Origin of the sequence: Rhodococcus xishaensis, from assembly GCF_004011825.1 — a bacterium.
Lineage (GTDB): Bacteria > Actinomycetota > Actinomycetes > Mycobacteriales > Mycobacteriaceae > Prescottella > Prescottella xishaensis.
In genome coordinates, this window is record NZ_RKLO01000002.1 from 1 (window position 1) to 230,686 (window position 230,686).

General features: G+C 66.7%; 209 protein-coding genes and 1 rRNA gene (1 of these 210 cut by a window edge). 141 read left to right on the forward strand and 69 right to left on the reverse strand.

Annotated features, from left to right (window positions below; translation table 11 throughout):
• The first annotated feature begins 3 nt into the window (after positions 1–3).
• Positions 4–120 (forward strand): 5S ribosomal RNA (gene rrf, locus EGT50_RS04450).
• A gap of 591 nt (positions 121–711) precedes the next feature.
• Positions 712–1,584 (forward strand): alpha/beta fold hydrolase, encoded by an 873-nt coding sequence (locus EGT50_RS04455; protein WP_127951409.1) that lies wholly within the window; start codon positions 712–714, stop codon positions 1,582–1,584.
• 104 nt (positions 1,585–1,688) lie between these two features.
• Here the strand turns inward: EGT50_RS04455 and EGT50_RS04460 are convergent, their stop codons facing one another.
• Both EGT50_RS04460 and EGT50_RS04465 read right to left on the reverse strand, forming a co-directional pair.
• The gene (locus EGT50_RS04460) at positions 1,689–2,291 is read right to left on the reverse strand and encodes a cytochrome b (RefSeq protein ID WP_268960654.1); all 603 of its coding nucleotides are present in this window, start codon (positions 2,289–2,291) and stop codon (positions 1,689–1,691) included.
• Positions 2,281–3,387, reverse strand: a complete 1,107-nt coding sequence (locus EGT50_RS04465) for a catalase family peroxidase (protein ID WP_127951410.1) — start codon at positions 3,385–3,387, stop codon at positions 2,281–2,283. The genes EGT50_RS04460 and EGT50_RS04465 overlap by 11 nt, the downstream gene beginning before the upstream one ends.
• A gap of 221 nt (positions 3,388–3,608) precedes the next feature.
• Here EGT50_RS04465 and nucS point away from each other — a divergent pair, with 221 nt between their 5' ends.
• Both nucS and EGT50_RS17210 read left to right on the forward strand, forming a co-directional pair.
• Complete coding sequence (gene nucS / locus EGT50_RS04470) at positions 3,609–4,298, forward strand: endonuclease NucS (protein ID WP_127951411.1); 690 nt, start codon at positions 3,609–3,611, stop codon at positions 4,296–4,298.
• Positions 4,299–4,347: 49 nt separating this feature from the next.
• Positions 4,348–4,668, forward strand: coding sequence for an ATP/GTP-binding protein (locus EGT50_RS17210; protein WP_164873347.1), 321 nt, complete (start codon positions 4,348–4,350; stop codon positions 4,666–4,668).
• Between the two features lies 1 nt (position 4,669).
• Here the strand turns inward: EGT50_RS17210 and EGT50_RS04480 are convergent, their stop codons facing one another.
• Positions 4,670–5,686, reverse strand: coding sequence for a coiled-coil domain-containing protein (locus tag EGT50_RS04480; RefSeq protein WP_235870585.1), 1,017 nt, complete (start codon positions 5,684–5,686; stop codon positions 4,670–4,672).
• Positions 5,687–5,787: 101 nt separating this feature from the next.
• On the reverse strand, positions 5,788–6,267 hold the full coding sequence (gene mce / locus EGT50_RS04485) for a methylmalonyl-CoA epimerase (protein ID WP_127951412.1): 480 nt from the start codon (positions 6,265–6,267) through the stop codon (positions 5,788–5,790).
• A gap of 91 nt (positions 6,268–6,358) precedes the next feature.
• On the opposite strand from mce, the gene EGT50_RS04490 reads away from it, so the two are divergent.
• From EGT50_RS04490 to EGT50_RS04500, 3 genes are all read left to right on the forward strand, one after another.
• The gene (locus EGT50_RS04490) at positions 6,359–7,552 is read left to right on the forward strand and encodes an acetyl-CoA C-acetyltransferase (protein WP_127951413.1); all 1,194 of its coding nucleotides are present in this window, start codon (positions 6,359–6,361) and stop codon (positions 7,550–7,552) included.
• Between the two features lie 115 nt (positions 7,553–7,667).
• Positions 7,668–8,027 carry a DUF3817 domain-containing protein gene (locus EGT50_RS04495; RefSeq protein WP_127951414.1) on the forward strand — a complete coding sequence of 120 codons (360 nt, stop codon included), beginning with the start codon at positions 7,668–7,670 and terminating at the stop codon, positions 8,025–8,027.
• Between the two features lie 104 nt (positions 8,028–8,131).
• Positions 8,132–9,040: a tetratricopeptide repeat protein gene (locus tag EGT50_RS04500; RefSeq protein ID WP_127951415.1), complete on the forward strand. Its 909-nt coding sequence runs from the start codon at positions 8,132–8,134 to the stop codon at positions 9,038–9,040.
• Between the two features lie 21 nt (positions 9,041–9,061).
• Here the strand turns inward: EGT50_RS04500 and EGT50_RS04505 are convergent, their stop codons facing one another.
• The 3 genes from EGT50_RS04505 to EGT50_RS04515 all read right to left on the reverse strand — a co-directional run bounded on the left by EGT50_RS04505 (position 9,062) and on the right by EGT50_RS04515 (position 14,741).
• A complete protein-coding gene (locus tag EGT50_RS04505) occupies positions 9,062–10,474 on the reverse strand; it encodes a neutral zinc metallopeptidase (protein ID WP_127952116.1) in 1,413 nt (470 codons plus the stop codon).
• A 74-nt stretch (positions 10,475–10,548) separates the two neighbouring features.
• Positions 10,549–12,744, reverse strand: a complete 2,196-nt coding sequence (gene glgB, locus EGT50_RS04510) for a 1,4-alpha-glucan branching protein GlgB (RefSeq protein ID WP_127951416.1) — start codon at positions 12,742–12,744, stop codon at positions 10,549–10,551.
• Positions 12,741–14,741, reverse strand: coding sequence for a maltotransferase domain-containing protein (locus EGT50_RS04515; RefSeq protein WP_127951417.1), 2,001 nt, complete (start codon positions 14,739–14,741; stop codon positions 12,741–12,743). The genes glgB and EGT50_RS04515 overlap by 4 nt, the downstream gene beginning before the upstream one ends.
• A gap of 174 nt (positions 14,742–14,915) precedes the next feature.
• On the opposite strand from EGT50_RS04515, the gene EGT50_RS04520 reads away from it, so the two are divergent.
• Positions 14,916–15,512: a DUF1109 family protein gene (locus EGT50_RS04520; RefSeq protein WP_127951418.1), complete on the forward strand. Its 597-nt coding sequence runs from the start codon at positions 14,916–14,918 to the stop codon at positions 15,510–15,512.
• Positions 15,513–15,579: 67 nt separating this feature from the next.
• Positions 15,580–18,180 (forward strand): alpha-glucan family phosphorylase, encoded by a 2,601-nt coding sequence (glgP, locus tag EGT50_RS04525; protein WP_127951419.1) that lies wholly within the window; start codon positions 15,580–15,582, stop codon positions 18,178–18,180.
• Positions 18,181–18,200: 20 nt separating this feature from the next.
• Here the strand turns inward: glgP and EGT50_RS04530 are convergent, their stop codons facing one another.
• The 5 genes from EGT50_RS04530 to EGT50_RS04550 all read right to left on the reverse strand — a co-directional run bounded on the left by EGT50_RS04530 (position 18,201) and on the right by EGT50_RS04550 (position 24,951).
• Positions 18,201–19,850: an ABC transporter permease gene (locus EGT50_RS04530; RefSeq protein WP_127951420.1), complete on the reverse strand. Its 1,650-nt coding sequence runs from the start codon at positions 19,848–19,850 to the stop codon at positions 18,201–18,203.
• A complete protein-coding gene (locus EGT50_RS04535) occupies positions 19,850–20,782 on the reverse strand; it encodes an ABC transporter ATP-binding protein (protein ID WP_127951421.1) in 933 nt (310 codons plus the stop codon). Before EGT50_RS04535 ends, EGT50_RS04530 begins: the two co-directional genes overlap by 1 nt.
• 170 nt (positions 20,783–20,952) lie before the next feature.
• Positions 20,953–23,013 (reverse strand): ATP-dependent DNA helicase, encoded by a 2,061-nt coding sequence (locus tag EGT50_RS04540; RefSeq protein WP_127951422.1) that lies wholly within the window; start codon positions 23,011–23,013, stop codon positions 20,953–20,955.
• Between the two features lie 25 nt (positions 23,014–23,038).
• On the reverse strand, positions 23,039–23,614 hold the full coding sequence (locus EGT50_RS04545; protein WP_127952119.1) for an isochorismatase family protein: 576 nt from the start codon (positions 23,612–23,614) through the stop codon (positions 23,039–23,041).
• A gap of 2 nt (positions 23,615–23,616) precedes the next feature.
• Positions 23,617–24,951 carry a nicotinate phosphoribosyltransferase gene (locus EGT50_RS04550; RefSeq protein ID WP_127951423.1) on the reverse strand — a complete coding sequence of 445 codons (1,335 nt, stop codon included), beginning with the start codon at positions 24,949–24,951 and terminating at the stop codon, positions 23,617–23,619.
• A 69-nt stretch (positions 24,952–25,020) separates the two neighbouring features.
• Here EGT50_RS04550 and clpS point away from each other — a divergent pair, with 69 nt between their 5' ends.
• The 7 genes from clpS to rdgB all read left to right on the forward strand — a co-directional run bounded on the left by clpS (position 25,021) and on the right by rdgB (position 30,151).
• Positions 25,021–25,374 (forward strand): ATP-dependent Clp protease adapter ClpS, encoded by a 354-nt coding sequence (gene clpS / locus EGT50_RS04555; RefSeq protein WP_127951424.1) that lies wholly within the window; start codon positions 25,021–25,023, stop codon positions 25,372–25,374.
• A gap of 41 nt (positions 25,375–25,415) precedes the next feature.
• Positions 25,416–25,988 (forward strand): oxidative stress transcriptional regulator AosR, encoded by a 573-nt coding sequence (gene aosR, locus EGT50_RS04560; protein WP_127951425.1) that lies wholly within the window; start codon positions 25,416–25,418, stop codon positions 25,986–25,988.
• The gene (locus EGT50_RS04565) at positions 25,985–27,100 is read left to right on the forward strand and encodes a P1 family peptidase (RefSeq protein ID WP_127951426.1); all 1,116 of its coding nucleotides are present in this window, start codon (positions 25,985–25,987) and stop codon (positions 27,098–27,100) included. Before aosR ends, EGT50_RS04565 begins: the two co-directional genes overlap by 4 nt.
• Before the next feature lie 100 nt (positions 27,101–27,200).
• Complete coding sequence (locus EGT50_RS04570; protein WP_235870623.1) at positions 27,201–27,785, forward strand: rhomboid family intramembrane serine protease; 585 nt, start codon at positions 27,201–27,203, stop codon at positions 27,783–27,785.
• A 156-nt stretch (positions 27,786–27,941) separates the two neighbouring features.
• Positions 27,942–28,700, forward strand: coding sequence for a cyclic nucleotide-degrading phosphodiesterase (locus EGT50_RS04575; RefSeq protein WP_127951428.1), 759 nt, complete (start codon positions 27,942–27,944; stop codon positions 28,698–28,700).
• A gap of 60 nt (positions 28,701–28,760) precedes the next feature.
• Positions 28,761–29,543 carry a ribonuclease PH gene (gene rph / locus EGT50_RS04580; protein ID WP_127951429.1) on the forward strand — a complete coding sequence of 261 codons (783 nt, stop codon included), beginning with the start codon at positions 28,761–28,763 and terminating at the stop codon, positions 29,541–29,543.
• A complete protein-coding gene (gene rdgB, locus EGT50_RS04585; protein WP_127951430.1) occupies positions 29,540–30,151 on the forward strand; it encodes an RdgB/HAM1 family non-canonical purine NTP pyrophosphatase in 612 nt (203 codons plus the stop codon). The genes rph and rdgB overlap by 4 nt, the downstream gene beginning before the upstream one ends.
• A gap of 30 nt (positions 30,152–30,181) precedes the next feature.
• On the opposite strand, the gene EGT50_RS04590 is transcribed toward rdgB, so the two are convergent.
• Positions 30,182–30,574 carry a DUF3817 domain-containing protein gene (locus tag EGT50_RS04590; RefSeq protein ID WP_127952121.1) on the reverse strand — a complete coding sequence of 131 codons (393 nt, stop codon included), beginning with the start codon at positions 30,572–30,574 and terminating at the stop codon, positions 30,182–30,184.
• Positions 30,575–30,591: 17 nt separating this feature from the next.
• The gene (locus tag EGT50_RS04595) at positions 30,592–31,011 is read right to left on the reverse strand and encodes a transcriptional regulator (protein ID WP_127951431.1); all 420 of its coding nucleotides are present in this window, start codon (positions 31,009–31,011) and stop codon (positions 30,592–30,594) included.
• 263 nt (positions 31,012–31,274) lie between these two features.
• Here EGT50_RS04595 and rpsP point away from each other — a divergent pair, with 263 nt between their 5' ends.
• From rpsP to trmD, 4 genes are read left to right on the forward strand one after another with little or no spacing between them, the layout of a single operon-like run.
• Complete coding sequence (gene rpsP, locus EGT50_RS04600; protein WP_127951432.1) at positions 31,275–31,730, forward strand: 30S ribosomal protein S16; 456 nt, start codon at positions 31,275–31,277, stop codon at positions 31,728–31,730.
• The gene (locus EGT50_RS04605; protein WP_127947263.1) at positions 31,730–31,972 is read left to right on the forward strand and encodes an RNA-binding protein; all 243 of its coding nucleotides are present in this window, start codon (positions 31,730–31,732) and stop codon (positions 31,970–31,972) included. Before rpsP ends, EGT50_RS04605 begins: the two co-directional genes overlap by 1 nt.
• 7 nt (positions 31,973–31,979) lie before the next feature.
• Complete coding sequence (rimM, locus tag EGT50_RS04610; protein ID WP_127952126.1) at positions 31,980–32,546, forward strand: ribosome maturation factor RimM; 567 nt, start codon at positions 31,980–31,982, stop codon at positions 32,544–32,546.
• 10 nt (positions 32,547–32,556) lie between these two features.
• A complete protein-coding gene (gene trmD / locus EGT50_RS04615; protein ID WP_127951433.1) occupies positions 32,557–33,255 on the forward strand; it encodes a tRNA (guanosine(37)-N1)-methyltransferase TrmD in 699 nt (232 codons plus the stop codon).
• Between the two features lie 68 nt (positions 33,256–33,323).
• On the opposite strand, the gene EGT50_RS04620 is transcribed toward trmD, so the two are convergent.
• Complete coding sequence (locus EGT50_RS04620; protein ID WP_235870587.1) at positions 33,324–34,265, reverse strand: class A beta-lactamase-related serine hydrolase; 942 nt, start codon at positions 34,263–34,265, stop codon at positions 33,324–33,326.
• Positions 34,266–34,342: 77 nt separating this feature from the next.
• On the opposite strand from EGT50_RS04620, the gene EGT50_RS04625 reads away from it, so the two are divergent.
• Positions 34,343–36,664 carry a Tex family protein gene (locus EGT50_RS04625; RefSeq protein WP_127951435.1) on the forward strand — a complete coding sequence of 774 codons (2,322 nt, stop codon included), beginning with the start codon at positions 34,343–34,345 and terminating at the stop codon, positions 36,662–36,664.
• A gap of 53 nt (positions 36,665–36,717) precedes the next feature.
• Here EGT50_RS04625 and EGT50_RS04630 read toward each other — a convergent pair whose 3' ends face one another.
• A complete protein-coding gene (locus EGT50_RS04630) occupies positions 36,718–37,386 on the reverse strand; it encodes a GAP family protein (protein WP_127951436.1) in 669 nt (222 codons plus the stop codon).
• Between the two features lie 155 nt (positions 37,387–37,541).
• Here EGT50_RS04630 and EGT50_RS04635 point away from each other — a divergent pair, with 155 nt between their 5' ends.
• From EGT50_RS04635 to dprA, 8 genes are all read left to right on the forward strand, one after another.
• Positions 37,542–38,465, forward strand: a complete 924-nt coding sequence (locus tag EGT50_RS04635) for a formylglycine-generating enzyme family protein (protein ID WP_127952129.1) — start codon at positions 37,542–37,544, stop codon at positions 38,463–38,465.
• Between the two features lie 222 nt (positions 38,466–38,687).
• The gene (rplS, locus tag EGT50_RS04640; RefSeq protein ID WP_127947258.1) at positions 38,688–39,029 is read left to right on the forward strand and encodes a 50S ribosomal protein L19; all 342 of its coding nucleotides are present in this window, start codon (positions 38,688–38,690) and stop codon (positions 39,027–39,029) included.
• A gap of 70 nt (positions 39,030–39,099) precedes the next feature.
• Positions 39,100–39,930, forward strand: coding sequence for a signal peptidase I (lepB, locus tag EGT50_RS04645; protein ID WP_408014597.1), 831 nt, complete (start codon positions 39,100–39,102; stop codon positions 39,928–39,930).
• A gap of 50 nt (positions 39,931–39,980) precedes the next feature.
• Positions 39,981–40,727 carry a ribonuclease HII gene (locus EGT50_RS04650; RefSeq protein ID WP_408014598.1) on the forward strand — a complete coding sequence of 249 codons (747 nt, stop codon included), beginning with the start codon at positions 39,981–39,983 and terminating at the stop codon, positions 40,725–40,727.
• A gap of 37 nt (positions 40,728–40,764) precedes the next feature.
• Positions 40,765–41,082, forward strand: coding sequence for a DUF2469 domain-containing protein (locus EGT50_RS04655; protein WP_127951438.1), 318 nt, complete (start codon positions 40,765–40,767; stop codon positions 41,080–41,082).
• Between the two features lie 231 nt (positions 41,083–41,313).
• On the forward strand, positions 41,314–41,670 hold the full coding sequence (locus EGT50_RS04660) for a YraN family protein (protein ID WP_127951439.1): 357 nt from the start codon (positions 41,314–41,316) through the stop codon (positions 41,668–41,670).
• Positions 41,670–43,178, forward strand: coding sequence for a YifB family Mg chelatase-like AAA ATPase (locus tag EGT50_RS04665; protein ID WP_127951440.1), 1,509 nt, complete (start codon positions 41,670–41,672; stop codon positions 43,176–43,178). The genes EGT50_RS04660 and EGT50_RS04665 overlap by 1 nt, the downstream gene beginning before the upstream one ends.
• Entirely contained in the window at positions 43,175–44,296 is a 1,122-nt protein-coding gene (gene dprA / locus EGT50_RS04670) for a DNA-processing protein DprA (RefSeq protein WP_127951441.1), read from the forward strand. Before EGT50_RS04665 ends, dprA begins: the two co-directional genes overlap by 4 nt.
• A gap of 116 nt (positions 44,297–44,412) precedes the next feature.
• On the opposite strand, the gene EGT50_RS04675 is transcribed toward dprA, so the two are convergent.
• The 3 genes from EGT50_RS04675 to EGT50_RS04685 form a co-directional block, all read right to left on the reverse strand.
• A complete protein-coding gene (locus EGT50_RS04675) occupies positions 44,413–45,681 on the reverse strand; it encodes an MFS transporter (protein WP_206615745.1) in 1,269 nt (422 codons plus the stop codon).
• A 120-nt stretch (positions 45,682–45,801) separates the two neighbouring features.
• On the reverse strand, positions 45,802–46,986 hold the full coding sequence (locus EGT50_RS04680) for a cysteine desulfurase family protein (RefSeq protein WP_127951443.1): 1,185 nt from the start codon (positions 46,984–46,986) through the stop codon (positions 45,802–45,804).
• 697 nt (positions 46,987–47,683) lie between these two features.
• A complete protein-coding gene (locus tag EGT50_RS04685) occupies positions 47,684–48,037 on the reverse strand; it encodes a DsrE/DsrF/TusD sulfur relay family protein (RefSeq protein ID WP_268960656.1) in 354 nt (117 codons plus the stop codon).
• 134 nt (positions 48,038–48,171) lie between these two features.
• Between EGT50_RS04685 and EGT50_RS04690 the strand changes: the two genes are divergently transcribed.
• A complete protein-coding gene (locus EGT50_RS04690) occupies positions 48,172–48,375 on the forward strand; it encodes a hypothetical protein (RefSeq protein WP_408014599.1) in 204 nt (67 codons plus the stop codon).
• A 20-nt stretch (positions 48,376–48,395) separates the two neighbouring features.
• On the opposite strand, the gene hadA is transcribed toward EGT50_RS04690, so the two are convergent.
• Entirely contained in the window at positions 48,396–48,929 is a 534-nt protein-coding gene (gene hadA / locus EGT50_RS04695; RefSeq protein WP_127951445.1) for a (3R)-hydroxyacyl-ACP dehydratase subunit HadA, read from the reverse strand.
• Positions 48,930–49,080: 151 nt separating this feature from the next.
• Between hadA and EGT50_RS04700 the strand changes: the two genes are divergently transcribed.
• Both EGT50_RS04700 and EGT50_RS04705 read left to right on the forward strand, forming a co-directional pair.
• Positions 49,081–50,214 (forward strand): GIY-YIG nuclease family protein, encoded by a 1,134-nt coding sequence (locus tag EGT50_RS04700; RefSeq protein WP_127951446.1) that lies wholly within the window; start codon positions 49,081–49,083, stop codon positions 50,212–50,214.
• Positions 50,215–50,225: 11 nt separating this feature from the next.
• Positions 50,226–51,164 carry a tyrosine recombinase XerC gene (locus EGT50_RS04705; RefSeq protein WP_127951447.1) on the forward strand — a complete coding sequence of 313 codons (939 nt, stop codon included), beginning with the start codon at positions 50,226–50,228 and terminating at the stop codon, positions 51,162–51,164.
• Here the strand turns inward: EGT50_RS04705 and EGT50_RS04710 are convergent.
• Positions 51,149–51,718: a murein hydrolase activator EnvC family protein gene (locus EGT50_RS04710; RefSeq protein ID WP_127951448.1), complete on the reverse strand. Its 570-nt coding sequence runs from the start codon at positions 51,716–51,718 to the stop codon at positions 51,149–51,151. The two genes, EGT50_RS04705 and EGT50_RS04710, sit on opposite strands and share 16 nt — an antisense overlap.
• Positions 51,719–52,064: 346 nt before the next feature.
• Between EGT50_RS04710 and rpsB the strand changes: the two genes are divergently transcribed.
• The 8 genes from rpsB to EGT50_RS04750 all read left to right on the forward strand — a co-directional run bounded on the left by rpsB (position 52,065) and on the right by EGT50_RS04750 (position 59,803).
• A complete protein-coding gene (rpsB, locus tag EGT50_RS04715) occupies positions 52,065–52,892 on the forward strand; it encodes a 30S ribosomal protein S2 (protein ID WP_127951449.1) in 828 nt (275 codons plus the stop codon).
• A gap of 115 nt (positions 52,893–53,007) precedes the next feature.
• Positions 53,008–53,832 carry a translation elongation factor Ts gene (gene tsf, locus EGT50_RS04720; protein WP_127951450.1) on the forward strand — a complete coding sequence of 275 codons (825 nt, stop codon included), beginning with the start codon at positions 53,008–53,010 and terminating at the stop codon, positions 53,830–53,832.
• Between the two features lie 266 nt (positions 53,833–54,098).
• Positions 54,099–54,827, forward strand: coding sequence for a UMP kinase (gene pyrH, locus EGT50_RS04725; protein WP_127951451.1), 729 nt, complete (start codon positions 54,099–54,101; stop codon positions 54,825–54,827).
• 64 nt (positions 54,828–54,891) lie between these two features.
• Positions 54,892–55,449 carry a ribosome recycling factor gene (gene frr / locus EGT50_RS04730; RefSeq protein ID WP_127951452.1) on the forward strand — a complete coding sequence of 186 codons (558 nt, stop codon included), beginning with the start codon at positions 54,892–54,894 and terminating at the stop codon, positions 55,447–55,449.
• Positions 55,450–55,451: 2 nt separating this feature from the next.
• Positions 55,452–56,312 carry a phosphatidate cytidylyltransferase gene (locus EGT50_RS04735; protein ID WP_127951453.1) on the forward strand — a complete coding sequence of 287 codons (861 nt, stop codon included), beginning with the start codon at positions 55,452–55,454 and terminating at the stop codon, positions 56,310–56,312.
• Entirely contained in the window at positions 56,313–57,041 is a 729-nt protein-coding gene (locus tag EGT50_RS04740) for a class I SAM-dependent methyltransferase (RefSeq protein WP_127951454.1), read from the forward strand. It abuts the gene before it with no gap.
• A gap of 59 nt (positions 57,042–57,100) precedes the next feature.
• Positions 57,101–58,399, forward strand: coding sequence for a lipase family protein (locus tag EGT50_RS04745; protein ID WP_235870589.1), 1,299 nt, complete (start codon positions 57,101–57,103; stop codon positions 58,397–58,399).
• Positions 58,400–58,504: 105 nt separating this feature from the next.
• On the forward strand, positions 58,505–59,803 hold the full coding sequence (locus EGT50_RS04750; RefSeq protein WP_235870590.1) for a lipase family protein: 1,299 nt from the start codon (positions 58,505–58,507) through the stop codon (positions 59,801–59,803).
• Between the two features lie 3 nt (positions 59,804–59,806).
• On the opposite strand, the gene EGT50_RS04755 is transcribed toward EGT50_RS04750, so the two are convergent.
• The gene (locus EGT50_RS04755) at positions 59,807–60,649 is read right to left on the reverse strand and encodes an HpcH/HpaI aldolase/citrate lyase family protein (protein ID WP_127951455.1); all 843 of its coding nucleotides are present in this window, start codon (positions 60,647–60,649) and stop codon (positions 59,807–59,809) included.
• A 199-nt stretch (positions 60,650–60,848) separates the two neighbouring features.
• Between EGT50_RS04755 and rlmN the strand changes: the two genes are divergently transcribed.
• Entirely contained in the window at positions 60,849–61,958 is a 1,110-nt protein-coding gene (gene rlmN / locus EGT50_RS04760; RefSeq protein WP_127952142.1) for a 23S rRNA (adenine(2503)-C(2))-methyltransferase RlmN, read from the forward strand.
• 119 nt (positions 61,959–62,077) lie between these two features.
• Here the strand turns inward: rlmN and EGT50_RS04765 are convergent, their stop codons facing one another.
• A complete protein-coding gene (locus EGT50_RS04765) occupies positions 62,078–62,347 on the reverse strand; it encodes a DUF2631 domain-containing protein (protein ID WP_127951456.1) in 270 nt (89 codons plus the stop codon).
• Positions 62,348–62,489: 142 nt separating this feature from the next.
• Between EGT50_RS04765 and dxr the strand changes: the two genes are divergently transcribed.
• From dxr to EGT50_RS04785, 4 genes are all read left to right on the forward strand, one after another.
• Entirely contained in the window at positions 62,490–63,647 is a 1,158-nt protein-coding gene (dxr, locus tag EGT50_RS04770) for a 1-deoxy-D-xylulose-5-phosphate reductoisomerase (RefSeq protein ID WP_127951457.1), read from the forward strand.
• 6 nt (positions 63,648–63,653) lie between these two features.
• Complete coding sequence (locus EGT50_RS04775) at positions 63,654–64,886, forward strand: M50 family metallopeptidase (protein WP_127951458.1); 1,233 nt, start codon at positions 63,654–63,656, stop codon at positions 64,884–64,886.
• A 61-nt stretch (positions 64,887–64,947) separates the two neighbouring features.
• Positions 64,948–66,102 carry a flavodoxin-dependent (E)-4-hydroxy-3-methylbut-2-enyl-diphosphate synthase gene (ispG, locus tag EGT50_RS04780; protein ID WP_127951459.1) on the forward strand — a complete coding sequence of 385 codons (1,155 nt, stop codon included), beginning with the start codon at positions 64,948–64,950 and terminating at the stop codon, positions 66,100–66,102.
• Positions 66,103–66,227: 125 nt separating this feature from the next.
• Positions 66,228–67,064 carry a GNAT family N-acetyltransferase gene (locus tag EGT50_RS04785; RefSeq protein WP_127951460.1) on the forward strand — a complete coding sequence of 279 codons (837 nt, stop codon included), beginning with the start codon at positions 66,228–66,230 and terminating at the stop codon, positions 67,062–67,064.
• A gap of 6 nt (positions 67,065–67,070) precedes the next feature.
• Here EGT50_RS04785 and EGT50_RS04790 read toward each other — a convergent pair whose 3' ends face one another.
• Together EGT50_RS04790 and EGT50_RS04795 are read right to left on the reverse strand one after the other, a co-directional pair.
• Positions 67,071–67,859 carry a prepilin peptidase gene (locus EGT50_RS04790; protein WP_235870591.1) on the reverse strand — a complete coding sequence of 263 codons (789 nt, stop codon included), beginning with the start codon at positions 67,857–67,859 and terminating at the stop codon, positions 67,071–67,073.
• Positions 67,860–68,312: 453 nt separating this feature from the next.
• Positions 68,313–68,630 carry a hypothetical protein gene (locus EGT50_RS04795; protein WP_127951461.1) on the reverse strand — a complete coding sequence of 106 codons (318 nt, stop codon included), beginning with the start codon at positions 68,628–68,630 and terminating at the stop codon, positions 68,313–68,315.
• Positions 68,631–68,863: 233 nt separating this feature from the next.
• Between EGT50_RS04795 and map the strand changes: the two genes are divergently transcribed.
• The 4 genes from map (at position 68,864) to EGT50_RS04815 (ending at position 73,261) form a co-directional block, all read left to right on the forward strand.
• Positions 68,864–69,721, forward strand: a complete 858-nt coding sequence (map, locus tag EGT50_RS04800; RefSeq protein ID WP_127951462.1) for a type I methionyl aminopeptidase — start codon at positions 68,864–68,866, stop codon at positions 69,719–69,721.
• A complete protein-coding gene (locus EGT50_RS04805) occupies positions 69,721–71,334 on the forward strand; it encodes a cobyric acid synthase (RefSeq protein ID WP_127951463.1) in 1,614 nt (537 codons plus the stop codon). Before map ends, EGT50_RS04805 begins: the two co-directional genes overlap by 1 nt.
• A gap of 89 nt (positions 71,335–71,423) precedes the next feature.
• A complete protein-coding gene (locus tag EGT50_RS04810) occupies positions 71,424–72,653 on the forward strand; it encodes a serine hydrolase domain-containing protein (protein ID WP_127951464.1) in 1,230 nt (409 codons plus the stop codon).
• A 41-nt stretch (positions 72,654–72,694) separates the two neighbouring features.
• Entirely contained in the window at positions 72,695–73,261 is a 567-nt protein-coding gene (locus tag EGT50_RS04815) for an alpha/beta fold hydrolase (protein ID WP_127951465.1), read from the forward strand.
• 2 nt (positions 73,262–73,263) lie between these two features.
• Here EGT50_RS04815 and EGT50_RS04820 read toward each other — a convergent pair whose 3' ends face one another.
• A complete protein-coding gene (locus tag EGT50_RS04820; protein WP_127951466.1) occupies positions 73,264–74,787 on the reverse strand; it encodes a SulP family inorganic anion transporter in 1,524 nt (507 codons plus the stop codon).
• Between the two features lie 482 nt (positions 74,788–75,269).
• On the opposite strand from EGT50_RS04820, the gene EGT50_RS04825 reads away from it, so the two are divergent.
• The 5 genes from EGT50_RS04825 (at position 75,270) to EGT50_RS04845 (ending at position 80,497) form a co-directional block, all read left to right on the forward strand.
• Positions 75,270–76,127: a MetQ/NlpA family ABC transporter substrate-binding protein gene (locus tag EGT50_RS04825; RefSeq protein WP_235870592.1), complete on the forward strand. Its 858-nt coding sequence runs from the start codon at positions 75,270–75,272 to the stop codon at positions 76,125–76,127.
• 16 nt (positions 76,128–76,143) lie between these two features.
• Positions 76,144–77,193 (forward strand): methionine ABC transporter ATP-binding protein, encoded by a 1,050-nt coding sequence (locus tag EGT50_RS04830; RefSeq protein WP_127951467.1) that lies wholly within the window; start codon positions 76,144–76,146, stop codon positions 77,191–77,193.
• Positions 77,190–77,858, forward strand: a complete 669-nt coding sequence (locus EGT50_RS04835) for a methionine ABC transporter permease (RefSeq protein ID WP_127951468.1) — start codon at positions 77,190–77,192, stop codon at positions 77,856–77,858. The genes EGT50_RS04830 and EGT50_RS04835 overlap by 4 nt, the downstream gene beginning before the upstream one ends.
• 201 nt (positions 77,859–78,059) lie before the next feature.
• The gene (locus tag EGT50_RS04840; RefSeq protein WP_127951469.1) at positions 78,060–79,391 is read left to right on the forward strand and encodes a hypothetical protein; all 1,332 of its coding nucleotides are present in this window, start codon (positions 78,060–78,062) and stop codon (positions 79,389–79,391) included.
• Between the two features lie 77 nt (positions 79,392–79,468).
• Entirely contained in the window at positions 79,469–80,497 is a 1,029-nt protein-coding gene (locus tag EGT50_RS04845) for a hypothetical protein (protein ID WP_127951470.1), read from the forward strand.
• Between the two features lie 791 nt (positions 80,498–81,288).
• Here EGT50_RS04845 and mtr read toward each other — a convergent pair.
• A complete protein-coding gene (mtr, locus tag EGT50_RS04850; protein WP_127951471.1) occupies positions 81,289–82,707 on the reverse strand; it encodes a mycothione reductase in 1,419 nt (472 codons plus the stop codon).
• The gene (locus EGT50_RS04855; protein WP_206615746.1) at positions 82,704–83,732 is read right to left on the reverse strand and encodes an alpha/beta hydrolase; all 1,029 of its coding nucleotides are present in this window, start codon (positions 83,730–83,732) and stop codon (positions 82,704–82,706) included. The genes mtr and EGT50_RS04855 overlap by 4 nt, the downstream gene beginning before the upstream one ends.
• Positions 83,733–83,907: 175 nt before the next feature.
• Here EGT50_RS04855 and mqo point away from each other — a divergent pair, with 175 nt between their 5' ends.
• The 7 genes from mqo (at position 83,908) to EGT50_RS04890 (ending at position 92,609) form a co-directional block, all read left to right on the forward strand.
• Complete coding sequence (gene mqo / locus EGT50_RS04860) at positions 83,908–85,440, forward strand: malate dehydrogenase (quinone) (RefSeq protein ID WP_206615747.1); 1,533 nt, start codon at positions 83,908–83,910, stop codon at positions 85,438–85,440.
• A 48-nt stretch (positions 85,441–85,488) separates the two neighbouring features.
• A complete protein-coding gene (locus EGT50_RS04865; protein ID WP_127951472.1) occupies positions 85,489–87,399 on the forward strand; it encodes an ATP-binding protein in 1,911 nt (636 codons plus the stop codon).
• Between the two features lie 39 nt (positions 87,400–87,438).
• A complete protein-coding gene (gene cobO / locus EGT50_RS04870; RefSeq protein ID WP_127951473.1) occupies positions 87,439–88,053 on the forward strand; it encodes a cob(I)yrinic acid a,c-diamide adenosyltransferase in 615 nt (204 codons plus the stop codon).
• Positions 88,047–89,441, forward strand: coding sequence for a cobyrinate a,c-diamide synthase (locus tag EGT50_RS04875; RefSeq protein ID WP_127951474.1), 1,395 nt, complete (start codon positions 88,047–88,049; stop codon positions 89,439–89,441). The genes cobO and EGT50_RS04875 overlap by 7 nt, the downstream gene beginning before the upstream one ends.
• Positions 89,434–89,847: a cobalamin biosynthesis protein gene (locus EGT50_RS04880; protein ID WP_235870593.1), complete on the forward strand. Its 414-nt coding sequence runs from the start codon at positions 89,434–89,436 to the stop codon at positions 89,845–89,847. Before EGT50_RS04875 ends, EGT50_RS04880 begins: the two co-directional genes overlap by 8 nt.
• 45 nt (positions 89,848–89,892) lie before the next feature.
• Positions 89,893–91,119 carry a uroporphyrinogen-III C-methyltransferase gene (cobA, locus tag EGT50_RS04885; protein WP_127951475.1) on the forward strand — a complete coding sequence of 409 codons (1,227 nt, stop codon included), beginning with the start codon at positions 89,893–89,895 and terminating at the stop codon, positions 91,117–91,119.
• An 86-nt stretch (positions 91,120–91,205) separates the two neighbouring features.
• Complete coding sequence (locus EGT50_RS04890; protein ID WP_127952161.1) at positions 91,206–92,609, forward strand: MFS transporter; 1,404 nt, start codon at positions 91,206–91,208, stop codon at positions 92,607–92,609.
• An 18-nt stretch (positions 92,610–92,627) separates the two neighbouring features.
• Here EGT50_RS04890 and EGT50_RS04895 read toward each other — a convergent pair whose 3' ends face one another.
• Entirely contained in the window at positions 92,628–103,322 is a 10,695-nt protein-coding gene (locus tag EGT50_RS04895) for a type I polyketide synthase (RefSeq protein ID WP_127951476.1), read from the reverse strand.
• Between the two features lie 296 nt (positions 103,323–103,618).
• Here EGT50_RS04895 and EGT50_RS04900 point away from each other — a divergent pair, with 296 nt between their 5' ends.
• On the forward strand, positions 103,619–104,041 hold the full coding sequence (locus tag EGT50_RS04900; RefSeq protein ID WP_127951477.1) for an ester cyclase: 423 nt from the start codon (positions 103,619–103,621) through the stop codon (positions 104,039–104,041).
• Positions 104,042–104,128: 87 nt separating this feature from the next.
• Here EGT50_RS04900 and yaaA read toward each other — a convergent pair whose 3' ends face one another.
• From yaaA to EGT50_RS04915, 3 genes are all read right to left on the reverse strand, one after another.
• Complete coding sequence (gene yaaA / locus EGT50_RS04905; RefSeq protein ID WP_127951478.1) at positions 104,129–104,872, reverse strand: peroxide stress protein YaaA; 744 nt, start codon at positions 104,870–104,872, stop codon at positions 104,129–104,131.
• A gap of 181 nt (positions 104,873–105,053) precedes the next feature.
• Positions 105,054–105,560: a hypothetical protein gene (locus tag EGT50_RS04910; protein WP_127951479.1), complete on the reverse strand. Its 507-nt coding sequence runs from the start codon at positions 105,558–105,560 to the stop codon at positions 105,054–105,056.
• A 127-nt stretch (positions 105,561–105,687) separates the two neighbouring features.
• Positions 105,688–107,847 carry a hypothetical protein gene (locus tag EGT50_RS04915; RefSeq protein ID WP_206615748.1) on the reverse strand — a complete coding sequence of 720 codons (2,160 nt, stop codon included), beginning with the start codon at positions 107,845–107,847 and terminating at the stop codon, positions 105,688–105,690.
• A gap of 235 nt (positions 107,848–108,082) precedes the next feature.
• On the opposite strand from EGT50_RS04915, the gene EGT50_RS04920 reads away from it, so the two are divergent.
• The 17 genes from EGT50_RS04920 (at position 108,083) to nuoN (ending at position 128,941) form a co-directional block, all read left to right on the forward strand.
• Positions 108,083–109,828, forward strand: a complete 1,746-nt coding sequence (locus tag EGT50_RS04920; protein WP_127951480.1) for a proline--tRNA ligase — start codon at positions 108,083–108,085, stop codon at positions 109,826–109,828.
• Positions 109,829–109,990: 162 nt separating this feature from the next.
• Positions 109,991–111,715, forward strand: coding sequence for an acyl-CoA dehydrogenase family protein (locus tag EGT50_RS04925; RefSeq protein WP_127951481.1), 1,725 nt, complete (start codon positions 109,991–109,993; stop codon positions 111,713–111,715).
• 9 nt (positions 111,716–111,724) lie between these two features.
• A complete protein-coding gene (locus EGT50_RS04930; protein ID WP_127951482.1) occupies positions 111,725–112,405 on the forward strand; it encodes an O-methyltransferase in 681 nt (226 codons plus the stop codon).
• 70 nt (positions 112,406–112,475) lie between these two features.
• A complete protein-coding gene (locus EGT50_RS04935; RefSeq protein WP_127951483.1) occupies positions 112,476–112,889 on the forward strand; it encodes an Rv3143 family two-component system response regulator in 414 nt (137 codons plus the stop codon).
• 218 nt (positions 112,890–113,107) lie between these two features.
• Positions 113,108–113,479, forward strand: coding sequence for an NADH-quinone oxidoreductase subunit A (locus tag EGT50_RS04940; protein WP_127951484.1), 372 nt, complete (start codon positions 113,108–113,110; stop codon positions 113,477–113,479).
• 31 nt (positions 113,480–113,510) lie between these two features.
• Positions 113,511–114,095: a NuoB/complex I 20 kDa subunit family protein gene (locus EGT50_RS04945; RefSeq protein WP_127951485.1), complete on the forward strand. Its 585-nt coding sequence runs from the start codon at positions 113,511–113,513 to the stop codon at positions 114,093–114,095.
• A complete protein-coding gene (locus EGT50_RS04950) occupies positions 114,092–114,853 on the forward strand; it encodes an NADH-quinone oxidoreductase subunit C (RefSeq protein ID WP_127951486.1) in 762 nt (253 codons plus the stop codon). Before EGT50_RS04945 ends, EGT50_RS04950 begins: the two co-directional genes overlap by 4 nt.
• A complete protein-coding gene (gene nuoD, locus EGT50_RS04955; protein WP_127951487.1) occupies positions 114,850–116,184 on the forward strand; it encodes an NADH dehydrogenase (quinone) subunit D in 1,335 nt (444 codons plus the stop codon). The genes EGT50_RS04950 and nuoD overlap by 4 nt, the downstream gene beginning before the upstream one ends.
• Complete coding sequence (nuoF, locus tag EGT50_RS04960; protein WP_127951488.1) at positions 116,181–118,289, forward strand: NADH-quinone oxidoreductase subunit NuoF; 2,109 nt, start codon at positions 116,181–116,183, stop codon at positions 118,287–118,289. The genes nuoD and nuoF overlap by 4 nt, the downstream gene beginning before the upstream one ends.
• Entirely contained in the window at positions 118,286–120,751 is a 2,466-nt protein-coding gene (locus EGT50_RS04965) for an NADH-quinone oxidoreductase subunit G (RefSeq protein ID WP_127951489.1), read from the forward strand. Before nuoF ends, EGT50_RS04965 begins: the two co-directional genes overlap by 4 nt.
• Positions 120,748–122,046 carry an NADH-quinone oxidoreductase subunit NuoH gene (gene nuoH / locus EGT50_RS04970; protein ID WP_127951490.1) on the forward strand — a complete coding sequence of 433 codons (1,299 nt, stop codon included), beginning with the start codon at positions 120,748–120,750 and terminating at the stop codon, positions 122,044–122,046. Before EGT50_RS04965 ends, nuoH begins: the two co-directional genes overlap by 4 nt.
• A complete protein-coding gene (gene nuoI / locus EGT50_RS04975; protein WP_127951491.1) occupies positions 122,039–122,596 on the forward strand; it encodes an NADH-quinone oxidoreductase subunit NuoI in 558 nt (185 codons plus the stop codon). The genes nuoH and nuoI overlap by 8 nt, the downstream gene beginning before the upstream one ends.
• Positions 122,596–123,453: an NADH-quinone oxidoreductase subunit J gene (locus tag EGT50_RS04980; protein WP_408014601.1), complete on the forward strand. Its 858-nt coding sequence runs from the start codon at positions 122,596–122,598 to the stop codon at positions 123,451–123,453. The genes nuoI and EGT50_RS04980 overlap by 1 nt, the downstream gene beginning before the upstream one ends.
• The gene (gene nuoK / locus EGT50_RS04985; protein ID WP_127951492.1) at positions 123,450–123,749 is read left to right on the forward strand and encodes an NADH-quinone oxidoreductase subunit NuoK; all 300 of its coding nucleotides are present in this window, start codon (positions 123,450–123,452) and stop codon (positions 123,747–123,749) included. The genes EGT50_RS04980 and nuoK overlap by 4 nt, the downstream gene beginning before the upstream one ends.
• Before the next feature lies 1 nt (position 123,750).
• Positions 123,751–125,763, forward strand: coding sequence for an NADH-quinone oxidoreductase subunit L (nuoL, locus tag EGT50_RS04990; RefSeq protein ID WP_127951493.1), 2,013 nt, complete (start codon positions 123,751–123,753; stop codon positions 125,761–125,763).
• The gene (locus EGT50_RS04995) at positions 125,763–127,340 is read left to right on the forward strand and encodes an NADH-quinone oxidoreductase subunit M (RefSeq protein ID WP_127951494.1); all 1,578 of its coding nucleotides are present in this window, start codon (positions 125,763–125,765) and stop codon (positions 127,338–127,340) included. The genes nuoL and EGT50_RS04995 overlap by 1 nt, the downstream gene beginning before the upstream one ends.
• Positions 127,337–128,941 (forward strand): NADH-quinone oxidoreductase subunit NuoN, encoded by a 1,605-nt coding sequence (gene nuoN / locus EGT50_RS05000; RefSeq protein ID WP_127951495.1) that lies wholly within the window; start codon positions 127,337–127,339, stop codon positions 128,939–128,941. Before EGT50_RS04995 ends, nuoN begins: the two co-directional genes overlap by 4 nt.
• 19 nt (positions 128,942–128,960) lie before the next feature.
• Here the strand turns inward: nuoN and EGT50_RS05005 are convergent, their stop codons facing one another.
• The 3 genes from EGT50_RS05005 to EGT50_RS05015 are packed head-to-tail and all read right to left on the reverse strand — an operon-like array spanning position 128,961 to position 130,425.
• The gene (locus tag EGT50_RS05005) at positions 128,961–129,449 is read right to left on the reverse strand and encodes a nuclear transport factor 2 family protein (RefSeq protein ID WP_127951496.1); all 489 of its coding nucleotides are present in this window, start codon (positions 129,447–129,449) and stop codon (positions 128,961–128,963) included.
• A 35-nt stretch (positions 129,450–129,484) separates the two neighbouring features.
• Positions 129,485–129,931 carry a ferritin-like domain-containing protein gene (locus EGT50_RS05010; protein ID WP_127951497.1) on the reverse strand — a complete coding sequence of 149 codons (447 nt, stop codon included), beginning with the start codon at positions 129,929–129,931 and terminating at the stop codon, positions 129,485–129,487.
• Positions 129,931–130,425 (reverse strand): hypothetical protein, encoded by a 495-nt coding sequence (locus EGT50_RS05015; protein WP_127951498.1) that lies wholly within the window; start codon positions 130,423–130,425, stop codon positions 129,931–129,933. Before EGT50_RS05015 ends, EGT50_RS05010 begins: the two co-directional genes overlap by 1 nt.
• A gap of 232 nt (positions 130,426–130,657) precedes the next feature.
• Between EGT50_RS05015 and rimP the strand changes: the two genes are divergently transcribed.
• The 10 genes from rimP to truB all read left to right on the forward strand — a co-directional run bounded on the left by rimP (position 130,658) and on the right by truB (position 140,314).
• A complete protein-coding gene (gene rimP, locus EGT50_RS05020; RefSeq protein WP_127951499.1) occupies positions 130,658–131,230 on the forward strand; it encodes a ribosome maturation factor RimP in 573 nt (190 codons plus the stop codon).
• On the forward strand, positions 131,227–132,258 hold the full coding sequence (nusA, locus tag EGT50_RS05025; protein WP_127951500.1) for a transcription termination factor NusA: 1,032 nt from the start codon (positions 131,227–131,229) through the stop codon (positions 132,256–132,258). The genes rimP and nusA overlap by 4 nt, the downstream gene beginning before the upstream one ends.
• Before the next feature lie 44 nt (positions 132,259–132,302).
• Positions 132,303–132,638: a YlxR family protein gene (locus EGT50_RS05030; protein WP_127951501.1), complete on the forward strand. Its 336-nt coding sequence runs from the start codon at positions 132,303–132,305 to the stop codon at positions 132,636–132,638.
• Between the two features lie 206 nt (positions 132,639–132,844).
• Entirely contained in the window at positions 132,845–135,703 is a 2,859-nt protein-coding gene (gene infB / locus EGT50_RS05035) for a translation initiation factor IF-2 (protein ID WP_127951502.1), read from the forward strand.
• Positions 135,704–135,780: 77 nt separating this feature from the next.
• The gene (locus EGT50_RS05040; protein WP_127951503.1) at positions 135,781–136,071 is read left to right on the forward strand and encodes a DUF503 domain-containing protein; all 291 of its coding nucleotides are present in this window, start codon (positions 135,781–135,783) and stop codon (positions 136,069–136,071) included.
• Between the two features lie 25 nt (positions 136,072–136,096).
• On the forward strand, positions 136,097–136,561 hold the full coding sequence (gene rbfA / locus EGT50_RS05045) for a 30S ribosome-binding factor RbfA (protein ID WP_127951504.1): 465 nt from the start codon (positions 136,097–136,099) through the stop codon (positions 136,559–136,561).
• 12 nt (positions 136,562–136,573) lie between these two features.
• A complete protein-coding gene (locus EGT50_RS05050; protein ID WP_127951505.1) occupies positions 136,574–137,575 on the forward strand; it encodes a DHH family phosphoesterase in 1,002 nt (333 codons plus the stop codon).
• A gap of 161 nt (positions 137,576–137,736) precedes the next feature.
• A complete protein-coding gene (locus tag EGT50_RS05055) occupies positions 137,737–138,660 on the forward strand; it encodes a metallophosphoesterase family protein (protein ID WP_127951506.1) in 924 nt (307 codons plus the stop codon).
• 30 nt (positions 138,661–138,690) lie between these two features.
• Positions 138,691–139,362, forward strand: coding sequence for a 4'-phosphopantetheinyl transferase Npt (npt, locus tag EGT50_RS05060; RefSeq protein ID WP_127951507.1), 672 nt, complete (start codon positions 138,691–138,693; stop codon positions 139,360–139,362).
• 25 nt (positions 139,363–139,387) lie between these two features.
• Positions 139,388–140,314, forward strand: coding sequence for a tRNA pseudouridine(55) synthase TruB (gene truB, locus EGT50_RS05065; RefSeq protein WP_127951508.1), 927 nt, complete (start codon positions 139,388–139,390; stop codon positions 140,312–140,314).
• A gap of 19 nt (positions 140,315–140,333) precedes the next feature.
• Here the strand turns inward: truB and EGT50_RS05070 are convergent, their stop codons facing one another.
• Both EGT50_RS05070 and EGT50_RS05075 read right to left on the reverse strand, forming a co-directional pair.
• Positions 140,334–140,744: a hypothetical protein gene (locus tag EGT50_RS05070; protein ID WP_127951509.1), complete on the reverse strand. Its 411-nt coding sequence runs from the start codon at positions 140,742–140,744 to the stop codon at positions 140,334–140,336.
• A gap of 53 nt (positions 140,745–140,797) precedes the next feature.
• Positions 140,798–141,514, reverse strand: a complete 717-nt coding sequence (locus EGT50_RS05075; protein WP_127951510.1) for a metal-dependent transcriptional regulator — start codon at positions 141,512–141,514, stop codon at positions 140,798–140,800.
• 95 nt (positions 141,515–141,609) lie between these two features.
• Here EGT50_RS05075 and EGT50_RS05080 point away from each other — a divergent pair, with 95 nt between their 5' ends.
• The 4 genes from EGT50_RS05080 to EGT50_RS05095 all read left to right on the forward strand — a co-directional run bounded on the left by EGT50_RS05080 (position 141,610) and on the right by EGT50_RS05095 (position 147,231).
• Positions 141,610–142,581, forward strand: a complete 972-nt coding sequence (locus EGT50_RS05080; protein WP_127951511.1) for a bifunctional riboflavin kinase/FAD synthetase — start codon at positions 141,610–141,612, stop codon at positions 142,579–142,581.
• A 245-nt stretch (positions 142,582–142,826) separates the two neighbouring features.
• A complete protein-coding gene (gene rpsO / locus EGT50_RS05085) occupies positions 142,827–143,096 on the forward strand; it encodes a 30S ribosomal protein S15 (RefSeq protein ID WP_127951512.1) in 270 nt (89 codons plus the stop codon).
• Positions 143,097–143,427: 331 nt separating this feature from the next.
• On the forward strand, positions 143,428–145,701 hold the full coding sequence (locus tag EGT50_RS05090) for a polyribonucleotide nucleotidyltransferase (RefSeq protein WP_127951513.1): 2,274 nt from the start codon (positions 143,428–143,430) through the stop codon (positions 145,699–145,701).
• A 189-nt stretch (positions 145,702–145,890) separates the two neighbouring features.
• Positions 145,891–147,231 carry a M16 family metallopeptidase gene (locus tag EGT50_RS05095; protein ID WP_127951514.1) on the forward strand — a complete coding sequence of 447 codons (1,341 nt, stop codon included), beginning with the start codon at positions 145,891–145,893 and terminating at the stop codon, positions 147,229–147,231.
• Between the two features lie 19 nt (positions 147,232–147,250).
• On the opposite strand, the gene EGT50_RS05100 is transcribed toward EGT50_RS05095, so the two are convergent.
• On the reverse strand, positions 147,251–149,614 hold the full coding sequence (locus tag EGT50_RS05100) for an arylsulfatase (RefSeq protein ID WP_408014613.1): 2,364 nt from the start codon (positions 149,612–149,614) through the stop codon (positions 147,251–147,253).
• A gap of 315 nt (positions 149,615–149,929) precedes the next feature.
• Between EGT50_RS05100 and EGT50_RS05105 the strand changes: the two genes are divergently transcribed.
• From EGT50_RS05105 to EGT50_RS05120, 4 genes are all read left to right on the forward strand, one after another.
• The gene (locus tag EGT50_RS05105) at positions 149,930–150,802 is read left to right on the forward strand and encodes an SAM-dependent methyltransferase (protein ID WP_127951515.1); all 873 of its coding nucleotides are present in this window, start codon (positions 149,930–149,932) and stop codon (positions 150,800–150,802) included.
• Positions 150,803–150,894: 92 nt separating this feature from the next.
• The gene (dapB, locus tag EGT50_RS05110; protein WP_127951516.1) at positions 150,895–151,653 is read left to right on the forward strand and encodes a 4-hydroxy-tetrahydrodipicolinate reductase; all 759 of its coding nucleotides are present in this window, start codon (positions 150,895–150,897) and stop codon (positions 151,651–151,653) included.
• Complete coding sequence (locus EGT50_RS05115) at positions 151,650–152,117, forward strand: hypothetical protein (RefSeq protein WP_127951517.1); 468 nt, start codon at positions 151,650–151,652, stop codon at positions 152,115–152,117. The genes dapB and EGT50_RS05115 overlap by 4 nt, the downstream gene beginning before the upstream one ends.
• A 4-nt stretch (positions 152,118–152,121) precedes the next feature.
• Positions 152,122–152,607: a flavodoxin family protein gene (locus EGT50_RS05120; protein WP_127951518.1), complete on the forward strand. Its 486-nt coding sequence runs from the start codon at positions 152,122–152,124 to the stop codon at positions 152,605–152,607.
• Between the two features lie 21 nt (positions 152,608–152,628).
• On the opposite strand, the gene EGT50_RS05125 is transcribed toward EGT50_RS05120, so the two are convergent.
• Both EGT50_RS05125 and EGT50_RS05130 read right to left on the reverse strand, forming a co-directional pair.
• Complete coding sequence (locus tag EGT50_RS05125) at positions 152,629–153,063, reverse strand: SRPBCC family protein (RefSeq protein ID WP_127951519.1); 435 nt, start codon at positions 153,061–153,063, stop codon at positions 152,629–152,631.
• Positions 153,064–153,150: 87 nt separating this feature from the next.
• Positions 153,151–153,651: a toxin-antitoxin system HicB family antitoxin gene (locus tag EGT50_RS05130; RefSeq protein WP_127951520.1), complete on the reverse strand. Its 501-nt coding sequence runs from the start codon at positions 153,649–153,651 to the stop codon at positions 153,151–153,153.
• Positions 153,652–153,839: 188 nt separating this feature from the next.
• Between EGT50_RS05130 and thyX the strand changes: the two genes are divergently transcribed.
• The 4 genes from thyX to EGT50_RS05150 all read left to right on the forward strand — a co-directional run bounded on the left by thyX (position 153,840) and on the right by EGT50_RS05150 (position 158,136).
• On the forward strand, positions 153,840–154,592 hold the full coding sequence (gene thyX, locus EGT50_RS05135) for an FAD-dependent thymidylate synthase (RefSeq protein ID WP_127951521.1): 753 nt from the start codon (positions 153,840–153,842) through the stop codon (positions 154,590–154,592).
• 66 nt (positions 154,593–154,658) lie between these two features.
• Positions 154,659–155,567 carry a 4-hydroxy-tetrahydrodipicolinate synthase gene (gene dapA, locus EGT50_RS05140; RefSeq protein ID WP_127951522.1) on the forward strand — a complete coding sequence of 303 codons (909 nt, stop codon included), beginning with the start codon at positions 154,659–154,661 and terminating at the stop codon, positions 155,565–155,567.
• Positions 155,564–157,525 carry a ribonuclease J gene (locus EGT50_RS05145; RefSeq protein ID WP_127951523.1) on the forward strand — a complete coding sequence of 654 codons (1,962 nt, stop codon included), beginning with the start codon at positions 155,564–155,566 and terminating at the stop codon, positions 157,523–157,525. Before dapA ends, EGT50_RS05145 begins: the two co-directional genes overlap by 4 nt.
• A 41-nt stretch (positions 157,526–157,566) precedes the next feature.
• Complete coding sequence (locus EGT50_RS05150) at positions 157,567–158,136, forward strand: DnaJ family domain-containing protein (protein WP_127951524.1); 570 nt, start codon at positions 157,567–157,569, stop codon at positions 158,134–158,136.
• A 3-nt stretch (positions 158,137–158,139) separates the two neighbouring features.
• Here the strand turns inward: EGT50_RS05150 and EGT50_RS05155 are convergent, their stop codons facing one another.
• Entirely contained in the window at positions 158,140–158,571 is a 432-nt protein-coding gene (locus tag EGT50_RS05155) for a pyridoxamine 5'-phosphate oxidase family protein (protein ID WP_127951525.1), read from the reverse strand.
• Between the two features lie 97 nt (positions 158,572–158,668).
• Between EGT50_RS05155 and EGT50_RS05160 the strand changes: the two genes are divergently transcribed.
• From EGT50_RS05160 to EGT50_RS05175, 3 genes are all read left to right on the forward strand, one after another.
• On the forward strand, positions 158,669–159,292 hold the full coding sequence (locus tag EGT50_RS05160; protein ID WP_127951526.1) for a TIGR03085 family metal-binding protein: 624 nt from the start codon (positions 158,669–158,671) through the stop codon (positions 159,290–159,292).
• 96 nt (positions 159,293–159,388) lie between these two features.
• Positions 159,389–162,166, forward strand: a complete 2,778-nt coding sequence (locus tag EGT50_RS05170; protein ID WP_206615751.1) for an FtsK/SpoIIIE family DNA translocase — start codon at positions 159,389–159,391, stop codon at positions 162,164–162,166.
• A gap of 209 nt (positions 162,167–162,375) precedes the next feature.
• Positions 162,376–163,404 carry a TerC family protein gene (locus tag EGT50_RS05175; RefSeq protein WP_127951528.1) on the forward strand — a complete coding sequence of 343 codons (1,029 nt, stop codon included), beginning with the start codon at positions 162,376–162,378 and terminating at the stop codon, positions 163,402–163,404.
• Positions 163,405–163,497: 93 nt separating this feature from the next.
• On the opposite strand, the gene EGT50_RS05180 is transcribed toward EGT50_RS05175, so the two are convergent.
• Both EGT50_RS05180 and EGT50_RS05185 read right to left on the reverse strand, forming a co-directional pair.
• A complete protein-coding gene (locus tag EGT50_RS05180; protein WP_127951529.1) occupies positions 163,498–163,782 on the reverse strand; it encodes a YciI family protein in 285 nt (94 codons plus the stop codon).
• Between the two features lie 40 nt (positions 163,783–163,822).
• Entirely contained in the window at positions 163,823–164,359 is a 537-nt protein-coding gene (locus tag EGT50_RS05185; RefSeq protein WP_206615752.1) for an amino-acid N-acetyltransferase, read from the reverse strand.
• Positions 164,360–164,479: 120 nt separating this feature from the next.
• Between EGT50_RS05185 and pgsA the strand changes: the two genes are divergently transcribed.
• From pgsA to EGT50_RS05220, 7 genes are all read left to right on the forward strand, one after another.
• Positions 164,480–165,127, forward strand: coding sequence for a CDP-diacylglycerol--glycerol-3-phosphate 3-phosphatidyltransferase (gene pgsA / locus EGT50_RS05190; RefSeq protein WP_127951530.1), 648 nt, complete (start codon positions 164,480–164,482; stop codon positions 165,125–165,127).
• Entirely contained in the window at positions 165,124–165,612 is a 489-nt protein-coding gene (locus tag EGT50_RS05195) for a CinA family protein (RefSeq protein ID WP_127951531.1), read from the forward strand. Before pgsA ends, EGT50_RS05195 begins: the two co-directional genes overlap by 4 nt.
• A 71-nt stretch (positions 165,613–165,683) precedes the next feature.
• Entirely contained in the window at positions 165,684–166,052 is a 369-nt protein-coding gene (locus tag EGT50_RS05200; protein WP_127951532.1) for a helix-turn-helix domain-containing protein, read from the forward strand.
• A gap of 207 nt (positions 166,053–166,259) precedes the next feature.
• The gene (gene pspA, locus EGT50_RS05205; protein ID WP_127951533.1) at positions 166,260–167,081 is read left to right on the forward strand and encodes a phage shock protein PspA; all 822 of its coding nucleotides are present in this window, start codon (positions 166,260–166,262) and stop codon (positions 167,079–167,081) included.
• A 48-nt stretch (positions 167,082–167,129) separates the two neighbouring features.
• A complete protein-coding gene (gene pspM / locus EGT50_RS05210; protein ID WP_235870594.1) occupies positions 167,130–167,993 on the forward strand; it encodes a phage shock envelope stress response protein PspM in 864 nt (287 codons plus the stop codon).
• A gap of 174 nt (positions 167,994–168,167) precedes the next feature.
• Positions 168,168–168,353 (forward strand): hypothetical protein, encoded by a 186-nt coding sequence (locus tag EGT50_RS05215; protein ID WP_127951534.1) that lies wholly within the window; start codon positions 168,168–168,170, stop codon positions 168,351–168,353.
• Positions 168,354–168,549: 196 nt separating this feature from the next.
• Positions 168,550–169,263 (forward strand): PIG-L deacetylase family protein, encoded by a 714-nt coding sequence (locus EGT50_RS05220; protein WP_127951535.1) that lies wholly within the window; start codon positions 168,550–168,552, stop codon positions 169,261–169,263.
• A 3-nt stretch (positions 169,264–169,266) separates the two neighbouring features.
• Here EGT50_RS05220 and EGT50_RS05225 read toward each other — a convergent pair whose 3' ends face one another.
• Positions 169,267–170,190, reverse strand: a complete 924-nt coding sequence (locus EGT50_RS05225; RefSeq protein ID WP_127951536.1) for a diacylglycerol kinase — start codon at positions 170,188–170,190, stop codon at positions 169,267–169,269.
• On the reverse strand, positions 170,187–171,815 hold the full coding sequence (locus tag EGT50_RS05230; RefSeq protein ID WP_127951537.1) for an FAD-binding oxidoreductase: 1,629 nt from the start codon (positions 171,813–171,815) through the stop codon (positions 170,187–170,189). Before EGT50_RS05230 ends, EGT50_RS05225 begins: the two co-directional genes overlap by 4 nt.
• Positions 171,816–171,835: 20 nt before the next feature.
• On the opposite strand from EGT50_RS05230, the gene EGT50_RS05235 reads away from it, so the two are divergent.
• From EGT50_RS05235 to EGT50_RS05255, 5 genes are all read left to right on the forward strand, one after another.
• Positions 171,836–172,444 (forward strand): TetR/AcrR family transcriptional regulator, encoded by a 609-nt coding sequence (locus EGT50_RS05235; RefSeq protein WP_127951538.1) that lies wholly within the window; start codon positions 171,836–171,838, stop codon positions 172,442–172,444.
• A 41-nt stretch (positions 172,445–172,485) separates the two neighbouring features.
• Positions 172,486–173,997, forward strand: coding sequence for a glycerol-3-phosphate dehydrogenase/oxidase (locus EGT50_RS05240; RefSeq protein ID WP_127951539.1), 1,512 nt, complete (start codon positions 172,486–172,488; stop codon positions 173,995–173,997).
• Positions 173,998–174,126: 129 nt separating this feature from the next.
• Entirely contained in the window at positions 174,127–175,110 is a 984-nt protein-coding gene (locus EGT50_RS05245) for an LLM class F420-dependent oxidoreductase (RefSeq protein WP_127951540.1), read from the forward strand.
• Positions 175,111–175,170: 60 nt separating this feature from the next.
• Positions 175,171–176,319, forward strand: coding sequence for a glycosyltransferase (locus EGT50_RS05250; protein ID WP_127951541.1), 1,149 nt, complete (start codon positions 175,171–175,173; stop codon positions 176,317–176,319).
• 49 nt (positions 176,320–176,368) lie between these two features.
• On the forward strand, positions 176,369–176,563 hold the full coding sequence (locus tag EGT50_RS05255; protein ID WP_127951542.1) for a DUF3046 domain-containing protein: 195 nt from the start codon (positions 176,369–176,371) through the stop codon (positions 176,561–176,563).
• Between the two features lie 46 nt (positions 176,564–176,609).
• On the opposite strand, the gene EGT50_RS05260 is transcribed toward EGT50_RS05255, so the two are convergent.
• Entirely contained in the window at positions 176,610–177,800 is a 1,191-nt protein-coding gene (locus tag EGT50_RS05260) for an FAD-dependent monooxygenase (RefSeq protein ID WP_127951543.1), read from the reverse strand.
• A 64-nt stretch (positions 177,801–177,864) separates the two neighbouring features.
• On the opposite strand from EGT50_RS05260, the gene EGT50_RS05265 reads away from it, so the two are divergent.
• From EGT50_RS05265 to recX, 4 genes are all read left to right on the forward strand, one after another.
• The gene (locus tag EGT50_RS05265) at positions 177,865–178,500 is read left to right on the forward strand and encodes a TetR/AcrR family transcriptional regulator (protein WP_127951544.1); all 636 of its coding nucleotides are present in this window, start codon (positions 177,865–177,867) and stop codon (positions 178,498–178,500) included.
• A gap of 89 nt (positions 178,501–178,589) precedes the next feature.
• Positions 178,590–179,219, forward strand: a complete 630-nt coding sequence (locus EGT50_RS05270) for a class I SAM-dependent methyltransferase (protein WP_127951545.1) — start codon at positions 178,590–178,592, stop codon at positions 179,217–179,219.
• Positions 179,220–179,428: 209 nt separating this feature from the next.
• Positions 179,429–180,466, forward strand: coding sequence for a recombinase RecA (recA, locus tag EGT50_RS05275; protein ID WP_127951546.1), 1,038 nt, complete (start codon positions 179,429–179,431; stop codon positions 180,464–180,466).
• A gap of 3 nt (positions 180,467–180,469) precedes the next feature.
• Positions 180,470–181,054 carry a recombination regulator RecX gene (recX, locus tag EGT50_RS05280; RefSeq protein ID WP_127951547.1) on the forward strand — a complete coding sequence of 195 codons (585 nt, stop codon included), beginning with the start codon at positions 180,470–180,472 and terminating at the stop codon, positions 181,052–181,054.
• Between the two features lie 71 nt (positions 181,055–181,125).
• On the opposite strand, the gene EGT50_RS05285 is transcribed toward recX, so the two are convergent.
• Genes EGT50_RS05285 through EGT50_RS05300 form a run of 4 tightly spaced genes read right to left on the reverse strand, consistent with a single transcriptional unit; the run spans position 181,126 to position 184,345 of the window.
• Entirely contained in the window at positions 181,126–182,052 is a 927-nt protein-coding gene (locus EGT50_RS05285) for an amino acid ABC transporter permease (protein WP_127951548.1), read from the reverse strand.
• On the reverse strand, positions 182,049–182,732 hold the full coding sequence (locus tag EGT50_RS05290; protein WP_127951549.1) for an amino acid ABC transporter permease: 684 nt from the start codon (positions 182,730–182,732) through the stop codon (positions 182,049–182,051). Before EGT50_RS05290 ends, EGT50_RS05285 begins: the two co-directional genes overlap by 4 nt.
• A gap of 16 nt (positions 182,733–182,748) precedes the next feature.
• Complete coding sequence (locus EGT50_RS05295) at positions 182,749–183,585, reverse strand: glutamate ABC transporter substrate-binding protein (protein ID WP_127951550.1); 837 nt, start codon at positions 183,583–183,585, stop codon at positions 182,749–182,751.
• 31 nt (positions 183,586–183,616) lie between these two features.
• Complete coding sequence (locus EGT50_RS05300; protein WP_164873357.1) at positions 183,617–184,345, reverse strand: amino acid ABC transporter ATP-binding protein; 729 nt, start codon at positions 184,343–184,345, stop codon at positions 183,617–183,619.
• 205 nt (positions 184,346–184,550) lie between these two features.
• On the opposite strand from EGT50_RS05300, the gene miaB reads away from it, so the two are divergent.
• Both miaB and EGT50_RS05310 read left to right on the forward strand, forming a co-directional pair.
• On the forward strand, positions 184,551–186,062 hold the full coding sequence (gene miaB / locus EGT50_RS05305; protein WP_127952178.1) for a tRNA (N6-isopentenyl adenosine(37)-C2)-methylthiotransferase MiaB: 1,512 nt from the start codon (positions 184,551–184,553) through the stop codon (positions 186,060–186,062).
• Positions 186,059–186,646: an Rv2732c family membrane protein gene (locus EGT50_RS05310; RefSeq protein ID WP_127951552.1), complete on the forward strand. Its 588-nt coding sequence runs from the start codon at positions 186,059–186,061 to the stop codon at positions 186,644–186,646. Before miaB ends, EGT50_RS05310 begins: the two co-directional genes overlap by 4 nt.
• A gap of 83 nt (positions 186,647–186,729) precedes the next feature.
• Here EGT50_RS05310 and EGT50_RS05315 read toward each other — a convergent pair whose 3' ends face one another.
• Positions 186,730–188,085 (reverse strand): DUF349 domain-containing protein, encoded by a 1,356-nt coding sequence (locus EGT50_RS05315; protein WP_127951553.1) that lies wholly within the window; start codon positions 188,083–188,085, stop codon positions 186,730–186,732.
• A gap of 170 nt (positions 188,086–188,255) precedes the next feature.
• On the opposite strand from EGT50_RS05315, the gene EGT50_RS05320 reads away from it, so the two are divergent.
• The 7 genes from EGT50_RS05320 (at position 188,256) to EGT50_RS05350 (ending at position 196,202) form a co-directional block, all read left to right on the forward strand.
• Positions 188,256–188,996 carry a class III extradiol ring-cleavage dioxygenase family protein gene (locus EGT50_RS05320; RefSeq protein WP_127952181.1) on the forward strand — a complete coding sequence of 247 codons (741 nt, stop codon included), beginning with the start codon at positions 188,256–188,258 and terminating at the stop codon, positions 188,994–188,996.
• Positions 188,993–189,901 carry a tRNA (adenosine(37)-N6)-dimethylallyltransferase MiaA gene (miaA, locus tag EGT50_RS05325; RefSeq protein ID WP_127951554.1) on the forward strand — a complete coding sequence of 303 codons (909 nt, stop codon included), beginning with the start codon at positions 188,993–188,995 and terminating at the stop codon, positions 189,899–189,901. Before EGT50_RS05320 ends, miaA begins: the two co-directional genes overlap by 4 nt.
• A 41-nt stretch (positions 189,902–189,942) precedes the next feature.
• Positions 189,943–190,812, forward strand: a complete 870-nt coding sequence (gene dapF, locus EGT50_RS05330; protein WP_127951555.1) for a diaminopimelate epimerase — start codon at positions 189,943–189,945, stop codon at positions 190,810–190,812.
• A gap of 58 nt (positions 190,813–190,870) precedes the next feature.
• The gene (gene hflX / locus EGT50_RS05335; protein ID WP_235870595.1) at positions 190,871–192,370 is read left to right on the forward strand and encodes a GTPase HflX; all 1,500 of its coding nucleotides are present in this window, start codon (positions 190,871–190,873) and stop codon (positions 192,368–192,370) included.
• A complete protein-coding gene (locus EGT50_RS05340) occupies positions 192,363–193,517 on the forward strand; it encodes a hypothetical protein (protein ID WP_235870596.1) in 1,155 nt (384 codons plus the stop codon). Before hflX ends, EGT50_RS05340 begins: the two co-directional genes overlap by 8 nt.
• A gap of 90 nt (positions 193,518–193,607) precedes the next feature.
• On the forward strand, positions 193,608–194,909 hold the full coding sequence (locus EGT50_RS05345; protein WP_127951556.1) for a uracil-xanthine permease family protein: 1,302 nt from the start codon (positions 193,608–193,610) through the stop codon (positions 194,907–194,909).
• Between the two features lie 147 nt (positions 194,910–195,056).
• Positions 195,057–196,202 (forward strand): acyl-CoA dehydrogenase family protein, encoded by a 1,146-nt coding sequence (locus EGT50_RS05350; RefSeq protein ID WP_127951557.1) that lies wholly within the window; start codon positions 195,057–195,059, stop codon positions 196,200–196,202.
• A 58-nt stretch (positions 196,203–196,260) separates the two neighbouring features.
• On the opposite strand, the gene lexA is transcribed toward EGT50_RS05350, so the two are convergent.
• Positions 196,261–196,992 (reverse strand): transcriptional repressor LexA, encoded by a 732-nt coding sequence (gene lexA, locus EGT50_RS05355; protein WP_127951558.1) that lies wholly within the window; start codon positions 196,990–196,992, stop codon positions 196,261–196,263.
• A 267-nt stretch (positions 196,993–197,259) separates the two neighbouring features.
• Here lexA and EGT50_RS05360 point away from each other — a divergent pair, with 267 nt between their 5' ends.
• Together EGT50_RS05360 and nrdR are read left to right on the forward strand one after the other, a co-directional pair.
• Positions 197,260–197,745, forward strand: coding sequence for a LysM peptidoglycan-binding domain-containing protein (locus EGT50_RS05360; RefSeq protein WP_127951559.1), 486 nt, complete (start codon positions 197,260–197,262; stop codon positions 197,743–197,745).
• Between the two features lie 254 nt (positions 197,746–197,999).
• Positions 198,000–198,491: a transcriptional regulator NrdR gene (nrdR, locus tag EGT50_RS05365; RefSeq protein ID WP_127952191.1), complete on the forward strand. Its 492-nt coding sequence runs from the start codon at positions 198,000–198,002 to the stop codon at positions 198,489–198,491.
• Positions 198,492–198,526: 35 nt separating this feature from the next.
• On the opposite strand, the gene hrpA is transcribed toward nrdR, so the two are convergent.
• Positions 198,527–202,453, reverse strand: a complete 3,927-nt coding sequence (gene hrpA, locus EGT50_RS05370) for an ATP-dependent RNA helicase HrpA (RefSeq protein WP_127951560.1) — start codon at positions 202,451–202,453, stop codon at positions 198,527–198,529.
• Positions 202,454–202,677: 224 nt separating this feature from the next.
• On the opposite strand from hrpA, the gene EGT50_RS05375 reads away from it, so the two are divergent.
• A complete protein-coding gene (locus EGT50_RS05375) occupies positions 202,678–204,042 on the forward strand; it encodes an MFS transporter (protein WP_127951561.1) in 1,365 nt (454 codons plus the stop codon).
• Between the two features lie 118 nt (positions 204,043–204,160).
• The gene (locus EGT50_RS05380) at positions 204,161–205,387 is read left to right on the forward strand and encodes an aminotransferase family protein (RefSeq protein WP_127951562.1); all 1,227 of its coding nucleotides are present in this window, start codon (positions 204,161–204,163) and stop codon (positions 205,385–205,387) included.
• A 19-nt stretch (positions 205,388–205,406) separates the two neighbouring features.
• Here EGT50_RS05380 and EGT50_RS05385 read toward each other — a convergent pair whose 3' ends face one another.
• The gene (locus EGT50_RS05385; RefSeq protein WP_127951563.1) at positions 205,407–205,658 is read right to left on the reverse strand and encodes a hypothetical protein; all 252 of its coding nucleotides are present in this window, start codon (positions 205,656–205,658) and stop codon (positions 205,407–205,409) included.
• Between the two features lie 17 nt (positions 205,659–205,675).
• Between EGT50_RS05385 and EGT50_RS05390 the strand changes: the two genes are divergently transcribed.
• Entirely contained in the window at positions 205,676–206,371 is a 696-nt protein-coding gene (locus EGT50_RS05390; RefSeq protein ID WP_127951564.1) for a hypothetical protein, read from the forward strand.
• A gap of 40 nt (positions 206,372–206,411) precedes the next feature.
• Here the strand turns inward: EGT50_RS05390 and EGT50_RS05395 are convergent, their stop codons facing one another.
• The 3 genes from EGT50_RS05395 to EGT50_RS05405 form a co-directional block, all read right to left on the reverse strand.
• A complete protein-coding gene (locus tag EGT50_RS05395; RefSeq protein ID WP_127951565.1) occupies positions 206,412–207,092 on the reverse strand; it encodes a PhzF family phenazine biosynthesis protein in 681 nt (226 codons plus the stop codon).
• An 82-nt stretch (positions 207,093–207,174) separates the two neighbouring features.
• The gene (locus EGT50_RS05400) at positions 207,175–207,708 is read right to left on the reverse strand and encodes a carboxymuconolactone decarboxylase family protein (RefSeq protein WP_127951566.1); all 534 of its coding nucleotides are present in this window, start codon (positions 207,706–207,708) and stop codon (positions 207,175–207,177) included.
• A 1-nt stretch (position 207,709) separates the two neighbouring features.
• Positions 207,710–208,297, reverse strand: a complete 588-nt coding sequence (locus EGT50_RS05405; RefSeq protein WP_127951567.1) for a peroxiredoxin — start codon at positions 208,295–208,297, stop codon at positions 207,710–207,712.
• 197 nt (positions 208,298–208,494) lie between these two features.
• Here EGT50_RS05405 and EGT50_RS05410 point away from each other — a divergent pair, with 197 nt between their 5' ends.
• Positions 208,495–209,427, forward strand: a complete 933-nt coding sequence (locus tag EGT50_RS05410) for a hydrogen peroxide-inducible genes activator (RefSeq protein WP_127951568.1) — start codon at positions 208,495–208,497, stop codon at positions 209,425–209,427.
• A gap of 21 nt (positions 209,428–209,448) precedes the next feature.
• On the opposite strand, the gene EGT50_RS05415 is transcribed toward EGT50_RS05410, so the two are convergent.
• Positions 209,449–210,219, reverse strand: coding sequence for a LysR substrate-binding domain-containing protein (locus EGT50_RS05415; protein WP_127951569.1), 771 nt, complete (start codon positions 210,217–210,219; stop codon positions 209,449–209,451).
• A gap of 73 nt (positions 210,220–210,292) precedes the next feature.
• Here EGT50_RS05415 and EGT50_RS05420 point away from each other — a divergent pair, with 73 nt between their 5' ends.
• Positions 210,293–210,724 (forward strand): DUF5997 family protein, encoded by a 432-nt coding sequence (locus EGT50_RS05420; protein ID WP_127951570.1) that lies wholly within the window; start codon positions 210,293–210,295, stop codon positions 210,722–210,724.
• Positions 210,725–210,742: 18 nt separating this feature from the next.
• Here the strand turns inward: EGT50_RS05420 and EGT50_RS05425 are convergent, their stop codons facing one another.
• The 5 genes from EGT50_RS05425 to EGT50_RS05445 form a co-directional block, all read right to left on the reverse strand.
• Entirely contained in the window at positions 210,743–211,657 is a 915-nt protein-coding gene (locus EGT50_RS05425) for a diacylglycerol kinase (RefSeq protein WP_127951571.1), read from the reverse strand.
• Entirely contained in the window at positions 211,654–213,234 is a 1,581-nt protein-coding gene (locus EGT50_RS05430) for an FAD-binding oxidoreductase (protein ID WP_127952194.1), read from the reverse strand. The genes EGT50_RS05425 and EGT50_RS05430 overlap by 4 nt, the downstream gene beginning before the upstream one ends.
• An 82-nt stretch (positions 213,235–213,316) precedes the next feature.
• On the reverse strand, positions 213,317–215,836 hold the full coding sequence (locus EGT50_RS05435) for a DEAD/DEAH box helicase (RefSeq protein ID WP_127951572.1): 2,520 nt from the start codon (positions 215,834–215,836) through the stop codon (positions 213,317–213,319).
• A 60-nt stretch (positions 215,837–215,896) separates the two neighbouring features.
• Positions 215,897–216,931 (reverse strand): alpha/beta fold hydrolase, encoded by a 1,035-nt coding sequence (locus EGT50_RS05440; protein WP_127951573.1) that lies wholly within the window; start codon positions 216,929–216,931, stop codon positions 215,897–215,899.
• A 223-nt stretch (positions 216,932–217,154) separates the two neighbouring features.
• A complete protein-coding gene (locus EGT50_RS05445) occupies positions 217,155–218,081 on the reverse strand; it encodes a proteasome assembly chaperone family protein (RefSeq protein WP_127951574.1) in 927 nt (308 codons plus the stop codon).
• A 270-nt stretch (positions 218,082–218,351) separates the two neighbouring features.
• Between EGT50_RS05445 and EGT50_RS05450 the strand changes: the two genes are divergently transcribed.
• Together EGT50_RS05450 and EGT50_RS05455 are read left to right on the forward strand one after the other, a co-directional pair.
• Positions 218,352–219,077 (forward strand): DUF5642 family protein, encoded by a 726-nt coding sequence (locus EGT50_RS05450; RefSeq protein ID WP_127951575.1) that lies wholly within the window; start codon positions 218,352–218,354, stop codon positions 219,075–219,077.
• A 150-nt stretch (positions 219,078–219,227) separates the two neighbouring features.
• Positions 219,228–220,388 (forward strand): DUF4192 domain-containing protein, encoded by a 1,161-nt coding sequence (locus EGT50_RS05455; protein ID WP_127951576.1) that lies wholly within the window; start codon positions 219,228–219,230, stop codon positions 220,386–220,388.
• On the opposite strand, the gene galE is transcribed toward EGT50_RS05455, so the two are convergent.
• Both galE and EGT50_RS05465 read right to left on the reverse strand, forming a co-directional pair.
• Positions 220,368–221,363: a UDP-glucose 4-epimerase GalE gene (gene galE / locus EGT50_RS05460; protein ID WP_127951577.1), complete on the reverse strand. Its 996-nt coding sequence runs from the start codon at positions 221,361–221,363 to the stop codon at positions 220,368–220,370. The two genes, EGT50_RS05455 and galE, sit on opposite strands and share 21 nt — an antisense overlap.
• Before the next feature lie 39 nt (positions 221,364–221,402).
• A complete protein-coding gene (locus tag EGT50_RS05465; protein WP_127952197.1) occupies positions 221,403–222,089 on the reverse strand; it encodes a metal-dependent transcriptional regulator in 687 nt (228 codons plus the stop codon).
• A 153-nt stretch (positions 222,090–222,242) separates the two neighbouring features.
• On the opposite strand from EGT50_RS05465, the gene EGT50_RS05470 reads away from it, so the two are divergent.
• Complete coding sequence (locus EGT50_RS05470) at positions 222,243–223,517, forward strand: acetoin utilization protein AcuC (RefSeq protein ID WP_127951578.1); 1,275 nt, start codon at positions 222,243–222,245, stop codon at positions 223,515–223,517.
• Entirely contained in the window at positions 223,510–226,197 is a 2,688-nt protein-coding gene (locus EGT50_RS05475; RefSeq protein ID WP_127951579.1) for a bifunctional acetate--CoA ligase family protein/GNAT family N-acetyltransferase, read from the forward strand. Before EGT50_RS05470 ends, EGT50_RS05475 begins: the two co-directional genes overlap by 8 nt.
• 128 nt (positions 226,198–226,325) lie before the next feature.
• On the opposite strand, the gene EGT50_RS05480 is transcribed toward EGT50_RS05475, so the two are convergent.
• The 3 genes from EGT50_RS05480 to EGT50_RS05490 form a co-directional block, all read right to left on the reverse strand.
• Entirely contained in the window at positions 226,326–227,294 is a 969-nt protein-coding gene (locus EGT50_RS05480; protein ID WP_127951580.1) for a sigma-70 family RNA polymerase sigma factor, read from the reverse strand.
• Positions 227,295–227,445: 151 nt separating this feature from the next.
• On the reverse strand, positions 227,446–228,924 hold the full coding sequence (locus tag EGT50_RS05485) for a DUF7782 domain-containing protein (RefSeq protein ID WP_127951581.1): 1,479 nt from the start codon (positions 228,922–228,924) through the stop codon (positions 227,446–227,448).
• A 47-nt stretch (positions 228,925–228,971) separates the two neighbouring features.
• A complete protein-coding gene (locus EGT50_RS05490; RefSeq protein ID WP_127951582.1) occupies positions 228,972–229,328 on the reverse strand; it encodes a DUF3099 domain-containing protein in 357 nt (118 codons plus the stop codon).
• A gap of 107 nt (positions 229,329–229,435) precedes the next feature.
• On the opposite strand from EGT50_RS05490, the gene EGT50_RS05495 reads away from it, so the two are divergent.
• Positions 229,436–229,672, forward strand: coding sequence for a DUF3039 domain-containing protein (locus EGT50_RS05495; protein ID WP_127951583.1), 237 nt, complete (start codon positions 229,436–229,438; stop codon positions 229,670–229,672).
• Here the strand turns inward: EGT50_RS05495 and EGT50_RS05500 are convergent.
• Positions 229,645–230,686, reverse strand: partial view of a YihY/virulence factor BrkB family protein gene (locus tag EGT50_RS05500; protein ID WP_127951584.1) — the 3' portion only. Its footprint extends 107 nt past the window's final position; 1,042 of the gene's 1,149 nt are visible here — the last part of the coding sequence; its start codon lies beyond the right edge, outside the window — the gene reads right to left on this strand; its stop codon occupies positions 229,645–229,647. The genes EGT50_RS05495 and EGT50_RS05500 overlap by 28 nt on opposite strands.

Genomic DNA, 230,686 nt, shown 5'->3' on the forward strand with positions numbered 1-230,686 from the left:
AGTTACGGCGGCCATAGCGGAGGGGAAACGCCCGGCCCCATTCCGAACCCGGAAGCTAAGCCCTCCAGCGCCGATGGTACTGCACTCGACAGGGTGTGGGAGAGTAGGACACCGCCGAACACCCGTTCCCGAAGGCCCCCACCAAAGATGGTGGGGGCCTTCGGCATACCCGCACACCGGACTCTCGCCAGGACCGGCTTCCGAGGCTCGTCGACACTTGGACACCGCCAACTCTTGTGGGCGCGGGCGTCGAGAGAGTCAGTGTGCACGGCCGCGGAGCGTCCTGCAGGCATGTCGAGGAGTTCGGGCCGGCGCGATCGACCGTCCTGGTCAGGTCAGCCGTCACGGATCACGGTGGCGAACCCGGAATCGCCCTGGCCACTGAGGCGCTCGGGTCAGCCGAACCGCCACCGTCACCACGTTTACTTCTGTGGTTTGAGCGACGTGCACAACCACAGTCATGGCCACTGGACGATGGCACCCCGGCCGAGTAGCGTCCGCAATGCAAGCAGACCCACCACCCCCTTCATCTCTAAACCTGTCGTCTGTGAAATCAACCGAAATAAGATCATCAACCACCTGGCTCTAATTCCAGATGAACTCGGTATCGAGGACCAGTCAGTGTCGGGAAAACACGGCGTGGGACCCGATCGGCCTGACTCAATCAAGTGAACACCGCATCAGGTAGGTGTTCGTAGGAGAGTGGCTGACATGCCTCAAGTCGCGCTACCGCAGGCAGCAATCAAGTATCAGGTATTGGGTCCCAAGGACTCACTACATCCGCCAGTACTCTTTATCCACGGCCTTTGTGTCGATTACCGGCTGTGGACGGAGACTGCTGAGGCGTTGGCCCGCAGTGGATTTCGGTGCGTTATGCCCACACTGCCGTTGGGCGCTCATACCATCCCGGTGGATGACACCGTTACATTATCCTTTGCCGGCCTGGCGACTCTCATCCGCGATCTGATGGATGCCCTCGATTTGAAGGATGTGACACTTGTTGGTAGCGACACCGGCGGCGGGTTGTGTCAGGTAGTCATTGATTACTACCCAGACCACGTCGGACGTTTGGTTCTAGCAAATTGCGACGCCTTCGAAAAGTTTCCGCCGTTTCCGTTCACTCTGAGTCTGGAACTAATGCGCGGTCCGATTTCCATCAAGACACTGTTCACCTTGATGCGGCTCGTGCTTCCATTTCGCCACTCGCCGCTCGGGTACGACCTGCTGACAGACGAGTACGCGGACCTCACTGAAGCCTGGTTCGAGCCGTGCCGGAACGACCCTCGCATCTGCCGAGATCTGGCGATACTGGCGAGGCAAATCAGTGTCAGCGATCTCGTCGGTGTGTCGACTCGGCTTCACAAATTCACCAAGCCTGTCGTTCTCGTGTGGGGGCAGCGTGACCGGCTCTTTACGCCAAGGCTCGGCAGGCGCCTGGAGGCTGTTTTCCCGAACTCGACATTGATCGAGGTTCCCAACGCGAGAACGTTTGTCCCGCTGGACGACCCAGAGGCGGTGATCGACGCGATCACCAGTGTGGGCGCGTCAGCACCCCTCGATGTCGCGGCCGGAAGCGTGCGATAGCACCTAGGTTCCAGCCGGTTGGCCGATCGGCCGCAGGCCTTCCGTGGTTCGACCTACGCCGCCATCCGGTTAGTGAACGGCTTCACTGACAACGGAATACGAGATCAGTTGGTTTCGACGGGTGGCGGGTCGGTTGCCTCCGCCACGGGCTTCGCACCGCGGATGGGCCATATGGCCATACGGTCGAGGATGCGGTCGCGGATCACCAGTGTATGGAACAGGATCGCACACATGTGAGCGGTGAAGGTGGCGAAAAGTAGGTACGCGAAAGTCAGGTGGGTGTACCACAGCACCGGGTACAAGCTCGTGTTGTGCGGCGCGATTGCCGGAAGGTGTAGTTGCCCGAAGAGAACGATCGGGACCCCTGCGCTCGAGAGCATGGCCCATCCGGCCAGCGGCTGCGCGACCAGCAGCGCGTAGAGCAACTGTTCCGATCGGATCGCCACGCGACGTTCCCAGGGCCTCATCGTGGCCAGGAATGGCGGCGGTTTGTGCAGCAAGCGGTTCCCGATACGGATCACGACGAAGATCAGGATCGCGATCCCCAGTGGCCGGTGGATGGCCAGCAGCAGATTGTAGTTGGCAAGGGAGGCCACCATCGTGACGCCGATGAAGAGCTGGGTAATGACCATGACCGCCATGACCCAGTGCAGCAGTCGGGAAGGGAGGGCGAACTGCGGGGTACGGCCGATCGGCTTATCGTTCACCGAGCACCTCCGTGACGTTTACTTCACTGGGCTGCTTGGGTTCGCGGGACCTGCGCAGGAAGGATCTGGCATAGACCGCTGACCGTGCGCTGAGCAGAGGATCGTCCGACCGAGCGATGCCGTCCGGCAGGATGAGCGGGTCGAAGTTGATGTCTCTTGCGTTGCCGGGCTCCTCGGTCTGTACCGAGTCGATGGTAAGTGTGCCGACGTCGATGGTGCGCCGACCATCGGGCCATGGTTTGGTGGCGTCGTCGGTCGGGTCTCCCGGTTCGCCGACGGTGAGAATCAGGCGCCAGTGCAGCGGCGTGTTCGCAACCGATCGGATCAGCGCGTCGAAGAGATAGTCCCTGCCGGGCGGCTGTACCGGTCCCGCCGGCTCGAAGGGTTGCTCGGGGGCGACCATCCAGCGCACCGGAACGGTGGTCCCAGAGCTGTTGGTGAAACGGAACGCATTGAGCCCGTGGAAAGTGCTGTTGTCGAATCCGGAGCTTGGCGGTGTTTGTCGTACGATTTCCATCGCCGCGGCGGTCTCCGGATGCCTGGCCAAGAACGCGGCCATCTTCTCGGGATCAGGTTGTCCGGTGTTCGGATCCACCTGGGACGCGAGCAGTCGTTCGGAGAAGCCTTCTGGGGTGCTGTCGAGGAAGACCGGGATGTTGACCATCGCAGTGCGCCACTGTTCCCCGTTCGGTAACGAGAAGAGCAGCCCCAGACCTCGAATGGTGGCGTTCGCATCGGCTGCGTCGGGCACGCCGCCCGACAGCGAGAACCGCCCGGTCACCGGAATCCGGCCGGGCTCGAAGACCACTGCTTTGGACACCTCGGTGCCCGCTCCGTTGCTGGTGAAGTACCCAGAGGCACTCAACCCCTTGGCATGATTCCGCCGGAACCCGTCGTGTTTGCCGAATACCTGCTCGAAGCGATCGACGAATCGCCAAGGTGTCAAAGCTCCGGGCGTCAGCCAGCCTCCCAAATACAGGAACCCGCCGACATTCGCTGCGGCGATTCCTCCCAGCGCGGCCAGACCCAGGAGGACGCCACGGCGGCTGATCGCCGCGCGCGGGGGACGTTCAGCACGTTTGCTGTCGTCGGTCATAGGTTCTCACCGTAACCCGCGGAGTCGGCGGTCGCGGCGAACCTTGCACATCAGGATGGTGTCGCGATGTGTGCGCCGAGCCGATGCGGCGTGTCGCCGGGGGCGTCACCGAAGGCGTGTGACCGCGCGCGTCGAGCATCTCGGCACTGGCCCGATGAAGGTCAGGAGTATCGCGGCGATCGTTCGAGATCCGTCCCACTCGATCCACTAGGGTTGTGCGGGTGCGTCTCGTCATTGCTCGTTGCCGCGTCGACTATGTCGGCCGCCTGACCTCCCACCTGCCGACAGCGCGTCGCCTACTTCTGATCAAGGCCGATGGCTCGGTGAGTATTCATGCCGACGATCGTGCGTACAAGCCGTTGAACTGGATGAGTCCGCCGTGCTGGCTCGTCGAAACCTCGGATGGTGCTGGGGAGGACGGTGGTGGTTCTCCACTGTGGGTCGTCACCAACAAGGCGGGCGAGGAACTACGGATCACGATCGAGGAGATCGAGCACGACTCCAGTCACGAGCTCGGCGTCGATCCCGGCTTGATGAAGGACGGTGTCGAGGCACACCTGCAGGAACTGCTCGCAGAACACGTCGAGACACTCGGTGAGGGCTACACATTGATTCGCCGGGAGTACATGACGGCGATCGGGCCCGTGGATCTACTGTGCCGCAACGCAGACGGGGCGACGGTCGCTGTCGAGATCAAGCGCCGCGGCGAGATCGACGGCGTTGAGCAGCTGACACGCTATCTCGAACTGCTCAACCGGGATCCCCTGCTCGCACCGGTCTCCGGAGTGTTCGCGGCCCAACAGATCAAGCCACAGGCGAGAACTCTTGCCACCGATCGCGGCATCCGGTGCCTGGTCCTCGACTACGAGGCGCTGCGGGGCGCCGAGAGCACCGAGTTCCGCCTGTTCTGACATCCGGTGCGCCCGGCGCCCGGCCTCGACGGGCACCTAGACTGGAAAGGTGCCGCGCCGAAACCAGCCCCGGAAGCCGAGTCGTCGTTCCGAGGCCGGCGCCGGTGGAGATCTGCTCGGAAACGGCCTGGCCCGTGAGGAATCCGGTCCCGTGGGCTACGCGAATGAGCGGTACATGGTCCGTCAGGTCCCCGGTGCTCGTGCGACGAAGACGTACAGGTGCCCCGGATGCGACCAGGACGTGCGACCTGGGGTTGCCCACGTCGTGGCGTGGCCATCGGATCCCGGCGGCGCCGACGACCGCCGACACTGGCACACCGGGTGCTGGGCCGGACGCCACACGCGGGGACCGGCGCGACGCTGGTCCTAGCTCAGGCGTGGGCAGTGACCTCCTCTTCGCCTGATTCGCCCGGAGTGTTCGTGGCGTCGGAGCCGCGGTCGTCGGCTCCCGCCGGTGTGACGGCGCTGCCGAGCAGATCCGCTTCACGATTGACGGAGGCGAGCATCGCGGGCACCGAGTCGAGTTGGCCGCGAATACCGAGGAGCTGGGCCAGGACTCGGCTGCGAAGAACACGTAGTTCCTCGGCGAGTTCTTTGGCGTGCACGATCTTGCGCTCGGCCTGTTCGGTTGCCACCCGAAGACGGCGTTCAGCTTCCTGGCTGGCCTCGGAGAGCCGTCGATGGGCCTCGGCCTTGCTGCTGCTTTCGAGGGACTCGGCCTCTTGGCGGGCGTCGGAAAGGCGCCGATTCGCCTCGGCCTTGCTGCTGCGTTCGAGGGCCTCGGCCTCCTCATTCGCCTTGGTACGACGCTCGGCCATCGTGACCTCGAAGTCCTGCTGGACTTGGGCTCGCTTGGCCTCGCCCTCTGCGGTGAGTCGGTCGGCTTCGGTCTGGGCGACCTCGACGATGCGCTTGGCCTCCGCCTGTGCGGTCTGCATAGTCCGTTCGTGCTCGCGCTCGTGGGTGACGCGGCGCTCGTCGAGATCGGCCACCTTCGACTCGTACAGGCCGCGGAGACGCTCGCTCTCCTGCTCAGCCACCGAGACCATCTCGGCCGCTTCGGCTTCGGCCTTCGCGCGGACCTCCGATGCCTCGTCGGATGCGAGTCGGAGCATTCGGGAGATGCGCTCGCTCATGCCTTCCGCAGTGGTGGGCGGAACCGATAGCCGGTCCACGTCGCGGCGCAGTTTGTCGATTTCGTCGCGCGCGTCCTCGAGCTGATTGGCGAGCTCGCGAGCTTGTGTTGCAGCGGCATCGCGATCTGTGGCGGTGAGGCGGATCTCGGCATCGAGCCGCTCGAAGTGTCGCCGCACTTCGGTCTGGTCGTAGCCCTTGCGCGCGATGGAGAAGGGAAGCTGGAATGCGGAGTGGTCGTACTCGGAGGCCATGGCTGCCAATCTACCCGGGGGCGTTAGAAGCACAGACCCCCGGAGTAGGCTCCGGTGTCTTCAGATCGATCCCACCCCGCGTCAGCCCCGTAATAAGGATGTCAGTGATTGCCGTCGGCTGCCGGCTCCACCAGTTCGACCAGGACACCACCTGCGTCCTTGGGGTGGATGAAGTTGATGCGTGAGCCAGCAGTGCCGCGGCGCGGTGCGTCGTACAGGAGCCGGACGCCGTCAGCACGCAATTGCTCGCTGATCGCGTCGATGTCGATTACGCGGTAGGCGAGCTGCTGCAGGCCGGGTCCGCTGCGATCGATGAACTTCGCGATAGTGGAGCTCTCGCTCAGCGGGGCGAGAAGCTGGATCGCCGGGGCGCCCGCAGGAGAGCCGGCCACCGAGAGCATGGCCTCGCGGACACCCTGCTCCTCGTTGATCTCCTCGTGGGTGGAGACCATTCCGAGGTGCCTGCCGTACCAGGCGACGGCGGCATCGAGATCCGGCACCGCGATGCCGACATGGTCGATCGCGGTCACGAGCTGCGAGGACAGGCCGCTCGCGGCGGGACTGGTAGACGAAGATGTCATGTATTAAACGGTAGCGCTAACGTTTGAGTTGTTCTCGCCGGGTCACGGCACGCCGCCGTTGCTCGGACCAGGATCGATCGCTGGAGGAATCTTGACCACTTCTGTCATCGTTGGCGGGGCCCGGACCCCGGTCGGACGACTGCTCGGAACTCTGAAGGACCTTTCGGGCTCCGACCTCGGCGGTGTAGCGATCAAGGGTGCGCTGGACCGGGCCGGCGTCGCCCCCGAGCAGGTCGAATACGTCATCATGGGACAGGTTCTCACCGCGGGCGCGGGTCAGATACCGGCCCGTCAGGCGGCAGTGGCCGCGGGCATTCCGATGGATGTCCCCGCATTGACCGTGAACAAGGTGTGTCTGTCGGGTATCGACGCCATCGCCCTCGCGGACCAGCTGATCCGTGCCGGCGAGTTCGACGTGGTTGTCGCCGGTGGGCAGGAGTCGATGACGCGAGCGCCGCACATGCTGGAGAAGAGCCGCGAAGGATTCAAGTACGGTGACGTAACGCTGCGTGACCACATGGCCTACGACGGTTTGCACGACATCTTCACCGATCAGCCGATGGGCAACCTCACCGACCAGCGCAACCAGGACGAAGACCAGCGCATCACACGCGAGGATCAGGATTCGTTCGCGGCCGCGTCGCACCAGAACGCCGCACGTGCGTGGAAGGACGGCCTGTTCGCGGATGAGGTCGTACCCGTCACGATCCCGCAGCGTCGCGGTGAGCCGATCGTCGTGGACACCGATGAGGGCGTGCGAGCAGACACGACGGTCGAGACCCTGGCGAAGCTGCGCCCGGCGTTCTCGAAGGACGGTTCGATCACGGCGGGGACGGCGTCGCAGATCTCGGACGGTGCGGCCGCTGTCGTGGTCATGAACAAGGCCAAGGCCGAGGAGTTGGGTCTCGAGTGGATCGCCGAGATCGGTGCGCACGGCGTCGTTGCCGGCCCCGACTCGACGCTGCAGGCGCAGCCGGCCCGTGCGATCGCCCGCGCCTGCGAGCGTGAGGGCATCGCCCCGAAGGACTTGGATCTCGTCGAGATCAACGAGGCGTTCGCGGCCGTCGGCATCGCCTCGACCCGAGAGCTGGGTCTCGACCCGGCCAAGGTCAATGTCAACGGCGGCGCTATCGCGATCGGCCACCCGCTCGGCATGTCCGGTGCACGCATTGCGCTGCACCTGGTTCTCGAGCTGCAGCGCCGCGGCGGCGGCGTCGGCGCCGCTGCACTGTGCGGCGGCGGCGGGCAGGGAGACGCCCTGATCGTCCGGGTGCCGAAGAAGTAGTTCGCACCCTCACGGGGCGATCCGCGGCCACGGACCCCACGACACCTCCCGGCCGGGACTGTGCGATCGGTCTCGGTTACGGGAGGGTCTCGGCCGTTAGTGCACAATGGCGCCCATGGCTAACATTCTCGACGTGTCCACTGCCGCCAAGCGGTTGCGCCTTGTTGCCCTCTGGGAGGCAGTGACATGGGTGGCCCTGCTGATCGCCATGTTCTTCAAGTGGGTCCTGGGCCATGAGGAAGCGGTCAAGATCCCGGGCATGGTCCACGGCGTCGCCGGGTTCATGCTCTATGTTGCCGTGGCCCTGTTCACGGCGCGCGCGCTGAAGTGGGACTTCAAGACCCTCGCGCTCGCGATGGTCTCCAGCGTTCCGCCGTTCATGACCATTTGGTTCGAGCGCTGGGCTGTCCGGACGGGCCGTCTAGGCGAATTGTCGACGGCGCCGCGCCGGGACGTCGAGCCCGCACCCGTCTGACAAGTGGGGGCGGCAGGCTGGAATGGCTGGGTGCCGAGCGTTCATGACAAACTGAAACCGTGACTCGACCTGGATCTCGTCCATCCCCTGCAATCGCTGCGGCCATGTCCGGAGCTGTCGATCTTTCCGGCCTCAAGGACCGCGTCGCGCAACCTCCCGCTCCGACGGCGTCGAGTTCCGCCGCCGAGGTCGAGCCTGTGACGAGTAGCACCGGTCTGGCGCCGGTCGTCGACGTTACCGAGGCCACCTTCCAGGCCGAGGTGCTCGAGCGGTCTACGCAGGTCCTCGTCATCGTCGACTTGTGGGCCACCTGGTGCGAACCCTGCAAGCAGCTGTCTCCCCTGCTCGAGAAGCTCGCGCACGAGGGTGGTGGCAACTGGGTCCTCGCCAAGGTTGACGTCGATGCCAACCCGGGCATCGCGCAGGCCTTCGGTGTCCAGTCGGTGCCGACCGTCGTCGCGCTCGCCGCTGGTCAGCCGCTCGCGGACTTCGCGGGCGCTCAGCCGGAGCCGCAACTGCGCCAGTGGATCGCCGCCCTGCAGGACGCCGTCAAGGGCAAGCTTGCCGGACCGCCTTCGGGCGGTGAACCGGAGCCCGAGCCTGAGGATCCCCGTTTCGTGGCGGCAGAGGATGCTCTCGAGAAGGGCGACTACGCCGGCGCCGAGGCCGCCTACAACCTCATTCTCAACTCCGAGCCGGGCAATACGCAGGCCCAGGCGGCGCTGCGTCAGGTCAGGTTCCTCGCTCGCGCCGACGGTCTGCCGAGCGATGCCATCGAAGCGGCCGATGCACAGCCGGACGCCATCGAGGCCCAGTTCGATGCCGCCGACGCGGAGTTGTACGCGCAGCGTCCCGAGGCAGCGTTCGATCGGCTGGTAGCGCTCGTTCGGCGCACGGGCGGCGATGATCGGACCCGGGTCCGCACGCGCCTACTCGAGCTGTTCGAGCTGTTCGATCCCGCCGAGCCGGTCGTCGTCGCGGCCCGCCGCAAGCTTGCATCGGCTCTGTACTGATCGACCGAGCTGACCATCCGGTCATTGGTAGCGGCCGTCGCACGCCTGCTGCCCGCCGAGGACGCCGGTACGGAATGCATCGACCCGCGAGAATCCGCTCGGCACGGTGTTGCCGTCGACGTCACTCGCGGCCAATCCGTCGGACAGTAGCCCGGAGATGGCCTCGTCGAGGTCGCCAGGGGAGAGCCACACCGGGCCCGCAAAGTCGTTCGCTTGCGGGTTCTCCGGACTCAGCGCTGCGGTGACAGCGCCGGACAGACACGCCGCCCGGAGCCCGGCCTTGGGACCGGACAGCGACATCCCGGAGGCCCTTTGCACCGCGAGGGTATAGCGGGACGCAAGGAGCACGTAGGCGCTGTAGTCGCCGGTCACGTCGGCGCTGAAGATTTTCCCTTGGTCGTCTCCGGTGTTCGTCTGTCCGCGTTCTGCGAGGGCACGAAGATCGACGCCGATTGTGTTGGTGGCGGGGCAGAACGAGACCGGATCCGTCGGTTCGGCGTCAGGACACCCGGCATCGACACCGCTGAGGTCGAGCCCCGGGGGGTCGCCGAGAGCGAAGACGGCTTCGAAAGACTCGAAGATCGTCCTCACCGACTCCGCGGTCACCGGCAGTTCGCCGTCGTCGCCGGGAGCGTGGAAGCGTTGAGGGAGGTCGGCGCGCCGGGACTGGATCTCGTCATCATCGATCCGGGCGCACGCGGCGGGTCCGTCGGTGAAGCCGATCTGCACCGCGGTGACCCGTTCGAAAGCCGAACCGTGGCTGGACCGGGGGTCACTAGGGTCGGTGTCGCGCACCGACACCGTTGCTGCCAGAACGGAATTCAGGCCGTCCGATGTGTTGAGCGTGAAGTGCGCGGCGTCATTCTCGGCGACGTGGCGGAGGAACGCTCCCGCGAAGCAGTCGGCCTGCTGCTCGAAGACGATCCTCGGATCGTCCTTCCCGACGAGACCGGCCTTCTGCCCGATCGCATGCCCGTACTCGTGCGAGAGCACCATGACAACGGCCATCGGGCCGAAGGCTTCGACCAGGCTCGGCAGCAGGTACGTACGATCCCAGCCGATCCTGTCCTCGGCGGTGCAGTACGCGGCGTTGACGTCGGTCTCCATGCCGCAGAACAGACGCCCGTCGTCGTCCGGATCCCAGGATACGAGTGCGGCCACCGGGCGGAAGCTGCCCCCGAAGACCGCCGAGTATTCACGAGCCCAGTAGGTTTCGATGTCGGTGATGGCATTGGCTGCGAGGACGTCGATGTAGCCTCCGTCGCTGCCCTCGATGGCCCGCGTCGAATCCGGCACCCCTGCACGGGGACCGGTCGGGCCGCCCTGTGCGGGCATCCCGGCGACGGCGAACGGGTCTTCGTAGATCGACACCGCGCGACCGTCGGTCGTCACTGCGCAGCCCGTGACGGTGAGAACGGCCAGGACCGCCAGCATTGCGAGCCAGCGGGTTCGCCCCGTCACCGATCCAGCCCCGTCACCGATCCAGCCCCGTCACCGCACCATCCTCCTCAGCCTTCCCACCTCATCCAGATCGCTGCGCTGGCCGGAAGCGTGACCTCGGCCGAGGCCGGGCGACCGTGCCAAGGGTGCTCGGTCGCCGTCACCGCACCGAAGTTCCCGATCCCAGACCCCTGGAAATCGCGCGCATCGGTATTGAGGATCTCAGACCACGTGCCGGGTTCTGGCAGGCCCACCCGGTAGCTCGAATGTGCTGCCCCGGAGAAGTTGAACAGGCACGCGAGGAGTGAGCCGTCGCTGCCGTATCGGAGGAAGCTGAGGACGTTGTTCTCGGTGTCGTTCGCATCGATCCACGAGTAGCCGCCGGGGGAGGTGTCGAGCGTCCACAGCGTGGAGCTGGCTTTGTAGGTGGTGTTGAGGGCACGGACGAGTTGCCTGATGCCGCGGTGCAACTCGCCGGTCGCGGGGTCTTCGAGTTCCTCCCAGTCCAGGCCGTGTTCCTCGGACCATTCGGTGCTTTGCCCGAACTCCTGACCCATGAACAACAGTTGCTTGCCCGGATGCGCCCACATGTAGGCGAGCAGCACGCGTACGCCCGCCGCCTTCGCGTGGTCGTCGCCGGGCATGCGAGACCACAGGGTGCCCTTGCCGTGGACGACCTCGTCATGGCTGATCGGCAACAGGTAGTTCTCGCTCCACGCGTACATCAACGAGAAGGTGACTTCGTTGTGGTGGAAGCTGCGGTGAATCGGGTCGCGCCGCAAGTAGCCGAGCGTGTCGTGCATCCAGCCCATATTCCACTTCATCGTGAAGCCGAGACCGCCCACGCTCGTGCCCCGAGTCACCCCCGGCCAGGCCGTCGACTCCTCGGCGATCGTGACGACACCGCGGTGCAGTTTGTGCACTGTCGCGTTCATCTCCTGCAGGAATGCGACGGCTTCGAGGTTCTCCCGTCCGCCGTGGACGTTCGGTGTCCATTGGCCGGACGGCCGCGAGTAGTCGAGGTAGAGCATCGATGCGACTGCGTCGACCCGCAGTCCGTCCACGTGGAACTCGTCGAACCAGAACAGCGCGTTCGCCACCAGGAAGTTACGTACCTCCCGGCGGCCGAAGTCGAACACGTAAGTGCCCCAATCGAGTTGCTCGCCGCGGTGTGGGTGTGCGTGCTCGTACAGGGGGGTGCCGTCGAATCTGGCCAACGCCCACTCATCCTTGGGGAAGTGCGCAGGTACCCAGTCGACGATGACGCCGATGCCGGAGCGGTGGAGGCGGTCCACGAAGGAGCGGAAGTCGTCGGGGGTGCCGAATCGAGCTGTGGGGGCGTAGTAGGAGGTCACCTGGTAGCCCCACGACCCTCCGTACGGGTGCTCGGCGACCGGCAGCAGTTCGACATGGGTGAAGCCGGCTTCGATGACGTACCGGCTCAATTCCTCGGCCAGTTCGATGTAGCCAAGGCCGGGACGCCACGAGCCGAGATGAACCTCGTACACACTCATCGGCTCGCGGCACGGTTCGAGACCGCCGCGAGCCGACATCCATTCGTCGTCGGTCCACTGGTGGGTCGACTCGGTGACGATCGACGCAGTCGCGGGCGGCATCTCGGTCGCGAACGCCATCGGATCGGCCTTGTCGCGCGCGCTGCCGTCGCTGCCGTGGATGCGGAACTTGTACATCTCGCCCGCTCCGACGTCCGGGACGAACACCTCCCACACGCCGGTGCTCCCAAGCACCCGCAGGGGGAAGGTGCGTCCACCCCACAGATCGAACTCGCCCAGCACGGTCACACCGCGTGCGCTGGGGGCCCACACCGCGAACGAGGTGCCCCGCACGATGCCGTCCGGAGTCTCGTACGTCCGCGGATGGGCCCCGAGGACCTCCCAAAGTCGTTCGTGCCGGCCCTCGCCGAACAGATGTAGGTCCAATTCGCCCAGGGTGGGAAGGAAGCGGTAACCGTCCGCGGTGACGACGACGTGGGCGCCGGGGTAGTGCACAACGAGGCGATAGTCCATCAGGTCGTGCAGCGGGATCAGTGCGCTGAAGACGTCATGCGCAACCCGGTGTAGCGGGTAGTCCCGGTCACCGATCCGAACCGACACCGACTCCGCACCCGGACGCAAGGCTCGGATCACCGTACCGTCTTGCTGGGCGTGCGCACCGAGCACCGAATGCGGGTCGTGATGGGTGCCCTGTGCGAGCAGTGTCAGGTCGTGTGGGTCGGGTGGGCACACAGCGGCTGGGTGTGTCACGGGCTGTGCTCCCGGTCGGCGAGGTGTCGGCGCGCGTCGAGAGGAACGGGCGGAAGCGCGAGAATGTGGGCGCTCGCCCGCCACGGTTCGAGCCGAACGAAGTTGTGCTGGCCCCACTCGTACTGTTCGCCGCTGACGCGATCGTGGACCGACAAGTGGTCGTGCCAGTCCCGTCCGATCGCGGGCATGTCGATGGAGATGAAGCCCTGCTGCGCCCCGAACGGATCGAGGTTGACGATCGTCAGAACCGCGTCGCCGGTGACCGGATCGAATTTCGAGTACCCGATGAGCGCGTCGTTGTCGATGTGGTGGAAGTGCAGGTTCCGCAGTTGCTGCAGTGCGGGGTGGGCGCGGCGGATCCGGTTGAGCGTCGCGAGCCACGGTTCGAGCGACTCGCCGCGGGAACGGGCTCCGGCGTAGTCGCGCGGGCGTAGCTGGTACTTCTCCGAGTCCAGGTACTCCTCGCTACCCGACCGGACGGCGACGTGCTCGAACAGTTCGTAGCCCGAGTACACACCCCAGGTGGGCGACAGCGTGGCTGCGAGCGCCGCCCGTAGCGCGAACATCCCGGGTCCGCCGTGTTGAAGGCTCTCGTGCAGGATGTCCGGCGTGTTCACGAACAGGTTCGGGCGGGCCTCGTCGGCCTTGGCCGCGATCTCGGTGCCGAACTCGGTCAACTCCCACTTGTGCACCCGCCACGTGAAGTACGTATATGACTGCGTGAAGCCGCGTTTCGCGAGCCCGTAGAGCCGCGCGGGGCGGGTGAAGGCCTCGGAGAGGAACAGCACGTCCGGATCGGTCTTCTTGACCTCAGCGATCAGCCATTCCCAGAGGTCGGGCGGTTTGGTGTGGGGGTTGTCGACTCGGAATATCTTGACGCCCGAGAGAATCCAGTGCCGGACGACGCGTAGCACCTCGTCGCGGATTCCGGCGGGGTCGAGATCGAAATTGATCGGATAGATGTCCTGGTACTTCTTGGGCGGATTCTCCGCGTACGCGATCGTGTGATCCGGCAGTCGTGTGAACCACTCGGGATGCTCGCGTGGCCACGGGTGATCAGGCGCGCACTGCAGTGCGAGGTCGAGAGCGACTTCGAGTCCAAGACGCGCGGCGTCGGCGACGAACGCCTCGAAGTCGGCCCGCGTGCCGAGTTGGGGGTGCACCGCGTCGTGACCGCCACCGACGGACCCGATCGCCCACGGAGACCCGACGTCATCGGGGCCGGCTGTCAGAGAGTTGTTGGGGCCCTTGCGGTTGACCTCACCGATCGGGTGGATCGGCGGCAGGTACACGACGTCGAAGCCCATCGCGGCGATGCGGGGCAGGTCCTCGGTGGCCGTTTCGAACGTGCCATGCCTCGGGACGCCGTGCTCGTCCCACCCACCAGTGGATCGCGGGAAGAACTCGTACCAGGAACCGAACAGTGCCCGCCGGCGATCGACGACGACGTCGTAGGTACGCGACGCGGTCACCAGCTCCCGCAGCGGCCGGGTCCGCAGGATCTCCGCGACCTCGGCCGAGAAGGCGGGCGCGACACGCACCGGCAGCTGCCGATCCGATCGCAAGGCGGCCGAGACCAACTGAAGCCGGTCACTGTCGGGTCCCTCGGCGACCGCTGCGGCACGGTCGAACAGGCGCGCGCCCACTTCGAGATCGTTGGCGAGTTCCGCGGGACCTTGCCCGACAGCGAGTTTTGCCTCGATGGCGCTGCGCCACGTCTGGATCGGATCACCCCACGCCTCGATCGCGTACGTCCAGGTACCGGCACTCGTGGGGGTGAAGGTCGCGTGGAAGACGTCGTGCAGTGGGCCGGGGTACATGGGGATCCGCAGCAATCCGTCGGGACCTTCGACGACGAGTGTCGCCGCGACGGCCTCATGGCCCTCGCGCCACACGCTCGCGGACACGGGGAACACCTCGCCGACTACCGCCTTGGCGGGGAAGCGGCCCCCGTCGATCGAGGGCAGCACGTCGTCGATGGCGAGGCGACCTGGCACGCGCACTCCCTTCGGGCTCCCACCGTCCGGGGACAGGGGGCGACGGTGATGGATCAACGGTAGTTCAGCGACCCGTGCGGCGCCTGTACTCCATGGGTACGGCGAGTGGACCACCGATATGTGGACCACCGATATGTGGACCACCGATATGTGGACCACCGATATGGTGACCGCGTGGGGGAGCAACAGGTCGAGCCCGAGGACACCGCCTCGGACAACAAACCGCCAGGGCGGATTCTCACCGCAATCACCGGCGTCGCCGTGATCGTCCTGGTTTGCCTTCACTACGACTGGTGGCCCTCGCGATTCGGGGACATGGCGTGGGCGGATCCGCTCCTCTTCGGCGGGGCGGCTCTTCTGGTCCTCGTGGTGGCCGGCACCGTGTGGGCGATCCGCACGCTGCACTACGTCGGCCAGGACCGGCGATGGACATGGTGGATCATGGCCGCGCCGGCTGTCGTAGCTGTTGCGGTGGCCTCAGCGCTCTTGCTTCCACCGCAAAGCTTCGACGACATGCGGCCGGAGTTCGAACGCGTCGCGCTGGAGGTCCTTGCCTCACCCGAACGGTCTCGCTCGAACGTCGAGATCGGCCGCTTCGACTTCCGCTCCGTGAGACAGCGCTCGGACGAAGCGGTCTATTTCGTCCGTGAGGACGGCCTCGGGATGGCGATGTCGGGGTGGGCGTACTCACCCGACGGCCCACCGGCGGGCTTCTCCGCGACGCACCTCGGTGGGCCTTGGTACGAGTTCCGCGTCGTCTGGCGGGATTGAGGACCGGCCGCCGCAGGCGCTGCCGCTCGGCGAGTGATCGGGCCAGAATGTCGGTAGTGTTCGCCACGTGAAAGCCCTGCGTCGGTTCACCGTCCGAGCTCACCTGCCCGAGCGCCTCGCCGCGCTGGGGCCGCTGTCGACAAATCTGCGTTGGTCCTGGCATTCGCCGACGCACGACCTGTTCGCGGCGATCGACCCCGAGCTGTGGACAAAGGTACGCTGCGACCCGGTCCGGATGCTCGGCGAGGTCGACCCGGCCCGCCTCGACGACCTCGCGGTCGATCCGGTGTTCCTGGCCGATCTCGACCGCGCCGCCGCGGACCTCGACGACTACCTGGCCCGTCCGCGCTGGTACCAGAATCAACTCGACCGGGGTGCCCCACTGGCTACTGGTATCGCGTACTTCTCGATGGAGTTCGGCGTCACCGAGGTGCTTCCGAACTACTCTGGCGGTCTCGGCATCCTCGCCGGCGACCACCTCAAGGCCGCCTCCGACCTGGGGCTGCCGCTGATCGGTGTCGGGCTCCTGTACCGGTCGGGTTACTTCCGGCAGTCACTGACCGCGGACGGCTGGCAGGCCGAGCACTACCCGGCGCACGACCCACAGGGGCTGCCGCTGCGGCTGCTCACCGAGAGCACCAGTGACGGCGGGCCCGGTGCCCCCGTCTTGATCCACGTAGCGATGCCGGGCGGCAGGATCCTGCGCGCCCGGGTGTGGATTGCGCAGGTGGGACGGGTGCCGCTGCTGTTGCTCGACTCCGACATTGCCGAGAACGACCCCGACCTTCGCGCGGTGACCGACCGGCTCTACGGCGGCGACCAGGACCACCGGATCAAGCAGGAGATCCTCGCCGGTATCGGCGGCGTCCGAGCGGTACGCGCCTACACCCGCGCGCACGGGCTGGCGGACCCGGAGGTGTTCCACACGAACGAGGGCCATGCCGGGTTCCTCGGCCTCGAACGCCTCCGCGAACTGATCACCGGAACCGGCCTGGACTTCGATACGGCCCTCGCCGCAGTACGCGCGGGTACGGTCTTCACCACCCATACCCCGGTGCCGGCGGGCATCGACCGATTCCCGGACGATCTGATCCGCCGCTACTTCGGCGGCAACGAGGGCGAGCACGAGTCGACACTGCTGCCCGGTCTCGCCGTCGACCGAATCCTCGCCCTGGGTGCCGAGAACGAACCCGGCGTCTTCAACATGGCGCACATGGGCCTGCGACTGAGTCAGCGCTCCAACGGCGTCTCCAAGCTGCACGGCGAGGTCAGCCGCGCGATGTTCCAATCGCTCTGGCCAGGGTTCGATGCAGCAGATGTACCTATCGGCTCGGTCACCAACGGTGTCCACGCCCCGACGTGGGCGGCCCGCGAATGGATGGACCTCGCGCGGCGACTGGTTGGCCCCGAACTGCTCGAGGAGGCTCGAGGCTGGGAACGGTTGCGTGAGGTCGATCCGGCCGAACTCTGGGCCACCCGGAACACGCTGCGCGGCCGACTGGTCGCCGAGGTGCGCCGACGGATCCGAGCGTCGTGGCTCGAGCGCGGCGCCACCGACGCCGAACTCGGATGGACCGCTGAGGTCTTCGACCCATCCGTGCTGACCGTCGGCTTCGCGCGCCGAGTCCCGACCTACAAGCGGCTGACCCTCATGCTGCGCGACCCCGAGCGGTTGAAGGCGCTGCTGCTCGACGAGACGCGTCCGGTGCAGCTGGTGGTCGCCGGCAAGAGCCATCCCGCCGACGACGGGGGCAAGGCATTGATCCAGCAGGTGGTCCGGTTCGCCGACCAGCACGATGTCCGGCACCGGATAGTCTTTCTGCCGGACTACGACATGTCGATGGCTCAGTACCTGTACTGGGGATGCGACGTGTGGCTCAACAACCCGCTGCGACCGCTCGAGGCGTGCGGGACATCCGGCATGAAGTCGGCGCTCAACGGCGGCCTCAACCTGTCCATCCGAGACGGCTGGTGGGACGAGATGTTCGACGGTGACAACGGTTGGGCTATCCCGACCGCGAACGGTATCGCCGACGAGACCCGCCGCGACGACCTCGAGGCGACCGCCCTGTACGAACTACTCGAGCGGTCGGTGCTACCTCGGTTCTACGACCGCGACGACACCGGCTTGCCGACGCGCTGGGTCGAAATGGTGCGACATACCCTGGAGAGCCTCGGCCCCAAGGTGCTCGCGTCGCGCATGGTGCGCGACTACGCCGTCGGGTACTACGCACCCGCTGCTGCGGCCGCCCGAAGTCTGCTGCCAGACAACTTCTCGGGCGCCCGGGAAGTCGCCGAGTACCGGCGTCGTGTGGAGGCGGCATGGCCGGCCGTGCAGGTGATGGAGGTCGACAGCGCCGGGCTCCCCGACACCCCCGAGATCGGCGCCGCCCTGTCGCTGCGGGCATTCGTCCAGCTCGGCGGGCTCGCGCCGAAGGACGTCGTTGTGCAGGCGGTGCTGGGCCGGGTCGGTCCCAGCGAAGATCTCACCGACGTGACGACCGTGCCGATGGTGCACGCGGGCAGCGACGGGTTGGGAGAGATGTTCACCGCCACAACACCGCTGCCGGTGTCCGGATCGGTCGGCTACACCGTTCGGGTCCTGCCGCACCACGGGCTGCTCGCCAACGACGCCGAGTTCGGCCTCGTCGCGGCACCGTACGTGTAGGACGGGATGTCGCGGTACGTCTAGGACGGGACGTCGCGGCGTCGGAACCCGACCAACGCGAGCGCGTAAAACGCGACCGCCACGACGACCAGCACGATCAGTGGCGCGGCGTTGAACTCGTCGGCCGGCATGTTGGGTGTCAGGTGGAAGGGGGACGCCCACCCCGTCCAGTCGGGCAGCACCTCGAGGAACATCCCGATCACCAGCATGTAGCCGAGATACGCCCACACCACCGCCAGCAGTCGCGGAAACCACGCGTACACGGCCGCGGTCAGGCCGACCACGGACAGGGTCGCGGGCAGCCCGTTGGCGGCGGCGCCGACGAGTCTGCCGAACATGGTCCCGTCGTCGAGGGTCACGGCGGCGGTGATGCCCATCACGATGCCGGTGGCCAGGACGATGAGCACCGTCACGATCGTGATCACCACAAGTTGCGCACCGAGCCACCTCCACCGCGACACCGGCCTGGACAGAACGTCCTCCGCGCGACCGGCCGTCTCCTCGTTCCGGGCAGACTGCACGGCCGTGAGCGCGTACATGCACGCCATCACCATCAGGATCACCAGGTACAGCGCGAACGCGCCCTGGGTGGCGTTTCCCTCCCCGCCGGGCAACAGCTCTGCCAGACGGGGATCCTGGTCGACGAACTCCGCGACCTGCTCCCCGAGCGCACCGATCGGAACGGCCCACACGACGACGCCGAGACCCCATGCGGCGATCTGATTGCGCTGCATGCGCAGGGTCAGTGTGGTGATCCCGGCCAGCGCTCGGCTGGCGCGGGGCCGCCCGCCGCGCGGCGCGACCAGGCCCGCGCCGACATCGCGCCGACCCACCAGCAGATAGGCGAGTGCGACACCGATGACGACCGCGGCCAGGCCCAGCAGCAGCGGCCACCAGCGTTCGTCGACGTATGCACGGGTGGCTTGCCCCCACCCGATCGGTGACAGCCATGACCAGATGCTGCCGCTCTCCTTCGCGCGGACGTCGCCGACCGCACGCAGCAGGTATGCGACGGCAACCGCGACCAGGCCCAGACCGCTGGCCGTCCGGGCGTGCTCGGTCACCTGGGAGAACAGTGCAGATGTCGCACCGAACGCCAAGCCGACCATGAACACCGACGCTGCGATGTTCCACGACCCGAGCGCCGGCAGCCCGACCGCCGGCAGACCCAGCCCGAGCACGAGGCCGATCAGGAGGTTGGCGAGCAGCACCACCGCCAAACCCGACGTGATCGGCGCGAATCGCCCGACCACGCCCGCGCGCAGCATCTCCGCACGGCCGGTTTCCTCCTCCGTTCGCAGATGCAGCGTCACCAGCAGTACCGACATGATCGCGACCGCGGCCATCGTGATCCCGGCAATCTCGTTCGCGACCATCGCGCCGAGCGTGTAGTCCGAGAGTCCGTAGCCCGGCCCGGCCAGCGCTGTCGCCGCCGGCGACTCGATGAGCGCGGCGCGCGCCTGGCGGGACTCGACCGTGGGATAGAGCGTCCGGTAGCTCGATGCCAACAGCACGGTCGACCCGCCGACCCCGATCACCCATGCAGGTAAGCGGATGCGATCGACCCGCAGCGCCAGCCGCGTCAGTGTCCAGGTGCCGGCGAGTGGATCCGTCGTCGATGCATCGGCGGGCCTCGTGACCTGCTGCGTCCGCTCGACTTGCGTGGTCATCAGCGCTCGATGCCCAGCGAGTCGAACTGGTCGCTGTACTCACGCAGGAACAGGTCCGCGAGGGTCGGCGGATGCGCGGTGATCGTGAGGACACCGAGTCCGGCGAGCATCGACATGACCGAGTCGACCTGTTCGGAGTCGACGGCGAAGGTGATGTGGTTACTGGGACCGTCGGCGCCCCCGTCATCGACGACCTGCAGATTGTGCACTCCCGGCACCGACGCGAGCCCGTCCGGGGACTTGCGGGTGGTCGCGGAGACCGTCGTACGGGTCAGGTGCCGGAGTTCGCGGAGCGTGCCGCTCTGCACCGTCCGGCCGGCGCGGATGATGGTCACGACCTGGCACAGCGACTCGACCTCGGCGAGGATGTGACTCGACAGCAGGACTGTGCGGCCATCACCTGCTGCCTCGCCTATGCATTGCTGAAACACGGCTTCCATCAGCGGGTCCAGGCCCGACGTCGGCTCGTCCAGAATCAGCAGCTGCGCGTCCGCGGCCAGCGCCGCAACAAGTGCGACCTTCTGCCGGTTGCCCTTGGAGTAGGTACGGCCCTTGCGCGTCGGATCGAGTTCGAACCGTTCCATCAACTCCTGGCGACGCCCCTCGTCGAGGCCGCCATGGAGTCGGCCGAACAGGTCTATGGCCTCACCGCCGGTGAGGTTCGGCCACAGATTCACATCGCCCGGCACGTACGCGAGGTGTCGGTGCAGGCTCACCGCATCGCGCCACGGGTCCGCCCCGAGCACCGAGACGTCACCGCCGTCGGCGCGCAGCAGGCCGAGCAGCACGCGGATCGTCGTGGACTTCCCGGAACCGTTGGGACCCAGGAAGCCGTGGACCTCACCCGGGCCCACCTCGAGATCGAGGCCGTCGAGGGCGCGAACGTCGCCGAAGTGTTTGGTGAGTCCGCGAACAGAGATCACCGAGTCCATCGACCGAGCATAAGTCGGCTACGACGGTAGCGACCAGGTTTCACGGTCGCGGGCGACCAAGTTTCACGGTCGCGGGCGACCAAGTTTCACGGTCGCGGGCGACCAAGTTTCACGGTCGCGGGCGACCAAGTTTCACGGTCGCGGGCGACCAGGTTCGAACTCTCGTGGGATCAGGAGGGTGGACGAGCCGCAGCGATCCGGGCGAGCGCCTGCCGCACCACCGTGGGATCGGTGGTCTGCCAGAACGGGGGGAGCGAGGCACGAAGGTAGCCCCCGTACCGGGCAGTGGCCAGGCGTGAATCGAGGACCGCGACCACGCCCTTGTCGTCCACACTGCGCAGCAGTCTGCCCACCCCCTGCGCTAATAGCAGCGCAGCATGGTTCGCGGCGACGGCCAAGAAGCCGTTGCCACCGCGCGAGTCCACCGCACGCTGACGCGCCACCAGCAGTGGATCGTCGGGGCGCGGGAAGGGGATCCGGTCGAGGATCACCAGGCTGAGGGAGGGGCCCGGCACGTCGACGCCCTGCCACAGTGACAGTGTCCCGAACAGCGTCGTCGGCTCGTCCTCGGCGAACTGGCGCACCAGGGTGCCGGTCGCGTCGTCGCCCTGGCAGAGGATCGGCACGTCCAGGCGTTCGCGCATCGCCTCGGCCGCGGCCTTCGCAGCCCGCGTCGACGAGAACAACCCGAGCGTGCGCCCACCCGCCGCGGTCACCAACTCCTCGATCTCGTCGAGGAATCCGGCGGACAGGCCATCGCGACCGGGCGGTGGCAGGTGTCGCGCGACGTACATGATGCCGGATTTCGCGTGGTCGAACGGTGAGCCGACGTCGAGCGAATTCCAGTGCAGTGCACCTGCGTCCGAAGGCGCCTCCTTGCCCGTCGCGGTCGCGGTGTCGCTGCGCGACGGTGACTCCGGCGGCAGGCCCCAGTTCGTTGCAAGCCCGTCGAAGGAACCGCCCACCGTCAGCGTTGCCGACGTCAGAACCACCGTCGACTCGGCGAACAGGCTGGACCGGAGCAGGCCTCCCACCGACAGCGGCGCCATTCGCACCACCCGGCGGACCTGCCCACGGTTGTCCTCGACCGACAGCCACACGACGTCCTTGCGTTTCGCGGGATCCGGCTCGTCGAACCCGGCGAGGACGCGGACGGCGCTGTCGTGGACCTCCTCGACCGCCGATAGGGCGGCATTGCGTGCCGCGGCGGCCTCCGCGTCGGCGGCTGCCATCCCCGGCTTGGACGGTCCGATCGCCGTGCGCACGTTCGAGGCGGCGTCGCGGACCGCGGCCAGCGCAGACCCGACCCCGTCGGGCAGCGCTTCCCAACGGCCGGCCGGCAGCTGCTCGAGCAGTTCGGCCCACCCTTCCGCGGTCGCTTGGAGACGATCGACGTCCCGTTCCCCGACGAGTTTCACGCAGCGGCGGGCCGCGGTGCTGATCGCCGACGCCGCCAACTCCGCCGTCGCGACGCCGGTAACCCGATCGACGAGCTCGTGTGCTTCGTCGATCACCACGACGTCGTGTTCCGGCAGCACCGCAATCCCCGAGATCGCGTCGATCGCGAGCATCGCGTGGTTGGTCACCACCACGTCGACCTGTGCGGCCTCCGCGCGGGCGCGTTCGGCGAAGCAGTCCTCGCCGACGGGGCAGCGGGACTTGCCGAGGCATTCGCGGGCGCTGACACTGACCTGCCGCCATGCCTGATCACTGACCCCGGGCACAAGGTCGTCGCGGTCGCCGGTTTCGGTGTCGGAGGACCACTTCGTCAGGCGCTGCACCTCTCGGCCCAGTCGGGAGACCGCGAACGCGTCGAACAGTTCCTCCTCCGGCGGATCGTTTTGCGCCATGCCGGTGTGGATCTTGTTCATGCACAGGTAGTTGTTGCGGCCCTTGAGGATTGCGAAGTGCGGGCGGCGGCCCAGCGCGGGAGCCAGTGCGTCGGCGAGGCGGGGCATGTCCCGGTCGACGAGCTGCCGTTGCAGCGCGATCGTCGCGGTCGAGACGACGACGGTGCGTCCGGACTGCACGGCATGGCGCGCGCTGGGAACGAGGTACGCGAGCGACTTGCCGGTGCCGGTTCCGGCCTGGACCGCGAGGTGTTCGCCCGTATCGATCGAGTGGGCGACGGCGGACGCCATCGTCAACTGGTTCCGGCGCTCCTTGCCGCCGAGAGAGCGGACCGCGAGCTTCAACAATTCGGGCACGTTCGGCAGCTCAGGCTCGGGCACCGCAACAGGGTACTTCCCGGCCCCGTCAGTCGTGGCTGGTGACCTGCCCCACCAGTTCGACACCGGCGGTATCGAGTTCGGTCAGGGCAGCTGCCACGGTAGTCGGGGACACCCCGGCAGTGAACGCGAGCAGCACACGCGTGCGAAAACCCTCGGTGGCCGCGTCCAGCGCCGTTGCGCGCACGCAGTAGTCGGTGGCAAGGCCGACCACGTCGACCGCGTCGACGTCGTGGCGGTGCAGCCAGTCGGCGAGCGACTCGCCCGACGGGGACACGCCCTCGAATCCCGAATACGCAGCGCTGTACTCGCCCTTCGAGAACACTTCGTCGAACGGCTCGGTCTCGACGGCGGGATGGAACTCGACCCCCGGCGTCCCTACGCGGCAATGCGGCGGCCAGCTGTCGACATAGTCCGGGTCGTCGGAGAAGTGCGGGCCGGGATCGATGTGGTGGTCGCGGGTCGCGACGATTGCCGTATACCCACGCCCCGAGAACAGGTCGTTGACGTCGGAGGCCACCGTGGAACCGCCGGCGACCGCGAGGGATCCGCCTTCACAGAAATCGTTCTGGACGTCGACGACGATCAATGCCCGTCCGGTCATAGTCACCCCTTTCCAGCGTAACGGGTCGGGATGGCCGGGTCGCCGTGCGAGAGTTTGAGCCCTTCCCACGGAAGGCTCACCAGGTTGCGGGCCAGCAGGGCACGGCTGTCCTCGAGGGTGGGTAGGTCGTCGACGATCTTGCCTCCGCGCGCCATTGGAATCAGCAGGTCCCGCGGCTCGAAGTCGCCGGTGTCGGGTGCGGGTTCATTCGCGTGGTAAAGCACCTCCTCGACGATCGTGCCCGACGGGCGGCTCAGCCGAATTGCGCGCTTGGTGCCGCCCAGGGAGTACTTGTGGTCGCTGCGCTTCTCGACCGGGACGCCGTCCACCTCGACGAGCTTGTAGACCATGCCCGCAGTCGGTGCGCCCGACCCGCTCACCAGGGCGGTTCCGACCCCGTAGGCGTCGACCGGTTCGGCCCGAAGCGCGGCAATTGCGTATTCGTCGAGATCGCCTGAGACCACGATGCGGGTGCCCGTGGCGCCGAGTCCGTCGAGTTGGTTCCGGACCTGCCGTGCGAGCACCCCCAGGTCGCCGGAGTCGATCCGCACACCCCCCAAACCGGTTCCGGCCGCGGCGACCGCGTTCTCGATGCCCTGTGTGATGTCGTACGTATCGATCAGAAGCGTCGTCCCCACTCCGAGGGCTGCGACTTGGGCGCGGAATGCGGCCTCCTCGTTCGAGGCGACCTCGGTGGTGTGTAGCAGCGTGAACGCGTGGGCACTGGTGCCCGCGCCGGGGATACCGTGCGTGCGCACCGCCTCGAGATTCGACGTCGCGTCGAATCCGGCGAGATAGGCAGCGCGCGCACACGCTACGGCGGACTCCTCGTGTGCCCGCCGCGACCCCATCTCGATCAGCCGTCGGCCGTCGGCCGCGACCACCATGCGGGCAGCCGCGGACGCGATCGCGCTGTCGTGGTTGAGGATTGACAACATCAGCGTTTCGAGCAGGACGCATTCGGCGAATGTGCCCCGCACCGACAGGATCGGAGAACCCGGGAAGTACAACTCGCCTTCGCGGTAGCCGTCTATGTCGCCTGAGAACCGGAAGTCGCGCAGCCATTCGGTGGTAGTCGCGTCCAGGAACCGGGAGACGATCGCGAGTTCGGGCTCGCCGAACCGGAATCGAGCCAACGCGTCGGGGATCCGGCCCATTCCTGCGACCACCCCGAAGCGACGGCCGTCGGGCAGCCGCCGTGCAAACAATTCGAAGCTGCACGAGCGGTGCGCCGTGCCGTCGGCGATGGCCGCCTCGAGCATTGTCAATTCGTACTGGTCGGTGAGGAGCGCGGTACTCGATCGCGGGCCGGCGGACTCTGCGTGAGGGGTTGCCACGCGGCCAACTTTACGATTCGATTGCTGGCGCGGGTGTCGAGTTCGGTGGTCACGCCGTACCCTGGAGCCATGGCGCCGTGCTCCACAATGACTCTCGCGACCGCAGCTCCGGTCGGGAAGATGCCTGCTGCAACACCCCAGATCTCCCCGGTCGAGTCCGAGATCGAGGAAATGACCGAGGCGCTGGATCGGCCCTGGGTAACCGTCGTTTGGGATGATCCGGTCAACCTCATGCACTACGTCGCATACATCTTCCAGAAGCTCTTCGGCTACAGCAAAGCCAAGGCGACAGACCTGATGATGCAGGTCCACAACGAGGGCAAGGCTGTCGTTTCGAGTGGTTCGCGCGACAAGGTCGAGAACGACGTGCGTAAGCTGCACGCGGCCGGCCTGTGGGCCACGATGCAGCGCGACAGCAGGTAGACGATCATTCATCGCTGACCGTAAGGATCTCGGGGACAAACGTGCGGACTTGGACGAGGAAGAACACGTTCGGCGGCATGAGGTTGCGTTCGGAGCTGGACGCGCACGAGGCGACAGTCCTGAGGTCGTTGGTGACGTCGGTGACCGGACTCCTCGAGGAACGCGCCGCGTCGGCGCCTACCGACGAACTGGCCGCGCTCACCGGCATGCGGACCGGCAACACCGAGACTCCTTCGGACGCGGTTCTCGCTCGGCTGTTGCCCGACTTCCAGCGGGCCGACCCCGACGCGCCCCCGGACCCTGAGCAGGGCAACGTCAACAGCGCCCTGCGCGGCCTGCACGAGCCGGAGATCATCGACGACAAGGTTGCCGCCGGTGCGGTCATCCTGGAGACGGTGCCTGCCGAGGGTGGCAAGGTCGCGCTCACCCCGGAGCAGGCCGACTCGTGGCTCGTCGGGCTCAACGACCTGCGCCTGGCGCTCGGCACCAATCTCGGGATCGACTCCGACACCCCGGACGAGTTGGAGGAAGGTGACCCCCGGGCCCCGCACCTCGACATCTACCACTGGTTGACGTGGATGCAGGACTCGCTCGTCCAGGCGCTGGCGTCGTGACGGCACCTGGGAGTTCGATCGTCAACGGACCCTCGGATTCCCTGTGTGATGTCGCTGGCGTCCTCGTCGGCCACGATCACCGACTCGATGCCGATGCAGCTTTCGGCTCCGGTGCAGCGACCGGATGCACCGTCGTGCGTGTTCCCGGCGGCGCGACGGGTGGCGTCGACGTGCGTGGCGGCGGTCCCGGTACCCGTGAGACCGACCTGCTCGACCCCAGCCATTCGGTGCAGCGGGTCGACGCGGTAGTCCTCTCCGGGGGCAGCGCGTACGGCCTGGCTACCGCGGACGGCGTCATGCGCTGGCTCGAGGAGCACGATGACGGCATCCCGATGGGGGCACCAGGCCAGGTGGTCCCGATCGTGCCTGCCGCGGTGATCTTCGACCTACCGGTCGGAGACTGGAACATCCGGCCCACGGCGGAGTTCGGCTACCGGGCCGCAGACCGAGCGGGTGGCACCGTGGAGACCGGATGTGTCGGGGCCGGTACCGGCGCTCGCGCAGGTGCCCTCAAGGGCGGTGTCGGCACGGCGAGCTCGGTGATCGAGGGTGGACCCGCGGACGGTGTGACCGTCGCGGCTCTCATGGTCGCCAACCCGGTTGGCTCGGTGTGGGATCCGGATACGGGGCTGCCGTGGGGTCTGTCGCTCGCGGATGCCGAACGACGCGGCATGCGGCTGCCGTCCCCCGACGAGCTCGCCGCCGCGAACGTACTGGGAGGGAAGCCGGGAGGCCTCGAGGTCCTCAACACGACAATCGGTGTGGTCGCGACCGACGCGAAACTGTCCAAGGCATCGTGCCGCCGCGTAGCGGTGGCCGGGCACGACGGCTTGGCTCGCGCGATTCGGCCCGCACACGCACCCCTCGACGGTGACACGATCTTCGCGCTCGCGACCGGAACCCATGAGGCGCCGTCGCCGGACGGGGTGCCGTCGGCGTTCCCGCTCGAACTGCCGCTACTCGACGCGGTGTGCACTGCGGCGGCGTCCTGCGTGCAACGCGCGATCGTCGACGCGATCCTCTCGGCCACAACGGTTGCGGGTATTCCGAGCTACCGGGATGTGTTCCCCTCGGCATTCGGGGGTGCGTTCGGGACTGCCACGCGGACCTGACGGTCTTCGGCGGCGGTCGCCTGTGGTTTGCCCCGGTAGGCTCGAATCCGTGACAACTGGATCCGACCTGCACAGGAATCAGCCGCATGTTTCGCGCCCGATGTGGCAGCGCGCGGCGATGACCGTCGGTGGTTTCGTCGTGGTGTTGTATGCACTCGAGGCCATCGACACGATCGCGGGCAATCGGCTGGACGCGTGGGGAATCCGGCCGTTGACCCTGGACGGTTTGTGGGGAGTGGCGTTCGCGCCGATGCTGCACGGCGGTTGGGGCCACCTGGTCGCCAATACGATCCCGCTGCTCGTGCTCGGATTCCTTGTGTTGATGTCGGGTATCGGTCGCGGACTCGCGGCCACCGGACTCATCTGGCTGATCGGCGGCCTGGGCACGTGGCTGACCGGTGGTCCCTACCTCCACCTGGGCGCCTCGGTACTGATCTTCGGTTGGCTAACTTATTTGCTGGTTCGCGGCATCTTCACGCGCAGCGTTGGCCAGATTCTTCTCGGCGTCGTCGTCTTGTTCGTGTATGGGGGCCTGCTGTGGGGCGTGCTGCCCGGACAGAACGGAATTTCCTGGCAGGGGCACCTGTTCGGTGCGATCGGCGGCATCGTGGCGGCATGGGCGTTGTCGGCGAACGCTCGGCGGGGGCGCCGCGCGACGGCCGGAGGTGTGCCGCCGTTGCCGTGACTCGATGGCCGACCTCCTCGACGACCGAACTGGCTCGGTCGTCACAGCGTCGGACGGCGAGATGACACCTCACAGTCCGGAGTGGGATGTGAGTTGACACCGCCGAACGGCGGGGTTACTTCCTGGTTGCCGGGTGACCGTGGCAGCATGGTTTGCATGCGCATTACGGTCCTGGGATGTTCGGGGAGCGTCTCCGGACCTGACTCGGCTGCTTCGGGCTATTTGCTGACCGCGCCGGCAACCCCACCCGTCGTGATGGACTTCGGCCCGGGTGTTCTCGGCGCACTGCAGCGGCACGCCGATCCGGGCGAGGCCGTGGTCCTGCTGTCGCACCTGCACGCCGACCACTGCCTCGATGTCCCCGGTCTCCTCGTGTGGCGTCGCTACCACCCCAATCCCCCCACCGGCCGCGCCCTCGTCTACGGCCCCGCCGACACCGCCTGCCGCATCGGTGTCGCCTCCGCTGAGTGCGGCGGCGAACTCGACGACATCTCCGACACCATCGACCTGCACAGCTGGTCCGACCGGCACGTCGCCGAGATCGGTGAACTCTCCGTCCAAGCCTTCCAGGTCAACCATCCGCCGGAGTCCTACGGCTTCCGTGTGACCAGCGATACCGGACGCATCCTGGCCTACACCGGCGACACCGGGATCGGTGATTCCGTCGTCGACCTGGCCACTGGTGCGGACGTGCTGCTCTCGGAGGCGTCGTGGACCCATGGACCCGACCGTCCCAAGGGCATTCATCTCTCCGGTACCGAGGCCGGCCAGGTCGCCGCCCGCGCTGGCGTCGGCGAACTGCTGCTCACCCACATCCCGCCATGGACGTCCCGTGAGGACGTTATCGCCGAGGCCAAAGCCGAGTTCTCCGGGCCGGTGCATGCGGTGTCCACCGGGGACGTCTACACAATCTGACGTCTCCACGATCTGACGCCGCACCGTCCCCGTCGGGCCTGACGACTAGGCTCTCCAAACGTGACGACACGAGACGACGGTAGGGCGGACGACGAACTCCGCGAGGTTCGGATCACACGCGGCTTCACGAGCCATCCCGCGGGTTCGGTGCTGATCGAGTTCGGCAACACGCGGGTCATGTGCACCGCGAGCGTCGAGGAAGGTGTCCCGCGCTGGCGTACGGGTTCCGGGCTCGGCTGGCTGACCGCGGAGTATGCGATGCTGCCGGCCGCGACCCACACCCGCAGCGGCCGTGAGTCGGTGAAGGGCAAGGTCGGCGGCCGGACTCAGGAGATCAGCCGGCTCGTCGGCCGCTCGCTTCGGGCGTGCATCGACCTGGCGGCGATCGGCGAGAACACGATCGCGATCGACTGCGACGTGCTGCAGGCCGACGGCGGCACCCGTACCGCCGCCATCACCGGCGCTTACGTCGCGCTGGTAGACGCTGTGACCTACCTGCGTGCGGCCGGTCGTCTCGCCGACCCGCAGCCCATCTCGTGTGCGATTGCCGCCGTCAGCGTCGGCGTCGTGGACGGCCGTGTCCGGTTGGACCTGCCGTACGAGGAGGACTCGCGCGCCGAGGTCGACATGAACGTGGTCGCGACCGATACCGGCACACTGGTCGAGATCCAGGGCACCGGCGAGGGTGCAACTTTCCCGCGATCGACACTCGACAAGATGCTCGATTCGGCGCTCGCCGGGTGCGAGGCGCTGTTCGAAATTCAGAAGGTTGCGCTCGCCGAGCCGTACCCGGGTGTGCTTCCGGAGTCGACCGAGCCCAAGAAGAAGGCGTTCGGAAGTTGACCGGACGGATCCTCGTCGCCAGTCGCAACGCCAAGAAGCTACGTGAGCTGCGGCGCGTACTCGCCGCCGCCGGCATCGAGGGCCTCGAGGTGATCGGCCTCGATGAGGTTCCGGAATTCCCCGAGACCCCGGAGACCGGAGCAACCTTCGAGGCGAACGCGATCGTCAAGGCGGTCGACGGCGCCGTCGCCACCGGTCTGCCGTGCGTCGCCGACGACTCGGGTATCGAGGTGGACGCGCTGCGCGGTATGCCGGGTGTCCTGTCGGCGCGGTGGAGCGGCAGCCACGGCGACGACGACGCCAACACCGCACTGCTACTCAGTCAGCTGTCAGACGTTCCGGACGAGCGGCGGGGCGCAGCCTTCGTGTCTGCCTGCGCACTCGCGATCCCAGGACGGGATCCTGTGGTGGTGCGTGGCGAATGGCGGGGGCGGATCGTCCGCGAGCCGCGTGGCGAGAACGGGTTCGGGTACGACCCGGTGTTCGAGCCGGAGGGCGAGAAGCGGACGTCGGCCGAGCTGTCGCCCGAGGAGAAGGACGCGGCCTCCCACCGCGGACGGGCGCTCGAGCAACTGGTGCCGACGCTCGCCCGGCTCGCGAAGGCGTAGGGAGGCTGGAGTCTGGGGAGAGGAGGCCCCTCAGACCCCGAAATCCTTCTTGACCTGGACCGTGCGCCAGTGCTCGACGAAGAAGGACAGGAACGGAACGGTGCCGGCGAGTAGCGTCCCGATCGTGCGGCTGGCGGGCCAACGGACCTTCACTGCGAGGTCCATCGTCATGATCAGGTACACGAAGTACACCCAGCCGTGCACGATCGCGATCCAGTTCGGCAAGTTCTCGACACCGATGATGTACTTGGCCACCATTTCGGCGGTCAAGACGAGGAGCCAGATACCGGTCGCGTACGCCAAGATGCGATAGCGCAGCAGAGCGGAGGCGACCTTTCTGTTTCCGGCCTTCTCGTTTACTGGGGCTGTTTCTTGGCCTGGGGCAGCCGGTGGCGCTGATTCGGTGGTATGAGACTGGGTCATCTCATCGGGGCTGCCGCTCACTTGTCGCTCCTATCGGGCTCGCGAGCCGACAGCTCGGCGAGGTAATCGTTGTACTCGAGCATCTGCCGGGCCTCTGGGTCCTCGAGATCCTCCGTGGTCGTCACTGATTCGACCTTCGGGCGCTCCGGTAGCAGACCCTCGGGAACATCGGTCGGCTGGTCGCTTGCCGCACCCGTCGCCGGGCCGCCGGCGCCGTCCTGTTCGCGGTCGTCCTCCAGTTGGACGAAACGGCGGTAGGCGTAGACCACGAACGCCGCGAACAGGGGCCACTGGAGGGCGTAGCCGAGGTTCTGGCCAGTGCCGCCGACGGACTCGAATCGGGTCCACTGCCACCAGCCGAGCGCTAGGCATCCGCCGGCTGCCACGACGACCAGCACGATCAGTGCGGGTCGGCTATGTCGACTGGTTCGGGCCACATATCGAAGGTACCCGAGGTGGGATGTCGCCCCGTGAGGTGCTGGGGTGTTCCGGACCACTGAGCTGGCTTACTCAGGGCCGCTTGACCTGCGTTTCCGTTCTGCGGATGTCGTCTGGCAGAATGAACGGCTGTTCGTCGCATCCGGTTACGTACCGCGCGACGGTCACAGGAGAGAGGCAAAACCGGGCTCACCATCCTGGTGGGTCGCCGAATTGCACGTGACATGTGTGCATTGAGCGCACTGAAGGGGATACACAGCTCATGGCTGTCAAGATCAAGCTCACCCGACTCGGAAAGATCCGCAACCCGCAGTACCGGATCATCGTCGCGGACTCCCGCACCCGCCGCAACGGCCGTGCGATCGAGACCATCGGCAAGTACCACCCGAAGGAAGAGCCGTCGCTGATCGAGATCGACTCGGAGCGCGCTCAGTACTGGCTGGGTGTCGGCGCGCAGCCGACCGAGCCGGTCGAGAACCTGCTGAAGATCACCGGTGACTGGCAGAAGTTCAAGGGCCTGCCCGGAGCCGAGGGCACCCTGAAGAAGGCGGAGCAGAAGCCCACCAAGCTCGAGCTGTTCCAGGCCGCGTTGGCGCAGGCCGAGAACGAGCCGGCTGCCGAGGCCACCACGCCCAAGAAGAAGAAGTCGGCCAAGCAGGATGCCGCAGAGGCCGAGGCTCCCGCAGCCGACGCCGGGTCCACCGAGGCTGCCGAGTAATGAGCGCCGTTGTCGCCGATGCCGTCGAGCATCTCGTCCGCGGAATCGTCGCCAACCCCGACGACGTACGCGTCGAGCTGATCGCCGGGCGTCGGGGGCGCACCGTCGAGGTACACGTGCACCCCGACGATCTCGGCAAGGTAATCGGTCGCGGTGGTCGCACCGCGACCGCTCTGCGGACCCTCGTCTCCGGGATCGGAGGGCGCGGGATCCGCGTCGACGTTGTCGACACCGATCTGTAAGACCGCTGTGGAACTCGTCGTGGGCCGCGTCGTCAAGTCGCACGGCATCAGGGGAGAGTTGGTCGTCGAGGTTCGCACCGACGAGCCCGAGGAGCGATTCGCCGTCGGTGCCGAGCTACGCGGTCGCAAGCCGCGCGAGAAGACGCTGCGGACGTTCGTGGTGGAAGCCGTCCGGGAACATTCCGGGCGGCTTCTGCTGCGTCTGCGCGATGTCGCCGATCGCAACACTGCCGACGACATGCGTGGCACCGTGTTCGTGATCGACACCGCCGATCTCACTCCCTCGGACGACCCGGACGAGTTCTACGATCACGAACTCGAGGGTCTGGCTGTGCGTATGGCCGCCGGACGTCCCGACGCCGGAACTCCCGTCGGTACGGTGATCGAGGTATTGCACTCCGCCGCAGGAGAATTGCTGTCGGTCCGTCCCGAAGGCAAGAATTCGGGCGAAATCCTGGTGCCGTTCGTGACCGCGATCGTCCCGAGCGTCGCCGTCGCCGAGGGTGTCATCGAGATCGACCCGCCGGAAGGCCTGCTGGACCCGGGTTTCGGGGACAGCAGCGACGAGGAATGACGGAACCGCCATGCGCCTGGACGTAGTGACGATCTTCCCCGAGTACCTGGACCCGCTTCGTGCCGCATTGCTCGGCAAGGCGATCGACAAGGGGCTCATCTCCTTGGGTGTCCACGATCTGCGCCGCTGGACCCACGACGTTCACAAGTCCGTCGACGATTCTCCGTACGGTGGTGGGCCCGGCATGGTCATGAAACCGACGGTGTGGGGTGATGCGCTCGACGAGGTCCTCACCGACGAGAGCGGCGCCCCGGACCCTGACGCCCTGTTGGTCGTTCCGACGCCCGCCGGTGTGCCGTTCACCCAGGCGACCGCGCGTCGTTGGGCCGAAGAGGATCATCTGGTCTTCGCGTGCGGCCGGTACGAGGGCATCGACCAGCGCGTGTTCGAGGACGCGGCCCGGCGGGTGCGGGTCGAGGAGGTCTCGATCGGCGACTACGTCCTCATCGGAGGCGAGGCCGCTGTCCTCGTCATGGTCGAGGCGATGGTCCGGTTGCTGCCCGGCGTACTGGGCAATGAGCAGTCGCACCAGGAAGACTCGTTCTCCGACGGGCTCCTGGAGGGCCCCAGCTACACGCGTCCGGTCACTTGGCGCGGGCTCGAGGTCCCGCCGGTGCTGTTGTCGGGTGACCACGCGAAGGTCGCTGCCTGGCGGCGGGCGCAGGCGCTGCAGCGCACCGCCGAGCGCCGGCCCGATCTGCTTTCTTGATCGGCTGGCGACTCCCTGGCGCACCGTCAGCGGTCACGCGGGTGTCGAGTGCCGGCGGTCTGGTCGATTCAACTCTGCGGGAACAAGATTCGCACGACGTTGGTGAGCGTCTCGCGTGCGTGCGCAGCACTGATGTCGTTGACGGCGGTGGTCTGCGAGGTGTCGGGGTAGTCCGGGTCGGCGCCCCCGTAGTTGAGGTCCTCGCGAGACACGACCACCAGGATGTACCGATCATCGGGTCCGATGACGCCTGTGGAGAGGTGCAGCCACCGGCCGCCGCTGCAGCACATCCAGCCTTGCTTGACGGCGATGTCGCTTTCGCCGGGAAGTCCCGCTGGGATTCCGAAACTCTGGTCGTATCCGTCGGCCCCGATCCGGCCGAAGTTGTGCAGGTAGCCCATCAGTTCGTTGCGGTGCGGCGCGTCCAGACCGCCGCTACCGGAGAGCATGGCCGAGTAGTAGTCGACGAGGTCGCGTCCGGTCGTCGTCGTGTTCCACCAGCGTCCGTCGTACGGAGCCGAGGTGGCGGCGAGATGGTTCCGCGCCGCGACGTCGACGACGATGTCGGAGGTGCCGTACCTGTTCCACAGCTCGGTCGCGGCAAAGTCGTCGGAGTATTCGAGCATTCGTGCGACGAGGCGGTGTTCGCGGGCGGTGAGGCGCAGTTCCGTGCTGGCCTCGCGGTAGAAGAGGTCGTCGGCGATGAACAGCTTCGCCAGCGAAGCGGTCGGGAACGGCACGGCGTCCGCGAATGATTCGTAGTGGCCGTCGTGGCGGTCGAGGAACGCGATCGTGACGTCCGCGCCACGTTCGGCGGCCGTGAAAACCGCCTGGTCGATGTGGTCCGCGAGCCTGAGCGGGGCCCGTTCGACGGGCGTCGTTTCCGGTTGGGTGGTGGGGGGACTGCCGGCGGTGGGCTCGTCCTCGGACGGTGTGGTGCCGACCGCGATCGCGGCCGTCGTGAGAGCGACGATCGCGAGGCCTCGTATCCATCCGATCACCGAAGCCACCACCAATCCTGCAGCCGACTCGGACTGGCGCCCCGCGCACCGCCGCTTCGGGTGGGCTGACGGTAGGGTCGTTCGCCGTGACGACTGCTCTCAACTCCGTAAACCAGCGTATATCCGAAGAGCTCGACATACGGGAGGGGCAGGTCGCAGCGGCCGTCGACCTCCTCGACGGCGGCGCCACTGTCCCGTTCATCGCCCGGTACCGCAAGGAGGTCACCGGAGCCCTCGATGACGCGCAGCTACGCCAGCTCGAGGAGCGGGTGCGGTACCTGCGCGAGCTCGACGAGCGGCGCGGCGCGGTGCTGGAGTCCATCCGTTCGCAGGGCAAGCTCGACGATCGTCTCGAAAAGCAGATCCTGCTGGCCGACACGAAGGCGCGGCTAGAGGACATCTACCTGCCATACAAGCCGAAGCGGCGCACCAAGGCGCAGATCGCGCGTGAGGCCGGTCATGAGCCCGTCGCCGACGCCCTGCTGACCGATCACACACAGGACCCGGCAAAGTTCACCGCCGAGCAGCTCGAAGGTGCCCGCGCGATCCTGATCGAGCGGTTCGCCGAGGACGCCGACCTCGTCGGTGAGCTGCGTGAGCTGATGTGGAACCGTGGCCGGCTGGAGTCGAAGGTGCGTGCCGGCAAGGAGGACGCCGGCGCGAAGTTCGCCGACTATTTCGACTTCTTAGAGCCGTTCGGGAAGTTGCCGTCGCACCGCATCCTGGCGATGTTCCGAGGCGAGAAGGAAGAGATCCTTTCGCTCACCCTGGCGCCTGATCAGGAGCCGCCGGGGCCGGGAGAGACCAGCCTGTACGAGACCCGGATCGCCGCCCGGTTCCAGATCGCCGACCGCGGACGCCCCGCCGACCGTTGGTTGCTCGACACCGTCCGCTGGGCGTGGAGGACCAAGCTGCTCATCACGCTCGGCATCGACACCCGTATGCGGCTGCGACAGGCCGCCGAGAAGGACGCCGTCGACGTCTTCGCGGCCAACCTCAGGGACCTGCTGCTTGCCGCACCGGCCGGCACCCGCGCGACGATGGGCCTCGACCCCGGATTCCGCACCGGCACCAAGGTCGCGGTCGTCGATGCGACCGGCAAGGTCGTCGCACACGACACGATCTACCCGCACCAGCCTCACAACAAATGGGATCAGTCGGTTGCGACACTCGCCGCCCTGGCAGCCAGGCACGGCGTCGAGCTCGTCGCGATCGGCAACGGCACCGCATCCCGTGAGACGGATGCGCTTGCGGCAGCGTTGATCGAGAAGTTCCCAGAGGCCGGGCTGACGAAGGTCGTTGTTTCCGAGGCCGGGGCGTCGGTGTACTCGGCGTCGGCGTACGCGTCGCAGGAGCTTCCCGACCTCGACGTATCGATAAGGGGCGCGGTGTCCATCGCGCGGCGCCTGCAGGATCCGCTGGCCGAACTCGTCAAGATCGACCCCAAGTCGATCGGCGTCGGCCAATACCAGCACGACATATCCGAGACGATGCTCGCTCGCTCCCTCGGAGCCGTCGTCGAGGACGCGGTGAACGCGGTCGGCGTCGACGTCAATACCGCGTCGGTTCCGCTGCTGTCACGGGTGTCGGGCATCACCGGTTCGCTCGCGGAGAGCATCGTCGGCCATCGGGACCGCACTGGCCCGTTTCGTAGCCGCAAGAGCCTCCGGGACGTGCCGCGGCTCGGACCCAAGGCCTTCGAACAGTGCGCCGGCTTCCTGCGGATCCCGAACGGCGATGACCCGCTCGACGCGTCCGCCGTGCACCCCGAGGCGTACCCGGTGGTGCGTCGGATTCTCGAGGCGTCAGCCAAGTCGGCCCCCGGTGTCGGCGAACTGATCGGCAACACCGCGGTCCTGCAGACGCTGAACCCGGCCGACTTCGCCGACGAACGGTTCGGTCTGCCGACGGTCACCGACATCATTGCCGAACTCGACAAGCCAGGCCGCGATCCGCGGCCGGAGTTCAAGACCGCGACGTTCACCGCCGGCATCGAGAAGGTCGCTGACCTCGCGCCCGGCATGATCCTCGAAGGGGTCGTCACCAATGTCGCGGCGTTCGGTGCGTTCGTCGACGTCGGAGTTCACCAAGACGGTTTGGTCCACGTGTCGGCGATGTCGCGCAACTTCGTCAGCGACCCGCGCGACGTCGTGAAATCCGGTGACGTCGTCAAAGTCAAGGTCCTCGAGGTCGACGTCGAACGCCAGCGCATCGGACTCACATTGCGCCTCGACGACGAGCTCGGTGCCACGAAGCGCTCACGCACCGATCAGGGTGGCGGGCGGCGCCGCTCGAGCGGGCAGGCCGACAAGCGAACGGGTGGTCAGGGTCGGGATCGGCGCTCCGATTCCGGTCGGGCGAACGGCTCGATGGCCGACGCTTTGCGCAAGGCGGGCTTCGGTCGCTGAATCACTGAGCAAATCCGCGGCCGGCGTCCCGGTCTGGGCCGGGCGCCGGCCAGTCAGCCGCTGATGCCCCGGCCGATCAGTGACGCGCCGATCACCAGGAGCAACACTGCCATTACCGCTGCGTTGTTGGTGGTCAGCCAAGCCTTCAGGTCGTTCAACCATCCGGTCGCCCGGTCACGCATGGTGAAGTACACGATCACCGGCACGGCCACCGTGCTGGCGGCGAGCACAGTGAACACGGTTCCCGCTACGACGATCGCGGCGCCGCCGACGCCGAGCTGGGTGACCGCCACCGCGGCGCCGACGATCATCAGTAGGTTCTTCGGATTGACCGCGGACAGGCCGAACCCCAGAGCCAGGGCTTTCGCGGGAGTGACCTTGTCCACAGCGGCGAGCCACCGCGGCAGTGTCGGGTCCTCACCCGGCGCCGGGCGACGCCTCCACTGCCTGACGGCCAGGATGAGCAGCAGTACTCCGAGGGCGACGCGAATAGTCGCGGTGACGGAATTGCCGTCCGAAGGCGAGGACAGGTCGGCGACGCCGCCGAGTACGACGAAGATGGTGTACCCCACGGCGATACCGAACACCCACCCGGCCAGAAAGCTTGTCGCTGTGGTGGCGGCTCGAGGGGTGAGCAGCATCAGGATCGTCGCGATGATCGGTATCGGGCTTATCGCGACGCCGATCGAGAGGGGGAGCACCTCCCCGACGGCCGGTCCCATGAAGGAATCGTCGCTGTACCGGCGTCGATGGTCCCCACCCTCAGCGGGTGAAACGCCGGGTGCGCATTCGCTTTCGCGGCGGTTCACCGGGTGAAAAACTGTGATCCATGAAGCCGATCCCTCCGCGCGCGGAACCGTCTCGCGCGCCGAAGAACATGGTTTGGGTTCCGGGTGGGACGTTCTGGATGGGATCGGAGGATTTCTATCCGGAGGAGCGTCCGGTCCACCAGGTGACCGTGGACGCCTTCTGGATGGACGCCCACCAGGTCACGGTCGCCGAGTTCCGGCGCTTCGTGAAGGACACCGGCCACGTCACGACCGCCGAGGTTGCGCCAGACCCCGCCGACTATCCCGACGCCGATCGGAGCCTGCTGGTTCCGGGTTCGCTCGTGTTCACCCCGCCCGACCACCCGGTGTCGCTCGATGACTACAGGCGGTGGTGGTCATGGGTGCCGGGCGCGGACTGGCGTCATCCGGAGGGGCCCGGCAGCAACGTGGGTGGACGCGAGCGGCATCCCGTCACCCATGTCTCGTACGCGGACACGCTCGCGTATGCAGCGTGGGCTGGCAAGGAAGTTCCGACCGAGGCCGAATGGGAGTTCGCCGCTCGCGGCGGCCTCGACCGCAAGACCTACGCCTGGGGCGACGAGTTCACGCCGGGGGGAAAGCACCAGGCCAACACCTGGCAGGGGCAGTTTCCATGGCAGAACCTCGCCGAGGACGGATACGTCGGCACTGCGCCGATCGCAAGCTTCCGCCCCAACGGGTACGGCCTGGCGGACATGGCCGGCAACGTCTGGGAGTGGACGTCGGATTTCTACACCGCCGACCACGGCGCGTCCGGCAAGAACGTCGCACCGGCATCCTTGTGCTGCGTTCCCCGTAACCCGCGCGTCGAGGCGGGGGAGGCTCGTGACGACGAGGCGTACCCGCGGCGCGTCATCAAGGGCGGGTCGCACCTGTGCGCCCCGAATTACTGCCTCCGGTACCGGCCCGCGGCCCGGCAGGGGGAGACCGAGGAGACCTCGACCGCTCACATCGGGTTCCGGTGCGTTGTGCGTGGTCCGGGACCGTCCTGATGGATTCCGGCGCTATTCTTGCCGATCGGCCCGCCCGTCTACATCAGCGCAGGAGGGGCCGCGCAGGGAGCGCCGGCACCGATTTCCGCGCATGGTGCGGTGTCTGGCACAATGGTCGGGTTGCCCGGTGAGGGTGACGGAACCTGATCTGAGCACGAACCAGTCGAGCACCAGCCGCTCGGTTCCTCTGCTCCTGCGATGAACGCAAGGATGGAACAACCGATGAACACCTTGGACTTCCTGGACGCCAAGTCTCTCCGCGACGATATCCCGGAGTTCCGTCCCGGTGACACCCTGGACGTGCACGTCAAGGTCATCGAGGGCTCCAAGGAGCGTGTGCAGGTTTTCAAGGGCGTCGTGATCCGCCGCCAGGGCGGTGGCGTGCGCGAGACCTTCACCGTCCGCAAGGTCTCGTTCGGTGTCGGTGTCGAGCGCACCTTCCCGGTCCACAGCCCCAATCTGGCGAAGATCGAGGTCGTCACCCGTGGTGACGTCCGTCGCGCCAAGCTGTACTACCTCCGCGACCTCCGCGGCAAGGCTGCAAAGATCAAGGAAAAGCGCTGAGCCCCGACGCTCCGAGTTCGATCGATTGGCCCGGCACCGTTTTCGCGCGGTGTCGGGCTAGTCTGTTTCAGTGGCAGACACACCGCAGGACCCGGCCCTGACGCCGGGCGTGAATGACGGAGACAGCGCAGGAAAGCACCGTGCCGGAGGCACAGACGAGGAGAATGCGGGCAAAACCCGGGCCGAGAAAGGGAAGAAGCCACGCTCCTTCTGGCGTGAGCTCCCGATCCTCATCCTCGTCGCGCTGGTACTGAGTTTCCTACTCCAAACATTCATCGGTCGGGTCTACCTCATCCCGTCGGAGTCGATGGAGCCGACGTTGCACGGCTGCCCCGGGTGTACGGGCGACCGCATCGTGGTCGAGAAGATCAGCTATCGCTTCGGCGATCCCCAGCCAGGTGACGTCGTCGTCTTCCGCGGACCGGAGTCGTGGTCGGAGAATTACACGTCGAGGCGCTCGTCGAACGTCGTGCTCCGCGGCGCCCAGGAACTCGGCTCCCTGGTGGGACTAGTGCCGCCGGACGAGAATGATCTCGTGAAGCGTGTGATCGCCACCGGCGGACAGACCGTGGAGTGCTGCGACGACCAGGGTCGGGTTCTGGTCGACGGCGAGCCGTTGACCGAGCCGTACGTCACGATGGACTACCCGTTCACCCCGGGCGTCCAGACGTGCGATACGGCCCTCAAGTCTGGTCGTTGTTTCGGTCCGGTCACCGTCCCGGAGGGCAACCTCTGGGTGATGGGCGACAACCGCAGTAACTCGGCCGATTCCCGCTTCCATGTCTACGACGAACTCCAAGGCACGATCCCGACAGACAACGTGATCGGTAAGGCGACGTTCATCGTGCTGCCGCCGACGCGTTGGGGCACCATCTCTTCTCCTGATATCCAGCAGCAGTGAGTACCTGGCCACCGAGAACAGTCATTCGCAGGGCGTCCGGTTTGCGGACGATGGAGTCTGCCCTGATGCGGTGCGGGCTCGGTCCGGTCGCCGGCGTCGACGAGGCGGGACGGGGTGCGTGTGCGGGGCCCTTGGTCGTGGCCGCGTGCGTGCTCGGCACCCGGCCGCATGCTGCGCTGGCCGGGCTCGACGACTCGAAGAAGCTGACCGAGAGGACCCGCGAGGAACTGTTCCCGGTCATCACGCGGCTTGCCGCCGCGTGGAGCGTGGTCGAGATCCCGGCGGACGAGGTTGATCGGATCGGCGTGCACGTCGCGAACATCGAGGGGATGCGCCGCGCGGTCGCGGGCCTGTCGGTGGCACCGGGATACGTCCTCACCGACGGGTTCCGGGTTCCGGGTCTACCGGCACCGTCGCTGCCCGTGATCGGCGGTGACGGTGCGGCAGCCTGCATTGCGGCCGCGAGCGTTCTAGCGAAAGTCGTGCGGGACCGAACGATGGTCGCACTCGACGGGGAGTACCCCAGCTACGGGTTCGCGGCACACAAGGGCTACAGCACCCCGGTGCACGCGGCGGCGCTGAACGAGTTCGGTCCGAGCCGCGAGCACCGGATGTCCTACGCGAATGTGGCCGCGGCGAGCCGCGCATCGGATTCCGCGGCGAGCCGCGCATCGGATTCCGTGGCGAGCCGCGCATCGGATTCCGTGGCGAGCCGCGCATCAGATTCTGTGGCGAGCCGCGCAGCGGATTCCGTGGCGAGCCAAGCGTTCGAACGCACAGCGGTCGGTACCGGATGACTGTTGTTCACAACAAGATGGGAGGACGTCGAGGCCGATGAGTGGCGAGGATCTCGAGAAGTACGAAACCGAGATGGAGCTGTCGCTGTACCGCGAATACCGGGACATCGTCGGCCAGTTCTCGTATGTCGTTGAGACCGAGCGCCGGTTCTATCTCGCGAACACCGTGGAGTTGATTCCGCACAGCGCGGACGGCGAGATCTATTTCGAGGTACGGATGTCGGACGCCTGGGTGTGGGACATGTACCGCCCGGCACGGTTCGTGAAGTACGTGCGGGTCATCACGTTCAAGGACGTGAACATCGAGGAACTCGAGAAATCGGACCTGCGACTGCCTGATAGCGGACTGGGCTGAGACACTCCCCGCCGAGACACGGCTTATTGGAACCGCACACCACCGTGGTGGTGTGCGGTTCCGTGTTCTGAGGCTGTTCGACCCGCGCTGTTCCCCGGCACTTGTCCACAGCTCCTCGCTCATCCACAAGTGACTTTGCCTTCGCTGGTCGAGGGGTCGCGCCCTTCTTTCGTTGCGACACAGTGGGCTTGACCGGCGGGGTATGCCCGCGGAGAGACGGGAGGGCCTGTGATGGGGCGGAATCTCGCGCTGGGCGCGATGGGGGAGGACCTGGCCGCGAAGCGGCTGGCGGAGGCGGGGCTTCGGATCGTGGACCGCAACTGGCGGTGTCGGCACGGGGAGCTGGATCTGGTTGCCGTCGACGGCGACACCGTGGTGTTCGTAGAGGTGAAGACTCGATCCGGGCTGGGGTACGGGAGTCCGGCCGAGTCGGTGACGTACGCCAAGCAGCGCCGCATTCGGATGCTGGCGCAGCAGTGGCTGTCCGAGTCGGAGCGACACTGGCCGCACGTGCGGTTCGACGTCGTATCGGTGCTCGTCGATCGAAGGCGAGACCCGGAGATCACCCACCTGCCGGCGGTATTTTGATGGCGCTCGGGCGCGCCCATTCGGTGGCGGTCACCGGGGTCGACGGGCAGATCGTCGAGATCGAGGCGGACATCGGGCGTGGGCTGCCGGGTGTGCACCTGGTGGGGTTGCCGGACACGGCGCTGCAGGAGTCCAGGGATCGCGTGCGCGCAGCGGTGACCAACTCGGGTGCCAAGTGGCCTGAATCGCGGGTGACACTGGCGCTGTCGCCGGCGACACTACCCAAGGTTGGCAGTGTGTACGATCTGGCGCTTGCCTGTGCGGTACTCGACGCGGCCCGCCAGGTTCCGCGCAAGCGGCTCGAGAAGACGGTGCTGCTGGGGGAGCTGGCGCTCGACGGCCGGCTACGGACGGCGCGCGGTGTGTTGCCGGCGGTGCTCGCGGCAAAGAGGGCTGGTTGGGCGACCGCGGTGGTGCCGATGCATGCGCTCGACGAGGCAGGCCTCGTCGACGGTATCGAGGTGCTCGGCGCGGATCGGCTCGCTGCTGTGATCGAGTGGCTGCAGGGCACAGGCCAGCTCTCGAGTCCGGAACCCTTCGACGCCGAGAGCGTCACGACACGAGCCGATCTCAGTGAGGTCGTCGGACAAACGGATGCACGCTGGGCGATCGAGGTCGCGGCAGCCGGTGCCCACCACCTGATGCTCACGGGGCCTCCCGGCATCGGGAAGACGATGCTTGCGCAGCGCCTGCCAGGGATCCTCCCGACGCTGTCCGAGTCGGAGGCGTTGGAGGTCACAGCAATTCACTCGGTCGCGGGACTGCTCACGTCGGACCGTCCCCTCATCACCGAACCGCCCTTCATCGCGCCGCACCACACGTCGTCGGTGAGTGCCCTCGTCGGCGGCGGAAGTGGATTGGCCAAACCCGGGGCAGTCAGCCGGGCGCATCGCGGAATCCTCTTCCTCGACGAGTGCGCCGAGATGGGCACGAAGGCGCTCGAGGCGCTGCGGACTCCGCTCGAGGACGGCGAAGTGCGTATTGCCCGTCGGGATGGTGTCGCGCAATACCCGGCACGGTTCCAGTTGGTTCTGGCGGCCAACCCATGCCCGTGCGCTCCTGCGCGTGAGACCGACCGCGTGTGCGCGCCGACAGTCCGCCGCCGCTATCTGGGACGCCTGTCAGGGCCCTTGCTGGATCGTGTCGACCTGCGGATCCGGATGCGAGCGATCGCGACGGGTGTGTTGATGGACGGGGTGGGGGAGAGCACCGACGAGGTGCGGTCTCGGGTGGCGGCGGCGCGTGCTGCCGCAGCCGAGCGCTGGCAGCCGTTCGGTTGGCACACCAACGCGGAGGTTCCGGGTCCGGCACTACGGCAACGCTTCCGGCTCTCACGTGACGCTCTGGCCCCGCTCGAGCGGGCCCTCCGGAGGGGATCCGTCACCGCCAGGGGAGCCGACCGTGCGTTGCGGGTCGCGTGGACCCTCGCGGACCTGGCCGGGCTGAGCTGCCCGGGTTCCGACCAGGTGGGGGCCGCGCTCGGGTTTCGCGACCGCGGTGCCGCGTGAGCGGGTACGACCCGCGGCTGTTGTCGTGGGCTTATCTGTCGAAGGTGGTGCAGGGTCCGTGTCCACCGCTGTCGCAGCTGGTGTCGGCCGTAGGGCCGGAAGAGACCGCACGTGCCGTCCGGGAGAGGGATCTGTCGAATTTCCTCGACCGGCGAACCTCGGCCCGGGCGCACCTCGACACCTCCGCTCGCGACTTGGACCTGTTGGCGTCGATGGGAGGGCGACTGGTCACACCGGACGACGAAGAGTGGCCGCGCTGGCGGCTGCTGGCGTTCGATGCTCTCGGCGAGGCCCGCGACGACGGCGGTCCGCTGGCGCTGTGGGTGTTCGGCAGTCGCCCGGTGGACGAACTGGTGACTCGGTCGGTGGCAGTAGTCGGGACGCGCGCCGCGAGTTCCTACGGCGAGCACGTGACCGCCGAGATCGCCGGCGACCTTGCAGCCTCCGGTTGGACGATCGTGTCCGGCGCGGCGTTCGGTATCGACGCGGCCGCCCACCGGGCCGCTCTCGGGACCGGCGGACTCACCGTAGCGGTTCTCGCATGCGGGGTGGATCGCGCGTATCCGGCGGGGCACGGTCGGTTGCTGCAGCAGATCGCAGCGGACGGAGCTGTAGTCAGCGAGTATCCGCCCGGAACGACACCCGCCCGGTACCGCTTCCTGGCCCGGAACAGGTTGGTGGCGGGGTTGTCGGGCGGCGTCGTGGTGGTGGAAGCGGGTTGGCGCAGTGGAGCGCGGAACACCGCAGCATGGGGGCGTCGCCTCGGGCGCCCGGTGCTGGCGGTGCCGGGGCCGGTCACGGCTGCGGCCTCCACCGGGTGCCACCGAATGATCCGGGAGGGTGAGGCAATGTTGGTGACAAGTGCGGCGGATGTCGTGCAGGAAGCAGGGCCGATCGGGGTGGACGGCGACTGCGCTGATCTGGCCCGCGATCTCGACGTCCTTACCGGTGACGCCGCCGCGGTCTACGAGGCGTTGCCTGCCAACGGCACGCGCGGCACCCGGGAGTTGTCGGTGGATTCCGGTGTTCCGATCGAGGGGGTGCGTGCGGTCCTTCCGGTCATGGAACTGGACGGATTCGTCGGCTCGGACGAGACGGGGTGGTTTCGAGCGAGGTGATCTGTTCCGGTATCACACCTCTCGCATCATCACGTCCTTGATCCGTCGGATGCCGGGGATGGCGTGGGTCGATTGACCGTCGGATGGGGCTCCGGTCCTTGCAGGTCGGAGTCGTTTCAGGAAGGCGAGGTTCGGCCGCTGCGGGCCCAGAACAGGACGGGTATGAGAACCAATGCCAGGATTCCGCCACTGAGGGAAAGGGTTTCGTAGTTGGCCGCCGACACCACCACACCGGACATGGCTCCTCCCCCAGCACCGGCGAGTGCGACGAGAACGTCGATCTTTCCCTGAGTTCGGGGCCGGGTCTCGGGGACTGTGGCATCGACGACGAGGGTAGTACCGGCGATGAGGCCGAAGTTCCAGCCCAAACCGAGTAGCGCCAGCGCCACGATCATCAGGATGAGCGATTCACCAGGCGCAAGCGCAGCGACGATGCCGGCGAGCAGTAGAGTCAATCCCGAAGCGGCCGCCATGGGCAGGCGTCCCAGCTTGTCGACGAGGACACCCGTAATCAGTGAGGGCAAGTACATTGCCCCGACGTGGATGCCGATCACCAGCCCGACGTCCCCGAGTCCGTGATGGTGGGCCGCCATGTGCACGGGGGTCATCGTCATGATCGCGATCATCGCCACCTGTGTGAGGAACATGACGGTGGCGCCGACGTAGACACCCACTCCGACTTTCGGGGTGACGGCGCCCACTGAGGTCGTGGTCGGGGCACCGCGTTCGATCCGGCGGGCCAGTAGGAGCGGGTCCGGTCGCAGCAAGGTGACCAAAGCCGTGCCGGCGCCCAGATAGGCGACTGCCGCGAGGAGGAACGGTCCTGACAGCGCTGGCAGACCGAGCCAGGTCGCGAGGTCGCCGAGCGGCTCCACGAGGTTTGGGCCTGCGACGGCACCGAGTGTCGTGGAGACCAGCGAGATACTGATCGCGGTGCCTCGCCGTTCGGGAGGCGCGAGATCGGTTCCGGCATAGCGTGCCTGGAGGTTGGCTGCGAACCCGGCGCCGTACACGAAGAGCGAGATGAACAGCAGGGGCACGCTCTCATTGATCGCGGCCAAGACCACCCCGATCGAACCGACACCGCCGGCGCCGAATCCGAGCCCGAGTCCGATCCTCCGCCCGTGCGTCTGCGTGATGCGACCGATCAGGAACGCCGCCAACGCAGAACCGAGAGTGAACAGCGCGGTGGGCAGACCTGCGAGGGTGTCCGAACCGAGCATCTGCTGCGCCAGGAGCGCACCGACCGTGACTCCCGCTGTCAGACCGGCGCCACTGAGGATCTGACTGACGACGACAACGATCAGGGTGCGCTTCTGTACTCGGCGGCGCTCGTCTTCATTGGGCACGATCACGTCCGCGACCTGTGCGTCATCACGCGACACCGAGATCGACCTCCCTTGCTCACGCGCCACGCGACGGCGCCTTCGTCCATGGCCCTGACATCGACACCGCGGTCGCACTGAATGCACTCACAGGAACTCCTCTGTGGTCGGGCGAATTCCTCAACGCTGCGCGGCCGCGATCATTCGGTCGGCGGCATTGGCGATGTCGGAGATAGTCGTATAGCGGCCGATTCCGAGCCGAATTGTTCGGGCTGCTTTGTCGCCGTCGAGTCCGATCGCGACGAGAACCGGTGATGGGGCCGGGTCTGCAGTATGGCATGCGCTCCCCGCGGAAAAGGCCAGCGCTGGGGTTCGGGACATCAGCTCGGATGCAGTCACCGTCGGGATGGTGAGACTGAGGTTTCCAGGCAAGCGATGCGTGAGCGATCCGTTCACAATCAGCTCCGGAAACGCCGTGGTGAGACGATCGAGCAACCGATCCCGAAAGCTGAGGATGCGTGCGGAATCACTCGGCTGGGCTGTCCGCGCGATGTTGGCAGCCGCACCGAGACCGACGATGCCGGCCACATTCTCCGTCGACGCGCGAAGTCCGCGCTCCTGGCCGCCTCCGACGAGCTGCGGCTGCGGTGCCGGGCACCCATCACGGATGTACAGAGCTGCCACTCCTTTCGGCGCATACATCTTGTGACCGACGAGGGTGAGCAGATCGACGCCGAGCGCCTCGACATCGACTGGGATGGTGGCAGGGCCCTGTGCTGCGTCGGTGTGCATTACTACTCCACGCTCATGCGCGATTCGCGAGATGGCTGATATCGGCTGGATGGTTCCTATTTCGTTGTTGGCCAGCATGATCGACGCCAAGACGGTGTCCGGGCGTGCAGCTTCGGCGAAGACGTCGGGGTCGACCAGACCGTCTGGACGGACGGGGAGCCGAGTGATCTCGAAGCCATCATGCTCGAGTTGGTCGCACGTGGCTTGGGTGGCGGGGTGTTCGATCGCGCTGATGATGATGTGATGTCCGCAGCCGCTGGACCTCAAGGTGTGTGCGGTCCCGGTCAGTGCAAGATGGTTGCTTTCTGTTCCCGATGCTGTGAAGACGATCTCGTGAGGCCGGGCACCAATGAGACCCGCAACTTGCGATCGTGCACTCTCGATGGCGGCTTTGGCCTTGGCGCCATAGGCGTGATCACTCGACGGGTTGCCGAAATGTGTTGTCAGGTAGGGCAGCATCGCGTCGATGACACGCGGATCAATGGGGGTGGTGGCCTGATAGTCGAGGTAGACGGGTCGATCGTCCGGAGGTGCTGCGGAAGGTGTCCTCTGATTGCTTTCCGGGTGGGGCATGGTCATCCTTCGGCGTTGCAGGTTCGGATCGGCTGCCATCGGAGAGCCGGCCGGCGGGTGTCGATGTCAGGGTCGCAGTGCCTCGAGGTGTGGCGGCCATGACGTCGAGTGCCAGCGCCGAGAGCCGATCGTCGGGTGGCCGGCGTCCGGTGAACATGCCGTCCACAAGTTCTTCTGCACAGACGTGGACAGCTGCCCAGGGAAAGTCTCCCAGGTCGCCGACCCGCGCGAGGTGACCACTGGAGACCAGGATATGGGTTACCGCGTGCGGCCAGTAGCCGAGCCGGCGTACGTGGTACTCCGCCGTCTCCGACGGACTCCGATTGGTGGGAACACGATCTGGCGGATCGGGATCGGTGCCTACGAGCACCAGCTCACGTCCGGTATCGATCAGCATGCAACGACACGAGATGGAGACGGCGGCCGTACATCCACGCGAGAGGTGGCAAGCGAAGCGATGCACCCGCACGGGGCGGCCTCGCCGATCAGGTGCGCGCGTTCCAGCGCGCGAGCCACTCACGTTCCCACAGTTCTTTCTCGGTCTGGAAGCCGGATCGGCCCGCTGTCGAACCGCACGGTGCGGGTTCCGGTATCGATGCCGAGAAGACTCGCACGACGTTCTGGGGCTGCAGTCGAACCGCCCACACCCGAGCCGAGTACCACAACGGTTCTACTCATCACATTCGCTTCCTCGGCCTCACAGCGTGATGACCTGGTCGGCCCAGGCCGTCCACTGCGCCAACTCTGCCATGGACGATCTATGCACCCCGTCGATCAGGCGGTCGTCGCTCAGGCCGCGGGCGTCCATGCAGGCGCTGCAGTTACCGATGACCCCACCCTTCTCAACCAGCGCCGACGTCATCTTGGCCAGGTTGTAGTAACCGGTCGGAACCTTCTGCCCGGCACTGACCGATATCACCGCGTCAGCGAAGTTGAATACCCGAACCTCGTTGCCCGGATCGCTCTCGAGCATCTGGCGGGCCCATCTGATCCCGTTGAATGTGCGTTCGGTTCCGTAGGGTGGATCGTTCAAAACGAAGAGGTACTTCACCAGTTCCCCTGGTAGCCGACGTCTGTGGTCCGGTGATCGCAAGCAGCGACCGAACAGGCTGGCAGCCGGTCGCATGCCCTCGACGACACCGATACGTTAGTCCATGAAGTATTGGATAAGCAAGGTGGGGTGACATGCCCGACCGCAAAGCGACAGCCCTCTACGCCCAGATCGCACGAGTCGGGACGGCGCTCGGCCACGGGCGCCGATTGCAGATCCTCGATCTTCTGGTCAAGGCGAGCGCACGGTCGACGCGATCGCCACCGCTACCCCTTCCGGTCATAGGACTGGACGGATTCGTCGGCTCGGACGAGACGGGTTGGTTTCGAGCGAGGTGATCTGTTCGGGGTCTTACGCCTCACACCTCTCGCATCATCACGTCCTTGATCCGTCGGATGCGGTCCGGATCTTGGTCGTTGCCCGCGCGTCCGACGAGTGTGGTCAAAGAGGTCACGACAGGTTCGCCGGCTTCGTCGGTGACGAGGTTCTTCGTGACGAAGATGTCGGTGCCAGCGGTCTGCCGGAAGGATTCGAGGGAGACGTCGACCGTCAGGCGGTCGCCGGCGAGCAGCGGCCGGTGAAAGATCAGCTTCTGGTCGGTCTGGAGGATCTGGCTCAGATCGAATCCGGTGATGATTTGCTCGAGCAGGTATTTCTGGGCGATCGCGCCGATGACCGAGATGAAGGTGGGGGGTGCGAGCAGAGTGGGATGGCCCAGAGCGTGGGCTGCTTCCTCCTCGTAGTGCGCCGGGTGATCGTTCTGTACGGCGGCGGCGAACTCTCGTACCTTTTCTCTGCCCACCTCGTAGTAATCGGGCATGCGGTAGCTGAAGCCGACCAACCGCCGGGCGCGGGTCGCCCGATCTTCCGTCGATTCCACAGATCGCGTCACGAGTCGAGTGTGACGGAAGATCGGCTTCAGCGGCCGATATCGGGCATAGAACGATCCAGCGAAAACATTCGTTTCCGATCGGAAACGCTTGGTTGTCCATTGGTCAGCAAGGCGCCCCGCATGTGATGCGGTGATCGCTTACAGTCGCGTCATGGCTACCGTCTGGACCGTTCCCGAAGACATAACCCGCGTGCTCCTGGCCGCTCCGGGGATCCGTGACTTCCTCACGAACGACGAGGGTCGCGGAGCGGCGAGCGATCCCAAGGTCCGCCTTGCGGAGTTCACCGCGGTGGTCAACTCCCTGCACATGAATGCAGGCCGGACCTTCACGTCCGTGCGCGACGCGGCAGGGGTGTTGTTCGACGGCCCCGCGATCGGCAGCGTCGTCGTCTCCGACGCCTTGCGTCTGGCGGTGATGCGGGTGATCACCGCAGAGCCACGCGAACGCAAGCCGGTACCGAACCCGCTGTCCCCCCGCGTGGCCGAGAGTCTCGGCTTGTACGTCTACGCCCTGCGGGATCCGCGTGATCAGTCGATCTTCTATGTCGGGGTCGGGCGAGGAAACAAGATCTACTCGCTCGACTGGGATGCATTGGGTGAGGCCGGAACCCTCGACGGGGAGGGCGTGGGCGACACCGACCGCGACGAGACGCGTGCCGCCTGGATCCAGCGCATTCGCGACATCTATGCGGCTGGGTACTCGGTCGACCACATCGTGCTGCGGCACCGAATCGACGTCGCTCACGATGCCGACGCGGAGGCGAAGGAGTTCACGCACGTAGTGATCGATGCGCTGCGCCTACTCGAGCATCACCCGGACCATCCGGTACTCACAAACCTCGCCGGCGAACCGGGCGACCTCGAGAACAGGGCCATGTCGGTCATGGAGTTGACGGCCCAGTACTCCGCGCAGCCGGCGCCGGACCTCCCGGTCCCGGGCGCGTTGATCCGCGTTCCGGCCGCCGCCCGCCGAGGACTGACGGCCGACGAACTGTATGCCCTCGCCCGAGGACCGTGGCGCGCCGGGTCCGCGGCCCGCAACGTCGCCGATCTGCCGGTGATCGTGTTCGCGGACAACATCGTTCGCGCGGTCTATCGCGCCAGTTCGTGGGAAAGCGTGGGCGCTGCGGGAGAGCAGGAATGGCGCTTCACCGGCGCTGTCGACCCGGAGCTCGAGGCCCGGTTCGTCGGAACCCGCGTCACACCCGACCGGGCAGGGCTCAAGGCGTGGCCCGCGCACGGCTGGGTCCAGCGCCTGACGCTGGCACGTCCGCACGGGCGCTGACGGCCGACGTCATGAACGCCGTCCCGAGCCCCGAGCTGCCGCATACATTGCGGGCGCATCTCGACGATTACGCCGATTATCTTCGCCTCGAACGGGACCGTTCGGTGCACACAGTGCGCGCGTACGTCGCGGACGTGAGGAGTCTGCTCGAATACCTCTGCACCGGCCGTGCCGGCGCGACGCTCGAGGAACTCGACCTACGGACGTTGCGTGGCTGGCTCGGTGGGCAGGCCACCGCTGGGGTCGCCCGCACCACGCTCGCGCGGCGGACGTCGTCGGCGAAGGGATTCACCGCCTGGGCTCAGCGGACCGGTCGGATGGCAGTCGATCCGGGGGTCAGGTTGGTGGCACCCAAGGCGCACCGGACGCTGCCGCCGGTGTTGCGTCAGGAACAGGCTGCAGACGCGATGGCGGCCGCAGAATCCGGTGCTGCACAAGAGGATCCTGTGGCACTGCGGGACCGGATGATCGTCGAACTGCTGTACTCCACGGGAATACGAGTCGGTGAACTGTGTGGCCTCGACGTCGGGGACATCGACGGCGATCGGCGCGTCCTGCGGGTGCTGGGCAAGGGGAACAAGGAGCGCGTCGTCCCTTACGGGCGTCCCGCAGAGGACGCGATCACCACCTGGTTGCGGGCGGGGCGCCCGGCGCTCGCGAACGAACGGTCCGGTGACGCCCTGCTCCTCGGGCGGCGTGGGGGTCGCCTCGATCAGCGTCAGGCACGCAGCGCGGTTCACGACGTCGTGCGGGCCGTGCCGGGCCTACCGGACCTCGCACCCCACGGGCTGCGGCACTCGGCGGCGACCCACCTTGTCGAGGGCGGTGCCGATCTGAGGGTGGTGCAGGAGGTACTCGGACACGCGAGCCTGGCCACGACCCAGCTCTATACGCACGTATCTGTGGCGCGATTGCGGGCGGCGCACGACCAGGCTCATCCGCGAGCCTGACCGGTACCGGTCGGCAGCAGACGAATGGGAACGGCCCGAACCAGGGGCAACGGATCGAGGTAGTCGCGATCCCGGCGAAGTCCCCAGTGCAGGCAAGCGGTCGCGGCGCATTTGGGATGACCGACAATCACGGTGCCGAGCAGGGCACCACGGCCCACTCGGCGCCCCGCTGTCACGCTCGGCTCGACAGGCTCGTACGTGGTCCGCAGCCCCCCGGGGTGATCGACGGAGACGACGGGCCTGCCGGCGACCGCCCCAGCGAACACGACGGTGCCGGCGCCGGCTGCGAGCACGGGCTGCCCTGGTGTGGCAGCCAGATCGACGCCGCGGTGCCCGGGCAACCAGTTCCGCGCGGGCTTGTCGAAGGACCGTACGACTCGCGGTCGCGGACGCAGAGGCCAGTCGTACGTCGCACGGACGCCGTCGTGGGCAAGCGCGGTGACCGGCGGTGGCCAAGGCGTGCGAGGCGGAGCGGCGGTGGCAGGCGGGGCGCTGACGACGACGGTTGCCAGCACGACCCCTATCCGGGCGATGATGCGAGAACCAGTCCCCATGTGCGGACCCTCCCGCATCTTGGCCGGGTGCGGCTGTTAGTCATCCGACCTGTGGACCGGACTGTGCTCTGTGCACAGACACTCGGTTCGCGCAGCGAGGCCCGCGCACCTGTGCATTCGCACCGTCGGGCGCGGTGAGGCAGAGGGCGTCGAGTTAGGTGCCGGCACGGCGAGGTCGTACACTTGTCGGGCGGTCTGTGCATGCACAGACCGACTTCGCGCGTCCGCGCATGCAACCGGTCGTCGGCTGGTCCCGTCTTCATGCGGGTCCGACACCGGGCGGGCGCCAGGGTGGGAATCACCGATTCCCACGACAACCGGCACACGAAAGACGAGGTACACAGCCATGGCTGTTGTGACCATGCGGCAGCTGCTCGACAGCGGCGCACACTTCGGGCACCAGACCCGCCGTTGGAACCCGAAGATGAAGCGGTTCATCTTCGCCGACCGCAACGGTATCTACATCATCGACCTGCAGCAGACGCTGACCTACATCGACAAGGCGTACGAGTTCGTCAAGGAGACCGTCGCGCACGGCGGCACCGTCCTGTTCGTCGGCACCAAGAAGCAGGCCCAGGAGTCCATTGCGGCCGAGGCCACGCGCGTCGGGATGCCCTACGTCAACCAGCGTTGGCTCGGCGGCATGCTCACCAACTTCTCGACCGTTCACAAGCGCCTGCAGCGCTTGAAGGAACTCGAGTCGATGGAGCAGACCGGTGGCTTCGAGGGTCGTACCAAGAAGGAAATCCTCATGCTCACGCGTGAGAGGACCAAGCTCGAGCGCACGCTCGGCGGTATCCGCGACATGGCCAAGGTTCCGTCGGCCATCTGGGTGGTCGACACCAACAAGGAGCACATCGCCGTCGGCGAGGCGCGCAAGCTGAACATCCCGGTCATCGCGATCCTGGACACCAACTGCGACCCCGACGTCGTCAACTACCCGATCCCGGGTAACGACGATGCGATCCGCAGCGCTGCCCTGCTGACCAAGGTCGTCGCCTCCGCCGTCGCCGAGGGCCTGCAGGCCCGTGCCGGTGTGAGCGCCGACAAGGACGCCAAGCCGGAGGCCGGCACTGGCGAGCCGCTCGCGGAGTGGGAGCAGGAGCTCCTCGCTCAGGCGACACCGGCCGCCGAGGCCGAGGCCGAGCCCGCCGCGGACGCTCAGCAGTCCTAGTCGATGCGGCCCCGACCATCTCGATCGGGGCCGTTTCACACACCTTGTTTCGCCAGGCTCCGACGGGATCCGTTCGAGGCTGGCATCGAAACTCATCCGAGGAGGATCGCCCCCAATGGCGAACTACACCGCCGCTGATGTCAAGCGGCTCCGCGAGCTGACCGGCTCCGGCATGATGGACTGCAAGAACGCGCTCACCGAGACCGAGGGCGACTTCGACAAGGCCGTCGAGCTCCTGCGCATCAAGGGCGCCAAGGACGTGGGCAAGCGCGCCGAGCGCACCACGGCTGAGGGTCTTGTCGCCGCCAAGGACGGCGTCATGATCGAGATCAACGCCGAGACCGACTTCGTCGCCAAGAACGCGGAGTTCCAGGAGCTGGCCGACAAGATCGTTTCCACGGCTGCGGCTGTCAAGCCCGCCGACCTCGAGGCGCTCAAGGCGCTCGAGGTCGACGGAAAGACCGTCGAGACCCTGGTCCAGGAGCTGTCCGCCAAGATCGGCGAGAAGCTCGAGTTGCGTCGCGTCGTTTCGTTCGATGGCGCCGTCGCGACCTACCTGCACAAGCGTGCTTCCGACCTGCCGCCGGGCGTCGGTGTGCTCGTCGAATACACCGGCGAAGGCGATGCCGCTGCCGAGGCTGCCCGCGGCGCCGCCATGCAGGTCGCGGCTCTGAAGGCCAAGTACCTGACCCGCGACGATGTCCCCGCGGACATCGTCGACAACGAGCGTCGTATCGCAGAGCAGACTGCCAAGGAGGAGGGCAAGCCCGAGGCTGCGCTCCCTAAGATCGTCGAGGGTCGCGTCAACGGCTTCTACAAGGACGTCGTCCTGGTCGAGCAGTCCTCGGTCACCGACTCCAAGAAGACCGTCAAGGCACTCCTGGGCGACGCCGGCGCCACGATCACCCGCTTCGTGCGGTTCGAGGTCGGCGCCAGCTAGTCACGGTCTGACACATCGGCCCCGCCGGCCGGATGGGTGCAGTCGATTCCGGGTTTCCCGAACCGGCAGTCCGCCCGTTCCGTTCCGTGCGGGGCCGACCTGTGCGGCGGGTGGGGCACGTGGGTCGACCACCATCGGATGAGGCAGGATGACAGTGCGTGCTCCGGGCGCTTCGCCGGCCCGCCGAAATGGCTGCGGAGCCGGGGCCTCGCTCGCCGAGCTGTAGTACTTCTAGAACCGAACGATCGCAGAACCGAGGGAGAGCCATGACCGCACCGGCCGACGAACGCCCAGGATTCCGACGCGTGCTTCTCAAGCTCGGTGGTGAAATGTTCGGCGGCGGCAACGTCGGTCTCGATCCGGACGTCGTGACGACGGTTGCGGAGCAGATCGCCGAGGTGGTCCGCTCGGGCGTGCAGGTCGCTGTCGTGATCGGCGGCGGCAACTTCTTCCGTGGAGCCGAACTGCAGCAGCGCGGTCTCGAGCGTGCGCGCTCCGACTACATGGGCATGCTCGGAACGGTTATGAACTCCCTTGCGTTGCAGGACTTCCTGGAGAAGCAGGGTGTCGATACCCGGGTGCAGACCGCCATCACAATGGGGCAGGTTGCCGAGCCGTACATTCCGTTGCGGGCCCGTCGACACCTCGAGAAGGGCCGCGTCGTCATCTTCGGTGCCGGCATGGGAATGCCCTACTTCTCGACGGACACCACCGCGGCGCAACGCGCCCTCGAGATCGGTGCGGAGGTAGTCCTCATGGCGAAGGGCGTCGACGGTGTCTACTCCGCGGATCCGCGGGTCGACCCGGACGCCACTATGTTCAGCGAGATCACCCACCGCGAGGTCATCGAGAAGGGACTCAAGGTTGCCGATGCGACGGCGTTCAGCCTCTGCATGGACAACCAGATGCCCATCATGGTCTTCAACCTCCTGTCCGAGGGCAACATCGCGCGGGCAGTTTCCGGTGAGAAGATCGGAACATTGGTCAAATCATGATGTCGTGCAGCACGATCATTGTGGGACGTATTCGAGCGTGACTGGACGAGACGGAGGAACAGCCGTGATTGATGAAGCTCTCTTCGAGGCCGAGGAGAAGATGGAGAAGGCCATCACGGTTGCGAAGGACGACCTCAGCACCATCCGGACCGGCCGGGCGAATCCGGCCATGTTCAACCGGATCGTCGTCGAGTACTACGGTGCGCCGACTCCGATCACACAGCTCGCGAGCATCAATGTGCCCGAGGCCCGGCTTGTCGTGGTCAAGCCGTACGAGGCATCGCAACTCGGTCCGATCGAGAATGCAATTCGCAACTCCGATCTGGGCGTCAACCCGACGAACGACGGCACGCTGATCCGCGTCGCGGTCCCTCAACTGACCGAGGAGCGCCGCCGAGAGTTCGTCAAGCAAGCCAAGGGCAAGGGCGAGGACGCCAAGGTCTCCATCCGTAATGTGCGCCGCAAGACGATGGACGAGCTCTCGCGGATCCAGAAGGAGGGCGAGGCTGGCGAGGACGAGGTCACGCGAGCGGAGAAGGAGCTCGACAAGACCACCTCCCGGTATGTCGGCCAGGTCGACGAGCTGGTCAAGCACAAGGAAGCAGAATTGATGGAGGTTTAGCGGTGGGGAAAGCTGACGGCGCTTCTGCGGCGACCGCCACTCCGGCCCCCAAGGCGGGCCGCAACCTTCCTGCAGCGATCGCCGTCGGTGGCGGTCTCGGCGCGGCGCTGATTCTGATCCTGGTCTATGTGCCGCTGGTCTGGATCGGGGTCGTCGCGGCCGCGATGGCGATCGCGACCTGGGAGGTCACGAAGCGCCTACGCGAGGCCGATATCAGCATCCCGCTGATTCCGCTTCTACTGGGCGGACAGGCCATCATCTGGCTCAGCTGGCCGTACGGTCCACAAGGCGTGCTTGCCGCATTCGCGGGCACTGCCCTGGTGACGATGGTGTGGCGTCTGTTCGAACACGGGCTCAAGGCCACCCCGCGCAACTTCCTGCGTGACACCGCGATTGCGGTGTTCGTGACGGCCTGGATCCCGCTGCTCGCGTCGTTCGCTACGTTGATGGTCCTGCAGGATGGCGGGGCGGGCCGGGTGCTCAGTTTCTTGATCGTCGTAGTGTGTTCGGACGTCGGTGGCTATGCCGCCGGGGTGTTCTTCGGCAAGCACCCGATGGTGCCGGCGATCAGCCCCAAGAAGACTTGGGAGGGCTTCACCGGCTCACTGCTGTTCTGCGTGATCGGTGGTGTTTTGTCCGTCACGTTCATCGTGGGTGCGAACCCGCTCGTCGGTGCACTGCTAGGTGTCGTGTTGGTACTCACCGCCACCCTCGGCGATCTGATCGAGTCCCAGGTCAAGCGTGAACTGGGGATCAAGGACATGGGCACCCTGTTGCCCGGTCACGGCGGCATCATGGACCGACTCGATTCGCTGCTACCTTCGGCGTTCGTCACCTGGTTGGTCCTGACCGTCCTGGCCTGAATGAGATCGACGAAGCTGGGCGGGCGCGCCGGACCGATCCCGAGCCCGAACATCTGGCACTGGCCCCAGCTCTACGAGATCGAGAACCGTGCGCAGGACGTAGACGGGGTCGTTTTCGAGACTCTCGCCGAATTGGCGGACTGGCGCGGACGTGACGTGCTCGACGTCGGGTGTGGTGCGGGGTTCCACCTTCCCCGGTTCGCGGAGGCGGCGCGATCGGTCGTCGGGGTCGAACCGCATCTCCCGCTCGTCGCCGCCGCCCGCGAACGGGTGGAAGGGTGGGCCTCCGTCAGCGTCCTGCTTGGCTCGGCCGAGGCAGTTCCGCTACCCGATGGCAGTATCGACGTGGTTCATGCGCGCACCGCGTACTTCTTCGGCCCAGGCTGTGGGCCCGGCATTCGCGAGTCGATGAGGGTGCTGCGGCCGGGCGGGGTGCTCGCGATCGTCGACCTGGATGCCACCGTCGCACCGTACGGGACGTGGATGCGGGCCGATCTACCGCACTACGATCCCGTCGCTGTCGAGTCGTTCTTCGCTGCTCAGGGTTTCGCGATGCGGCGAGTTCGCACCCGCTGGGAGTTCGAGGACCGCGAGGCTCTGCAATCGGTGCTCGGGATCGAGTTCTCGGCGCGAACGGCAACTCGGGCGTTCGCCGAGGTCACAGGGCTCGGTCTGGAAGTCGGGTACCGCATTCACACCAGGTCGGCGCCCAGCGGGCTCATCCTTTGACGGGTTCGTCATACCCGCGGTATTGACAACAGCCGCCCCCATCGTGTGATGTGTGTCACATGGCTATTCCGCGATGGGGTCAGGGAGCCGCTCTAGTGATGGGCGCATGTCTTGCGATCGTGAGCGCGGGCGCCGCGCCGGCCGCGCCGGCCGAGTCCGCACCGGCCGACTTCTACGCCGTGCCGACGCCCCTTCCCGCGGGCGCGCCCGGCGACGTGCTGAAGTCCGAGTCGTATCCGCCCGCGCTGGCCGTGCCCGACCAGGTCGGGCCGTGGCCGTCGGGTGCACAGCGAATCATGTACCGCAGCACGGATGCCCACGGGGAGGCCGTCGCGGTGACCGGAACCTACTTCGATGCGAGCGTGCCGTGGACGGAAGGCGGTCCCCGGCCGCTGGTCGTCCTCGCGCCCGGGACGCAGGGCCAGGGCGACCAGTGTGCACCGTCGAAGCTGTTCGCCGAGGTCGTCCACTACACCCCGCCGCTCGATTTTTCGGTGGAGTACGAGACCATTCAGGCGTATGCGCTGCTCTCTCGCGGTATGGATGTCGTCGTCACCGACTACGAGGGGCTCGGCACACCCGGGGTGCACTCGTACATCGATCGGCGCGCGGAGGGATACGCCGTACTCGATGCGGCGCGCGCGGTGACCAGGTTGCCCGGTAGCCGGATCGGCGACGACAGCCCGATCGGACTGTGGGGCTACTCGCAGGGCGGGGGAGCGGCCGCCTCCGCAGCCGAGTTGCAGGATTCGTACGCGCCCGAGCTGAACATCCGCGGCACGTACGCGGGCGGCCCGCCCGCAGACCTGCGGGCCGTGGCGTTGACAATAGACGGTTCGCTGGCCACAGGCTTTCTCGGATATTCGGTCAACTCCATCTACGCCGGTTACCCGCAAACCCGCGGGGAAATCGACGGAATACTCAGCCCGCACGGGCGTGAGGTACTCGACGACATCGCGACCCAATGCACTTCCGAGACGATTGCACGCTACGGACTGCACAGAACCTCGGAGTGGACGAGTGACGGCCGCTCCGTCGCCGAACTCATCGACGCGTTGCCGAACGTGCGTGCAGTCGTCGACGAGCAGCGCATCGGGCGTTTGACGCCTCGCAGTCCGGTCCTGATCGCGCAGGGCCGCAATGACGATCTTGTTCCCTACGGTCAGGCTCGGACGCTCGCCGACGACTGGTGCCGACTCGGTGCGACGGTCGAGTTCAGCACCCAGGAGATCCCACCGATCGCGCCCGGATTCGTCGTCGGGCACGTGCTGCCGGCGGGCACCGTGCTGCTGTACGCGCTCGACTGGATGACGGATCGATTCAATGGGGTTCCGGCGCCGTCGACCTGCAACGTGTGACGCTCAACGCAGCCCGAACACCTTGGCCAGGTGGGTGAGTTGCTTACGGGTTCGTGATACCTGCGGTATTGACAACACGTCTCCCCGTCATGTGATGTGAGCCACATGGCTATTCCGCGATGGGGGCAGGGAGCCGCTCTAGTGATGGGCGTCTGTCTTGCGATCGTGAGCGCGGGCGCCGCGCCGGCCGCGCCGGCTGAGTCCGCACCGGCCGACTTCTACGCCGTGCCGACGCCCCTTCCCGCGGGCGCGCCCGGCGACGTGCTGAAGTCCGAGTCGTATCCGCCCGCGCTGGCCGTGCCCGACCAGGTCGGGCCGTGGCCGTCGGGTGCACAGCGAATCATGTACCGCAGCACGGATGCCCACGGGGAGGCCGTCGCGGTGACCGGAACCTACTTCGATGCGAGCGTGCCGTGGACGGAAGGCGGTCCCCGGCCGCTGGTCGTCCTCGCGCCCGGGACGCAGGGCCAGGGCGACCAGTGTGCACCGTCGAAGCTGTTCGCCGAGGTCGTCCACTACACCCCGCCGCTCGATTTTTCGGTGGAGTACGAGACCATTCAGGCGTATGCGCTGCTCTCTCGCGGTATGGATGTCGTCGTCACCGACTACGAGGGGCTCGGCACACCCGGGGTGCACTCGTACGGCGACCGCCGCGCGCAGGGATACGCCGTACTCGATGCGGCGCGGGCGGTGACGAGGTTGCCCGGTAGCCGGATCGGCGACGACAACCCGATCGGTCTGTGGGGCTACTCGCAGGGCGGAGGAGCGACCGCCTCCGCAGCCGAGTTGCAGGATTCGTACGCACCCGAGCTGAACATCCGCGGCACGTACGCGGGCGGTGTGCCCGCAGACCTGCGGGCCGAGGCGGTAACGCTGGACGGTGGGCTGGGCATAGGTTTTCTCGGATATGCGGTCAACGCCATCTACGCCGGTTACCCGGAAACCCGCGGCGAGATCGACGGCGCAACGAGCCCTTACGGGCGTGAGGTACTCGACGACATCGCGACCCAGTGCGCCACCGAGACGATCGCACGCTACGGACTGCACCGGTCCTCGGAGTGGACGCGCGACGGCCGCTCCATCGCGGAACTCATCGACGCGCTGCCGAACGTGCGGGCTGTCGTCGACGAGCAGCGCATCGGGCGTTTGACGCCTCGCAGTCCGGTCCTGATCGCGCAGGGCCGCAATGACGATCTGGTTCCGTACGCGCAGGCTCGGACGCTCGCCGACGACTGGTGCCGACTCGGTGCGACGGTCGAGTTCAGCATCCAGGAGCTCCCGCCGATTGCGCCCGGACTCGCCGTCGGGCACGTGCTGCCGGCCGGCACCGTACTGCCGTACGCGCTCGACTGGATGACGGATCGATTCAATGGGGTTCCGGCGCCGTCGACCTGCAACGTGTGACGCTCAGCGCAGGCCGAACACCTTGGCCAGCTGGGTGAGTTTCTTCGCCTTCGCCAGCCGGGGGAGATCACTGCCGTCACGCACCCGTTCGCCATCGGCGCCGAGGTCGTCGATCACCTCCTGAGCCCAGGTGATTTCGTGGTTACTCGGGCTGAGTACTCGGTTGACGGTCTGTGCCTGATCGGGGTGCAGGCACAGTTTGCCAGTGAGTCCGAGCGAGACGGTCGCCTCGCAATCCCGTTGCAGGATGGTGTCATTCGCCGAGATGGTCGGTCCGTCGATCGGGCCGCCGGCAAGTCGTGCCGCGCGGCTGGTGATCACTAGCCGGGCCCGTGGGTAGGCCATGGCCATGGCGTCGTCGCTCATGCCGGTGTCGCGGCGGAAGTCCCCGCTGCCGAAGGCCATTCGGAAAGTGCCCTCCGCTCGGGCGATCTCGGGTGCCGCCTCGAGCCCCATCGCCGACTCGATCAGCGGGATGATCGGAGTTCCCTCCGTGAGCCGCTCGCGGGTCGACTCGACTTGGCCTCCGCTCTCGGTCTTGGCAAGCATCACCCCGGCCAGCCCGGGCAGCGAGGAGATCGCCTCGAGGTCGTCGGTCCAATGCGGCGTCGTCGCGTCGTTGATCCGCACCCAGGCGGTGCCCTCTCCGCTCAGCCACTCCACTACGGCCTGACGCGCACCGGGCTTGTCGTCGGGTGTGACGCCGTCCTCGAGGTCGATGATCGTTGCATCTACCTCGGTGCTGCGTCGAAAGTTGTCGGGTTTCGTGGCCGGGATCAGGAGCCAGGACCGGGCCAGGTCCGCGCGGACCTTGGAACCTGCAGGTCGCTGTGCGCTTGTCGTCACGGGGCAGCTCCTCATCTCGAAGGCGTACACGTGTCGTGACTTCCATCCTGCCCCGGTCGGCGTGGCGCAGCCACCCGCGTTGCCAGTGGTTGGTTGCGCACTGGCGCACGGTGCGCGCGCATCGGTGTGCCGCCGTTGCTGGCAAGGCGAGCAGAAGGGCGAAGACGGCAAATGGGAGAATCCAGGCACTATGGCTGCAATCTCCGGTTCCCTTCCCCTCGTCTTCAACGCGCCGCGCCGCGGAATGCCGCCGCGACACCTTGCTGACCTCGACGCCGACGAGCGCAAGGAGACGGTCAAGGAGCTGGGTCTGCCCGGGTTTCGCGCTGACCAGCTGGCCCGCCAGTACTACGGCCGACTCGAGGCCGATCCGGAGAAGATGACCGACCTTCCCGCCGCGATGCGCGATCAGGTTGGATCTGCCCTGTTCCCTCAGCTGCTCACCGTTGTCAGGCACGTAGTCTGCGACGCCGGACAGACCCGCAAGACGCTGTGGAAGGCGAACGACGGCACATTGCTCGAGAGTGTCCTGATGCGTTACCCGGATCGGGCGACCCTGTGCATCTCCAGCCAGGCCGGTTGCGGCATGGCCTGCCCGTTCTGCGCGACCGGCCAAGCTGGACTCAACCGAAACCTGTCGACGGCCGAGATCGTCGACCAGGTGCGCGCCGCCGCGGCAGCGCTGCGTGACGGTGAGGTGGAGGGCGGCCCCGGACGCCTGTCGAACATCGTCTTCATGGGCATGGGGGAGCCGCTCGCGAACTACAAGCGGGTCGTCGCGGCGGTTCGGCGGATCACGTCTGCGGCGCCGGACGGGCTGGGCATCTCACAGCGTGCCGTGACGGTCTCCACGGTCGGACTCGCGCCTGCGATCCGAAAGCTCGCCGATGAGGAAATGTCGGTTCGCCTGGCGGTGTCGCTGCACACCCCGGACGACGAACTCCGCGACACCCTGGTGCCGGTCAACAACCGCTGGCCAGTGGCCGAGGTACTCGACGCCGCGTGCTACTACGCCGACAAGTCCGGCCGTCGCGTGTCGATCGAGTACGCGCTGATCCGCGACATCAACGACCAGCCGTGGCGTGCCGACATGCTCGGGAAGAAGCTGCGCAAGGCGCTCGGGCCGCTGGTGCACGTCAACCTGATCCCGCTCAACCCCACCCCGGGCAGCAAGTGGGACGCCAGTCCCAAGCCGGTCGAGCGTGAGTTCGTCCGCCGCGTCCAGGCACAGGGCGTCTCGTGCACGGTCCGTGATACCCGCGGTCAGGAGATCGCGGCGGCCTGTGGGCAGTTGGCCGCGGAGAACTGACCGGGCGCTCCGCAGCGACGAAGGCCCCGCACCTTTCCATGGTGCGGGGCCTTTGCCGAAAGTATCGGCGTCGGACGTATGGGCGGTGTCGGCGCCGGATCTGTCGGTTGCCGGATCGACTACCGGGGCTTGCGCCGCAGAATCATGTCGCGCACCAGGGCCAAGACCATCAGGCCGGCGAAGCCGATGAGGAACCAGTCCTCGACCCGTCCCTCATGGTTGCCGATGATCATCAGCAGCAGGAAGCCCGCGAAGAACCAGCCGGCGAAACGGAACAGCCGCGGGGCCTCACCGCTCCAGCCCCATGCGGCCGAGGGCACCTCGGCGGTGTCGACGTGCCCGGCGACGACGGGGTCGTGCGAGGTGGGGTCCAGCTCCGTACCGGCCACGGTTCGATCCTCCTGATCTTGCGAATGCGCTATCTCCGCATATCGTGGCATACGACCGCGCGTCGTACGAAGCGGGGTCCCAGCGGCGTCGCGTACCCGCTCTGCTGTGATTCTCTCAGGTTCCATCAGGAACAATAGGAGCGTGGCAGACACTCAACCGACTCGCGTCCTGCTCTTGGGCAGTACCGGTTCCATCGGCACCCAGGCCCTCGAGATCATCGCCGCCAATCCCGACAGGTTCGAAGTAGTCGGGCTTGCGGCGGGTGGGAGGAACGTCGACCTGCTCGCTCGCCAGATCTGCGAGACCGGGGTGACCCGGGTCGCCGTGTCCGATGCGGTCGCCGCCGCCCAGCTGGATCTGCCGGGCGTGCTGTCCGGTTCCGGCGCGGTCACCGAACTGGTTCGGGAGACCGAGGCCGACGTCGTGCTGAACGCGCTCGTTGGCTCGCTCGGTCTCGAACCAACGCTCGCCGCACTCGCGTCGGGTGCCCGACTCGCGCTGGCGAACAAGGAGTCACTCGTCGCGGGTGGTCCGTTGGTGACTGCGGCCGCCGCACCGGGCCAGATCGTGCCGGTGGATTCCGAGCACTCGGCGCTCGCGCAGTGCTTGCTCGGCGGACGCGCGGAGGAGGTCGAACGGCTGATCCTCACCGCGTCCGGTGGGCCGTTCCGGGGTTGGACGGCAGAAGCGCTCGAGGACGTCACGCCTGAACAGGCCGGCGCGCATCCGACATGGTCCATGGGCCCGATGAACACTCTGAACTCGGCGTCGCTGGTGAACAAGGGCCTCGAGCTGATCGAGGCACATCTGCTGTACGGGATCGACTACGACCGGATCGACGTGACGGTTCATCCGCAGTCGATCGTGCACTCGATGGTCACCTTCGTCGACGGCTCGACGCTCGCGCAGGCCAGCCCGCCGGACATGAAGCTGCCGATCGCGCTCGCGCTCGGGTGGCCGAACCGGGTCCCGGGTGCGGCCCTCGCATGTGACTTCTCCACGGCGTCGACGTGGACGTTTGAACCACTGGACGCAACCGTGTTCCCGGCAGTAGACCTGGCCCGGCAGGCAGGCAAGGCGGGCGGCTGCATGACCGCGGTCTACAACGCCGCCAACGAGGTCGCCGCCGAGGCGTTCCTCGATGGGACGCTGCGGTTTCCCTCGATCGTCCGTACCGTCGAACGGGTTCTCGCGACAGGCGGGGAATGGTCGGCCCCTCCCGCCAACGTGGACGACGTCCTGGCAGCCGACGGATGGGCTCGAGCACGGGCGCGTGAACTTGTGAAGCAGGAGGGCTAGAACGCGATGGTTTTCGCTCTCGGGGTCACGCTGTTCGCCCTCGGCATCGGCTTGTCGATCGCGCTGCACGAGGCCGGTCACATGTGGAGCGCCAAGGCGCTCGGCATGAAGGTGCGCCGCTACTACATCGGGTTCGGCCCGAAGATCTTCTCGTTCCGTCGCGGCGAGACCGAGTACGGCCTCAAGGCCATCCCGGCGGGTGGCTTCTGCGATATCGCCGGCATGACCGCGATCGACGAACTCGCTCCCGACGAGGTCGACCGTGCGATGTACAAGCAGAAGGCGTGGAAGCGGATCGTCGTGATGTCGGCCGGCATCGCGATGAACTTCGCCCTCGGATTCGTGCTGATCATGGTGTTGGCCGTCGGCTGGGGTTTGCCGAACCCGGAGACCCGCGCCGTGGTGGAGAACACGGCGTGTGTGTCGCCGGCGCAGGCGGGCAAGGACGACGGCTACGCGCTCTCCGAGTGCTCGGGGGTCGGCCCGGCCGCTGAGGCCGGCATCCGCGCCGGCGACGTGATCACCGCGGTCAACGGCGAGGAGACGGCGACGTTCGGCGACCTCGTGGACGCGACACAGCCGCTGTCGGGGACGGCCGACTTCACCGTCGACCGGGACGGGCAGACGCTGGTGATCCCGGTGCAGATCCAGCAGGCGCAGCGCTGGGTGAATCCTCCGGGGTCCACCATGGAGGATCAGCTGCCGCCGGTGTCTGCGGAGGTGGGCGCAATCGGAGTCGGGGGGCCGCCGCGGACCGTGCAGTACGCGTTCTTGCCGGCTGTCCCGGCGAGTCTTTCCTTTACCGGTGACCTCTTCGTCCAGACCGCCCACGCGCTGACCCAGATGCCGGCCAAGGTTGCCGATCTGTGGACCGCGGTGACCGGTGGCGAGCGCGGGGTCGACACGCCGGTCAGCGTGGTGGGTGCCTCCGTCATCGGTGGCGAGTTTGCCGAACGAGGGATCTGGGAAGCGTTCGTCCTCCTGCTGGCGGTCCTGAACTTCTTCCTCGGCATGTTCAATCTGCTGCCGCTGTTGCCGCTCGACGGCGGCCACATCGCGGTCACGGTCTACGAGAAGATCCGCAACTCGATCCGGAAGGTGCGAGGCCTGGCGGCCGGTGCACCTGTCGACTACATGAAGCTGATGCCGCTCACCTATGTGTTCGTCGTCCTCGGTGGTGCGTACATGATCCTCGCCCTCACTGCCGACATCGTGAACCCGATCCAGCTGTTCCCGTGACCCATTTCCGGGAAGTGCCCGAACGATAGACTTGCTCCGAACCAACGAAAGAAGGCGAAACGTGACCAGCCCCGTCGGTTTGGGCATGCCCGAAGTTCCCGCCGTTCTTGCGCCCCGACGCAAGACGCGCCAGTTGATGGTCGGGGGCGTCGGCGTCGGCAGCGACTACCCGGTATCGGTGCAGTCGATGTGCACCACCAAGACGCACGACGTGAACGCGACACTGCAACAGATCGCCGAGCTGACGGCATCCGGATGCGACATCGTCCGGGTCGCCTGCCCGCGTCAAGAGGACGCGGACGCGCTCGCGACTATTGCGAAGAAGAGTCAGATCCCGGTGATCGCCGACATCCACTTCCAGCCGCGGTACATATTCGCTGCGATCGACGCCGGGTGCGCTGCGGTCCGCGTAAACCCCGGCAATATCAAGGAGTTCGACGGCCGCGTCAAGGAGGTCGCGAAAGCGGCCGGTGACGCCGGTATCCCGATCCGCATCGGCGTCAACGCCGGTTCGCTCGATCCACGCCTGATGCAGAAGTACGGCAAGGCCACACCGGAGGCGCTCGTCGAATCCGCGCTCTGGGAAGCGAGCCTGTTCGAGGAACACGGCTTCGGCGACATCAAGATCTCGGTCAAGCACAACGATCCCGTCGTCATGGTCGAGGCGTACCGGCAGCTCGCGGCGCAGTGCGACTACCCCTTGCATCTCGGTGTGACCGAGGCCGGCCCGGCATTCCAGGGGACGATCAAGTCGGCAGTCGCGTTCGGAGCGCTGCTGTCCGAGGGTATCGGCGACACGATCCGGGTCTCACTGTCGGCGCCGCCGGCCGAGGAGATCAAGGTCGGGACGCAGATCCTGCAATCGCTGAACCTGCGCCCACGAAAGCTCGAGATCGTCTCGTGCCCGTCGTGCGGGCGCGCGCAGGTCGATGTCTACACGCTCGCGAACGAGGTCACCGCGGGCCTCGAGGGCATGGAGGTCCCGCTGCGGGTTGCCGTCATGGGCTGCGTCGTCAACGGTCCCGGCGAAGCGCGTGAGGCGGACCTCGGTGTGGCGTCCGGCAACGGCAAGGGCCAGATCTTCGTCAAGGGCAAGGTCATCAAGACCGTTCCGGAGGCTCAGATCGTCGAGACGCTCATCGAGGAGGCAATGCGGATAGCGGAGGAAATGGAAGGTGGGGATGCGAGCGGAGAACCGGTTGTCACCGTCAGCTGAAATCTCCCCACCTCGGGGCCCTTCGTGGCAGTGTGGTTCCCGGATCGGGCGTGGCTAGGATCCGCTGACGGACCAGCGCGCAGAGCGGTCTCAACGAACGGGCACGGGGCGAAAGGGGTGCGTAAGTGCTCAAACTCCTCGGAGCGAGGCAGCTGGGAGGTCGGGACACCTCCCAGGTCTTGCGGGTGCTCGAAACCGATCCCGTCGCGGCGTGCATGGTCGCCGCCCGTGTCCAGCAGTCTGGTCTGGACCCGCGTGTGCTGCAGGGCGAGATGTGGAGCCGCGGAGGACCGGCGGAGTCGCTGTGTTTCGCTGGGGCAAACCTGATTCCACTGCTCGGTGACGTCGACGATCTTCGTGCGTTCGCCGACCGTGCCAGCCGGTTCCCTCGGATGTGCTCGTCCCTCGTAGGACGCGCCGAGTTGACGCTGCCGCTGTGGGACGTGCTCGAATCGGAGTGGGGTTCGGCGCGCGAGATCCGTTCGGAGCAACCGCTGCTCGCGCTCGATGTCCGCCCCAAGGTGCGGCCCGATCCGCATGTGCGTCAGGTCCGGATGGGGGAGATCGACATGTACCTGCCCGCCGCGATCGCAATGTTCATCGAAGAGGTCGGGATCGATCCGCAAGCCAGCGACGGTGGACGCAGCTACCGGCGGCGGGTGGCGAACCTCATCTCGTCCGGACGGGCGTGGGCCCGGTTCGAGGACGGCCAGGTGGTCTACAAGGCCGAGGTCGGTTCCATGTCCGCTGCTGTCGGGCAGATCCAGGGGGTATGGGTCGATCCAGCCCGTCGGGGTGAGGGATTGGGCGCTGCCGGAACGGCGGCCGTGGCGCAGGCCGTCATGGCACGAGGGCGGGTGGCGAGCCTCTATGTCAACAGCTACAACGAGCGGGCGCGACGAGCCTATGCACGGGTGGGATTCTCTCAGGTCGCGACGTTCGCCACCGTCCTGCTCGACTGACTCGTTTCAGGACCCCGTCCGCCAACTGAGATATGCACGCCCGAGTGGTTCCGCTGCGACCACGCCGACGAGTGCTGCGGCGATCATGTAGGGCCCGAACGGGATCGTCGTCCCGACGAGCGCGCGTCGGGTGATCAACAGCACGGCTCCTGCGACCGCCGCGAACACGAAGGCGAGTAGCGCCCCGAGCACGAAGGCGCCGTACGAAACGAAGGCGAGAACGGCGCCGACGACACCGGCGAGCTTGACGTCGCCCAAGCCCATGCCGGCCGGGTGGACGAGCGCGAGGGCGAGGTAGAACCCGAAGAGCGCTATCGCCCCGACCGCGGCCCGCAGTAGTGCCGGCCAGTCGTCCAGCACGGCCGCCGCGAGCGCCAGGAGAGCGAAGACGGCAGGATATGACGGCAGCACAAGGAAATTCGGCAGCCGTTTGCAGTCGATGTCGATCACGGTGAGTGCGACAGCGACGGTAGCGAAGTACCAGTAGGCCGGCAGCGCGGGGAGCAGGTCGAGAGACACCAAACGCACTGTCAGGACGACGAACAATGCCGCAGTGGATAATTCCACCGCCAACGGACGCAGGAGCTGGCGTCGCCCGCAGCGCGCGCATGTCCCGCGGTTCAGGAGGGTGTCGACGAAGGCGATGGGGAAGGGTGGACCCACCTGGCATCGGCAGCGCGGGTGGGAATCCGGTTGTGCTGTCTCGCGTTGCACCCGATCGATCGCACGGTTGGCGAGGGCGCCGGCGACGATGCCTGCCGCGGCGACCGCGATCAGAGGGGCGATGGTTGTCACCATCGTCAAGCTACCGGCAGGTTTTCGGTCGCGGGAAGATCGGGGTCAAGCGTCGGCCTGACCACCCATTCCGTGCCAGCGATGGCGGAATCCCGGGCACCGAAGCGAGGAATGGGTGCTCAGGCCCGGGTATGCAGCTGGGTCTCGAGTCGCGGATCTGCGTGAGCGACCTCGAGTCTCGCGAGATCCGCGGACACCACGAGGGTATACAGGTCGTCGATCCCGGTCGCGGCACACCACGATTGGTCGGTAGGCCACCAGAAGTTCGGTGTCCGCGAACGCACAGCACGCGGCTCGGCAGGCCGGGTCGCCCTGACAACCTGGTAGGAGAACCCTCGCGGATGTTCCTCCACTCGGGCGCATCCGCGGATTGGCCGGTCGAGGAATCCTCCCCACCCGGACCAGAACAGGCACCGTGGGCGGCGTCGTCGAAGTGTGAGTACACCGCGTCGATCAGCTCAACCGGTATCGACCCATCTCGGGAGATGCGTCGAACAGTCCGTCGTCGACGGGTGCGCACGGATCGTCGATCGTTTCGAAGGTCTCGCCGATAGTGAGGACGGTCCCCCGAGCCGCGGCAACTTTGGCCCAGGTGACCGGCTGCGCTGCGTCGTCGGGGCCGAGGTACGCCGGGTGCAGGATCTGCAGGACGTGCGGAAATAGATCTGCCAGCCACCCGCTTTCTGGCCAGGGATCAGGGTACGGGTAGGGCGCGAGCCACGTCGGGGAGTCGGCTGACGGGTCGCCCACCCATCCGATGGAACCGGGCACGGGTTCATTGTGCAGCATCGGCCTGAGCGCCCATTCCTTGCCAGTTGTCGCGGAATCCCGGGTATCGGAGCGAGGAATGGGGCGCTCGGGTCGGGAACGGTGCGGCACGTGCGATCTCAGGTCGTGTCCGAACTGCGTTGAACCTCCGCATTATCGGCCGTCCGGAAGGCGAGCGAATCTGAGCCGACCCTACGGGTCGACGCCCGTTCAGAGTGCCGGTCTACCCTGGTCTCATGTCTGTTCGCACTGCCCTCGTTCCCGGTACCGTCTCTCCTACCCTCGCGGTGCCCAAGGAGATCGAGCGGCCCGAGTACGCATGGAAGGCGACGGCCCGCGAGGGCAACGAGCCGTGGGTTCAGACGCCCGAGACCATCGAGAAGATGCAGGTGGCCGGCAAGATCGCCGCGCAGGCGCTCCAGGAGGCCGGCAAGGCGGTCGCGCCCGGCGTGACCACCGACGAACTGGACCGCACAGCGCACGAGTACATGTGCGACCACGGCGCCTACCCGTCGACGCTCGGCTATCGCGGCTTCCCGAAATCATGCTGCACGTCGCTCAACGAGGTCATCTGCCACGGTATCCCCGACTCGACCGTGATCCAGGACGGCGACATCGTCAACATCGACGTCACCGCCTACATCGGCGGCGTGCACGGCGATACCAACGCGACCTTCCTCGCGGGCGACGTCGCCGAGGAGAACCGCCTGCTGGTCGAGCGCACACGCGAGGCCACGCAGCGTGCAATCAAGGCGGTCAAACCGGGCCGCGAACTCAACGTGATCGGCCGCGTCATCGAGTCTTATGCCAACCGTTTCGGCTACGGCGTCGTGCGGGATTTCACCGGCCACGGCATCGGCGAGACCTTCCACAACGGCCTGGTGATCCTTCATTACGACCAGCCCAACGTCGACACCGTCATCGAACCGGGCATGGTCTTCACGATCGAACCGATGATCAATCTCGGCACGGTCGACTACGACATCTGGGAGGACGGCTGGACGGTCGTGACCAAGGACCGCAAGTGGACCGCCCAGTTCGAGCACACCATCGTCGTCACCGACGAGGGCGCCGAGATCCTCACGCTCCCGTAATGCCGGGGCCCGCCGCTGCCGTGACGCCGGGATCCTCCCCGGCCGTCAGCGGCGCCCTGCTGGTCGCGGGCACCACGTCCGACGCCGGCAAGAGCGTCCTCGTCGCGGGGCTGTGCCGGATGCTGGCCCGAAGGGGCGTGCGGGTAGCGCCGTTCAAGGCGCAGAACATGTCGAACAACTCCGTCGTAACCCTCGACGGCGGGGAGATCGGCCGGGCCCAGGCGTTGCAGGCGCGGGCATGCGGGCTCGAGCCGAGCGTGCGGTTCAACCCGGTGCTCCTCAAGCCTGGTGGTGACCGGACATCGCAACTGGTGGTCCGGGGCAAGGCGGTCACCACGGTCGGTGCCCGCGACTACATCACCCACCGCGAATGGCTGCGCGGGGTGGTCACCGACGAGCTCGCGGCGTTGCGCGACGAATTCGATGTCGTGATCTGCGAGGGAGCAGGCTCGCCCGCCGAGATCAACCTTCGGGCCACCGACCTGGCGAACATGGGTCTCGCGGAGGCCGCGCGGGTGCCGGTGATCATCGTCGGAGACATCGACCGTGGGGGAGTCCTGGCGCACCTGTTCGGCACCGTCGCAGTTCTCTCGCCGCGGGATCAGGCACTGATCGCCGGATTTGTAATCAACAAGTTCCGCGGCGACGTGAGTCTCCTCGGGCCGGGACTCGACCAACTGGAGGCGCTCACTGGTCGCCCTACCCTCGGGGTGATCCCGTTCGCCGATGGCTTGTGGCTCGACGCCGAGGACTCGCTGGGCGTCGTCAGCGACGCCCCCGTCGGCCGGCCCGAGCCGCCGGTCGGCGAGGAGTGGCTGCGGGTCGCCGCGATCCGGTTACCGCGCATCTCCAACTCCACCGACGTCGAGGCGCTCGCGTGCGAGCCGGGCGTCTCGGTGCACTGGGTCAGTGAGCCGTCGCGCCTGGCCGACGTCGACCTCGTCGTAGTTCCTGGTAGCAAGTCCACCGTCACCGACCTGGAGTGGTTGCGGCGCAGTGGAATCGCCGATGCGCTCGTCCGCCGCGCCGCGAAGGGAGGCGCCATCCTCGGCATCTGTGGCGGCTACCAGATGCTCGGAACGATGATTGACGACACTGTCGAATCCGACGCGGGTGCGGTGCCGGGGCTGGGTCTGCTCGACCTCGAGATCGAGTTCGCGGCCGATAAGGTGCTCGGACGGGTCGACGGCGACTCCGACGGAATCCCGCTGCACGGCTACGAGATCCACCACGGGCGCGTCCGACGCAACGGTGACGCCCCGCTGCTGTGTGCCGCCGATGGCAGCAAGGAGGGCAGCGTCCGGGGCAGTGTCCGGGGAACGCACTGGCACGGGTTGCTCGACAACGACCGCTACCGCCGCCGCTTCCTCGCCGAGGTGGCGGCGGACGCCGGCCGGGCCGGTTTCGTCGTCGCCTCCGACACCGACGTCAGGCGGGTCCGGGAGGCCCAGCTGGACCTGTTGGCTGACCTCGTCGAACAGCACCTCGACGTCGCCGCCGTCCTCTCGATTCTCGAGACTGGGGCACGTACAGGCCTGCCGACGATCGCGTCCTCGCTGGGCTCTACGCGCGAGACGATCAAGCGCGGGTTAACGGAAAGCAATGGTCAGTAGGGTGTTTCGCGGCTTTGGCGCGTGGCGGAGGTGTCCGGCCCTAGGATTCCTTACGTCACCGGCGACCGCGCCGACATGGAGGAAGCGACATGCGTGCTGCCTTGAGGAGAGCTTCGACGGTCCGACTGATCAGCGGAGTGGCGCTGTCCGCGCTCGTGATCGCGGGATGTACGTCGAGTGAGGAGACCGCGCCCGCGGATGCGACGTCCCCGACGGCCGCTATAGAGGACATCGACACCGATGCCCTGAACGGGCTCGTTGAAGACGTGGCTCGAGAGTTTCAGGTGCCCGGTGCCGTCGTGATCCTCAGGACCCCCGATGGCGCCCATACTGTGCAGTACGGCACCGGAACCCGAGATGAGGACGTCCCGGTGGACACCGTCGACCACATCCGCATCGGCTCCAACACCAAGACCATGACCGGCACGGTGATTCTGCAGCTTGTCCAGGAAGGCAAGATCGCGTTGACGGATCCGGTGTCGAAGTACCGCACGGACGTCCCGAACGGTGACAACATTACGATCGAGCAACTGCTCGACATGCGCAGCGGGCTCTTCAACTACACGGAGACCCCACAACTGAACGAGGCGCTCGACGACGACCCGCAGAGGCAGTGGCAGCCGGACGAACTCTTGGAGCTCGCGTTCGCGAATCCACCGTACTTTCCGCCGGGGCAGGGCTATCGGTACTCCAACACCAACACCGTGCTCCTCGGCCTCATCGCCGAGAGCCTGGACGACAAGCCGCTGCCGCAGATCTTCCAGTCGCGACTGTTCGGCCCGCTGGGATTGAGCCAAACCTCGTTTCCCGACATCGTCGACAGTTCACTCCCGGCGCCCCACCCGCAGGGCTACATGTATGGGACGAATATGCAGACTCTGACGAATCCGGCGCTACCCGAGGACATGCAGGCCGCTGCCGAGGCCGGCACGCTTGCTCCCAACGACGTCACCGACGTCAACCCGTCGTGGGGGTGGGCAGCCGGCGCCGCCATCTCCACCGCGAACGACCTTGTCACGTGGGTGCAGGACTTGGTGGGCGGTCAGCTGCTCAACGCGGACTTGCAGGCTGATCGTCTGGGCAGCGTGCAGCCCACCAGCGCGGATAGCGATGCTGCCGAATATGGTTGGGGCATTGCCAAACTCGGCCCGATGTACGGGCACGCCGGCGAGATTTCGGGATTCAATTCGTTCATGGGGCACGATCCCGACAACAACGTGACGCTGGTGGTGTGGACCAACCTGGCGGTCGCCGCGAACGGCCAGGGCCCGGCGACCACCATGGCGCGCGCGATCATCGACAGTATCTATCCCTCCTAACGGGCCGATTTCGTGACATGGGGCGCGTACCGTCTTCAGGCATGGAGTCGACGAGCGTTGCCGTGGGGAGCGGGACCGTGACGGTCCGTATCGGGGGTCCCGAGAGTCGGCACGCGGTGTTGCTGTTGCCCGACGCCGGCGACCCGGTAGACGTGTTCGACGCCGTCTGTGCACGATTGCACGATTCGGACCTGCGGACCGTCGCCGTCGAGAACATCTACGGACTCGATGAGGCGTCGGTGATCGCGCTACTCGACAAGCTGAAGTTGCCGTGGGTCAATCTCGTCGGTGCCGGCGCGGGGGCGGAACTCGCATGGCGGCTGGCAGCGAAGACGTTTGGACGGTTCGCGAGCCTCATCGTCGCCGACCGTGGTCATCCGGCCGTTCCCGATGTCGAGGGGGCCGTGCTCGACGCGGTGTGCCCCGCGGTCGAGTTGCCGACCACCGTCGTCGTAGGCAACGCCCTCGGACGCCCGAGCGCCGAGGCCAGCGGCCGGTACGCCTACTCGGAGTTCCGGATCGTCCAACTCGACGGCATCGAGAACGTCCCGGCGAAGGCGGCTGCGGAGTTGGCCAGCGAGATCGTGCTGCGGACCGGCTCCTGGTGACTTCAGTGGCCCTCGCCGAGGTGACCGGAGAGCCGCGCGTGGCGGTCTGCCGAGCCCACGTTTAGTCCGGTGAACTCGACGGATTTGCCGTGGGTCGCGTACTTCGCCTCTATGGCATCGAGAGTGGCGACCGTGGATGCGTCCCAGATGTGGGCTTCGGAGAAGTCGACAATCACGTGGGCTGGGTCACCGACATAGTCGAACTGGTAGATCAGATCGTTGCTCGAGGCGAAGAACAATTCGCCGCGCACGCGGTAGGTCCGGCTGTCGATCGTTCCGTCGTCGTCGATGTCGATCTCGGTGATTCGCTCGACCGCGGTGACGTGGGCGACACGGCGTGCAAACAGCACCATGGCGGTGATCACGCCGACGATCACTCCATATGCGAGGTTGTGGGTGACCACCGTGACGGCGACGGTCGCCAGCATGACGCCGGTCTCGCTGCGGGGCATACGCCGCAACGTCTTCGGGGAGATCGAATGCCAGTTCATGGTGCCGACGGACACCATGATCATGACCGCGACGAGCGCCGCCATCGGGATGAGTGCGACGATATCGCCGAGACCGACCACGAGGATCAGCAAGAAGACGCCGGCCAGGAAGGTAGAGATACGTGTTCGGGCGCCGGAGACCTTGACGTTGATCATGGTCTGCCCGATCATCGCGCATCCGCCCATGCCGCCGAAGAATCCGGTGACGAGGTTCGCCACACCCTGACCCCAGCCCTCACGGGTCTTGTCGGAGTGGGTGTCGGTGATGTCGTCGACGAGCTTGGCGGTCATCAACGATTCCAGCAGCCCCACCAGCGCTACGGCCAGTGCGTACGGGGCGATGATGCGCAGCGTTTCGAGGGTCAGGGGCACGTCGGGAATGAGCAGGGTGGGCAGGCTCGACGGAAGCTCACCCTCGTCGCCGACATTCGGGACGCCGAGTCCGAGGACGACCGTCGCCGCGGTCATCAGCACGATCGCGACCAGCGGTCCAGGAACCGCGGCGGTGATTTTGGGCAGGAACACCATGATGGCCAGACCGACCGCGACCATGGGATACACCAGCCATGGAACATCGATCAGATACGGCAGCTGCGCCGTGAAGATCAAGATCGCGAGTGCGTTGACGAACCCGACCATCACACTGCGGGGTATGAACCGCATCAGCCGCGCCACGCCTAGCACGGAGAGGACGATCTGGAGCACCCCGGCCAGGATCACCGTGGCGATCAGATAGTCGAGTCCGTGATCGCGCACAACAGGGGCAACCACCAGCGCGACGGCTCCGGTGGCGGCGGAAATCATCGCCCGGCGGCCGCCCACTATCGCGATCGTCACCGCCATCGTGAACGATGCGAACAGACCCACCCGGGGATCGACCCCGGCGATGATCGAGAAGGAGATCGCCTCCGGGATCAGTGCCAGTGCCACGACCAGGCCCGCGAGCACCTCGGTCCTGAGACGTTGAGGACTCCGCAGCGCCGCTAGCGTCGACCCGTCACGGGTACGACCCGCCTCGATTGCGACGTCCGTCATCGAACTCCATTCCAGTGAGGCAGAACACCTCGATCGTGTGTGTTCGGGTATCGGCACCGGGCAGAGGGCGTGTGTATTCGGTCATCGGTACCGGGCAGAGGGCATACGCCACCGAGCGGTGCACGCTACCTTCACGCCGGGCTGGGCGCAAAACGCCCTTCGTCGATCGTCGCCGGAAATGAATCTGCGACTTGAACTCTCCGTGCCCTCGCGCTAACCTGCATCGCCGACATGCCACACCCCCTGGGGTGTCGGTACATGATCTCGTCCGGGAAGGACTTCAATGCGCAGCCCTGCAACACCTGACGCCACGACGCTCATGCGTGGTCGCTGTTGTTGCATGCGTTGGCGCTGAGACGAGACAGCTTCGCGCGGCGGCACCTCAACGGCCGTCCCGCATCCTCCTGTGAACTTTCTCCCATCGGGCATCCAAATGTCGCAGCGCCTGTTGTCCTTCGTGCCCGGAGGGAAAGGACCCGCTCATGTCCACCGGAAGGTATCTCTCGATGTTTCTACGCCGCACCGCCGCACTCTCTGCCGCAGCACTGCTCAGCGTCGGCCTGGCCGCATGCTCGACCGGCAGCGACGGGGAGACGCTGATGATCTCCGCGTCGAGCACCCCGCACGTCGAGATCCTCGAGCACATCGTCGACTCCGGTGTTCTCGGTGACGTCAAGCTCGACATCAAGCCGGTCACCGGCGAGATCGACCCGAACGAGCTGCTCGTCGCCGGCGACGTTCAGGCCAACTTCTTCCAGCACGCCCCCTACCTGGAGGACTGGCAGAAGCAGAAGGGTGTGAGCGACCTCGTCTCCGTCGCCGACGTTCACCTCGAGCCGATGGGTCTGTACTCGGAGAAGGTCACGGCCGTCGACCAGATCGGCGACGGGGCGAGTATCGCGCTGCCGAAGGACACCACCAACTTCGCCCGCGGCCTATACCTGCTCGAGTCCGCCGGCCTGATCGAGATGGACAAGCCGTTCGATGACGCCGACCTGTCCGTCATCACCCAGGCGAACGTCAAGGCGAACCCGAAGAATCTGAAGTTCGTCGAGATCGAGCGCCCGCAGTTGGCCCGCAACCTGGACGACCCGCAGATCACCGCCGCGATCATCAACTCCAACTACGCGATCGAGGCCGGACTGATCCCCGCGGAGGACGCGCTGTTCTCGGAGGACGTCGAGGGCAACCCGTTCTCGAACCTGTTCGTCGTCCGTTCCGCCGACGCGAACGATCCTGGCGTGCAGGCGCTCGCCGAGGCGCTCGTCTCCCCGGAGACCGCTGCCTGGATCGAGGAGAACTACTCCGGTTCCGTGGTCCCGGTCCACCCAACCAACTGATGATCGCCACCAACTGATGATCAGTATCGAGAACCTGGTCAAGACCTTCCCCGCCGCTGGCGGAGTGGGGGAGGTCTCGGCTCTACGAGGGATCGATCTCGAGGTCGCCGAGGGGGAGATCTTCGGGATCGTAGGGCCGTCGGGTGCGGGCAAGTCCACCCTGCTGCGGTGTCTGAACCTGCTCGAGCGGCCCACCAGCGGCCGCATCGTGTTGCGGGGTGACGACCTCTCGCAGCTGACCGGGGCGGGTCTTCGTGCCGCGCGCCGCCGCATCGGCACCGTGTTCCAGCAGTTCAACCTGCTGCACGCGCGGAGTGTGCGCGCCAACATCGAGTTCCCGCTCGAGCTGGCCGGGCTCGACCGCAAGCAGCGGCGGGCACGCGCCGACGAGCTGATCGAACTCGTCGGCCTCGGAGGCAAAGAGAAGGCCTTCCCATCGCAGCTGTCCGGCGGACAGCAACAGCGAGTAGGCATCGCCCGCGCTCTCGCGTCCCAGCCGGACGTGTTGCTGTGCGACGAGGCGACCAGTGCTCTCGACCCTACGACCACCGACCAGGTGCTGGACCTGCTGGCCGAGCTCAACCGATCGATCGGCGTCACCGTCGTGCTCATCACACACGAACTCGGTGTGCTGCGTCGCATCTGCACCTCGGCGGCCCGGTTGGCGGACGGCCGGATCGCTGAAGCCGGCAGGATTCTCGACCTGGTGGGCGAACCCGGATCGGTGCTGGGAGACGCGATAGTTCCGGTCGGTGTCGGCCCGTCCGAGGGGGACGGCGCCGACACCGCTGTCGTCACAACGATCGGTGACGAGGCCCGCGGGCCATGGCTCGCGCAACTCGTCCGCAAGCTCGACGCCGACATCTCCGTCGACGGTGGGCGGGTCGAGCAGGTCGCCGGGGTCACCGTCGGCCGGCTGCGCCTGCGGTTCGGGCCCGGCGTGTCCCGTGCGGACGTCGACGCGTTCGTCGACGCCCAGCCGAATGTCACGCTGTCCTGGGGCGTCGGGGCCGGGGTCGACGGGTCGAGCTGGGCAGGCGCAGCAACCGGGGGTGTTGTCACATGAACAAGATGTCCTGGTACGACTCGCTCCCCGAGGTGTGGGAGGCGACGCAAGAGACCCTGTACATGGTGGGAATCTCGTTCGTGCTCACCGTCATCGGTGGTGTGCTCCTCGGCGTGGTGCTGCACGTGACCTCACCCAGCGGGTTGTGGCCGCAGCGCGTAGTCAACGCCGTACTCGGCGCGATCGTCAACGTCTTCCGCTCGCTGCCCTTCCTGATCCTGATGATCGCGCTGATCGGCGTAACCCGGTTGATCGTCGGCACCGCAATCGGCCCGGACGCGGCGATCGTGCCGTTGACCATCGGTGCGATCCCGTTCTACGCGCGTGTCGTCGAGGCTGCGCTGCGCGAGGTTCCCGTCGGACGCGTCGAGGCCGCCCAGGCGATGGGTGCGACCAACGGTCAGATCGTGCGGAAAGTGCTTCTGCCGGAATCGGTTTCTGCGCTGGTCGCCGGAGCGACACTGACAGTGGTGCTGCTCGTCGGCTATTCGGCAATGGCCGGCGTCATCGGTGGTGGCGGGCTCGGTGACTTCGCCATCGTCTACGGCTACCAGCGGTTCAACACGCCGGTGCTGCTGGTCGCGGTCGTCGTGCTCATCGTGATCGTGCAGGTCCTGCAGTCGATCGGCGACGGCATCGTGCGGGCGCTGGCGCACCGGAAGTAGGTTGCGAAGCACATTCCCTCGGTTGCGTCGCTACGGGCCGCCCGATCGTCGCGGCGTTGGCGGGCCTGTCGTTGCAGTATTTGCGCTCCGCGGTGGTTCAGGTCGGATGGCAGCGCAGCTGCCCGACCGCCAAGGTGGCTTTGGTAATACACGAGCCGCCGCGCCTGGTACGGTAGCCGACATGACTCGGCAGAAAGGCGCATGAGCGCCGATTCTCAGCGCAGATTCCTGCGCCCACACAGTGTGTTCTTCTCTTCCGGCTACGTATGGGTGGTCGATGCGACGCAACCGGTCGCGGCGTTGTTCGACCCATACACCGAGCGGTTCGCGCGCCTTGTGTCGTGGACCGACCTTCCTCCAGGCCCACAGGGTGCGAGGCAACGAGAGATCGTGGCCGACGCAGACGGTGTATGGGTGCAGAACCATCGAGACGGGCCGCTGGTGCGGGTCGGTGTCGATGGCATCCTCCATGCGGAGTTCACCCAAGGCCACAAACTGATCTGCGCCGGGCAGACCGGCGCATGGTGCTCCAGTAGTACGCGACGGCGTCGCGACATTGCATCCACACCCGACGTTCCACCGCGCCGCTCCCCGCGACCACCAACGTTGCTTGTTGCACGGCCCGAGGGCGGTACCCGCCGTGTCGTCATTGACGCTGCGGCGACGGTGTCGTTCGAGTTCGACGAGTCGTCGCTGTTCGTCGGGGTCGAGCACGATCCGTGGGAGCGGGTTCCGACGTCCGCGATGACAAGTCGTCTCGACGGAGCCGGCTTCGAGGTTCGGTACAGCTCCTCGGTGCTGCAGGTGCCGCTGGACGGAACGATCCCGGAGCGGATCGGACCCGACACGCATCCATGCCTGCAGGATCGCGCGGTCGAGTACACCAGCGAGTACGCCGACGTCACATACAACGAGGCGCACCGGCGTAAACGCGCCATGGACGCTGCGCTTCGTTGGCACTGGGGCACCGTCACGGCTCGCCGCGGCATCTCGATCGTGCGGGCGTACCGGCCCGACGCCTCGGTGCCCACGGCGGAAATCGATCTGCCCGGGATGCGAGTGACCGACGGCGCGACAGCGGCCGGACGGCTCTGGATGATCACCATGCCGGAAACCCGCACCGGGCCAAAGGATTCGGTGCTCACCGTAGGGGTGGACGGCAGGGTGCATCCGGTGCAGGCCGAGGGCATCGACATCACCGACCGGTGCTGGCCGGTAGGGCCCGAGCCGCTCGATCACGGCTCTTACGTGGCGCACTGCCTGCGCGGTCTGGACGGAGTGCGGTTCTCGGACGGTGTGGACGAGGTGTCCGCCACCTACGTCGGGCGGTGGCCCAACGGCCATGTCCAAGTCCGGTTCCGGCACGTCGACTACCCCGGCCTGACCCTGGTTGCGCGCCTGAGACTCTACGACGAGCAAGGCACTCGGCTGGACAACTTCCTCACCTACGTGCGGGCGGAACTGATGGAGCAGGCCGGCACCCGCGCGTATCCGCCGGCGTCGGATGCCGTCGGCGGAGTGCTGTACGTCTGAGCCCAGGCAACGTCTGGGTCCTCGCGCAGTCCCGGGGCCGATGTGTCCCCGAAAACGAACACGAACCGGAGGTATCAATGACCGAATGGGTGCAGATGCTGGTGGGCATGGCCGACGGGCCGACACACCCGGTCCACGGCGTCGTCCTTCCGTATCGGAACTCCGACAAGCCATTCCACTTCTACTACGCGACCTACGGCGAGGAACCTACCTTCCTGCCGATGCGCCGCGGCGGGGTGCGCCTTTACCGGTGGGGCCGCCGATCCCGAATCGAATCGATCGACGGCGAAGTGTGGTTCGTCAGCGATGGCACCACAGCATGGGACTTCACCGCTGATCCGGCCCAGCCACGTTGTACGGAGGTGCGGAACGTGAGATCCCCCGGCCCCGGCCGCCACTTGGCCATCACCCCGCCGGTCACCCACTGGGTCGGTCGCCATCATGCTCGACCGACCGGGCCCGTGACCGACCTAGAGTTCCTCGGCCGCCGTTGCTGGTCGGTGGATCTGGCCCCACGTGAGAGCCGCAACATGCCGAAACCCTCGCTGCGTCTGATCGTCGATGCCGACAGCGGCGCTGTTCTCGGACAGCATTCCGGGGACGGCATCGACGGCGCTGCCTACACCGACGTCACAGTGGGTGAGCCTCTGGACCCATCGCTGTTTACCTGGGATGGCCCGATCGTCACCGACTACGAATCCCGTGGCGACGCCGGACGCGGGGACACACCTGATATGGAGGGGGCGATGCAGTGGTTCCGCGAGAACATCACGGCAGAGCCGATCCAACTGCCGGTCATGACTGACTTCGCTCCACGCTTCGTCGATTCCCTCGACCGGCAGACCGGCGCCTTCTCGGCCATCCTCGGTCCGGATCGGTCCGCCGGCTGGCTCATCCGACGGCCACGCTCGGCCGAACCATGGGCGGTGAAGACGTATGGTGGCCAAATCGCCTGGTCTACTAGAAGATTCGACTGGGCGTGCCAGATCCACGGTGGTGGCACCTTGGACGCTGCCGGGATCTCGGCCTTGCAGCAGCAACTACACCCCGAAGAACCGGCCACGGGGACACCACAGCTCGTCTTCGGCGGCTCGGATGAGCCGTGACAATGCGACTCGATCGGCCAGCCCGGAGCAACCAAGCCTGAAGCCGCTCGGGGAGGGGTCCGCAAAGGGATTCGCACCGATCATCCAACAGTGGGCGAGAACGGGCGCGCCGCTTGGCGTGCTGCTCTCGGCATGGCCCGCTGCTTCGGGCTACCCCGGCACTACTGACTTGCCCTGCATCCGATGAGTTGTCGCTGTGCTTAGCTACAGCTATGGGGTGGCCTACACGCGAGGTCGGAATTGCTGCCGGTGTCGGTGCTGCAGCGGCTGCGGTCGCGAGTGTGCCTGGGGACCTGGGGGGCCTGATGCCGGTGGCCTTGGTTGTCGGTGTGTTCGTCGGGGTTGTGGTCGGATCGGTGTCGGTGGTGGGTGGCACCCTGGCCGTGCAATCGGCGCAAGTGTGGCCGCCACGGTCGGAGTGGTGCTGGCGACAGAGATTCGCGGCCTGCTCGGCCGCTGCCGTGTTCTTGCTGTCGGCCTTGTTTGCGGCCTGGACTGTGCTGGTTTCAGCGATGCCTGTGAGCGCGGATTCGACAGGGCGCGCAGGGTTTCTGATGGTCTCGATAGCCTGCGCAGTGGTGGCGTACGCGTGCACGCTCCTTCTTGCGCCTGCCACTGATTCCTCTGGGGTGAGTTGATCGGGGGCAGTCATGAGGTCAGCGTGCTGGCGGGATGTGGCGTCGAATCCGGAGGTGTGGTCCGAACGGCGGTCGCTCCTGACCGTCGATCGGTTCCCGATTCCGAGTTCACGCGGATTCTCACCCGTTTCTCGGGTTTCAGTGGTCAGCCGCTCAGATGTCTAGACCGAGCAGCGCATTCTCGACGACTTCGGGCAGCGCAGGGTGGATCCAATACTGGCCGGTGGCCATGTCCTGCGCCGACAACCCGAAGCTCATCGCCTGGATCAGTGGCTGAATCACGGTGGGGGCCTGGGCGCCAATGACGTGCGCGCCGAGGAGGCGGCCGGTGCCTCGCTCGGCGATCACCTTGCAGAAGCCTTCGTCGTCCTCCATCGCCCACCCATATGCGACATCGCTGTAGTTCTGCACCTTGACTGTGATGTCGAGGCCGGCCTCGCGGGCCTGGTCCTCGGTCATCCCGACCTCGGCGATCTGCGGGTCGGTGAACACCGCAGCGGGAACGAACCGGTGATCGGTGCGGCGCAAGCGTGGAACCGAGTCGACTGCAGTGTTGTTCCAGGCGTCAGTGTTGTTCCAGGCGTCGTGCAACAGGTTGTGCTGGACCACCCGCATCTCGTGGTTCGCAACGTGTTTGAGTTGGTACGGCGACGAGACGTCACCGAGGGCGAACACCCCCTCGGCAGTGGTGCGCTGGTACTCGTCCACGATCACCCGGCAGGACTCGTCGACCGCGACACCGCCGAGCGCGGCGTCGAGACGGTCGCCGTTCGGGGTCCGGCCCACCGCGACCAGCAGTTCGTCGCCGGCGACGACGGTGCCGTCGGATAGTTCGATCTGGATGCCGGCACCGTCGCGACCAGCCGCCCGGGCCGCGACCATCGGGTTGCCCAGGTGTACGTCCCACTTGCGATGTGCGAGTTCGGTGAACCAATCCGCGATGTCGCGGTCCAGGTGGCGCAGCAGTCGCTCGCTGCGACCGAGGATTGACACCTGGACGCCCAGCGCGGAGAACACGTGCGCGAATTCGGCCGCGATGAACCCGGATCCGAGGATCACCAGCCGCTCCGGCAGCGCCGGCAGCCGCATGATGTCGTCGTTGGTGTGATAGCGGACGCCGGCGTCGAGGATCTCCGCCGGGATGGTGGGCCGCGAGCCCGCGGCGATGACGACCTGGTCGGCTGTGATGACCTCGCCGGTGCCGGTGTCGATGGTCCGTGCTCCCACGAACCGGGCGTGTCCGCGGTACACCGTCACGTTCGCGCAGTCGTTGGTGCGGTACCGCTCGCCGCCCGCCGAGATCGGGTCGATCCGGCCGAACACTCGCTTGACGATGTCGTGCCAACGCACTTCGTCGAGGGTCGCGTCGACGCCGAGCTTCGACGACTCGGTGATCGTCCGCGCCACTTCTGCGGCGTAGACGTACATCTTGGTGGGGATGCACCCGACATTGAGGCAGGTGCCGCCGAAGGTTCCTTCTTCGAGAATCGCGACCTTCTTGCCGTCGAAACGTTCGTCGAGGATCGAGTTGCCGGATCCGGTGCCGATGATCGCGATGTCGAAGTGGGTCACGCGGAAGCCCCCGTCTCCCGGGTCTCGGTGTCCGTGAGGTGGTGCGCGTGGAGCCAGGCCAGCCACAGGTCCACTTCGTGAAACGCGTCGGCCAACGGCTTCGCGGTGGACAGGAACACGTCGTGCCTTGCGCCTTCGATCGGCACGATCGTCGTGCGGTTGCCGAGGCAGCCGGCCCAGCGCGCGATCTGATCAACGTCGAGGATGGCGTCGGCCTCGTCGACGGTCGGATGGTAGCTGGGCGCGCGCACCGTCTGCTTCGACCGCAGGATCAGCGACGGCACCCCTACATCGAGGCCCTGGTGTAGTCGTGCATGGCCACGGCGGATCGCACGAAGCCAGCCGAAGGTGATCGGGAAGCCCGTCAGCGGTTTCCAGTCGAGGTCGTATTCCCATTCGCCGTTCGCGTCGACATGCAGGCTCGAGCCGTACGTGTCGAGCCTCTGCAGGGGGACGGGCCTCTTGCTCGATACCCGGCCGAGCGCGTCGATCGCCGCGGAGGTACCCGCGCTGCGGAGGACGGCGGGGCCGTGCAGGTCGAACCAGGGGCTGTTGAGGATGACTCCAGCCACACCCGCGCCCGCGGATCCGCCGTGCCTGCGCTCGAGCCGGTCCAGCCACAACGGCAAGATCAGGCCGCCGGTCGAGTGCGCGACCAGCAGCACATGGCCACCGCTGATCTGTTCACGTACCAGGCGCAGCGCCTCGTTCAGCTCGAAGTCGTACATCCTCAGGTCGGTGACGAAGTGCGGGGTTTGCCCGGGGCGTAGGGCACGTCCGCATTTGCGCAGGTCGAGAGCGAAAAATGAGTACCCCTGCTCGGCGAAGTGCTCGGCCAGATGCTGTTGGAAGAAGTAGTCGGTGAAACCGTGGACGTACAGCACTGCGTGGGTACCGGTGATCTCGGTGGGCTGGTACCGGACCAGGGTGGCTTCGACCTCGCCCTCCCCGTCCGGATCCTTACCCAAGGGGATTGTCAGCTGCTGGTATCCGTCACCCAGGACGTCAGGAACCCACGTAGTCACCATCACACTGTATTGGTCGAACGGAGCCGTGTGCGAGGGGCACAATTAGGGGAGGTGACGCACAGGTAACCTAAGCGCCACAAGCGCCCGAAATGCGGTGTGTTCCGACGCCCGCTGAGCGGGTGATGCGTGCGAAACAGGTCGCGTGTGAACAGACAAGGAAGTCGATACTCCAGTGTCAGACCAGAACGTAGTGGCTAAGACCGATGTAGTGCTCGTGGGTGCGGGCATCATGAGTGCAACCCTCGGCGCGATTCTGCGTCAGGTGCAGCCCGACTGGTCGATCACGACATTTGAGCGCCTCGACGCCGCCGCCGCAGAGAGCAGCGACCCGTGGAACAACGCTGGTACTGGCCACTCCGCTCTGTGCGAGCTCAACTACACCCCGGTCAAGGGTGACGGTGTCGACATCAGCAAGGCGGTCACCGTCAACGAGCAGTTCCAGGTCTCTCGCCAATTCTGGGCGTACGCCGTCGACAACGGGATCCTCACCGATCCCAAAGAGTTCATCAACCCGATTCCACACGTGAGTTTCGTGCACGGCGCCGACAACGTGAAGTACCTACGCGCCCGCTACGACGCGCTCGCCGACCACCCGCTGTTCGCCGGCATGGAGTACTCGGAGTCCGAGGAGTTCTTCTCCGAGCGACTGCCACTCATGGCCAAGGGGCGCGACTTCTCCGAGCCCGTCGCCCTCAACTGGACCGAGTCCGGCACCGACGTCGACTTCGGCGCCCTCACCAAGCAACTCCTCGGCTACGTCGGTGCGTCCGGCGGCCAGGTGTTCTTCGGCCATGAGGTCCGCAACCTCACGAAACAAGCCGACGGCAGCTGGCTCGTGAAGGTGCGGAACCTCCGCACCGGTGCCAAGAAGACCGTCAACGCCAAGTTCGTGTTCATCGGCGCCGGTGGTGGCGCCCTGCACTTGCTGCAGAAGTCGGGCATCAAGGAGGCCAAGGGCTTCGGCGGCTTCCCGGTCAGCGGTCAGTTCCTGCGCTGCACCAACCCGGAGCTCATCGCGCAGCACCGTGCCAAGGTGTACGGCAAGGCTGCCGTCGGTGCCCCTCCGATGTCGGTGCCGCACCTCGACACCCGCGTGATCGGAGGCCAAGAGGGACTGCTCTTCGGCCCCTACGCCGGCTGGTCGCCGAAGTTCCTCAAGAACGGCAAGGTCACCGACCTGCCGGGCTCGGTGAAGCCGAACAACCTCACGTCGATGCTCGGGGTCGGCATCACCGAGTTGGGTCTGACCAAGTACCTCATCGGTGAGCTCATGCAGACGCCGTTCGACCGCATCCAGACTCTGCGCGAATTCGTGCCCCGCGCCACCGGCGGCGACTGGGAGCTCATCACCGCCGGACAGCGCGTGCAGGTGATCCGCCGGAAGGGCGCCGGCGGTGTCCTCGAGTTCGGCACTGCCGTCGTCAACGCGCAGGACGGCACCGTCGCGGGTCTGCTGGGTGCATCCCCAGGTGCGTCGACTGCGGTTCCCGCAATGCTCGACGTCCTGCAGCGCTGCTTCCCACGCGAGTTCGAGACCTGGAAGCCGAAGCTCGAGCAGATGGTCCCGTCGCTGGGTGTGCAACTGTCGGACAACCCGGATCTCTTCCAGCAGGTTTGGGATTGGAGCAACCGTTCGCTCCTGCTCGGCGGTGACGACACGGCGGCGCCGGCGGCCGAGCGCGTGGTCGAGTCCGCGTCCGCCTGACGGTCGAGCCCGCCGTCCAAGCGCGGTAGAAGTGAAGGGATTCGGTCGTTGCGTAACACCCCAGAGCCTGCAGAGTTCCCATTCAGTGCAGTAGTCGGACAGGATCAACTCCGGTTGGCGCTGATCCTGTGTGCCGTCCACCCAGGCATCGGCGGCGTGCTGGTCCGCGGGGAGAAGGGCACCGCGAAGTCCACGGTCGTGCGCGCGCTCACCGCGCTGCTACCCGAGGTCGAGCATGCGGGGGAGTGGCGCAGGGCTCGGCTGGTCGAACTGCCGGTGGGCGCCACCGAGGACCGCGTCGTCGGCTCCATCGATCTCGAGAAGGTGCTCCGTGACGGCGAGCACTCCTTCCAACCGGGCTTACTCGCCGACGCACATCAGGGCGTTCTGTACGTCGACGAGGTCAATCTCCTGCACGACCACCTGGTCGACGTTCTCCTCGACGCTGCCGCGATGGGCCGCGTCCACGTCGAACGCGATGGCGTCTCGCACTCGCACCCAGCACGTTTCGTTCTGGTGGGCACCATGAACCCCGAGGAGGGCGAGCTCCGGCCACAGCTGCTCGATCGCTTCGGTCTGGCCGTCGACGTCGCCGCGTCCCGAGACGTCAACGTGCGCATGGAAGTTGTCCGCCGCCGCCTCGACTACGAGCGCGACCCCGACTTGTTCGCAGCACGCTACGCCGAGCAGGACGCCGACCTGGCTCACCGGATCGCCGCCGCCCGGGCCGCCGTGGACGGTGTCGAGCTGTCCGACACCGAACTGCGGCGCATCGCCTCGGTGTGTGCGTCATTCGACGTCGAGGGTATGCGTGCCGACCTGGTCCTTGCCCGAACCGCGACCGCGCACGCCGCCTGGCGGGGCGCCGCTGCAGTGGCCGAGGAGGACGTGCGGGTGGCCGCGGAACTGACACTGCCGCACCGTCGTCGGAGGGACCCGTTCGACGAACCCGGGCTGGACCCCGAACAGCTGGACGACGCAATGGAGAAGGCCGACAACGACGCCCGCGCCCACGAGGATCCCGAGCCCGATCCCGACGGCCCCGGTGGCGGCGAGAATCCGGCCGACTCCCAGAACGAGACCCCCAACACCACATCGAGAAACGAATCGAACGAACAGGATTCACGCGACACCGATCGGGGATCGGAACGACGAGTCGGAGCGCCGGGTCCGCAATTCAGGGCTCGGCTGCTCGAGATTCCGGGCGTCGGCGACGGGGCCCCGGGCCGTCGCTCCCGCTCCCGTTCGACCCGTGGCCGCACCGTCCGCTCGACGACCGAGCGAGGCAGCGGTCTGCACCTGGTCGGCACGCTGTTCGCGGCCGCCGAGCACCAGGCCGCCCGCGGTCGTGTGAGGGGCCCGATGCGGCTGGCACCCAGCGACATTCGCGGTGGGGTGCGGGAGGGCCGTGAGGGCAATCTGGTGTTGTTCGTGGTGGATGCGTCAGGTTCCATGGCCGCGCGGGACCGGTTGGCCGCGGTGACCGGGGCCGTCGTGTCACTGTTGCGGGATGCGTACCAGCGCCGAGACAAGGTAGCGGTAGTCACCGTCCGGGGTCGCGACGCCGAGCTGGTGCTGCCGCCCACGTCGTCGGTGGAGGTGGCGGTGCGACGGCTTCGCGCGATGAGGACAGGTGGCCGCACCCCCCTCGCCGAGGGCTTCCTGCGAGCTCGCGGCGTCGTGCTGCGCGAGCGGGTGCGCGATCCGCGTCGTCGGGCACTGGTGGTGTCGCTGACCGACGGGCGGGCGACCGGCGGCACGGATGCGGTGCGGCGCGCGAAGCGGGCCGCTGGCATGCTTGCCGACACGGGTGCCGCGTCGATCGTGGTGGACTGCGAGACCGGCATGGTCCGGCTCGGTCTGGCCGCCGAACTGGCACACCACCTGCGCGGCGGCTACGTGCGCCTTGCGGAACTGTCGGCGCAACAGGTGGCCGGCGTCGTCCGGGCCGCCGCCTGACTCGCCGGGAGAAGTCGACTCCTAGAAAGGGGCCTGTAGATGCCCAAGGGCATACCTGAGAACGTGCCCCCGGACGGGCTCACCACCCGCCAGCGCCGCAATCAGCCGGTGCTGGCGGTCCACACCGGGCCGGGCAAGGGAAAGTCGACCGCAGCGTTCGGGATGGCGCTGCGCGCCTGGAACCAGGGCTTCGACATCGGAGTCTTCCAGTTCGTCAAGAGCGCGAAGTGGAAGGTCGGCGAGGAGGCCGCCTTCCGCGCGCTCGGCGAACTGCACGAGACCAGCGGCGTCGGCGGTGCGGTGAGCTGGCACAAGATGGGTGAGGGCTGGTCGTGGGCCCGCAAGCACGGGACCGAGGAGGACCACGCCGCTGCCGCACTCGAGGGCTGGCGCGAGATCACCCGTCGCCTCGAGGCCGAGACGCACCGCTTCTATGTGCTCGACGAGTTCACCTACCCACTCAAATGGGGTTGGGTGGACACGGAGGAAGTTGTCGAGGTGCTCCGATCCCGCCCCGGGAACCAGCACGTCGTCGTCACCGGCCGGGACGCGCCCCAGGCGCTGATCGATGCCGCCGACCTCGTCACCGAGATGACGAAGATCAAGCACCCCATGGACGCCGGCCGCAAGGGCCAGCGCGGCATCGAGTGGTGAAGTCCGCTCCCGCCGTCGTCGTCGCGGCACCATCGTCGGGCAGCGGCAAGACGACGGTCGCCACGGGCCTGATGGGTGCGCTGCGCGCTGCCGGTGACCGGGTGGCGCCGTTCAAGGTCGGCCCCGACTACATCGACCCCGGATACCACGCACTCGCCGCCGGACGCCCGGGCCGCAACCTCGACACCGTATTGGTGGGCGCGGACCGGATCGGTCCGCTGTTCCGGCACGGCAGCGACGGCAGCGACATCGCGGTCGTCGAGGGCGTGATGGGTCTGTTCGACGGAAAGATCGATCCCGGGTCGGCGGAGCCATCCGCGGAGGGGTCCACCGCGCAGATCGCTGCGGCTCTCGGCGCGCCGGTGGTGCTCGTGGTCGACGCCCGCGGCCACAGCCAGAGCCTCGCCGCCGTGCTGCACGGATTCTCCACGTACGACCCCACAGTCCGCATCGGTGGGGTGATCCTCAACCGCGTCGGAAGCGCCCGCCACGAGGCGGTGCTGAGGCAGGCGTGCGAGCGGGTGGGGCTGCCGGTCCTCGGGTCGGTGCCGCGTCTGGCCGAACTCGAGGTCCCGTCCCGGCACCTGGGTCTCGTTCCCGCCATCGAACACGGCCCCGCCGCCCTCGAAGCCGTCGCCGTGATGACCGAACTCGCTGCCGCGCACCTGGACCTGGCCGCGATCCGGGCGCTGGCGCGATCGTCCGTCGCCGATGCCGGATGGGACCCCGCGGCAGAGGTCGGATCGGTTCCGGACGGTCCGCGGCCGGTGATCGCTCTCGCCGGTGGTGTCGCATTCACTTTCGGCTACGCCGAACACCGGGAACTGCTCGAGGCCGCCGGTGCCGACGTCGTGACGTTCGACCCACTCACGGACGAACTGCCCACCGGGACAGCAGGTTTGGTTCTGCCCGGCGGCTTCCCGGAGGAGCATACGGTGGCACTGTCGGCGAACACCGCTCTGCTGCAGCAGGTCCGGCAGCTCGCCGTCGACGGTGCGCCGATCCACGCCGAGTGCGCGGGGTTGCTGTACCTCATCCGCAGCCTCGACGGTCACGCCATGGCCGGCGTCATCGATGTCGACGCGCACTTCGGGGAGCGGCTGACCCTCGGGTACCGCGAGGCCGTCGCCGTCACCGACTCCGTGCTGTTCGACGCCGGAGCCCGCGTCACCGGTCACGAGTTCCACCGCACGTCGGTCGAAGTCGACACCGCCGACGGCTACGCCTCTGCTTGGGGATGGCGCGCGTGGGATGCTGGAGCTACTCGTGAAGGCTTCGTCGGCGGACCCGAGGGCTCGATGGCGGGGGTGCACGCGTCGTACCTGCACACCCATCCGGCTGGGAACCCGCGGGCCGTTCGTCGCTTCGTGGAGGCCGCCCGTGGATAAGCCGCCCGTGGACAAGCTCTGTGTCGGTGTGGGTGCCGGTAGCCGAGTCGCCGCCGCCGACATCGTCGCCGCCGCCCTCGCAGTGTGCGGGGGTGCTCCGGTCGGGGTACTGGCGACACTGGACCGGAAGGTGTCCGAGCCGGCATTCGTGGACGCGGCCGAGGCGCTAGGCGCTGTGCTTGTCGGGTACCCAGCCGATCGGCTCGCTGCCGTCACGGTGCCGAACCCCGACGATGGTGTCGCGACGGCGGTCGGCACGCACAGCGTGGCAGAGGCTGCCGCGATGCTCGCCGCGAACGATGGCCAGCTGGTTGTGACCAAACGTGTGACGAATGGCGTCACCACCGCGGTCTGCATTGGCGGCACAGCCGCCGTCGCCCGTAGTGTTTCGGAATCTGTCGAGTGAACATTCGATCGGACATGCGATTGGATGACGAGAACGGGGAGACGAGTGTCTGCTTCCGCCGGTGACGAGACCAGCTACCTGGTCGGACTCAACCTGACAGGCCGTCACGTCGTGGTCGTCGGCGGCGGCACGGTCGCGCAGCGTCGACTCGGCCTACTGGTCGCGTCAGGTGCGCGTGTGCATGTCGTCAGCCGCGAGGTGACGCCTGCTGTCGAGGGCATGGCGGCAGCCGGGGAGATCACGCTCGAGCTCCGCGACTATCGCGACGGCGACCTGGACGGGGCCTGGTACGCGATGGCGTGCACCGACGAACCCGAGACCAACGCCTCGATCGTCGCCGAGGCCGAGCGGGAGCGCATCTTCTGCGTCCGCGCCGACAACGCCCGCGAGGGCTCCGCGGTCACCCCGGCCACCGGGACCTACGACGGATTGAGCATCGGAGTCCTCGCCGGCGGCGCGCACCGTCGATCGGCCACCGTCCGCACTGCACTGCTCGAGGCCCTTCAGTCCGGGGCGGTCACCGACACCGACGACGCGCCGGCGCCGGGCGTCGCTCTCGTCGGCGCGGGGCCGGGCGACCCGGATCTGATCACCGTGCGCGGCCGTCGTCTGCTCGCCCGCGCCGACGTCGTCGTCGCAGACCGACTCGCCCCACCGGAACTGCTCGCGGAACTCGGCTCGCACGTCGAGGTGATCGACGCCGCGAAGATTCCGTACGGCCGTGCGATGGCTCAGGAGACAATCAACGCGGCGCTGATCGACGGTGCGAAGGCCGGCAAGTTCGTCGTCCGGCTCAAGGGTGGCGACCCGTACGTCTTCGGTCGCGGCTTCGAGGAACTCGAGGCGTGTGCGGCGGCCGGTGTACCGGTGACCGTTGTGCCGGGCATCACAAGCGCGATCTCGGTGCCGTCCGCGGCCGGTATCCCGGTCACCCACCGCGGCGTCACACATGAGTTCGTAGTCGTCAGCGGGCACGTGGCGCCGGACCATCAGGACTCGCTCGTCGACTGGGCCGCACTCGCGCGGCTGCGTGGGACAATAGTGCTGCTCATGGCCGTCGAGCGGATCGAACAGTTCGCGACCGTCCTCGTCGAGGGCGGACGCCGGCCGGACACTCCTGTCACGGTCATTCAGGAGGGCACGCGACGCACCCAGCGGGTGCTGCGGGCCGACCTCGCGACCGTCGCCGCGCGGGTGCGGGAGGAGAACATCCGCCCGCCAGCGATCGTGGTCATAGGCTCGGTGGCCGGGTTCTCAGCCGACCCTCGGTAACGTGAACTCTCGTGTCTGACTCCACCGATGTGAAGTACCCAGTGACCACGCGGGCATTCGGCCTCGCGATCATCGTCCTGAGCGGCATGCAGCTGATGATGGTGCTCGACGGCACCGTCGCCTCGCTCGCACTCGCCAGGATCCAGGACGACCTCGGGCTCAGCGATGCCGGACGTAACTGGGTCATCACGTCGTACGCCCTGACTTACGGCGGTCTGATGCTGCTGGGTGGGCGCCTCGGTGATGCGCTGGGCCGCAAGCGGGTGTTCATCGGTGGAGTCGCGTTGTTCACCATTGCGTCGCTGGTTTGCGGGCTCGCGTTCAATGAGGCCACGCTGGTCGCTGCTCGTGCGCTGCAGGGTGTCGGGGCGGCGATCGCGTCGCCGACCGCGCTCGCGCTCGTGGCGACCACCTTCGCGCCCGGACCGGTCCGCAACCAGGCGATTGCGATATTCGCCGCCATGACCGGCATCGGTTCGGTCACCGGTTTGATCGTCGGTGGCGCCCTCACCCAGCTGTCGTGGCGATGGATCTTCCTCATCAACGTCCCGATCGGACTGGTGATCCTGATATTCGCGATTGCTGCGCTCGCCGAGACCAGCACCGAGCGACTCAAGCTCGACGTGCCGGGCGCGATCCTGGCAACCCTTGGCTGCACCGCTGTCGTGTTCGGTTTCACCGAGGGCCCCGAGATGGGGTGGGACAGCCCGCTGGTGCTCGCCGGGCTGATCGGCGGTCTTGCCCTGCTCGGTGCGTTCCTTGCGGTCGAGCGTCGCGCCGAGAACCCGCTGCTGCCGTTCTCGCTGTTCCGCAACCGCGACCGCGTCGCGACGTTCATCGCCATCGCCCTCGTCGGCATGGTGATGTTCTCGCTGGCTCCGTTCGTCGCGCTGTTCGTCCAGGACATCCTCGGCTACTCACCGCTGCGCGCCGGTCTCGCGTTCGTGCCGTTCGCGTTCGGACTCGGTGCAGCTGCATTCGTCGCCTCCAAGCTCGCGGTGCGGGTCCCGCCGCGCTGGCTCGTCGGCGTCGGCACCCTCATCACGTTCGTCGGCCTGCTCTACGGCTCCACTCTCGATGGGTCGGCCACGTACGTCGGGAACCTGTTCATGCTCGTCGTGGGGGTCGGATTCGGTGTTGGCCTCGCGGTGGTGCCGTTGCCGCTGTGCGCCATCGCGGGCGTCGGACCTCACGAGATCGGACCACTGGCCGCGATCGCGCAGGTCGCCCAGGTGCTGTTCGGTCCCGTCGGCCTCGCGATCGTCGGCGCGATGGCGACGTCCAGGACATTGTCCGAAGGCGGGGTGTCCGGGCCCGCTGCCGACATGACCGCATCGCAGCTCGACGCCCTGAGCCAGGGCTACACATTCGCGCTGCTGGGCTGCGCGATCTTCGCTGCTCTCGCGACGGTCACCGCGCTGTTTGTCCGGTTCACGCCGGCCCAGGTAGCGCAGGCGCAGGCTGCGGAGAAGGCGGCCCAGCAGGTGTAACCAGCGGTGCCGCCGCCTCTACAGACCGCGATCGATCAGGTCGAGGATCTCCTCGCTGGTCGCGGCGCGAATCTTGTCGACCGCGTCGGCATGTGCAGCGTCGACCGCACCCATCTCGGCCAGCAGGTTCTTCAACCGCTGTGCGATCTCCGACCGAGCATCGCCGTCATCGCCCAACTCGCCGATAGTTGCGTGGAGCCGGTCGACCTCGGCAAGGGCAACCGAAACCGGATCCGGAACGAGTTCGGCGCGCAGGAACTCTGCGATGGCACGTGGACTCGGGTGGTCGAACACCACCGTGGGCGGCAGCCGCAGCCCGGTGGCGGCGTCGAGATGGTTGCGGAGGGCGACGGCGGCCAGCGAGTCGAAGCCGAGTTCCTTGAACGCCTGGTCGGGGTCGACAGAGTCCGAGGCGGTGTACCCGAGTATCGCGGCCGCTCCGGTTCGCACCAGATCGAGCATTAGGTGCCGCTGTTCGGGAATCGAACGGTCGGCAAGGCGCTCAGCCCAGTCTGCGGGCCCGTTCGAACCGGTCGCAATCGAATCTGATCCTGCGTGTGGACGCGACTGCCGGATCAAGCCACGCAAGGGGGCGGGAACATAGGGTGCGGCCGAACTCGAGTAGTCGAAACGTGCGGCCACCACGGCGGGTGCATCGGCAGTCAACGCGCTGTCGAAAAGGTCGAGCCCGTCGGCAGCGGTCAGCGGAATCATTCCGCTGCGGCGTGCTCGCACGAGATCGATCGCGCCGAGGTGGTCGGTCATCGCGCTCGGCGGCGCCCACATGCCCCACGCAATCGAGTGTGCGGGCAGTCCGGCGGCGTGGCGGTGATGGGCCAGGGCGTCGAGGAACATGTTCGCGGCCGCGTAGTTCGCCTGCCCGGGCGCCCCGAGGATTCCGGCGAGGGACGAGAACATCACGAAGGTCTGCACCTCGCAGTTCGCGGTCAGCCGGTGCAGGTTCCAGGCCGCGTCGACCTTCGGCCGCAGCACCGCATCGAGCCGCTCGGGGGTGAGCGAGGCCAGGGTGGCGTCGTCGATCACGCCGGCCACGTGGAACACCGCCGACAGTGGGTGCTCCGTTGGTATGCGGGCCAGCAGCCCGGCCACGGCCGACTCGTCCGAGGTGTCGCAGGCAGCGATGTCCACCTCGGCCCCCATATCGGTCAGTTCGCGGCGCAACTGGTCGCACCCCTCGGCGTCGGGTCCGCGCCGACTGGTCAACAAGAGGTGCTGCGCCCCGTATTCGGTCAGCAAGTGGCGAGCCACCAAGGATCCCAAGGTGCCGGTGCCGCCGGTGACGAGAACGGTGCCGCGGGGATCGAACGGTGAAGCGGAACAGTCTCTCGTGTCCGGACCCCCACCCGGATCCATACGACGCAACCGAGGTGCAAGCAGCGTGCCATTCCGGGCTGCCAGTTGCGGTTCCCCGCTCGCCAACGCCGGGGCGATCACGGATTCGGCGTCCGATGCGTCGTCGAGGTCGATCAGCACGAATCGGTCCGGGTCCTCGTTTTGGGCCGAGCCCACCAGACCCCAGACGGCCGCGGCCGCAAGGTCTGTGCGATCGTCTCGTCCCGCCTCGTCGTCGGTGACCATCGCATTGTGGGTCACGATCACCAGTGGGCAGTCAGCGAAATGGTCGTCGCTCTGCCACTCCTGCAGCAGGCGCAGCGTCTGGGCGCACAGCTCGTGGGCCGCTTCCGGGCCGTCGTCGCCATCGGTGCCGCACCCGACCAGCACCGTCCAAGGTCGGCGGTCGTCTTCGCTCGGCGCGGATTTCACTGCGGTTCGTAGAGCAGCGATGTCGGGATACCTCGGGAAGGTCGAGCCCGTATCCTCCTTGCCCAACCCGTCAGCGCCCAAGACGACCATAGGGCCGACGCTTCGTTCGTCCGCTGCAACCTCGACCCCGATCCAGGCCAGCCGGTGCAGTCGCCGACCCGTCGAACTGCCGTCCGTGTCCGTCGCCCTCGGCACCACCCGTAGTGCTTCGACGGTCAATACCGGCTGGCCGTCGGGATCAGCTGCGCTGACGCGGTACCGCCCGTCCTCGCACGCTGTGAATTGAACCGATACCGACTGCGCTCCGACAGTGTGCAGACCGATTCCCGACCAGGTGCGCGGCCAGGCATCCCTTCCGAGCAGGGGCTCGAGCGCCGCCTGCAGCAGTACCGGATGAATGCCGAAGCCGTCCGTATCGGTACCTTCCTCGAGGCGCACCTCGGCGTCGGCCTCACCCGAGAACTGTTGCGGTACACCAGTGGCGGGGCTGACGACGTCGTCGATCGTCGCCGATGCGTTCCGAACCCAGCCGTCCGGGTCGTCGGCCTCGCTCAGGTTCGACGAGATGGTGACGGTGCGACCGCCGTCGTTCTCGGTCTGCGACACGAGCACCCGAAGGGATGCCAGCCCCGACGGCGGCAAGACCAGTGGGTGGTGCAAGGTCAGCTCGTCGATGCGGTCGAGACCGACGCGATGGGCCGCGTGCAATGCGAGTTCGACCAGTACCGTCGGCAACACTGTGTGCGTGTCATCGGGCGCCGGCGGGCCGCCGTCCTCTACTGGCGGTTCCACGAGCCATGGATTCCGCTGGAGTGACAGCTGTCCGGTGAACAGCGTCGCGTCGTCGTCGAGCCTCACGGCCGCACCGAGCAGCGGATGGTCTGCCGGGCCGAGGCCGAGTTCGACCGGGTCGCCGGTACCCAGTGTGGGCGATGAGGGCCAGAACGAACGACGTTGGAATGCGTAGGTCGGCAGCTCCACCCGGCGCCGACCGGGCAGCACCTGATCCCAGTCGATGTTCAGGCCGTGCACATAGGCGGCGGCTACCGCTCGCATGATTCCTTGCGGCTCGCCTGCGCGTCCGGGCAAGGTAGCGATGGCGTTCGGGATGGTCTCGGCGGCGTGGGCGGCCAGGGTCGCGCCGGGACCGACCTCGACGCACCGGGTGACGCCGAGTTCGTCGAGGGCACGAATGCCGTCATGGAAGCGCACCGGTTGCCGGATGTGCTGAGTCCAATAGTCCGGGGACATAAGCTCATCGGCACTGGCAAGGCGGCCGGTGATGTTGGAGACGATTGGAATCGTCGGTGACTGCGGCGTCAACGTGGACACAACGTTGGTGAACCGTTCGAGGATCGGTTCCATCAGGGTGGAATGGAACGCCCGCTCTACCCGCAGGCTGGTGGTCGTCATCCCGGCGTCGGACAACTCGGCAGCGATGGCTTGCACGTCGCGTTCGCCGCCGGCGAGAACCACAGATTCGGAGCCATTGACTGCCGCGAGATCGACCCGGCCTGCGATCCGTGCCGAGACGTCGTCTGCACGGGCCCGTACGGCAACCATCCGACCCGGCTCCGTCGATTCCATCAACCGTCCGCGTTCACCAACCAAGGCGGCGGCATCGGACAAGCTGAAGACCCCGGCGACGTGCGCCGCGGTGATCTCTCCTATGGAGTGACCGATCAGGTAGTCGGGAGTGATACCCCAATCCCGAAGCAGCCGATAGAGCGCTACCTCGACGGCGAACAGCGCCGGTTGGGTGTACTCGGTGTGGTCGAGTCTCACGCCCGAGTCCCCAGACTCCTCGGTGTCGCGAGCGTCTCCAGCATCTTCGGTTTCCTCGGGTTCGCCCCAGAGTACCTGCTGCACTGGGGTTTCCACGTGCTCGTCGAGTGCCGAGCAGACCTCGTCCAAGGCTTGGGCGAACACCGGGTAGGCGTCGTAGAGGCCGCGGCCCATCCCGATCCGCTGCGCGCCTTGGCCGGTGAACATCAGCGCCGTCTTCCCTCGCGTGCTCGTGCCTGCCACAACGTTGCCGCCCGGTCGGCCCTCGGCGATGCGGGCCAGGCCGTCACGGAGGTCCGCCAGGGTTTCTCCGATCACCGCAGCGCGATGGGCGAAATCGGATCGGGTGGTCGCCAGCGAGTACGCGAGGTCGGCGAGGTCCGGGAGGTTGGCCTCGCTCTGTCCGGAGGACTCGTCGGTGTTCAGAAACTCGGCCAGCCGTGCGGCCTGTGCGCGCAGCGCGTCGGCGGTCTTTCCGGAGATCACCCAGACCAGCGGCCCGGCCGACGGTGACTGCACCGTCGGCGCTGCCGAGGGCGGCGAGATCTGCGGTGTCGCAGGGGCAGATGATTGCTCGAGGATCATGTGCGCGTTGGTGCCGCTGATCCCGAACGACGACACACCCGCGCGACGGGGCCGCCCCGTCTCCGGCCACGGAACTGGTTCCGCGAGTAGCGAGACCTCGCCCGCCGTCCAATCGACGTGCCGGGTCGGAGCGTCGCCGTGCAGGCTCGGCGGCAGCACCCCGTGCCGCATCGCCATCACCATCTTGATCACTCCGGCCACCCCGGCCGCGGCCTGGGCGTGGCCGATGTTCGACTTGACCGAACCGAGCCAGAGCGGCCGTCCCTGCCGGTCCTGTCCATAGGAGGACAGCAGCGCCTGCGCCTCGATCGGGTCGCCGAGCGTAGTGCCCGTGCCGTGCGCCTCCACTGCGTCGATGTCGACGGGGCCGAGCCCGGCGTCGGCCAGCGCTTGGCGGATCACCCTCTCCTGGGACGGCCCGTTCGGGGCGGTCAACCCGTTGGAAGCCCCGTCTTGATTGACTGCCGATCCACGGATGATCGCCAACACCTGGTGACCGTTGCGTTCCGCGTCGCTGAGGCGCTCGAGCACCACCATGCCCGAGCCTTCGCTGAGTCCGGTGCCGTCTGCTCGGTCGGAGAACGGCTTGCACCGCCCGTCTGCAGCAAGCCCTCGTTGACGACTGAACTCGACCAGTACACCGGGCGTGGCCATCACGGTTGCGCCACCGGCCAACGCGAGGGAGCATTCGCCCTCGCGCAAAGCCCGCGCCGCCAGATGCATGGCCACCAGCGATGACGAGCAGGCCGTGTCGACGGTGACTGCGGGACCGGTGAAGCCGAGCGAATAGGAGATCCGGCCGGACGCCACGCTGTTGCTGGTCCCGGTCATCAGATAGCCCTCGGCGTCGACACTTCGCTCGTTCATCAACTGGAAGCCGTAATCGCCGCCCATCAGTCCGACGTACACCCCGGTGTCGGCGAGGTCGGGAGAATACGGCCGGATCCCAGCGTGTTCCAACGCTTCCCAAGCGGTCTCGAGGAGCAGTCGGTGCTGCGGGTCCATCGCGACCGCTTCACGCGGGCTGATGCCGAAGAATGCGGCGTCGAATTCGTCTGCGTCGTAGAGGAATCCACCCTCACTCATGTATGTCGTCCCGTTGTGGTCCGGGTCGGGGTGATAAACCTCGTCGAGATCCCAGCCACGGTTGTCGGGGTACGCGCCCACGGCATCGCGGCCGTCGTGGACGAGTCGCCACAGATCTTCTGGGCGGTACACCTTGCCCGGATACCTGCAGGCCATCCCTACGATCGCGATCGGGTCGGAGTCCCTGCGAGAAGGTGCCGGCCGGGTTGGCTGTGGAGTCGCGTCGTCACCGAGCAGGCGAGCCAAGAGCTCGTCGGTGAGCGCGTCTGCGGTGGGATGGTCGAAGACCACCGTTGCGGCCAGCCTTACCCCGGTGGCGTTCGCCAGCTGGTTCCGCAGTTGTACCGCCGTCAACGAATCGAAGCCGAGTTGCTTGAAGGCTCGTTCCGGGTCGATCGCCTCCTTTCCGTCGTGGCCGAGCACAGCGGCCACGTGGGTGGTGACGATGTCGAGCACTCGGGCGTGACGCGCTCCGGGTTCGAGCGCCCGCAGCTCGTCGGCGAGACCGGTAGGTGACTCCGCGACAGCGGCGCGGCGGCGAATGCCGAGGACTCGGCGCAGGATCGGCGGTGACGACTCGCTGTCGGATCGAACCGAACGCATCGAGAGCCGGATCGGCACGATCAGTGGACGGTTCGCTGCAAGTGCCGCATCGAACAAGACGAACCCCGCCTCAGGGCTGATGGTGTCGATACCCGTGCGCTGCAACCGGTCGAGATCGGTTGCATTCAGATGTGAGGTCATTCCACTCGGGCGGTCCCACAACCCCCAGGCCATTGAAATCGCCGGCAGCCCGCGGACACGGCGGTGCTGGGCGAGCGTGTCGAGGAAGACGTTCGCAGCCGCATAGTTGGCCTGGCCGGCGCCCCCGAGCACACCAGCCGCCGAGGAAAACAGCACGAACGCCGACAGGTCTCGGTCTCGTGTGAGTTCGTGCAGGTGCCAGGCGCCGTCGACCTTCGGGCGGAGGACGGCGTGCAACTGGTCCCTACTCAACGTGGCAGCAATACCGTCATCGAGGACCCCTGCGGCGTGAATCACGCCGGACAGGTCGGGAAGGCCGGACAGCAGAGCGGCCACCGCAGCGCGGTCTGCCACGTCACAGGCGGCAGTGGTGACCTCTGCTCCGGAATCGGCGAATACTGCACCTACTTCGGCCGCGCTTTCGGCGTCGAGTGCCCGTCGCCCGGTCAACACCAGACGGCGTACCCCGTACCTCTCCACGAGGTGACGGGCGATCAATCGCCCGATGGTTCCTGTGCCACCGGTGATCAAGACCGTGCCGTGCGGGCCGAAGGGGGTCGCCTCCGAAGACGCGGCTCTGGGCTGGGTCATTGCGGTGAGCGTGGGAGCCAGCAGTACCCCGTCTCGGATCGCCAGTTGAGGTTCGTTGCCGGCCAACGCCATTGCCAACAGTGCAGGATCGGGGAGCCCACCGGCCTGCCCATCCAGATCCACCAGGGTAATGCGGTCGGGATGCTCGTTCTGCAGTGCCCCGATCAGTCCCCAGACCGGCGCGGCGGACACGTCGTCGATCTGATCGTCGTCGCGGACCACCATCGCGAGCCGGGTCGTGACCAGCAGCCGGGTTTCGGCCAAGCGCTCATCGCGGAGCCAGGACTGCGCCAGCCGCAACGTCGCCTCCGCGGCGGCGTGCGCCCGAGCAGGTGTGTCCGGTTCATCGCCGGGCTCGGCGGACAGCCAGAGCACACGACCCTCGTGATCACCGCCGGCGAGCGCCTCCTCGAGTGGTATCAGATCGGCCGCGCCCGTGGTTCCTGCCCCGATAGGAATCCACTCCACGCGGCAGAGCCTGTCGCCTACCTCGGCGGGCTGCACGTCGGTGTCCCCGAGTGGCCGCAGCGCCAAAGACTCCGCGGTCAATACCGGCTCACCCGCCGCGTCGTACGCGGACACCCGATACCGCTCGGGTCCGGTCGGGGTGATGAGCACGCGCAAAGCGGTTGCGCCCACTGCGTGCAGCTGCACCTTGTCCCAGCTGAACGGCAAACGGATGTTGCGTGTGCGGGCCTCCGCCGCTCCGAACGCGATCGCGTGCAGCGCCGCGTCGAGCACCGCCGGATGGATCCCGTACCCCGCGACCGTCGCGGCCGGATCGTCGCCGCCCAGCCGTACCTCGGCGTAGAGCTCGTCACCGCGGCGCCAGGCTGCACGCAAGCCACGGAAGGTCGGGCCGTATCCGTAGCCGGCCTCGTCGAGCAGCTCATACAGCCCGCGGGCGTCGATCGGTGCGGCATCGGGCGGCGGCCACTGCTGGTCGAGGGTGGTGGCGGTGTTCGCGGCCGCTGTCAGTGAGCCGGTGGCATGCCGGGTCCACGGAGTTTCCGGCGGGACCCCGGCCGGTCGAGAATGCACTGCGACCGTGAGATCGCCGGTATCGGCGTCGGCGAGCACGCTCACCTGCACGGCGACCTCGTCCTCGGCGGGAATCATGAGGGGCGACTCGATCGCGAGGTCTTCGAGCCTGCCGCACCCCACGCGGTTCCCGGCATGCAGTGCGAGCTCGACGAAGGCGGTTCCGGGCAGAAGCACGGTGCCGTTCACCGCGTGGTCGCCAAGCCACGGAAGACGTTGTTGCGACAACAGGCCGGTGAACACCACGCCCCGGCTGTCGCCGAGCTCCACCGAGGCGGCGAGCATCGGGTGTCCGCCCGTTTCCATGCCCGCCGAGGCGATATCTCCCTGTGGTGCAGGACTGTCCAGCCAAAAGCGACGGTGTTGGAAGGCGTAGGTAGGCAAGTCCACCCACGGCTGTCGGTCATCGTTCCGAGCCCATCGGACCCGGTCCCACTCGATCCGTGCTCCCGATACCTGCGCCTCGGCGAGTGCGGCGGTGAACTGTCGCAGGCCCGCCCGGTCGCGTCGGATGGTGCCGAGGGCTCGTCCGGCGATCCCCGCCGAATCGAGGGTTTCCTGCAACGGCACAGTCAGGACGGGGTGACTGCTCGACTCTATGAACAATCGATACCCGTCCACGGCAAGCGTTCTCGTAGCCTGCTCGAACCTGACCGGACGGCGGAGGTTCCGGTACCAGTAGTCCGCGTTCAGGTTGGTGGTGTCCAACGCGCCACCCGTCACCGTCGAGTAGAACGGAATGCGCGACCGCCGCGGCGTGATCGAGGAAAGGGCGTCGAGAATCGGTTCGCGCAGAACGGAGACGTCAGCGCAGTGTGAGGCGTACTCGACGGCGATTCGCCTGGCCTGGACGCCGTCGGCCTGCAGCTGCGCGACCAGGTCATCGAGAGCGTCGACGGGACCGGACAGCACCGTCGCCGATGGCCCGTTGACGACGGCCACCTCTATGGCGCCTTCCCAAGGCTGGATCTTTTCCCGCGCAACGTCTTCCGGAAGTGCCACCGAGGCCATCCCGCCACCGCGCCGTGCCGACGCGGCGATCACTTTGCTGCGTGCCGCGACGACCAGTGCCGCATCCGCGAGGCTCAGCGCGCCGGCGACGTATGCGGCGGCGATCTCTCCCTGCGAGTGTCCGACCACGGCGGCCGGTTCGACGCCGTTTGAGCGCCATAGTTGTGTCAGGCCGACCATCACAGCGAACAGCGCCGGTTGCACTACGTCGATCCGGTCCAGTGAGTTCGGATCGCGGTCCCGGAGCACTTCGAGCAGCGAGAAGTTCGTGTACGGAGCCAGGGCGTCGGAGCATTCGAGCACACTGTCGGCGAACTCGGGCGACGAATCCAGCAGTTCGGCGGCCATCCCCACCCACTGCGAACCCTGGCCCGGGAAGACGAACACCGGTCGGTCGCCGGATTCCACGGCCACCCCGGTGACCACGTCGGCGCTGGGTGAGCCGCGGCTGAGCGCGTCGAGGCCGGCCAACAGGGCCTCGGGCTCCGAGCCGATCACAGCAGCACGGTGATCGAAGGTGGCGCGGGCATCAAGCAGCGACCCGGCCACCGTCGCGGGCGGGAGTTCGGGGCGGTCGGCGACGTAGGCGCGCAGGCGATCAGCTTGGGCCCGCAGCGCGGTCTCGGTTTGGGCCGAAACGAACCACGCTACGGCTTCGCTTGAGGGAGAATCTGATTCGCGAGGTGGCGGCTCGGTCGGCGGGGATTGTTCCAGAATGACGTGAGCGTTGGTTCCGCTGATACCGAACGACGAGACGGCCGCGCGACGGGACCGATCGGCCGCCGGCCAATCCCGATTCTCGGTGAGCAGGGACACCGATCCGGAGGACCAGTCGACGTGCGGCGTCGGTTGGTCGACGTGCAGTGTCTTCGGGAGGACGCCATGCTGCATCGCCATGACCATCTTGATCACCCCGGCGACGCCGGCCGCCGCCTGGGTATGGCCGAGGTTCGACTTCACCGAGCCGAGCCATAGCGGTCGGTCGGGGAGGTGATCGCGGCCGTAGGTAGCCAGCAGGGCCGACGCCTCGATCGGATCGCCCAGCTTGGTGCCGGTGCCGTGCGCCTCGACCGCGTCGACGTCGGCCGGGCCGAGCCCGGCGTCGGCCAGCGCCTGCCGAATCACGCGCTCCTGCGCCTGCTTGTTCGGAGCGGTCAGGCCGTTGCTGGCGCCGTCCTGGTTCACCGCTCCGCCCCGGATCACGGCGAGTATTCGGCGGCCGTGGCGTTGCGCGTCGGAGAGTCGTTCCAACGCGATCATCCCCGCGCCCTCGCCCCAGGCTGTACCGTCAGCGGCGGCGGAGAATGCTTTGCAACGCCCGTCAAGGGCCAGCCCCCGCTGGCGACTGAACTCGACGAACACAGCCGGAGTGGACATGACCGTAGCCCCGCCCGCCAGTGCCAGTTCACACTCACCGGCGCGCAGCGCCTGCATCGCGAGGTGGATAGACACCAGCGACGACGAACATGCGGTGTCGACCGTGATCGCAGGTCCCGACAGGCCGAAGCTGTAGGCCACTCGCCCCGAGGCCACGCTCATTGCGTTGCCGGTGATGAAGTAGCCCTCGAGGTCTTCGGGCGGCTGCCCGCCGACTCGCGCTGCGTAGTCGATACCGGACAGCCCCGTGAACACTCCGACCTGCCTTCCGTGTACTGACCGCGGATCGATGCCGGCGTGTTCCAAAGTCTCCCAGCTAGTTTCGAGAAGGAGTCGCTGCTGCGGATCCATCGCGAGCGCCTCGCGCGGCGAAATACCGAAGACCTCCGGATCGAACCCCGCCGGGTCGTCGAGAAAGCTGCCCTTGACGGTGTAGGTCTTGCCGGCCTGCTCGGCCTTCGGGTCGTAGAGGTCCGTGAGTCCCCAGCCTCGGTCGTCAGGGAATTCGGCGACGGTTTCCAACCCCGATTCCACCAAGGCCCACAAGTCCTGCGGCGATCGGACACCGCCAGGGAACCGGCAGCCCATCCCAACTACAGCGATCGGTTCGTGGCCCAGGCCTTCGGCCTCGCGAAGCTCCTCCCGCGCCTGATACAGATCTGCGGTCACCCGCTTGAGATAATCTAGGAGCTTCGCCTGATCGGCCATGAGAAAGCTCCAATCCGAACACAGCCCCAACCAGGGAGCAGCCGCGCCAAATGCGGAAACCTGATTGTATCCGCGAACACGGCGGGGGTGCAGAGCCGCAGGTCGGCGCCGCGGAGTGGCACACCTCGGTGGCAGCGAGGGCTATGCAGTCGGACAAGTCGCCTGGTGACGCCCGCCGTGTGACTGCGCTTGGCTGAATCGCCAAACCTCCCGGTCGCCCCTAGCGGATCGGCGCGAACTGATGCAGGCTGAAGAGGGAGTGTGGAGATTCTGCTCGGCACATTTGGGGGTTAGCCATGGCTACCGATCACAAATCCACGTCGAAATACCTGCTCGAACTCTGGGGTGACAACACCCCGCACAAGCCGGACGACTACCTGGCCGCGAACTACGTCAACCATCAGTTACCCGATGTTTCGGGCGGTACGTCGACGAAGTCGCTGGCTGAGTGGCACGCCCTGCTCGACGAGTTCCACAAGTCCTTCTCGGACGTGGACCTCGAAGTCATGGGCCAGGTTCAGGAGGGAGACTTCGTTTGCTCCTTCTTTCGGTTGACAGGCAAGCAGACCGATCTCTTCCAGGGCATCGCTGCTACTGGCAATACGAGTTCATGGACCGGCGTGCATACGGATCGCTACGAAGACGGCAAGCTCGTCGAGAGCTGGGTCAATTGGGACAAGTACAGCTTCCTGGAAGGCCTCGGACTCGCACCCAACTGACGGTTGATTCAGCGAGCGCCTAGCCAGCCATGGAGTACACGGAGGGGTTTCGAGATCGCTGTGAGACAAGCGAACTCGAAATCTCGCTCAGGTCAGTATGACGAGCTCCGAGTTCGATGCGACCTCCACCCGCAGCCCCGCCTTGGCCGCGACACGGGCGATGCCCTCGACGCTGTCCGGCTCGGCGCGGGTGACTGTCAGGGCCCGTGCGAGCAGGCCTTTGTGGTGTTTGTTGAAGTGGCTCACCACCTTACGGGTTCCGTCGGGCTGCTCGGTGAGGACTGTCGCGGATACCGCGCCCGGTACGGTACCCAGTTGTCGGTAGACGCCTGACCGTAGGTCGACGACCAGGCCGCCGTCGGCCTCCCTGAGCAGTGCGTCGGTCAGTTCCGGCTTCCACAACGACTGCAGCGTGCCGAAACCGGGCAGCTTGGAGCCTCCGGACAGCCGATACGCCGGGATCGAGTCGCCAGCCCGTACGGCCCCGAACAGCGCCGAGCCCATCGCGAGCCGACGTAACGCCTTCTCCCGCTGCGTCTTCGTGAACGACCGCGCGTCGAGGGCGTCGAAGAGCACACCCGTGTACCGCTCGATTGCTGGACGGGTGGGGGATACCCACAGCTTGGCGTTGCGTTCGATTTCGTCGGCCTGCTTGGGGCCGAGTCCCAGCGCGACGTTCGACGCCTCCGCGTCGGCTGACAGTTCGACGAGCGCCGTCACGAGCATCTCGCGGGTCTCGGTCAACTGCGGCATCGACAGCTCGCCCAGGTCGAGCGGCGCACCGTCGCCGCCGTGGGACTTCGTCTCGGAAGGGGGTAGCAGCACCAGCACGATCGCCAACCGTACCGCGGCGCGGACTCGCGCCCGTTCCTCGCCCGAGCCGAAACAGGCCCGACCTCCGCTCTGTGGAGCGGAGGTCGGGCCGTGGGATGACACGTGGTTCGTTCGAGGCGAAGTAGCCGGTGTCATCGCGAGTTTTCTCGACGGTCTAGGCAGCCGGAGTCGCGGGCACCTAGTTCGCCACGAAGCTGACCGGCGTCTGCGTGTCCTGGGTGCGGTCGGGGGAGCCGTGCGCGGCGACGGTGTAGATCGAGCAGCTGGTCTCGAGGCAGTTGGACTCTCCCTGGATCGCGACGACGTCGAGGGTGGTGGTCCAGTTGCCGTCGACGATGTCGCCGGACCGGAGCCACTCGCTGGCCATCCAGACACTCGCGTCGGTCGGGGAGAACTTGTCGTCCGGGACCAGGCCGACGTAGATGCCGAATCCTTCGCCGGAGAACCCTGTTCCGGAGACCGTGAGCGTCTCGCCGTCGGCGGCGATGTCCGTGGACTTCGAGAGGGTGACCTGCGGCCCGGCGGGCGTGGGGTCGCCGGTGCCGGGGTCGTCGGTGATCGGGGCGCCGGAACCGAAGTTGCCCAGCGAGCCGAAGGGGCTGGCCTGCGCTGCGCCGGCGCTGAGCGGCAGCGTGCAGGCGATGGCGGCAACTGTCACAACTGCGGACTTGATGGATGTGCGCATGTTCCTTCTTTCTGGTTTGGGGTTACCGCGTCGCGGCACATGGTAGGTAAGCCTAGCCTTAGCTCAATGTCAAGTTAATGGTCGGAGTCGCGGGATATCCAGCTGGGATATCCCTCATCTGAGGCGCTCAGGCGCGGCGGCGCAGGGCGAGGGTGGCCGCTACCGCGAAGCCGGCTCCGATGACGCAGCCGATGAGCAACGGAACGATCCAGGCGGTGGTGCGGGTGACCTCATCGGAGAGATTGCGGATCGTCGAAGAGACCGCCTCCTCCGCGTTCGAGAAGGAGCCGCCATCGTTCGAGCCGTCCTCGGAGGCCGTCAGAGCTGCGGCTTCCGCCTTGTCCGCGTTGGGTGCGTTGGGATCGTCGCCGAAGCTGACCGGCGTCTGTGTGTCTTGGCTGCGGTCACTCGAACCGTGTGCGGCGATCGTGTAGATCGAACACGCGTTCTTGGTGCAGTCGGAGTCACCCTTGACGGCTCTGACCTCCATGGTGGTCGACCACGCACCGTTGTCGATCCTCGCCGGTGTGATGTACGCCGCGGTGATCCAGGCGCTGGCGTCGGTGGTCGAGAACTTGTTCTCCTGGATGAGACCGACATAGATGCCGGGCGGAGCGCCCGAGAAGCCTGTGCCCGAGATGGTTATCGTCTCCCCCTCGATCTCCAGCCCCTTCGCCTTGGAGAGCCTTACCGCCACCGTCTTGTCCGCGTCGGGATCGCTGGCAGCGGTCTGCGGCGGCGGCTCGGTGACCGTGCCCGGTGCGACGCCGCCGACGAAGCTCACCGGCGTCTTACTGTCCTGGCTACGGTCCGAAGAGCCGTGAGCCATGACGGTGTAGATCGAGCAGGCGTTCTCGAGGCAGTCGAAGCTGCCCTGTACGGCGATCAGTTCCATCGAGATGGACCAGTTGCCGCCGGATATGTTCTCCGGCTTGATGAAGGCGGAGGTCATCCACGCCGATGCGTCCGTGTACGAGAAGACGTTGTCCTGGACCAGGCCGACGTAGATGCCCGGTTCTGCGCCAGAGAATCCGGAACCGGAGATCGTGACCGTCTCGCCGGACGGGGTGATGTCGCGGGACTTCGAGAGCGAGACCGAGAGGCCGCTGTTCGCGGTGAACGTCTCGCCCGGTGCGGCATCTGCGGCGCCGTCACCTGTTTCCCCCCCGTCGTCGCCGGACGTTGCGTCGCCATCGTCCGTGACCGGGGGCGCGGTGCCGACAAAGCTGATTTGGGTCACGGTGTCCTGACTTCGGTCGGACGAACCGTGAGCCGCAAGGGTGTAGATGGCGCACGCGTTGCTGACGCAGTCTCCGCCCGAGAACGCACCGACGGCGTTGAGTGTCGTCGAGAAGGAACCGCCGGGAATGTCGTCGGACTTGATGAACTGTGCGTCGTGGAAGACCGACGCGTCGGTGAACGAGTATCGGTCCATCTGGGCGATACCGATGTAGATGCCCGGCCCGGTGGTCGAAAAACCACTGCCGTTGACGGTGATATCTTCTCCGCCCGCGTCGAGCCCGCTCGTCTTGCTCGCGCTGATCTGCGGTCCGCTCCCGGTAGCGGGCGGTGTGGTGGTTGGCTCGGGTTCCGTGGTGGTTGGCTCGGGTTCCGTGGTGGTTGGCTCGGGTTCCGTGGTGGTTGGCTCGGGTTCCGTGGTGGTTGGCTCGGGTTCCGTGGTGGTTGGCTCGGGTTCCGTGGTGGTGGTTGGCGGGGGTGTTGTGGTGGTGGTGGTCGGGGGTGCCGCCACTGCGAAGGAAACCGGGGTCTTGGTGTCCTGGGTGCGGTCGGATGAGCCATGGGCGGCGATGGTGTAGATCGAGCAGGCGTTCTGGGTGCAGTCCGAGTCGCCGCTGACGGCCTCGACGTCTATTGAGGTGGACCAGGTTCCGGCCGTGATCAGGCTCGGTCGCACGAACTCGGCCGAGATCCAGGCGTCGGCGTTGGTGGTGGAGAACTTGTCGTCTTGGACGAGACCGACGTAGATGCCAGGGTCGGCGCCCGAGAACCCGGTCCCGGAGACGGTGACGGTTTCGCCCTCGGCCCGCAGACCTGTTGTCTTGCTGACGGTGGTGGCCGGAGTGCTGGCGGCGACTGCGAGGGCAGCGGTGCGGTCCTCGGAGGCGGTGCGGTCTTCGGAGGCGGTGCGGTGCTCGGAGGCGGTGCTGTCCTCAGAAACGGCGCTGTCGGTGGAGACGTCGGGGTCGGCCACGGCGATGCTCACTGGCGTCGTCAACGCCAAGGTGATTGCCGTGGTCACGATGGCAGCCCTGCTGAACGTGCGCATCTTCCTTCTTCCTGGTCTTCCTGGTCGCAGCCGCACTCGCGGCACATAAGGGCGAACAAAACCGAGATGAGGGTAGCCTATGCAAAGGAAGGGGAGCCTAAGCTACCTCGAATCTGAATTTGCGGAGCGCCGCAGCCAACATCGAGGACAGAGCCCCCGGGCTTGCCGCACAGCGTGTCGCACGGCGGTCCCCTGGAGCGTGTATGCGCAGGTCGACAGGCTAGGCTGATGCGTCGTGATCACCCGCATGTCGCACCTGTTCCTACGCACCCTGCGCGACGACCCGGCCGACGCCGAGGTCGCCAGCCACAAGCTGCTGGTTCGCGCCGGCTACGTGCGTCGCGTCGCGCCTGGCGTCTACTCGTGGCTGCCGCTCGGTCTGCGGGTGTTGCGAGAGGTGGAACGGGTGGTCCGCGAGGAGATGGACGCGATCGGCGGCCAGGAGATCCTGCTGCCGGCGCTACTGCCCCGTGACCCGTACGAGACGACCAACCGCTGGACCGAGTACGGCGACGGACTGTTCCGGTTGCAGGACCGCAAGGGCGGCGACTACCTGCTGGGCCCGACCCACGAGGAATTGTTCGCCCTCACCGTCAAGGGTGAGTACAACTCGTACAAGGACTTCCCGGTCACCCTTTACCAGATGCAGACCAAGTACCGCGACGAGGAGCGTCCCCGCGCCGGCATCCTGCGTGGTCGCGAGTTCGTGATGAAGGATTCCTACAGCTTCGACCTCACCGACGAGGGCCTCGCAGAATCGTATCGGGCGCACCGCGATGCGTACGAGCGCATGTTCCAGCGCCTCGGCGTCAGGTACGTGATCGTTTCCGCGACGTCGGGCGCGATGGGCGGCAGTGCATCGGAAGAGTTTCTCGCCGAGAGCGAGGTCGGCGAGGACACTTACGTCCGCTGTGTCGAGTCTGGATACGCCGCGAACGTCGAGGCCGTCGAAACCCTCGCGCCGGAGCCGACCCCGATCGACGGCTTGCCGGAGGCCAAGATCCACGACACCCCCGGAACCCCGACCATCGAAGCGCTCGTCGAGTGGGCCAACCGGGCGGGCCTGGGCCGCACGATTACCGGCGCCGACACCCTCAAGAACATTATCGTCAAGATCCGGCAGCCGGGCGGCGAGTGGGAGTTACTGGCTATCGGCATTCCCGGCGACCGCGAAGTGGACGACAAGCGCCTCGAGGCGTCACTCGAGCCCGCAGAGGTCGCGATGCTCATGGATGAGGACTTCGAAAAGTATCCGTTCCTCGCCAAAGGTTACATCGGCCCGAAGGCGCTGCTGGACAACGATGTTCGCTACCTTGTGGACCCCCGCGTCGTGGACGGCACGGCGTGGATCACCGGTGCCGACGTCGTCGGCAAGCACTATGTCGACCTCGTCGCCGGACGCGACTTCACGCCGGACGGCACTATCGAGGCCGCCGAAGTGCGCGACGGGGATCCGTCGCCGGACGGTGCCGGCCCGCTTGTCTCTGCACGTGGCATCGAAATCGGTCACGTTTTCCAACTCGGCCGTAAGTACACCGACGCTTTCGCCGTCGACGTGCTTGGCGAGAACGGCAAGCCAGTCCGTCCGACCATGGGCTCGTACGGCGTCGGGGTCTCACGCCTGGTCGCCGTCATTGCCGAGCAGCACCACGACGACAAGGGCCTCCGTTGGCCCGCGGAGGTCACTCCGTTCGACGTGCACCTGGTGATCGCGAACAAAGACGAGGCGGCCCGCGAGGGCGCCGAGACGCTGGCCGTCGAGCTCGACAAAGTAGGTATCGAGGTCCTTATCGACGACCGGAAGGCCTCGCCTGGCGTGAAGTTCAAGGATTCCGAGCTGATCGGCGTCCCGCTCGTCGTGGTCGTCGGCCGCGGATACTCAGATGGCAAGGTGGAAGTGCGCGACCGCTTCACCGGCGAGTCGCGCGAGGTTCCCACCGACGTCGCGCTCGCCGAAATCCGCGCCGCCGTGCGGGGCTGATACCCTTCCCTGCCAGCGCGGTTCGAGCATTTGAGGGCTCGGTCTCGTGACCCGGGCGCGACAAGCGCGGAAAATGCAGGGTGATCCGGACCGATCCGGAGGACAGTGGAAGCTGTGACCCCGACCGGGGTCGATGTTTACGTTTGGCGAAGGGTGAGGCCGGTGGAACGACTGCTACTGAATCCACGCGATTACGACCCAGCGCGGTTCGACCCGAACACGCGCAGATTGTTGCGTGCCACTATCGACTGGTTCGAGTCCAGAGGTAAACGTCGGCTTCTGCAGGACGATCTGCACGCGGTGTGGCCGCGGGACTTTCTGGACTTCGTCGGTAGCGAGAAGCTGTTCGCGACGTTCATGACCCCGGCCGCCAACGCCGGGGGTGATCCCAACAAGCGGTGGGACGCGGCCCGCAACGCCGCGCTCAGCGAGATCCTCGGGTTCTACGGCCTGGCGTACTGGTACGCGTGGCAGGTGACCGTGCTGGGACTGGGGCCGATCTGGATGAGTGCCAACGGATCGGCGCGTGAACGTGCCGCCGAGCAACTCGACGCGGGCGGTGTCATGGCATTCGGCCTGTCCGAGCGCGAACACGGTGCGGACGTGTACTCGACCGACATGCTGCTCACACCCGCCGAGGACGGGGCGGTGGCTTTCCGGGCGAACGGCACCAAGTACTACATCGGCAACGGCAACGTGGCGGGCATGGTGTCGGTATTCGGTCGCCGCACCGACATCGAGGGCACCGACGGGTACGTCTTCTTCGTCGCCGACAGCCGAAACTTGCATTACCGGTTGATCGACAACGTCGTGCACGGCCAGATGTACGTCAGCACCTTTGCGCTCCGCGACTATCCGGTGCGCGAGGAGGACATCCTGCACACCGGGGCCGACGCCTTCTCGGCGGCGCTGAACACCGTCAACGTCGGCAAGTTCAACCTGTGCACGGCGTCGATCGGGATGTGCGAGCACGCGTTCTTCGAGGCGATCACGCACGCGCACAACAGGATTCTCTACGGCAAGCGGGTGACCGATTTCCCGCACGTGCGGGCGAACTTCGTCGACGCCTACTCCCGACTGGTGGCGATGAAGCTCTTCAGTGCCCGGGCCGTCGACTACTTCCGGAGCGCCGGGCTCGAGGACCGCCGTTACCTGCTCTTCAACCCCATGACCAAGGCGAAGGTCACCTCCGAGGGCGAGGAGGTGATTGCGCTCCTGCACGACGTGATCGCGGCCAAGGGATACGAGAAGGACACCTACTTCCGAGAGGTCGCCGAACTGATCGGTACGCTGCCCAAGCTCGAGGGCACGGTGCACGTCAACGTGGGGCTGATCCTCAAGTTCATGCCGAACTACCTGTTCAACCCCGTCGAATATCCGGAAATCGACACCCGCGTGGACGCCGCCGACGACGCGTTCTTCTGGGCACAGGGCCCCACGCGCGGTGCTGCGAAGGTGCAGTTCCACGACTGGACCCGTGTCTACACCGAGCACTCCGACATCCCCAATGTCGCCCGCTTCCTCGAGCAGGCGCTCGCTCTGCGGGAACTGCTCGCGACCGCGGGACCGGACGATGCTCAACGGGAGGACCTCGACTTCCTGCTGACCGTCGGTCACCTATTCGAACTCGTCGTGTACGGGCAACTGATCCTCGAACAGGCCGACATCGTCGGCCTCGACCGCGATCTCATCGAGCAGATCTTCGACTTCCAGATCCGGGACTTCTCGCGGTATGCAGTTGCGTTGCATGGAAAGACGTCGTCCACCGCGGAGCAGCAAAAGTGGGCGCTCGACGTGATCCGCAAGCCCGTCGTCGACACCGACCGGTTCGAACGAGTGTGGGAGCAAGTCGTCGCCTACGACGGTGCCTACGAGATGGGTTCCTAGGCTGAAGCGATGGGAGACGACATCGAACGCGCGCACTGGGCCGAGGTCGACAAGTATCTCGTCGAGACCCTGATCGGGGCCGACGACGACCTGGCGGCGGCGCTCGAGGCGAACGGCGCGGCCAAGCTGCCGCCGGTCGATGTCTCTCCGACGCACGGTAGGTTCCTGAACCTGTTGGCGCGCATGATCGGTGCCACTCGGGTGCTCGAAGTCGGCACCCTCGGCGGCTACAGCACCATCTGGCTCGCCCGCGCCGTCGGCGACTCCGGGCGGGTCGTGACGCTCGAATACGACCCCGAGTACGCTGCGGTCGCCCGCGCGAACCTCGACCGTGCCGGTGTCGGGAGCCGTGTCGATATCCGGATCGGAGCTGCACTCGACACGCTGCCCGGCGTCGAGGCCGACGGGATGGGGCCGTTCGATCTGGTATTCGTCGACGCCGACAAGGTGAACAACTCCAACTACGTGCGGTGGGCGTTGCGACTTTCGCGTCCAGGCACCGTGATCGTGGTCGACAACGTGGTCCGTGGCGGATCGGTCTCCAACCCCGACCTCGACGACGATGCGGTTCGAGCCAGCCGGGAGGTCCTCGGCATGCTGGCTACCGAACCACGCGTGGACGCCACCGCGCTGCAGACCGTCGGGTCCACTGGTTGGGACGGGTTCGCACTGGCGCTCGTGGTGGGTTGAGTGGCCGATCCGGCCCGCACTCGGTCGCGCTTCCGGGTGTCCGAGCGCGTGCGGCCGTAGCATCGTTGTCGTGGTGAATCCGACCGTCCGCTCCGAAGGTTCTGGCCCGCTGCGCGTGCTCGTCTACAGCAGCGCTGCCGCGACGCGTGAGCAGGTGATGCGCGCTCTCGGTACGCACCCACACCCCGACCTGCCCCAGATCGAATACACCGAGGTCGCGACCGAGCCGATGGTGATCCGCACGATGGACGCCGGAGGTATCGACCTCGCGATTCTCGACGGCGAGGCGGCGCCCGCGGGTGGTATGGGTATCGCCAAGCAACTCAAGGACGAGCTCGACGCCTGCCCGCCTGTCGTGGTGCTCACCGGTCGCGTGGACGACCGCTGGCTCGCCGACTGGTCGCGTGCCGAGGCCGTTGTGCAGCACCCGATCGAGCCGTTCCGGCTTGCAGAGGCAGTCGTCCCCCTGCTGCGGCGCGCGTAACGTATCTGAGTCCTCCGAGGCGTCCTCCCCGGCGCCGCGCCGGCACCCCAGCGACTCGCGGGTAAAACCGAACCCAAGTGCGAGCACTATCCCGGTACGCTGAGCCGTAGATCACATTCGGCGGGTAGGTATTCCTGATTGCGTGATTGTGCGTCTCTCGTGGCTACCCGTCGTGCGTGCTCACTTTGTGGGCTCACGACGAGAGGAGCAGAGACGCAGTGAATGCGTACGTGCCGATTCTCGTGCTCGGGGCCATCGCCGTCGCCTTCGCGGTGTTCTCCGTGGTCGTCGCGACGGTGGTCGGCCCCAGGCGGGCCAACCGGGCGAAGCTCGAAGCGTATGAGTGCGGTATCGAACCGGTTCCGCAGCCTGCCACCGGGCGGGCGGGCGGGCAACGGATCCCGGTCAAGTACTACCTGACGGCGATGCTGTTCATCATCTTCGACATCGAGATTGTGTTCCTCTACCCGTGGGCGGTGCATTTCGATGCCCTCGGATTGTTCGGTCTGGTCGCAATGGCCCTGTTCGTCTTTACCGTTTCGGTGGCCTACGTATACGAGTGGCGGCGTGGGGGATTGAGCTGGGACTGAGCGGTCCCCGCAGGAGGGAGGTGAGTCTGGCATGGGTCTCGAGGAGAAGGTGCCGAGTGGTTTCTTGCTCAGCACGCTCGAAACCGTCGCCGGTTACGCCCGCAAGGGTTCGCTGTGGCCGGCCACGTTCGGCCTAGCGTGCTGCGCGATCGAGATGATGGCGACCACGTCAGGGCGCTTCGACCTCGCGCGCTTCGGTATGGAGGCTTTCCGTGCGTCACCTCGACAGGCCGACCTGATGATCGTTGCCGGACGAGTGAGCCAGAAGATGGCACCGGTCCTCCGGCAGGTGTACGACCAGATGGTCGAACCCAAGTGGGTGCTGGCTATGGGAGTCTGCGCGTCGTCGGGCGGGATGTTCAACAACTACGCGATCGTGCAGGGCGTCGACCACGTCGTCCCGGTGGACATTTACCTACCTGGCTGCCCGCCCCGACCCGAGATGTTGCTCAACGCAATCCTGGAGCTACACGAGAAGATTCAGCACATGCCCCTCGGTGTGAATCGCGAACAGGCGGTCCGGGCCGCGGAGGAGGCCGCACTAGCTGCACGACCGGCGCAGCCCGCGATCGACCTCGGGATGCCGGGTCGCGACGCCGGGACAGTGCTGCGATGACGTCTGATCGCGACCGCAACCCGCACGGGACCGACCCCGAGGCGACCGCCGGACCGGAGGGCACGGTTCCTCCCGAACGCGTCGCCGGCGGGGAGATGATCGGCCTTCGCCAGGGGATGTTCGGGGTCTCCGGCACCGGCGACACCTCCGGCTATGGCCGTCTACTGCGTCCGGTGACGTTGCCCGGCCGCGCGTCCCGTCCGTACGGCGGGTGGTTCGACGAGGTCGTCGACACGCTCGAGACCGCGCTGGCCGATGGTGACGACACCGGCGCCGTGCTCGACGACGCCGTCGAGAAGGTCGTGGTGTTTCGTGACGAACTGACGCTGCATGTGCGGCGGGAGTACCTGCCGCTGCTCGCACGGCTGCTGCGGGACGACCCGGGTCTGCGATTCGAGCTGTGTCTCGGGGTGAGCGGTGTGCACTATCCGCAGGACTCCGGACGGGAACTGCACGCGGTGTATCCGCTGATGTCGATCACCCACGGTCGCCGGCTGCGCCTCGAGGTGGCCGTGCCGGACGCCGATCCGCGCATTCCGTCGCTGTACCGGATCTATCCGACCACTGACTGGCACGAGCGGGAGACGTACGACTTCTTCGGGCTCGTCTTCGAGGGCCATCCAGCACTCACCCGGATCGAGATGCCCGATGACTGGGTGGGACATCCCCAGCGCAAGGACTATCCGCTCGGTGGCATACCCGTGGAGTACAAGGGGGCGACGGTCCCACCACCGGACGAGCGGAGGGGCTACCAGTGAACAATCCTCGCGAAACCCTCGATCAGGACAACAGCGACGGTGCGGTGTTCACCGTCTCGGGGCAGGACTGGGACGAGCTCGTCGACGCCGCGACCGAAGCCCAGAGGTCCGGCGCCGAGCGCATCGTCGTCAACATGGGGCCGCAACATCCGTCCACCCACGGGGTGCTGCGGTTGATCCTCGAGATCGAGGGCGAAACCGTCACCGAGGCCCGTTGCGGAATCGGGTACCTGCACACCGGAATCGAGAAGAATCTCGAGTATCGGAACTGGACACAGGGCGTCACTTTCGTCACCCGCATGGACTACCTGGCGCCATTCTTCAACGAGGTGGCGTACTGCCTCGGCGTGGAGAAGCTGCTCGACATCACTGACCAGATCCCCGAGCGCGCCACCGTAATCCGGGTGCTTCTGATGGAACTCAACCGGATCTCCTCGCACCTGGTCGCGCTGGCGACCGGCGGCATGGAATTGGGCGCGATCACACCGATGCTCTTCGGGTTCCGTGAACGTGAACTGGTCCTCGACATCTTCGAGATGATCACGGGCCTGCGCATGAACCACGCTTACATCCGCCCGGGTGGACTCTCTCAGGATCTGCCCGACGGTGCCGTGGAGAAGGTACGCGAGCTGCTCGACCTGATGCCGCGCCGGCTACGCGACCTGGAGAACCTCCTCAACGAGAACCCGATCTGGAAGGCGCGCACGCAGGGCATCGGCTACCTCGATCTCACGGGGTGCATCGCACTCGGCATCACCGGTCCGATCCTGCGGGCGACCGGGCTGCCACTCGATGTGCGCCGGACCGATCCATACTGTGGCTACGAGACGTACGACTTCGACGTCGTCACCGATACCGGATCGGACTGTTACGGCCGATACCTCGTCCGCGTCCGGGAACTGGCCGAGTCGCTGAAGATCGTCGAACAGTGTCTGGACCGGTTGAGCCCCGGGCCGGTCATGTTGGCGGACAAGAAGATCGCGTGGCCCGCCGACCTGACGGTCGGCCCGGACGGACTCGGTAACTCGTTAGAGCACATCCAACGGATCATGGGCACATCGATGGAGGGTTTGATCCACCACTTCAAACTCGTGACCGAGGGGTTCCGGGTTCCCCCCGGACAGGTGTACGTTGCGGTGGAGTCCCCGCGCGGCGAGTTGGGCGTGCACATGGTGAGCGACGGAGGCACGCGGCCGTATCGGGCACACTATCGCGATCCGTCGTTCACCAACCTTCAGGCAGTGTCGGCGATGTGCGAGGGCGGCATGGTGGCGGATGTGATCGCGGCGGTGGCCAGTATCGACCCCGTCATGGGGGGAGTGGACCGATGAGCGATCAACGCGCCTCTCCCGGACCGGTATTCGTCGACCTATCGCCGCGACCCCAGGAACGGGAGCAGTTCCCACCGGACGTAGCGGACCGGCTGGCAGCCGAAGCCGAGGAGATCATCGCCCGCTACCGCTCCCGCGGCGGCGAACCCCGTTCCGGTGAGCCCCCCGGTACCGAGCGTTCCGCGCTGATGCCCCTCCTGCATCTCGTCCAGGCCGAGGAAGGCTACGTCTCGGCAGCCGGAATCGACTTTTGTGCAAGACAACTCGGACTGACCGCGGCAGAAGTGACCGCGGTGGTCACGTTCTACACGATGTACCGCCGTAATCCCACGGGCACGTACCACGTGGGGGTGTGCACCAACAGCCTGTGCGCTGTGATGGGCGGCGACGCGATCTACGCGGCCCTCCGTGAGCATCTGGAGATCGGGAACGGCGAGACCACCGCCGACGGTGCCGTGACGCTCGAGCACGTCGAGTGCAACGCGGCCTGCGACTTCGCGCCGGTCATGATGGTCAACTGGGAGTTCTTCGACAACCAGACACCCGCCTCTGCCATCGAGGTGGTCGACGCGCTGCAGGCGGGGCAGTCCGTGACACCCACGCGTGGTGCACCACTGTGCTCCTTCCGGGACACCACGCGGATCCTGGCGGGGTTCCCGGACCCTAGGCCCGGTGCGCTCGAGGCTGGCGGCGGCGCGGGTCCGGCTACCGTAGCCGGGCTGCAGGCGTCGCGCGAGGGCACGGCCGGCGCGCCGGACGGGCCTTCGCTGACGCCGGTCCTGAGTAGCCACTGGGACGATGCCCGGTCCTGGACCCTCGAGACGTATCAGCGGCACGAGGGCTACGACGCGTTGCGCAAGACGCTGCGGATGAACCCGGACGAGGTGATCCAGACCGTCAAGGAGGCCGGGCTGCGCGGCCGTGGCGGCGCGGGATTCCCGACCGGCATGAAGTGGTCGTTCATCCCGCAGGATCCGTCCAACAGCGTCGTCACGGGAACCGTCAAGCCGCATTACTTGGTGGTAAACGCCGACGAGTCGGAACCGGGTACCTGCAAGGACATTCCGCTGATGCTCGCGACGCCCCACGCACTCATCGAGGGCGTGATCATTGCCGCCTATGCGATCCGGGCGTCACGGGCGTTCGTGTACCTGCGTGGCGAGGTGGTTCCGGTCCTGCGCCGGTTGCAGGCTGCGGTAGCCGAGGCCTACGACGCCGGCTACCTCGGCAACGACATCCTCGGTTCCGGCTTCGACCTCGACGTCGTGATCCACGCCGGTGCAGGCGCCTACATCTGCGGGGAGGAGACTGCGCTCCTCGACTCGCTCGAGGGCCGACGTGGGCAGCCCCGCCTACGGCCACCCTTTCCGGCGGTCGAGGGGCTGTACGCGTGCCCCACGGTGGTCAACAACGTGGAGTCGATTGCCAGCGTGCCGCCGATCATCCTGCGTGGTCCGGAATGGTTCCGCAGCATGGGAAGCGAGGCGTCCCCCGGATTCACGTTGTACTCGCTCTCCGGTCACGTGAGGCGCCCCGGCCAGTACGAGGCGCCGCTGGGAATCACGTTGCGGCAGCTGCTCGAGTACGCAGGCGGCGTCCGGAAAGGGCATCGGCTCAAGTTCTGGACGCCGGGCGGCTCGTCGACGCCGATCCTCACCGACGAGCACCTGGACGTGCCGCTCGACTACGAGGCCGTCGCCGAAGCGGGATCGATGCTCGGCACCAAGGCGCTGCAGATATTCGATGAGACCACGTGCGTCGTTCGAGTGGTGTTGCGGTGGACGGAGTTCTACGCGCACGAGTCGTGCGGCAAGTGCACCCCGTGTCGGGAGGGCACGTACTGGCTGGTGCAGATCCTCGAACGGCTCGAACGTGGCGAAGGCACCGAGGAAGATCTCGGCAAGCTGCTCGACATTTCCGACACTCTCCTCGGCAAGTCGTTCTGCGCGCTCGGCGACGGCGCGGCCAGCCCGATCATGTCCTCACTGAAGTACTTTCGCGACGAGTTCGTCACGCACTTCGAACACGGCGGTTGCCCCTTCGACCCGGAGGACTCAGCGCTCGTGGCCAGGGTCGTGGCCCGACCGGAAGGGGAGAGAACATGACCGTGACCGCGGGAGCCGACGCGTCCGGCCAGCCGGTACCGTCGGACCGGGTGACGCTTACGATCGACGGCGTCGAGGTGACGGTACCCAAGGGGACTCTCGTCATCCGCGCCGCCGAGGGGATCGGGATCCAGATCCCCCGGTTCTGCGACCATCCGCTGCTCGAGCCGGTCGGTGCCTGTCGGCAATGCCTTGTAGAGGTCGAGGGGCAGCGTAAACCACTCGCGTCTTGTACGACCGTGGCGACGGACGGCATGGTGGTCCACACGCAGGTCACCTCCGAGGCCGCGGACAAGGCGCAGAAGGGCGTGATGGAGCTGCTGCTCATCAACCATCCGCTCGACTGCCCCGTGTGCGACAAGGGTGGCGAGTGCCCGCTGCAGAATCAGGCGATGTCGAGCGGTCGCGCGGAGTCCCGCTTCGGCGGAATCAAACGCACATTCCCCAAACCGATTCCGCTGTCCACCGAGGTACTGCTCGACCGCGAACGCTGCGTACTGTGCGCGCGCTGCACGCGGTTCTCCCAGCAGATCGCCGGCGACCCTATGATCGAACTTCTCGAGCGCGGTGCGCTGCAACAGGTCGGGATCGCAAACGGGGAGCCGTTCGACTCCTACTTCTCCGGTAATACTGTGCAGATCTGTCCGGTCGGTGCGCTCACGGGCGCGGCGTACCGGTTCCGGGCACGGCCGTTCGACTTGGTGTCGAGCCCGAGTGTCTGCGAGCACTGCGCGAGCGGGTGCGCGCAGCGCACCGACCACCGTCGCGGAACCGTCCTGCGCCGCCTCGCGGGCGACGATCCGCAGGTCAACGAGGAGTGGAACTGCGACAAGGGACGCTGGGCGTTCGCGTACGCAACGGAACCGGATCGGATCGAGACGCCATTGGTTCGCGACGCGTCCGGCGAGTTGAGGCAGGCTTCGTGGCCCGAAGCTCTCGCAGTCGCCGCTCGCGGTCTGGCGTCGGCATCCGGCGGCACCGGCGTCCTCGTCGGCGGCCGCGTGACCGTCGAGGATGCGTACGCCTACGCCAAGTTCGCCCGTGTCGTGCTCGGCAGCAACGCGATCGACTTCCGGTCCCGCCTGCACTCGGACGAGGAGACCGAGTTCCTCGAGTCCCGGATCGCCGGCCGCGTCATCGGCGCTGATCAGGCAGCGGTCACCTACGAGGATCTCGAGCGCGCATCTTCCGTACTGCTCGTCGCGTTCGAGCCGGAGGAGGAGTCGCCGATCGTCTTTCTCCGGTTGCGCAAAGCGGTAAGCAAGAGGCGGACCGTGGTCATGTCGATCGCTCCGTACACCACCCGCGGGCTCGAGAAGATCCCCGGGAGGCTCCTGCGTGCGGTACCGGGCGACGAACCGGCGATTCTCGACGAACTGGCCGAGTCGGACTTTCTGCGATCGCCCGGTGCGGTGATCCTGGTTGGGGAGCGGGCAGCCGGTATTCCGGGAGCGCTGTCGGCCGTCGGGCGCCTGGCGGACGCTACGGGTGCCCGGATCGCATGGATTCCGCGGCGTGCGGGTGAACGGGGTGCCCTCGAGGTCGGGGCGCTACCGACCCTGCTGCCGGGTGGGCGGCCCGTCGCCGATCTCGCTGCACGGCAAGAGGTTGCCGCCGCATGGGGAGTCGATGAACTTCCCGGCGGTGCGGGCCGGGACACGTCGAAGATCCTCGCGGATGCCGCCGCGGGTGCGCTCGGTGCTCTGCTGGTCGGCGGCGTCGAACCCGACGACCTGCCCGACCCGGACGTCGCGACGGCTGCGCTGGATGCCGCCGGATTCGTCGTGAGCCTCGAGCTTCGACGCAGTACCGTCACCGACCGCGCCGACGTGGTGTTCCCGGTGGCGCCCACGGCGGAGAAACCGGGTGCGTTCGTCGACTGGGAGGGGCGGGTGCGCCCGTTCGAAGCTGCTTTGCGCGACACCGGCGCGGTACCCGACCAGCGAGTGCTGGACGCTCTGGCCACAGAGATGGACGTCCCGCTCGGGTTGCCGGACGTCGCCGCCGCGCGCATCGAGATTGCGCGGCTGGGCACGTGGGGTGGTGCGCAGCCGCCGTCCCCCGATGTCGCTCCACGCTCTGCGCCCGAACCGGGGCCCGGCGAGGCGATCCTGACGTCCTGGCGAATGCTTCTCGACCAAGGACGCATGCAGGACGGCGAACCCTATCTCGCAGGGACGGCTCGTCCTCCCGTCGTGCGTCTGTCCGCCGACTGCGCCGCCGAGATCGATGCACGGGAGGGCGATCCGGTGACCGTCGGAACCGACCGAGGTTCGGTCACCCTGCCGTTGGAGGTCGCCGATTTGCCGTATCGGGTGGTGTGGCTGCCGCTGAACTCGCCCGGATCGGCGGTCTACCGGCAGCTCGGCGTCCGGCCCGGCGACATCGTCGGCATTCGCCGCGCCGAACCTGACGACGGTGCTGCCGCGGCGTCCGGAACCCGGGGGGAGGCCCAGCGATGACCGTCCTCGCCGCCGCAGACCTGTCGATGTTCGGTCGCGATCCGTGGTGGCTGGTGGTCGGGAAGGCGTTGGCCATCTTCGTTTTCCTGGTGCTGACGGTGCTGATCGCGATCTACGTCGAACGCAAGGTGCTGGCATGGATGCAGATGCGCGTCGGCCCTGACCGGGTCGGCCCGCGTGGACTCCTGCAGACCCTCGCGGACGGCATCAAACTCGCCCTCAAGGAAGGCATCGTCCCGAAGGGCGTCGACAGACCGATCTACATCCTCGCGCCGGTCATCGCGACCGTACCGGCGTTCATGGCGTTCGCGGTGATTCCCTTCGGCCCTGAGGTGTCGATCCTCGGACAGCAGACACCGCTGCAGTTGACGGACCTACCCGTCGCTGTGTTGTACATCCTCGCCGTCACGTCCGTCGGTGTGTACGGAATCGTGCTGGCCGGCTGGGCATCCGGATCGACGTATCCGCTTCTCGGTGGACTGCGGTCGACAGCGCAGGTGATCTCGTACGAGGTGGCGATGGGCCTGACGTTTGCGGCGGTCTTCCTCGACGCCGGGACGATGTCGACCTCAGGCATCGTCGATGCACAGTACGGCACGTGGTACGTCTTCCTCCTGCTGCCGTCTTTCCTCATCTACGTGACATCGATGGTCGGCGAGACCAACCGCGCGCCGTTCGACCTGCCGGAGGCCGAGGGCGAACTCGTCGGCGGCTTCCACACCGAGTACTCGTCGCTGCGTTTCGCGATGTTCATGCTCGCCGAGTACGTGAACATGGTGACGGTCTCGGCGCTGGCCGCCACGATGTTCCTGGGCGGCTGGCATGCGCCCTGGCCGCTGAACATGTGGTCGGGCGCGAACGCGGGTTGGTGGCCGCTGCTGTGGTTCGTCGCGAAGGTGTGGCTGTTCCTGTTCGTGTTCATGTGGTTGCGCGCGACCCTGCCACGGCTGCGCTACGACCAGTTCATGAACCTCGGATGGAAGATCCTGATCCCAGTCGCCCTCGGGTGGGTGATGGTGGTCGCGACCGTGCGGGGGTTCCGCAACGAGGGGTACGACGTGGGCTGGGTCATCCTGTTCGTCGGTGGAGCTCTCGTCGGACTCCTGCTCTTGGCGCTGTTGGGGCGCCGCTTCGCAACCGAGCATGCCCCGCCCGCTGAAGAATCTGCCGCCGCCGCACCATTCGATCCGATGGCCGGCGGCTTCCCCGTCCCGCCACTCCCGACCCCGTCGGCGCGCACCACAGCCGGCGTCGGGCCGTCGCGGGGTTCCCGAAAGGAGGATTTCGATGCCTGAGTTCCTCGACTCCGTCGCAGGTTTCGGTGTGACCTTCTCAACGATGTTCAAGAAGCCGGTGACCGAGTTCTACCCCGAGGAGAAGGTGCCGACCGCGCCCCGTTACCACGGTCGGCACCAGCTCAATAGGCACCCGGACGGGCTCGAGAAGTGCATCGGCTGTGAACTGTGTGCCTGGGCGTGCCCGGCTGACGCGATTTATGTCGAGGGCGCCGACAACACCGAGGAGGAGCGGTACTCGCCGGGGGAGCGGTACGGCCGCATCTACCAGATCAACTATCTGAGATGCATCGGCTGCGGGCTGTGCGTCGAGGCGTGCCCGACTCGCGCGCTCACGATGACGACCGATTACGAGATGGTCGACGACAACCGCGCCGACCTGATCTACGAGAAGGATCGCCTGCTCGCTCCGCTGCAACCCGGGATGGAGGCTCCACCGCACCCCATGGCTCCCGGCACGACCGACGAGGACTACTACCGCGGAAGGGTGACCGGCGCGGCGGCCGAAGCGGCGCAAGCTGAGTCGGCGAAAGCCGAGGAGGTGAGGTAGTGGAGGTTGTGACCGCCCACCCGGCTGCGTTCTTTGCCGCGGACCTGCTCACCCGGACATCCACCGGAGAGGGTGTGCAATTCTGGATACTCGGCACGGTCGCGGTGCTCGGCGCGCTCGGTGTGGTCGCCTCACCCAAGGCCGTCTACTCGGCGATATTCCTCGCGATGACCATGATTGTGCTCGCGGTGCTCTACGTCGCCCAGGGCGCGCTGTTCCTCGGTGTCGTGCAGGTGGTCGTCTACACCGGCGCGGTGATGATGCTGTTCCTGTTCGTGTTGATGCTCGTCGGCGTCGACTCGTCGGACTCCCTCGTGGAAACGCTTCGCGGACAACGCGTCGCCGTGGTGACGGCGGGCCTCGGCTTCGGCCTGCTGCTGATCGGCGGACTCGGCAACGCCGCCATCGGCGTGTCTCGTGCGGGTGAGATCGGATTCGTCGGATTCGGCCCGTCCGGCGAGGTAGTGGAGGGGCGACCCGTCCCGAACGTCGAGGGCCTCGCCGAGATCGTCTTCCTCCGCTACGTCTGGGTATTCGAACTCACCGGAGCCCTGTTGATCACTGCGACGATCGGCGCGATGGTGCTGGCACACCGGGAACGATTCGAGCGCCGCCTGTCCCAACGGGAATTGTCGCAGCAACGCTTCCGGGACTGGGGTGCGAGTGATCCCGAGGCCACCGTCGCGACACGTGTGACCCCGCTGCCCAGCCCCGGCGTCTACGCGCGCGGCAACGCCGTCGACATTCCGGCCCGTTTGCCGGACGGATCCGTCGCACGAGAATCTGTTTCGCGTGTCCTCGATCCGCGAGAGGCGCCGCCGTCGGGCGCGCCGCCGAACGGTGAGGAGCAGCGATGAATCCCGAGAACTACCTATACCTGGCGGCGCTGCTGTTCACGATCGGCGCGGCCGGAGTATTGCTGCGCCGCAACGCGATCGTCGTGTTCATGTGTATCGAATTGATGCTCAACGCTTGCAACCTTGCGTTCGTCACGTTCGCGCGTATGCACGGAAGCCTCGACGGCCAGGTGTTCGCGTTCTTCACGATGGTTGTAGCGGCGGCCGAGGTCGTCGTGGGCCTCGCGATCATCATGACCATCTTCCGTACTCGCCGTTCGGCCTCGGTCGACGACGCCGACCTGCTGAAGTACTGACATGGACTGGGGGACGGGAATTCACGCGCTCATCTGGCTTCTACCGGTACTTCCACTCGTCGGTGCGACGATCCTGCTGTTGACCGGTCGGCGCAGCGACCGCTGGGGTCACTTGCTCGGCTGCGCGACTGCGCTCGCGTCGTTCGTGCTGGCGGCGGCCTTGTTCGTCGACATGCTCGGGCGCGACGACGCCGATCGGATCGTGCACCAGAACCTGTTCAGCTGGTTGCCTGTGGCCGGACTCCAGGTGGACTTCGGCCTCCGCCTCGACCCCCTGTCGATGTGCTTCGTGCTCCTCATCACCGGCGTCGGCTCGCTCATCCACATCTACTCCGTCGGCTACATGAGCCACGGTCCGGATCCGTCGGGTCGGTCCACAGGATTCGCACCCGGTCGCCGACTGTTCTTCGCCTACCTCAACCTGTTTCTCGCGGCGATGCTGCTGCTGGTGCTCGCCGACAACTACTTCGGCCTGTACGTCGGCTGGGAGGGCGTCGGTCTCGCGTCGTACTTGCTGATCGGCTTCTGGCAGTACAAGCCCACGGCGGCCACCGCCGCGAAGAAGGCGTTCATCGTCAACCGCGTGGGTGACATGGGGTTGATCGTTGCGCTCATGATCATGTTCGCGACGTTCGGATCGGTGTCGTTCACGGACGTGTTCGGCGGCGCCGGGTCCGCGAGTGACGGCGCACTCACCGCGATGGGCCTGGTGCTGCTCCTTGCGGCGTGCGGCAAGTCGGCGCAGGTCCCACTCCAGTCGTGGCTCGGCGACGCGATGGAGGGCCCGACACCCGTGTCCGCCCTCATCCATGCAGCGACGATGGTCACGGCCGGCGTCTACCTGATCGTGCGATCCGGCCCGATCTTCGAGGCGGCCCCGGCGGCCCAGGTCGCGGTCCTCATCGTCGGGGCGGTGACGCTGCTCTTCGGTGCGGTCATCGGTTGCGCGAAGGACGACATCAAGAAGGCTCTCGCAGCGTCGACGATGAGCCAGATCGGGTACATGGTGATGGCCGCCGGACTCGGCCCGGCCGGGTACGCGGCCGCGATCATGCTGCTGCTCGCGCACGGCTTCTTCAAGGCCGGCCTCTTCCTGGGCGCGGGATCGGTGATGCACGGCATGAACGACGAGACCGACATGCGCCGGTACGGCGGCCTGCGGACCCTGATGCCGATCACGTTCGTGACGTTCGGGCTCGGCTATCTCGCGATCATCGGGATCCCGCCGTTCTCTGGCTTCTTCGCCAAGGACAAGATCATCGAGTCCGCGTTCGATTCCGGCGGCGCTGGTGGGACCGCACTTGGCGTCGTCGCGATGCTCGGGGCCGGTATCACCGCGTTCTACATGACGCGCGTGACCCTGATGACCTTCTTCGGCGAGCGGCGGTGGGCGGCAGGAGCGGAGCCTGCGGAGCGACCAGAAAACGCAGGAGCGGAGCCTGCGGAGCGACCAGAAGACACGGTTACCGACCCGCACGAGTCGCCGGGCATCATGACGGTCCCGATGATCGTGCTTGCGGCGGGATCGGTCGCCGCGGGCGGCCTGTTGGCGATGGGAAGCGCGCTCGAGCACTGGCTCGAGCCCGTGTGGACCGAATTCGGGTCCGCTGCGGAACATGCCGAGCCGGCCGTGCCGGTCTGGGTGATCACCCTCACCACACTGGCCGTGGTCCTGGTCGGCGTCAGGATCGCGTGGCGGCAGTACGGCGCCCGGCCCGTCCCCGTCGAGGCGCCCGTGGACGTGTCGGGGCTGACGGTTGCCGCCCGCCGCGATCTGTACGGCGATGACGTCAACGAGACGATTTTCATGCGGCCCGGACGGCGGTTGGTGGCGGGGCTGAAGGTGGTCGAGGACCGAGGGATCGACGGCGTCGTGCGGATCGTTCCGGCGGTGCTCGGCTTCGCCTCGGTTGTGCTCAGACGGTTGCAGACCGGGTTCGTGCGGTCGTACGCGTTGTACATGTTCATCGGCGCGGCCCTCGTGGTCGCGGCCGTACTGGTGGGGAGGGTGTAGTGGACGGCTTTCCCTGGTTGACGGCGCTTTGGCTGCTGCCGCTCGCCGGCGCGGTTGCGACGATGGCAACGCCCGCGCACCGGCGCGGGCTGGCACGATCGGTCGCGCTCGTCGCGGCTGTCGCAGCCCTGGTCGTGGCGGTGGTGGTCGCGGTCCGGTTCGATCCGGCAGGCTCGCAGTACCAGTTCGTCGAGTCACGTTCGTGGATACCGGCGTTCGGCACTCGATACGAACTCGGGCTCGACGGCATCGCGCTGGCCCTGGTGCTGCTCACGGTGGTACTCGTGCCGCTGCTGCTGGTCGCGGGATGGCGGGACGGTGCGTTGGAGGAACGACGTCCGCGCGCCACACACACCTATGTCGCGTTGATCCTCGTCGTCGAGTCGATGGTCCTGATGTCGTTCCTTGCGCTCGACATCCTGCTGTTCTACGTGTTCTTCGAGGCCATGCTCATCCCGATGTACTTCCTCATCGGTGGTTTCGGGCAGCCGGGGCCCGGGCGGTCGAGGGCTGCGGTGAAGTTCCTGTTGTACAACCTCTTCGGCGGCCTGATCATGCTGGCAGCCGTGATCGGCGTCTACGTCGTGACGGCCGGCGCGGACAGCCCGTTCGCGTCGGGGACGTTCGATCTGCGGGCCATAGCCGCGGCGGTCGCGTCCGGCGACCTGACGATGAACGCACCGGTGGCCAACGCGTTGTTCCTGGGCTTCATGTTCGCGTTCGCGGTCAAGGCCCCGCTGTGGCCACTGCACAGTTGGCTTCCCGACGCCGCGGTGCAGGCGACACCGGTGAGCGCGGTGCTGATGATGGCTGTGGTGGACAAGGTCGGCACCTTCGCGATGCTGCGCTACTCCCTGCAGTTGTTCCCGGACGCCGCACAGTATTTCGCGCCACTCGTGATCACGCTCTCCGTGGTCAGCATCGTGTACGGGGCGTTGCTCGCGGTCGCTCAAACCGATGTCATGCGGTTGATCGCGTACACGTCGATCTCGCATTTCGGGTTCATCGTGCTGGGGGTGTTCGCGATGACCAGCCAGGGCCAGAGCGGTTCGACGCTGTACATGGTCAACCACGGGATCTCGACCGCGGCGCTGATGCTCGTGGCCGGATTCCTGGTGTCGCGGACCGGAACGCGCGTGATCGCCGACTACGGAGGCGTCCAGAAGGTAGCTCCACTGCTCGCGGGCACCTTCCTGATCGCGGGCCTGGCCACGCTGTCGCTCCCGGGCCTCGCACCGTTCGTCAGCGAGTTCCTGGTGTTCGTCGGCACGTACACGCGCTACCCGGCCGCGGCGGTGCTCGCGACCATCGCGCTGGTGCTTGCCGCGCTGTACGTGCTGTGGCTGTACCAGCGGATGATGACGGGCCCGGTCACGGACGGCAGCAAGCACATTCGCGACCTCAGACGCCGTGAGATGGTGGTGGTGGCGCCGCTCATCGCCCTGCTGGTGGTCCTCGGTGTCTATCCGAAGCCGATGCTTGACGTCATCACTCCCGCTGTCGCGGGCACGCTCACCACGATCGACCGGCCTGACCCAGCCCCGACGGCCGCCGAGCAGGACGGAGGCGCCCGATGAACACTGACATGGACGCGGTGCTCCAGGCCCCGAGCATCGAGTACAGCCAACTGGCCCCGATGCTGATCGTGTTCGCGGTCGCGGTCGTCGGCGTGCTCGTGGAAGCCTTCGCCCCACGACGCGTCCGCTACACCACGCACCTCGGACTCGCACTCGGCGGACTCGTCGCCGCGTTCGTCGTGGTGGTCGCGCTCGCCGGTACCCGCAACGCAGCGGCCGTGGGCAGCGTGGCCATCGACGGACCGACCCTGTTTCTGCAGGGCACGATCCTTCTCGTCTCGATCCTGGCGGTGTTGCTCATCGCCGATCGTGGACTGGATCGGGCGGTGGCCGGAGCCGAGACGGCCGCTCTCGGGGCCGGGGTCGGAGTCGGGCCAGTGGACGCCTTCACCCCCCGCGCAGCGGCGGTACCGGGTAGCGCCGCCGAGAAGGAGGCCATCAGGGCCGGGGTGACGCAAACCGAGGTCTTTCCGCTGGTGCTGTTCGCCATCGGCGGCATGCTGCTCTTTCCAGCGGCCAACGACCTCCTGACGATGTTCGTCGCGCTCGAGGTCCTCTCGCTGCCGCTGTACTTGCTGTGTGGGCTCGCACGTCGCCGTCGCTTGCTCTCCCAGGAAGCGGCAATGAAGTACTTTCTGCTGGGCGCGTTTTCGTCCGCGTTCTTCCTCTTCGGCGTGGCACTGCTTTATGGCTTTGCGGGCACGGTCCAACTGCCCGGAATCGGGCAGGCGATCGAACAGCGTTCCGGCGACCTCATTCTCGCGCAGATCGGCCTGGGGATGCTGGCGGTCGGTCTGTTGTTCAAGGTCGGTGCCGTACCGTTCCACTCCTGGATCCCCGACGTCTACCAAGGCGCGCCGACGCCGATCACAGCGTTCATGGCGTCGGCGACCAAGATCGCGGCTTTCGGTGCGGCGCTGCGCGTGTTCTACGTCGCGGTGCCGGGGCTAAGCGTCGACTGGCGCCCCGTTCTGTGGGCGGTCGCGATTCTGACGATGCTCCTCGGCGCGGTTCTTGCGATCACGCAAACCGACGTCAAACGCATGCTGGCGTACTCGTCGGTGGCACACGCGGGCTTCATCCTCACCGGCGTGATCGCCGGGAACGACGCGGGGATCTCGTCGACCATCTTCTACCTGCTCGCTTACGGCTTCAGCACGCTCGGCGCGTTCGCGGTCGTGACCCTGGTGCGCGATTCGTCGGGAGCGGAGGTCACCGACCTGGCCCGGTGGGCCGGCCTCGGCCGCACATCAGCGCCCCTCGGCATCGTTTTCGCCCTGTTCCTGCTGTCGTTCGCCGGTATCCCGCTCACCAGCGGCTTCGTGAGCAAGTTCGCTGTCTTCCAGGCGGCGGCGTCCGGGGGAGCGGTCCCCCTCGTGGTCGTCGGCGTGATCAGCAGCGCGATCGCGGCGTTGTTCTACGTCCGTGTCATCGTCCTGATGTTCTTCGCGGACCCGCCAGAGGACGCTCCTGCTGTGGTGGTGACCAGCGCCCCGACGGTCTCGGCGGTCACCGTCGCCGGCGTGGTGACTGTCGCCTTGGGCGTCGTGCCTCAACCGGTGCTCGATCTCGCGGACAGGGCCGGCAGTTTCCTGACCTGATCGGAACTGGTGTGGCCGATCAGGCTTCGGTGACGACAGTGCCCTCCGGGAGTGGTCGGGTCATCGACCACAGCGTAATCGACTGACACTTCGACATCTTCCACTCGCCGTTCTCGACGACGTACTCGTCGACGTACTCGATCGAGCGAACGGTCTCGGTGTTCTCGATGAGGTTGACCTGGCGAAAGGCGAGTGTCCACTTACCGGAGGCCAGGTCGTCGCCGTGCAGTGTGATGTCGGGATGGAGTGCGTGGTGCATGTCGAGGATGACGTTCTTGCCGTCGACCTTCCGCAGCGCGATGTTGCGGAACACCTCGGCGATCGCGTCGGCGTCGTCGAACTTGCCGAGTGGGCCGTAGTCGATCTGCGCGCCGGTGCAGATGAAGCACGCGCGGAAAGTGTCGGCGTCCTTCGCGTCGCAGGCTCGCAGGTATCGGTGCTTGAGGGCCTTGATGGCCTCGATCCGCTCGAGGTCGGCGAGGCGCTGTTCGATCGTGCGTTCCGTCATGAGGCGGTCCTCTCGTTCCCTGTCCCGGGCAGGGGTCATGGCTGTCCGGGAAACGCGTTGGTCGGCGGCTGATAGCCGAGAATCTTCCTCCAGTTCGCTTCTCGCACGGCAGCTTCCGTGAGGGCTGTGACGCCGACCTCGCGGGTGTGTTCAGACTCGCTGCGCTCGATGACCGATCGCCACGCTGCCGCGGTGTCGGCTTCCACCTGTGCGGCCAGACGAGCCGCGGACGTCGGGTCGGTCACCGGGAACGGCATTGCGTAGCCGGCCTCGGGTGGTGGTACGTCGACGCCCGCGGCTGTGAGCGCGTCGATCGTCGCGTCGCGTCGGGCGCGGTGAGCCGCGGTGTTCGCGGCCACGAGGTCTGCCCGGCGCGGGCTCGCGAAGGCTGCCACCAGTCCGTACGCGAACGTCGCGGCGTACTCGGCGCGCAGCGCGTCGATCAGGGCCTGCTGTTCGGGGTCGGGGTTCGGACTGGTCACTACAGCAGCACCGCCTGCTGCGCCGCGCACGCCGCGCTGATCGAGCCGAGTAGCCCGGCGCGGTACCCGGACTGGGTCCGCGCGAGTCCCGCGGCCTCCTTCTGCGAGTCGGCGAGGTCGGTTCGCAGTTGCTCGATCGTCGGCGGTGACGTCATCGGTGTGGCGTCTGTCGAGGTGGTGGGCGGACCTGGGGTGCCGATCCGGGCGATTTCGGTATCGAGCGCTTGGGCGTGGGCAGCGCGTTCGGCTGCCACCGCGTCGAGCGCGCCGGCACGGTCGGGGAACCGCGCGATCGCGGCGGTCGCGGTCGCCGCGTCCCGCCGTGCACGTTCGGCTTGTGAGGCGAGTGCGGCGATCTCCGCCAGCAGGTCGGACTGTCCGGAGTTCGAGCAGCCGGTCGTCAGCGCCACCGCGGACGCGCCGAGCGCGGCGCTGCCGACGACTCGCAGCGCCGCGCGGCGCGAGAACGGATGGGTCAGCAAGAGCGTTCGCACGCGATCATGGTGCCAGGTGTTCGCCCGATTCCGGGTACCGAGCACGTCGCGTCGGAGCGCCGTCGGCGGCCCGATTGGACCGGCTGGTCACAGCCACGCTGAAACCGCGATACGCTGGAGTCTCCACAGTCCACCCTGTGGCACGTCGAGGCTTGCGTCGATTTGGTTCGTCCGAGCAGGTTCGGTCGCCACACGTAAGCCATGGCCACAACTGAAGCGAGGAGCGTCCCAGATGCCGGTGCCATCGAGGGAGAGGGTGATCGAGCTTCTCGCCGAACCCATCGAGCGTGAGGGCTACGACCTCGAGGACGTGACCATCACACTCACGGGTCGGCACAGTTCCGTCCGAGTCATGGTCGATCGCGACGCCGGCCTCGAACTTGACGAGGTGGCCCGGCTGAGCCACATGATCTCCGACGTATTCGACTCTGTATCGGATTTCGGGGAATCCCCGTACACACTCGAGGTGACGTCGCCGGGGATCGGCCGACCTTTGACGGAGGAACGTCACTGGCGTCGCGCGCGGGGACGCAAGGCGCTGGTAGAGCTCGAGACCGAGTCGGTGACGGGCCGTATCGGCCGACTCGCCGACGGTGCGGTGGACCTGGTCGTGACCGGCGGCCGCGGCCGATCCGGTTTGGCCGTGCGGCAAGTGGAACTGAAGGATGTCAAGAAAGCTGTTGTGCAGGTGGAGTTTTCGCGACCCGATGCGAGAGAGCTCGAACTGGCGGGTGGAATCCCGGAGGGTCGTCTCACACCTGCAGACGCGGACGCGTCGAACGAAGCAGAGGGGTCGGACAAGTGAATATCGACATCGCAGCGCTGCGCGCAATCGAAGCAGACAAGGGAATCTCCGCGGGGACGATCATTGCGGCGATCGAGACGGCCCTGCTGACGGCCTATCGGCACACCGAAGGTCACCAGCCGCATGCGCGGATCGACGTCGACACCAAGACCGGTGTCGTCCGCGTCCTGGCGCACGAGGTCGACGCCGACGGCAACCGCGTCGGTGAGGAGTGGGACGACACGCCAGAGGGATTCGGCCGAATCGCGGCCACGACCGCGCGTCAGGTGATCCTCCAGCGTCTGCGTGATGCCGAACACGAGCGCAACTTCGGCGAGTTCTCCACCCATGAGGGTGAGGTCGTCGGCGGTGTGATCCAGCGTGATACCCGGGCCAACGCGCGCGGCATGGTGGTGGTGCGGATCGGCAGCGAGAGCACCGGTGCGGAGGGGCTGATTCCGCCGGCCGAGCAGGTGCCGGGCGAGACCTACGAGCACGGCGACCGGATCAAGTGCTACGTCGTGGGTGTCTCCCGCGGTGTGCGGGGGCCGCAGATCACTCTCTCGCGTACTCACCCGAATCTCGTGCGCAAGCTTTTTGCTCTCGAAGTACCCGAGATCGAAGACGGCTCGGTCGATATCGTTGCGGTCGCCCGTGAGGCGGGCCATCGCTCGAAAATCGCGGTCTACTCCAAGGTTCCCGGTTTGAACGCGAAAGGCGCGTGCATCGGACCGATGGGCCAGCGCGTGCGCAATGTCATGAGCGAGCTGGCGGGGGAGAAAATCGACATCATCGACTACGACGAGGATCCGGCGAAGTTCGTCGGGAATGCGCTGTCGCCGTCGAAAGTGGTGTCGGTCACTGTCGTGGACGCGGAAGCTCGCGCGGCGCGTGTCGTGGTGCCGGACTTCCAGCTGTCGTTGGCGATCGGCAAGGAGGGGCAAAATGCACGCCTGGCTGCGCGGTTGACGGGGTGGCGGATCGACATCCGTAGCGACGCCGCGCCCGGTCCAGAGTCACAGGTCGGTCGCGAAACGACGGGCGCTTAGGAACGGGATGCGGGGTTCGCGGCGATCCAGCGGTAGAGTGGTCGATGGTTCAGCGTGAACTGTCTGCGTCGACACGTGCCCGCGCCGGCAAGCCGGTGCGGACCTGCATAGGTTGCAGGCAGAAAGGGCTGGCTGCCGACCTGCTCAGGGTTGTGGCGAGGGAGCGCGAGTCCGGTGGATTCGTCCTCACGCCCGATCCGAAGCGAAGGCTCCCCGGGCGAGGTGCGTGGTTGCACCGCGATCCACGGTGTCTGAGCGAGGCTGGTCGGCGCCGAGCATTCGGCAGAGCACTGCGGGTGTCCGGAAGTCTGGATTCCTCGGAACTCGACCAGTGGGTCGACGGAGCCGAGATTTCGACGTCGGTCACCCGAACCCCGTGAGAACGGGACAGTGATCACGCGTGACGCAGTACCACTCGAGACCTCTCGAGTTGCACCACACACTCGGGAACGACGAGCAGTACCTCAGAGAACAGGCACAAGCACTCATGAGCACACCGTGAAGCACCAGCGATGAACGTCCATCGGAGATAACCGAGGTCGTGCGGGCAGTAGTCGCTCGCTCGACCTCTCAGTAGAGGAGAGCAGTGGCAGGCAAGGCCCGCGTACACGAGTTGGCGAAAGAACTCGGTGTCACAAGTAAGGAACTACTCGCGAGGCTCAAGGAGCAGGGCGAGTTCGTGAAGTCGGCGTCCTCGACGGTCGAGGCGCCCGTCGCACGTCGTCTACGGGAGTCGTTCCCGTCCGCGAAAGCAAAGCCCGAAGGCAAGTCTGAGGCTTCCGGAGCTTCGGAGAGCGCCGAGAAGGGGCCGCGTACGGCTGCGAAGCCCAGTGCGCCAGTGTCCGGCGCGGCTGCGCCCAAACCCGGAGCCCCGCGCCCTGGGCCCAAGCCCGGCCCGGCCGCTCCGGCCGCTCCCGCGGCGGCAACCCCTCCGGCTCCGGCCGCTCCCAGCGCCCCGGCAGCTCAGCCCCCGCGCCCGGGGCCCACGCCGGGTCCCAAGCCTGCACCGCAGGCGCCCGCTGCGAACGCTCCCACGCCAGCGGCCCCGCGTCCCAAGCCGGGCGCTCCGCGACCCGGCCCGAAGCCGCCGCGCGTCGGTAACAATCCGTACACGTCGTCGGCTCCGCCCGAGCGTCCCGCTCCGCGTCCGGCGCCGGGAGCGCCGCGTCCCGGTGCGCCGCGTCCCGGTCCGCACGGGGGCGCGCCGCGTCCCGGTGCTCCGCGCCCGGGAGCAGGACCCGACGGCGGTCCGCGGCCGGCTCCCGGGCAGGGTGGGCCCCGGCCCAGCCCCGGCTCGATGCCCCCGCGCCCGAACCCGGGTGCCATGCCACAGCGTGCGGCTCGCCCGGCGCCGGGTTCGGCTCGGCCCGGACGGCCCGGCGCCCCGGGCGGACGTCCCGGTGGTGGCGGCGGCTATCGCGGTGGCGGTGGCGGTGGCGGTGCTCCCGCGGGTGCTCCCGGTGCGGGCGCACCGGGTGGATTCCGCGGTCGTCCCGGTGGTGGCGGCGGCGGGCGCGGCCGTGGTGGTGCCGCCGGTGCGTTCGGTCGTCCCGGTGGTGCGCCTCGTCGTGGTCGCAAGTCGAAGCGACAGAAGCGCCAGGAATACGATTCGATGCAGGCGCCCGCCGTCGGCGGCGTGCGGCTGCCTCGCGGCAACGGCGAGACCATCCGTCTCGCCCGCGGCGCGTCCCTGTCCGACTTCGCGGAGAAGATCGATGCGAACCCGTCGGCACTGGTCCAGGCGCTGTTCAACCTCGGTGAGATGGTCACGGCCACGCAGTCGGTGAATGACGAGACCCTCGAGCTGCTCGGCGGCGAGATGAACTACAACGTTCAGGTCGTCAGCCCGGAGGACGAGGACCGTGAACTCCTGGAGTCGTTCGACCTGACCTACGGTGAGGACGCTGGTAACGAGGAGGACCTCGAGTCGCGTCCGCCGGTGGTGACCGTCATGGGTCACGTCGACCACGGTAAGACCCGGCTGCTCGACACGATCCGCAAGGCCAACGTCCGAGAGGGCGAGGCCGGCGGCATCACGCAGCACATCGGTGCCTACCAGGTGCTGACCGAGCTCGACGGTGCCGAGCGTCTGGTCACCTTCATCGATACCCCCGGTCACGAGGCGTTCACCGCCATGCGTGCCCGCGGCGCCAAGGCGACGGACATCGCGATCCTCGTCGTCGCGGCCGACGACGGTGTCATGCCGCAGACGGTCGAGGCGATCAATCACGCCCAGGCGGCGGAGGTGCCGATCGTGGTCGCGGTCAACAAGATCGACAAGGAAGGTGCTGATCCTTCGAAGATCCGCGGTCAGCTGACCGAATACGGTCTCGTGGCCGAGGAGTACGGCGGCGAGACGATGTTCGTCGACATCTCTGCCAAGCAGGGCACCAACATCGACCATCTGCTCGAGGCGGTCCTGCTGACGGCGGACGCGGCGCTGGACTTGCGGGCCAACCCGGACATGGATGCCCAAGGTGTCGCCATCGAAGCGCACCTCGACCGTGGTCGCGGCCCGGTCGCTACCGTGCTCGTCCAGCGCGGCACCTTGCGGGTCGGTGACTCGATTGTCGCGGGCGATGCTTACGGACGTGTCCGCCGCATGGTCGACGAGCACGGCGAAGATGTCGAGGAGGCGCTGCCTTCACGTCCGGTCCAGGTCGTCGGTTTCACGTCGGTTCCCGGCGCTGGCGACAACCTGCTGGTGGTGGATGAGGACCGGATCGCTCGGCAGATCGCCGACCGGCGCAACGCGCGCAAGCGCAACGCGTTGGCGGCGCGCAGTCGCAAGCGGATCAGCCTCGAAGATCTCGATGCCGCGCTCAAGGAACACAACGAGCTCAACCTCATCCTCAAGGGCGACAACGCCGGTACGGTCGAAGCGCTCGAGGAGGCCCTCATGGGCATCGAGATCGACGACGAGGTGCAGTTGCGTGTGATCGACCGCGGTGTCGGCGGTATCACCGAGACCAACGTGAATCTGGCGTCCGCGTCCAACGCGATCATCATCGGCTTCAACGTCCGCGCCGAGGGCAAGGCGACGGAGCTGGCGAACCGCGAGGGTGTCGACATCCGCTACTACTCGGTCATTTACCAGGCGCTCGACGAGGTGGAGAAGGCCCTCAAGGGCATGCTCAAGCCGGTCTACGAGGAGGTATCTCTCGGCCAGGCAGAGATTCGTGCTCTGTTCCGTTCCTCGAAGGTCGGAAACATCGCCGGTTGCCTCGTGACGTCGGGGATCGTCCGCCGCAACGCGAAGGCCCGTTTGATTCGCGACAACGCGGTGATCGCGGAGACGATGACGATTTCGTCGCTCCGTCGTGAGAAGGATGACGTCACCGAGGTTCGCGAGGGCTACGAGTGCGGTTTGACCGTCACGTACTCCGACATCAAGGTCGGCGACGTGGTCGAGGCCTACGAGCTTCGCGAGAAGCCGCGCGACTAGTCGCACGCACTGCACGCGTCCCTCCCCCTGGCAGGTTCAGCCTCGGGGAGGGACGCTGCTCACCGGAAGGAGAGCTGGTGTATCTCGGGTCGCTCGAGATGGACATCCTGTTCGGCGACGTGCGCTCTCTGAAGGAGAAGCGGTCGCTGGTGCGGCCGGTCTTGACCGAGTTGCGAAGATACGGGGTGTCCGCTGCCGAGACCGGCGAGCACGACCGCTACCGGAGGACCCTGCTCGGCGTCGCGGTAGCAAGTTCGGGGGTGGGACATGTCAACGAGGTGCTCGATCATTGCGAGCGCCATGTCGCGGAGCGACCGGAACTGCAGCTACTTGCGGTTCGACGAAGAATTTTCGGTCCGGAGGATTGACGTCCGGGAGAGGAGACTGATTGCCATGGCGGATCCTGCACGCGCCCGCAGGCTGGCGAAGCGCATCAGCACGATCGTCGCGACGGCGATCGACCACGAGATCAAGGACCCGCGTCTGGCCCTCGTGACCATCACCGACGCGAAGGTCACGGCCGACCTGCACGACGCCACTGTCTACTACACCGTCATGGGTGTGGACCTCGATTCCGAGCCGGATCTGGCCGGCGCCGCCGCGGGCCTCGAGAAGGCCAAGGGGGTGCTCCGCTCGAAGGTCGGCGCCGGGACCGGTGTCCGCTTCACACCGACCCTCACGTTCGTCGCGGACACCGTGCCCGACACGGCGCGACACATGGAGGAATTGCTGGAGCGAGCGCGGGCTGCGGATGACGCGGTGGCGCGCGTCCGGAAGAACGCGAAGCCCGCGGGCGACGCAGACCCGTACAAGCAACCGGGACCTGCGGTCGACGACGAATCCCCTTCCGACGACTGACCGGGGCCGACGATGACTAACTGCCCGGACACCCTGACCTCCACGAGTGCCCCGCACGAGGTGCAGTTGCAGCAGACGGTCGATGTGCTGGACGGCGCTACCTCGGTGACGATCCTGTGCCACGTCCAACCCGATGCCGACACTATCGGTAGCGGCCTTGCTCTCGGAATCGTGTTCGCACGCAAGGGTGTTCCGGTGCAGGTTGCGTTCGCGTCGCCGGACAAGCTTCCGGTGTCGATGGAGGGGCTACCTGGAACGGAACTGCTGGTGCCCGCAGCCGCCGTCGCCGAGAAGGCGGACCTGCTCGTCACCGTTGACTGCGGCAGCGCAGGGCGTCTCGGTTCGCTCGCATCACGTCTCGACGGTGCCCGGCGATCGCTGGTGATCGACCACCACCGGTCGAACACTCGGTACGGCATGCTCAACCTGATCGACGACAGTGCGGAGTCGACGACCGCGGTGCTCGTCAAACTCTTCGATTTGTGGGGTGTGCCGATCGACGCCGACCTGGCGCACTGTCTCTATGCCGGACTGGTAACCGACACGGGATCGTTCCGTTGGGCTCAGGAGGGCACTCACACGCTCGCCGAGCGTCTGCTCAGCACCGGCATCGACGGGGCCGCCATTGCACGCAGTCTGCTCGACACCCACCCATTCGGATGGCTGCCGATGCTGGGTTCGGTGCTCAGTTCCGCGGTGCTCGCCCGGGACGCTGTCGGCGGGCGGGGACTCGTGCACGCCGTGATCCGGTGCTCCGACTGGGCGGGCCTTGGATCCGAGGAGGTCGAGAGCGTCATCGACATCGTGCGCACCACCGTCGAGGCCGAGGTCGCCGCTGTACTGAAGGAGTCCGCTCCAGGCTCGTGGTCCGTGTCGCTGCGATCGAAGGGCTCGGTCGACGTCGCTGCGGTTGCAGAGCGGTTGGGCGGCGGGGGTCATCGTTTCGCGGCAGGCTACACGGCGAGCGGTGCAGACGATTCCGTCATCGCCGCACTACGTGAGGCACTCGGCTGACTTGACCGCGACCACCGGCGATCATGTTCCGGAGGCGACCGATGTGAGCCAACGCCGCATCCTCCGGCCGGCCGGAATCTCGACGGGGCTTACCGTGTTCATGGTTTTGCGGATGATCGTCGGCACGGATCTCCAGATGCGACAGACGAAAGGGTAGGGGTGTGGCAGGCAAGCTGTTCGCGGTGAGCGACACGCACGTCGGACATCGGGGAAACCGACCGATTACCGAGGAGATCTTCCCGGAGTCGGCCGAGGACTGGTTGATCGTCGCGGGCGACGTCTCGGAGAAGACCGACGACATCCGCTGGGCACTGACGTTGCTGAAGAGTCGGTTCGCGAAGGTCGTGTGGGTCCCTGGCAACCATGAACTGTGGACCACGGCGAAGGATCCCGTGCAGATGCACGGCAGGGCGCGATACGACTACCTCGTCGACATGTGCCGTGAGATCGGGGTGCTGACCCCGGAAGACCCGTACCCGGTGTGGGAGGGCGAGGGCGGCCCGGCCACGATCGTGCCGATGTTCCTGCTGTACGACTACACGTTCCTGCCGAACGGTGCCACTGGCAAGGAGGACGGCCTGCGCATCGCGCGGGAGAGGAACGTCGTCGCCACCGACGAGTTCCTGCTGTCGTCGGAGCCGTACGCTACGCGGGACGCGTGGTGTCGCGCCCGCCTCGAACAGACCCGGAAGCGACTCGACGCGCTCGATCCTTCGGTACCGACTGTCCTGATCAATCATTTTCCGCTGGTGCGCCAGCCCACCGAGGTGCTCTACTACCCGGAGTTCGCGCTATGGTGCGGCACCGTCGAGACCGCAGACTGGCACACCCGCTACAACGCCCTGTGTTGCGTGTACGGCCACCTGCACATTCCGCGCACCACCTACTACGACGGGGTGCGCTTCGAGGAGGTCTCGCTCGGCTACCCACGGGAGTGGCAGCGACGCGGCCTTCCCGACAAACTCTTGCGCCAGATCCTTCCGGTACCCGAGTACGCGCCTGGCACTCTCAACAAGTTCGGTGGTCACTTCAAGATCACCGCCGAGCAGGAAGCGGAGTACGAGCGCATGCGCGCTGAGCGTTGACCGTTGCACCGGAGACACAGGGGAGTTGGATTGATCGAGCGGATACTGCCAGCCGGGGTCGCGTCGTCGGAGTTGTTCGACGACCCTCCGGGGCTGCGGCCACACCCGCAGGAGGAGTCCCTGATCGCCCGCGCGGTGGACAAGCGCCGCCGGGAGTTCATCGGAGCCCGTCACTGTGCCCGAGTTGCGATGGCCACCCTCGGGGTCGAGCCGGGCCCGATTCTCCGGGGCGACAAGGGTTCTCCCGTATGGCCGAAGGGAATCGTCGGGAGTCTGACGCATTGCGACGGCTACCGCGGGGCGGTGGTCGGCTATGCGATGCAGGTGCGTTCGGTCGGGATCGATGCCGAGCCGAACGCACCGTTGCCCGACGGAGTTCTCGATGCAGTCAGCCTGCAGGAGGAGCGAGAGTGGCTCGGCAGTGTCGATCCGACGGTGGTGCACTGGGACCGACTGCTGTTCTGCGCCAAGGAGGCGACGTACAAGGCATGGTTCCCGATGACGGGCCGCTGGCTCGGCTTCGAGGACGCGAACATCACGTTCACCGGCGGCACCGAGGGAACCGACCGGACTTCGGGCTCGTTCCGGTCGAAGCTACTGGTCCCCGGCGAGACCACCGACGGTGGCCCGCCCCTCGCGAGTTTCGCCGGCCGCTGGCTCGTCTCGGACGGGCTGATCGTCACCGCTATTTCGGTGAGCTGACCGGCGGCTGGCAGAATTGGACCACGTGCCCAAGTCTGAGAATCCGTCCTCCGGCCTTGTCGGCGCCGGTCTGCTGATCGTCGACAAGGATCCCGGGATGACCAGCCACGACGTGGTCTCCCGGTGCCGGAAGCTGCTGAAGACCCGCAAGGTCGGGCATGCGGGAACCCTCGACCCGATGGCGACCGGGGTGCTGATCCTCGGCGTGGAGCGGGCCACGAAGCTGCTTGGTCTGCTCGCGCTGACCACCAAGTCGTACAGTGCCACGATCCGGCTCGGGCAGGCCACGACGACAGACGACGCCGAGGGCGAGACCCTCTCGACGGCAGACGCGTCCGGGATCACCGGAGCACAGATCGCTGCCGAGATCGCCCGCCTCACCGGCGACATCGAGCAGATCCCGGCGACGGTCAGCGCGATCAAGGTCGACGGCAAGAGGGCGTATGCGATGGCTCGTGCCGGCGAGGACGTGAAACTGGCCGCGCGCCCGGTCACCGTCTCCCGGTTCGAAGTCCTCACGCGAAGCGATGTGCACGGCGTCGGTGAGAAATTCGTGGATCTGGACGTCGAGATCGACTGTTCGTCCGGCACCTACATTCGCGCCCTCGCACGCGACCTCGGCGCGGCCCTCGGTGTCGGCGGTCACCTGACCGCACTGCGGCGCACCGCGGTCGGACCCTTCACGCTCGAGCAGGCTCGCACCCTCGAACAGCTCTCGCACGATCCCGGTGTCAGCCTCGACATCGATCAAGCCGCGCAGACCGCCTTCCCACATCGTCAGATCAATGCCGACGAGGCTGAGTCGCTCAGCCACGGGCGCTGGCTCGAACCGATCGGCATGAAGGGCGTCTATGCGGCGATCGACCCGAATGGGCACACCATCGCGCTCGTCGAGGAAAGCGGCAAGCGAGCGGGCTCGGTGATGGTAGTGCGACCGGCGACGTTGCAGTGAGGGGTGCCCGGGTACTCGGCTAGATCCCGGGAATGAAGCCAGGGTAGACGAAGTGGCTCGGCCCACCGCCGGGTTGGCTGGACCCTATCGACCCCGGGTAATTGCCCGGTAGCTGGACCAACTTGTGGGGGTTGCCCTCGCGGTCGGCCTGCCAGCAATCCAGGAGCACCCCGTGGAAGCTGGTGCACACGATCCGGGTACTCGTCCCGAAGGGCGAGGTCAGCCGGTCTTCGTTGACGAACGGATTCCAGTACTCCAGATCGGTGGGGGTGAGGAAGCCGTCGTAGTCGAACGGTGAGACCGGGCTCGGGTAGGGCGGTGGCGTCGGCCATTCGTCCGCCGTTGCCACCCCAGCACCCGCGATCGACAAGGCGGCTGCTGCGGTGACTGCTGTGGCGAATCCGGCGAAGCGTCGAACGATTGTGCGCATGCGCTAGTACCTCGTCATCGTTGAGGAGCTGAGAAGTGCGGTGCGCACCGAGGTCAGACGAGCCAAATAGCTTGTGCGGCAGGGTTGCCGAGGTCGACGGTATCGGAGGCGGGATCGGCACCGAGCCGGATCGACACGGTGCCGGCGAAGTCGCGCCGCTCGACGACGGTGATCTCGGTGTCCAGCGCAATACCGACCGAGTCGAAGTAACGGAGCATCGCCGGATCGGCGTCGGAGATACGGGCGACCCGACCGGAGTCGCCGTCCTGAAAGTCGCTGAGCTGACGGGCAGGTGGGGTGGGCACGGAGCCGTCGGCCGCCGGAATCGGATCGCCGTGAGGGTCACGCTCGGGGAAGCCCAGCTTGACGTCCATACGGTTGATCATGCGCTCGGAGACCGCGTGCTCGAGCACCTCGGCCTCATCGTGGACCTCGTCCCAGCCGTAGCCGAGCTCGTTGACGAGAAACGTCTCGATCAGTCGGTGCCGACGGACCATGGACACCGCGGCGGCGCGACCGGTTTCCGTGAGCGCGATCGATCCGTAGCGAGCGTGATCGACAAGACCCTGGTCGGACAGCTTGCGGATCGCCTCGGAGACGGTGGATGCCGACACCCCGATCTTCTCGGACAGCAGCTTGGTCGAGACACGTTCACCCGACCACTCCTGGACCGTCCAGATCACCTTGAGGTAGTCCTGTGCCACCGAGGACAGGGTCTGCGGGTGGGATACCTCGCTCGGCGTGTGCGCGTCTGGATTCTGAGTGGCCACGCCTACGAGCTTAGGCAACAGTCCATCGGGATACACGTCAACTCCCTCTGTCCCGGACGTGACCGGTCTCCGCAGTGGCCACTAGGCTGCCACCTGTGCAGAGATGGCGAGGTCTGGACGATGTGCCAGCAGACTGGGGGCGTTGCGTCCTTACGATCGGCGTTTTCGACGGCGTGCACCGAGGACATGCGCAGTTGATTTCACGGGCGGTCGACGCCGCGGAAGAGCGTGGAATGTCCAGTGTCCTGATGACATTCGATCCGCACCCGGCGGAGGTGGTGCGTCCCGGCAGTCACCCCGCACAGTTGACGACCTTGCCGCGGCGTGCCGAGCTGGTCGAGGCGCTGGGCGCCGACGTGTTCTTCGTAATGCCGTTCACGCCCGAGTTCATGAAGCTCTCCCCGGAACGTTACGTACACGAGATCCTGGTTGAGCGCCTCCACGTCGCGGAGGTAGTAGTCGGCGAGAATTTCACCTTCGGACGCAAGGCGGCCGGCGACATCGACGTCTTGCGGGAAATGGGTGCCCGGTTCGGGTTCGCTGTCGACGGCGTCAGCCTGCTCGCCGAGCATGCGGTGACTTTTTCGTCGACATACATCCGCTCGTGTGTGGATGCGGGGGACGTCGCGGCGGCTTCGGAGGCGCTCGGCCGGCCGCATCGCGTCGAGGGTGTCGTAGTGCACGGTGACGGCCGGGGCCGGGGGTTGGGCTTTCCTACTGCGAACATCGTGCCGCCGATGTACGCAGCGATTCCCGCGGACGGTGTGTACGCGACGTGGTTCACCGTGCTGGGCTCCGGCCCGGTGGAGGGCACGGTCGAGCCCGGGCGCCGCTACAAGGCCGCCGTGTCCGTCGGCTCCAACCCGACGTTCTCCGGCCGCGCTCGTACCGTCGAGGCGTTCGTACTCGACCACGAAGCCGACCTGTACGGCCAGCATGTCGCGGTCGACTTCGTCGAGCGGGTGCGGGGCATGGAAAAGTTCGATTCCGTCGACGCGCTCGTCGAGGAAATGGGCCGTGACGCGGAGAAGGCGCGAAAGATCCTCACCGAGGCAGCGCCGAACTGACGACACCGACGCAACGCCGAACTGACGACACCGAGGCAACGCCGAACTGACGACACCGACGCAACGCCGAACTAACGACACCGAGGCAACGCCGGACTGACAGCGCCGGCCTGAACGGTGTGATGCACCTGGTAGCATCGTCGGCTGGTGCGTGCTGCGGTTCGCGGCGGCCGCACCCGTCGGGTCCGGTCGTCACCGGTGACCGATTTCCACGCGCGCGGACGTCAGTAACAGGAGTGCATCAAGTGGCATTGACCACCGAGCAGAAGAAGCAGATCCTCGGCGAGTACGGACTGCACGAGACCGACACCGGTTCGCCGGAGGCGCAGGTGGCTCTGCTCACCAAGCGCATCGTCGATCTCACCGAGCACCTGAAGACGCACAAGCACGACCATCACTCCCGCCGCGGCCTACTGCTGCTGGTCGGACGTCGTCGTCGTCTGCTCAAGTACGTTCAGAAGGTCGACATCAACCGCTACCGCTCGCTGATCCAGCGTCTCGGCTTGCGTCGATAAGGCGGGCGACATACGACAGTCCCGTCGAAGCCGTGGCACGGCGCGTCACTTCGCCGTACCCGGTCACACCCATAGCCAGCGAGGCTTGTATCCAGCATGCATGTGTTGATGCTTAGACTGGCCTCGTTGGCTATCGGTACTTGCACCACCACCACCGCCGCCCCGCGCTCGCAGCCGTGGCGTCGGTCTTCGGTAGTGGCCCTCCGGATGTCGATCCGGCCGGCTTCGATCGACGGCCGCCTCCGCGATGTGATGCGTGCGCAGCCGTGACCAGGACAGTCACGGTGCCCGTGCGGACCGGCAAAGACGAGAGGGAAGAGAAGAAAAGCAGATGACAGACAATTCCGCAATCGAGGTCGAAGAAGGCGTGTTCGAATCCGTCGCCGTCATCGACAACGGAAGCTACGGCACGCGCACCATTCGTTTCGAAACGGGACGTCTCGCGCAGCAGGCCGCCGGCTCCGTGGCCGCATACCTCGATGAAGAGACCATGCTGCTGTCGGCCACCACGGCCAGCAAGCAGCCCAAGGAGCACTTCGACTTCTTCCCGCTGACGGTTGATGTCGAAGAGCGCATGTACGCGGCGGGCCGGATCCCCGGCTCGTTCTTCCGCCGTGAGGGACGCCCCTCGACCGACGCGATCCTCACCTGCCGCCTGATCGACCGTCCGCTGCGTCCGTCGTTCGTCGACGGCCTGCGCAACGAGATTCAGGTTGTCGTGACCGTCCTGAGCCTTGACCCCAAGGATCTGTACGACGTCGTCGCGATCAACGCTGCGTCCGCGTCCACCCAGATCGCGGGCCTGCCATTCTCCGGTCCGGTCGGTGGCGTGCGCGTCGCGCTGATCACGTCGGAGGAGAACGCGAGCGGTCAGTGGGTCGCGTTTCCCACTACCGAGCAGCTCGAGAACGCCGTGTTCGACATGGTTGTCGCCGGCCGCATCGTCTCCGGCTCGGGTGACAGCGCCGACGTCGCGATCATGATGGTCGAGGCCGAGGCCACCGAGAACGTGATCGGCCTGATCGACGGCGGCGCGCAAGCGCCGACCGAGGCGATCGTGGCCGAGGGCCTCGAGGCTGCCAAGCCGTTCATCGCCCGCCTGTGCGAGGCACAGCAGGCGCTGGCCGAGAAGGCCGCCAAGCCGACCGCTGACTACCCGCTGTTCCCGGCCTACCAGGACGATGTCTACGCAGCCGTCGAGAACGCGGCGTCGGCCGCGCTGTCCGAGGCCCTCTCCATCGCGGGCAAGCAGGAGCGCGACGACAAGACCGACGAAGTCAAGGTCGACGTCCTCGAGCAGGTCGGCCCGCAGTTCGAGGGCCGCGAGAAGGAGATCGGCGCGGCATTCCGATCACTGACGAAAAAGCTTGTGCGCCAGCGTATCCTGCGGGACCAGTTCCGCATCGACGGCCGTGGCATCACCGATATCCGGTCGCTGTCGGCCGAGGTCGCCGTGATCCCGCGTGCGCACGGATCCGCCCTGTTCGAGCGCGGCGAGACCCAGATCATGGGTGTCACCACCCTGGACATGGTCAAGATGGCGCAGCAGATCGACTCGCTGGGTCCGGAGACCAGCAAGCGCTACATGCACCACTACAACTTCCCGCCTTACTCGACCGGAGAGACCGGTCGCGTCGGCTCGCCGAAGCGACGTGAGATCGGCCACGGCGCACTCGCCGAGCGCGCTCTCGTGCCGGTTCTCCCGAGCCAGGAGGAGTTCCCGTACGCGATCCGCCAGGTTTCGGAGGCGTTGGGTTCCAACGGTTCCACCTCGATGGGTTCGGTGTGCGCCTCGACCCTGTCGCTGCTGAACGCCGGTGTTCCGCTCAAGGCTCCGGTCGCCGGAATCGCGATGGGCCTGGTCTCCGACGAGGTCGACGGCGAGACCCGCTACGTTGCTCTCACGGACATCCTCGGCGCCGAGGACGCCTTCGGCGACATGGACTTCAAGGTCGCCGGCACCAAGGACTTCGTCACGGCCCTGCAGCTCGACACCAAGCTCGACGGTATCCCGTCGCAGGTCCTCGCCGGCGCGCTGAGCCAGGCGCACGACGCCCGCACCACGATCCTCGAGGTCATGGCCGAAGCGATCGCTACTCCGGACGAGATGAGCCCGTACGCGCCGCGGATCACGACCATCAAGGTCCCCGTGGACAAGATCGGCGAGGTCATCGGGCCCAAGGGCAAGATGATCAATTCGATCACCGAGGAGACGGGCGCCAACATCTCCATCGAGGACGACGGCACCGTCTACGTCGGTGCCGCCGACGGCCCGTCCGCGCAGGCCGCGATCGACAAGATCAACGCCATCGCCAACCCGCAGCTGCCCAAGGTGGGCGAGCGTTTCCTCGGGACGGTCGTCAAGACCACCGCCTTCGGTGCGTTCGTCTCGCTGCTCCCGGGCCGCGACGGACTGGTACACATCTCCAAGCTGGGCAACGGCAAGCGCATCGCGAAGGTTGAGGACGTCGTCAACGTCGGCACCAAGATCCGCGTCGAGATCGCCGACATCGACAACCGCGGCAAGATCTCGCTGATCCCGGTGGAGGAGGACGCGGCCGAGGCTTCGGACGTTTCCGGTAGCTCGGGGCCCGCAGCCGAGTAGCCCCGCGCAGCGGCATGTGACCCCGGCCCTGCGCGGTTCGTCCGCGTGGGGCCGGAGTCCTGTCTCCGGTGTATCGTTGTTCGACGTTCATCACTCCTCCAGGGTTCATCCGGGACGAAGCTGGGGCATCTCCGGCCGCGAGACTTCCGGACGTGACACTTCCGGACGCAAGGAAACACGCACCGCCACATGGCTCAATCCCTCCGCGACAAGCCCCAACGCGGCTCCGCACTCGATAACCACCTGCGCACCGGTGTCCAGCGCACGACACTTCCTGGTGGTCTCCGCGTCGTGACCGAACACCTGCCCGGTGTGCGCTCGGCATCGGTCGGCATCTGGGTGGGGGTCGGCTCCCGCGACGAGCAGCCCACAGTCGCCGGTGCCGCGCACTTCCTCGAGCACCTGCTGTTCAAGTCCACCCCGACGCGGTCGGCCGTCGACATCGCGCAGATGATGGACGGCGTCGGCGGCGAGCTCAACGCCTTCACCGCGAAGGAACACACGTGCTTCTACGCGCATGTGCTCGACGACGACCTACCGCTCGCGATGGATCTGATCGGCGACGTGGTGCTGCGGGGGCGGTGCCGCTCCGTCGACGTCGACGTCGAACGGCAGGTGGTGCTCGAGGAGATCTCGATGCGCGACGACGACCCGGAGGACCTGCTCGGCGACACGTTCTCGACCGCGCTCTTCGGTGACCATCCGGTCGGACGACCGGTGATCGGCAGCGCCCATTCGATCGAGTCGATGACCCGGACCCAGCTGCACTCGTTCCACGTGCGGCGCTATACACCCGATCGCATGGTGGTCGCGGTCGCCGGCAACGTCGAACACGAGCACACGGTGGAACTGGTGCGACGGGTGTTCGCCGGACACCTCGACCGGGATGCGCCGTCCGCACCCCGGCGGGAGGGTGCGATCCGATTGCGAACGGCGCCGACGTTGAGCCTGACGAAGCGGGACGTCGAGCAGGCCCACCTGACAATGGGAGTTCGAGCCTTCGGTCGCCACGAGGGGCACCGCTGGCCGCTGTCGGTTCTCAACGTCGCGGTGGGTGGCGGCCTGAGTTCCCGTCTGTTCCAAGAGATCCGGGAGGAACGCGGGCTGGCGTACTCGGTCTACTCGGGTGTGGACACATTCGCCGACACGGGTGCGTTCTTCGTGTATGCCGGGTGCCAGCCGGAGAACCTCGGCGACGTCACGACTTTGATTCGCGAGGTCCTTGCTAGCGTCGCTTCCAACGGGATCACCGATGCCGAATGCGCCCGTGCGAAAGGGTCGTTGCGCGGGTCGCTCGTGCTGGGGCTCGAGGACTCGGGGTCGCGGATGAATCGGATCGGCCGTAGCGAACTGAACTACGGTAATCACCAATCGGTTTCGGAGACCCTGGCTCGGATCGACGAGGTCACGACCGACGACGTGCGGGAGGTCGCCCGGGTGCTACTGCAACGGCCGTTCGGGGCCTCAGTGGTGGGACCGTACCGGGGTATGCGGGATCTGCCCGCTTCGGTTCGGGGGATCGTTCCCTAGCGACCGCTGCCGCGGGACGTCATTGCCGGTACATCGCGACCCGGACGACGTCTGTGGGATCGACCAGATGGCCGTGGTCGTCGTCGCCGACATCGATCCGTACCCAGTGGATCTGGCCGTTGAATGCGTTGTCGCCGCGCGGATAGTCCGGGGTGACGGTCGACTGGCTATCGCGCCCGACGTCGGTGTACTCGTAGCCGAACCCGAGCGGTTCGGTCCGCTCGATCCTGCCCGAGCCCACCGCCGCGCCGTCGACGAGCAGGGTCACGTCACCGCCCTTGCCCAGGCCGCCACCGTCGTAGTCGAACTCGACCCGCAGCTGCCGGGCTCCGGGTGGTACCGGCTGGTCGCCGCGAATGTGCGTGCGGTCAATACCGAAGAGGTTGTAGCAGAACGTGACCCGACCTTCCTTCAGGTAGAAGGCCCAGCCCCCGGCGTGCCCGCCGAGGCTGAGGATCACCCCGCTGGCCCCGGCGGTCAGATCGCTGGGGATGTCGACCTGTGCGGTCAGTGACCAGGATCGGTTGCGCCAGTTCACGATGTGCATCTCGAGCAGCCCGCCCATACCGGGTAGCAGGACCTGCCGGTTGCCGGGAACCAGGCGGGGCTTGCCGGAGATCCCCGGCAGGACTCGCTCGAACACCCGGTCGTCGAGCGGGAGGACGTTGTTGCGGGCCGCCTCGATCAGGAACAGCCGCTGGAGTTCGTGCAGCCGGTCGGGGTGTTCCTTCGACAGGTCGTCGGACTGAGTCCAGTCGGATGTGCAGTCGTACAACTCCCACACGTCGTCGTCGAACGCGACACCGGCGGCGCCGACGGTCTGCCACGGTGTCCGGTGCTTGGTAACCGCGCACCACCCCTTGTGGTAGATCCCGCGGTTGCCGAACATCTCGAAGTACTGGGTGACGTGGCGGTCGGGTGCGTCGGCACCGTCGAATGTGTAGCTCATGTCGACGCCGTCGAACGGGTCCTGCCGCACACCCTTGACCGTCGTCGGTGCAGGTATGTGCGCCGCCATGAGCACGGTGGGAACGATGTCGATGACGTGGTGGAACTGGTGCCGTAGCTCGCCACGAGCGGTGAACCCGTGCGGCCAGTGGACAATCGTCCCGTTGCGGGTTCCGCCCCAATGGGACGCAATCTGTTTGGTCCATTGGTAGGGAGTGTCCATCGCATGCGCCCACCCGACCGCGTAGTGCGGCGACGACTCGGGTCCGCCGAGCTTGTCGAGCTGGCTGGCCAAGAATTCCGGAGTCTCGATCTCGGGCATGCCGTTGAGATTGATCAACTCATTGAACGTACCCTGCAGCGTTCCCTCCGCCGAGGCGCCGTTGTCACCGATGATGTAGTAGACGAGAGTGTCGTCCAATGCTCCGAGTTCCGCGACGGCGTCGACCACCCTGCCGACCTGATGGTCAGTGTGCGCGAGGAACCCCGCGTAGTTCTCCATTTGTCGACGCAGGACGGGCAGCAGTGCCTCATCCATATCCTCCCAGGCCGGAATGGCCTCGTGCCGTCGGGTGAGTTCGGCATCCTCCGGAATCACTCCGAGTTGCTTCTGCCGCTCGAATATCCTCTCCCGCAGGGCGTCCCACCCGTCGTCGAAGAGACCCCGGTACCTGTCGGCCCACTCCCTCGGTACGTGGTGCGGCGCATGTGTGGCACCCGGCGCGAAGTACAGGAAGAACGGCTTGTCGGGCGTGAGTGCCTTCTGCTGTCGCACCCACGCGATCGCCCTGTCGGCCAGGTCCTCGGTGAGGTGATAGCCCTCCTCCGGAGTGCCCCACGGTTCGACGCGACGGGTGCCCTCGTGCAGCGTCGGATACCACTGATCGGTCTCTCCGCCGACGAAGCCGTAGAAATACTCGAAGCCGTTGCCGGGCGCGGGCCAGTTGTCGAAGGGGCCCACCGGACTGGTCTGCCAGATCGGGACCTCATGACACTTCCCGACGTGTGCGGTCGCGTAGCCGTTGAGGGTGAGGATCTCGGCCAGCGGCGAGCACGTGTCGGGGCGCACCGAGGTGTACCCGGGCGACGAGGTAGCCAGCTCGGTGATGCCGCCCATGCCTACACGATGATGGTTGCGCCCGGTCAACAGCGCCGCCCGGGTGGGGGAGCACAGCGCGGTGGTGTGGAACCGGGTGTACTTCAGGCCACCGCCGGCCAGTCGTTCCGCCGCCGGTGTCTCGACGGGGCCGCCGAACGCGCTCGACGCGCCGAAGCCGACGTCGTCGAGCAGGACGATGAGGATGTTGGGGGCGCCTGCGGGCGGACGCAGCGGACGGATCGGAGGATACGTCGCGTCGGGGTCCTTGGCGTCGTACAGGATCGTGCCGGAATAAACGTCGGGTGGTATCGGCAGGATCTGCCTCCCGGTGTCGATGCGGTACCTCTCGCCTTCCGAGCCCATCGGGACATCCATGGCGGACGACCTCCCTCGAGACGTGCGTACCAGTCGCGCCCGGCGTGAGCGAGTGCGCATCTGGCTTGACGGTACGTTCCGGCCGCTGTTCTTCGCAGCGGAATCTCAGCCGCGCCTTGATCGGTGCAGGAGTAGCCTGGAACGTACGGTCGGGCTTGTGAAACGGCAGGTCCCGAGCCGGGTAAGGCTGCTGAGGCGGTGTCGAGAACTGTTGGCCGGTAACCGTTTAGCGGCACCCATTATCTCCTGGACAGTCGCAACCGAACGAGGTGCGAAATGAACGAACTGGCGGAATGGGACATCGTGACCGGGGTCGGGATCACAGCGCTCGCAGTGGCCGCAGGCAGGGCGATCGAGACCGACCGTGATGACGGACTGGTCTCGGATCCATATGCGGAAGCGTTCGTGGAGGCCGCGGCACCGCCGAGGCCGATGCCGACCCGACTCGAGGCCGTCGACGAAATCGAGATGTCATGGGGTTGGCTGGCTGACTACATCGGTGTGAGATCCCGGTACTTCGATGACTACTTCGCCGAAGCGAGTCGGGCCGGGATCGACCAGATAGTGCTGCTCGCCGCGGGTCTCGACGTGCGCGCGTACCGGCTGGACTGGCCGACGGGGACGACCGTCTACGAACTCGACGCACCTAAGGTCTTGGCGTTCAAGGACGACGTGCTGGCCGTCGAGAAGGCCGGGCTCCGTGCGGATCGTCGGGCGTTGGCAGTGGACCTTCGCGAGGACTGGGCGGTTCCGCTGCAGAACAAGGGCTTCGATCGTTCGAGGCCTTCCGCGTGGCTGGCAGAGGGGTTGCTTCCTTTCCTCCCGAACGCCGCGAAGGAGCGACTGGTCCGGTTCGTGACGGACCTGTCTGCACCGGGCAGTCGCCTCGAGATCGAGCATGTCGACGACGTCCAGGCCATGTTGCAGGAGGATCAGTTCCAGCAGCTGAGTGAGCGTTTCGGCATCGACATGGCGGCTCTGTGGCCCGAGGAGGACGACTTCCACCCAGCTGAATGGCTGACGGACCACGGCTGGGACGTCGAGATCGCCCACTCGAGGGAGGTGGCCGAGCGATTTGGGCGCACTCTCCAGAACCCAAGCGGTGACCCGTCGCGGTCGAGTGTGTTCATTACCGCCGTCCGCCAGTGACGCCGACCGTCGGATACGGGCGGTCGAGTTACGCACCGTAGGCTTACGTCGAGAACTGGCAGGGATGCAGGGATTTCGGACGGAGCAGGTACGTGACTTCAGCAGCACCCATCAGGGTCGGTGTTCTGGGCGCGAAGGGCAAGGTCGGTCGCGCGATGTGCGAGGCCGTCGAGAAGGCTGACGACCTCGAACTGGTGGTCGGCGTCGACCAAGACGATCGGATCGAGGACTTCGTCGACGAGCGGACACAGGTCGTCATCGACTTCACTCACCCCGACGTGGTGATGGACAACCTCCACTTCCTGATCTCACATGGCATCCATGCCGTCGTGGGGACCACCGGGTTCGACGACGCCCGACTCGCGCAGGTGCAGTCCTGGCTGGATGCGAACCCGGGTGTCGGCGTGTTGATCGCGCCGAACTTCGCGATCGGAGCCGTGCTGTCCATGCGTTTCGCGGCGGCCGCGGCCCGCTTCTTCGATTCGGTCGAGGTCATCGAGTTGCACCACCCCAACAAGGCCGACGCGCCGTCGGGCACCGCGTACCGGACCGCGGCGCTCATCGCCGAGGCACGGGAGAAGGCCGGTCGCGGACCGAGTCCCGACGCGACGACCACCGAACTCGAGGGCGCGCGTGGTGCGGACGTGAGCGGGGTACGGGTGCACTCGGTGCGACTGGCCGGCCTCGTTGCACATCAGGAGGTGCTCCTGGGTACACAGGGCGAGACACTGACCATCCGGCACGACTCGATCGACCGGAACTCGTTCGCCCCCGGCGTCCTGCTCGGCGTGCGTGAGATCGCTCAGCGCCCGGGGCTGACCGTCGGGATCGACCCCTTGCTGGACCTGTGAAGAACCCGTCCACCCGCGTCGTCGCCACGATCGCGGCGCTCGTCGCCGTTCTCGCGTTCTACTTCGTGCTCCTCGGCCAGCGGGGCGTCTCGCTGATCCAGGACGGCCGGGCCGTTCCGGTCGGGCTCGGCCTCGCGGTCCTGGTGCTGCCGTTGCTCGGTGTGTGGATGGTCGTGGCGACCATCAGGTCCGGCCTGGCGCACCAGCACCTCGCCCGCCGGATCCATTACGAGGGGCTCGAGCTGGACGTCTCGGACCTGCCGCGCCGGCCCTCGGGCCGTATCGATCGCGATGCTGCCGATGCGCTATTCGCGCAGGTCAAGCAGGAGTGGGAGGAAGATCCCGACAACTGGCGCAATTCCTATCGGCTGGCAAGAGCCTATGACTACGCTGGTGACCGCGGCAGGGCCCGCGAGACGATGCGGCGCGCCGTTGCGCTCGAGAAGCTGGAGCGGGAGGGCTGATCGAATGGTCGACGAGTCGCCGGAGAAGACCGAGAAGACGCTTCTGGTGGTCCACCACACGTCGTCTCCGGCGACCCGCGAACTGCTCGAAGCGGTACTGGCGGGCGCACGAGATCCCGAGATCACTGGCGTCGTAGTGCGTTCCGTGCCCGCATTGCACGCGACGCCGGTCGATGTGCTGAGCGCTGACGGCTACATCTTCGGGACGTCCGCGAACTTCGGGTACATGTCCGGGGCGCTCAAGCACTTCTTCGACACCGTCTACTATCCGTGCCTCGATGCCGTTGCCGGTAGGCCGTACGGATTGTGGGTGCACGGCAACAACGACACCGCGGGCGCGGCGAAGTCGGTCCAGAAGATCACGGTCGGATTGGAGCTGGCGCAGTCGGCGCAGATAGTCGAGGTCATCGGCCCGATCGATGCGGCGGACCGAGAGAGCTGCTACGAGCTCGGAGCCACGATCGCCGTCACCGTCGCCGGCGACCTCTGACGAGGGGCAAGTATCGAGCGGCTACTTGCCGTCGACGAACTTGGTCAACCCCTGGCTGGCGGTGTCGAGCGCCATGTTCCGCGCCTTCTTCAGCATGAAGCCTGGCAGCGGGATCTTCGGGTCGATGGTCAGTTCGAACTTGACGAGCGTGCCGTCGCCCTTGGGGGTGAGGGTGTACGAGCCTTGCTGGCTGTTCTGCTGTGTGCTCTCGACCAGCGTCCACGACATGTGGGTGTCGCCGTCCCACGTGTAGTCGACGACCTGTTCGTCGTTGATCCCCAGGACCGACACATTCATCCGGACGCGATTCGCGCGACCGTCCGGATGGGCGCTCTCGACGACGACTTTCTTGTGAGCCGACGACCATTCGGGAAGGCGGTCCACGGCGGCGATGGCCGCCATGACATCGGCCGGCGCGGCCTTTACCTCGAACTCCTTTGCCCCGGAAACTGCCATTTCCACTCCTCTGCCTGGCGAACGTCGGTGAAGATGCAATTAGAACACTTCAGGCGTGCGGGTTCCGGCAGGTGAACGGAAGGGGCATCAGGAGTCGTCGGGGTCGGGACGGTCGCGGCGCAACTCATCGTGCAGGGCGCCCTGAACCGCCTGCGAGACCCACGAGTTGAGCGACATCCCGTCGCGCAGGGCGGCCTCCTCGGCGCGTGCCTTGATCTGGTCGACCAGTCGCAACGTCACGCGACTGATGTCGCCGGTGACGTCTTCGAGCGTGCGGTAGGGGTCTCTGCCGTCGTTCGAGGTCGACGCGGTGTGCGAGTTCGACGGAGACTCGTCGGAAGAGGCTGGGCGCCGGGTCGTCTCGACGCTGACCTCGGTGTCGTCGAACCGCACGTGCAGGGTGCGGTCGCCCAGTTCCTCGGATGCCTCGCGGGCCAGGTCGGACAGCGCCGACACCAGCATGAGCTGTGCCGACCGCTCGACCGCACCCCCGAGGGCTTCGGCGATGCGCTGGGTGTCCGGGTCACCGAGGGCTGCTGCGGCCGCGATGTCGTCGCGCAATCTGGTGGTGTACTCCGTGAGATCCATGACGTCAGTGTGACGTCATTGTGGCGTCACCGCAAGGGGTGGTGACGTCAGTGTTGATGTCACAAATGTGGGTAGTTGTCGATCTCGCGAAGTTTTGGTCGCCCCAAGGATGCAGGGAGCGAGCGTCGATCAGGCAGCGACGATATTGTGCGCACCGGTGGTGCGAGGCGAGATCGGGAGGAATCACCGTGCGAAATGCGGCATCTCTGAAGGTTCAACTTATCGCGAAGACGGAGTTCGTCTCGCCGGCTGACGTCCCGTGGCAGACCGACGCGGACGGTGGCGAAGCACTCGCCGAGTTCTCCGGTCGGGCCTGCTACCAGAGTTGGTCCAAGCCGAATCCGCGCACCGCGACCAATGCCGGATACCTGCGGCATCTATTGGAAGTGGGTCACCTATCGGTGCTCGAGCACGCAAGTGTCAGTTTCTATATCACCGGAATCTCGCGCTCCTGCACGCACGAGCTGATCCGGCACCGGCACTTCTCGTACTCGCAGTTGTCACAGAGGTTCGTGCGTGAGACCGATGCCAACTTCGTCATCCCCCCGGCGATCGCCGGTGACGAGCAACTCGAGGCGCTGTTCGAGAAGGCTGCCGACGCGAGCCGCGAGGCGTACGCGGAGTTGCTGGCTGCGCTCGAGGCGAAGCTCGCCGACGTGCCGAACGGACCGATCCGGAACAAGCAGGCCCGCCAGGCCGCTCGCTCGGTGCTGCCCAACGCCACCGAGACCCGCGTCGTAGTTACCGGCAACTACCGCGCTTGGCGTCACTTCATCGAAATGCGCGCCAGCGAGCATGCCGACGTCGAGATCCGCCGGGTCGCCGTCGAATGCCTTCGGCAGTTGCAGCGCTGCGCCCCGAATGTGTTCGGAGACTTCGAAATCGCGGTACTGCCGGACGGTTCGGAGATCGCCACGAGCGAGTTCGATAGGGTCGGCTGACTGCGGCGACACTCGAGGGGTGCCGTCGGTTCAAGTCTGCGTCGGCGACCGGGTAGCCTTCTGACCATGACTTACGGTGATTCAGCTGGTTCCGTCGAGCGTCCGTTCGGCACCGTCCTCACAGCCATGGTGACCCCATTCACCAAGGACGGGAAGCTGGATCTGGACGCCGGCGTGGAGTTGGCTGCCCACCTCGTCGACAACGGCTGTGACGGATTGGTGTTGGCCGGTACCACGGGCGAATCGCCCACCACGACCGAGAACGAGAAGCTCGAGTTGTTGCGTGCGGTCGTGGACACCGTCGGTGACCGCGCCCGGATCGTCGCAGGAGCCGGCAGCAACGACACAGCACACAGTATCGAGCTCGCGCGGGATGCCGCGCGGGCCGGCGCCCACGGGCTACTCGTCGTGACGCCCTACTACTCGCGCCCGCCGCAGGCGGGCCTGTACGCGCACTTCACTGCGGTCGCCGACGCCACCGATCTGCCGGTGATGCTCTACGACATTCCGCCCCGCTCCGTGGTCCCCATCGAGACCGAGACCATCCGCGCTCTCGCTGACCACCCACGCATCCTCGCGGTCAAGGACGCCAAGGGCGACCTCAACGCGGGCGCCGAGCTGATCGGCACCACCGACCTCGACTTCTTCTCGGGTGACGACCCACTCAACCTGCCGTGGCTGTCCGTCGGCGCGGTCGGCTTCGTCAGCGTCATCGGCCATCTGGTGCCGCAGCGTCTGCGTGCGCTGCATACCGCGTTCATGGAGGGCGACCTCGCGACGGCGCGTGAGATCAACCTGAGCCTCGTACCGGTGAACCGGTCCGTGGCCCGACTCGGCGGCGTGAGTGCTTCGAAGGCCGGACTGCGACTCATGGGCATCGACGTCGGCGACCCCCGACTGCCCCAGGTTGCCCCCACCACAGAGCAGATCGACATCCTGGCGGCGGACCTGCACGCCGCGGGGGTGCTCGCATGACCCGTCCGACCCGTCGTCGTAGCGCTTTCCGTCAAGCCGGCCCGCCGACCACCGCAGCCGAACGCGCCCAACCATCCGAGTCGGCTGCCCCCGCGGTCGAGCGCAGCGAGAACCCCGCGACGCGGCGGGGGTCGGCCGTGAAGACAGGCGGCAAGAGGCCGCAGTCCCGCCGGTCGGGGAGCGCCAAGGCGCGGCCGGCTCGAGCCGGCGGTGCCAATGCGCCGTCCGTTCCGGCCGCCGGTGCCAATGCGGCGTCCGTTCGGGCCGCCGGTGACCCGACCGATCGTCTCGGCCTGCCGCCCAAGGCACCCGCGAAGGGCCTGCGGGTGGTGGCGCTCGGTGGCATCGGTGAGATCGGTCGAAACATGACCGTCTTCGAGCACCAGGGCCGACTGCTCATCGTCGACTGCGGCGTGCTGTTCCCGGAGGACCAGCAGCCCGGCGTCGACCTGATCCTTCCCGACTTCCGGTACATCGAAGATCGGATGGACGACGTCGAGGCGATCATCCTCACGCACGGCCACGAGGATCACATCGGCGCCGTGCCGTTCCTGCTGCGACTGCGACCCGACATCCCGGTCGTCGGCGCCAGGTTCACGCTCGCACTCGTCGCCGCCAAGTGTCGTGAGCACCGTCTTCGCCCCAACCTCGTCGAGGTCGTCGAGGGCGGCACGACCGCCCACGGGCCCTTCGAGTGCGAGTACTTCGCCGTCAACCACTCGATTCCGGATGCGCTCGCCGTCGCCATCCGCACGCCGGCAGGTCTGGTACTACACACGGGCGACATCAAGCTCGACCAGCTGCCACTCGACGGCCGCCTCACCGATCTCGCGGGCTTCTCTCGGCTCGGAGACGAAGGCGTCGACCTGTTCCTCGTCGACTCGACCAACGCCGAGGTGCCGGGCTTCGTCACCCCTGAACGGGAGATCGGCAACGTGCTCGACCACGTCATCGGCAAGGCCACTCAGCGGGTGATCGTTGCGTCGTTCGCAAGCCATGTGCACCGCATTCAGCAGGTCGTCGACGTCGCCCAGCGGTACAACCGACGGGTCGCATTCGTGGGCCGCTCGATGGTCCGGAACATGCAGATCGCGCAGGATCTCGGCTACCTGTCGGTGCCGGACGGCCTGGTCGTCGATATGGACACCGCCGCGAGCCTGCCCGACGACAAGCTCGTCCTCGTTTCCACCGGATCCCAGGGTGAGCCGCTGTCGGCGCTGTCGCGGATGGCGCGTGGGGAACACCGCCAGATCAACATCCGTGCGAACGACCTCGTCGTGCTCGCATCGTCGCTGATCCCCGGCAACGAGAACTCGGTGTTCGCGGTCGTCAACGGCCTCGCCAAGCGCGGCGCCACCATAGTCACGCAGCAGAACGCCAAGGTTCACGTCTCGGGACACGCGTCCGCCGGTGAGCTGCTGTACCTGTACAACGCGGTGCGGCCGACCAACGCCATGCCCGTGCACGGCGAGTGGCGACACCTGAGGGCCAACGCCGCGCTGGCCAAGGCTACGGGCGTTCCGGAGGATCGGATCGTGCTCGCCGAGGACGGTGTAGTCGTCGACATGGTCGACGGTCTCGCCGAAATCGTCGGACGCGTCCCGGTCGGGCACGTGTACGTCGACGGCAATTCGGTCGGGGACGTCGGTGACTCGACGCTGTCGGACCGTCTGATCCTGGGCGAGGGCGGGTTCATTTCGATCTCGCTCGCTGTCGATTCGGCCACAGGCCGCGCCGTCAGCACTCCCGAGGTGTCCGGTCGCGGCTTCTCCGACGATCCTGCCGCGCTCAAGGAGGCCGCGAAGCTGGTCGAGTCGGAACTCGTGCGATTGGCGAGTGAGGGCATCGACGACACCCACCGGATCGCACAGGCGGTGCGCCGGGTGGTGGGACGATGGGTGGCGGAGAAGTACCGGCGTCGGCCGATGATCGTGCCGACCGTCATCGGGGTGCCGTAGCCGGAGGTTGTCGGCAAGACGGGTGAGGAGGTTGTCCCGTCATGGTCGAGCGCAAGCCGCTGCGTGCCACGTTCGAGTCGTGGGTCGAGAAGCAGATCAGGGGCGCGTACGAGCGCGGCGAGTTCGACAATCTCGACGGGGCCGGTCAACCGATCCCCTCCGGTGGTGGCGACGACTGGTGGGTGCGCGGATATCTCCAGCGGGAGGGGCTCTCCGCCGACGACCTGCTGCCCGAACCCCTGCGGCTGCGCAAGGACATCGAGCGGCTGCCGGCGGTGGTGCGGGCCGCCCGCACCGAGCGCGAGGTTCGGGACGAGGTTGCTCGCCTCAACCGCAGAATCGTGACGTGGCTGCGGAACCCCTCCGGCCCGCATGTCCCCATCCGGCGGGTCGACGCCGACGAAGTGGTCGAGCGGTGGCGTGCCGAACGAGCCTCGACGTCAGACGCGGAGGTCGCCGCGATCGACGAGGCGCAGCGCAGAGCCCGTCGGGTTCTTGCGCGCGCCGCGCTGGCGGAAGCCGGCTACCGCGAGATTCGTCGGAGGGAAGTGCGGTTCGACCGCCGGCGTCGCCTCTTGTGGCCCTTTCGGCGCCGACGCGGCACGCCGTGAGGCTCAGGACTCGAGCTTCCCGTAGTCGACGGTGTACCACCGCTCCGGCCGCATCCGGATCAGGACGGCCTTGTCGTTGAAAGTCTCGTCGATGAACGCCCGCGCCTCGGTGTCGGGCAGATATCTGCGCACGAGCGGAAGGACGTCATCGGGGTTGACGACGTCCTGGAACGTGGCGGCACCCTCCACGCTGACGTACCGGTAGGGCGGCGCCTCCTGCTGTGCGCAGAGACTGAACCGGCCGTTTGCCCGAATGAGTCGCTCCTTGACGGTGCCGCGGTTGGTCCACACGACCACGTCACCGCCGGGGGAGTAGTCGTACCAGATCGGCACTGCGAGGGGCGCCCGGTCATCTTGCTCCGCGGCGATCACCCCCACGTGTACGTCGGCGAGGAACTGCTCGCGTTCGCGCTCGGACATGGTGATCGTCGACATTTTTTGGCTCCTCACACGAGAGTCCGGTTGATTCCCACGGTACGACTCGACCCCGCGAGGGTCTCCCGTCCGCGTCGAGGTCCGGCTACGGTTGGGTGTGCCTTTTGCCCGCGATGAACGCCATGCCCTGGTCGACACGATGCGCATCGTCGGGCCGGACGCGCCGACCCTTTGCGGTGACTGGACCGTGCGCGAACTCGCTGCCCACATCGTGTTGCGTGAGCGTCGATTCGATGCGAGCCCGGGCATCATGGTGCCGGCGTTGTCCGGATACGCCGAGCGGGTCCAGCGTGGCATCGCCAGCAGGGACTGGAATGCCCTGCTCGACGAAGTCCGGTCAGGTCCGCCCGTCTGGTCCCCGCTTCGGTGGGTCGACGAGCAGGCCAATCTCGCAGAGATGTTCGTCCACCACGAAGACGTCCGGCGCGCGCAGAAGCACTGGTCGGCACGCGCGTTGCCCGATCCGCTGCAGGAGAAACTGTGGGCCGTCGCGACCGGGATCGGGCGGCGCAGCTACCGCCGGTCCCCGGTGACCGTCGTCCTCGAGCGACCCGACGGGAAACGTGCCACGGTTCGGTCGGTCGGCGCCAATACGGTCACTCTGCGAGGGGAGCCCGCCGAACTGCTGATGTATGCGTTCGGCCGCGATCAGGCGCGGATGGAGTTCGACGGAAAGCCCGAGGACGTGGCGGCCGTCGCCGGGCTCGATCGCAGTGTGTGACGGTGTGCAGGTGCGCACCCACGTCAGAGCATGTTAACGGGTGTGGCGTGTGTTGTGGATGGTCCGGATGGGGTCGTAGCGTCTAACCTGACCTGTATGGCAGGGAAGACAAGCGCCCGCGGATCGAGCTCGGCAGCGTCCTCGTCGCGGACTCGTGCGCGCTCAGCCTCTGCTGCGCGCGGCGCATCGTCTCGCACATCCCGTACGGCGAGCCGCAGCGGTTCCGCGTCCGCGGCGCGAACCTCCGCCTCACGCAGGTCCTCCAACGCCCGCGGTTCGGCCAGACGTAGGACCGCAGCCTCTCGCGGGGGTTCGGTCCGTCGCAGATCGGGCAGGAAGTCCTATCGAGGAACCGGCGCGTTCGCCTCGGTGGGACGTCGTATCGGCGCCGGTTGGTCTATGGCCACCAGGGGACTGGGCGCTACCGCCCGGACGATCGGCAGGGCCACCGACGTCGCACACGGCCACCGCCGAGACGGCATTGCGCTGGGGCTCATCGCGGTCAGCGTCGTTGTCGCGGGTGGAATGTGGTTCTCCGCCGGCGGCCCGGTCGGGCAATGGATCGAAACCTGCGTCCGCGCGGTCGTCGGCGCTGTCGCCGCGGTCCTACCGATCGTCGGAGTCGCGATCGCAGTCGTGCTGATGCGGACCGCGCCGAAGCCCGAGGATCGGGTCGGCGTGATCTGGGGCTCACTGCTCGTCGGGTTGCCGGCCGTCGGGCTGTGGCATCTTGCGTCCGGCTCGCCCACGTCGTCGGCCGGTTGGCCAGAGGGTGCCGGGGTCGTCGGCTACCTCGTTGCCGGCCCGCTCACGAGGGGCGTCACCGAATGGTTGTCGGTGCCACTTCTACTGATGGCGATGTTCTTCGGTGTACTACTGCTCACCAAGACCACGGTGCGCGAGGTCCCGGAACGGCTGCGGTCCTGGTTCGGCGCCTCTTACCGCGGCGACGACTACGACGAGTACGGCCACGCCGCCGATCCCGGCTTCCAGGACGACCACGATGGCTACGGTGTCGACGATGACGATCCGAGCTTGTTCGACGTAGACGGCTACCCGGTCGAGGGTGCCGAGACGGCACAGCTGTCCCGCCGCACCCAGCGCCGCCATCGTGGCACCCCGGAGGAGAACTATCCGACCGACGAGGTCCACGAGGGCGCGCCAACAGAGGTGCTCGGATTGTGGAATCCGGGTGACCTCGACGGCGAACCGATCCCCCAGGACCCTGACTCGGCTTCCGAGACCGAGGCGGGAGGGCCCGCGCCCGCCTCACCGGTTCCGCCCGGATCGCGCGCGCGCAGCACCCCACCGCCCACTCCGGAACAGGGAACCGCCCCCACACGGGAGGAGGATGTCTTCGTCCCGGACCGGATCGTCGAGGGCGACTACGTGCTGCCGCCGACGTCGCTGCTGATCGAGGGCGATCCGCCGAAGCTGGGCAGCAAGGCCAACGATTCGATGATCGAGGCGATCAGCGAGGTCCTCGAGCAATTCAAGATCGACGCGGCCGTGACCGGGTACACGCGCGGTCCGACGGTCACCCGGTACGAGGTGGAACTCGGTCCCGGCGTGAAGGTGGAGAAGATCACCGCACTCACGCGCAATATCGCCTACGCGGTCGCCACCGACAATGTGCGACTGCTGGCGCCGATCCCGGGCAAGTCGGCGGTGGGCATCGAGGTGCCCAATTCAGACCGCGAGATGGTGCGCCTGTCCGACGTGCTCGCCGCGCATTCGACCCGCAAGGACCACCATCCGCTCGTGATAGGTCTCGGCAAGGACCTCGAAGGCGATTTCGTGAGCGCCAACCTCGCGAAGATGCCGCACCTGCTGGTCGCGGGCTCTACCGGATCCGGCAAATCGAGCTTCGTGAACTCCATGCTGGTGTCGTTGCTTACCCGCGCTACTCCGGACGAGGTCCGGATGATCCTCATCGACCCCAAGATGGTCGAGCTCACCCCCTACGAGGGCATTCCACACCTGATCACCCCGATCATCACGCAGCCCAAGAAGGCGGCCGCCGCACTGGCGTGGCTCGTCGAGGAGATGGAGCAGCGCTACCAAGACATGCAGGCCAGCCGAGTCCGGCACATCGACGACTTCAACGCCAGGGTGAAGTCCGGGGAGATCACCGCGCCGTTGGGCAGCGAGCGCGTGTACCGGCCGTACCCATACATCCTTGCGATCGTCGACGAGCTCGCCGACCTGATGATGACGGCGCCCAGGGACGTCGAGGAGGCGATCGTCCGGATCACGCAGAAGGCTCGCGCTGCCGGCATCCATCTCGTACTCGCGACCCAGAGACCGTCGGTCGACGTCGTCACGGGTCTGATCAAGACCAATGTGCCGTCGCGGCTGGCGTTCGCGACGTCGTCGCTCACGGACTCCCGGGTCATCCTCGATCAGCCGGGTGCCGAGAAGCTCATCGGCATGGGTGACGGGCTGTTCCTGCCGATGGGAGCGGGCAAGCCGATCCGCATGCAGGGCGCGTTCATCACCGACGACGAGATCGCCGCGGTTGTCGACTTCACGAAGAACCAGGCCGAGCCCGAGTACACAGAGGGCGTCACCTCAGCCAAGGCGGGCGAGAAGAAGAACGTCGACCCCGACATAGGCGACGACATGGATGTGTTCCTCCAGGCCGTCGAGCTGGTCGTATCGAGCCAGTTCGGATCGACGTCGATGCTGCAGCGCAAGCTGCGCGTCGGCTTCGCCAAGGCAGGTCGGCTGATGGACCTGATGGAGACCCGTGAAATCGTCGGGCCGAGCGAGGGCTCCAAGGCTCGGGAGGTGCTCGTCAAGCCCGACGAGCTCGACAGCGTGCTGTGGTCTATCCGCGGCGGCGATCCCAACCCCGCCGAGAGTGTCGACTGAGCGGTTCGTCACGGTCGTTCGGCCGAGGAGGTGCCTCTGTGGTTGAATAGGGGGCACTTTGGAGGGGAGTATCCCCGTCCCCGCGACAGGCTCGTCAACACGAGCGGCACCGTTGCTGCTCCGGTTCTGTCGACCGATCCGCTCGTGGTCAGCGGGTAGGTGGGAGAGACCTCCGGTGGTAAGGCGTACCTACCGGAGGTCAAATATCGATGGCTGTCTCCCCGCTTGTCTGGATCATCACGTGCCTGGTGATTCTTGGACTGTTCGTCTTCGACTTCTTCGCCCACGTGCGCACCCCGCACGCCCCGACGTTCCGTGAGTCGGCGTTCTGGTCGGCGGTGTACATCATCCTGGCCATCGCCTTCGGCATCTTCGTGATGGCGGTTTGGGGGACCACGTTCGGCGGCGAGTACTTCGCGGGGTACGTGACGGAAAAGGCGCTGTCGGTCGACAACCTGTTCGTCTTCGTGATCATCATGTCGACGTTCGCGGTGCCTCGCGAGTATCAGCAGAAGGTCCTGCTCATCGGCATCGTGATGGCGCTCGTCATGCGGGGTGCGTTCATCGCAGTCGGCGCCGCGGCGATCAACGCCTACAGCTGGGTGTTCTACCTGTTCGGCGTGTTCCTGATCTACACCGCCGCAATGCTGATCAAAGATGCAGGTCACAGCCCGGAGGCTGAGCAGGAGCGGGAGAACAAGATCGTCCGGCTGGTCAAGCGGTTCCTGCCGACATCCGAGGAGTACGACGGCGACAAGTTGATCACCAAGGTCGACGGCAAGCGCATGGTGACGCCGTTGCTCCTTGCGCTCGTCGTCATCGGCTTCACCGACGTGCTGTTTGCGCTGGACTCGATCCCTGCGATCTACGGCCTGACACAGGAACCGTATCTGGTGTTCACGGCCAACGCGTTCGCGCTGATGGGTCTACGGCAGTTGTTCTTCCTGATCGGAGGCCTGCTCGAGCGGTTGGTGTACCTCTCGTACGGCCTGTCGATCATCCTGGCCTTCATCGGCGTCAAGCTGGTCCTGCACGCCCTGCACGAGAACACCCTGCCGTTCATCAACGACGGCCAGCACGTCGTGGTGCCCGAGATCTCGACAGCCTTGTCGTTGACTGTGATCATCGGCGTCCTGGTGGTCACGGCGGTGGCAAGCCTGATCAAGACGCGGAATGGCACCGCCGGCCCGGACGGTTCCGACCTCGAGGCGCAGAAGGACGTGCAGCCCCAGAAGTAGGCCGGCGCGCAAGTAGGTCAGTGAGGCAGTAGGTCAGCCAGGCAGTAGGTCAGAGGGGCAGAGCCAGCTGTCCGCTTCCTACCTGTCCGCTTCCTACTTGGAGAAGGCTCCGAAGACCGGGATCCATTCGCGGATGGTCACTTGTTCCAGCAAGTCGGCCTTCGCGAACGGATCCTGGTCGAAGAAGGAACGAGCCTCGTCGAGGTTCGACGCCTCGGCCACCATCAGTGCGCCGCTGCCGTCGGCAAACGGCCCGTACGAATGCACGGTTCCGCGACGTTCCAGATCAGCGAGCCACGCCCGGTGATCGGTCCGGTGATCGTCGCGCTGCGCGGACTTGTCGGGAGCGTACGTGAACTGGACGGCGAACAGCGGCATGATCCCTCGATCCCCGGTATGGAGCTCACCGGCATGGAAGTCAGCGGAGCGTCAGCAGCATGCGGGTATTACCCAGCGTATTGGGTTTGACGTAGCTCAGATCCAAGAATTCCGCTACGCCGGTGTCGTAGGAACGGCACATCTCCGCATACACCTCCGCGGTCACTGGCGTGCCGTCGATCTCGGCGAAGCCGTGCTTGGCGAAGAAGTCCACTTCGAAGGTGAGGACGAACAACCGCTGGAGGTCGAGTTCGCGAGCCACCTGGATCAGTTTCGCGACGATGAGGTGGCCTACACCCCGACCCTTCACCCGGGGGTCCACAGCGATGGTGCGCACCTCGCCGAGGTCGGACCACAGCACGTGCATGGCACCGCAACCGACGACGGTGTCCGCCAATTCGACCACCCAGAACTCCTGCACGGACTCGTACAGCGTTACGAGGTTCTTCTCGAGCAGGATCCTTCCTGCATAGATGTCGATGAGCCTTTTGATCTCCGGCACATCGGAGGTGCGCGCACGTCGCACTTTCAGCCCTTCGGCCTCGTCAGTTCCAGCTGCCGGAGTCCCAGAAGTCATGTGGTGCACAGTAGTCACCGCCGGAACCGATATTGTGAGTAGCGTGCCGCCCCGATCCGACGCCCGCGACCGTTTCTCGTCCGCTGGCGTGCCTGGGCGCACCGCCGGATCGGTCCTGTCATGAACACACCGCGCGACGACGTGGCCGCCGCTGACGCCCTACCTGCCGAGGGCGTGCCGGCACACACCCCGGTTCCCCTGCTCAACATCGCGAACGTCCTGACTGTCCTGCGCATCGTGCTGGTGCCGGTGTTCCTTGTTGCGCTGTTCGCCGACGGTGGTCATTCGACCTTTTGGCGAATCACGGCCGCATCGATCTTCGCGCTGGCCGCGATCACCGATCGCATCGATGGTCAGCTGGCCCGGAAACATGGTCTGGTTACCGATTTCGGGAAAATGGCCGACCCGATCGCAGACAAGGCCCTCATCGGTGCCGCATTGGTCGGGCTGTCGATTCTCGGGGACCTGTCTTGGTGGGTGACCGGTGTCATAGCGGCGCGCGAACTCGGTATCACTTTGGTGCGCTTCGCGGTCCTGCGTCACGGTGTGATCCCCGCGGGCCGTGGAGGCAAGCTCAAGACCCTGGTCCAGACGCTCGCCATCGGGCTGTACCTGATTCCGCTGCCGGATGGGTTCGCGCCGGTCACCGCGACGCTGATGGGGCTTGCGGTCATCCTTACCGTCGTGACCGGGCTCGACTACCTGATCCAGGCAATACGGCTGCGGGCCGGCGTCGGACACACGGGCGTCGGAAACACGGACTCATGACCGATCCGCTGACAGCGACCGTGCCTGCCCGCGACCTCATCGAGGTCCTCATTCGTCGCGGCGAGACGATTGCGACGGCGGAGTCCGTGACGGCGGGCCTGCTCGCCGCGACTTTGGCAGGTGTTCCGGGCGCGAGCAATGTGTTGCGAGGTGGGCTGGTCGTCTACGCCACCGACCTCAAAAGCACCCTTGCTGGTGTCGACGCCGAGGTGCTGTCGGAGGATGGGCCGGTCGCTCCCCGAACCGCAGCACAGCTGGCGGAGGGCGCGGCGCACCGCTGTGCAGCGGATTGGGGTGTCGGCCTCACCGGCGTGGCCGGTCCGGATCCGCAGGACGAGCACCCGCCTGGCACCGTCTTTCTCGGGCTCGCCGGACCTGGCGGAACCGAGGTCTCGGAGCTCGACATGGGGGGAGATCGGTGGGAAGTGCGACTCGCTTGTGTCCACGCGGCGGTGTCCGGTTTGCTCGAACGTTTGGCGCGATAGAGTTTGGGAACCAATCACTTGCGCTCATGCGTTTGAAACACAAGCGGGGTATCGGACAGAGGAGGAGCGAGATGGCGCTGCTATTGCGTGAGGCAATCGGTGACAGTCTTCGGCGCACACGCGTTTCGCAGAGCCGAACCCTGCGTGAGGTGTCGAACAGTGCGCGGGTGAGCCTCGGCTACCTGTCCGAAATCGAGCGGGGACGCAAGGAAGCCTCCAGCGAGTTGCTGGCCGCGATCTGCGAGGCGCTCGACGTCCCGCTGTCCGAGGTGCTCGTCGATGTGAGCGAGACGATGGCTGTCGGCGCGGCTCCGGCTGTCGGCGAGCGCGGCAAGGAGCGGGAGAACGTGACCACCGACGCGGCGGTGAGTGGGCGCATCGCGCAGGAGACCAGGGTCGTCATCCCGGCGCCTTCGGCCCAGGCCCTCGCCGCGGCGTAGGCGATGTCGGTGTTACACCCCACCCGGTGTCGCCGGTCCGCAGAAGCAGATAGATTCGAAGTGAAGATCACGGGACGTCGAAGCGGTGTCCAAGCTGAGGCAGCCGTGACCGGATGAGTAAGTAGGGACAGAACCGAGTTCGATGCGCGACGGTCGCGCATCTGGTCGCGCAACGCGCGGCTCAGCAGATGGAGGCAGGATCAACCAATGGCTAATCCTTTCGTCAAGGGATGGAAGTACCTGATGGCGCTCTTCAATTCCAAGATCGATGAGAAGGCCGACCCCAAGGTTCAGATTCAGCAGGCGATCGAGGAAGCCCAGCGTCAGCACCAGGCCCTGTCCCAGCAGGCCGCGTCGGTCATCGGCAACCAGCGTCAGCTCGAGATGAAGCTCAGTCGCCAGCTCGACGAGGTCGAGAAGCTCAACGCAAACGCCCGCCAGGCGGTCACGCTCGCAGACCAGGCCGCTACGGCCGGCGACACGGAGAAGGCGACCCAGTACACCAATGCTGCTGAGGCGTTCGCAGCTCAGCTGGTCACGGCCGAGCAGTCCGTGGAGGACCTCAAGGTGCTGCACGATCAGGCGCTGCAGGCTGCCGCACAGGCCAAGAAGGCCGTCGAGCAGAACGCCATGACGCTGCAGGCAAAGGTTGCGGAGCGCACGAAGCTGCTGAGCCAGCTCGAACAGGCGAAGATGCAGGAGCGTGTCTCCGATTCGCTGCGTTCGATGGACAGCACGCTTGCCGCCCCGGGCAACACGCCCAGCCTCGATGCCGTCCGCGAGAAGATCGAACAGCGCTATGCCACCGCGCTCGGTGCGGCGGAGCTGGCGGGCGACTCGGTGCAGGGCCGCATGATGGAGGTCCAGCAAGCGAGCGTTCAAATGGCCGGTCACAGCCGCCTCGAACAGATCCGCGCCTCGATGAAGGGCGACGCCCTACCGTCCGGGGGCACCGCAGCCGCCCCCGCCAAGCCTGCTGCAGCTCCGCAGCAGCCGACGTCGTCCAACGGCGAAACGTCCGCGCAGTAGGTAAGGCACACACAGTAGGCAAGGTACGGCGAACACGGAGACGGTTCGATGAGTGGCACGAGAGGCGGCCGGTCCGGGAAGAATTCCCGGCCGGCCGGCTCCGTCTTCGGGGACGGGACCGGGTTCGCCGCCAGCGCGGCATCAGCGCTGGACACCGCACAGACGGTGTTGCGTGACGTCGGCGGCACCGTCGCCGACACGATGCGCCGCTGGACCGACCCCCGCGAACGCATGCTTCGCAAGCGCCGACGCGCCCGCAAGCAGGCCGCCAGGTTCGGAATCGCGTCCGGGGCGAGCGTCGTCGCAACCGCCTCACTCGCGGTCGCGTCAGCTCCCGACTGGACGATGGTCGCGACCGGTGGTGCCGCAGCTCTGTTCGCTATTCCCGCGTTGGCCGCGGTAGGGGCCTACCGTCGCCTCGCGGCAATCCCGCTGCCGCCCGCGGCACAGTCTCGACAGCCAATGCCACCGGCTGGTTCGGCGTCACGGGCCCCAATGGAGCGTCTTACGCACGCCGAGGCCAGCCTCCACCAGCTGCTTGGGGTTCTGAACCGATCGGCGAATGTAGATGCCGCGGAGCTCGATCGCACGGCCGAGACAGCCCGCTCGGCGTCTGTCGCACTGCGTGCGGTTGCCGCCGACGTAGTGGCGATGGAGAGCGCCGGCCATGGGACGGCCGCCGCTGCGACGCATCTCGAACGATCGATTCAAGCGGCAGTCGGCCAGCTGGGCGACGGCGTCGCCCAGTACGAGGGCCTCGTCACCGCGGCGGCCAGGATGACCGAGTCGGCACAGTCGTCGAATGCGCTGTCCGGTCAGCAGCAAGAGGAGTTGCTGTCGGCATCCGACCGCCTCCTGGGCTGGGCCCAGGCGCTCGGCGAAGTGAACGAAATCGATCGTCGATTCCGGTGACATTCGGCCGCCTTGCAGCGAGCACGTCGGTCGGTGGCGTGGTGAGGGCTCAGGGTGAACCCCCATCTTTCCCTGATCTTGGCAATGAGCTGGTGATTTGCTGTCCGTTGCATGCCACGATCGAGGTGTCGCGGTCGGTAAGATCGGCGGTGAGGACCCAAACAGGAGGACATCGTGTTCTGGAAGATTGTCGGCATCGTGGCGCTGATCTGGATCGCGTTCGCGCTGATCGGGGCCCTTGTGAAGGGGTTGTTCTGGATCCTCGCGATGAGCGCGATCGTGTTCGGTCTGTACATGCTGTTCAAGGCCATGTCGGGTAGTTCGGACAGTTCGCGCGGCAGAGACAGGACCAGGTTCTAGCAGGGAATTTTGCTGGGCGTCAGATGCTGTAGAGCGTCGGTGGACGCTCATCGGAGCAGGAACTCGAGGGTGATGGTCGAATGCCTCCTTGGCTTCGACCATCACCCTTTCTGTCCTCAGGTCGGCAAGATGTGCAGGCCAGCCGATCAACGAGTTTCGGCCCCAGAGAGGGCGGTCATAGGGGCATGCTGACCTCATGGAGTCGATTCCCGAGGACTGGCAACGAGGGTTGGTAATCGTCGCCCACCCCGACGACATCGAGTACGGTGCCGCCGCCGCGGTGGCCCGATGGACCGATCAGGGCAAAGACATTCGGTACGTCCTGGTCACGAGCGGGGAGGCAGGGATCGAGGGCCTGCACCCCAGGCATTGCGGGCCGCTCCGTGAGACCGAGGAGCGTCGCTCGGCCGCCGCCGTCGGGGTGACGAAGGTCGAGTTTCTCGGCTACCCCGATGGCCGCATCGAACACGGTCCCGACCTGCGTCGGGATCTGGCGCGCGTGATCCGACTGCACCGGCCCGAGATGATCGTCACGATGAACCATCGTGAGACGTGGGGTCCGGGCTTCCTCAACAGCGCAGATCACCGGGCCGTCGGGCTCGCAGTGCTCGACGCCGTCGCCGACGCTGCGAACGAGTGGATCTTCGCCGAACTCACGGAGCCGCCCTGGACGGGCGTGCGGTGGGTTGCGGTCAACGTGCTGTTGGGCCTCACCCACGCCGTCGACGTCACCGCAACGGTCGAACGGGCCGTCGAGTCCCTGTGTGAGCACAGCGCGTATCTCGAGGCGCTCAGCGACGAACCCGTCCTGGACCAGGCAGCCCGGCAGATCGAGATGTCCACCGGGCCCAGGCCTGGGTTCGACGCTGAGCGAGCCGTCGGCTTCGAGTTGTACGTCTTCGGCGGCTGACGGTTATTGCAGCGGCTCGCTGACGATGACCCGTCCCGCCCCTGGCACTGCCTCGACTTCGATCGGAAGCTGGCCGACGAACTCGCCGTCGGCGTACGACGTGACGGGCGCGTCGCGCACGGAGTGGACGGAGCGACCCGGAATCGACGCCTCCAGTCGAAGTTTGCGGGTGCGGAAGGTCTGCACCTCATCGAGTTCGACGTGCGTGCCCTTGTACACCGTGGGGAACAGGCGCACGAGCTTGAACCGTCCGCTCGATCCCACCACGGTGATGTCGAGCAGCCCGTCGTCGAGCTTGGCGTTCGGGGTGATGAGCATGCCACCGCCGTACGAGGTGCCATTGCCCACCGTCACCATCGTCGCCTCGAGCTCGATCGTGCGGTCGTCGAGGGTGATCCGGTACGGGATCGGCTTCAGCTGAGCCAATTCGACCAACATCGCGATGTAGTAGCGCATCGGCCCCTGCGGCCACCCCATCCGGTTGGCGCGGTCGGTGGCCAGGGCGTCGAACCCGCTCGACAAGACGGTACCGAACCAGCGGTCTCCGGCTCGGGCCAGATCGATGGTGGCGATCTGGCCGTCGACCACGATGTCGGCGGCCGCGACTGGGTCGTCCACCGGGATGTGGAACAGCCGGGCGTGGTCATTGCCGGTGCCGCCTGGAATGATGCCGAGCGGCGTGCCGGTCTCTGCCAGCGCCTGCCACGCGATGCTGACCATGCCGTCGCCGCCGACGACGACAAGCGCGTCGGTGCCGGCGTCGACGCACTTGCGGGCCAACTCCAGTGCCTCGTCGGCGTCGCGGCCCTCGATCTCGGTGACCGTGACGCCGCGCTCCCGCAGGCGAGCGATGGCAGCGGCGGCAGCGGAGGGGGCGCTGCCGCCGCCCGCGGTGGGATTGGTGAGGACTGAGACCGACTTCGTCATGGGATCAGCTTGCCAGGGTTGAGGATTCCGGATGGGTCGATTGCGTCCTTGACTGCGCGCAAGACCCGCGCGCCGAGTTCACCCACCTCACTTTCCATCCATGGGCGGTGGTCGCGGCCGACGGCGTGGTGATGGGTGATAGTGCCACCCGCGGCGACGATCGCATCTCCCGCGGCGCGCTTGGCAGCCATCCACTGCGACAGCGGGTCGGCGGCCTGAGCACAGGCAACGGTGAAGTACAGCGAGGCACCCGTCGGGTAGGTGTGCGAGATGTGGCACATCACGATCGCCGGAGTACCCTGGGCGGCAAGCGATTCGGTCAGTGCAGTGGTGACGGAGCTCTTGAGGTTCGCGAGATTGGACCAGGTCGTCGCGGTTTCGAGGGTCTCGACGATCGCACCGGCGTTCAGCAGGGCGTCCCGAAGGTATGGAGCATCGAAGCGGCCGTGCTCCCAGGCCTCGGCAGGTGCTTCGCCCAGAGCCTTGCCCCCGGCGGCGGCGAGCAGTGCGGTTGTTTCGTCATAGCGGGCCTGGGCGTGCGCGTCGGTGCCTTCGAACGTCGTGATGGCCAGGCAGCCCGACGCCGGGCTGTCGCCGCCGATGTTGCCGGAGAGGGCGAGGTTGAGGCCGGTCTCGGCCTCGTCCGACAGACGCATCACCGTAGGCGCCGAACCGGACTGTGCCGCCGCCCGCAGCGCCGCGGCGCCGGTCTCGAAGTCGGGGAAGGACCACGCCTGGTACAGAGTGCGTTCCGGGACCGGGTGCACCCGCAGACCTACCTCGGTGATGATTCCGAGCGTGCCCTCGGAGCCGACGAACAACTCACGCAGGTCCGGTCCGGCCGCCGAAGCGGGACCGCGGCCGAGATCGATTGTGCCCGAAGGCGTCGCGACTCGAAGAGACTCGACCATGTCGTCGAAGCGACCGTAGCCTGCCGAGGCCTGCCCCGACGACCGGGTGGCTGCGAAGCCACCGATGGTCGCGAACTGGAAGCTCTGCGGGAAGTGCCCGAGCGAGAGCCCGTGCTCGCCGAGGAGTTGCTCGGCCTGCGGGCCTGTCGCTCCCGCCTGAAGGGTTGCGATACCCGACATTGGGTCGAGGCTGACTAGCGCATTGAGACGGCGCAGGTCGATGGCGACGACGGACCCGAATCGGCCCCGCGTCGGATCCACCCCGCCGACGACGCTCGTGCCGCCGCCGAAGGGCACCACGGCGATACCCTCGGCCGCGCATAGTTGCAGCAGCGCCTGCACCTCGTCATGTGTGCCGGGCAGCAGCACAGCATCGGGTGCATCTTGCTCTCCGGTGGACCTGCGGCGCAGTAGGTCCGGGGTGCTCTTGCCGCCGGCGTGACGCAGTCGCGTCGCGGCGTCGGTGCGGACGTTGTCGGTGCCGAGGAGGTCCTCGAGCGACTCGATGAGAGAGGTGCCCAGCGTGCTCTCACGCAGGGTCGTGTTGGCTTCGGTGGGCGGCGGAGACTGCTCTTCCGACACACCCAGGGCTTGTTGGAGCAGCGACTTGATTTGCGGCGACAGCTCACGGCGGGACTCGCCGACGCCCCAGGCATCCCACTCCATGGTGGGTGCCTCGGTGGCGGGGAACTCAGGCACGAATACTTCGGACATACGTTACAGTGTTACATACGATGTCTAGTTGTAACGAGGGTTCTGATCAGTCCACCGTCGATGACCTTATCCTCGACGCGGCGCGCTCGTGCGTGCTGGACTTCGGCCTCCGTCGCACGACGCTCGCAGAGGTCGCTCGTCGCGCCGGTGTGAGCCGGCCAACGGTCTACCGTCGCTGGCCGGACACCCGCGCTGTGGTCGCCGACCTGTTGACCCGGGAGATCCACGTCTCGATCCCCGACATTGCTGGTGATGAGCCCGCGCGCGTCCAGTTGGTCCGGGCGGTGGTCGAGGTCGCGACCGGGATGCGGGAGCATCCGCTGTACATGAAGATTCTGCGATCGGACCCGGATCTGATAATGACCTACGTCATCGAGCGGCTCGGGACGAGCCAGCGCGAGATCGTCGAGCGGGTGTCGCGCGCGGTCAAGGCCGGACAGGCCGATGGCTCGATCCGCGCCGGCGATCCGGACCATATCGCGGCGATGGTGCTGCTGATCGCACAGTCCACGGTCCAATCGGCGGGGATGGTGGCAGAGGTGCTGCCGGCGGACGAACTCACCGCCGAACTGCAGATCGCCATCGACTCCTACCTCGCTTCCCACCTCGCGCCGAGCTTGGCGCAGTGACGGATCAACCCACTGACGATCAACCCCATTCAGGAGGAACAGTGCACGACAATTCTCAGTCGGCGCTCAACGCGGACCGGCGCCGCCGGGAGCTTTCGGACCTCGGCGACAACGCTTCCGTAGACGTTCTCGTGATCGGTGGCGGTATCACCGGCGTCGGAACCGCGCTCGACGCGGCGTCACGCGGGCTGCGCACGGTCCTGGTCGACAAGCACGACCTCGCGTTCGGAACTAGTCGCTGGAGTTCCAAGCTGGCCCACGGTGGTCTGCGCTACTTGGCGACTGGCAACGTCGGGATCGCCCGGGAGAGTGCCGTCGAACGCGGCATTCTCATGACCCGCACCGCCCCGCATCTCGTGCGCGCCTTGCCGCAATTGGTGCCGTTGCTGCCCTCGGTCGGCTTCTTCGAGAAGACACTGGTCCGGATCGGATTCCTGGCGGGCGACGCGCTGCGGATCACGGCCGGGACGTCGTCGTCGGTGTTGCCGCGGTCGCGGCGTGTCGGCGCCGCCAAGGCGGAACAACTCGCGCCCGCGGTCCGCCGGGAGGGGTTGCGCGGCGGCCTGCTCGCGTACGACGGACAGCTCATCGACGATGCCCGGCTCGTCGTCACCCTCGCCCGCACTGCCGCGGCGCACGGCGCGACGGTCCTGACCCGCGTCGGCGCATACGACGTGACCGGCGACTCGGTCAAGCTCCGTGACGAACTGACCGGGGAGGAGATGACGATTCGCGCCCGCTCGGTCGTGAACGCGAGCGGGGTGTGGGCCGGGCAAGTCGACCCCGACATCCGCCTCAAGCCGAGTCGCGGTACCCACCTGGTGCTCCCGGCGCAGTTGCTCGGCAATCCCACCGCGGCGCTGACGGTGCCGATCCCGGGAGAGACGAACCGATTCGTGTTCATGCTGCCGTCCCAGCTCGGACGGGTCTACCTGGGACTGACCGACGAGGCTGTCGATGGTGAGATCCCGGATGTCCCGGTTGCCTCGGACGATGAGATCGACTTCTTGCTCGACACCGTGAATACCGCGCTCGCGACGCCGGTCACCCGCTCCGACGTGCTCGGCACGTTCGCCGGCCTTCGTCCGCTCCTCGACACCGGTGGAGGCAAGACCGCCGACCTGTCCCGCAACCACGCCGTGCTGCGCTCGTCGAACGGTGTCATCAGCGTGGTCGGCGGCAAGCTCACCACCTACCGAAAGATGGCGCAAGACGCCGTCGACGCCGCCGTCAAGGCAGGCGGGCTGCCCGCGCGTTCGTGCGTGACGACCGATCTACCCGCGGTCGGAGCGGCTCGGACCGCTTCGCAAGAACTGCCGCCGGCATTGGTCGCACGGTACGGCGCCGAGGCCGGTCTCGTCGCTGCCGCCGGCAAGCTGACCCCGATTGCGGACGGTATCGACGTCACCCATGCCGAGTTGGCGTTCGCGGTGAGCCACGAGGGTGCGATCGACGTCGACGACATTCTCGACCGGCGCACCCGGATCGGACTGGTCCCCGATGACCGGGAGCGGGCATTGCCGGCCGCTGAGCGTGCGTTCGAAGGAGTATGAGTTCGATCACATGCTTGTGGCGATCCCGGCGGCGGGGCCATGACGATTGGCCCACCGTCGGGTAACGCCGTGGGAAACGGGACAAGTTCCGTCGTGTGGGAATCTCGCTGTGGGCGTAGCGTCGGCCGCGTGAGTATTCGACTGGGATACCAGATCCCGAACTTCAGCTACTCGAAGCCCGTACGCGACCTGTTCCCGACCGTCATCGCCCAAGCTCGTGAGGCGGAAGCGGCCGGATTCGACGCGGTTTTCGTGATGGATCACTTCTATCAGTTGCCAGGGATCGGGAAGCCGGACGAGCCGATGCTCGAGGCCTACACGGCGCTCGCAGCGATCGCGACGGCGACCGAGTCGATTCAGGTGTCGGCACTCGTCACCGGCAATACCTATCGGAACCCGGCGATGCTTGCCAAGACCGTGTCCACACTCGACGTCGTCAGCGGCGGCCGCGCCGTTTTGGGTATCGGCGCCGGGTGGTTCGAACTCGAGCATCAACAACTCGGTTTCGAGTTCGGTACCTTCAGAGACCGTTTCGCGCGCTTGGACGAGGCGCTGCAGATCATCGCTCCGATGCTGCACGGCGAGCGCCCCACGTTCGACGGCAAGTGGTACCGGGTCGAGGATGCGCTCAACGAACCACGGATTCGCGACGACCTGCCGATCCTGCTCGGCGGTTCCGGCGAGAAGAAGACCTTCGGGCTGGCGGCCCGCTACGCCGCCCACCTCAACGTCATCGCGAACGCGGCCGAACTTCCGCGCAAGCTCGAGGCGCTGGCGCTCCGCTGTGAGGAAGCTGGACGCGACCGCTCGACGCTCGAGACGAGCTTCCTGTCGTTCGTCTTCATCGACGAGGACGGCGACAAGGCCCGTGAACTGCACCGCCAGTTCTTGCTGGCGGGAGGCATCGATCTGTCGACGCTGTCTGCGACCGAACGCACCGCGCTGACCGACCGGCACTTCGTCGGCAGCCCCGACGAGGTCGCCGATCAGGTCAAGACGCGCGTCCTCGACGCCGGAATCGACGGGCTCATCATCAACCTCATGGCAAATGGGCATCAGCCCGGAATCGTCGAGCTCGCCGGACGCACCCTCGGACCGCTGGTGCATGGGTGAGCGTTCGGTGCCCCCGCGGCGCGGAAGTGACGGGTCGCGGGGGTGTGGCACGCTGAGTGGATGCGCGTAGCTGTCGTCGCCGGACCCGAGGCCGGGCATGCCGTGCCAGCCCTTGGGCTGTGCCGGAAATTTGTTGCCGCCGGTGACGATCCGGTATTCGTTTCCGATGGCCGGTGGCTCGACGTCGCCCGCGACATCGGGATCGAGGCACGTAAGCTCGGTGGCCTCGCACCCCGCGAAGTCGACGATGACTCCGATTCCGGAGCAAAGCTCCACGCCCGGGCTGCGCATGTCTCGACGGCACTGTTGCCCGACCTGCGCGACATCTCTCCCGACTTGGTGGTCTCCGATGTCATCACCGTCGGGGGAGCGATGGCGGCCGAGCGGTTGGGCATCCCATGGGTGGAACTGTCACCGCACCCGCTGTACCTGCCGTCAAAAGGGTTGCCGCCCATCGGGTCCGGGCTTGCGGCCGGCACCGGGGTTCGCGGACGGATTCGTGACGCGATGCTGCGTGCCGCAACCGCTCCGCACATCCGTAAGGGACGCGCGCAGCGGGGCGAGGCGCGTCTGAGCGTCGGTCTGCCGGCCGACGACCCGGGACCGGCGGCCCGCATGATCGCGACGTTGCCTGCGCTCGAGGTGCCGCGTCCGGACTGGCCGTCGAATGCGCACCTCGTCGGTCCACTCGTGTGGGAGCCGTCCGACAACGTGCTCGAGCCCCCGCCCGGGGACGGGCCTCTCGTCGTCCTCGCGCCGTCGACGGCTTCGACGGGGGCCGGGGGCATGCTCGACACTGCGATCCACGCGCTCGACGGCCTGGGTGTGCGGATGCTCGTCACACTGTTCGAGCCCCCCGAGACCGACCTGCCCGCCTGGGTTCGCGCCGGGTACGGCCGCCAGGACGAGATGCTGCGTCACGCATCCGCTCTGGTCTGCGGCGCCGGGCACGGCGTTCTCGCCAAGGCCCTTCTGGCCGGGGTGCCCCTCGTGACGGTTCCGGGCGGTGGTGACCAGTGGGAGGTCGCCAATCGTATTGCCCGACAGGGCAGTGGGGTCCTGATCCGGCCGCTGAGCGTCGAGGCCCTCCGGGACGCGGTGCGCGGTGTGCTCGACGACCCAGCGTATGGCGCTGCAGCCCGTAGCGCCGCGGCCGGGATCGCCGACGTCGAAGACCCCGTCGCGGTCTGCCGCGCCGTTCTCGCCTGAGTCTTGTGCGGTGGGTGGTCGAACCTTCGGCTCCGCTAACGTGACGGGTGTGCGACTGACCGAATTCCATGACCTCGTCCGAGAAGAGTTCGGACAGGTTCGCGGCGACTCTCTCCTCGTCGACCACGTCATTCTCGCGTTGGGCGGCAAGACCGCGGTGGACGCCATCGAGGACGGTATCGACCCGCGCATCGTCTGGCGCGCGCTGTGCGACGAGTTCGAGGTGCCGCCGGAGCGGCGGTAGCGCAGCTCGCCGACGCGTTCTCGCAGGACCTCCAGCTCTCCAAGTTCTAACTCTTTGGGCGCGCGCCGATCGCCGGAGTCTTCGGCGGTTCCCAGGTTTGGATCTGGGCCAGGTGTCGACGCAACGTACGTTGGGGCGTCGAACGCAGTAGGAGGTCCCTGAGCCTGCTGGCGGCACGGCCGCGAACGTGAGCGAGCTGGCCCATCGCGCGAGAGCGTTGCGCGATCAGCTGAGTGCGTGGCCGACGGAGGGCGTCGTAGCGAGTCAACGCCGCTTCGAGTTGCGCGGTATCCGGGGCGGGTGAGCGGACGAGCGGCGCGAGCAGCACGGTCAGGGTCGCAGCGTCCTCCATCGCCTGTCCGCCGCCCTGCCCGAGATTCGGGGTCATTCCGTGGGCCGCATCTCCCAGGAGCACGAGCCGACCTCGGTGGAATGAATCGAGTCGGCCGGCGATCTCGTTTATCGGCAGACGGTGGATGTGCACAGGACTGGTTGCATCCACCAGTTCGGGGATCGGATGGTGCCAGTCGCCGAACAGCCTTCGAATCTCGGCCACTTCGTCGTCGAAAGCCTGTTCCGCCGGCATGGTGGCGACTGCGAACCAGTAGACCCGGCCGTCCGCGAGCGGCGCCATACCGAAGCGACAGCCAACGCCCAATGTCTCCCCGGCTTCTCCACCGAGGTCGACTGGATCTTGGGTGATTCCACGCCAGGTCGAGTAGCCCGCATACCTGATGCCGGGGTCTCCCGGCCACGTCCGTCGCGCGGTGCTACGCAAACCATCCGCAGCGATGACGAGATCGAATTGGTCGGTGCGCTCGAGCCCGTCAGAGCCGTGTAACACCACGACGCCGTCGGGTTGCGCCGAGACTGCTCGCACCCCCGCGAGCAGCGTCCCCGCGGTGAGCGAGGACACCAACATCGCATGCAGTTCGGCGCGGTCGATCACTCGAAGTTCCGAGACTGCGTTCGTCGGAACGGTCGTGAGCCATGAGCCGTCAGGTCGACGCTGGCCGCCTCGCAGTTGACCGGCCTTCGCTGATGTAAGCGAACGAAACCGCTCGCCGACGCCGACGGCATCCAAAGCGCGGATCCCGTTGGCGAACACGGTCAATCCCGATCCGCCGGGGCGGAGGTCGGTTGCCTGTTCGAAGACGACCACCTCCGCGCCTGCACGCTGCAATCCGACCGCAGCGCAAAGGCCGCCGATCCCCGAGCCGATGACACCGATACGCACGACGACCTCCTACTACACCTGTAGAGCTAGACAACGCGTGATACTACATCTGTAGAGTTGGCGTGTGGATAGCGGGAACACTGGAAGACAGACAAGAGCGGAGGCGATTGCGGACGGTGGCATCGCCGTCATCGCCCGTGATGGCCTTCGCGCCCTTACTCACCGTGCCGTCGATCGCGAAGCCGGCATCCCTCAGGGTTCGAGCTCCTACTACGCCCCGACTCGTCGTGCGCTGCTGGACCTGATCGTGCAGCGCCTTGCGCAGCGCACCACAGCTGACGCCAGTCAGGCCATTGAGCAGCTCGGATTACTCACGCCCGCAGCCACACCCGTGGACCGCGTCACTCAGCTTGCTGCTGCAGTGTCGGGTCTGATCGATACCCTCGCTGCACGAGGGGCGGACATGCGTGCGCGCTATGCGCTCCTCCTCGAACTCGACCGCTCACAGGCACTTCACGCCGCGCTTTCGACGCGTTCAGAGGTGCAGACTCGCGGGCTCGCGATGGTGCAGGAGGTCCTCGAGCGATTTGGGGTCGCCGATCCGAGGCGTCGTGGCATCGAGTTGATGAAACTCGCCGACGCCATGGTCTTTCAGCAGGTTGTTGTCGACCCAGCGCCCAGTGCCGTTGGCAGTGAGGGGGTCGGCAGCAGTCGGGGAGTCATCGAGAGCTACCTGCGTGGCATCATTCCTCAGCGCTGAGCGTTGCACCGCGCCAAGAATCCGGTTCCGTCAAGAAACTATCCGGGTCTTCAGCTCGTCCCGGGCTGCACGCAGGGATAATCCCGAGGGTGACTCAACCCGGGTATGACGCTGTCGCAGAACGCTATTCCGAGGCATTTCCGACTCCATACCAGACCCCACTCGAGCGTCACGTCGTTGCTGCGTTCGCAGATCTTGTAAGAGAGCGCACGCTCGAGGGCATCGTGCTGGATGTCGGGTGCGGCCTCGGACATGTCACCGCGGATCTCGCGGGAAGGGGACTGGACGTCGTCGGCGTCGACCCCAGTCGGGAAATGCTGGAGATCGCTCGGCGCAACTACCCTGAGCTCCGCTTCGTCCAGGACGATGCCCAGCTCGAGTCCATGAATCTCGGCGGACAAAGTGTTGCGGCGGTCTTGGCGAGATGCAGTCTGATTCACCTGCCGCCGTCGGATGTCCCGAACGTGCTTGCTGGTTGGGCCGTCAGGATGGCCCCCGGCGCACTCGTGGCGGTCGCCGGCCAGACCACCGACTCCGTGGGCGAGGTCTCCGAGTTCGACCACGCCGTTGCGCCGGCATGGCGCTGGCACCCCGACCGTCTCGCCGAAGCGCTCTCGGAGGCAGGCTTCGAAGAAGTGTGGCGGACGATCAGTCGTCCCGACGCCCACCACAGTTTCCCCGAACTCCATCTCGTGGCCCGTCGCCGGTGCTGGGTCTGACACGACTGGGTCTGACACGGCGAACCCTAATTGACTCGAACACGTGTTCGCCTATACTGGGTCTACCCGTTGTCATACCGGTGTTCCGGGCGGGCACGACAAGTTTGGATCAGACAAGTTTGGATCATTCGGGTCGACGAAGTTGTCGGTGCCGGGCTCTAACCTGAACCTCAGATTGCTGGATGAGACTTCCAAAAAGGGGGACCACGATGGCACCACAGGCGTACGACCGCGATAAGGCGCTCGAACTTGCCCTTGCCCAGATCGACAAGAGCTTCGGCAAGGGGTCGGTGATGCGCCTCGGTGAGGAGGCTCGTCAGCCCGTTGCCGTGATCCCCACCGGATCCATCTCCCTGGACGTAGCGCTGGGCATCGGTGGTCTCCCGCGCGGCCGCATCGTCGAGATCTACGGTCCGGAGTCCTCGGGTAAGACGACGGTCGCCCTCCACGCGGTCGCGAATGCTCAGGCCGCCGGCGGTGTCGCGGCCTTCATCGACGCCGAGCACGCGCTGGATCCGGAGTACGCACGCAAGCTGGGTGTCGACACCGACGCGCTGCTGGTCGCGCAGCCGGACACCGGTGAGCAGGCCCTCGAGATCGCCGACATGCTGATTCGTTCCGGCGCACTCGACGTCATCGTGGTCGACTCGGTCGCCGCGCTCGTGCCCCGCGCCGAGATCGAAGGCGAGATGGGTGACAGCCACGTCGGTCTGCAGGCTCGACTGATGAGTCAGGCGCTGCGCAAGATGACGGGTGCGCTCAACAACTCGGGCACCACCGCGATCTTCATCAACCAGCTGCGCGAGAAGATCGGTGTGATGTTCGGTTCACCCGAGACCACGACCGGTGGCAAGGCGCTGAAGTTCTACTCCTCGGTCCGTCTCGACGTCCGCCGAATCGAGACCCTCAAAGACGGTACCGATGCGGTCGGCAACCGCACCCGGGTCAAGGTCGTGAAGAACAAGGTGTCGCCGCCGTTCAAGCAGGCCGAGTTCGACATCCTCTACGGCCAGGGCATCAGCAAGGAAGGCTCGCTGATCGACATGGGCGTGGAGCAAGGGTTCATCCGCAAGTCCGGTTCCTGGTACACGTACGAGGGTGATCAGCTCGGCCAGGGCAAGGAGAACGCCCGCAAGTTCCTGATCGAGAACGCCGACATCCGGGACGAGATCGAGAAGAAGATCAAGGAGAAGCTCGGTATCGGTGCGGCACTGACCGACGAGGCCGTCGAATCGGTCGACTTCTAGCCCATGAGCCGCGGGCGGAGAGTCGGACCGGACGGCGACGGACCGGACGGCGAGTCGTTCGAACTGCGGGGCGCGCCCGAAACCCTCGAAGCAAGGGCCAAGGACGTGTGCCTGCGGCTGTTGACCGATCGTGCCCGCAGCCGCGCCGAACTCGAACAGTCGCTCGCGCGGAAGGGCTACCCGGAGGCGATCGTCGCCCGAGTCCTCGACCGGCTCACCGGGGCGGGTCTCGTCGACGACGCCGCGTTCGCCGAGCAGTGGGTGCACTCGCGGCACACCTACTCAGGACGCGGTCGCCGCGCGTTGGCAACGGAGTTGCGTCGTAGGGGAATCGACCAGCAGACTTCCACCGAGGCGTTGTCGCACATCAGTGCCGACGACGAGCGGGAGCGGGCAGCGGAGCTGGTTCGCAAGAAGCTCGCCCGGACCACAGCTGGCGACCTCACCGACCGCGACGACCGCGAACGGTTGATGCGCCGTCTCGTCGGCATGCTGGCGCGGCGAGGGTATCCGTCGGCGATGTCGTTCGCGGTGGTGAAGGCCGAATTGGAGGAACTCGGCTGCAGTATCGAACCCGAATCGGCATGACCATGTGAACAGACGTCGAAGGGCTCGCCAGGGATCGAGTGCTCCGCGAGCCCTTCAGGCGCTCGTGTCGATCAACGCGGCGGTGGTTGCTGCTGCATGACGTCGCTGAAGTCGTCGACGCCCGGGGCACCGTCGAGCTCTGTGGTGTCGATCGGGACCATCTCGGGCCGCCGGCCCCTCTTGGTGCCGGTACGCAGTCGCTTCTCGAGCCAGGTCGCGAACGATGCAAGTGCGAAGTTGATGGTAATCATGATCACGCCGACCACTACCAGTGCGGCGAAGAAGTTGCGGTAGTACGACGCCGCCTGCTGACCACTGCGGATCAGCTCTATGTATCCGATCTGGTAGCCGAGTGCCGAGTCCTTCAGCGCGACAACCATCTGTGAGACCAGGGCCGGCAGCATCGCGGTGATCGCCTGCGGCAGCAGGACTATCCGCATCATCTGACTCTTGCGTAGGCCGAGGGCGACCGCCGCCTCGGTCTGGCCCCTGGGCAACGACAGAATTCCGGCCCGGATGATCTCGGCCATCACCGAACCGTTGTACAGCGTCAAACCCACCACTACCGCGGCCAGAGCCAATTGGCTCGACGGGAAGACACCGTACTGTGCGAACGCCTGGTAGGCGAAGATCATCAGGATCAGCACGGGGATCGCGCGGAAGAACTCGACGAACGAGCCGCTGACCCAGCGTACTGATCGGTGAACCGAGAGCCGTCCGATGCCGAGGATCGCGCCGAGGATGAGCGCGAACACAATCGACAAGGCCGCCGCGAGCAGTGTCCCCCGCAAGCCGGGCAGCAAGTATGTCGACCAGGTCAAGTGGTCCAGGAACGGCGACCACTTCTCCGCTTCGAGTTGGCCGTTGTCGGCCAGCACTTTGAGCACGTACAGCGCGATCACGACCAGGGTGACGCCGAAGAGGATCGCGATCAGTCGGTTTCGGACTCGGGCTCGGGCACCGGGGGTGTCGAAGAGAACGCTGGCCTGTTGAGTCATCGCTTCACCGCCAAACGCTTGCCGAGGTAGCCGAACAGGAACCCGATCGGCAAGGTCAGGACCATGAACCCGATGGCGAAGATGCCGAACACGAGGAACAGCCTGTCGGCCTCATTCTCGATCATCGTCTTCATGAGGAGGGACGCCTCGGCCACGCCGATTGCCGAGGCGATCGTCGTGTTCTTCGTCAGGGCGATGAGCACACTGCCCAGCGGGGCGATGACCGCGCGGAATGCCTGAGGCAACACGATCAGGCGGATGCTCTGGCTGAAGGTCAGACCCAGCGAACGCGCCGCCTCTGCCTGACCGAGGGGAACGGTGTTGATACCCGATCGAAGCGACTCGCACACGAAAGCCGACGTGTAGAGGATGAATCCGAGTACCGCGAGCCGGAAGTTGTTGTTGTCGATGAATGTCGGGGAGTCTTCGGGTGCGAAGTGGACGCCGAGGTTCTGGTAGAGACCGATCGAACAGAACACCACGATGAGCGTCAGCGGCGTGTTCCGAAAGATGTCGACGTACCAGCTCGCGAAGACTCGCAGGATGGGTACAGGAGAGACCCGCATGGCCGCTAGGATCGTGCCCCAGATCAGCGCGCCGAGCGCGGACCAGAAGGTCAGCTGCACTGTCGTCCAGAAGGCGCTGACGAGCTGGTCACCGTAGGTGTCGAGCAGTCCCATGTCGCCTTCCTCCCCGTCAGTACCGGTAGACGGTCGGTGACGGGGGTAGCTCGTAACCGGACCCGCCGATCGACTCTTCGAGCGCTCGCTGCCATGCTCCTGTCGCGACCATGTCCTCGATCGCGTCGTTGATCTTCATCCTGGCGTCTGTATCGCCCTTGGGGAGGCCGATGCCATACAGCTCGGTGGTGAAGGGTTCGCCGACGAGCTTGAATTCGCCGGGGTACTGGGCCGCATAGCCAGCCAGGATGATGTCGTCGGTGGTAAGCGCGTCGACCTTGCCGCGATACAGCGCTTCCACGCACGACGAGTAGCTGTCGAACTCCTGCAGCTGTACGCCTGGATACGACCTCTTGATCTCCTGTGCCGGCGTCGATCCGGACACCGAGCAGAGCTTCTTCCCGTCCTCGAGTGACTCGGCGCCGGTGATCGAGTCGTCATCGGCGCGGACGAGCAATGACTGACCGGCGATGAAGTATGGGCCGGCGAAGTCGACGACTCTCTTGCGGCTGTCGGTGATCGAGTACGTCCCGGCGATGAAGTCGACCTCGCCGTTCCTGATCAGGTTTTCTCGCTGCCCCGACGGTGATTCACGCCAGGTGATCCCGCTCTCGGGGACTCCCAGGTAGTTCGCGACGTACTTCGCGACCGCGACGTCGAACCCGGTCATCGTCCTGTCCGGTTCGCGCAGTCCCAGCCCGGGCTGATCGTATTTGGTGCCGATCGTGAGGTGACCTGCTGCGGCGTCGGCCAGCACGTCCCGAGGCTCGCTGCTGCCGCACGCGGCCGCGGTGAGCGCGACGGCCGCCAGCGCGGCGACGGCTCCCATCACGCGGGGGAATCGAGTTCGCATGCGGATGACCTTCTTTCTTGCATCCGTGTGTTCAGTGGCCGAGGATCTTGGCCAGGAAGTCCTTGGCACGGTCGGACGACGGTGCGGTGAAAAAGGTCTCCGGGTCGGTGTCCTCGAGGATCGAGCCGTCGGCCATGAAGATGACCCGGTCGGCGGCTTTGCGGGCGAATCCCATCTCGTGGGTGACGACGATCATCGTCATGCCCTCTTTGGCAAGGTTCACCATGACGTCGAGCACCTCGTTGACCATTTCGGGGTCGAGGGCCGACGTCGGCTCGTCGAACAGCATGACCTTCGGGTCCATCGCAAGGGACCGCGCGATCGCCACACGCTGCTGCTGTCCGCCCGACAGCTGGGCGGGGTACTTTTCGGCCTGCTCCCGAATGCCGACCCGGTCGAGGAGCGCGAGTGCGCGTTCCTTGGCCTTGGTCTTGTCAATCCTACGGACCTTGACAGGCGCGAGCATGACGTTGTCGAGGACGGTCTTGTGAGCGAAGAGATTGAAGCTCTGGAAGACCATGCCGACGTCCGAGCGCAACCGCGCGAGCGCGCGCCCCTCTGCTGGTACGGGCACGCCGTCGATCGCAATAGTGCCCTCGTCGACGGGCTCGAGGCGGTTGATCGTCCGGCAGAGCGTCGACTTGCCAGAACCCGACGGGCCGAGCATCACAACGACCTGGCCGGTGGCGATCTCCAGATCGATGTCCCGCAGAACGTGCAAGTCGCCGAAGTGTTTGTTGACCCGCTTCATCGAGATCATCGACCGGGCCCCGGGGACTGTTCCGGTTATCTCAGCCTGCGTCATAAGAGACAACCATATATGCACGATATAGGTGCTAGACAGGATCTTGGTCGGTCCAACTCAGGATAATCTTGAACGATCCAGTTCGCGGGCGGTGAGCGGGCTGAGCATTGTGGCTCTGACTGGCGGTTTTGCACGGGGCCGTACCCTTGGATCCGTGGAGATGAACGACCAGGGCGCCGGACGCAGCTACGAGGTCCGCACGTACGGCTGCCAGATGAACGTGCACGACTCCGAGCGGTTGTCGGGCTTGCTCGAGGATGCCGGTTACCGGAGGGCGGCACCGGGGGAGCAGGCGGACCTGGTGGTCTTCAACACCTGCGCGGTGCGCGAGAACGCGGACAACAAGTTGTACGGCAATCTCAGCCATCTCGTTCCGGTGAAGGAGCAGCGCCCGGGGATGCAGATCGCGGTCGGCGGCTGCCTCGCCCAGAAGGACCGCGACACCGTTGTCAAGAAGGCGCCGTGGGTCGACGTCGTGTTCGGAACCCACAACCTCGGTTCGCTCCCCGCGCTGCTCGAACGCGCCCGGCACAACAAGAGGGCCGAGGTCGAGATTCTCGAATCGCTCGAGGCCTTCCCGTCGACGCTGCCCGCGAAGCGGGAATCAGCCTACGCGGGTTGGGTGTCGATCTCCGTCGGCTGCAACAACACCTGCACGTTCTGCATCGTGCCCTCCCTGCGTGGCAAGGAGGTCGACCGTCGGCCCGGCGACATCCTCGCCGAGGTTCAGGCTCTCGTGAACGAGGGTGTTCTGGAGGTGACGCTGCTCGGCCAGAACGTCAACTCGTACGGCGTCTCGTTCGCGGACCCCGACGAGCCGCGTGACCGCGGCGCCTTCGCCAAACTCCTCCGCGCGTGCGGCGGGATCGAGGGACTCGAACGGGTGCGATTCACCTCCCCGCACCCGGCGGAGTTCACCGACGATGTCATCGAGGCGATGGCGACAACTCCGAACGTGTGCCCGCAACTGCACATGCCGCTGCAATCCGGTTCGGATCGCGTCCTCAAGGCGATGCGGCGCTCGTACCGCAGTGCCAAGTTCCTCGGGATCATCGAGAAGGTCCGCGCCGCGATGCCGCATGCCGCCATCACGACCGACATCATCGTCGGCTTCCCGGGCGAGACGGAGGAAGACTTCCAGGCCACGCTCGACGTGGTCCGGCAGGCGCGGTTCACGAGCGCCTTTACCTTCCAGTACTCCAAGCGCCCCGGGACGCCCGCCGCGGAGATGGCGGACCAGATCCCGAAAGTTGTTGTACAGGAACGCTACAACCGTCTCATCGCACTCCAGGAGGAGATCACCCTCGAGGAGAACAGCAAGCTCGTCGGTACTGAGGTCGAGTTGCTGGTGACCACCGGCGACGGCCGCAAGGACGCCGAGACCGCGCGTATGAGCGGCCGGGCTCGCGACGGACGCCTGGTCCACTTCCGGCCTGAAGGCAACCTCGACGGTGACCTGCGCCCCGGTGATGTCATCACCGTGGTCGTCACCGACGCGGCCCCGCACCACCTCACCGCCGACGATCCGATTCTCACTCATCGACGCACTCGCGCCGGAGATTCGTTCGAGCGAGGGGTCACCCCCAAGACGCCGCCGATCGGTGTCGGACTGGGACTGCCCAAGGTGGGCGTCCCCGCACCGATGCCCGCACAGATGGGATGCAACGCATGACGAACAGCGGCGACTTCGCCGACGCTGGAGGCAGTCAGGATCCGATGCGCGAGTACCAGAAGGACTTCGACGCCGCCGAGAAGAAGATCGCCGGAGAGATCGACCCGGGGATGCGGGCGGTCGTGGTTGCGGTGTGCGTGCTGGTGCTGCTGCTCTCGTTCACGCTGCCGCACGCCGGATCGGCGAACGGTTGGGAGGTTCTGGTCAACGCCGACTCGGCCGTCGCCGAGTACATCAAGCTGCCGTCGCGGATTTTCGTGTGGCTCGCGGTCGTCTTCGGCGGTGTCTTCTCGATCCTGGCGCTGGTCACGCGGCGCTGGGTGCTCGCCTGGATCGCGCTCGCCGGGACGGCGGTGTCCGCGGTGTTCGGGATGCTGGCGATCTGGTCACGGCAGACCCTCACGGTCGGCGAGCCCGGCGCCGGCCCGGGCCTCGGTCTGGTTATCGGCTGGATCACCGTCATCGTGCTGACGTTCCACTGGATCAGAGTGGTGTGGAGCCGGACTGCGATGCAGCTTGCTGCAGAGGAGGATCGGCGCCGAGCCGCCGAGGGCGAATCCGGCCGCGGCGACTGGACCGTATGAACTCCGGAGACAAGCTCCACCATTGACGAGTGAGGGGTGCGACGCCGAACGGCGTCGCACCCGTCACTCGTCAATCGGTCGATTCAACGTTCGCCCACAGCGCCCTCGGCGGCCTCGGCCCATTCTCGCCACTGTTGGGCCTGGGCGAGGGCCTTCTCGGCGTCCTTGGTTCGCCCTGCCGCGGTCGCCTTCGCCGCCTGCTCCTCGAACTGGGCAACGCGCTCACGGAACTGTGCGGCACGGGCCAGCGCCTCGGGATCGGTTCGGCGCCACTCGGAGTCGGCCGCGTCACGAACTCGCTTCTCGATCGCACGCAGCTTGCCTTCGAGGTCGTGCATACGTTCGCGCGGAACCTTGCCGATCTCGTCCCACTTCTCTTGCAGATCACGCAGCGCCGCGCGTGCCGCGTCGAGGTCCTTCTCGGGGTCGATGTTCTGCGCGCCCTTCAGTAGCTCTTCCTTGGCGGCTGCGTTCTGGGCGAACTCGGCGTCGCGTTCGGACGCAGCAGAGTTTCGAGCGGCGAAGAAGACGTCCTGCGCTTCCTTGAACCGTCGCCACAGGGCGTCGTCGGCCTCGCGGGGCGCCCGACCGGCAGTCTTCCACTCGGCGAGTAGGTCCCGGAACCGCGCGGCGGTCGGGCCCCATTCTGTGGACGTCGACAACTCCTCGGCCTGGGCGATCAATTCCTCCTTGCGGGTCTTGGCATTCGCGCGCTCGCGATCGAGTTCGGCAAAGTGGGTGCCACGCCGCCGATTGAACGACTCCCGTGCCTTCGAGAACCGCCGCCACAAGGCGTCATCGGTCTTCCGGTCGAGACCACGGATCGTCTTCCACTCGTCGAGGATCTCCCGCAGCCGATCGCCCGCGGCTTTCCACTGCGTGGATTCGGCGCCGATCTGCTCCGCCTCGGCGGCCAGTGCTTCCTTTCGGGCAGTCTGCTCCAGGCGGTTCTGCTCACGGTCCTGCTTGGCCCGCTCCTCGGCGTGCACCGACCCCTCGATGATGGCGGTGAGCCGGACATGCAGCGAATCGATGTCGCCGATGACAGCAGCCGTTGGCAGCGACTCCACCAGCGCCTCGGCGGCCGATCGCGTCTTCTTCGCGTCACCCGTTCCGGACGCGAGCCGGGATTCGAGAAGCGAGACCTCGGTCGCCAGGTCGTCGTAGCGTCGGCCGAAGTGTGCGAGGCCCTCGGCTACGTCCCCCGCCTGCCAGGAACCGATCTGACGTTCGCCCTCGGCCGTCTTCACCCATACGGTGCCGTCCTCGTCGACACGGCCGAACAGACTCGGATCGCTGGCCACTACCGCAGGCTTGGTGTGGCTCGGAGCCGGACCGGGCTTGGGTGAGCTCGATCTTGCGGCACCCGGCTTAGCGCCGCCGGGCTTGGGGACACCCGGCTTCGGGGTACCCGGCTTGGGTGCGTTGCTCTCGGTCATAGCTCCTCGTCTCTGCCGCGCGTCACGGCTGCCTCATCACACTGTCGCCTCCCGTTCGCGCCCCAATCGTTCGTTGAGGGCAGGTGGGAGCCTGCAGCGACTGCTCAAGACCATTGAAGCAGGTACGACACGGATAGGGCGTGACCCCGGGTCGACTACCGTTGCTCAGTGTGTTGACCGCTGCCGCTTTCGTGCCCTCGCCGCCGCTGCTGGTGCCGCAGCTGGCGAGTGGTGCAGCTCAGGAAACCGACCGGTTGCGTCGGGCGGCTCTCGGAGTGGCGTCCCGACTGGGTGAGTCGTGTGAGGAGTGGACCGCATTCGGTGTGGCCGAACCCGGCCTGCCCTTCATCGCCGAGGTCGGCCCCGAGTCGAGCGGCACGTTTCAGGGCTTCGGCGTCGACGTGCGAGTGTGCTTGTCTCCCGACGCATCCGCAGCCGCCGTCGATCCGTCAATGCCCCTGGCGGCTCTCATCGCCGCGTGGTTGCGCGGCCAGGCGGCGCCCGCGTCGAAAGTCCGGGTTCGAGTCCTGGCCCCCGACACCCCGGCCGACCAATGCGCCCAGCTGGGTGCGGCGCTGCGACGCGAACTCGACGCACGTCGGTCGCGGCAGGCACTGCTTGTCGTTGCGGACGGCGCGAACACCTTGACCAAGAAGGCGCCCGGCGCGTTCGACCCTCGATCCGAGCAGGTGCAGGCGGCGCTGGACGCGGCCCTCGCCGAGGGTGACTGCGGCGCGCTCGACCACCTCGACGCCGCGCTGTGCCAGTCGATCGGACTCGCCGGGCGTGCTGCTTGGCAGACACTGTCGGCGGTGTTCGGCGGCGAGGCAGGCGGTCCCCGCAAGTCCGAGTCGCTCTACGTGGGTGCACCGTACGGCGTCGGGTACCACGTCGGGATGTGGTTGCCATGACCGCTCCGACGCCCGTCGCGGTTATCGGTCCCACGGCAACCGGCAAGTCTCGCCTCGCTCTCGATCTCGCCGAGCGAGTCGGCGGCGAAATCGTCAACATCGATGCGATGCAGCTCTACCGTGGGATGGACGTCGGCACCGCCAAGCTCACTCCGGAGGAACGCCGGGGCATTCCCCACCACCAGCTCGACGTCCTCGACGTGACCGAGACCGCGACCGTGGCTCGCTATCAGGAATCGGCGGCCTGCGACATCGAGGACATCCGTGCGCGAAGTGCAGTGCCGATCATCGTGGGCGGTTCGATGATGTACGTGCAGGCGCTGCTGGACGAGTGGGCATTTCCTACGACCGATCCCCAGGTACGGGCGCAGTGGGAGGCCATGCTTGCCGAGCAGGGGGTTGCGGCCGTACACGCCGAACTCGCGCGTGTCGATCCGGATGCGGCGGCGTCGATTCTGTCGACGGACGGGCGACGCATCGTCCGCGCGCTCGAGGTCGTGCAGATCACCGGGCGTCCGTTCGCGGCCTCGGCACCGAAGATCGGCGAACCGCGTTGGGACACAGTCATCATCGGGGTCGATCGGGAGACCGGGGCGCTCGACGACCGGATCCGGGTGCGGACCGAGTGGATGTTCGACAACGGGCTCGTCGACGAGGTTGCGGGGTTGGTCGGCGTGGGGCTCCGGAAGGGCGTCACAGCCCAGCGGGCCATCGGCTACGCGCAGGTGCTGGCGATGTTCGACGGTGAGTACGATCTAGCGGGGGCGCGGGAGCGCACCTTTACCGGCACTCGGCGGTACGTGCGTCGGCAGCGGTCCTGGTTCCGCCGTGACCCGCGCGTGCACTGGGTCGACGGAGCCGACCCGGACCTGCTCGACGCGGCGTTGCGCCTGGTGGAGGGGTAGTGACGCGCTCGAGTGCGTGATCACCTCGCTAGAGTGGGCCCATGGAGTTCAGCAAGGGCCACGGCACCGAGAACGACTTCGTGATCCTCCCGGATCCGGACGCCGGCCTTGCTCTTCCTGAGCATCGGGTCGCGAATCTGTGTGATCGTCGCCGCGGGCTCGGTGCCGATGGGGTGCTGCGGGTAGCGCGAGCCGGAGCGCTGGCCGCGGTTGGCGTCCTGCGCGACCTTCCGGCCGGCGTCGGCGCCGACGACTGGTTCATGGACTATCGCAACGCCGACGGATCGGTCGCGGAGATGTGTGGCAACGGTGTTCGGGTGTTCGCCCACTACCTGTGCGCGACCGGTCTCGAACTGCACGACGAGTTCGTCGTCGGCAGCCGGGCCGGCGCGCGTCCGGTGACAGTCCATACCGCCGACCATGTTCATGGCGATGTCACCGTCGACATGGGGCAGGTTAGGGATCTCGGCGCGTCGACTGCGACGGTCGGCGGCCGTGTGCTCGCCGGAATGGGTATCGACGTCGGAAACCCGCACCTTGCGTGCGTCGACCCGGAGATGACACTGGCTGCACTTGCAGCGCTGGACCTGACAGTCTCGCCGGGCTTCGACCCAGGCTTCTTTCCCGAGGGCGTCAACATCGAGATCCTCACCGCGCTCGACGGCGGATCGGTGGACATGCGCGTGCACGAACGTGGCGTGGGGGAGACCCGCTCGTGTGGTACCGGAACGGTGGCGGCGGCGGTCGCCGCGTTGCGTGCGAACGGCGACACCGACGGCAAGGTCGAGGTGCGGGTGCCCGGCGGTCGGGTCGAGGTCACAGTCGAGGGCGACCGAGCGGCATTGCGGGGTCCGTCCGTACTGGTGGCGACGGGTCGGATCGATGATCGCTGGTGGACCGAGTTCGTCTGATCGTCCCGAGGGAAATCCGTGTGCGCACCCGTCACGGTTCGTGGGACCATGAACGTGTATGACGAAACCACACCCCACACAGTTCCCATCCGAGCCGGAGTCCCCCGAGACACCGGAGTTCCCTACTCGATCGGCAGCGCTCGATCACGAAGAGTATCTGGAAGACTTCGCTTCTCCCTCTGTCGGTGAGATGCAGCTCGACGAGCGCAGCGCGCTACGGCGTGTCGCGGGACTGTCCACCGAACTCACCGACGTCACCGAGGTCGAGTACCGACAGCTACGGCTCGAACGCGTGGTCCTGGTCGGCGTATGGACCAACGGGACCGTCGCGCAGGCGGACGCGAGCATGGCCGAACTAGCTGCACTGGCCGAGACCGCGGGGTCGAAAGTTCTCGAGGGCCTGGTGCAGCGACGGGACAAGCCGGACTCCGCCACCTACATCGGCTCCGGCAAAGCTGACGAACTTCGCCAGGTCGTGCTCGCGACCGAGGCCGACACCGTCATCTGCGACGGCGAGTTGACTCCCGCGCAGCTCACAGCTCTGGAGAAGGTCGTGAAGGTCAAGGTCATCGACCGGACCGCGCTGATCCTCGACATCTTCGCCCAGCACGCCACATCCCGGGAGGGCAAGGCTCAGGTCGCGTTGGCGCAGATGGAATACATGCTGCCGAGGCTGCGCGGTTGGGGCGAGTCGATGTCCCGGCAGGCCGGTGGTCGTGCCGGCAGCAACGGCGGTGTGGGTCTGCGCGGTCCTGGTGAGACCAAGATCGAGACGGATCGTCGGCGCATCCGGGAGCGGATGGCCAAACTGCGGCGTGAGATCAAGGGGATGAAGTCCGCGCGCGACACCAAGCGCAGTCACCGTCTGCGCAGCGAGATCCCTTCGATCGCGATCGTCGGCTACACCAATGCCGGCAAGTCGAGTTTGCTCAACGCCCTTACCGGGTCGGGTGTGCTCGTGCAGGATGCCCTGTTCGCCACCCTCGACCCCACTACGCGTCGGGCCCGGTTCGTCGATGGCCGCGAATACGTCCTGACCGACACCGTCGGGTTCGTCCGGCACCTGCCGACCCAACTGGTCGAGGCGTTTCGGTCGACGCTCGAGGAAGTGTCGGATGCAGACCTGCTGCTCCACGTCGTCGACGGTTCGGATCCGCTCCCAACCGACCAGATCAAGGCCGTCCGCGAGGTGATCACCGAAGTGATCCGCGAGAGCGACATGCCCGCTCCGACCGAGTTGATCGTGGTAAACAAGATCGACGCGGCGGACCCGGTGGTCCTGATGCAGTTGCGTGGTCTCCTGCGCGACGCCGTGTTCGTTTCCGCCAGAACCGGGGAAGGTGTCGATGAGCTCCGAGCACGTTTGGGTGAGGTCGTTCGTCGCCCCGAGGTCGAGGTGAATGTCCTTGTGCCCTACTCGCGAGGCGATCTTGTCGCCCGGATCCACTCGGACGGTCAGATCCTTGATTCGACGCACGAAGAACAGGGCACCCGGATGCGGGTGCGGGTGCCAGAGTCGCTCGCATCCGCCCTCGTCGACTACGCCGGGCGTGCGTAGCGCCCGCAACGTCCTGCGATTCTCACTGGCAGCGGCTGTGATGGCCGCGTCGGGCCTGCTCGTTGCGGCGCCCGCGGCCTCGCAAAGCACCGGATCCTCAGAGGTCCCGACGAGCGGGGCGCGGTTCGAGCAGTGGTGCACCCCCGCTGATCCGGCACTACGTGAACTATCTGGGCTAGCTGTCGCCGACGGCAGGATGTACGGCATCGGTGACAGCGGCACCGACGACACGCTCGCGGTGCTGGGCGGGGACTGCTCCGCGATCAGTACGCTCCCGGTGCCCGTGGATCCCTACGACGTCGAGGACATGGGTGTCGGGCCGGATGGTCGCCTGTGGCTCTCCGACATCGGCGACAACGACCGGGTTCGTTCGACAGTCGCGCTGATCAGCCTTGACCCCGGGTCCGGCGACGGGAATCTGCACCGGCTGACCTACCCGGACGGTGCACACGACGCTGAGACGTTGTTGATCCAGCGCGACGGTGTTCCGCTGATCGTCACCAAGGAGATCCTCGTCGCCAACGGGATCTACCGCCCCGTCGGAGGTTCCGGACTCGACAGTCTCGAAGTGCCCGGGCCCACCCCGCTCGAGCGAGTCGGCGAGGTACGCCTCGGTCCGACTTCCACGCCGGGCGGCCCGGTGCCGGTGGGCGGGTCCACATTGGTGACCGGCGGCGCGGTAAGCGCCGACGGCACTGTCGCCGCGCTGCGCACCTACACCGACGTGTACTTGTATTCGGCCCCCGACGGTGACCTGGTCCGCGCGATCACAGCGACCACACCCGTCCGAGTGGAGCTACCGAATCAGCCGCAGGGCGAGGCCATCGCGTTCACCTCGGACGGCGACCTGATTGCGGGCTCCGAGGCCGCCGGGGGGCCGCTACCGCCGCTTCGGATACTGCGGGACGCAACCGAACTCGTGCGTGGCGAGGGGCAGTCAAGGGACCCGGTCACGCTGTCGACGGAGGTCACCGGCTCCGACGAACGAGCCCCCGAGCAGGCCACGAGTGGAGACCGGTCGGCCGCCGGGCCGACTTCGGTTCTGATCGGCGGTGCCGTTGTCGCAGGACTCGCGAGCTACGCGCTCGTCCGCCGTCGCTCACGCGCCGCAGGGCACGGCGGGAAGCCGGATTCCGCAGCTGACTGAGGGTCAGGACGCTTCGCCGTTCCACAGCCACGACGCCGTCGGTGCCACCGGTTCTGGTGCCGATGGCGGCTACCCCTACTATCTCGTGTCGTGAGTGAGCCGGAGGGAACGGAATCCACGACAACCGCGACGGCCCGGGCATGGTCCTGGGCTGTCCACGGCGACGGTCGACGAATCAGTGACGGCGCGGTGGTGGCACCGCACGAGCGGCTGTCATGGCCGCGCACCATCGGTATCGGCATGCAGCACGTGATCGCGATGTTCGGTGCCACGCTGCTGGTGCCGACGATCACCGGATTCCCGGTGACCACGACGCTGCTCTTCTCCGGGATCGGCACGGCACTCTTCCTGGTCATCACCCGTGGACGTATACCCAGCTACCTCGGTTCGTCCTTCGCCTTCATTGCGCCGCTGAGCGCGTCCGCGGGCGAGGGTCCCGCGGCTCAGCTCGGCGGCGTCGTCGCGGCGGGTGTGGTGCTCATGCTGGTCGGCGCCCTCGTGAAGGCGGTAGGCGCCCGTGTCATCGACGCCGTCATGCCGCCTGTCGTGACGGGTGCAGTGGTCGCGCTGATCGGCCTCAACCTCGCTCCAGTGGCCACAGGATCCTTCCAGGCGCAGCCGCTGATCGCTACGGTCACATTATTGGCCATCATGCTCGCGACGGTGGTCGGCCCGGGCATCCTCGGCCGACTCGGCATCCTGATCGGTGTCGCTGTCGGCTGGGTGTTTGCCGCCGTCACGGGCGGTATCGCCGACGAGCGGGTCGACGCACTGAACGAGGCGGCGTGGTTCGGCGTCCCGGACCTGCAAGGGCCGACCTTCGAGCTGTCGGTGGTCCTGCTCGCACTGCCAGTCGTGATCGTGCTTGTCGCCGAGAACGTCGGACACGTCAAGGCCGTCGCTGCCATGACCGGGCGTTCACTCGACGACCAGGCCGGCAACGCGCTTTTCGCAGACGGGCTTGCCACCACCCTTGCCGGTGTGGGCGGCGGTTCGGGTACTACCACCTACGCCGAGAACATCGGCGTCATGGCAGCCACCCGCGTCTACTCCACCGCGGCCTACTGGATCGCCGCGGCCACAGCGGTCATCTTGTCCTTCTCGCCCAAGTTCGGTGCGCTCGTGTTCACCGTGCCCGAGGGCGTCATCGGCGGCGCGACCCTCGTGCTGTACGGCCTGATCGGTGTTCTCGGCGTGCGGATCTGGTTGGACGCGAAGGTCGATCTCACCGACCCCGTCAACCTGACCGTGGCCGCGACCGCCCTCGTTGCGGGCGTCGGCGACCTTACCTTGTCGATCGGATCCGTCGAACTGGGCGGCATTGCTTGGGGCTCGGTCGGCATCCTTATCGCCTACCCTGTGATGCGGCGGCTCTACGCACAGCGCCGCTGACCTCGGCCGAGCACTGTTCGTTTCTGCGATACACGGTCACGAATCGTGCTCGCCTCGGTCATGGATCGACGCTGACCGGCGCCCTACGGTCGTGTCGAAGAAGCACACCCGCTTACCCACCGGTGGACGTAGACACGAGGAGAAGTAGTGGAACGCACGCTGTTCGAACCGGAGCACGAACTATTCCGAGAGTCCTACCGCAAGTTTCTCGACCAGCACGTCGCGCCCTTCCATGATCAGTGGGAGGAGCAGAACATCGTCGATCGCTCGGTGTGGGTAGAGGCTGGCAAGCAGGGCTTCCTCGGCATGGCGGTGCCCGAGGAGTACGGCGGCGGGGGAGTTGACGACTTCCGCTACAACATGGTCCTCACCGAGGAGACGACCCACGGCGGCTACTCAGGCCTCGGCTTCATGTTGCACAACGACGTTGTCGCGCCGTACTTGATCAATCTGACCAACGACGAACAGAAGCGGCGGTGGCTCCCTGGGTTCTGTTCGGGTGAGCTCATCACCGCTATCGCGATGACCGAACCCGGCACCGGCAGCGATCTGCAGAACATCAAGACCCGAGCCGTCCGGGACGGCGATCACTGGATCCTGAACGGCGCCAAGACTTTCATCACCAACGGTGTCAACGCCGACATCGTCATCGTCGTCGCGTGCACCGACCCGGAGAAGGGGGCTCAGGGCTTCTCGCTGTTCGTCGTGGAGCGGGGAATGGAAGGCTTCGAGCGCGGGCGAAACCTCGACAAGATCGGCCTGAAGGCCCAGGACACGGCAGAACTCAGCTTCACGGACGTGCGGGTGCCCGCCGAGAACCTGCTGGGCGAGGAGGGGATGGGCTTCATCTACCTGATGCAGAACTTGCCGCAGGAACGTTTGTCCATCGCTGTGGTCGCCGCCGCGGCCATGGAGTCCTCCCTCGAGATGACGATCCAGTACTGCCGTGACCGCAAGGCGTTCGGCAAGTCCATCGGTAGCTTCCAGAACACCCGGTTCGTGCTCGCGGAGCTGGCCACCGAGACGACGGCTGTTCGGGTGCTCGTCGACCGTTTCGCCGAGCAATTGTGCGCCGGCAAGCTCACGGTGCAGGAGGCGGCGATGGCCAAGTGGTGGACGACCGAGGCTCAGGTCAAGCTCATTGACCGCTGCCTTCAGTTGCACGGTGGCTACGGCTATATGCGTGAGTACCCGATCGCCAAGGCGTACATGGATTCTCGCGTCCAGACGATCTACGGTGGGACCAGCGAGATCATGAAGGAGATCATCGGCCGGGGTCTCGACCTGGCCTGATCGGTCGCGACGAGACGGGCGGGCCCACGGCGAAACCGTGGGCCCGCCCGTCTCGTCGTCAGAGCTTGCGCATCACGGTGACGACCTTGCCCAGGATCGCGGCGTCGTTGCCGGGGATCGGATCGAACAAGCGGTTGTGCGGCATGAGCCATACATCTTTGCCAGTGCGCTTGAACGTCTTCACCGTGGCTTCCCCGTCGATCATCGCGACCACGATGTCGCCGTTGTCGGCAACGTTCTGCTGGCGCACGACCACCCAGTCGCCGTCGCAGATCGCGGCGTCGATCATGGACTCGCCGACGACCTTCAGTAGGAATAGCGAGCCCTGCCCGACCAGTTCGCGAGGCAGGGGGAAGACGTCCTCGACGGCTTCCTCGGCGAGTATGGGACCACCGGCAGCGATCCGGCCGAGCACCGGGACGAGCGTCGGCGCAGGGAGTTCGTCAGCGGGCGCGATCGTCGTCGTACCGCCATCGACACTCTGGAGCCCCGCCCGGCCCCTGTCGGTGCCCGGACCTTCCAGACCGCGTACGTCGACGGCCCTGGGGCGGTTCGGGTCGCGGCGGAGGAACCCCTTTCGCTCGAGTGTGCGCAGCTGGTGCGCGACCGACGACGTCGATGTCAGCCCCACCGCGTCGCCGATCTCGCGGATGCTCGGAGGGTAGCCGCGCTCTGCAACCGAGGCTCGAATGACCTCGAGGACCTTGCGCTGACGTTCGGTGAGGGTGCCGGCGTCGACGGACGGCTCGTGCCCGGTTCTGCCCGCGGTACGCGAGGTGTCGTCCTTCATGTCCGTTCGCCTCCTTGCGGCCCCGCCGCCTCCGCGCCGGATTTGTGGTGCCGGTCGTCCATTCCGCCTGTATGCACAGCAAATGTATCCCGATCATCGCTCGACTTCAAACATCAGTTCGACTTGCACGTCGAATATTGCTGACTTTTGCCGACACGCGTGGTAAAAATCGAATGTGTGTTCTATCGAACGCATGAGCGAAGAGTTCGAATTCGGACGACTTGAATTGCGTCAGACAAGCGAAAACGACTCGGTGGGAGGGTTCGGATGGACGTGGCACTCTCGGGGAACGGCCAGACGCGGATCATGGCGACACGGACTGGGCGGAGGTCGGCGCACCGCGTCGCGAGGACCCATCCCTCCGCCGGCATGGTTCGCTACGACGTGATCCCGCGGCACGGGGTGCCGCGAAGGGGTGCGGCGCAATCTACGTGCCCGTCGCGTAGCCCGGGCAGTCGGGACGCACGGTCTGCCGGCTTCGCGAGTGTGGTCGCGGCGGTTGTGCTCACGATCGGCGTCGTTGTCGGCATGGATGCGCTCGCAAGGTTGGCGGCGGAGCCGGACGGGATCCCGGCGGAGACTGCCACAGTGCAGGTACGCGACGGTGAGACCCTGAGCGCTGTTGCGTCACGGATCGCCCCGGGCGCGCCGATCGGCCGGGTAGTCGACCGCATCATGGAGTTGAACGACATGCCGGGCGTGAGCGTCCGGGCCGGTCAGACGCTGCTCGCACCGGTCTCGCTCTCGGGCTGAGCTTGGCCGTGGGCTAGGAACGGAGGAGGCGCTCGATCATGGGGCTGCCGCTGCAGTCGGACTGGATGTTCCCTTGTCTAGTTGCTGGGGAGTCGCTGCCAATCTGGGAGAGGCGGGTATTCTCGAATCCTGTCAGTCACACCACATCAAGTGGCCGCGTCGAGTTCGTTCCTGCTGTGCGTGCGCCGGTCCCGCTGGAACCGGCTGCGGTCGAGAAGCGACGTAGCGGCCACAACGGCTACGAAGGACGCACCATGCACTGCCCGTTCTGTCGGCACCCTGATTCGCGCGTGGTCGATTCCCGTGAAGCTGACGAGGGCGCCGCGATTCGCCGGCGGCGTGCGTGCCCCGAGTGTGGACGCAGGTTCACGACTGTCGAGACCGCGGTCCTCGCGGTCGTCAAACGTAGCGGCGTCACAGAGCCGTTCAGCCGAGAGAAGGTCGTCCGCGGTGTGCAGCGGGCCTGTCAGGGGCGGCAGGTCGACAACGACGCGCTGTATCTGCTCGCTCAGCAGGTCGAGGACACCGTGCGCGCATCCGGGTCGCCGGAGATTCCCAGTCACGAGGTCGGATTGGCCATCCTCGGTCCCCTTCGTGATCTCGACGAGGTCGCCTACCTTCGCTTTGCGTCGGTATATCGGTCCTTCAGCTCGGCCGAGGACTTCGAGCGCGAGATCAAGGACCTGCGGACCCACCGCGAAAGCCGCGCAGCCGAACTCGCCGACGCCGAGTCTGCAACCGAGTAGTTCCTCGGCCTCTCGCCGTGTGGTGCCGAGGCGGATCAGCGACGAATCGCGTCGATCGCCCTGAGGATCCGCTTCTCGGATACCGGAATTGCGGTGCCCAGTGTCTGCGCGAACAGGCTCACGCGCAGTTCCTCGATCTTCCACAGAATTTCGTCCACGTCGGCGTCGCTGCGGCGTTCCTCCGGCAATGCCGAGATCATGCGGTCGTATGCCGCATACACTCGGTCGAGCGAATCCATCCCGGTGCGGTCGCGTTCGCGGCTCGCCGGCAAGGACTCGAGACGCATCGACGCCGCCGCGAGGTAGCGGGGCAGGTTCCCGAGGCGGCTCGAGCCGAGCTGCGTCACGAAACCTGGGAAAAGCAACGACTCTCGCTGTTCCCGTACGTCGTCGGCGGCCTCGCCCGTAGCCTGCTCGAGGAGGACGGCCAGTCGATGTGCCTCGGCCAGCGCCGGCAACAGTAGTCTCAGCAGCCGTGCGACCCGGGTGGTGAGCTGTGATCGGACGGTGGCCGTAAGCGCCTCGAACGACACGGGATCTCGAACAGGGCCACCGTTCTCCGCGATCAACTCGTCCACCGCGCAGGCTCGACAGTCCGCGAGGAGGGCGTCGAAGCTGCCGTCCGGATTCTGTCCAAGCGCCAGCCGATCGGCGTTGCTCATCCCGCGCGTCACCGAGTTGGCTTGGGTTGGAACGGCGCGCAACAGGAGTTGGCGGGTGCCATCACGCATCGCGACCCGCTGCGCTGCGCGTGAGGTCAGTACCCGCACCGCGACCCCGGACTCTTCCGCGACGAGCGCCGGGTACCCGGTGACCTTCTGGCCGCTGACCGTCTGTGTCACCGATTCCGGCAGCGTTCCCAGGGTCTGCACGGTCCATTCGAGTGCGGGTCTTCGCTCGGTGTTCGAGGCCGCCTTGGCAACTTCGACCTCGACCCTTGGAGCGAGCGTCCGGCGCAAGGCCGTGAGATCCTTGTCCTTCCCGAGGATCTTGCCCTTCTTGTCCACGGCCGCGAACGTCATCCGCAAATGTGCGGGGAGCGAGGCAATGTCGAAGTCCGTCGGTTCGATCCGGCACGAACCGAGCCGCGAGAGTTCCCGTGCCATCGCATGGACGAGCGATTCGGAGCGTGGCTTCACCGCGGCGAGTGCAGCGGCAGCGAAGTCGGGCGCCGGAACCACCTGGCGTCGCATCTGTTTCGGCAGGGTCTTGATCAATGCGGCGACCAGTTCGCTGCGCATGCCCGGTACCAGCCAGTCGAAGCCGATCGGGCGAACCCCGGCCAGCAGGGCGACCGGGATTCGTGCGGTCACACCGTCGTCGTCCTTGCCCGGCTCGAACTGATAGGTGAGAGGGAACTGGAGGTCTCCCTGACGCCACGCCCCGGGATAGTCGCCCTCGAGGACAGCGGCGGAGTCTGCGTTCACGACCGTCGCGGTCGTGAAGGTCAGCAGGTTCGGGTCCTGTCGGCGTGCCTTCTTCCACCATGTGTCGAAGTGCTTGGCGGACACCACCTCCGGGCCGACGCGTTCATCATAGAATTCGAACAGCGTCTCGTCGTCGACGAGGATGTCGCGGCGGCGGGCTCGGTGCTCGAGCTCCTCGACGTCGTCGAGCAGCGCTCGGTTGGCGTGGAAGAAATCGTGCTGTGTCCGCCACTCGCCCTGCACTAGCGCATGACGGATGAACAACTCACGCGACGCATTCGGATCGATCGAGCCGTAGGCCACCGGGCGTCCGGTGACCAGCGGGACGCCGTAGAGCGTGACGCGCTCGTAGGCCATCGCGCAGGCTCGCTTGGTCGACCAGTGTGGTTCCGAGTACGTGCGTTTGACCAGATGCGGGGCGAGCTTCTCGGCCCACTCGGGCTCGATTCGCCCGGCGATGCGCGCCCACAAGCGCGACGTCTCGACCAGCTCCGTGGCCATCACCCAGCGCGGCGGCTTCTTGAACAGACCCGAGCCGGGGAATATGGCGAACCGACTTCCGCGCGCGCCGAGGAAATCCCGCCGGTCACCTTCACGGAGGCCGATGTGGGATAGCAGGCCCGCCAGCAGGGACTGGTGGATCGCGGTCTCGGCCAGTTTGGCATCCGCAACGGCGGATCGCGTTGTGTCCCAACCGAGCCTACGGGTGATCTCACGAAGTTGTCCGTGCAGGTCCTGCCATTCCCGGATCCGCAGCCAGTGCAGGAACTCGTTCCGGCACATCCTCCGGAACTGGTTGGAGCTCAGATCCTTCCGCTGTGCGCGGAGGTAGTCCCACAGCCTCAGATAGGTGAGGAAGTCGGAGTTCTCGACGTCGAATCGGGCGTGCTTTTCGTCGGCGGCCTGCTGGAAATCGGCTGGCCGTTCACGCACGTCCTGGATCGACAGCGCCGAGACGATTACGAGCATCTCGCGCAGGCAGCCGTTCCTGTGCGCCTCCACCAGCATGCGGGCCATCCGCGGATCGACTGGGAGTTGCGCGAGTTCGCGTCCTGTCGGCGTAAGCTCGGGACCCCTCGGCGCCTGGCCGTCACTCGCAGCGTGCTTGCCTGATGCGATCGCTCCGAGCTCCTCGAGTAACGCGATACCGTCACGGATCGCGCGCGGGTCCGGCGGCTCGACGAACGGGAAGGCCTCGATGTTGCCGAGACCGAGCGCCGCCATCTGAAGCACGACCGACGCGAGGTTGGTGCGCAGGATCTCCGGTTCGGTGAACTGCGGCCGCGACTCGAAGTCGTCCTCCGAGTACAGGCGAATACAGATGCCGTCCGAGACGCGGCCGCACCGGCCGGCACGCTGGCGGGCCGAGGCCTGTGAGATGGGTTCGATCGGCAGCCGCTGCACCTTCGTCCGTACCGAGTACCGGCTGATACGTGCAGTGCCGGGGTCGATGACATAGCGAATGCCAGGCACGGTCAACGATGTCTCGGCGACGTTCGTCGAGAGCACGACGCGGCGACCGGTGTGCGGGGTGAAGACCTTGTGCTGTTCGGCGGCCGACAGCCGCGCATACAACGGGACGATCTCGGTGTTCCGGAGCTTGCGGTCGCGCAACCCGTCGGCGGTGTCGCGAATCTCGCGTTCGCCGGACAGGAAGACCAGGATGTCCCCGTCACCCTCCCCGCACAGCTCCTCGACGGCCTCACATACCGCGTCGACGGGATCACGATCGAAAGTCTGGTCGCCGACCTGGGCGGTGAGCGGCCGATAACGCATTTCGACGGGATACGTACGCCCCGACACCTCCACGATCGGAGCGGGGACGCCATCGACCGCGAAGTGTTGCGCGAACCGCTCCGGGTCGATGGTCGCCGAGGTGATGATGACCTTGAGATCGGGCCGGCGAGGTAGCAACTGCTTGAGGTAGCCGAGGATGAAGTCGATGTTGAGGCTTCGCTCGTGGGCCTCGTCGATGATGAGGGTGTCGTAGCGGCGCAACATCCGGTCGCGCTGGATTTCCGCGAGCAGGATTCCGTCGGTCATCAGCTTGACGAGTGTGGAGTCCGAGACCTGGTCGGTGAAGCGGACGGTGTAGCCGACAGTGTCGCCGAGGTCGCGGCCCACCTCCTCTGCGATCCGTTCCGCGACAGTGCGGGCCGCGAGTCGGCGGGGCTGCGTGTGCCCGATCATGCCGCGGATGCCCCGGCCCAGTTCGAGGCAGATCTTGGGGATTTGAGTCGTCTTGCCGGAGCCGGTCTCACCGGCCACGACCACGACTTGGTGAGATTCGATCGCGGCGGCGATGTCGTCGCGGCGCGCGCTGACAGGCAGCGTCTGTGGGTACTTGATGACCGGGACACCGTCGCGCCGGGCGGCCAGGCGCGCGCGTGCCGATTCGATCGCGTCGGCGAGGGCGACCATCGCCTCCGGGGTCCGGGCCCGATCCAGTCGTTTCCGAAGCCGGTGTTCGTCGCGAAGAGCGAGCTCGCCCAGGCTGTTCTCAAGATCCCGGCGGCTCGGAGTTGTGGTGGACATGCTGGCAACAGGGTAGCCAAACCCGCTCGGCGCGCTGCGATGTGGCCGCAGGAGATGCGCTCGAGCGGCTGGTGACCAGGTGGATCGCCAAGTTCGGTCGGCGCACCGGACGGGAGCGCTCTAGGTTCGTTGGGAGGCTGAATCGATTCCTGGTCACGGACGGGTGTCGCACGGCGCCGGACCGCGGCGGAAAGGGGCTCGCCGAAACCCCAAGGAGGCCGAACATGACATCCGCGTGGCCGCCAGATCCGAGGGAATCGGTTCCACCAGGCGTTTTGCGTCGGGCGGTCGCGGCATCCGCGATGGGCAACGCCACCGAATGGTTCGACTACGGCATTTACGCATTCACCGTTTCATACATTTCGGTGACGTTCTTCCCCGCGGAGGGCGGTTCGGGCACGCTGTACGCGCTGCTCGTGTTCGCGGTGTCCTTCCTGGTCCGGCCGCTCGGTGGGCTGGTGTGGGGGCCCCTGGGTGACCGACTGGGGCGCCGTCAAGTGCTCGCCCTCACGATCGTCCTGATGGCGGGCGCCACGTTCGGAATCGGCCTGTTGCCCGGATACGACGCCATCGGGTGGTGGGCGCCCTTCCTGTTGGTGTTGTTACGCATGGTGCAGGGTTTCTCGACCGGCGGTGAGTACGGCGGGGCCGCCACCTTCATGGCGGAGTACTCCCCGGACCGCAAGCGCGGCTTCTACGGGAGTTTCCTCGAGTTCGGCACCCTCGGCGGGTACGCGCTCGGTGCGATCGTGGTGCTCGGAGTGGACTTGGCGTCCACGGACGCATTCATGCAGACGTGGGGTTGGCGACTGCCATTCCTGATCGCCGGCCCGCTGGGCCTCGTGGGCCTGTACCTGCGGACCAGGCTCGCGGACACGCCGGTGTTCCGGGAACTCGACGCAGAGGGTGCCACGGAGCACGCGGCAACCACCGAGTTCAAAGACCTGGTCACCAGGTACTGGAAGCCGATCCTGCTGCTGACCGGGCTGGTGATCGCACTCAACATCACCAACTACACGTTGCTCGGCTACATGCCGACATATCTCGAAACTCAGATCGGTCTGACGTCGACGGAGTCCCTGACGCTGTTCACTGTCGGTCAGCTCGTCATGATGACCATGATCCCGTTCGCGGGGGCGTTGTCGGACCGGGTGGGGCGCAAACCACTGTGGTTCACATCGCTGGTCGGCCTGTTCGTGTTCGCGGTCCCGATGTATCTGTTGATGCGTCAGGGCTTTGGGTGGGCGATAGTCGCATTCGCGATCCTGGGGACCTTGTACCTGCTGCAGTTGTCCACCATCTCGGCTACGTTCCCTGCGATGTTCCCCACACACGTCCGGTTCGCGGGGTTCGCCATCGCGTACAACGTGTCGACATCGCTGTTCGGCGGCACGGCGCCCGCCGCTAACGACTTCCTCATCGACTGGACGGGAAACACTCTGATGCCGGCGTTCTACATGATGAGTGCCTGTGTCGTCGGACTCGTAGCGCTGGTGTTCGTTACCGAGACGGCGGGAGCGTCGATCCGCGGGCGCGGCATTCCAGGTGTGGACACCGAGGCACAGCCGTCCGCCTTCGCCCACAAGTAGCCGCGGTCTGGCAGTTCGGAAAGTCGGGGAGTCCGAAAAGCGGTGACTCCTCGTCCAGTGGCATAGTCGCCTGCAGCGGTTTTTTGAACCTGCAGTGGTTTTTGAAGAAGGGACGAAGATGACTTCGGCACTGTGGCACGGATTCGCGGATATGGGAGCGGTGCAGCGCGACGGCGCGTTCGTGGTGACCCGGGGTGAGGGTGCTTACATCTGGGACGACCGTGGGGCTCGATATCTCGATGCGACTGCTGGCCTGTGGTTCGCCAACGTCGGGCACGGACGCACCGAGATCGCCGACGCCGTCGGGGCGCAGTTGTCGAAGGTGGCTCACTTTTCGAACTTCGGCGATTTCACCTCCGACGTCACGTGCGCGCTAGCCGAGCGGCTGGCCGAGATCGCGCCGGTGCCAGGTTCGAAGGTGTTCTTCACGTCGGGTGGCTCCGACTCCGTCGACACGGCTGCCAAGCTGGCTCGTCGGTACTGGATCGAAGTTGGGATGCCATCGAAGAAACTGATCGTGGGCAGGCAGAAGGCATACCACGGCATGCACGTCGCGGGCACCGCACTCGCCGGTATCCCGGTCAACCGAGAGGGATACGGAGAGCTGATGCCGGATACCCGCACCGTGCAGTGGGACGATGCGAAGGACCTGCTCGATCTGATCGAGCGTGAGGGCGCCGACACCATCGCTGCGTTCTTCTGTGAGCCGATCATCGGGGCCGGTGGCGTCTATCTTCCTCCCGCGGGCTATCTCACCGAGGTTCGCGACATCTGCCGCGAGCACGGCATCCTGTTCGTCGTCGACGAGGTCGTAACCGGGTTCGGGCGGATCGGCGGGTCGTGGTTCGCGTCCACACGCTTTGATCTTCAGCCCGACATGGTGACCACCGCGAAGGGGCTCACCTCGGGATATGTCCCGATGGGGGCGGTTCTTATCGCGCCGCGCGTCGCCGAACCGTTCTTCGGTGGCGGAGTGTGGTGGAGGCACGGCTACACCTACGGGGGCCACGCGGGGGCGGCGGCCGCGGCTATGGCCAATCTTGACATCGTCGAGCGCGAAGGCCTGCTCGCGGAATCGAAGCGGCTGGAAGCGTCGTTGCACGAACATCTGCTCCCGCTCGCGTCGCACCCGCGGGTTGCGGAGGTGCGCAGTGGACTCGGCGCGGTCGCGGCGGTGCAGTTGGCCGATCCGGCCGAGGCACTGCCGTTCGTGAAGGCCCTGCGGGAGGTGGGGATCTCGGGTCGTGCCGCCGGACAAGGCGCCATGCAGTTCTCGCCGTCGTTCGTCATGACCGACGATCAGGTCGCCGAGATGGCGGCGGGAGTAGCCAAGGCGCTGGGCTGAGCACCGGTCCAGCGCCGGCTCAGCGGCGTCGACGCAGTCGGCGCGACACGCGTTGCAGCAGAGGCGGTTTCACCTCGACAAGGTCGACGGTGGCGCGGTCAGCGGCAGCGGATGCCTGCGCGAAGCGGGCGTGGAGCCGGTCGCGGACCTCGTCGGCACTGTAGGCGCGGCGTCGCCGCTCGGCTCGCACCACCAGGACCCCGCCGGCGGCGACGCCCACGGCGCCGGCCAGGCCTAGGACTTTCAACACGCGTCTGCTGTCCAAGCGCATCGCCTTAGGCTAGGGGTATGACTCGGCGGACGCACGTATCGCAGGTCGATCTGGATGACGCGGTGGACATTACCCGCACCGGCGACATCTGGATCTTCCGTGGGCAATCCGGGGCCGATCGTGCGATCCAGACACTCACGAACAGCCCCGTGAACCACGTCGGGATGTCCGTCGCCCTCGACGATCTGCCGCCGCTGATGTGGCATGCCGAACTCGGACATTCGCTCCCGGACATGTGGACCGGCAGGTTCCAGCGTGGCGTCCAACTGCATGATCTGCGGGCCGCCGTCCAGGTGTGGGGTACGCGTTACGGTCAGCGTGCATGGCTGCGGCAACTCGAGAGTCCTGTCACTCGTGAGCAGGAGGACGCGTTGATGCGGACCATTGCCCGACTCGATGGCACACCCTTCCCCTCCACGGCGCGGTTGGCGTCGCGGTGGGTCGGCGGGCGGCTGCCCAAGCGGCGCAGGCGTCGCGGTCGCGGCGAGGCGCAGCAAGATGCCGGTGTCGAGAGCATCTACTGTGCTGAGGTGGTGGCGTCGACCTACGAGGCGATGGGACTTCTGACGTCCGAACGCAAGGTCAACTGGTACGACCCGGGCCGGTTCTGGAGCGGTGACCGTCTTCCGTTGGCTCCGGGCGTGAGGATGGGCGATGAGATCGCTGTACTCCTCGGCCCGGATGGCCCCGCCGGAGACATTCCCCGACCGTGATTGAAGAGACCTAGGGCCGTGAACCGTCCTGTGGTGAGTATCAGATGGTGACGGTGCGTTCTGCGTGGACGAGTCCGCCGATCTCGACCCAGCCGTCGGCATCGAACTTCGTGTGGATTCGAGAGCCTCGTCCCTGGTTGATGAGCAGCGACCGCCGCAGGTGGGCAGTGATCCGCACTGCCGCCGATCCCGTGGCCTCGTCCTCGCTGATCCCGAGCTTCGGTGCGAACATTCGTGACCGGATGCGTCCCTCGAGTTCGTCCTCCCACGCCCAGATGTAGTGCTGTCCGTCGGTGAAGTCCTGCGCTCGCGCGTGGTTGACGTTGTCGACGTGGGGCATCGGGTGGAGCGCGAACTCGGGAGCCCATTCGGGTCGGGTGCGAACCCAAGCCACGCCGTGCCGGATGCAGATCTCGACACGGCCGGCCGGTACATCGATGGCCTCGATGGCGAAGCCGTTTTGATCCAGCCACCAGGTCAGGCCGACGGTGGGGTGCCCAGCGAACGGGAGCTCGGACACGGGGGTGAAGATGCGTGCGCGGACGGTCTGCGCGCCGGGCTCGGGCATTTCGACGAATACCGTCTCGCTGAATCCGAGGCGCTTGGCGATCGCCTGACGTTCGGACTCGTCGACGGCGGCCGCGTCGATTATGCCGAGCGGATTGCCGTGTTTCCCATCGGAATCGGTGAACACACGAACGACATGGACGTCGATGGTCATAGGGACCAGGTTATCGCTGAAACGCCCGAAGTCCCCCGAGATGGCGAGACCACGTCGGGGGACTTCGATGCGTGTGCAGCGGTCAGGCGTTCGCGAGGATGTCGTTCACGACCAGCGCCTGCGCGACACCCTGGAGAGTGGCCGCGACCTTCACGGCCTCCCAGACCTGCTCCTTGGTGAAGCCCTCCTTGCGCACGACGGCGTCGTGCGCGGCGGTGCAGTCGTGGCAGCCGTTGATCGTGGACACGGCCAACGACCACAGCTCGAAATCGGCCTTCTCGACACCGGGGTTGCCGATGATGTTCATACGAAGACCCATGCGCACCTGGGCGAACTCGTCACCTAGGAAGCCCTTGGCGCGGTAGGCGACGTTGTTCATGCCCATGATCGATGCGGCACCGAGGGCCGCGTTGTACGCCTCGGCCGACAGCACATCGGCGGCCTCTTCGGCGATCTCCCGCAGCACCGAAGCCGACCTGGTGGCGGCTGCGCACGCGAGGAAGGTGCCCCACAGCTGCTGCTCGTTCAGTTCGGTCGAGCGCGCGAGCGAACCGAGGTTGAGCTTGAGGTCCTTGGCGTACTCGGGAAGCGAGTTCTTGAGATTCTCGACTGACATATCAGACGCCCTCGGTCATGAGAGCGCCGGCATCGATCGTCGGGTCGCCCTTCTTCCAGTTGCAGGCACACAGCTCGTCGGACTGCAGGGCGTCGAGGACACGCAGCACCTCGTCGACGTTGCGGCCCACGGATCCGGCGGTGACCGAGACGAACTGGACCTCGTTGTTCGGGTCCACGATGAAAGTGGCGCGGTCGGCGACACCGTCGGCGTTCAGGACGCCGGTGGCCTCGGAAAGTTCACGCCCCAGATCCGAGAGCATCGGGAAGGGGAGGGTCTTGAGGTCCTCGTGCTGGGCACGCCACTGGAAGTGGACGAACTCGTTGTCGACCGAGGCGCCGAGTACCTGAGTGTCACGATCGGCGAACTCGCCGTTCAGCTTGCCGAACGCGGCGATCTCTGTCGGGCAGACGAAGGTGAAGTCCTTGGGCCAGAAGAAGATGACGCGCCACTTGCCGGCGTAGTCGTCACTGGTGACCTGGGTGAAGTAGTCATCAGGCTGCTTGGCGTCGACCTTGGACAGGTCGCCACCGATCACGGCGGTCAGGTTGTAAGCCGGGAACTGGTCGCCGATGGTCAGCAGAGCCATGTGTGGTCGTCCTCCTACTTGATTTCGTGCATTGGATGCGCGGGCACGCACCGTGGACTCGGTGCTGCGCGCTACCTCGAGCGGGTCTGGGAAGCCGGAGTTGTCGCGGCTTCACGTCCTGCGCCGTTCGGTATGGACGAATACTGCCCGAAACGTTTCAAAAGGTAAAATCGATAGGTAGTACTACACTGATAGGTATGGCTGATGGGACTTATCAACCGACACTGTCGCAGCTGCGTGCCTTCGTCGCGGTGGCCGAGTATCGCCATTTCGGAACGGCCGCATCACGCTTGAATGTGAGTCAGCCCACGTTGTCGCAGGCGCTCGCATCGCTCGAGAACGGCCTCGGAGTGCAGCTGATCGAGCGCAGCACCCGGCGTGTGTTGGTGACAGTCGCGGGCGAGCAGCTGCTCACCCAAGCCAAGTTGATCCTCGATGCTGCGGACGGTTTCGTCGCCGCCGCGGCCGGGGTAGGCGATTCCCTCGTCGGTCCCCTGCGCATCGGTTTGATTCCGACGGTCGCACCCTACGTGCTGCCGGCTGTGCTCTCCGCGCTCAGGCGGGAGATGCCCGCGCTGGTGCCGCAGGTCATCGAGGACCAGACCGCACGCCTGCTCGAGTCCCTCCGGGCCGGCGTGATCGACGTCGCCGCGATGGCGTTGCCGTCGGAGGCGCCAGGTCTGATCGAGATCCCTTTGTACAAAGAGGAGTTCGTGCTTGTCCTGCCGACGGGGCACGCGCTCGCGGGCCGCAGCGACCTATCGCTCGACGTGCTCGACGAACTCCCCCTACTGCTCCTCGACGAGGGGCACTGCCTGCGCGATCAAACGTTGGACCTGTGCCGGTCGGTCGATGCGCACCCGCCGTCCGGGGACACGCGTGCGACCTCCCTCGCGACGGTCGTGCAGTGCGTGGCAGGGGGATTGGGCGTGACGCTGGTGCCCGACTCGGCCGTTCCTGTTGAGACCCGGCGCGGTGACCTCGCCACCGCGCGATTCGCCGACCCGACCCCTGGCAGGACGATCGGCCTGGTTTTCCGGGCGTCGAGCGGGCGTGCCGAGGAGTACCGGAAGCTGGTGCAGTTGCTGCGCAGTGCGGCGCCGACCGGTGTGGCCGCTGTCGAGGGCTGACCGCACGAGCACAGCCCGCCGTCAGCGGCGTCTGCGCCCGCCTGTCCTCGACTTGGACCCCGACTTGCCGGCGGCGCGGCGCCGGTCTTGTGTCCTCGGCTTGCCGGATCTGGCCTGAGTCTGTTCACGTGGCCCGAGCCCTGTGCTCTTTCCTGTCTTGCTCTTCGGTGTCTGGGCCGGGTTGCGGCCACGCGAACTGTTCGCGGTGCGGCCGCGGACGATCCCGATGAACTCTTCGACAAGATCAGTCGTCCGGTCCTCCACCCACGACAGCGCAACGCGGGACTCCGGTGCTCCGTCGACAGGCCGGTACGTGAGGTCCTTACGGTGGTGCAAGCGCGCGAGCGACTGCGGAACGACGACGACACCGACGCCCGCGGCGACGAGCGCGATCGCGTCGCCTGTCGAGGACGGGCGGTCCAGTGCGGGGCGCCCCGGGAGTTGGTGCCACGCCAGTGGAGTGTCGAGCGGGTCGAGGACGAGTTCGTCTGCGAGATCGGCGAGCGCGATCTGCTCGGCGGCGGTGAACACGTGGTCTTTGGGCACTACGACGACGGGTACCTCTGCATACAGCGGGATGACGCTGAGACCGTCGCGTTCGACCGGGAGGCGCAGCAGGGCAGCGTCGGCTCGGTCCTCGCGCAGTGCTGCGGCGGCGTCGGCGGCATCGACTGCGATCAGTTCGAGCGGCGACTCGGGCATCCGCTCGCCCCATATGCGGACCCACTTCGCCGGCGTGACACCGGGGACGTACGCGAGCCGGAACGGTCGGGCTTCGGTCGACTCGGTCACCGGGTCAGGCTACCCGCCAACGTCCCGGAGTCGCCGGTGCCACCGGGTGCTGCCTGCTCGCTACCCTTGACGCATGACGTCGCAGAAGAGCTCCCAGACGATGAAGCCGGCCACCGCCGCCAAGAAGCTGGGTGTGTACCTCCAGGCCACCCCCGCCGAGTTCCAAGCCGGAGTGGTCTCTCGCGACGACCTGAACGAATGGCAGACCAACCCACCGGAGTGGCTCGCCACGCTGCGCCGTGAAGGTCCGCACCCGAAGAACGTCGTCGCCGCCAAGCTCGGTGTGTCGATCTCCGGTCTAGCCCGTGGCGGTGTCGCCGAAGCCCTCACCACCGCACAGATCGAGGACCTGCTGGCCGACCAGCCGGACTGGCTCGTCGCCGAGCGGGCCAATCTCGTCGAGGTCCGCAAGGAGGAGAAGCGGATTCGGGAGCAGCAGGCTACGACGCGTGAACAGTCGAACCGCAGGCCGCGTAACGCCGGGCCGTTCAAGCCGTCGACCTAGTGGCCCCGCTGTCGCGACTCAGGCCGGCGCGTGACTGAGGATGTGCAACGCTGCCGGAACCGCCTCGATCGTCACCGGGAGAGGCCCGACTCTGTCCCCGTCCGCATAGGCTGGGATGCCCTCGCACTGCAACCGCACCGTCCGCGAACGGTAGGTCTGCACATCGGGTAACTCCACGTGCGTGCCCTTGTAGACCCGTGGGAACAGTCGGACCAGCCTCGATCGACGACCGTGCTCGACGACCGTCACATCGAGCAGACCGTCGGTCCGGTCCGCCTTCGGGCAGATCTGCATCCCGCCGCCATATGAACGGCCGTTGCCGACTGCGACGAGCGTAGCGTCGACCTGAACGGTTTCGTCGTCCAGCTCGATGCGGTGGCGCAGGGGCTTGACCTGCGAGAGTTCCACGAGCATCGCCAGGTTGTACCGCATCCGGCCCTTCGGCCATGACATCCGGTTGGCGCGATCCGCGACCAGCGAATCGAAACCGCTGGCAACGATGGTGCCGGCCCAAACGACCGAACCGTCGCCGAGCGTGATCCGAGCCAGGTCGGACTCCTGCACCTCACCGTCGGCGATCACATCCGCCGCCGCGACTGGGTCACCGACGGGGGTTCCGAACTCACGTGCGTGGTCGTTGCCGGTTCCCGCCGGTATCAGCCCGATCGGCACCCCGGACTGCGCAGCTGCCTGCAACCCGATGCTGATCGAACCGTCGCCGCCCACGACGGCGAGCGCGTCGGTGCCCCCTTCGATGGCTCGCAGGGCCAACTTGCGGGCGTGATCGGCGTCCGTCCCGATAATTTCCGTGACGGCAACTTCCCGCTCACGCAAGCGTGCGACCGCCTTATGACCGGCGGTCAGTCCGTTGCCGTTCCCGGCAAGCGGGTTGATCAGGACGGCGACCTTCTCGATCGCCTTCTGTGTACTCACGGAATCAGCTTGCCGGGGTTGAGGATTCCCGCGGGATCGACTGCATTCTTGACAGCTCGCAGGACGGTGACACCCAGGTCGCCGATCTCGTCCCGCATCCACGGACGATGATCGACGCCGACGGCGTGGTGGTGCGTGATCGTCCCTCCGGCGGCCATGATCGCGTCACCAGCGGCGGTCTTGGCCCTGCTCCATTGGTCGATCGGGTCTTCGTTCTGCGCGCACACGATGGTGAAGTACAGTGACGCACCCGTCGCGTAGGTGTGCGAGATGTGGCACAGCACCAGCGCCGGGGTTCCCTGCACGGACAACGACTCGGTAAGCGCCTTCGTGACCGCGGCACGCAAGGTGGCGAGATTGCCCCAGGTGGTGGCCGTCTCGAGGGTCTCGACCAGCGCACCCGCATCGAGCAGGGCGTCGCGCAGGTAGGGCGCGTCGAAACGGCCATGTTCCCAATTGCTTCCGGGGCCCTCGCCCAGCGATGTCGCGCCGTGAGACTGCAGGACCGCGCGGGCCTCGGCCACCCGCTGTGCGGTGTGTTCGGTGGTGCCCTCGAACGTGGTGATTGCCAGGCAACCACCGGTTACGGCCTCCTCGCCGATCTTGTCGTGGGTCGCGAGATTGACTCCCGTTTCAGCCTCGTCGGACAGCCGCAGCACGGTCGGGACCGCGCCCTGTTGCCGCAGTGCTCGCAGTGCCGCCGCACCGGTCTCGAAATCCGGAAAGCGCCACCCCTCATGGACGACGGACTCCGGAAGCGGATGCACCTGCACACGGACCTGGGTGATGACGCCGAGCGTCCCCTCCGAGCCGACGAACAACTCGCCGAGATTCGGACCCGCCGCGGACGCAGGCGCCCGCCCGGTGTCGAGGATGCCCGCCGGGGTCACCACCCGCAGGCCCTGCACCATGTCTTCGAACCGGCCGTAACCAGCGGAAGCCTGCCCGGAGGAGCGAGTCGCCGCGAAGCCGCCGATGGTGGAGAACATGAAGCTCTGCGGGAAGTGCCCAAGAGAGAAGCCGTGCGCGCCAAGCAGTTCCTCGACCCTGGGACCGGGCAGACCCGCTCCCAGGGTCGCGATTCCCGAGTCGGTGTCGAGGTCGATCAGCGAGTCGAAACGGCGCATGTCGAGCGAGAGAACCGCGTCGAATCGGTCGCGCACAGGGTCGAGTCCGCCGACGGCGCTGGTGCCGCCGCTGAACGGCACCACGGCGATCGAGTTGTCGGCGCAGTACCTGAGGATCTCGGTGATTTCGGCCTCGGTGCCAGGGATGACCACAACATCTGGTGCGTCCTGCTGTTTGGTGCTGCGGCGCCGCAGCAGGTCGATCGTGCTCTTACCGCCGGACCGCAGCAGTCGATCGTTGTGGGCGGTACTGCAGAACTGTTCGCCGACGAGCGCGGCGAGCGCGGCGAGTTGCCCTTCGGACACCGCGCTCGGGGCCAGGGGCACGTCGTCCGCCACGCGTTCAGGCGCCTCTCGAGTCGTGACGCCGAGGGCCTGTTGCAGCAGCCCCTTGATGCCGCCCGAGAGGGTCGTGCTCTTCTCCGGCGCGCCCCACGCATCCCACTTCATCGGGGGTGCGGTCAAGGCTGCTTGATCTTCCGATCGCTCAATACTCATGTGTTGCAGTGTCACACATCACACAAGAGCGCAACTAGCCCTCGGCCACCTCGAACTCGTCGAAGACCACCTCGCCGGCCGCGTCGGATTCGGCGAGGTTGACCTCACCAAGCAGCGCCCAGCCGTGGTCGCCCTCCGGGTCGTCGAGGACCTGTCGCACCCGCCACAACTTCGGCTCGACGGTTACCTGGAAGAGCAGCGGTCCACGAGCCGAGGGGCCGGTTCCTATCTCGTCGTACTCGTCGAAGTACAACTCCATGAGGTCGGCCCAGTCGTCGGCGTCGAGGGCGTCTCCGAGCTCTGCCAGTTCCTCCCAGCGCTGCCGCGCCGCCAGCTCGACGCGGCGGAACATCGCGTTGCGGACCATCACCTTGAAGGCTCGGGTGTTCGTGGTGATCGGCCGCGGCGTGTCGGCGCCGAACGCAACCTGCTGGTCGTCGGACTCGGCGCCTGGGTTCGTCAGCTGCTCCCACTCGTCGAGCAGGCTCGAGTCCACCTGGCGGATCAACTCACCCAGCCACTCCGTGAGATCCTCGAGCTCCTCGGTACGGGCCTCCGCCGGAACTGTCTGCCGCAGTGCGCGGTACGCGTCGGCGAGATAGCGCAGCACCAGACCTTCGGACCGGGCCAGACCGTAGTGGCTGATCAATTCGGCGAACGTCATCGACCGCTCCACCATGTCGCGCACCACGGACTTGGGGGAGAGAGTGAACTCGCTCATCCACGGATGACCCGCTCGATAGGTCTCGAATGCGGGGAACAGCAAGTCCGCCAATGGCTGTGGCCACGTGATCTCCTCGAGGAGTTCCATACGCTCCTCGTACTCGATGCCGTCGGCCTTCATCTCGGCGATCGCCTCACCCCGCGCGGCGTGCTGCTGAGCCATGAGGATCTGCCGTGGGTCGTCCAGCGTGGACTCGATCACCGACACGACGTCGAGTGCGTAGCTGGGGGATTCGACGTCGAGCAGTTCGAGTGAGGCGAGCGCGAACGGCGACAGCGGCTGATTGAGTGCGAAGTCGCGCTGCAGGTCTACCGTGAGGCGCGCCATTCGCCCGTGCTCGTCAGGCTCGTCGAGCTGCTCGACGATGCCCGCCTGCAGCAGCCCCCGGTACAGACGGATCGCCTTGAGAATGTGGCGGCGCTGCGCCGGCCGCGGCTCGTGGTTGTCCTCGAGCAGATGTCGCATCGCTTGGAAACCGTTTCCGGGCCTCGCGATCACGTTGAGCAGCATGGAATTGCTCACCGAGAACCGCGACACGAGCGGCTCGGGGGACGCGGCGGTCAGCTTGTCGAACGTGCCTTCGCCCCACGACACGAAACCTTCCGGGGGCTTCTTCCGCTGCACCTTCCGCCGTTTCTTGGGGTCGTCTCCGGCCTTGGCCAGCGCCCGCACGTTCTCGATCTCGTGCTCGGGTGCCTGAACCACGACATTGCCGAACGTGTCGTAGCCGGCGCGGCCCGCACGGCCGGCGATCTGGTGGAACTCGCGCGCCCGCAGCTGGCGGGTGCGGGTGCCGTCGAACTTCGTCAGGCCCGTCAGCAGCACCGTCCGGATCGGCACGTTGATGCCGACACCGAGAGTGTCGGTGCCGCAGATGACCTTGAGCAGGCCGTCTTGTGCCAGCCGCTCGACGAGTCTCCGGTACTTGGGCAGCATGCCTGCGTGGTGGACGCCGATACCGTGACGTACCAAGCGCGACAGGGTCTTCCCGAACCCGGTGGTGAACCGGAAGCTGCCGATGGCCTCCGCGATCGCGTCCTTCTCGGAACGACTGCACAGGTTCACGCTCGTCAGGGCTTGTGCCCGCTCGAGGGCTGCCGCCTGCGTGAAGTGCACGACGTACACGGGAGCCTGGTGGGTGGTGACCAGTTCCGCGATCTCCTCGCCGATCGGAGTCTGCGAGTAAGAGAAGTGCAGCGGCACGGGCCGCTCGGACCCCGACACCTCCGCCGTCTCCCGACCAGTCCGCTGGGTGAGGTCTTTGCGCAGGTAGGTGACGTCGCCGAGAGTTGCAGACATCAATAGGAACTGGGCCTGCGGCAGTTCGATCAGCGGAACTTGCCATGCCCAGCCGCGGTCCGGCTCGGAGTAGAAGTGGAACTCGTCCATGACGACCTGTCCGATGTCGGAGCCCGGACCTTCACGTAGCGCGAGGTTCGCGACGATCTCGGCGGTGGCGCAGATGATCGGGGCCGATGAATTCACCGACGCATCGCCGGTCATCATCCCGACGTTGTCTGCACCGAACACATCGCACAGAGCGAAGAACTTCTCACTCACGAGCGCCTTGATCGGTGCGGTGTAGAACGTGCGCCGACCTTCGGCGAGCGCGAAAAAGTGCGCGCCGAGCGCGACCATCGACTTACCCGAGCCCGTGGGGGTGGCAAGGATGACGTTGGCCCCGGAGACAAGCTCCATGAGCGCTTCCTCCTGCGCCGGGTACAACTGCAGGCCGCGGTCACTGGTCCACGAGGTGAACGCGTCGAAGAGGGCGTCGGCATCGACACGGGTGGGGTGGACGGTTCCGGGGAGCAGATCGGGCAGCAGCACTGTTACAGGCTAGAGCCTCGCGGGGCCATACCGGCATTCCGGACCGAGGTGGCGCAGTCCTCAGGTGGCGCTGCGCTCGTCGGACCCCATCGCGTCGAGCACCGCCATCCGGGTTTCCGGCGTGCCGGTGATCGTGCCCTCGCCGACTCCGTGTACAAGGAGTTCGCGCCAGCGGTCCGGGTCGAACTCGAGCGGCGCCGTCGATTGCAGGAAGTCCTCGACGACTTTCAGGAACCTGAGCGGATCGTCCCGGAACGGGAAATGCCCTGCGTTCTCGAAGATCTCGAGATTCGAACCCGGCATCGCCGAGTGCGCGAGATGGGCATGGCTGACCGGGATCACCGAGTCGCGCTCGCCCCAGATGATCTGGACCGGCAGGTTCTCGGTCAGATAGCACCGGTCGAGGATGGTCACCACCTGGCCGCGCCAGTCGACGACGGACCGCAACGTCCGCAGGTATGCCTCGTACGCCGTGGGGTCGGGCAGGTCACCGAGAACCCGCACCAGGTCCGGGGTGTCGTGCAGCATCGCGCCCGGCCGCAACGGCGAGCCATGCACGTTGGCGATGATCTCGCTCGCGGCCCGGACCGCAGCCATCGCGCCCGGAATGCGCAGCAGCTTGAGGGCCTCGTTGACCACGGGCACGGAGATGAGCCGCAGCAACGGATGCACATCCTTGGTCACACCGCCGGCCGACACCAGGACCAGGCGTTCGACCATCTGGGGGAACTGGTACGCGAACTGCATCGCGACGCCGCCACCCAATGAGTGCCCGACGACGGTGGCCCTGTCGACACCCAGCACCGACAGCAGATCCCGCATGCCGTTCGCATAGGCGGCCACGGAGTAGTCCGCGCGGGGCTTGTCCGAACGGCCGTGGCCCAGCAGATCGGGAGCGATGACGGTGTGGTGCTGGGCCAGGTGCGGGATGATCTCACTCCAGGTCGACGAATTGTCGCCGATCCCGTGGATGAGGAGGAGGGCGGGACCCTCGCCGGCGATGCGGAACGCTCGGCGGTAACCGTGGATGGTCCGGAAGACGAGCCGCGGCTCTGCGTCCGGTACCGGGCGGAGCATACGCGTGCGAGTGTCCATATCGCCTCCTGAAGCCGCCGCCCGGCTCGGGCGCCGCTCAGATGTTGATCACGTGAGTATATCCGTGCACCGAGAGAGAGCCGTGCACCGAAACAGTGGGTGCCCTCTCGCTGTGAGGGTTACTTCGGATAACGGAAAGGTTTCGTTAACAACGATACATGGACATACAAACAAACGACCGGCTAATCGCAAACTCGGACCCCGCCACCCCTCCTGGAGCCGTCTAGCCGTCCTCGCCCCGCGATTGCTCGGCCAGAAAGCGTTCGAACTCCGCGCCCAGTTCCTCACCGCTCGGGAGATCGTCGTCGGTCGCGAGGAGCGAGGACTGCTGTTCCTGGGCAGCGACATAGGAGTCGTACTGGCTCTCGAGCGCGCGCACCACGGCCTGGACCTCCTCGTTCGAGGCGACGTGCTCGTCGATCTGCTCGCGAATGCGCGCCGACGCCTCACCGAGCGCGACCAGTGGCAGTTCGAGGTTCCCGATCTCCATGACGTTCTCGAGCAGCGTCTCAGCCGCAGCCGGGTACTCGGTCTGTGCGAGGTAGTGCGGAACGTGCACGGAGTAGCCCACCGACTCGTGGCCGTGCTGGCTCATTCGCAGTTCGAGCAGCGACGATGCGCTACCAGGAACGCGGAGTTCGCCCGACCAGCGGTGGTGACCCTTGATCAGCTCCTTGTTCGTCGAGTGCGCGGTCACGCTCAGCGGACGCGTGTGCGGAACCGCCATCGGAATCGCGTTGATCCCGATGGTGCGGCGAACTCCCAGCTGTTCGGCAAGCAGTCTCACCGCCGTGGTGAATCGCTCCCAGCGTAGATCCGGCTCCATGCCGGCCAGGAGGAGGAAAGGTGTGCCAGCCGTGTCACGCAGGGCGTAGAGGTTCAGCTCGGGTGACTGGTAGTCGGAGAAGTGGTCGGCCTTGAACGTCATCGTGGGTCGTCGAGACCGGTAGTCGATCAGCTCGTCGACGGCGAACGACGCCACCAGCTCGGACTCGAGGCTTTCACGTAGGTGCTTGGTGGCCAGCTTCACCGCGTGCCCGGCATCGGAGAATCCCTCGAGGCCGTGAACCAGAACTGGGCCCAGGCCGTCGGCGGTGGACAGATGCGGCGCCGGGAACTCCAGCTCGTACATCTTCGACTGCTCGTCCATGACGGCTCCCTTTCATTTCGATTGTCTGTTTCCAGTGTCCCTCACCACCTGCCGGCGACCGAAACCGGAGACACTGGACGAGGTGCTGGGCGCCGACCGCGTTCATCGCACGGCGCTCCCAGAAAGCCAACACCGGATTGGCGAAGTCGATTCCCGAGGGCCGCTCGCGGCGACGGGGCGGGCCTTCGGTCCGGTTCGCGAGCGGTGCGGCGGCGGGTGTGTCACCCTGAGCGGTGGATCGCAGCGACCCAACGGCGGGAGGGGCCGAGAATGTCGACGCGGACACGCCTCGCGCCGATACTCGTTCTCGGGTCGGTCGTGTTGGGCGCCGGTGCGCTCCCCCTCGGGTGTTCCACGAAGGTGGACGGTGCAGCCCGTCCAGTCGGTGACGACCTTTCCAGCTCCCGGGCCCTTGCTGAACTACTCCTCGAGCCGTCGTCCTTTCCGCCACAGTATTCGGCCATCGTCCTTCCTCCACAAGCGGTTTCGCAGGCGGCACCTGATTTGGCGGGTATCCCGCCGGGTGCGCGAGTGGACCCGGCGGGGTGCAAGCCGCCGGCACAGGACTACGGGACCGATGGCACGGCGATGGTTGTAGGCACCGACAACGTGAACCGTTCCACGATCACGATCGAACTCGTCCGGGTCCAGACGCCCCTCGCCGACCTCGGCGCTCGGGTCGCCGAGTGCCCTGAGGTGACCGCCACCCGCAGCGGGGTCGAATCCACCGTGACGACCGTGCTCACCCCGGCGCCTCCGATCGACGCCGACGAGACCCTCGCACTTCACCGGACGGTCAACTCGGGGCGGGGCGAACAGGAGGTCACACAGTCGATGCTGACCCTCTTTGCCCAGGTCGGGGAAGTGCGCGTGCAGGCGACGTCCATGTCGTTCGGGGCCGCCGCCGACACCGCCAACCTCGACGCCGCCACCCACGACACCGCTACCCTCGACGAGCTCTTCAGATCCGCGGTTCTGAAGGTGCGGGCCGGCTGAGTGCGGAAAGTAGCACGCGGGTCCGACCCGGATCGAGGTCCGGACTGCTCGACTCACGGGTTGTACACAGTAGGAGACGCGATCCACAGATCCGCGAAAACCCCTGGCGGGTTCGGATTCGGCGACCGCCGTGCGAGGCAGGGTCGGCATATGACGACCCCAGCATCCCCACACGGTTCGCACCTCCCTCCGGGCTCGGACACCCTCTCGCCGTCGAGCGCGGACCTCGACGTTCGTTGCACAGTCCGGATCTCAGATCCGGGCACGTTGATCAGTGCGGTCCCGGCGTTGCTCGGATTCCACCCGCGCCGCTCCCTCGTTGCGATCTGCCTTGCCGGGACGAGCGTCGGTGCCGTGATGCGTCACGACCTGCTATTGACGGACGCCGAGGTCATGGACCCCGTCCTCGACCAGTTCGCGGCCGTCGCCGCTCGGGAGGGGGCCGACCGGATGCTGGCCGTCATGGTCGACGACCGGATTCCCCCTCGGCCCACGGCAGGGGACCTGGACCGGTACGCAGGTATCGCCGACAAGTTCCGGGACGTACTGCGCCGCGGAGGAACCGAACTCGTTGCCGTGCACGTCTGCTCGGGAATCCACTCCGGAACGCCCTGGCGAGATCTCTTCGGGGCCGGCCGAGGAGTGCTTCCCGACCCGACCGCCTCCGAGGTGGCCGTGGCCCAGGTCCTGGGAGGGCGTCCGATCCGCGGATCTCGTGAGGAGCTCGAGGCGATTCTCGACCCCGTTTCCCCGCACGAACAGGTGCGTGTCGCCGACCTGATCGACGCCGCGCGCGAGGAGCGTGCGAGAGACGCTGCCCTGGCCCGGGCGGCCACAGACGGTGTCGGAGCTCATCGGCACAGCCTGGAGCGGGTACTCACGCAGATCGCACAGCTCGAATCCGGTGACGAGCCGCCCACGCAGGAGTGCGCGGAGCTGGCGCTCATGCTCGAAATCCCCAGTGTCCGCGACTCCCTGCTCGCACTGTCGACGGGCGAGCAGGCCGAGGCCGCCGAACAGATGTGGATTCACCTGGGCAGAACCTTGCCCGCACCGGAACGTGCCGAGCCCCTTGCGCTACTGGGATACAGCGCATACGTACGCGGGGATGGGCCGATGGCCGGCGTGGCGCTGTGCGCGGCTCTCTCTGCCGACCCGACTCACCGCTTGGCGAAACTTCTCGACGACGCTCTTCAGACCGGCGTCCGGCCGGACGCTCTCCGCGACCTCGCGATCGTCGGTCACCAGGTCGCGCGCGATCTCGGCGTGCAGCTGCCGCCGGTCGGGCCGCTACCGCCGCGCGGCGTGTGAACGATCGCCGAGCCCCTGCAGGTACGTCCAGGCGTCGGAGACGATCTCGTCGAGGTCGGTGTGCTGTGGTCGCCAGCCCAGCTCGTCGATCGCGCGTTCGCTCGACGCGATGAGCACGGCCGGGTCGCCGGCTCGGCGGGGCGCGTCTTCGGCGGCGATGGTCAGGCCTGTGACCTTCTCGCACGCCGAAATCACTTCGCGAACAGTGAATCCGGCGCCGCTTCCGAGGTTGTAGATCCTGTGGTGGCCCGGTTCCGACGACTCCAGCGCCAACAGATGGGCCTCGGCGAGGTCGAGTACGTGGATGTAGTCCCGAACGGCGGTGCCGTCCTTGGTCGGCCAGTCGGTGCCGAACACCGAGATCTTGTCACGTTGACCGAGCGCGACCTGCAGCACGAGGGGAATGAGATGCGTTTCGACGATTCGGTTCTCGCCGGCACCCTTGTATGCGCCGGCAACGTTGAAGTACCGCAGGCTCGTTGCGGCGAGTGAGTGGGCCTTGGTGTACGAGGTGATCGCGTGATCGATCGCGAGTTTGGTGGCACCGTACGGGTTGGTCGGACGAGTCGGCGCATCCTCGGTGATCGGAGTCCGTTCGGGCTCACCATAGGTCGCCGCCGTCGACGAGAAGACCAGCCGTGGGGTGCCGGACAGTCGCATCGCCTCGAGCAGAGCCAGCGTCGTGACGACGTTGCCCTCCCAATACTGTTCGGGCTTTTCCACAGACTCGCCGACGAGCGACTGCGCGGCAAAATGCAGGACGCCGTCGAAACGCGGTGAGCTGTCGCCGGACCCGAGGACAGACCGGGCGACAGCAGCGATATCACCCTCGATGAACTCGGCGTTCGCGGGTACCGCGTCGGCATTGCCGGTCGACAGGTTGTCGACGACAACGACCTCGTGGCCGCGTTCGAGCAGGACCGTGCTGCACACGCTGCCCACGTAGCCGGCACCGCCGGTAACCAGAAGTCTCACCGTTTGTCTCCTCGCTGGCCGGATCCGGCGAGCGAGGAGTCAGACCTGCTTCACCTGGACGGCGTGGGCCATATCCTCGGGAAGTTCGAATTCGTCGTGACCAGAAGCGGTGATCGTCACCGAACCGGGCCTGGTCTCGACTGTAACCCTTGCGTCGGGGACCACGCCTGCCACACGGAGTTGACCGATCAGCTCGGGATCCGACTGGACGTGCTCGGCCAGACGGCGGACGACGACGGCCGTCGGCTTGCCGACGGGGATGTCGGTGAGACGGATCAGCGACTCCGAGTTGCTTACCGGACGTTCGAGGCCCAGGTCAGCGAGGCCGGGAATCGGGTTCCCGTACGGGGACGTCGTCGGATTGTTGAGCACCTCGACGAGTCGCCGTTCGACCTCCTCGCTCATGACGTGCTCCCAACGGCACGCCTCCGCGTGCACCTGGTCCCAGTCGAGGCCGATGACGTCGACGAGCAGGCGCTCCGCGAGCCGATGCTTCCTCATCACGGCGACCGCGAGGCTGCGACCCTTCTCGGTCAACTCCAGGTGCCGGTCGCCCGCAACCTGCAGCAGTCCGTCGCGTTCCATGCGGGCAACGGTCTGGCTCACGGTCGGCCCGCTCTGGTCGAGCCGCTCAGCGATTCGTGCGCGCAGCGGGACGACGCCCTCTTCTTCCAAGTCGTAGATCGTCCGGAGGTACATCTCCGTGGTGTCGACCAGATCTTTCACTCTCACACCCCTTCGTCTGAAGAGGATTCTACCGGGCGGACTTCCCACGGGCCCCGCGTCCGGGCCCAGCGCGTTGCCACCGTCCATCGAGGGCCCGGTAACGACCTGTGCGGTGGCCTCGCGCGGGGCACACGGTGGAAGTAACTTGAGTTCATGAGTGCACGGACTGGTCCCGTCGAGGAGGCCCCAGCTTCCGGAGTCGGACGTGTCGTGGTGTGGAGCCCGGACTATCTCAGCTACCGGTGGAGTCCACAACACCCGATGAACCCGAACCGACTCGAGCTGACCATGGATCTCGCCCAGGGGCTCGGGCTCATGGAGGGAGTGGAGGTCGTCCGTCCCGACGCGGCATCCGATGTCGAACTGCTTCGTATCCACACACCGGCGTACGTAGAGGCGGTCAAGCACGCAGGCTCCCGGGATGCCGGCGACCTGCCGCCGGAAGTCGCGACGCGGCACGGCCTCGGCACCGAGGACAATCCGGTGTTCCCACGGATGCACGAGGCCAGCGCGATCCTCGCTGGTGGAACCCTCGCTGCGGCACAGCAGATCGCTTCGGGGCACGCTCGACGCGCGGTGAGCATCGGCGGCGGAATGCACCACGCGATGGCGGACTGGGCGTCGGGCTTCTGTGTGTACAACGACGTCGCGATCGCCATTTCCTGGTTGCTGGACAACGGATTCGACCGCATCGCCTACATCGACATCGACGCCCATCACGGCGACGGTGTACAGCACGCGTTCTTCGGCGACCCCCGGGTGCTGACGATCTCCATCCACCAGCATCCGGCGACACTGTGGCCGAACACCGGGTGGTCGAGCGAGATCGGTGCCGGCGCCGCCGAGGGCACCGCGATCAATCTTCCGGTACTGCCCGGCACCGTGGATTCACTGTGGTTGAGAGGATTTCACGCGGTGGTGCCCGCCGCAGTGGCGGCGTTCCGGCCACAGATCGTGATCAGCCAGTGCGGTGCGGACAATCACCGTGAAGACCCGTTGGCGGATCTTGCGCTCACCGTCGACGGCCAGCGTGCTGCGTACCTGGCGATGCGGGATCTGGCGGATCGGTACGCGGAGGGGCGATGGCTCGCGGTCGGCGGCGGCGGATACGGACTCGTGCGAGTGGTGCCGAGATCGTGGACCCATCTGATCGCATCGGTACTCGACCGTGAGATCGACCTGGGCACCGCTACCCCCGAAGCATGGCGCGAGAAGGCTCACGCGATCGTGCCGAGCGTTGATCCGCCGACGACGATGGGTGAGGCCGCCGACACGTCGTTCATGCGGTGGGACGGTCCCGGGGGAACTCCGGAGACTGGCGTTGCGTCGACGGACCGGGCACTGACCCGGATCGACTCGGCTGTCATCGCGACCCGCCGTGCCACGTTCCCGCTGCTCGGACTCGATCCGGAGGACCCGCGTGACTGATGGAACGACAACGGGCGCTGACCTCGAACGTGCCCACGACTTTCCTCCTCACTGGCTGGCCGACGTGCTCGCGGCGGACGGTGGGGCGGTGCATCTGCGGCCGATCGTTCCCGAGGACGCCGACAAGCTCGTGGCCTTCCACGGCAAGCTGTCCGAGCGCACCCGCTATTTGCGCTACTTCGGTCCGTACCCAACGATGTCGAAGCGCGACATCGTCAACTTCACCACCGTCGATCACCACAACCGGGTGGCGTTGGTGGCGATCCTCGGCGACGAGATCATCGCTGTCGGCCGCTACGAACGGCTCGGCGGTGTGGGCGACGGCAGGTCGGCCGAGGTCGCCTTCGTAGTCGCGGATGCGCACCAGGGCCGGGGGTTGGGGCCGATTCTGCTCGAGCATCTAGCCGGCGCGGCCGCCGAGAACGGCTTGAACATGTTCGTCGCAGAGGTTCTCGCCGAGAACCGCAACATGGTGTCGGTGTTCCGGGAGGCCGGATACCAGGTCAGTCGCAGTTTCGAGGACGGTCTGCTGCGACTCGAGTTCGCCATCGACCCCACCGAAGCCCTTTTGTCCGTGCGAAATTCGCGTGAGCGGGCGGCGGAGGCACGAAGTGTGCGCAACGTCCTGAGTCCCCGGTCGGTCGCGGTGATCGGCGCCTCCACCGACAGCTCCAAGGTCGGCAACGCGGTCCTGGTGAACCTGCTACGCGGCAACTTCACCGGGCCGGTCTACCCGGTCAATGCCGAGCACCGCTCGGTGCGCGGAGTCCGCGCCTACCCGACGGTCCGGGACATCCCCGACGACGTCGACCTCGCTGTGGTCGCCGTCCCGGCGGAATCCATCGACTCGGTCCTCGACGACTGTCTTGCCAAGGGTGTCAGGGGACTCGTCGTCGTCTCCGCCGGGTTCAGTGAGTCCGGTCCGCCCGGACGTGACTCGGAGCGCCGACTGGTCCACGCGGCGCGGGCTCACGGCATGCGACTGATCGGCCCCAACGCACTCGGCGTCGCGAACAACGACGTGGCGGTGTCCTTGAACGCGACCCTCGCCCCGGTGCTGCCGCAACGGGGCAACGTGGGCTTCTTCTGCCAGTCCGGTGCGCTTGGTATCGCGATCCTCGATCAGGCCGCCAAGCGGCGACTGGGGCTTTCGACGTTCGTCTCCGCCGGAAACCGCGCCGATGTCTCCGGCAACGACCTGCTCCAGTACTGGGACACCGACCCCGAGACCGAGGTGGTCCTGCTCTACCTGGAGAGCTTCGGCAACCCCCGCAAGTTCTCCCGGATCGCTCGACGGGTGGCCCGCACCAAGCCGATCGTCGCCGTGAAGAGTGGCCGACACGCGGTGCCACCGGCGCTCGCCGTCACCGGCGTGGCGATGGACGATTCGATCGTGCGTGCGCTGTTCGAGCAATCCGGTGTCGTGCAGGTCGGCTCGATCTCGCAGCTGTTCGACTGCGCGCTGCTCTTCGGGTACCAGCCGCTGCCGGCAGGGCCCCGGGTAGCTGTGGTCGGTAACTCGAGCGCGCTCGGCGTACTGGCCGCCGATGCGGCGCGTCGCGAGGGATTGCAGGCGGGGGAGCCCGTGGACCTCGGGGCGCAGGCCAGCCCAGAGGTGTTCGCCGAAGCGGTCTCGACAGCACTGGCGTCGTCCGACGTCGACGCCGTGATCGCGGTGTTCGCTCCGCCGGTCGCTGTGGCCGTCGAACCGTACGCGCGGGCTCTGCGTGAGGCGGTCATCGAGGCCGACAAGCCGATCCTCACCACCTTCCTGGCGACCGAGGGTATCCCGGACGTGCTGGCGGTGCGCGGGGCGGACGGGAACCCGACGCGCGGTTCGGTGCCGTCGTTTCCAGGACCGGAACGGGCGGCGCTGGCACTCGCCCGGGCTTGGCGGTACGCCGCGTGGCGTGGACGTCCGGTCTCGAAGGTGGTCCGGCCCAACGGTATCGACCCGGACCGGGCCCGGCAGCTCGTGGAAGGCTGGGTCAGCGCGTCGAACGGGCGTTGGCTCTCGGACTTCGAGGCGGCACAACTGCTCGAGTGCTACGGAATCCACGTGGTCGAGTTCCGAGCGGCCACCACCGTGGACGAGGCGGTCCTGGCTGCCGACGAACTCGGCTATCCGGTCGCGGTCAAGGCGACCAGTGAGCTGTGGCGACATCGGCCCGACCTCAGCGGCGTCCGGCTCGATCTGGTCGGCCCGGATTCGGTGCGGACGGCGTACCGGGACCTGGCGTCGGCGTCGGGCGAGCCTCTGCTGCACGTCCAGAAAATGGCGACCAAGGGAATCGGCTGCGTGGTGGAGGTCCAGGACGATCCGTCTTTCGGTTCGCTGATCTCCTTCGGCCTGGCCGGTGTCATCTCCGATCTGCTCGGTGACCGCGCCTACCGGGTTCTTCCGCTCACCGAGGACGAGGCCGTGGAACTGATCGACGAACCGAAGGCGGCCCCGCTGCTGTCCGGGTACCGCAATGCAGTACCCGTCAACAAGCAGGCGCTCGTCGACCTGGTGCGACGGGTCTCGACGCTCGCCGACGACCTGCCCGAGGTCCGTGCCCTCTCCTGTGAACCGGTTCTGGCATCCGCCGAGGGCGCGCAGCTCACCGACGCCTGTGTGCGGATCGGGCCCGAACCGAGCGTGCCCGACGGCGGTCCGCGACGACTACGCGAGTGGTGAGGGGTTCGCTCGGTCGACCTGATCGAGCTCACCGGGTGGGGCCCCACCGGGAACGCGAGAACCCGGCCGGACGCGGATCCTGAGGGGGGAAGGATGCGCATCCGGCCGGGAAGCCGGGGCGAGGCGGGTCAGCCCGCGTAGGCGCGGAGGCGGTCGGCGCGCTCGCCCTGCCGGAGCTTGCCCATGACCTCACGCTCGATCTGGCGAACCCGCTCGCGGGACAGCCCGAACAGCTTGCCGATCTGGTCGAGTGTGCGTGGCTGTCCGTCGTCGAGGCCGTAGCGCAGACGGATCACCTGCTGTTCGCGCTCGTCGAGCGTGGCGAGGACGCTACGGACGTCGCTGTGCAGCAGACCCGCGATGACCGCGTTCTCGGCAGAGGTCGCCTCGGAGTCCTCGATGAAGTCACCGAGCGGAGCCTCCTCGTCGTTGCCGACGGGCATGTCCAGGCTCACCGGGTCGCGGCTGTGATCGAGCAGGTCCGCGATCTTGTGCACGGGGATACCCGATTCGTGCGAGAGTTCCTCGTCGGTCGCTTCGCGGCCGAGCTGCTGATGCAGTTCGCGCTTGATCCGGGCGAGCTTGTTGACCTGCTCGACGAGGTGGACGGGCAGCCGGATGGTGCGGCTCTGGTCGGCCATGCCGCGGGTGATGGCCTGGCGGATCCACCACGTCGCATAGGTCGAGAACTTGAAGCCCTTCGCGTAGTCGAACTTCTCCATGGCGCGGATCAGGCCCAGGTTTCCCTCCTGGATCAGGTCCAGGAGCGGCATGCCGCGTCCGGTGTAGCGCTTGGCGAGAGACACGACGAGGCGGAGGTTCGCCTCGAGCAGGTGCCGCCTTGCGGCCTCGCCGTCCCGGACGATCGTAGCCAGATCGCGCTTCTTCGCGGCCGAGAGTCGCTTTCTCTTCTCGAGGACGTACGCCGCGTACAGCCCAGCCTCGATCCGCCGCGCCAGATCCACCTCGTCCGCCGCTGTCAGCAGAGCGGTGCGGCCGATCCCGTTCAGATAGACGCGAACGAGATCCGCAGCCGGGCTCTGACCGTCCAGGTCGGAGTCGGCGATGCGGGGTCGAGTGGTGCTGGGGCTTGTCATGACGTGCCTCCTCGTCAGGGTGTCTCATATGCCTCAACGCCCCGGCGGACCGGGAAAGTTCCCGACGGAGTTCGACTCGACGGTCTGCGACCTGCGGATTCCCGTCGTTCCCCTGAGAAGTTCCTGAGAAGGCGAGGTTCGGGAACGGGCGTCAGGCTGGTGCGATGAGTCCGTGTCGCACCAGGGAGTGGACCAGCGGTACTGCCGTGGCCGCGAGCGCTTCTTCATCCTCGTCGTGCGCGCACGCGAGAAGCGTGACGAGGTCTTCCAACGGCAATCCGTCGGGGCGCATTCCCGCTAGCAGGGCTGCGGCGAGGTCATCGATCTCGTGCTGCCACCGGGGCCCCTTGCCGCGGTGTACCCGCGCCACCACCTGGCGCCAGCCGTCTTCGTCGGGCAGATACACCCGCTCCAGCGCAGTCTCGGGCCGGACCTCGAACCGCGCCGAGAGGACGTCGTTGTCGCGGAGCCACTCGAGCCGATCGAAGTACGCGAGAGCTTCGTCACCGAGCGGATCGTCAAAGCCGTGACGGAGGTCCTCGCACAGAATGTCCGACGGCGCGTCCGTGCGCCTCAGGTACACGAATCCGAATCCGACCCCCGCGACGTCGGCGTCCTCGAGATGGTCGAGCCACGCGTTCGCGCGCGCTTCGACGGCGGGATCCCGAGGATCCGACCCGCCGTCGCGTAGCCACGTCCCGACGTACAGGGCGGGATCGGCGACGTCCCGCTGGACGATCCATGCGTCGATCCCGTGCGCCGGCAGCCACGACGCGACCCGCCGACGCCAGTCCTCACCGTCGACGTGCAGCCACGACGCGAGCAGCGCCGCGGTGCCACCGGGTTCGAGATAGTCGACGGCACCCGAGATCATCAACTCGCTGGCCCCGTCGAGGTTCAGCCCGGAATCGCGGTAGGTGTGGGTGACGCGTGCCTCTCCGACCACGAACGGCGGATTCGCGACCACCTGATCGAATAGTCGGCCGCTGACGGGTTCGAACCACGATCCCTCGAGGATTTCGAAGTCGAGTCCGTTGAGGGCGGCAGTAGCCGCGGTGAGTGCCAGAGCGCGTGGGTTGATGTCGGTGACGGTGACCTTGCCTGCATAGTCGGCGGCGCGCAGTGCCTGGATTCCGCATCCGGTGCCGACGTCGAGAAGGGTGCCGACCGGGCGGGTCGGGGTGCCTCGCAGCAGTGACAGTGACGCCTCTCCCACGCCGATGACATGGTCTTCGACGCTCTCGCGGGGACGCATTGCGCCGTCGAGGTCCGCCAACGTCCACCGGTTACCGCTGCCCAGGTCGAGGGGTCGCAGATCGAGCTCGGCGCGAACGATGTCACCGTGGCGGGAAAGCAAGCCCGCGGCAACCGCGGCGTCGAGGTCGAGCGGGCGCAATGCCGTCGCGACGTCGGCCGCCGGACAGTCGTCGTTGAGAAGGAACAGCCGGATCAGATGTCCGAGTTCGCCGCCGTTCTCACAGGCTCGGCGAACGGGAACCGGCTCGTATCGTCCCAGTGCCGCATGCGCCTCCACGCCGAGGAGGTCGACGATCGAGTCGATGTCGTACTGCGCGCGCGTCAGCGCCTCGCGTAGCGGACCGCAGACAGACAACAGGAGGTCACGATTCACCCGAGCATTGTCGCAGCCGTCCACGAGAACGCGCCCGGGCGTACGGGTCAGCCCTCGATGGTTCGGTGCATCCTGGATTCGAGTGCGCGGGCGGCGTCGCGGTGGTCGTACCTGCTGGGCTCGTCTTTGGATCGGGGAGGCCGGTCGTTCGCGATGAGGACCGCGATCCAGGGCAGGGGAATGGACACCGCGATGATGCCCACCGAGATCCAGGGATTTCCGAAAGCGCCGTACGCGATCGCGGCGAGAACCAGTGCCGGGATCCGGAAGGACATGATGGTCAGGTACTTCCTGACGCGCGCCCGGTGTTGATCCTCGATGGACTGGGCGGCCTCGGTGATCAATGCCGGGTGGCGAGGTGTACCGCTTTCGGCATTCTCGCCGAACCCCGAAGTTCTTGCCATGGTTCTACTGTTGCACTATCGGTAGTCAAATGCACATGACGGTGCGGCTGCATATGGCTGTGGGCTGCATGTGACAGCGGGGGGCCGATGTGCGGCATCATGGTTTCGTGAGCACTTCCACAAAGGAACTTCCCGATACCACCACCGATGAGACCACCGACGACGATACGCCCAAGTTCTTCCACTATGTGAAGAAGGACAAGATCGCCGAGAGTGCGGTCATGGGCACCCACGTCGTCGCACTGTGCGGCGAGGTCTTTCCGGTCACACGGTCCGCGAAGCCCGGTTCTCCGGTATGCCCGGAGTGCAAGAAGGTCTACGACGGACTGCGCAAGGGCGACTGAGTCCCGGGGTCCTCGGAGGGGGTGGTAGGCACGTCGATCTGGTGCGTGCCTGCCGCCGTGTCGTCGTTCGACTGTGACGGATCCGACTGCGACGGATCCGGGATTGATCGATCCGACATGAATCGGATGGGGCCCGTGGCCAGCCGCCTGGTCAGATTGGTGACCCGGCCGCCGTCCTCGGACTCATCGACGGCAGCCTGCGCGGCGATCCAATCGCGGGCCTGTTGCATTCGGGTGGCCCTCGCCGGCCAGAACTCCTGAATCGTGGCGTTGAATTCGGCGCCGAGAACGATCGCGAACCCGAGGAAGAATGCGAACAGCAGGAAGGCGATCGGCGTCGCGAGCGCCCCGTATGTGTATCCGGTGCCGGTCACCCAGGTCAGGTAGCTCCGAAGGACCGTGCTTGCCGTGAGGAAGAACATGCCGGCGACCAGCGCTCCGCCGAGCAGTCGGTGCCACGGCAGCGACTTGGGCAGTGCCACCTTGTAGAGCGTGGTCAGTCCCACGATGAGCATCAGGCCGACCGCCGGGTAGTAGAAGGCGTCGACCATCTCGGCGCCGACGGTGCGCCAAGAGGCCGGAAGAACCCGACCGATCATCGTCGGGCCCATCGCAACGAGGGGGAGCGTGAAGACCGATAGGACGAGGAACCCCACGTAGAGCAGCAAGGCGAACACCCTCTGCCAGACAGGGTGCCGAGCGTCCTGCTGTCCGTGTGCTGCGACGATCGAGTCGACGAAGGTCGAGATCGCCGACGACCCAGCCCAAAGCGACAGCAGGAAGCCGGCAGAGATGATCCCCGGCCGCCCCCGCATGAGAACGTCGGCTACGGTCGGCTCGATAATCTGGTCGACGATGTTCTGGCTGAATACGGTCTCGCTGAACGTGACGATCTTCGACTGGATGATCTCCACCGTGTTGGGGCCGAACCATCCGCCGACGTAGCCGAGACTGCCGAGCAATCCCAGCAGGAGCGGCGGCAGCGACAGGGTCTGCCAGAACGCGGCGGTGGCG

Excerpts from the sequence above, each read along its gene's own strand:
- EGT50_RS04455 (WP_127951409.1), top strand. The coding sequence starts at position 712 with ATGCCTCAAGTCGCGCTACCGCAGGCAGCAATCAAGTATCAGGTATTG.
- EGT50_RS04465 (WP_127951410.1), bottom strand. The coding sequence starts at position 3,387 with ATGACCGACGACAGCAAACGTGCTGAACGTCCCCCGCGCGCGGCGATC.
- EGT50_RS04480 (WP_235870585.1), bottom strand. The coding sequence starts at position 5,686 with ATGGCCTCCGAGTACGACCACTCCGCATTCCAGCTTCCCTTCTCCATC.
- mce (WP_127951412.1), bottom strand. The coding sequence starts at position 6,267 with ATGACATCTTCGTCTACCAGTCCCGCCGCGAGCGGCCTGTCCTCGCAG.
- EGT50_RS04495 (WP_127951414.1), top strand. The coding sequence starts at position 7,668 with ATGGCTAACATTCTCGACGTGTCCACTGCCGCCAAGCGGTTGCGCCTT.
- EGT50_RS04500 (WP_127951415.1), top strand. The coding sequence starts at position 8,132 with ATGTCCGGAGCTGTCGATCTTTCCGGCCTCAAGGACCGCGTCGCGCAA.
- EGT50_RS04505 (WP_127952116.1), bottom strand. The coding sequence starts at position 10,474 with ATGCTGGCGGTCCTGGCCGTTCTCACCGTCACGGGCTGCGCAGTGACG.
- EGT50_RS04530 (WP_127951420.1), bottom strand. The coding sequence starts at position 19,850 with ATGACCACGCAAGTCGAGCGGACGCAGCAGGTCACGAGGCCCGCCGAT.
- EGT50_RS04535 (WP_127951421.1), bottom strand. The coding sequence starts at position 20,782 with ATGGACTCGGTGATCTCTGTTCGCGGACTCACCAAACACTTCGGCGAC.
- EGT50_RS04545 (WP_127952119.1), bottom strand. The coding sequence starts at position 23,614 with ATGACCGGACGGGCATTGATCGTCGTCGACGTCCAGAACGATTTCTGT.
- clpS (WP_127951424.1), top strand. The coding sequence starts at position 25,021 with ATGGCGCCGTGCTCCACAATGACTCTCGCGACCGCAGCTCCGGTCGGG.
- EGT50_RS04570 (WP_235870623.1), top strand. The coding sequence starts at position 27,201 with ATGTGGCAGCGCGCGGCGATGACCGTCGGTGGTTTCGTCGTGGTGTTG.
- EGT50_RS04575 (WP_127951428.1), top strand. The coding sequence starts at position 27,942 with ATGCGCATTACGGTCCTGGGATGTTCGGGGAGCGTCTCCGGACCTGAC.
- EGT50_RS04590 (WP_127952121.1), bottom strand. The coding sequence starts at position 30,574 with ATGACCCAGTCTCATACCACCGAATCAGCGCCACCGGCTGCCCCAGGC.
- rpsP (WP_127951432.1), top strand. The coding sequence starts at position 31,275 with ATGGCTGTCAAGATCAAGCTCACCCGACTCGGAAAGATCCGCAACCCG.
- EGT50_RS04605 (WP_127947263.1), top strand. The coding sequence starts at position 31,730 with ATGAGCGCCGTTGTCGCCGATGCCGTCGAGCATCTCGTCCGCGGAATC.
- trmD (WP_127951433.1), top strand. The coding sequence starts at position 32,557 with ATGCGCCTGGACGTAGTGACGATCTTCCCCGAGTACCTGGACCCGCTT.
- EGT50_RS04630 (WP_127951436.1), bottom strand. The coding sequence starts at position 37,386 with ATGGGACCGGCCGTCGGGGAGGTGCTCCCCCTCTCGATCGGCGTCGCG.
- EGT50_RS04635 (WP_127952129.1), top strand. The coding sequence starts at position 37,542 with ATGGTTTGGGTTCCGGGTGGGACGTTCTGGATGGGATCGGAGGATTTC.
- rplS (WP_127947258.1), top strand. The coding sequence starts at position 38,688 with ATGAACACCTTGGACTTCCTGGACGCCAAGTCTCTCCGCGACGATATC.
- EGT50_RS04650 (WP_408014598.1), top strand. The coding sequence starts at position 39,981 with ATGGAGTCTGCCCTGATGCGGTGCGGGCTCGGTCCGGTCGCCGGCGTC.
- EGT50_RS04655 (WP_127951438.1), top strand. The coding sequence starts at position 40,765 with ATGAGTGGCGAGGATCTCGAGAAGTACGAAACCGAGATGGAGCTGTCG.
- EGT50_RS04660 (WP_127951439.1), top strand. The coding sequence starts at position 41,314 with ATGGGGCGGAATCTCGCGCTGGGCGCGATGGGGGAGGACCTGGCCGCG.
- EGT50_RS04665 (WP_127951440.1), top strand. The coding sequence starts at position 41,670 with ATGGCGCTCGGGCGCGCCCATTCGGTGGCGGTCACCGGGGTCGACGGG.
- EGT50_RS04680 (WP_127951443.1), bottom strand. The coding sequence starts at position 46,986 with ATGCCCCACCCGGAAAGCAATCAGAGGACACCTTCCGCAGCACCTCCG.
- EGT50_RS04690 (WP_408014599.1), top strand. The coding sequence starts at position 48,172 with ATGCCCGACCGCAAAGCGACAGCCCTCTACGCCCAGATCGCACGAGTC.
- EGT50_RS04700 (WP_127951446.1), top strand. The coding sequence starts at position 49,081 with ATGGCTACCGTCTGGACCGTTCCCGAAGACATAACCCGCGTGCTCCTG.
- EGT50_RS04705 (WP_127951447.1), top strand. The coding sequence starts at position 50,226 with ATGAACGCCGTCCCGAGCCCCGAGCTGCCGCATACATTGCGGGCGCAT.
- EGT50_RS04710 (WP_127951448.1), bottom strand. The coding sequence starts at position 51,718 with ATGGGGACTGGTTCTCGCATCATCGCCCGGATAGGGGTCGTGCTGGCA.
- rpsB (WP_127951449.1), top strand. The coding sequence starts at position 52,065 with ATGGCTGTTGTGACCATGCGGCAGCTGCTCGACAGCGGCGCACACTTC.
- tsf (WP_127951450.1), top strand. The coding sequence starts at position 53,008 with ATGGCGAACTACACCGCCGCTGATGTCAAGCGGCTCCGCGAGCTGACC.
- pyrH (WP_127951451.1), top strand. The coding sequence starts at position 54,099 with ATGACCGCACCGGCCGACGAACGCCCAGGATTCCGACGCGTGCTTCTC.
- EGT50_RS04740 (WP_127951454.1), top strand. The coding sequence starts at position 56,313 with ATGAGATCGACGAAGCTGGGCGGGCGCGCCGGACCGATCCCGAGCCCG.
- EGT50_RS04745 (WP_235870589.1), top strand. The coding sequence starts at position 57,101 with ATGGCTATTCCGCGATGGGGTCAGGGAGCCGCTCTAGTGATGGGCGCA.
- EGT50_RS04750 (WP_235870590.1), top strand. The coding sequence starts at position 58,505 with ATGGCTATTCCGCGATGGGGGCAGGGAGCCGCTCTAGTGATGGGCGTC.
- EGT50_RS04775 (WP_127951458.1), top strand. The coding sequence starts at position 63,654 with ATGGTTTTCGCTCTCGGGGTCACGCTGTTCGCCCTCGGCATCGGCTTG.
- map (WP_127951462.1), top strand. The coding sequence starts at position 68,864 with ATGTCTGTTCGCACTGCCCTCGTTCCCGGTACCGTCTCTCCTACCCTC.
- EGT50_RS04805 (WP_127951463.1), top strand. The coding sequence starts at position 69,721 with ATGCCGGGGCCCGCCGCTGCCGTGACGCCGGGATCCTCCCCGGCCGTC.
- EGT50_RS04810 (WP_127951464.1), top strand. The coding sequence starts at position 71,424 with ATGCGTGCTGCCTTGAGGAGAGCTTCGACGGTCCGACTGATCAGCGGA.
- EGT50_RS04815 (WP_127951465.1), top strand. The coding sequence starts at position 72,695 with ATGGAGTCGACGAGCGTTGCCGTGGGGAGCGGGACCGTGACGGTCCGT.
- EGT50_RS04820 (WP_127951466.1), bottom strand. The coding sequence starts at position 74,787 with ATGACGGACGTCGCAATCGAGGCGGGTCGTACCCGTGACGGGTCGACG.
- EGT50_RS04825 (WP_235870592.1), top strand. The coding sequence starts at position 75,270 with ATGTCCACCGGAAGGTATCTCTCGATGTTTCTACGCCGCACCGCCGCA.
- EGT50_RS04830 (WP_127951467.1), top strand. The coding sequence starts at position 76,144 with ATGATCAGTATCGAGAACCTGGTCAAGACCTTCCCCGCCGCTGGCGGA.
- EGT50_RS04835 (WP_127951468.1), top strand. The coding sequence starts at position 77,190 with ATGAACAAGATGTCCTGGTACGACTCGCTCCCCGAGGTGTGGGAGGCG.
- EGT50_RS04840 (WP_127951469.1), top strand. The coding sequence starts at position 78,060 with ATGAGCGCCGATTCTCAGCGCAGATTCCTGCGCCCACACAGTGTGTTC.
- EGT50_RS04845 (WP_127951470.1), top strand. The coding sequence starts at position 79,469 with ATGACCGAATGGGTGCAGATGCTGGTGGGCATGGCCGACGGGCCGACA.
- cobO (WP_127951473.1), top strand. The coding sequence starts at position 87,439 with ATGCCCAAGGGCATACCTGAGAACGTGCCCCCGGACGGGCTCACCACC.
- EGT50_RS04890 (WP_127952161.1), top strand. The coding sequence starts at position 91,206 with ATGCAGCTGATGATGGTGCTCGACGGCACCGTCGCCTCGCTCGCACTC.
- EGT50_RS04895 (WP_127951476.1), bottom strand. The coding sequence starts at position 103,322 with ATGGCCGATCAGGCGAAGCTCCTAGATTATCTCAAGCGGGTGACCGCA.
- EGT50_RS04900 (WP_127951477.1), top strand. The coding sequence starts at position 103,619 with ATGGCTACCGATCACAAATCCACGTCGAAATACCTGCTCGAACTCTGG.
- EGT50_RS04910 (WP_127951479.1), bottom strand. The coding sequence starts at position 105,560 with ATGCGCACATCCATCAAGTCCGCAGTTGTGACAGTTGCCGCCATCGCC.
- EGT50_RS04915 (WP_206615748.1), bottom strand. The coding sequence starts at position 107,847 with ATGCGCACGTTCAGCAGGGCTGCCATCGTGACCACGGCAATCACCTTG.
- EGT50_RS04930 (WP_127951482.1), top strand. The coding sequence starts at position 111,725 with ATGGGAGACGACATCGAACGCGCGCACTGGGCCGAGGTCGACAAGTAT.
- EGT50_RS04945 (WP_127951485.1), top strand. The coding sequence starts at position 113,511 with ATGGGTCTCGAGGAGAAGGTGCCGAGTGGTTTCTTGCTCAGCACGCTC.
- EGT50_RS04950 (WP_127951486.1), top strand. The coding sequence starts at position 114,092 with ATGACGTCTGATCGCGACCGCAACCCGCACGGGACCGACCCCGAGGCG.
- nuoF (WP_127951488.1), top strand. The coding sequence starts at position 116,181 with ATGAGCGATCAACGCGCCTCTCCCGGACCGGTATTCGTCGACCTATCG.
- EGT50_RS04965 (WP_127951489.1), top strand. The coding sequence starts at position 118,286 with ATGACCGTGACCGCGGGAGCCGACGCGTCCGGCCAGCCGGTACCGTCG.
- nuoH (WP_127951490.1), top strand. The coding sequence starts at position 120,748 with ATGACCGTCCTCGCCGCCGCAGACCTGTCGATGTTCGGTCGCGATCCG.
- nuoI (WP_127951491.1), top strand. The coding sequence starts at position 122,039 with ATGCCTGAGTTCCTCGACTCCGTCGCAGGTTTCGGTGTGACCTTCTCA.
- nuoK (WP_127951492.1), top strand. The coding sequence starts at position 123,450 with ATGAATCCCGAGAACTACCTATACCTGGCGGCGCTGCTGTTCACGATC.
- nuoL (WP_127951493.1), top strand. The coding sequence starts at position 123,751 with ATGGACTGGGGGACGGGAATTCACGCGCTCATCTGGCTTCTACCGGTA.
- nuoN (WP_127951495.1), top strand. The coding sequence starts at position 127,337 with ATGAACACTGACATGGACGCGGTGCTCCAGGCCCCGAGCATCGAGTAC.
- EGT50_RS05005 (WP_127951496.1), bottom strand. The coding sequence starts at position 129,449 with ATGACGGAACGCACGATCGAACAGCGCCTCGCCGACCTCGAGCGGATC.
- rimP (WP_127951499.1), top strand. The coding sequence starts at position 130,658 with ATGCCGGTGCCATCGAGGGAGAGGGTGATCGAGCTTCTCGCCGAACCC.
- EGT50_RS05030 (WP_127951501.1), top strand. The coding sequence starts at position 132,303 with ATGGTTCAGCGTGAACTGTCTGCGTCGACACGTGCCCGCGCCGGCAAG.
- rbfA (WP_127951504.1), top strand. The coding sequence starts at position 136,097 with ATGGCGGATCCTGCACGCGCCCGCAGGCTGGCGAAGCGCATCAGCACG.
- EGT50_RS05050 (WP_127951505.1), top strand. The coding sequence starts at position 136,574 with ATGACTAACTGCCCGGACACCCTGACCTCCACGAGTGCCCCGCACGAG.
- EGT50_RS05070 (WP_127951509.1), bottom strand. The coding sequence starts at position 140,744 with ATGCGCACAATCGTTCGACGCTTCGCCGGATTCGCCACAGCAGTCACC.
- EGT50_RS05090 (WP_127951513.1), top strand. The coding sequence starts at position 143,428 with ATGACAGACAATTCCGCAATCGAGGTCGAAGAAGGCGTGTTCGAATCC.
- EGT50_RS05095 (WP_127951514.1), top strand. The coding sequence starts at position 145,891 with ATGGCTCAATCCCTCCGCGACAAGCCCCAACGCGGCTCCGCACTCGAT.
- EGT50_RS05105 (WP_127951515.1), top strand. The coding sequence starts at position 149,930 with ATGAACGAACTGGCGGAATGGGACATCGTGACCGGGGTCGGGATCACA.
- EGT50_RS05120 (WP_127951518.1), top strand. The coding sequence starts at position 152,122 with ATGGTCGACGAGTCGCCGGAGAAGACCGAGAAGACGCTTCTGGTGGTC.
- EGT50_RS05125 (WP_127951519.1), bottom strand. The coding sequence starts at position 153,063 with ATGGCAGTTTCCGGGGCAAAGGAGTTCGAGGTAAAGGCCGCGCCGGCC.
- EGT50_RS05130 (WP_127951520.1), bottom strand. The coding sequence starts at position 153,651 with ATGGATCTCACGGAGTACACCACCAGATTGCGCGACGACATCGCGGCC.
- dapA (WP_127951522.1), top strand. The coding sequence starts at position 154,659 with ATGACTTACGGTGATTCAGCTGGTTCCGTCGAGCGTCCGTTCGGCACC.
- EGT50_RS05145 (WP_127951523.1), top strand. The coding sequence starts at position 155,564 with ATGACCCGTCCGACCCGTCGTCGTAGCGCTTTCCGTCAAGCCGGCCCG.
- EGT50_RS05150 (WP_127951524.1), top strand. The coding sequence starts at position 157,567 with ATGGTCGAGCGCAAGCCGCTGCGTGCCACGTTCGAGTCGTGGGTCGAG.
- EGT50_RS05155 (WP_127951525.1), bottom strand. The coding sequence starts at position 158,571 with ATGTCGACGATCACCATGTCCGAGCGCGAACGCGAGCAGTTCCTCGCC.
- EGT50_RS05170 (WP_206615751.1), top strand. The coding sequence starts at position 159,389 with ATGGCAGGGAAGACAAGCGCCCGCGGATCGAGCTCGGCAGCGTCCTCG.
- EGT50_RS05175 (WP_127951528.1), top strand. The coding sequence starts at position 162,376 with ATGGCTGTCTCCCCGCTTGTCTGGATCATCACGTGCCTGGTGATTCTT.
- EGT50_RS05180 (WP_127951529.1), bottom strand. The coding sequence starts at position 163,782 with ATGCCGCTGTTCGCCGTCCAGTTCACGTACGCTCCCGACAAGTCCGCG.
- EGT50_RS05185 (WP_206615752.1), bottom strand. The coding sequence starts at position 164,359 with ATGACTTCTGGGACTCCGGCAGCTGGAACTGACGAGGCCGAAGGGCTG.
- pgsA (WP_127951530.1), top strand. The coding sequence starts at position 164,480 with ATGAACACACCGCGCGACGACGTGGCCGCCGCTGACGCCCTACCTGCC.
- EGT50_RS05195 (WP_127951531.1), top strand. The coding sequence starts at position 165,124 with ATGACCGATCCGCTGACAGCGACCGTGCCTGCCCGCGACCTCATCGAG.
- EGT50_RS05200 (WP_127951532.1), top strand. The coding sequence starts at position 165,684 with ATGGCGCTGCTATTGCGTGAGGCAATCGGTGACAGTCTTCGGCGCACA.
- pspA (WP_127951533.1), top strand. The coding sequence starts at position 166,260 with ATGGCTAATCCTTTCGTCAAGGGATGGAAGTACCTGATGGCGCTCTTC.
- pspM (WP_235870594.1), top strand. The coding sequence starts at position 167,130 with ATGAGTGGCACGAGAGGCGGCCGGTCCGGGAAGAATTCCCGGCCGGCC.
- EGT50_RS05220 (WP_127951535.1), top strand. The coding sequence starts at position 168,550 with ATGGAGTCGATTCCCGAGGACTGGCAACGAGGGTTGGTAATCGTCGCC.
- EGT50_RS05225 (WP_127951536.1), bottom strand. The coding sequence starts at position 170,190 with ATGACGAAGTCGGTCTCAGTCCTCACCAATCCCACCGCGGGCGGCGGC.
- EGT50_RS05230 (WP_127951537.1), bottom strand. The coding sequence starts at position 171,815 with ATGTCCGAAGTATTCGTGCCTGAGTTCCCCGCCACCGAGGCACCCACC.
- EGT50_RS05235 (WP_127951538.1), top strand. The coding sequence starts at position 171,836 with ATGTCTAGTTGTAACGAGGGTTCTGATCAGTCCACCGTCGATGACCTT.
- EGT50_RS05250 (WP_127951541.1), top strand. The coding sequence starts at position 175,171 with ATGCGCGTAGCTGTCGTCGCCGGACCCGAGGCCGGGCATGCCGTGCCA.
- recA (WP_127951546.1), top strand. The coding sequence starts at position 179,429 with ATGGCACCACAGGCGTACGACCGCGATAAGGCGCTCGAACTTGCCCTT.
- recX (WP_127951547.1), top strand. The coding sequence starts at position 180,470 with ATGAGCCGCGGGCGGAGAGTCGGACCGGACGGCGACGGACCGGACGGC.
- EGT50_RS05285 (WP_127951548.1), bottom strand. The coding sequence starts at position 182,052 with ATGACTCAACAGGCCAGCGTTCTCTTCGACACCCCCGGTGCCCGAGCC.
- EGT50_RS05290 (WP_127951549.1), bottom strand. The coding sequence starts at position 182,732 with ATGGGACTGCTCGACACCTACGGTGACCAGCTCGTCAGCGCCTTCTGG.
- EGT50_RS05295 (WP_127951550.1), bottom strand. The coding sequence starts at position 183,585 with ATGCGAACTCGATTCCCCCGCGTGATGGGAGCCGTCGCCGCGCTGGCG.
- EGT50_RS05300 (WP_164873357.1), bottom strand. The coding sequence starts at position 184,345 with ATGATCTCGATGAAGCGGGTCAACAAACACTTCGGCGACTTGCACGTT.
- miaB (WP_127952178.1), top strand. The coding sequence starts at position 184,551 with ATGAACGACCAGGGCGCCGGACGCAGCTACGAGGTCCGCACGTACGGC.
- EGT50_RS05310 (WP_127951552.1), top strand. The coding sequence starts at position 186,059 with ATGACGAACAGCGGCGACTTCGCCGACGCTGGAGGCAGTCAGGATCCG.
- EGT50_RS05315 (WP_127951553.1), bottom strand. The coding sequence starts at position 188,085 with ATGACCGAGAGCAACGCACCCAAGCCGGGTACCCCGAAGCCGGGTGTC.
- miaA (WP_127951554.1), top strand. The coding sequence starts at position 188,993 with ATGACCGCTCCGACGCCCGTCGCGGTTATCGGTCCCACGGCAACCGGC.
- dapF (WP_127951555.1), top strand. The coding sequence starts at position 189,943 with ATGGAGTTCAGCAAGGGCCACGGCACCGAGAACGACTTCGTGATCCTC.
- hflX (WP_235870595.1), top strand. The coding sequence starts at position 190,871 with ATGACGAAACCACACCCCACACAGTTCCCATCCGAGCCGGAGTCCCCC.
- lexA (WP_127951558.1), bottom strand. The coding sequence starts at position 196,992 with ATGAAGGACGACACCTCGCGTACCGCGGGCAGAACCGGGCACGAGCCG.
- EGT50_RS05360 (WP_127951559.1), top strand. The coding sequence starts at position 197,260 with ATGGACGTGGCACTCTCGGGGAACGGCCAGACGCGGATCATGGCGACA.
- nrdR (WP_127952191.1), top strand. The coding sequence starts at position 198,000 with ATGCACTGCCCGTTCTGTCGGCACCCTGATTCGCGCGTGGTCGATTCC.
- hrpA (WP_127951560.1), bottom strand. The coding sequence starts at position 202,453 with ATGTCCACCACAACTCCGAGCCGCCGGGATCTTGAGAACAGCCTGGGC.
- EGT50_RS05375 (WP_127951561.1), top strand. The coding sequence starts at position 202,678 with ATGACATCCGCGTGGCCGCCAGATCCGAGGGAATCGGTTCCACCAGGC.
- EGT50_RS05380 (WP_127951562.1), top strand. The coding sequence starts at position 204,161 with ATGACTTCGGCACTGTGGCACGGATTCGCGGATATGGGAGCGGTGCAG.
- EGT50_RS05385 (WP_127951563.1), bottom strand. The coding sequence starts at position 205,658 with ATGCGCTTGGACAGCAGACGCGTGTTGAAAGTCCTAGGCCTGGCCGGC.
- EGT50_RS05390 (WP_127951564.1), top strand. The coding sequence starts at position 205,676 with ATGACTCGGCGGACGCACGTATCGCAGGTCGATCTGGATGACGCGGTG.
- EGT50_RS05395 (WP_127951565.1), bottom strand. The coding sequence starts at position 207,092 with ATGACCATCGACGTCCATGTCGTTCGTGTGTTCACCGATTCCGATGGG.
- EGT50_RS05400 (WP_127951566.1), bottom strand. The coding sequence starts at position 207,708 with ATGTCAGTCGAGAATCTCAAGAACTCGCTTCCCGAGTACGCCAAGGAC.
- EGT50_RS05405 (WP_127951567.1), bottom strand. The coding sequence starts at position 208,297 with ATGGCTCTGCTGACCATCGGCGACCAGTTCCCGGCTTACAACCTGACC.
- EGT50_RS05410 (WP_127951568.1), top strand. The coding sequence starts at position 208,495 with ATGGCTGATGGGACTTATCAACCGACACTGTCGCAGCTGCGTGCCTTC.
- EGT50_RS05420 (WP_127951570.1), top strand. The coding sequence starts at position 210,293 with ATGACGTCGCAGAAGAGCTCCCAGACGATGAAGCCGGCCACCGCCGCC.
- EGT50_RS05430 (WP_127952194.1), bottom strand. The coding sequence starts at position 213,234 with ATGAAGTGGGATGCGTGGGGCGCGCCGGAGAAGAGCACGACCCTCTCG.
- EGT50_RS05440 (WP_127951573.1), bottom strand. The coding sequence starts at position 216,931 with ATGGACACTCGCACGCGTATGCTCCGCCCGGTACCGGACGCAGAGCCG.
- EGT50_RS05445 (WP_127951574.1), bottom strand. The coding sequence starts at position 218,081 with ATGGACGAGCAGTCGAAGATGTACGAGCTGGAGTTCCCGGCGCCGCAT.
- EGT50_RS05450 (WP_127951575.1), top strand. The coding sequence starts at position 218,352 with ATGTCGACGCGGACACGCCTCGCGCCGATACTCGTTCTCGGGTCGGTC.
- EGT50_RS05455 (WP_127951576.1), top strand. The coding sequence starts at position 219,228 with ATGACGACCCCAGCATCCCCACACGGTTCGCACCTCCCTCCGGGCTCG.
- EGT50_RS05470 (WP_127951578.1), top strand. The coding sequence starts at position 222,243 with ATGAGTGCACGGACTGGTCCCGTCGAGGAGGCCCCAGCTTCCGGAGTC.
- EGT50_RS05480 (WP_127951580.1), bottom strand. The coding sequence starts at position 227,294 with ATGACAAGCCCCAGCACCACTCGACCCCGCATCGCCGACTCCGACCTG.
- EGT50_RS05490 (WP_127951582.1), bottom strand. The coding sequence starts at position 229,328 with ATGGCAAGAACTTCGGGGTTCGGCGAGAATGCCGAAAGCGGTACACCT.